The organism is Paraburkholderia graminis (assembly GCF_003330785.1).
In the GTDB taxonomy this organism is placed as follows: Bacteria; Pseudomonadota; Gammaproteobacteria; order Burkholderiales; family Burkholderiaceae; genus Paraburkholderia; species Paraburkholderia graminis.
In genome coordinates this window covers 1,936,012-2,166,697 of record NZ_CP024935.1, presented here as the reverse complement: position 1 = coordinate 2,166,697, position 230,686 = coordinate 1,936,012, and the positions used below count along the sequence as shown (strand labels likewise).

The 230,686-nt window shown below is 62.2% G+C and carries 198 protein-coding genes and 2 pseudogenes (2 of these 200 running past the window's edge); 108 read left to right on the top strand and 92 right to left on the bottom strand.

Annotated elements, in window-relative coordinates:
- The 7 genes in view from CUJ91_RS27790 to CUJ91_RS27760 are tightly spaced (at most 43 nt apart) and all read right to left on the bottom strand, a layout consistent with a single transcriptional unit that may run on beyond the window.
- On the bottom strand, positions 1–790 hold the 5' portion of the coding sequence (locus CUJ91_RS27790) for an ABC transporter substrate-binding protein (RefSeq protein WP_006049508.1). Its footprint begins 257 nt before the window's first position; only the first 790 of its 1,047 coding nucleotides appear in the window; it begins with the start codon at positions 788–790; the stop codon falls past the left edge of the window.
- Positions 791–833: 43 nt separating this feature from the next.
- A complete protein-coding gene (locus CUJ91_RS27785) occupies positions 834–1,961 on the bottom strand; it encodes an NAD(P)/FAD-dependent oxidoreductase (RefSeq protein WP_114157655.1) in 1,128 nt (375 codons plus the stop codon).
- The gene (locus tag CUJ91_RS27780; RefSeq protein WP_114157654.1) at positions 1,954–3,387 is read right to left on the bottom strand and encodes an NAD(P)/FAD-dependent oxidoreductase; all 1,434 of its coding nucleotides are present in this window, start codon (positions 3,385–3,387) and stop codon (positions 1,954–1,956) included. Before CUJ91_RS27780 ends, CUJ91_RS27785 begins: the two co-directional genes overlap by 8 nt.
- Positions 3,384–3,743: a (2Fe-2S)-binding protein gene (locus CUJ91_RS27775; RefSeq protein WP_044021109.1), complete on the bottom strand. Its 360-nt coding sequence runs from the start codon at positions 3,741–3,743 to the stop codon at positions 3,384–3,386. The genes CUJ91_RS27780 and CUJ91_RS27775 overlap by 4 nt, the downstream gene beginning before the upstream one ends.
- Before the next feature lie 23 nt (positions 3,744–3,766).
- On the bottom strand, positions 3,767–4,561 hold the full coding sequence (locus CUJ91_RS27770; protein WP_029966695.1) for an ABC transporter permease: 795 nt from the start codon (positions 4,559–4,561) through the stop codon (positions 3,767–3,769).
- A gap of 30 nt (positions 4,562–4,591) precedes the next feature.
- Positions 4,592–5,506 carry an ABC transporter permease gene (locus CUJ91_RS27765; RefSeq protein WP_114158086.1) on the bottom strand — a complete coding sequence of 305 codons (915 nt, stop codon included), beginning with the start codon at positions 5,504–5,506 and terminating at the stop codon, positions 4,592–4,594.
- Positions 5,499–6,590 (bottom strand): ABC transporter ATP-binding protein, encoded by a 1,092-nt coding sequence (locus CUJ91_RS27760; RefSeq protein ID WP_114157653.1) that lies wholly within the window; start codon positions 6,588–6,590, stop codon positions 5,499–5,501. The genes CUJ91_RS27765 and CUJ91_RS27760 overlap by 8 nt, the downstream gene beginning before the upstream one ends.
- Before the next feature lie 278 nt (positions 6,591–6,868).
- On the opposite strand from CUJ91_RS27760, the gene CUJ91_RS27755 reads away from it, so the two are divergent.
- Positions 6,869–7,759 (top strand): IclR family transcriptional regulator, encoded by an 891-nt coding sequence (locus CUJ91_RS27755; protein WP_006049501.1) that lies wholly within the window; start codon positions 6,869–6,871, stop codon positions 7,757–7,759.
- A gap of 89 nt (positions 7,760–7,848) precedes the next feature.
- Here CUJ91_RS27755 and CUJ91_RS27750 read toward each other — a convergent pair whose 3' ends face one another.
- The 7 genes from CUJ91_RS27750 to CUJ91_RS27720 form a co-directional block, all read right to left on the bottom strand.
- Positions 7,849–9,411: an OprD family outer membrane porin gene (locus CUJ91_RS27750; RefSeq protein WP_114157652.1), complete on the bottom strand. Its 1,563-nt coding sequence runs from the start codon at positions 9,409–9,411 to the stop codon at positions 7,849–7,851.
- Between the two features lie 155 nt (positions 9,412–9,566).
- Positions 9,567–10,586, bottom strand: coding sequence for an ABC transporter ATP-binding protein (locus CUJ91_RS27745; protein ID WP_114157651.1), 1,020 nt, complete (start codon positions 10,584–10,586; stop codon positions 9,567–9,569).
- Positions 10,583–11,596: an ABC transporter ATP-binding protein gene (locus CUJ91_RS27740; protein ID WP_114157650.1), complete on the bottom strand. Its 1,014-nt coding sequence runs from the start codon at positions 11,594–11,596 to the stop codon at positions 10,583–10,585. Before CUJ91_RS27740 ends, CUJ91_RS27745 begins: the two co-directional genes overlap by 4 nt.
- Position 11,597: 1 nt before the next feature.
- Positions 11,598–12,512 carry an ABC transporter permease gene (locus CUJ91_RS27735; RefSeq protein ID WP_114157649.1) on the bottom strand — a complete coding sequence of 305 codons (915 nt, stop codon included), beginning with the start codon at positions 12,510–12,512 and terminating at the stop codon, positions 11,598–11,600.
- A gap of 2 nt (positions 12,513–12,514) precedes the next feature.
- Entirely contained in the window at positions 12,515–13,453 is a 939-nt protein-coding gene (locus tag CUJ91_RS27730) for an ABC transporter permease subunit (protein ID WP_114157648.1), read from the bottom strand.
- Between the two features lie 15 nt (positions 13,454–13,468).
- Positions 13,469–15,097, bottom strand: a complete 1,629-nt coding sequence (locus CUJ91_RS27725) for a peptide ABC transporter substrate-binding protein (RefSeq protein WP_006049495.1) — start codon at positions 15,095–15,097, stop codon at positions 13,469–13,471.
- A gap of 172 nt (positions 15,098–15,269) precedes the next feature.
- Positions 15,270–15,842 carry a helix-turn-helix domain-containing protein gene (locus CUJ91_RS27720; RefSeq protein ID WP_006049494.1) on the bottom strand — a complete coding sequence of 191 codons (573 nt, stop codon included), beginning with the start codon at positions 15,840–15,842 and terminating at the stop codon, positions 15,270–15,272.
- Between the two features lie 390 nt (positions 15,843–16,232).
- Here CUJ91_RS27720 and CUJ91_RS27715 point away from each other — a divergent pair, with 390 nt between their 5' ends.
- From CUJ91_RS27715 to CUJ91_RS27685, 7 genes are all read left to right on the top strand, one after another.
- Positions 16,233–17,774, top strand: coding sequence for a peptide MFS transporter (locus CUJ91_RS27715; RefSeq protein ID WP_114157647.1), 1,542 nt, complete (start codon positions 16,233–16,235; stop codon positions 17,772–17,774).
- A gap of 94 nt (positions 17,775–17,868) precedes the next feature.
- Positions 17,869–19,341 (top strand): MocR-like pyridoxine biosynthesis transcription factor PdxR, encoded by a 1,473-nt coding sequence (gene pdxR / locus CUJ91_RS27710; RefSeq protein WP_029966681.1) that lies wholly within the window; start codon positions 17,869–17,871, stop codon positions 19,339–19,341.
- A 383-nt stretch (positions 19,342–19,724) separates the two neighbouring features.
- On the top strand, positions 19,725–20,177 hold the full coding sequence (locus CUJ91_RS27705) for an HU family DNA-binding protein (RefSeq protein WP_006049491.1): 453 nt from the start codon (positions 19,725–19,727) through the stop codon (positions 20,175–20,177).
- 350 nt (positions 20,178–20,527) lie between these two features.
- On the top strand, positions 20,528–21,937 hold the full coding sequence (locus tag CUJ91_RS27700; RefSeq protein ID WP_114158085.1) for a circularly permuted type 2 ATP-grasp protein: 1,410 nt from the start codon (positions 20,528–20,530) through the stop codon (positions 21,935–21,937).
- A gap of 149 nt (positions 21,938–22,086) precedes the next feature.
- Positions 22,087–23,037, top strand: a complete 951-nt coding sequence (locus tag CUJ91_RS27695) for an alpha-E domain-containing protein (RefSeq protein ID WP_006049489.1) — start codon at positions 22,087–22,089, stop codon at positions 23,035–23,037.
- A 10-nt stretch (positions 23,038–23,047) separates the two neighbouring features.
- Positions 23,048–23,842 carry a transglutaminase family protein gene (locus CUJ91_RS27690; protein ID WP_006049488.1) on the top strand — a complete coding sequence of 265 codons (795 nt, stop codon included), beginning with the start codon at positions 23,048–23,050 and terminating at the stop codon, positions 23,840–23,842.
- Positions 23,843–23,990: 148 nt separating this feature from the next.
- The gene (locus CUJ91_RS27685; RefSeq protein ID WP_114157646.1) at positions 23,991–24,860 is read left to right on the top strand and encodes a proteasome-type protease; all 870 of its coding nucleotides are present in this window, start codon (positions 23,991–23,993) and stop codon (positions 24,858–24,860) included.
- Positions 24,861–24,972: 112 nt separating this feature from the next.
- On the opposite strand, the gene CUJ91_RS27680 is transcribed toward CUJ91_RS27685, so the two are convergent.
- Both CUJ91_RS27680 and CUJ91_RS27675 read right to left on the bottom strand, forming a co-directional pair.
- Positions 24,973–26,172 (bottom strand): porin, encoded by a 1,200-nt coding sequence (locus CUJ91_RS27680; protein WP_006049486.1) that lies wholly within the window; start codon positions 26,170–26,172, stop codon positions 24,973–24,975.
- Between the two features lie 397 nt (positions 26,173–26,569).
- Complete coding sequence (locus CUJ91_RS27675) at positions 26,570–27,868, bottom strand: YihY/virulence factor BrkB family protein (protein WP_114157645.1); 1,299 nt, start codon at positions 27,866–27,868, stop codon at positions 26,570–26,572.
- 223 nt (positions 27,869–28,091) lie between these two features.
- On the opposite strand from CUJ91_RS27675, the gene CUJ91_RS27670 reads away from it, so the two are divergent.
- Complete coding sequence (locus CUJ91_RS27670) at positions 28,092–28,631, top strand: YbaK/EbsC family protein (protein WP_053860038.1); 540 nt, start codon at positions 28,092–28,094, stop codon at positions 28,629–28,631.
- A gap of 91 nt (positions 28,632–28,722) precedes the next feature.
- Here CUJ91_RS27670 and CUJ91_RS27665 read toward each other — a convergent pair whose 3' ends face one another.
- From CUJ91_RS27665 to CUJ91_RS27650, 4 genes and pseudogenes are all read right to left on the bottom strand, one after another.
- Positions 28,723–29,313 carry a BPSL1445 family SYLF domain-containing lipoprotein gene (locus CUJ91_RS27665; RefSeq protein WP_006049483.1) on the bottom strand — a complete coding sequence of 197 codons (591 nt, stop codon included), beginning with the start codon at positions 29,311–29,313 and terminating at the stop codon, positions 28,723–28,725.
- A 217-nt stretch (positions 29,314–29,530) separates the two neighbouring features.
- Positions 29,531–30,919 carry an FAD-binding oxidoreductase gene (locus CUJ91_RS27660; RefSeq protein ID WP_114157644.1) on the bottom strand — a complete coding sequence of 463 codons (1,389 nt, stop codon included), beginning with the start codon at positions 30,917–30,919 and terminating at the stop codon, positions 29,531–29,533.
- 340 nt (positions 30,920–31,259) lie between these two features.
- Positions 31,260–31,922, bottom strand: a complete 663-nt coding sequence (pdeM, locus tag CUJ91_RS27655; protein ID WP_053860040.1) for a ligase-associated DNA damage response endonuclease PdeM — start codon at positions 31,920–31,922, stop codon at positions 31,260–31,262.
- Positions 31,919–34,575 (bottom strand): annotated as a pseudogene (locus CUJ91_RS27650) (ligase-associated DNA damage response DEXH box helicase). The gene pdeM and the pseudogene CUJ91_RS27650 overlap by 4 nt, the downstream one beginning before the upstream one ends.
- Before the next feature lie 224 nt (positions 34,576–34,799).
- Between CUJ91_RS27650 and CUJ91_RS27645 the strand changes: the two are divergent.
- The 3 genes from CUJ91_RS27645 (at position 34,800) to CUJ91_RS27635 (ending at position 37,406) form a co-directional block, all read left to right on the top strand.
- Positions 34,800–35,657, top strand: coding sequence for a carbon-nitrogen hydrolase family protein (locus tag CUJ91_RS27645; protein WP_114157643.1), 858 nt, complete (start codon positions 34,800–34,802; stop codon positions 35,655–35,657).
- 57 nt (positions 35,658–35,714) lie between these two features.
- Positions 35,715–36,113 (top strand): FKBP-type peptidyl-prolyl cis-trans isomerase, encoded by a 399-nt coding sequence (locus CUJ91_RS27640; RefSeq protein ID WP_029966664.1) that lies wholly within the window; start codon positions 35,715–35,717, stop codon positions 36,111–36,113.
- 219 nt (positions 36,114–36,332) lie between these two features.
- Entirely contained in the window at positions 36,333–37,406 is a 1,074-nt protein-coding gene (locus tag CUJ91_RS27635; RefSeq protein WP_029966662.1) for a DUF6765 family protein, read from the top strand.
- A gap of 120 nt (positions 37,407–37,526) precedes the next feature.
- On the opposite strand, the gene CUJ91_RS27630 is transcribed toward CUJ91_RS27635, so the two are convergent.
- A complete protein-coding gene (locus CUJ91_RS27630) occupies positions 37,527–37,832 on the bottom strand; it encodes a hypothetical protein (RefSeq protein WP_114157642.1) in 306 nt (101 codons plus the stop codon).
- Positions 37,833–38,079: 247 nt separating this feature from the next.
- On the opposite strand from CUJ91_RS27630, the gene CUJ91_RS27625 reads away from it, so the two are divergent.
- The 3 genes from CUJ91_RS27625 to CUJ91_RS27615 all read left to right on the top strand — a co-directional run bounded on the left by CUJ91_RS27625 (position 38,080) and on the right by CUJ91_RS27615 (position 39,986).
- Positions 38,080–38,418, top strand: coding sequence for a hypothetical protein (locus CUJ91_RS27625; RefSeq protein WP_029966658.1), 339 nt, complete (start codon positions 38,080–38,082; stop codon positions 38,416–38,418).
- 257 nt (positions 38,419–38,675) lie between these two features.
- Positions 38,676–39,473: an H-NS family nucleoid-associated regulatory protein gene (locus CUJ91_RS27620; protein ID WP_114157641.1), complete on the top strand. Its 798-nt coding sequence runs from the start codon at positions 38,676–38,678 to the stop codon at positions 39,471–39,473.
- A 27-nt stretch (positions 39,474–39,500) separates the two neighbouring features.
- The gene (locus CUJ91_RS27615) at positions 39,501–39,986 is read left to right on the top strand and encodes a hypothetical protein (protein ID WP_114157640.1); all 486 of its coding nucleotides are present in this window, start codon (positions 39,501–39,503) and stop codon (positions 39,984–39,986) included.
- 40 nt (positions 39,987–40,026) lie between these two features.
- On the opposite strand, the gene CUJ91_RS27610 is transcribed toward CUJ91_RS27615, so the two are convergent.
- Genes CUJ91_RS27610 through CUJ91_RS27600 form a run of 3 tightly spaced genes read right to left on the bottom strand, consistent with a single transcriptional unit; the run spans position 40,027 to position 42,704 of the window.
- On the bottom strand, positions 40,027–40,596 hold the full coding sequence (locus CUJ91_RS27610; RefSeq protein WP_107706848.1) for a hypothetical protein: 570 nt from the start codon (positions 40,594–40,596) through the stop codon (positions 40,027–40,029).
- A 42-nt stretch (positions 40,597–40,638) separates the two neighbouring features.
- Entirely contained in the window at positions 40,639–41,286 is a 648-nt protein-coding gene (locus CUJ91_RS27605; RefSeq protein ID WP_107706847.1) for a response regulator, read from the bottom strand.
- Complete coding sequence (locus tag CUJ91_RS27600; RefSeq protein WP_114157639.1) at positions 41,283–42,704, bottom strand: cache domain-containing protein; 1,422 nt, start codon at positions 42,702–42,704, stop codon at positions 41,283–41,285. The genes CUJ91_RS27605 and CUJ91_RS27600 overlap by 4 nt, the downstream gene beginning before the upstream one ends.
- A 276-nt stretch (positions 42,705–42,980) precedes the next feature.
- On the opposite strand from CUJ91_RS27600, the gene CUJ91_RS27595 reads away from it, so the two are divergent.
- A complete protein-coding gene (locus CUJ91_RS27595) occupies positions 42,981–43,178 on the top strand; it encodes a DUF3311 domain-containing protein (protein WP_006049469.1) in 198 nt (65 codons plus the stop codon).
- The gene (gene mctP, locus CUJ91_RS27590) at positions 43,175–44,656 is read left to right on the top strand and encodes a monocarboxylate uptake permease MctP (protein ID WP_006049468.1); all 1,482 of its coding nucleotides are present in this window, start codon (positions 43,175–43,177) and stop codon (positions 44,654–44,656) included. Before CUJ91_RS27595 ends, mctP begins: the two co-directional genes overlap by 4 nt.
- Before the next feature lie 80 nt (positions 44,657–44,736).
- Here the strand turns inward: mctP and CUJ91_RS27585 are convergent, their stop codons facing one another.
- Positions 44,737–45,687: a LysR substrate-binding domain-containing protein gene (locus tag CUJ91_RS27585; RefSeq protein ID WP_006049467.1), complete on the bottom strand. Its 951-nt coding sequence runs from the start codon at positions 45,685–45,687 to the stop codon at positions 44,737–44,739.
- A gap of 252 nt (positions 45,688–45,939) precedes the next feature.
- Between CUJ91_RS27585 and CUJ91_RS27580 the strand changes: the two genes are divergently transcribed.
- Positions 45,940–47,364 carry a putative bifunctional diguanylate cyclase/phosphodiesterase gene (locus tag CUJ91_RS27580; RefSeq protein WP_114157638.1) on the top strand — a complete coding sequence of 475 codons (1,425 nt, stop codon included), beginning with the start codon at positions 45,940–45,942 and terminating at the stop codon, positions 47,362–47,364.
- A gap of 66 nt (positions 47,365–47,430) precedes the next feature.
- A complete protein-coding gene (locus CUJ91_RS27575; protein ID WP_244231035.1) occupies positions 47,431–47,757 on the top strand; it encodes a hypothetical protein in 327 nt (108 codons plus the stop codon).
- Positions 47,758–47,815: 58 nt separating this feature from the next.
- Here CUJ91_RS27575 and CUJ91_RS27570 read toward each other — a convergent pair whose 3' ends face one another.
- From CUJ91_RS27570 to CUJ91_RS27560, 3 genes are read right to left on the bottom strand one after another with little or no spacing between them, the layout of a single operon-like run.
- Positions 47,816–49,048 carry an NAD(P)/FAD-dependent oxidoreductase gene (locus CUJ91_RS27570; RefSeq protein ID WP_044021108.1) on the bottom strand — a complete coding sequence of 411 codons (1,233 nt, stop codon included), beginning with the start codon at positions 49,046–49,048 and terminating at the stop codon, positions 47,816–47,818.
- Positions 49,049–49,059: 11 nt separating this feature from the next.
- Complete coding sequence (locus tag CUJ91_RS27565) at positions 49,060–50,586, bottom strand: amidase (protein WP_107706843.1); 1,527 nt, start codon at positions 50,584–50,586, stop codon at positions 49,060–49,062.
- A 38-nt stretch (positions 50,587–50,624) separates the two neighbouring features.
- Positions 50,625–51,911, bottom strand: a complete 1,287-nt coding sequence (locus tag CUJ91_RS27560) for an MFS transporter (RefSeq protein ID WP_006049462.1) — start codon at positions 51,909–51,911, stop codon at positions 50,625–50,627.
- Positions 51,912–52,036: 125 nt separating this feature from the next.
- Between CUJ91_RS27560 and CUJ91_RS27555 the strand changes: the two genes are divergently transcribed.
- The 7 genes from CUJ91_RS27555 to CUJ91_RS27525 all read left to right on the top strand — a co-directional run bounded on the left by CUJ91_RS27555 (position 52,037) and on the right by CUJ91_RS27525 (position 59,401).
- Positions 52,037–52,690, top strand: coding sequence for a helix-turn-helix domain-containing protein (locus tag CUJ91_RS27555; RefSeq protein ID WP_029970081.1), 654 nt, complete (start codon positions 52,037–52,039; stop codon positions 52,688–52,690).
- 109 nt (positions 52,691–52,799) lie between these two features.
- Positions 52,800–53,528, top strand: a complete 729-nt coding sequence (locus CUJ91_RS27550) for a DUF3348 domain-containing protein (protein ID WP_107706842.1) — start codon at positions 52,800–52,802, stop codon at positions 53,526–53,528.
- Positions 53,529–53,538: 10 nt separating this feature from the next.
- Positions 53,539–56,070: a DUF802 domain-containing protein gene (locus CUJ91_RS27545; protein WP_114157637.1), complete on the top strand. Its 2,532-nt coding sequence runs from the start codon at positions 53,539–53,541 to the stop codon at positions 56,068–56,070.
- 5 nt (positions 56,071–56,075) lie between these two features.
- Entirely contained in the window at positions 56,076–56,723 is a 648-nt protein-coding gene (locus CUJ91_RS27540; protein WP_029970086.1) for an OmpA family protein, read from the top strand.
- Positions 56,724–56,739: 16 nt separating this feature from the next.
- Positions 56,740–57,387 (top strand): DUF2894 domain-containing protein, encoded by a 648-nt coding sequence (locus CUJ91_RS27535; protein ID WP_114157636.1) that lies wholly within the window; start codon positions 56,740–56,742, stop codon positions 57,385–57,387.
- Positions 57,388–57,443: 56 nt separating this feature from the next.
- Positions 57,444–58,118, top strand: a complete 675-nt coding sequence (locus CUJ91_RS27530) for an HAD family hydrolase (RefSeq protein WP_029970088.1) — start codon at positions 57,444–57,446, stop codon at positions 58,116–58,118.
- Positions 58,119–58,429: 311 nt separating this feature from the next.
- The gene (locus CUJ91_RS27525; protein WP_006049455.1) at positions 58,430–59,401 is read left to right on the top strand and encodes a response regulator; all 972 of its coding nucleotides are present in this window, start codon (positions 58,430–58,432) and stop codon (positions 59,399–59,401) included.
- 169 nt (positions 59,402–59,570) lie between these two features.
- On the opposite strand, the gene CUJ91_RS27520 is transcribed toward CUJ91_RS27525, so the two are convergent.
- The 5 genes from CUJ91_RS27520 to CUJ91_RS27500 form a co-directional block, all read right to left on the bottom strand.
- Positions 59,571–60,578, bottom strand: coding sequence for an alpha/beta hydrolase (locus CUJ91_RS27520; protein ID WP_107706839.1), 1,008 nt, complete (start codon positions 60,576–60,578; stop codon positions 59,571–59,573).
- Positions 60,571–61,086 (bottom strand): thioesterase family protein, encoded by a 516-nt coding sequence (locus CUJ91_RS27515; RefSeq protein ID WP_107706838.1) that lies wholly within the window; start codon positions 61,084–61,086, stop codon positions 60,571–60,573. Before CUJ91_RS27515 ends, CUJ91_RS27520 begins: the two co-directional genes overlap by 8 nt.
- 148 nt (positions 61,087–61,234) lie before the next feature.
- Positions 61,235–62,200 (bottom strand): L-carnitine dehydrogenase, encoded by a 966-nt coding sequence (locus CUJ91_RS27510; protein WP_107706837.1) that lies wholly within the window; start codon positions 62,198–62,200, stop codon positions 61,235–61,237.
- Between the two features lie 44 nt (positions 62,201–62,244).
- Entirely contained in the window at positions 62,245–63,174 is a 930-nt protein-coding gene (cdhC, locus tag CUJ91_RS27505) for a 3-dehydrocarnitine:acetyl-CoA trimethylamine transferase CdhC (protein WP_114158084.1), read from the bottom strand.
- Positions 63,175–63,218: 44 nt separating this feature from the next.
- A complete protein-coding gene (locus CUJ91_RS27500) occupies positions 63,219–64,193 on the bottom strand; it encodes a choline ABC transporter substrate-binding protein (protein WP_107706836.1) in 975 nt (324 codons plus the stop codon).
- 431 nt (positions 64,194–64,624) lie between these two features.
- Here CUJ91_RS27500 and CUJ91_RS27495 point away from each other — a divergent pair, with 431 nt between their 5' ends.
- Positions 64,625–65,653, top strand: a complete 1,029-nt coding sequence (locus CUJ91_RS27495; RefSeq protein WP_107707127.1) for a GlxA family transcriptional regulator — start codon at positions 64,625–64,627, stop codon at positions 65,651–65,653.
- A gap of 111 nt (positions 65,654–65,764) precedes the next feature.
- Positions 65,765–66,088 (top strand): DUF4148 domain-containing protein, encoded by a 324-nt coding sequence (locus tag CUJ91_RS27490; RefSeq protein WP_107706835.1) that lies wholly within the window; start codon positions 65,765–65,767, stop codon positions 66,086–66,088.
- A gap of 183 nt (positions 66,089–66,271) precedes the next feature.
- On the opposite strand, the gene CUJ91_RS27485 is transcribed toward CUJ91_RS27490, so the two are convergent.
- The 4 genes from CUJ91_RS27485 to tssC are packed head-to-tail and all read right to left on the bottom strand — an operon-like array spanning position 66,272 to position 69,106.
- Entirely contained in the window at positions 66,272–66,550 is a 279-nt protein-coding gene (locus CUJ91_RS27485; protein ID WP_107706834.1) for a PAAR domain-containing protein, read from the bottom strand.
- 37 nt (positions 66,551–66,587) lie between these two features.
- Positions 66,588–67,019 (bottom strand): type VI secretion system baseplate subunit TssE, encoded by a 432-nt coding sequence (gene tssE, locus CUJ91_RS27480; RefSeq protein WP_053860061.1) that lies wholly within the window; start codon positions 67,017–67,019, stop codon positions 66,588–66,590.
- Positions 67,020–67,026: 7 nt separating this feature from the next.
- Positions 67,027–67,704 carry a DotU family type IV/VI secretion system protein gene (locus tag CUJ91_RS27475; RefSeq protein WP_107706833.1) on the bottom strand — a complete coding sequence of 226 codons (678 nt, stop codon included), beginning with the start codon at positions 67,702–67,704 and terminating at the stop codon, positions 67,027–67,029.
- A gap of 7 nt (positions 67,705–67,711) precedes the next feature.
- Positions 67,712–69,106 carry a type VI secretion system contractile sheath large subunit gene (gene tssC, locus CUJ91_RS27470; RefSeq protein WP_114157635.1) on the bottom strand — a complete coding sequence of 465 codons (1,395 nt, stop codon included), beginning with the start codon at positions 69,104–69,106 and terminating at the stop codon, positions 67,712–67,714.
- 291 nt (positions 69,107–69,397) lie between these two features.
- Between tssC and CUJ91_RS27465 the strand changes: the two genes are divergently transcribed.
- From CUJ91_RS27465 to CUJ91_RS27415, 11 genes are all read left to right on the top strand, one after another.
- Positions 69,398–71,896: a type VI secretion system Vgr family protein gene (locus CUJ91_RS27465; protein WP_114157634.1), complete on the top strand. Its 2,499-nt coding sequence runs from the start codon at positions 69,398–69,400 to the stop codon at positions 71,894–71,896.
- A complete protein-coding gene (locus tag CUJ91_RS27460) occupies positions 71,893–72,564 on the top strand; it encodes a hypothetical protein (protein ID WP_053860064.1) in 672 nt (223 codons plus the stop codon). The genes CUJ91_RS27465 and CUJ91_RS27460 overlap by 4 nt, the downstream gene beginning before the upstream one ends.
- On the top strand, positions 72,561–73,067 hold the full coding sequence (locus tag CUJ91_RS27455) for a hypothetical protein (RefSeq protein WP_107709377.1): 507 nt from the start codon (positions 72,561–72,563) through the stop codon (positions 73,065–73,067). Before CUJ91_RS27460 ends, CUJ91_RS27455 begins: the two co-directional genes overlap by 4 nt.
- A 123-nt stretch (positions 73,068–73,190) precedes the next feature.
- Positions 73,191–74,348 carry a hypothetical protein gene (locus CUJ91_RS27450; RefSeq protein WP_114157633.1) on the top strand — a complete coding sequence of 386 codons (1,158 nt, stop codon included), beginning with the start codon at positions 73,191–73,193 and terminating at the stop codon, positions 74,346–74,348.
- Positions 74,345–77,938, top strand: a complete 3,594-nt coding sequence (locus CUJ91_RS27445) for an ImcF-related family protein (protein WP_114157632.1) — start codon at positions 74,345–74,347, stop codon at positions 77,936–77,938. The genes CUJ91_RS27450 and CUJ91_RS27445 overlap by 4 nt, the downstream gene beginning before the upstream one ends.
- Before the next feature lie 46 nt (positions 77,939–77,984).
- Positions 77,985–79,784 carry a type VI secretion system baseplate subunit TssF gene (gene tssF / locus CUJ91_RS27440; protein ID WP_114157631.1) on the top strand — a complete coding sequence of 600 codons (1,800 nt, stop codon included), beginning with the start codon at positions 77,985–77,987 and terminating at the stop codon, positions 79,782–79,784.
- Positions 79,785–79,795: 11 nt separating this feature from the next.
- On the top strand, positions 79,796–80,902 hold the full coding sequence (gene tssG, locus CUJ91_RS27435; RefSeq protein ID WP_053860069.1) for a type VI secretion system baseplate subunit TssG: 1,107 nt from the start codon (positions 79,796–79,798) through the stop codon (positions 80,900–80,902).
- Positions 80,903–80,934: 32 nt separating this feature from the next.
- Positions 80,935–81,570, top strand: coding sequence for a type VI secretion system lipoprotein TssJ (gene tssJ / locus CUJ91_RS27430; protein ID WP_114158083.1), 636 nt, complete (start codon positions 80,935–80,937; stop codon positions 81,568–81,570).
- Positions 81,571–81,935: 365 nt separating this feature from the next.
- Positions 81,936–84,269, top strand: a complete 2,334-nt coding sequence (locus CUJ91_RS27425; RefSeq protein WP_244231097.1) for a type VI secretion system Vgr family protein — start codon at positions 81,936–81,938, stop codon at positions 84,267–84,269.
- Positions 84,270–84,271: 2 nt separating this feature from the next.
- Positions 84,272–85,153: a hypothetical protein gene (locus CUJ91_RS27420; RefSeq protein WP_114157629.1), complete on the top strand. Its 882-nt coding sequence runs from the start codon at positions 84,272–84,274 to the stop codon at positions 85,151–85,153.
- Positions 85,154–85,232: 79 nt separating this feature from the next.
- Positions 85,233–86,405 (top strand): WD40/YVTN/BNR-like repeat-containing protein, encoded by a 1,173-nt coding sequence (locus tag CUJ91_RS27415; protein ID WP_165919835.1) that lies wholly within the window; start codon positions 85,233–85,235, stop codon positions 86,403–86,405.
- A gap of 246 nt (positions 86,406–86,651) precedes the next feature.
- Here the strand turns inward: CUJ91_RS27415 and gabD are convergent, their stop codons facing one another.
- From gabD to CUJ91_RS27400, 3 genes are all read right to left on the bottom strand, one after another.
- Positions 86,652–88,112: an NADP-dependent succinate-semialdehyde dehydrogenase gene (gene gabD, locus CUJ91_RS27410; protein WP_107709383.1), complete on the bottom strand. Its 1,461-nt coding sequence runs from the start codon at positions 88,110–88,112 to the stop codon at positions 86,652–86,654.
- Between the two features lie 12 nt (positions 88,113–88,124).
- Positions 88,125–89,414 carry a 4-aminobutyrate--2-oxoglutarate transaminase gene (locus CUJ91_RS27405; protein ID WP_029970101.1) on the bottom strand — a complete coding sequence of 430 codons (1,290 nt, stop codon included), beginning with the start codon at positions 89,412–89,414 and terminating at the stop codon, positions 88,125–88,127.
- A 156-nt stretch (positions 89,415–89,570) separates the two neighbouring features.
- The gene (locus CUJ91_RS27400) at positions 89,571–90,407 is read right to left on the bottom strand and encodes a DMT family transporter (protein ID WP_006049445.1); all 837 of its coding nucleotides are present in this window, start codon (positions 90,405–90,407) and stop codon (positions 89,571–89,573) included.
- 289 nt (positions 90,408–90,696) lie between these two features.
- Between CUJ91_RS27400 and CUJ91_RS27395 the strand changes: the two genes are divergently transcribed.
- The 5 genes from CUJ91_RS27395 (at position 90,697) to CUJ91_RS27375 (ending at position 99,831) form a co-directional block, all read left to right on the top strand.
- On the top strand, positions 90,697–91,731 hold the full coding sequence (locus CUJ91_RS27395; protein WP_114157628.1) for a M14 family zinc carboxypeptidase: 1,035 nt from the start codon (positions 90,697–90,699) through the stop codon (positions 91,729–91,731).
- On the top strand, positions 91,728–92,507 hold the full coding sequence (locus tag CUJ91_RS27390; RefSeq protein ID WP_114157627.1) for an alpha/beta fold hydrolase: 780 nt from the start codon (positions 91,728–91,730) through the stop codon (positions 92,505–92,507). The genes CUJ91_RS27395 and CUJ91_RS27390 overlap by 4 nt, the downstream gene beginning before the upstream one ends.
- A gap of 180 nt (positions 92,508–92,687) precedes the next feature.
- Positions 92,688–97,544 carry an NAD-glutamate dehydrogenase gene (locus CUJ91_RS27385; protein WP_114157626.1) on the top strand — a complete coding sequence of 1,619 codons (4,857 nt, stop codon included), beginning with the start codon at positions 92,688–92,690 and terminating at the stop codon, positions 97,542–97,544.
- Positions 97,545–97,681: 137 nt separating this feature from the next.
- A complete protein-coding gene (locus CUJ91_RS27380; protein ID WP_006049441.1) occupies positions 97,682–98,587 on the top strand; it encodes a cation diffusion facilitator family transporter in 906 nt (301 codons plus the stop codon).
- A gap of 170 nt (positions 98,588–98,757) precedes the next feature.
- Positions 98,758–99,831, top strand: coding sequence for a purine-nucleoside phosphorylase (locus tag CUJ91_RS27375; RefSeq protein WP_053860078.1), 1,074 nt, complete (start codon positions 98,758–98,760; stop codon positions 99,829–99,831).
- Between the two features lie 245 nt (positions 99,832–100,076).
- Here CUJ91_RS27375 and CUJ91_RS27370 read toward each other — a convergent pair whose 3' ends face one another.
- On the bottom strand, positions 100,077–100,388 hold the full coding sequence (locus CUJ91_RS27370) for a DUF4148 domain-containing protein (protein ID WP_006049439.1): 312 nt from the start codon (positions 100,386–100,388) through the stop codon (positions 100,077–100,079).
- 223 nt (positions 100,389–100,611) lie between these two features.
- Positions 100,612–101,616, bottom strand: a complete 1,005-nt coding sequence (locus CUJ91_RS27365; RefSeq protein ID WP_006049438.1) for a LysR family transcriptional regulator — start codon at positions 101,614–101,616, stop codon at positions 100,612–100,614.
- Between the two features lie 172 nt (positions 101,617–101,788).
- Here CUJ91_RS27365 and CUJ91_RS27360 point away from each other — a divergent pair, with 172 nt between their 5' ends.
- The 10 genes from CUJ91_RS27360 to CUJ91_RS27315 all read left to right on the top strand — a co-directional run bounded on the left by CUJ91_RS27360 (position 101,789) and on the right by CUJ91_RS27315 (position 115,892).
- Positions 101,789–102,643: an alpha/beta hydrolase gene (locus CUJ91_RS27360; protein ID WP_029970114.1), complete on the top strand. Its 855-nt coding sequence runs from the start codon at positions 101,789–101,791 to the stop codon at positions 102,641–102,643.
- 45 nt (positions 102,644–102,688) lie between these two features.
- Positions 102,689–103,897: an efflux RND transporter periplasmic adaptor subunit gene (locus CUJ91_RS27355; RefSeq protein WP_006052752.1), complete on the top strand. Its 1,209-nt coding sequence runs from the start codon at positions 102,689–102,691 to the stop codon at positions 103,895–103,897.
- A 70-nt stretch (positions 103,898–103,967) separates the two neighbouring features.
- Entirely contained in the window at positions 103,968–107,153 is a 3,186-nt protein-coding gene (locus CUJ91_RS27350; RefSeq protein WP_006052751.1) for an efflux RND transporter permease subunit, read from the top strand.
- Positions 107,154–107,166: 13 nt separating this feature from the next.
- The gene (locus CUJ91_RS27345; RefSeq protein ID WP_114157625.1) at positions 107,167–108,756 is read left to right on the top strand and encodes an efflux transporter outer membrane subunit; all 1,590 of its coding nucleotides are present in this window, start codon (positions 107,167–107,169) and stop codon (positions 108,754–108,756) included.
- A 211-nt stretch (positions 108,757–108,967) separates the two neighbouring features.
- On the top strand, positions 108,968–109,807 hold the full coding sequence (locus CUJ91_RS27340; protein ID WP_114157624.1) for a MetQ/NlpA family ABC transporter substrate-binding protein: 840 nt from the start codon (positions 108,968–108,970) through the stop codon (positions 109,805–109,807).
- Between the two features lie 43 nt (positions 109,808–109,850).
- Positions 109,851–111,248: an LLM class flavin-dependent oxidoreductase gene (locus CUJ91_RS27335; RefSeq protein ID WP_114157623.1), complete on the top strand. Its 1,398-nt coding sequence runs from the start codon at positions 109,851–109,853 to the stop codon at positions 111,246–111,248.
- Between the two features lie 18 nt (positions 111,249–111,266).
- The gene (locus tag CUJ91_RS27330) at positions 111,267–112,427 is read left to right on the top strand and encodes a methionine ABC transporter ATP-binding protein (RefSeq protein ID WP_114157622.1); all 1,161 of its coding nucleotides are present in this window, start codon (positions 111,267–111,269) and stop codon (positions 112,425–112,427) included.
- Positions 112,420–113,076, top strand: a complete 657-nt coding sequence (locus CUJ91_RS27325) for a methionine ABC transporter permease (RefSeq protein WP_029970121.1) — start codon at positions 112,420–112,422, stop codon at positions 113,074–113,076. The genes CUJ91_RS27330 and CUJ91_RS27325 overlap by 8 nt, the downstream gene beginning before the upstream one ends.
- Positions 113,077–113,299: 223 nt before the next feature.
- Positions 113,300–114,502: an acyl-CoA dehydrogenase family protein gene (locus tag CUJ91_RS27320; protein ID WP_006052745.1), complete on the top strand. Its 1,203-nt coding sequence runs from the start codon at positions 113,300–113,302 to the stop codon at positions 114,500–114,502.
- A 61-nt stretch (positions 114,503–114,563) separates the two neighbouring features.
- On the top strand, positions 114,564–115,892 hold the full coding sequence (locus CUJ91_RS27315; RefSeq protein ID WP_029970124.1) for an Nramp family divalent metal transporter: 1,329 nt from the start codon (positions 114,564–114,566) through the stop codon (positions 115,890–115,892).
- A gap of 123 nt (positions 115,893–116,015) precedes the next feature.
- On the opposite strand, the gene flhC is transcribed toward CUJ91_RS27315, so the two are convergent.
- From flhC to CUJ91_RS27295, 4 genes are all read right to left on the bottom strand, one after another.
- Positions 116,016–116,594 carry a flagellar transcriptional regulator FlhC gene (gene flhC, locus CUJ91_RS27310; protein WP_006052743.1) on the bottom strand — a complete coding sequence of 193 codons (579 nt, stop codon included), beginning with the start codon at positions 116,592–116,594 and terminating at the stop codon, positions 116,016–116,018.
- Between the two features lie 13 nt (positions 116,595–116,607).
- Entirely contained in the window at positions 116,608–116,928 is a 321-nt protein-coding gene (gene flhD, locus CUJ91_RS27305) for a flagellar transcriptional regulator FlhD (protein ID WP_006052742.1), read from the bottom strand.
- 531 nt (positions 116,929–117,459) lie between these two features.
- Positions 117,460–118,683, bottom strand: a complete 1,224-nt coding sequence (locus CUJ91_RS27300; protein ID WP_114157621.1) for a YeeE/YedE family protein — start codon at positions 118,681–118,683, stop codon at positions 117,460–117,462.
- An 854-nt stretch (positions 118,684–119,537) separates the two neighbouring features.
- Positions 119,538–120,422 (bottom strand): helix-turn-helix domain-containing protein, encoded by an 885-nt coding sequence (locus CUJ91_RS27295; RefSeq protein WP_425273892.1) that lies wholly within the window; start codon positions 120,420–120,422, stop codon positions 119,538–119,540.
- Positions 120,423–120,913: 491 nt separating this feature from the next.
- Here CUJ91_RS27295 and CUJ91_RS27290 point away from each other — a divergent pair, with 491 nt between their 5' ends.
- The 5 genes from CUJ91_RS27290 (at position 120,914) to CUJ91_RS27270 (ending at position 123,183) form a co-directional block, all read left to right on the top strand.
- Positions 120,914–121,282 carry a nuclear transport factor 2 family protein gene (locus CUJ91_RS27290; RefSeq protein ID WP_107709410.1) on the top strand — a complete coding sequence of 123 codons (369 nt, stop codon included), beginning with the start codon at positions 120,914–120,916 and terminating at the stop codon, positions 121,280–121,282.
- A 65-nt stretch (positions 121,283–121,347) separates the two neighbouring features.
- Entirely contained in the window at positions 121,348–121,632 is a 285-nt protein-coding gene (locus CUJ91_RS27285; RefSeq protein WP_114157619.1) for a hypothetical protein, read from the top strand.
- 109 nt (positions 121,633–121,741) lie between these two features.
- Positions 121,742–122,203 carry an RbsD/FucU family protein gene (locus CUJ91_RS27280; protein WP_114157618.1) on the top strand — a complete coding sequence of 154 codons (462 nt, stop codon included), beginning with the start codon at positions 121,742–121,744 and terminating at the stop codon, positions 122,201–122,203.
- A gap of 208 nt (positions 122,204–122,411) precedes the next feature.
- Positions 122,412–122,843: a DoxX family protein gene (locus tag CUJ91_RS27275; protein WP_006052736.1), complete on the top strand. Its 432-nt coding sequence runs from the start codon at positions 122,412–122,414 to the stop codon at positions 122,841–122,843.
- Positions 122,844–122,910: 67 nt separating this feature from the next.
- Entirely contained in the window at positions 122,911–123,183 is a 273-nt protein-coding gene (locus CUJ91_RS27270) for a hypothetical protein (RefSeq protein WP_006052735.1), read from the top strand.
- 206 nt (positions 123,184–123,389) lie between these two features.
- Here CUJ91_RS27270 and CUJ91_RS27265 read toward each other — a convergent pair whose 3' ends face one another.
- On the bottom strand, positions 123,390–124,844 hold the full coding sequence (locus tag CUJ91_RS27265) for an MFS transporter (protein ID WP_114157617.1): 1,455 nt from the start codon (positions 124,842–124,844) through the stop codon (positions 123,390–123,392).
- A 182-nt stretch (positions 124,845–125,026) separates the two neighbouring features.
- Positions 125,027–126,328, bottom strand: coding sequence for an MFS transporter (locus tag CUJ91_RS27260; RefSeq protein ID WP_053860089.1), 1,302 nt, complete (start codon positions 126,326–126,328; stop codon positions 125,027–125,029).
- A gap of 396 nt (positions 126,329–126,724) precedes the next feature.
- Between CUJ91_RS27260 and CUJ91_RS27255 the strand changes: the two genes are divergently transcribed.
- On the top strand, positions 126,725–127,447 hold the full coding sequence (locus CUJ91_RS27255; RefSeq protein ID WP_114157616.1) for a response regulator transcription factor: 723 nt from the start codon (positions 126,725–126,727) through the stop codon (positions 127,445–127,447).
- Between the two features lie 39 nt (positions 127,448–127,486).
- On the opposite strand, the gene CUJ91_RS27250 is transcribed toward CUJ91_RS27255, so the two are convergent.
- A complete protein-coding gene (locus CUJ91_RS27250; protein ID WP_114157615.1) occupies positions 127,487–128,392 on the bottom strand; it encodes a dihydrodipicolinate synthase family protein in 906 nt (301 codons plus the stop codon).
- A gap of 359 nt (positions 128,393–128,751) precedes the next feature.
- Here CUJ91_RS27250 and CUJ91_RS27245 point away from each other — a divergent pair, with 359 nt between their 5' ends.
- The 6 genes from CUJ91_RS27245 to CUJ91_RS27220 all read left to right on the top strand — a co-directional run bounded on the left by CUJ91_RS27245 (position 128,752) and on the right by CUJ91_RS27220 (position 133,706).
- The gene (locus CUJ91_RS27245; RefSeq protein WP_114157614.1) at positions 128,752–129,708 is read left to right on the top strand and encodes a 4-hydroxyproline epimerase; all 957 of its coding nucleotides are present in this window, start codon (positions 128,752–128,754) and stop codon (positions 129,706–129,708) included.
- A complete protein-coding gene (locus tag CUJ91_RS27240; RefSeq protein ID WP_114158082.1) occupies positions 129,705–130,832 on the top strand; it encodes an NAD(P)/FAD-dependent oxidoreductase in 1,128 nt (375 codons plus the stop codon). The genes CUJ91_RS27245 and CUJ91_RS27240 overlap by 4 nt, the downstream gene beginning before the upstream one ends.
- Complete coding sequence (locus tag CUJ91_RS27235; RefSeq protein WP_053860092.1) at positions 130,825–131,100, top strand: (2Fe-2S)-binding protein; 276 nt, start codon at positions 130,825–130,827, stop codon at positions 131,098–131,100. Before CUJ91_RS27240 ends, CUJ91_RS27235 begins: the two co-directional genes overlap by 8 nt.
- Positions 131,097–132,413, top strand: coding sequence for an FAD-dependent oxidoreductase (locus tag CUJ91_RS27230; protein WP_114157613.1), 1,317 nt, complete (start codon positions 131,097–131,099; stop codon positions 132,411–132,413). The genes CUJ91_RS27235 and CUJ91_RS27230 overlap by 4 nt, the downstream gene beginning before the upstream one ends.
- A 186-nt stretch (positions 132,414–132,599) precedes the next feature.
- Positions 132,600–133,367, top strand: a complete 768-nt coding sequence (locus CUJ91_RS27225) for an AraC family transcriptional regulator (protein ID WP_006052725.1) — start codon at positions 132,600–132,602, stop codon at positions 133,365–133,367.
- A 9-nt stretch (positions 133,368–133,376) separates the two neighbouring features.
- The gene (locus CUJ91_RS27220) at positions 133,377–133,706 is read left to right on the top strand and encodes a hypothetical protein (RefSeq protein WP_114157612.1); all 330 of its coding nucleotides are present in this window, start codon (positions 133,377–133,379) and stop codon (positions 133,704–133,706) included.
- Positions 133,707–133,737: 31 nt separating this feature from the next.
- Here CUJ91_RS27220 and CUJ91_RS27215 read toward each other — a convergent pair whose 3' ends face one another.
- From CUJ91_RS27215 to CUJ91_RS27205, 3 genes are all read right to left on the bottom strand, one after another.
- The gene (locus tag CUJ91_RS27215; RefSeq protein ID WP_006052723.1) at positions 133,738–133,998 is read right to left on the bottom strand and encodes a hypothetical protein; all 261 of its coding nucleotides are present in this window, start codon (positions 133,996–133,998) and stop codon (positions 133,738–133,740) included.
- 165 nt (positions 133,999–134,163) lie between these two features.
- Complete coding sequence (locus CUJ91_RS27210) at positions 134,164–134,496, bottom strand: hypothetical protein (protein ID WP_114157611.1); 333 nt, start codon at positions 134,494–134,496, stop codon at positions 134,164–134,166.
- Positions 134,497–134,771: 275 nt separating this feature from the next.
- A complete protein-coding gene (locus tag CUJ91_RS27205) occupies positions 134,772–136,655 on the bottom strand; it encodes a bifunctional sugar phosphate isomerase/epimerase/4-hydroxyphenylpyruvate dioxygenase family protein (RefSeq protein WP_114157610.1) in 1,884 nt (627 codons plus the stop codon).
- Between the two features lie 307 nt (positions 136,656–136,962).
- Here CUJ91_RS27205 and aroQ point away from each other — a divergent pair, with 307 nt between their 5' ends.
- From aroQ to CUJ91_RS27190, 3 genes are read left to right on the top strand one after another with little or no spacing between them, the layout of a single operon-like run.
- A complete protein-coding gene (gene aroQ / locus CUJ91_RS27200; RefSeq protein ID WP_006052720.1) occupies positions 136,963–137,418 on the top strand; it encodes a type II 3-dehydroquinate dehydratase in 456 nt (151 codons plus the stop codon).
- Positions 137,419–137,426: 8 nt separating this feature from the next.
- On the top strand, positions 137,427–138,305 hold the full coding sequence (locus CUJ91_RS27195) for a shikimate dehydrogenase (RefSeq protein WP_114157609.1): 879 nt from the start codon (positions 137,427–137,429) through the stop codon (positions 138,303–138,305).
- 58 nt (positions 138,306–138,363) lie between these two features.
- Positions 138,364–139,737 carry an MFS transporter gene (locus CUJ91_RS27190; protein WP_114157608.1) on the top strand — a complete coding sequence of 458 codons (1,374 nt, stop codon included), beginning with the start codon at positions 138,364–138,366 and terminating at the stop codon, positions 139,735–139,737.
- Positions 139,738–139,854: 117 nt separating this feature from the next.
- Here CUJ91_RS27190 and CUJ91_RS27185 read toward each other — a convergent pair whose 3' ends face one another.
- The 3 genes from CUJ91_RS27185 to CUJ91_RS27175 all read right to left on the bottom strand — a co-directional run bounded on the left by CUJ91_RS27185 (position 139,855) and on the right by CUJ91_RS27175 (position 143,021).
- Complete coding sequence (locus CUJ91_RS27185) at positions 139,855–140,565, bottom strand: TetR/AcrR family transcriptional regulator (protein ID WP_053860097.1); 711 nt, start codon at positions 140,563–140,565, stop codon at positions 139,855–139,857.
- A gap of 156 nt (positions 140,566–140,721) precedes the next feature.
- A complete protein-coding gene (locus CUJ91_RS27180) occupies positions 140,722–142,011 on the bottom strand; it encodes an NAD(P)/FAD-dependent oxidoreductase (protein ID WP_114157607.1) in 1,290 nt (429 codons plus the stop codon).
- Between the two features lie 77 nt (positions 142,012–142,088).
- Entirely contained in the window at positions 142,089–143,021 is a 933-nt protein-coding gene (locus CUJ91_RS27175; protein WP_114157606.1) for a dihydrodipicolinate synthase family protein, read from the bottom strand.
- 135 nt (positions 143,022–143,156) lie between these two features.
- Here CUJ91_RS27175 and CUJ91_RS27170 point away from each other — a divergent pair, with 135 nt between their 5' ends.
- The gene (locus CUJ91_RS27170) at positions 143,157–144,155 is read left to right on the top strand and encodes a LysR family transcriptional regulator (RefSeq protein ID WP_114157605.1); all 999 of its coding nucleotides are present in this window, start codon (positions 143,157–143,159) and stop codon (positions 144,153–144,155) included.
- A 215-nt stretch (positions 144,156–144,370) separates the two neighbouring features.
- Positions 144,371–147,457 carry a transglycosylase domain-containing protein gene (locus CUJ91_RS27165; protein ID WP_114157604.1) on the top strand — a complete coding sequence of 1,029 codons (3,087 nt, stop codon included), beginning with the start codon at positions 144,371–144,373 and terminating at the stop codon, positions 147,455–147,457.
- 20 nt (positions 147,458–147,477) lie between these two features.
- On the opposite strand, the gene CUJ91_RS27160 is transcribed toward CUJ91_RS27165, so the two are convergent.
- The 5 genes from CUJ91_RS27160 to CUJ91_RS27140 form a co-directional block, all read right to left on the bottom strand.
- Positions 147,478–148,713, bottom strand: a complete 1,236-nt coding sequence (locus tag CUJ91_RS27160; protein ID WP_006049905.1) for an ROK family transcriptional regulator — start codon at positions 148,711–148,713, stop codon at positions 147,478–147,480.
- 30 nt (positions 148,714–148,743) lie between these two features.
- The gene (locus CUJ91_RS27155; protein ID WP_006049904.1) at positions 148,744–149,541 is read right to left on the bottom strand and encodes an ATP-binding cassette domain-containing protein; all 798 of its coding nucleotides are present in this window, start codon (positions 149,539–149,541) and stop codon (positions 148,744–148,746) included.
- Between the two features lie 52 nt (positions 149,542–149,593).
- Positions 149,594–150,580, bottom strand: coding sequence for an ABC transporter permease (locus tag CUJ91_RS27150; protein WP_006049903.1), 987 nt, complete (start codon positions 150,578–150,580; stop codon positions 149,594–149,596).
- An 87-nt stretch (positions 150,581–150,667) separates the two neighbouring features.
- The gene (locus tag CUJ91_RS27145) at positions 150,668–151,672 is read right to left on the bottom strand and encodes a sugar ABC transporter substrate-binding protein (protein ID WP_029970147.1); all 1,005 of its coding nucleotides are present in this window, start codon (positions 151,670–151,672) and stop codon (positions 150,668–150,670) included.
- Positions 151,673–152,062: 390 nt separating this feature from the next.
- Positions 152,063–153,094 (bottom strand): LacI family DNA-binding transcriptional regulator, encoded by a 1,032-nt coding sequence (locus CUJ91_RS27140; protein ID WP_114157603.1) that lies wholly within the window; start codon positions 153,092–153,094, stop codon positions 152,063–152,065.
- A 190-nt stretch (positions 153,095–153,284) separates the two neighbouring features.
- Here CUJ91_RS27140 and CUJ91_RS27135 point away from each other — a divergent pair, with 190 nt between their 5' ends.
- The 8 genes from CUJ91_RS27135 (at position 153,285) to CUJ91_RS27095 (ending at position 163,032) form a co-directional block, all read left to right on the top strand.
- A complete protein-coding gene (locus CUJ91_RS27135) occupies positions 153,285–154,436 on the top strand; it encodes an ABC transporter ATP-binding protein (protein ID WP_114157602.1) in 1,152 nt (383 codons plus the stop codon).
- Between the two features lie 11 nt (positions 154,437–154,447).
- A complete protein-coding gene (locus CUJ91_RS27130; protein WP_114157601.1) occupies positions 154,448–156,433 on the top strand; it encodes a beta-galactosidase in 1,986 nt (661 codons plus the stop codon).
- 89 nt (positions 156,434–156,522) lie between these two features.
- Entirely contained in the window at positions 156,523–157,776 is a 1,254-nt protein-coding gene (locus tag CUJ91_RS27125) for an ABC transporter substrate-binding protein (RefSeq protein WP_029970154.1), read from the top strand.
- A 370-nt stretch (positions 157,777–158,146) separates the two neighbouring features.
- Complete coding sequence (locus CUJ91_RS27115; protein WP_029970155.1) at positions 158,147–159,115, top strand: carbohydrate ABC transporter permease; 969 nt, start codon at positions 158,147–158,149, stop codon at positions 159,113–159,115.
- Between the two features lie 9 nt (positions 159,116–159,124).
- The gene (locus CUJ91_RS27110) at positions 159,125–159,976 is read left to right on the top strand and encodes a carbohydrate ABC transporter permease (RefSeq protein WP_006049896.1); all 852 of its coding nucleotides are present in this window, start codon (positions 159,125–159,127) and stop codon (positions 159,974–159,976) included.
- Positions 159,977–160,211: 235 nt separating this feature from the next.
- Positions 160,212–161,447, top strand: coding sequence for a Crp/Fnr family transcriptional regulator (locus tag CUJ91_RS27105; protein WP_053860107.1), 1,236 nt, complete (start codon positions 160,212–160,214; stop codon positions 161,445–161,447).
- 81 nt (positions 161,448–161,528) lie between these two features.
- Positions 161,529–162,293, top strand: coding sequence for a flagellar motor protein (locus tag CUJ91_RS27100; protein ID WP_107709453.1), 765 nt, complete (start codon positions 161,529–161,531; stop codon positions 162,291–162,293).
- Between the two features lie 46 nt (positions 162,294–162,339).
- Complete coding sequence (locus tag CUJ91_RS27095) at positions 162,340–163,032, top strand: OmpA family protein (RefSeq protein WP_114157600.1); 693 nt, start codon at positions 162,340–162,342, stop codon at positions 163,030–163,032.
- Positions 163,033–163,049: 17 nt separating this feature from the next.
- Here CUJ91_RS27095 and CUJ91_RS27090 read toward each other — a convergent pair whose 3' ends face one another.
- The gene (locus tag CUJ91_RS27090; protein WP_114157599.1) at positions 163,050–164,723 is read right to left on the bottom strand and encodes an FAD-dependent oxidoreductase; all 1,674 of its coding nucleotides are present in this window, start codon (positions 164,721–164,723) and stop codon (positions 163,050–163,052) included.
- Positions 164,724–164,993: 270 nt separating this feature from the next.
- On the opposite strand from CUJ91_RS27090, the gene CUJ91_RS27085 reads away from it, so the two are divergent.
- Together CUJ91_RS27085 and CUJ91_RS27080 are read left to right on the top strand one after the other, a co-directional pair.
- A complete protein-coding gene (locus tag CUJ91_RS27085; protein ID WP_029970159.1) occupies positions 164,994–166,544 on the top strand; it encodes a methyl-accepting chemotaxis protein in 1,551 nt (516 codons plus the stop codon).
- Between the two features lie 39 nt (positions 166,545–166,583).
- Complete coding sequence (locus tag CUJ91_RS27080; protein ID WP_006049890.1) at positions 166,584–167,681, top strand: lactonase family protein; 1,098 nt, start codon at positions 166,584–166,586, stop codon at positions 167,679–167,681.
- Between the two features lie 3 nt (positions 167,682–167,684).
- Here CUJ91_RS27080 and CUJ91_RS27075 read toward each other — a convergent pair whose 3' ends face one another.
- The 7 genes from CUJ91_RS27075 to CUJ91_RS27045 form a co-directional block, all read right to left on the bottom strand.
- A complete protein-coding gene (locus tag CUJ91_RS27075; RefSeq protein WP_107709651.1) occupies positions 167,685–168,296 on the bottom strand; it encodes a diguanylate cyclase in 612 nt (203 codons plus the stop codon).
- Positions 168,297–168,341: 45 nt separating this feature from the next.
- Positions 168,342–168,926 (bottom strand): glutathione binding-like protein, encoded by a 585-nt coding sequence (locus CUJ91_RS27070; protein ID WP_006049888.1) that lies wholly within the window; start codon positions 168,924–168,926, stop codon positions 168,342–168,344.
- Positions 168,927–168,997: 71 nt separating this feature from the next.
- Positions 168,998–170,641 carry a GMC family oxidoreductase gene (locus CUJ91_RS27065; RefSeq protein ID WP_006049887.1) on the bottom strand — a complete coding sequence of 548 codons (1,644 nt, stop codon included), beginning with the start codon at positions 170,639–170,641 and terminating at the stop codon, positions 168,998–169,000.
- A complete protein-coding gene (locus tag CUJ91_RS27060; protein ID WP_114157598.1) occupies positions 170,631–171,296 on the bottom strand; it encodes a gluconate 2-dehydrogenase subunit 3 family protein in 666 nt (221 codons plus the stop codon). Before CUJ91_RS27060 ends, CUJ91_RS27065 begins: the two co-directional genes overlap by 11 nt.
- The gene (locus CUJ91_RS27055) at positions 171,293–172,267 is read right to left on the bottom strand and encodes a hypothetical protein (protein ID WP_114157597.1); all 975 of its coding nucleotides are present in this window, start codon (positions 172,265–172,267) and stop codon (positions 171,293–171,295) included. Before CUJ91_RS27055 ends, CUJ91_RS27060 begins: the two co-directional genes overlap by 4 nt.
- 27 nt (positions 172,268–172,294) lie before the next feature.
- Positions 172,295–173,416: an enolase C-terminal domain-like protein gene (locus tag CUJ91_RS27050; RefSeq protein WP_114157596.1), complete on the bottom strand. Its 1,122-nt coding sequence runs from the start codon at positions 173,414–173,416 to the stop codon at positions 172,295–172,297.
- 12 nt (positions 173,417–173,428) lie between these two features.
- Positions 173,429–175,264: a thiamine pyrophosphate-requiring protein gene (locus CUJ91_RS27045; protein WP_114157595.1), complete on the bottom strand. Its 1,836-nt coding sequence runs from the start codon at positions 175,262–175,264 to the stop codon at positions 173,429–173,431.
- A gap of 178 nt (positions 175,265–175,442) precedes the next feature.
- Between CUJ91_RS27045 and CUJ91_RS27040 the strand changes: the two genes are divergently transcribed.
- The 4 genes from CUJ91_RS27040 (at position 175,443) to CUJ91_RS27025 (ending at position 179,605) form a co-directional block, all read left to right on the top strand.
- Positions 175,443–176,441, top strand: coding sequence for an SDR family oxidoreductase (locus CUJ91_RS27040; protein WP_114158081.1), 999 nt, complete (start codon positions 175,443–175,445; stop codon positions 176,439–176,441).
- 94 nt (positions 176,442–176,535) lie between these two features.
- A complete protein-coding gene (locus CUJ91_RS27035) occupies positions 176,536–177,177 on the top strand; it encodes a DsbA family oxidoreductase (RefSeq protein WP_114157594.1) in 642 nt (213 codons plus the stop codon).
- An 82-nt stretch (positions 177,178–177,259) separates the two neighbouring features.
- Positions 177,260–179,176, top strand: coding sequence for an SMP-30/gluconolactonase/LRE family protein (locus tag CUJ91_RS27030; protein ID WP_114157593.1), 1,917 nt, complete (start codon positions 177,260–177,262; stop codon positions 179,174–179,176).
- A 96-nt stretch (positions 179,177–179,272) separates the two neighbouring features.
- The gene (locus CUJ91_RS27025) at positions 179,273–179,605 is read left to right on the top strand and encodes a DUF2322 family protein (RefSeq protein WP_029970173.1); all 333 of its coding nucleotides are present in this window, start codon (positions 179,273–179,275) and stop codon (positions 179,603–179,605) included.
- A 59-nt stretch (positions 179,606–179,664) separates the two neighbouring features.
- Here CUJ91_RS27025 and CUJ91_RS27020 read toward each other — a convergent pair whose 3' ends face one another.
- The 3 genes from CUJ91_RS27020 to CUJ91_RS27010 all read right to left on the bottom strand — a co-directional run bounded on the left by CUJ91_RS27020 (position 179,665) and on the right by CUJ91_RS27010 (position 184,033).
- Positions 179,665–181,140, bottom strand: a complete 1,476-nt coding sequence (locus tag CUJ91_RS27020; RefSeq protein WP_114157592.1) for a PepSY-associated TM helix domain-containing protein — start codon at positions 181,138–181,140, stop codon at positions 179,665–179,667.
- A 57-nt stretch (positions 181,141–181,197) separates the two neighbouring features.
- The gene (locus tag CUJ91_RS27015; protein ID WP_114158080.1) at positions 181,198–183,498 is read right to left on the bottom strand and encodes a TonB-dependent receptor; all 2,301 of its coding nucleotides are present in this window, start codon (positions 183,496–183,498) and stop codon (positions 181,198–181,200) included.
- A gap of 133 nt (positions 183,499–183,631) precedes the next feature.
- Positions 183,632–184,033: a DUF2946 domain-containing protein gene (locus CUJ91_RS27010; protein ID WP_114157591.1), complete on the bottom strand. Its 402-nt coding sequence runs from the start codon at positions 184,031–184,033 to the stop codon at positions 183,632–183,634.
- Positions 184,034–184,244: 211 nt separating this feature from the next.
- Between CUJ91_RS27010 and CUJ91_RS27005 the strand changes: the two genes are divergently transcribed.
- Positions 184,245–186,395 (top strand): tetratricopeptide repeat protein, encoded by a 2,151-nt coding sequence (locus tag CUJ91_RS27005; RefSeq protein WP_114157590.1) that lies wholly within the window; start codon positions 184,245–184,247, stop codon positions 186,393–186,395.
- A gap of 3 nt (positions 186,396–186,398) precedes the next feature.
- Here CUJ91_RS27005 and CUJ91_RS27000 read toward each other — a convergent pair whose 3' ends face one another.
- The 5 genes from CUJ91_RS27000 to CUJ91_RS26980 form a co-directional block, all read right to left on the bottom strand.
- Positions 186,399–187,067, bottom strand: a complete 669-nt coding sequence (locus CUJ91_RS27000; protein ID WP_114157589.1) for an O-methyltransferase — start codon at positions 187,065–187,067, stop codon at positions 186,399–186,401.
- A 22-nt stretch (positions 187,068–187,089) separates the two neighbouring features.
- Entirely contained in the window at positions 187,090–187,524 is a 435-nt protein-coding gene (locus CUJ91_RS26995) for a DUF1801 domain-containing protein (protein WP_114157588.1), read from the bottom strand.
- 24 nt (positions 187,525–187,548) lie between these two features.
- Positions 187,549–188,076, bottom strand: a complete 528-nt coding sequence (locus tag CUJ91_RS26990) for an SRPBCC family protein (RefSeq protein ID WP_029970182.1) — start codon at positions 188,074–188,076, stop codon at positions 187,549–187,551.
- Positions 188,073–188,408 (bottom strand): ArsR/SmtB family transcription factor, encoded by a 336-nt coding sequence (locus CUJ91_RS26985; RefSeq protein WP_006049871.1) that lies wholly within the window; start codon positions 188,406–188,408, stop codon positions 188,073–188,075. Before CUJ91_RS26985 ends, CUJ91_RS26990 begins: the two co-directional genes overlap by 4 nt.
- A 75-nt stretch (positions 188,409–188,483) precedes the next feature.
- The gene (locus CUJ91_RS26980; protein WP_114157587.1) at positions 188,484–189,371 is read right to left on the bottom strand and encodes a LysR family transcriptional regulator; all 888 of its coding nucleotides are present in this window, start codon (positions 189,369–189,371) and stop codon (positions 188,484–188,486) included.
- 94 nt (positions 189,372–189,465) lie between these two features.
- Here CUJ91_RS26980 and CUJ91_RS26975 point away from each other — a divergent pair, with 94 nt between their 5' ends.
- Positions 189,466–190,491 (top strand): nitrilase-related carbon-nitrogen hydrolase, encoded by a 1,026-nt coding sequence (locus CUJ91_RS26975; protein ID WP_167450675.1) that lies wholly within the window; start codon positions 189,466–189,468, stop codon positions 190,489–190,491.
- A gap of 227 nt (positions 190,492–190,718) precedes the next feature.
- Here CUJ91_RS26975 and CUJ91_RS26970 read toward each other — a convergent pair whose 3' ends face one another.
- The gene (locus CUJ91_RS26970; RefSeq protein WP_029970189.1) at positions 190,719–191,024 is read right to left on the bottom strand and encodes a hypothetical protein; all 306 of its coding nucleotides are present in this window, start codon (positions 191,022–191,024) and stop codon (positions 190,719–190,721) included.
- A 328-nt stretch (positions 191,025–191,352) separates the two neighbouring features.
- On the opposite strand from CUJ91_RS26970, the gene CUJ91_RS26965 reads away from it, so the two are divergent.
- Positions 191,353–192,465, top strand: coding sequence for a 4-oxalomesaconate tautomerase (locus CUJ91_RS26965; protein ID WP_029970190.1), 1,113 nt, complete (start codon positions 191,353–191,355; stop codon positions 192,463–192,465).
- A gap of 12 nt (positions 192,466–192,477) precedes the next feature.
- Here CUJ91_RS26965 and CUJ91_RS26960 read toward each other — a convergent pair whose 3' ends face one another.
- Positions 192,478–193,743, bottom strand: coding sequence for a LysR family transcriptional regulator (locus CUJ91_RS26960; RefSeq protein ID WP_114158079.1), 1,266 nt, complete (start codon positions 193,741–193,743; stop codon positions 192,478–192,480).
- Positions 193,744–193,820: 77 nt separating this feature from the next.
- Entirely contained in the window at positions 193,821–194,522 is a 702-nt protein-coding gene (locus CUJ91_RS26955) for a GntR family transcriptional regulator (protein ID WP_114157585.1), read from the bottom strand.
- Positions 194,523–194,921: 399 nt separating this feature from the next.
- On the opposite strand from CUJ91_RS26955, the gene CUJ91_RS26950 reads away from it, so the two are divergent.
- The 6 genes from CUJ91_RS26950 to CUJ91_RS26925 all read left to right on the top strand — a co-directional run bounded on the left by CUJ91_RS26950 (position 194,922) and on the right by CUJ91_RS26925 (position 201,199).
- On the top strand, positions 194,922–195,767 hold the full coding sequence (locus CUJ91_RS26950; RefSeq protein ID WP_114157584.1) for a gallate dioxygenase: 846 nt from the start codon (positions 194,922–194,924) through the stop codon (positions 195,765–195,767).
- A complete protein-coding gene (locus CUJ91_RS26945; protein ID WP_029970194.1) occupies positions 195,764–196,123 on the top strand; it encodes a protocatechuate 3,4-dioxygenase in 360 nt (119 codons plus the stop codon). Before CUJ91_RS26950 ends, CUJ91_RS26945 begins: the two co-directional genes overlap by 4 nt.
- A 107-nt stretch (positions 196,124–196,230) precedes the next feature.
- Complete coding sequence (locus CUJ91_RS26940) at positions 196,231–197,574, top strand: MFS transporter (protein WP_107709482.1); 1,344 nt, start codon at positions 196,231–196,233, stop codon at positions 197,572–197,574.
- A 117-nt stretch (positions 197,575–197,691) separates the two neighbouring features.
- Positions 197,692–198,255: a hypothetical protein gene (locus tag CUJ91_RS26935; protein ID WP_341868928.1), complete on the top strand. Its 564-nt coding sequence runs from the start codon at positions 197,692–197,694 to the stop codon at positions 198,253–198,255.
- Between the two features lie 18 nt (positions 198,256–198,273).
- Positions 198,274–199,497 carry a porin gene (locus tag CUJ91_RS26930; protein WP_114157583.1) on the top strand — a complete coding sequence of 408 codons (1,224 nt, stop codon included), beginning with the start codon at positions 198,274–198,276 and terminating at the stop codon, positions 199,495–199,497.
- Positions 199,498–199,687: 190 nt separating this feature from the next.
- Positions 199,688–201,199 carry an alkaline phosphatase family protein gene (locus tag CUJ91_RS26925; RefSeq protein ID WP_114157582.1) on the top strand — a complete coding sequence of 504 codons (1,512 nt, stop codon included), beginning with the start codon at positions 199,688–199,690 and terminating at the stop codon, positions 201,197–201,199.
- A gap of 43 nt (positions 201,200–201,242) precedes the next feature.
- Here CUJ91_RS26925 and CUJ91_RS26920 read toward each other — a convergent pair whose 3' ends face one another.
- The gene (locus CUJ91_RS26920) at positions 201,243–203,609 is read right to left on the bottom strand and encodes a DNA polymerase II (RefSeq protein WP_114158077.1); all 2,367 of its coding nucleotides are present in this window, start codon (positions 203,607–203,609) and stop codon (positions 201,243–201,245) included.
- 193 nt (positions 203,610–203,802) lie between these two features.
- Here CUJ91_RS26920 and CUJ91_RS26915 point away from each other — a divergent pair, with 193 nt between their 5' ends.
- Positions 203,803–204,228 carry a PRC-barrel domain-containing protein gene (locus CUJ91_RS26915; RefSeq protein WP_006049856.1) on the top strand — a complete coding sequence of 142 codons (426 nt, stop codon included), beginning with the start codon at positions 203,803–203,805 and terminating at the stop codon, positions 204,226–204,228.
- Positions 204,229–204,280: 52 nt separating this feature from the next.
- Here CUJ91_RS26915 and CUJ91_RS26910 read toward each other — a convergent pair whose 3' ends face one another.
- Complete coding sequence (locus CUJ91_RS26910; RefSeq protein WP_114158076.1) at positions 204,281–205,291, bottom strand: DUF2891 domain-containing protein; 1,011 nt, start codon at positions 205,289–205,291, stop codon at positions 204,281–204,283.
- A 349-nt stretch (positions 205,292–205,640) separates the two neighbouring features.
- Between CUJ91_RS26910 and CUJ91_RS26905 the strand changes: the two genes are divergently transcribed.
- Positions 205,641–205,859, top strand: coding sequence for a hypothetical protein (locus CUJ91_RS26905; protein ID WP_232292281.1), 219 nt, complete (start codon positions 205,641–205,643; stop codon positions 205,857–205,859).
- A gap of 68 nt (positions 205,860–205,927) precedes the next feature.
- On the opposite strand, the gene CUJ91_RS26900 is transcribed toward CUJ91_RS26905, so the two are convergent.
- Entirely contained in the window at positions 205,928–206,857 is a 930-nt protein-coding gene (locus CUJ91_RS26900; RefSeq protein ID WP_029970202.1) for a LysR family transcriptional regulator, read from the bottom strand.
- 177 nt (positions 206,858–207,034) lie between these two features.
- Here CUJ91_RS26900 and CUJ91_RS26895 point away from each other — a divergent pair, with 177 nt between their 5' ends.
- The 3 genes from CUJ91_RS26895 (at position 207,035) to CUJ91_RS26885 (ending at position 210,560) form a co-directional block, all read left to right on the top strand.
- The gene (locus CUJ91_RS26895; protein ID WP_006049852.1) at positions 207,035–207,904 is read left to right on the top strand and encodes an amidohydrolase family protein; all 870 of its coding nucleotides are present in this window, start codon (positions 207,035–207,037) and stop codon (positions 207,902–207,904) included.
- 153 nt (positions 207,905–208,057) lie between these two features.
- Complete coding sequence (locus CUJ91_RS26890) at positions 208,058–209,359, top strand: dicarboxylate/amino acid:cation symporter (RefSeq protein WP_114157581.1); 1,302 nt, start codon at positions 208,058–208,060, stop codon at positions 209,357–209,359.
- Positions 209,360–209,483: 124 nt separating this feature from the next.
- Positions 209,484–210,560, top strand: a complete 1,077-nt coding sequence (locus CUJ91_RS26885; RefSeq protein WP_006049850.1) for a porin — start codon at positions 209,484–209,486, stop codon at positions 210,558–210,560.
- A gap of 20 nt (positions 210,561–210,580) precedes the next feature.
- On the opposite strand, the gene CUJ91_RS26880 is transcribed toward CUJ91_RS26885, so the two are convergent.
- Complete coding sequence (locus tag CUJ91_RS26880) at positions 210,581–211,732, bottom strand: MBL fold metallo-hydrolase (protein ID WP_006049849.1); 1,152 nt, start codon at positions 211,730–211,732, stop codon at positions 210,581–210,583.
- An 83-nt stretch (positions 211,733–211,815) separates the two neighbouring features.
- On the opposite strand from CUJ91_RS26880, the gene CUJ91_RS26875 reads away from it, so the two are divergent.
- Positions 211,816–212,430: a TetR/AcrR family transcriptional regulator gene (locus CUJ91_RS26875; protein WP_006049848.1), complete on the top strand. Its 615-nt coding sequence runs from the start codon at positions 211,816–211,818 to the stop codon at positions 212,428–212,430.
- A gap of 46 nt (positions 212,431–212,476) precedes the next feature.
- Here CUJ91_RS26875 and CUJ91_RS26870 read toward each other — a convergent pair whose 3' ends face one another.
- Entirely contained in the window at positions 212,477–212,857 is a 381-nt protein-coding gene (locus CUJ91_RS26870; protein ID WP_006049847.1) for a DUF3022 domain-containing protein, read from the bottom strand.
- Positions 212,858–213,267: 410 nt separating this feature from the next.
- Here CUJ91_RS26870 and CUJ91_RS26865 point away from each other — a divergent pair, with 410 nt between their 5' ends.
- Together CUJ91_RS26865 and CUJ91_RS26860 are read left to right on the top strand one after the other, a co-directional pair.
- Positions 213,268–213,450 carry a hypothetical protein gene (locus CUJ91_RS26865; protein WP_006049846.1) on the top strand — a complete coding sequence of 61 codons (183 nt, stop codon included), beginning with the start codon at positions 213,268–213,270 and terminating at the stop codon, positions 213,448–213,450.
- A gap of 93 nt (positions 213,451–213,543) precedes the next feature.
- Positions 213,544–214,530: a zinc-dependent alcohol dehydrogenase family protein gene (locus CUJ91_RS26860; RefSeq protein ID WP_114157580.1), complete on the top strand. Its 987-nt coding sequence runs from the start codon at positions 213,544–213,546 to the stop codon at positions 214,528–214,530.
- Between the two features lie 13 nt (positions 214,531–214,543).
- Here CUJ91_RS26860 and CUJ91_RS26855 read toward each other — a convergent pair whose 3' ends face one another.
- Entirely contained in the window at positions 214,544–215,509 is a 966-nt protein-coding gene (locus CUJ91_RS26855; protein ID WP_006049844.1) for a LysR family transcriptional regulator, read from the bottom strand.
- A gap of 163 nt (positions 215,510–215,672) precedes the next feature.
- On the opposite strand from CUJ91_RS26855, the gene CUJ91_RS26850 reads away from it, so the two are divergent.
- Positions 215,673–216,278 carry a peroxidase-related enzyme gene (locus tag CUJ91_RS26850; protein WP_006049843.1) on the top strand — a complete coding sequence of 202 codons (606 nt, stop codon included), beginning with the start codon at positions 215,673–215,675 and terminating at the stop codon, positions 216,276–216,278.
- Between the two features lie 21 nt (positions 216,279–216,299).
- On the opposite strand, the gene CUJ91_RS26845 is transcribed toward CUJ91_RS26850, so the two are convergent.
- Both CUJ91_RS26845 and bamA read right to left on the bottom strand, forming a co-directional pair.
- Positions 216,300–217,550, bottom strand: coding sequence for an MFS transporter (locus tag CUJ91_RS26845; RefSeq protein WP_006049842.1), 1,251 nt, complete (start codon positions 217,548–217,550; stop codon positions 216,300–216,302).
- 135 nt (positions 217,551–217,685) lie between these two features.
- Positions 217,686–219,920: pseudogene (gene bamA, locus CUJ91_RS26840) on the bottom strand (outer membrane protein assembly factor BamA); the annotation flags it as partial.
- A gap of 412 nt (positions 219,921–220,332) precedes the next feature.
- Between bamA and CUJ91_RS26835 the strand changes: the two are divergent.
- The 3 genes from CUJ91_RS26835 to CUJ91_RS26825 all read left to right on the top strand — a co-directional run bounded on the left by CUJ91_RS26835 (position 220,333) and on the right by CUJ91_RS26825 (position 223,356).
- Positions 220,333–220,545, top strand: coding sequence for a hypothetical protein (locus CUJ91_RS26835; RefSeq protein WP_114157578.1), 213 nt, complete (start codon positions 220,333–220,335; stop codon positions 220,543–220,545).
- A complete protein-coding gene (locus tag CUJ91_RS26830) occupies positions 220,538–220,927 on the top strand; it encodes a hypothetical protein (protein ID WP_114158075.1) in 390 nt (129 codons plus the stop codon). Before CUJ91_RS26835 ends, CUJ91_RS26830 begins: the two co-directional genes overlap by 8 nt.
- 143 nt (positions 220,928–221,070) lie before the next feature.
- Positions 221,071–223,356, top strand: coding sequence for an LPS-assembly protein LptD (locus tag CUJ91_RS26825; RefSeq protein WP_114157577.1), 2,286 nt, complete (start codon positions 221,071–221,073; stop codon positions 223,354–223,356).
- A gap of 3 nt (positions 223,357–223,359) precedes the next feature.
- On the opposite strand, the gene CUJ91_RS26820 is transcribed toward CUJ91_RS26825, so the two are convergent.
- The gene (locus CUJ91_RS26820) at positions 223,360–224,289 is read right to left on the bottom strand and encodes a LysR substrate-binding domain-containing protein (protein WP_114157576.1); all 930 of its coding nucleotides are present in this window, start codon (positions 224,287–224,289) and stop codon (positions 223,360–223,362) included.
- Between the two features lie 253 nt (positions 224,290–224,542).
- On the opposite strand from CUJ91_RS26820, the gene CUJ91_RS26815 reads away from it, so the two are divergent.
- Complete coding sequence (locus CUJ91_RS26815) at positions 224,543–225,271, top strand: DUF899 family protein (RefSeq protein ID WP_114157575.1); 729 nt, start codon at positions 224,543–224,545, stop codon at positions 225,269–225,271.
- Positions 225,272–225,292: 21 nt separating this feature from the next.
- Here CUJ91_RS26815 and CUJ91_RS26810 read toward each other — a convergent pair whose 3' ends face one another.
- Together CUJ91_RS26810 and CUJ91_RS26805 are read right to left on the bottom strand one after the other, a co-directional pair.
- Positions 225,293–227,266 carry a putative bifunctional diguanylate cyclase/phosphodiesterase gene (locus CUJ91_RS26810; protein WP_114157574.1) on the bottom strand — a complete coding sequence of 658 codons (1,974 nt, stop codon included), beginning with the start codon at positions 227,264–227,266 and terminating at the stop codon, positions 225,293–225,295.
- A gap of 177 nt (positions 227,267–227,443) precedes the next feature.
- Positions 227,444–227,827, bottom strand: coding sequence for a hypothetical protein (locus CUJ91_RS26805; RefSeq protein ID WP_114157573.1), 384 nt, complete (start codon positions 227,825–227,827; stop codon positions 227,444–227,446).
- Positions 227,828–228,177: 350 nt separating this feature from the next.
- Between CUJ91_RS26805 and CUJ91_RS26800 the strand changes: the two genes are divergently transcribed.
- A complete protein-coding gene (locus CUJ91_RS26800; RefSeq protein WP_006049832.1) occupies positions 228,178–228,456 on the top strand; it encodes an HU family DNA-binding protein in 279 nt (92 codons plus the stop codon).
- 179 nt (positions 228,457–228,635) lie between these two features.
- Here the strand turns inward: CUJ91_RS26800 and CUJ91_RS26795 are convergent, their stop codons facing one another.
- Together CUJ91_RS26795 and CUJ91_RS26790 are read right to left on the bottom strand one after the other, a co-directional pair.
- Positions 228,636–229,754 carry a 3-deoxy-7-phosphoheptulonate synthase gene (locus tag CUJ91_RS26795; protein ID WP_114157572.1) on the bottom strand — a complete coding sequence of 373 codons (1,119 nt, stop codon included), beginning with the start codon at positions 229,752–229,754 and terminating at the stop codon, positions 228,636–228,638.
- A 197-nt stretch (positions 229,755–229,951) separates the two neighbouring features.
- Positions 229,952–230,686, bottom strand: partial view of a DUF72 domain-containing protein gene (locus CUJ91_RS26790; protein ID WP_114157571.1) — the 3' portion only. It continues 69 nt past the right edge of the window; only the last 735 of its 804 coding nucleotides appear in the window; its start codon lies off the right edge, out of view — the gene reads right to left on this strand; the stop codon is at positions 229,952–229,954.

Sequence of the window (230,686 nt, the reverse complement as noted above, 5' to 3'; positions counted from 1 at the left end):
CGCATAGATCGACGAGCAACAGCACCGGACCTTCCTTCGGATTCACGTAAGCGACCGGAATGCCCTTGTCGGAGAGATCGCCGACGGCAGTCGGCGTCAACGGAAAGAGACCCGCTTCGCCGGTCTGCACCATCTCCGAAATCTTCGCCGAGTTCGGCACGTATTCGACGACATTCGGGCCCACCGTGCTTGCCCATTTCGTGAAGCCGGGTTCGACGTTCTGCTCGCTGCCGCCCATCAAACGGTTGATCGCGAGAAAGCCGTGCAGGCCGAACGTGCTGCTCGACGCCGACTGGAACACCACCTTGCCCTTGTACTTGGGATCGGCGAAATCCATCCATGAAGTAGGCGGCGCCCAGCCTTTCTCGGCAAACAGCTTCTTGTTGTACGCAATGCCCGTCATGCCGAGTTGCACGCCCGCGCCCATGTCGTCCTTCATGCGCGCAAACGGATAGAGTTCCTTGAGCACCGGCGAATCGTCGAGCTTCTTGCATACGCCCATGCTCACGGCACGCGCCATCACGCCGTCATCGAGAAACACCACATGAATTTGCGGACTTGCCTTGTTCGCGAGCAGCTTGGCAAGAATGTCCGACGACGTGCCCGGCACGACCACCACTTTCACATTGTTCGCTTTCTCGAAGTCGGGCAGCACCTGGCTCGTATAAGCCTTTTCCATCGGCCCGCCGTTCATGCCGATGTAAATGGTTTTGGTCTGCGACCACGCAGGCGCTGCCGCGCCGAATGCACACAAGGCGGCGAGTGCCGCGATCGTTCGGAACAGTTTCATTGATGATCTCCAGGTTTCGTGAATGTGGTGTTCAAGCGTGGTTCTATGCGACGGATGACGTAGCAAGCTGCGCAAAGCGGCCAATCGAAAACGCGTCGAGAGGCGTGGCCGTGGCGCCGTCGATGACGAGATCGGCGAGCACTTCGCCGACACCGGGCGCGAGCAGAAAGCCGCCGCCCGAAAAACCGAATGCATGCAGAAGACGCGGCACCGCGCGGCTCGCTCCGATGATCGGATTGTTGTCGGGCGTCTCGCCTTCCACGCCGCTCCATGTGCGGATCAGGAGCGCCTCGCGCAGCGCGGGCAGCAGCGCGCACGCATCGCGCATCACGGCCCGCGTGGTTTCCGTCGACGGCCGGCCGTATTCGCCATCGCCACTGCCGCGTCCGCCGCCGATCACGCAATTGCCGCGCGCCACTTGCCGCGCATAGATGCCGCCGCCATATACGCCGAGGTTGTGCGTGATGAAAAGCGGCAACGGCTCGGTGACCCACATGTTCGGATAGATCGGCTTCATCGGCGCTCTTTCGCCGAAGTAGCCGGCAACGGTATTGGCCCACGCGCCCGCGCAATTGATCAGCCAGTCCGCGCTGATTTCTTCATTGCCGGCGCGCATCTGAAAGCGTCGGCCGTCGTGACGAATGTCGCCCAGTTCGGTTTGCTCGCGCACGTCGGCGCCCGCGGCACGCGCGGCGCGTGCGAACGCGGGCGAGACGAGACGCGGATTCGCATGACCGTCGCTCGCACACAGCGAGCCGCCAATCGCCGCTTCGCCAAGCCACGGATAGCGTCGCCGAAACGACTCGCCGCTTAGCAACTGCGCATGCAGTCCGTATTCGCGCGCCATGCTGGCCCATTGCTCGAGCGCGGCGAGATCGCTTTCGCTGCGCGCAAGCCGCAAATGTCCCGACACGGTGAATTCGCCGTCGATGCCGATCAATTCCGGCAAGCGGTCCCACACGCGCCGCGCGCGCATCGCGAGCGGCATCTGTTCGACGGGACGGCCCTGGCAACGCACGCCGCCGTAGTTCACGCCGCTTGCCTGCGCGCCGCAAAAACGCCGCTCGATTAGAGCCACGCGCAAGCCGCGTTTCGCAAGCGCCAATGCCGCCGACGAACCGACAAGTCCGCCGCCCGCAATCGCGACGTCGTAGTGCACGGCGTCACTCATCGCGCGCCTCCTCGGGAATCTCCGCGACGTCGTCCGCATAGAGCGCGGGCGACAGCGGAATCGGCTTGACCGGCGGCTGGCTGCGCAGACGGCCAACCGCTTCGAGCGGCCGGCCGGTTTCCTCGGCAAGCAGTTGAAGCGCCGCCTCGCCGCACATGCGGCCCTGGCAACGTCCCATGCCGACGCGAGTGAGCGCCTTCAGGCGATTGATCTCGCTCGCCTCGCCGCCGCGGATACAGTGCCTCAACGTGCCCGCGTCGATTTCTTCGCAGCGGCACACCGTCATATCGTCGAGCCACTGCGCCGCGCAGTTCGCGGGCGGCGCGAAAGCTGTTTCGATGCCCGCGCGAAAGACGGCGATACGTTGCAGGCCGCGTTCGAGCGATGCGGCATCGGCCATGCCGGGTCCGCGCGGATGCGCGATGCCGAGGTCGTCGAGCAAGGCTAACGCGGCGCGGCGTCCGGCGAGCTCGGCGGCGTCGGCGCCCGCGATGCCCGCGCCGTCGCCGGCCAGATAGATGCCGCGCACGGAGCTGCGTCCGGCGGGATCGAGTTCGGGCAGCCAGCAGCGATTGAGCGCGTCGAAGCGGAAGCGGCAGCCCGCGAGATCCGCAAGCTGCGTTTCGGGCTTGAGGCCGAAACTAACGCCGACCGCATCGCATTGTATTGATTCGGATGGCGAACTAACAGAAGAGCCGCGCCATTCAATCGACTTGACATTCAGTGCGCCGCGAATGCCGACCAACTGCACGCCGCGCTCGATGCGTATCCCGTGTGCCTTCAACCAACCCACGTAATACAGACCCTTTGCGAACGTCGACGGAACGCGGATGAGTTTCGGCGCGGCTGCGATCTGCCGCGAAAAAGGGCTTGTGTCGAGCACGGCGGCCACCTGCGCGCCGGCCTTTGCATACTGATAAGCGACGAGATACAGCAACGGTCCCGTGCCCGCCAGCACCACACGCCGGCCGATTACACAGCCTTGCGCCTTCAACGCGACCTGCGCCGCGCCGAGCGTGTAGACGCCGGGCAACGTCCAGCCAGGAAGCGGCAGAACGCGGTCGGTCGCGCCGCTTGCAATGATCAAATGCGAGAACGGCACGCTGACTTCGCGCCCCGCGGCGAGCGTATCGAGGCGGCCCGCTTCGCAAGCCCATGCCAGTGTGTCCGGGCGATAGTCGATGTGCGGCAGCAGCGCGGCCATCGTCGTATGCAACGCGTCGGCCTTGTGCGCCTCGAAACCGTACAGTGTTTTCTTCGAGCGCTCGAAGCCGCCGTTGGCGGGCGGCTGGCGATAAATCTGTCCGCCCCAACGCGCGTTTTCGTCGATCACGATAGGGCGCACGCCTGCCGCGACCAGCGTTTCGGCGGCGCGCACGCCGGCCGGTCCCGCGCCGACAATCACCACGCGGCGAGCGTCGTTCATGGCGCGTCTCCGCTGATTGCGGCATCCGCCGAACGGTTGCGTGTCAGCACGCGCATGCCGTCCGTGACGAGCGTCGAACAGGCTCGCACGCGCTTGCCTTCCTCGGTGCGCATCCAGCAGTCCTGGCATGCGCCGATCAGACAGAAGCCCGCGCGCGGCGCGCCGCTGAATTCGCTGTCGCGCACGCGGCGCTGTTGCATCAGCACGGCGGTCAGCAACGTATCGCCTTGCAGCGCGGAGACTTCATCGCCGTCGATATAAAAGCGCAGCGGTTCGCGCCGCGTTTCGGCCACGCGCACGAATTGGGGCTCGCGCGCGGACGTTGAAGGGTGAGATGACGGCAAGTTGGACGGCATGAGAGCGTGAGCGGAAGAAGACATCAGTGCTGGCCGATCAGAATGCGATTGAGCCCATACACGCGATCGAGCAGCAGCATCGCGCCCGCGGTAATGAAGATCACGAGCGCGGACACGGAGGCCATCATCGGGTCGATGGATTCGGTCGCGTACATGTACATGCGCACCGGCAGCGTGACCGTTTGCGGCGAGGTGACGAAGATCGACATCGTCAGTTCGTCGAAGCTGTTGATGAACGCAAGCAGCCAGCCGCCGGTGATGCCAGGCAGAATCATGGGCAGCGTAATGCGGCGGAACGTGGTCCACGGATCGGCGCCGAGCGAATGCGCGGCGTGCTCGACGCTGCGGTCGAGGCCGCTGACCGAGGCGAGCACGAGTCGCATCACGAACGGCGTGATGATGATCATGTGCGCGACGATCAGCCACGTGAACGAGCCGGTCGCACCGATCATCGCGAAGAAGCGCAGCAACGCGATGCCGAGCACGAGGCCGGGAATCACGAGCGGCGAGAGCAGCAAGCCATTCAGAAAAGCACGGCCCGGAAAGCGCGCGCGGCCGATCGCGAGCGCGGCGGGCAGCGCGACGATCAGCGAGAGCGTCGCCGATGCAAACGCGAGCTTCAGGCTATTGACGAATGCCGCGATGAAATCGGGGTAATTGAGGATCGCGCGAAACCAGCGCAGCGACACGCCGTGCGTCGGCAACGTGAGCGTTTCGTCGGGCGTGAACGCAACCAGCACCACGATCACGAGCGGCGCGAGCACGAACGCAATGACGAGCGTGTGGAAAATCAGCGCAACAGGACCGTTCTTTCTCATGATGTTCTCGCGCAGCCGTTGTACGTTGTATCAACCGAGGCTTCTGGTGTACCTGCGTTCCAGAACCCGGTAGTAAGTGAGCATCACGATCAGGTTCGCGACCAGCAACAGCAGCGCGATGGTCGCACCGAGCGGCCAGTTCAGCGAGCCGAGGAATTCGTCGTAGACGGCGGTTGCGGCCACTTTCAGGCGACGTCCGCCGAGCAGGCCCGGAATCGCAAATGCGCTTGCCGACAAACCGAACACCATCAGGCTGCCCGACAGAATGCCCGGCGTGAGTTGCGGCAACACGATGCGGCGCAGGGTGGTCGCGGGCGATGCCATCAACGAGAGCGCGGCGTTTTCCGTTTGCGGATCGAGCTTTTGCAAGGCGGTCCACACGGGAATCACCATGAACGGCAGCATCACGTGCACAAGTGCGATGACAATCGCGAACGTCGTGTATTCGAGCTTGTACGGTCCAAGGCCGATCAGACCGAACGCCTGGTTCACGAGACCACTGCTGTTGAGCAACATGCTCCAGCCGAACGCGCGCACTACAACAGAGACGAGCAGCGGCGCGAGAATCACCAGCAGAAACATCGAGCGATACGGATCGCGCATGCGCGACAGCACGTAAGCCTCGGGCGTGCCGATCACGACGCACAGCAGCGTGACGAGAAACGCAATGCCGAACGTGCGCAGAAAGATCGCGTGAAAATACGACGAGCCGAGTACTTCCGCGTAATTGCCGAACTGGAATGCGGCGATCGGGCCGCTTGCCGGATCGAAGCGATAGAAGCTCAGCACCAGTGTCATCAGAAGCGGCACCAGCACGAGCGCGACGAACAGCAGGAACGCGGGCAGGCACATCAGCCAGAGCGGCACGAATGCGCGCCACGGCGCGCGCCTTGCGCTTGCGGATGCCGTCTTGCCGTCTTCCGTTGCGGGCAGCGTGCTATCCATGCTGCGCATCCCGTTGAATAAAGCGGATCGCCTCGCTGTTCCAGTCGACGCCGACCGCCGCGCCTTCGGGCAGCGGCTCATTGCCTTCGTTCTGGCAACACACCAGCACTTCGCCGAGCCGGCTGTCGAGCCGGTAAAGCCACTGGCTGCCGAGGAAGAAGCGGCTCGTCACGGTGGCGCTTACACGTCCCGCATCCGGCGCGCACAGGCGCAGTTTTTCCGGGCGAATGCACAGCGTCACGGCGTCGCCTGGGGCGATTACACGCTCGCGCGCCGGCAGTTGCGCGGTGCGTCCGGTTTCGCACAGATCGTGTCCGAGGTCGATGCGGATCGCGTCGCCGTCGCGCGCGATCACCGTGCCGGGCAGCATGTTCGCCTTGCCGATGAACTGCGAGACGAAGCGATTCTCGGGCCGCTCGTAGGCTTCATACGGCGTATCGATCTGCGTGATGCGGCCCGCTTCCATCACGACCACGCGGTCGCTGATCGACAGCGCTTCGGACTGATCGTGCGTGACCATGATCGTCGTCGTGCCGATTTTGCGTTGAATGCCGCGCAGTTCGAACTGCATGTCCTCGCGCAGCTTGGCGTCGAGATTCGACATCGGTTCATCGAGCAGCAGTACCGGCGGCGCGATGACGATGGCGCGCGCAATCGCCACGCGTTGCCGCTGACCGCCGGACAATTCGCGCGGAAAACGATGCGCTAGCGGATCGAGCCGCACGAGCGACAGCGCTTCGCGCACGCGCTCCTTGCGCTCCGCCCTGTCGATGTTGCGCATTTCCAGCCCGAAGCCAACGTTGTCCGCCACGCTCATATGCGGGAACAGCGCGTAGCTTTGAAACACCACGCCGAGGCCGCGCTTGTTCGGCTTCATATGCGTGATGTCGCGGCCGTCGAGCGTGATGCGTCCGCGTGTCGTTTCGAGGAAGCCGGCGATCATCTGCAACGTGGTCGTCTTTCCGCAACCGGACGGCCCGAGCAGCGAAACGAACTCGCCTTTTTCCACCGACAGGTTGACGTCCGCGACCGCCTGAAGCTCGCCGAACGATTTGCCGACGTCTGTGAGTGTGAGGAAAGACATGGGTGTGGCCTTTGAATGCCTCGATGGAGCCGACTCTAGCCAGCCAAATTACCGGGCGTCAATTGCGAATTCCGGTTGACGATATAAGTTTTGTAAAAATTCCGGTAGTCGGAATACTCGCGGCGGCACCGCGCCGAATCGTTCCGCTGCGTGAGCTTGGGAGAATCCCTACGTCTCCACGTTAACGTACAACACGGAACGAAACTCGGGCATCATTTCGCTGCCGGACGACACGCCTTATAGTGTTCCGGTCAATGGAATAAACGAGAGTCTGAACGATGAATGCTGCCGTCAAACGAGATCTCAGCCAGAACGTCGATGAAACCGGTGCGGCGCCCGGCACCGGAATGCTGGAGCGCGCCTTTGCCGTGATTCGCGCGTTATCCGAAGCGCAGCCGGACGGCGCCCGCGTCACGCGTCTCGCGAAAGCGGTCGGGCTCACGCAAGGCACGGTGCATCGCATCCTGCAGGCGTTGATCGCGGAGGGCATCGTCGAACAGGACGAGGGCTCGAAGCTTTATCGGCTGAGCGTGAACTTCTTCGCGCTCGCGGCCCAGGCGGGCAATCCGAGCGGCATGCGTACGCTATGCCGTCCCGCGTTGCTGAGATTGTGCGCGAGTTTGGGCGACACGATTTTTCTGCTCGTCAAAAGCAGTTTCGACGCAGTGTGTCTCGACATCTGCGAAGGGCCGTTTCCAATCCGCTCGTTCACCGGCGATATTGGCGGACGCGTGGCGCTCGGCGTGGGGCAAGGGAGTCTCGCGATTCTCGCGTTTCTGCCCGAAGCGGAGCGCGAGGAAATCATCCGCTTTAACGTGCCGCGCATTCGCGGCTATGGCGTGCTGGACGAAGTGTATTTGCGCACCGAGATCGAACGCGTGCGGCAGCTGGGTTATGCGGGCCGCAATAGCGGCGTGCTCGACGGCATGGCGGGCGTGGCCGTGCCGATTCTCGACCGTACCGGCGTGGCCGTCGCAGCGTTGAGCGTCGGCACGCTGGCGGCGCGTTTGAGCGACGACCGCCTGCCGATGGTGGTGGAGTTGCTGCGCCGTCAGGCCGAGGCGATCGGCCCGCAAACCAATCCGTTCGACGTCGCGTTGCGCCGGCCCATGCACGGCCTCTCGCGCGCGATGACGAGCGTGCGTATTGCGGGCTCGGAGCAGGAATAAAAAGTACGACGCGCCGCGCCCGCATGGTCGGCGTCACGTGCCGACATGCGCAACGTGACGCCTTCTATCGCAGCGCAAACGCGCGGCGCTCAGAACACTTTCACCGGCACATTCACCACGAGGCGGTACTCCATGTTGTTACCGTCCGAGTAGTAATCGCTGCCGTTGTGCCACATCGCGATGAACGTGACCTTGGTGTCCTTGAAGCGGCCGCTCTGCAGCGTATAGCTCGGAATGAAGCCGAACTCGTGATGATGGCCGTGCACCGGCTGTCCGTTCTTCCAGTACAGATCATGCAGCGCGGCGCTCGGCGACGCGTTCTCCGCAGCTCCCGCCGATGCGTCCGCGCCCCAGCCATATGCACCCCACAACATCGCCTTGAGTCCGGACACGCCCGCGTATTTTCCGTCGAACGTATAGCGCAATTGCAGCGATTGCTCGTGCGGTGCGTTGTAGTCGACATCCATCGAATTGGTCAGGTAGATGCCGTTGGTCTCGTTCACATAGTCGAAGAACTGGTCGCCGAGCACCTGCTGATAGCCGAGCAACAGCGCATGCGGCCCATGCTGCGCGGACACGGAAAGGCTATACGCATTGCTGTTGATGTGCCCCTGACGCGACGCGCCGGTGTCGTGCGTCGAGTAGATGTTGGCGAGCCCGCTCCACTTGATCGTGGTCGGGTCGCCGAACGACTGCGCGACCGAACCATAGTATTGACGCCAGACATCGTCGGCCTGATCGACGTAGAGCGCCATCTCGCCATTCTTCGCATAGTGCCAGGTGCCGCCGAGATACGTGACACGGTCGATGCGCGTGCCGCCATACGAAGTGGTCAGATTGCTCAGATTCGTGTGGCCGCGTGCATCGACCTTGGTGAAGCTGCCGGCCTCGAGCGTCGTGTGAGCAAGATCGTTGCTGACGAGCGAGACGCCGAGAAAAGTCGGCGGCAGCGCGCGGTTGTCGTGCGGTTCGAGAAACGGATTCGTTACGTCCTGCAAGCCATATTTGACGACCGTTTCGGAGATGCGTCCCTTGATGTCGTACATGCCTGGATAGGCCCACGCGAGCTGCTGCGAGCCGCCGCCGCTCTTGCCCACATGCACCATGTTGCCCGCGCCGTTGCCGCCGTCGAGCTTGAGCGCGCCGAACAGCGACGCATCCACGCCGAAGCCGACGAGCCCTTGCGTGAAGCCCGATTCATAGTTGACCTGCGCGCCTTGCACCCACGCATGACGATAGGTGTTAGGCGGCGCCTGGAAGTAGTCCGCGTAGTTGCGGAACTGCAGATTCAGATGACTATCGGCGATGAAGCCCTTGCTTGCCGCCTGGCTCGACGGCGGTGTCGGCGGAAGAACGGTTTGCGAAGCCTCGGCGTTGACGATGGCGTTCGTCGTATCCGGCTGGTCGTTGCGAAGCTGGCCGCCCTGATCCGCGCGGCGCTTGTTCGCGGGCTGAGCCTGCGTCACTTGCGCGGGCGACGACAACGTTTGCGCGACAGGCGCAACGTTGCTTGCGTCGGACGCGGGCTGCGTCACGCTGTCGTCGGCGTACGCGTTGGCCGCGATGGCGAGCGCGGGAAGGGTGAAGGCACAGCAGATCGCGGCAGTGAGTCCGGACTTTTTTGACCGGTTTTTTGTTGGGTTATGTTTCATTGGGAATGTCTCGACAGTTGTTATTGAAACTCTGGCTGGCGCTTAGCCAGTCCATGCTGATCGCTCGTCATGCTGATGACATGACGAGCGAATCCCACGGCGTGACGTAAGCGCCGCGCCGGTGAATGAGGTCGTTGTCTTAAAGGCCGCTGGCTTTAGCCGTCGCCGACACGAATGCAGGCCACCCGTGTCGCGCTCGCGCCGTGCGTGACGGGCTGGGGAATTTGCGCCGCGCAGGCGTCGATCGCGTCCGGGCACCGTGTTCGAAATGCGCAGCCCGACGGCGGATTCAACGGCGAAGCAATCTCGCCGCGCAACAGCAGATGGCGACGCGCGCGCTCCACCGTCGGGTCAGGCACCGGCACGGCGGAGAGCAAAGCGCGCGTGTACGGATGAAGCGGCGTGCGATAAACGTCGCGCTTGTCGCCGAACTCCATCACGCGTCCGAGGTACATCACGAGCACGCGGTGGCTAATGGCTTTCACGACCGCGAGATCGTGCGCGACGAACAGCAGTGACAGCGACAACTCGCGTTGCAGATCGCGCAGCAGGTTGACGATCTGCGCCTGGATCGACACGTCGAGCGCGGAAACGGGTTCGTCGCAGATCACGAGTTGCGGCTCGGAGATCAGCGCGCGTGCAATGCCGACGCGCTGACACTGGCCGCCGGAAAACTCGTGCGGATAGCGGCGCAAATGCTGCGCGTTGAGACCGACGCGTTCGAGCATCGTCAGAACACGGCGCTGCACGTCGGCGCGCGCGAGGTTCCTGCCATGCGCGATGAGCGGTTCGGCGACGATCTGTTCGATCGTCATGCGCGGATCGAGCGACGCGAGCGGGTCCTGGAAAATCATCTGCACGTCGCGGCGCAACAGCGTGGTGTCGCGTCGCGCGGCGGGCAGCACCGTTTCGTTGCCGAGCCAGCGCACGCTGCCGCTTGCCACCGGCGCGAGTCCGATGATCGCGCGCGCGAGCGTCGACTTGCCGCAACCCGATTCGCCGACGAGGCCCACGGTTTCGCCGCGCCGCACGTTGAACGACACACCGTCCACGGCGCGCAGCATGGTCTTGCCCGACCACGGATACGCGCCGCGCGGCACGCCGAATTGCACTTTCAGTTGCTCGACCGAGAGCAGCGTCGTGGCTTCGCCGCTTGCAATGGAAGTCGCGTTCATACGTGTTGTGCCTCCAGAATTTCGCTCACGGGACGATGACAGGCGCGACGTGCTTCTGGATAACCGTCCGCTGTAACGAGTGACGGACGCGACTCGCGGCACACGTCCTTGCAATACGTGCAGCGCGGCGCGAATGCGCAGCCCGCGACGATTTCGCCAGGCAGCGGCGGATTGCCGGGAATGGTTTGCAACGGGCGATCGTCGCCGCGGTCGCTCATGTCATCGCTCGTCAAACGCGGCAATGCGTTGAGAAGGCCGCGCGTGTACGGATGCGTCGGCGCCGCGAAGAGCGCTGCGGCGCTCGCCTGTTCGACGGTCTGGCCGGCGTACATCACCATCACGTCGTCGCACAGGCCGGCCACGACGCCCATGTCGTGCGTGATCAGGATGATCGCGGTGCCGCGCTCGCGATTCAGTTCGCGCAACAGTTCGATGATCTGCGCCTGCACGGTCACGTCGAGCGCGGTGGTGGGTTCGTCGGCGATCAGAATTTCGGGCTCGGACAGCAGCGCCATCGCGATCATCACGCGTTGCCGCATGCCGCCGGAAAACTCGTGCGGATACATGCCGATGCGTCGCGGCGCATCGGGAATTCGCACCGATTCGAGCGCTTCGACCGCGCGGCGGCGCGCTTCACGGCGCGTCATCTTGCGATGCAGTTGCAGCGTCTCGGTCATCTGCCGCTCGATGGTGAGGAACGGATTGAGCGACGTCATCGGGTCCTGAAAGATCATGCCGATGCGGTTGCCGCGAATCCTGTTGAGCTCGCTTTCCTTCATCGCGAGCAGATTGTCGCCGCGATAGCGCGCTTCGCCGGACACCTTGCCGTTGCCCGCGAGCAGCCCGAGCATGGCCATCACCGTCTGGCTTTTGCCCGATCCCGATTCGCCGACAATGCCGAGCGTGCGGCCCGCTTCGAGTGAAAACGACACGCGCTGCACGGCGTCGACCGGCGCGCCTTCGCGGCGCGTAAAGCGCACGCTGAGATCTTTGACTTCGAGTAGCGGCATGTCAGCGGTCCTTCGGATCGAATGCGTCGCGCAGACCGTCGCCGACGAAATTCACGCAGTAGAGCGCCACGCACAGCATCACGGCCGGGCAGAGCAGCAGCCACGGCATCGATTCGAGCTTCTGCGCGCCGTCCTGAATCAGCACGCCCCAGCTTGTCATGGGTTCCTGCACGCCGAGGCCGAGGAACGACAGCACCGACTCGGTGAGCACGATGTTCGGCACGGTGACGCTCGCGTACACGACCACGACGCCAAACAAATTCGGCACGATATGGCGCGCGATGATCGAGCGCGAACTCACGCCGATCGCTTTCGCGGCGTCGATGAATTCGCGCGAGCGCAGCGACAGCGTCTGCCCGCGGACGACGCGCGCCATGTCGAGCCACGAAAACGCGCTGATGGTGAGCACGACGAGATAGAACGCGCGGCCGAACATCGTCATCATCAGAATGGCGATCAGCATGTAGGGGATCGCGTACATCATGTCGACGATGCGCATCATGACCGCGTCGACGCGTCCGCCGAGATAGCCCGCGGTCGCGCCGTACGCGACGCCGATCAGTCCCGACACGAGCGTGCCGAGGAGGCCGACTTCGAGCGACACGCGCCCGCCTTGCAGTGTGCGCGCGAGCAGATCGCGGCCGAGTTCGTCGGTGCCGAACCAGTGCATGTTTTGCAGCGTGGGCGGCAGGCTGATCGCGGACCAGTCGCTGTCGATGGGACCGTTGGGCAGCAGCCACGGGCCCGCGACACACGCAATCACGATCAGCAGCAGCACGACCGAGCCGGCGAATGCGGCGCGATTGCGCACGAAGCGCGCGGCGGCGGTGGCGAGCGGGCCGCGCGAACGCGGAGCGTTTGCAATGGCCGCGAGCGGATCGAGCGCCGCGGCAGCCGGTTGAAGAGAGCGGGCCATGATCAATACCGGATACGCGGATCGAGCCACGCATACGCGAGGTCGACCAGCAGATTGAAGAGCACTGCGACGGCCGTGGTCAGCACCACGAGGCCGAGCACGAGCGTGTAGTCGCGATTGATCGCGCCGTTGATGACCAGTTGCCCGAGGCCCGGCAGCGCGAACACCGATTCGGTGACGACGGCTGCGGTGATCGACGAAATGCACACCGAGCCGAGCAGCGACACGACAGGCATGAGCGCGGGCTTCAGCGCGTGGCGCAGAACGATCGTGCGGCCGGGCAAGCCCTTCGCGCGTGCTGTGCGAATGAAGTCGCCGGTCAGCACTTCGATCATGCTGCCGCGCATCACACGTGCAATGGCGGCGACGTTGATGAACGTGAGCAGCACGATCGGCAGCACGCGGTAACGCCATTCGCCTTCGCCCCAGCCGCCCGCAGGCAGCCAGCCGTGGCCGTCGGACGTCTTCAGCAGGACCGCGAAGATCCACACGAGCACGGGCCCGAGCACGAACGGGGGCACCACGTTGCCGATATTGCCGAGCACCATCACCATGTGATCGACGAAACGGTCGCGCCGCACGGCGGCGAGCGTGCCGAGCGTCACGCCGATGACCAATGCGATCGGCACCGACACACCGCCCACGCCGAGGCTAACGGGCAACGCTTTCCACACGAGGTCGTTGACCGACCAGTCGGCATAGCGGAACGACGGCCCGAGATCGCCGTGCAGCAGCGAACCGAGGTAGTGCAGATACTGCAGCCACAGCGGTTCGTCGAGCCGATACTTCGCGTTCAGGTTCGCGAGCACGGCCGCCGACAGTTGCTTGTCGGTGTCGAACGGCCCGCCCGGCGTGAGATGCAGCAGCAGATAGCACGCGGTGATCACGGCGAGAATCGTCGGGATCGCCCACAGCGTGCGGCGCAGCGTATAGGCCAGCATGTCGATGCTCCGCGTTTAATGCTTGATCAGATACATGTCCTGCGTGGCGCGCTGATCGACGTAGTTGGTCGACGTGTAGCCGCCTACATACGGCTTCACGAGCCGCACCGCCGAGTACTGAAAGAGCGGCACCATCGGATAGTCGTTCATCGCCATGTCGTGCGCCTTGGTGAGCAGGGCCGTGCGCTTTGCGTCGTCGAGCTGCTGGTTGGCTTCGTCGACGGTCTTGTCCACTTGCGGATTGCAGTAGCGCTGATCGTTCTGCACGCTGTGGCAGCGGATCAGATCGAAATACGACATCGCGTCGTTGTAGTCGACGAACCAGCCATCGCGCGAAGCCTGCACCTTGCCGTCGTGGCGCTGTTTAAGCAGCACCTTGTATTCGACGTTTTCAAGCTTCGCGGTAACGCCGAGCTTGCTGCGCCATTCGGATGTCGCGAAGAGCGCGACCTTCTTGTGCAGATCGTTCGTGTTGTACGTGAGCGTGAAGGTGAGCGGCTTCGCATCGGAATAGCCCGCGCTTTTCAGCAGATTGCGCGCATAGTCGACGCGCTTTGCCATCGGCCAGCTTGCCCATTCGGGCTTGAAAATATCCGCGCCTTGCGTGCCCTTCGAGATGAGGCCGTACATGGGCAGCTCGCCGTCGGCGGTCAGGCGCTGCGTGAGCAGATCGCGGTCGAGGACCATCGACAGGGCCTGACGCACGCGCTTGTCCTTGAACAGCGGATCTTCGTTGTTCAGGCTGTAGTAGTACGTCGCGATCTGCAGGCCGGTCTTCAGCTCGCCGCCGAACTGCTTGCTCACCTGCGCATAGATGCCCGACGGAATCGAATACGTGTAGTCGAACTGGCCGGCCTGATACATGCGCATTGCCGTTTCGTCGTTTTCGATCGGCAGATAGGTCACTTTGGTGATCACGACCTTGCTTGCGTTCCAGTACGTCTTGCTCTTTGCGCCGACGAGCCGGTTACCCGGCTGCCAGTCGGCCAGCATGTACGGACCATTGCCGACGAAATTGCCCGGCCGCGTCCAGTCGCCGCCGAACTTCGTCACGACGTCGCGGTTGACCGGCGCCATTGTCGTCATCGCGGCCAGTTGCGGGAAGAAAGCGGCGGGCACCTCGGTGGTGACTTCGAGCGTGTACGGGTCGGCTGCTCGAACGCCGAGGCTCGAGAGCGGCGCCTTGCCCGCGAGAATCGCCTTGCCGTTCTTCACGAACTCGACCAGCACCGTGTATTTCGAGCCGGTCTTCGGATCGAGCACGCGCTGCCACGCATAGACGAAATCGTTTGCGGTGACGGGCTGGCCGTTGCTCCAGCGCGCGTCGTGGCGCAGCTTGAAGACCCACGTGTCGGGCCCCGTGCGCGTCCACGATTGCGCGACGCCGGGCACGATCGCGCCGGCCGCGTCGATGCGCGTGAGGCCTTCGAACATGTCGAGCCCGATGGTGTTGCCGGTCCACGATTCGATGTGCGCCGGATCGAGCGACTCGGTTTCGCCCGGCACCTGGCGGGTCATTTCCTGGCTGGCGGCGAGCGTGACGCCGGCCGGCACGGTGACGGCAAACGCCGAAGAAGAAAGCGAAGACGTCAAGGTAAGGACGAGCGCACTCAGCGCCGTCGCGTAAGCAAACGGGGTTTTCATCGGTTCGGAATCGCAGGAAAGGTCGGGAGAAGAACGCGCCGGCGCTAAAGCGCCTTGCTATCTGCTTTGTTCGGGCCTGGGCGGCCCTTGTTGTTTGTCAGACATGCAGGAATCCTTACATTTAGTAATGCAGGCTGTCCTGCCGGATGAACCGGAAAACTAGCCTGCTTCTTTAAAACAGTCTCGGTGTGCCGACCCAGACGACCACCGACTCCACGCGTGCGGTATTCGCCCAGCTATGCGGCACAGTCGATTCGTAATGCGCGCTGTCTCCTGCGCGCAACACGAAGGTCTTGCCTTCCAGCGTCAACGACACTTCGCCGTCGATCACATACATAAACTCTTCGCCGGCATGCGTCGTGACTTCCGAACGCTTTTGTCCGACCGGCATCTTCACGAGGATCGCCTCGAGCTGGCGGCCGCCCGTCACGTTCGTCAAACGGGCGAACAGATTCGCCGAGTCCGCGAAGCCAAAAAACTTCAGCTGATCGCCGCGGCTGACCGAACGCTCTTCGCTGGGCGTATCGACGAAATACTGCACCGTCACCCCGAGCGCGTGAGCGATGCCCGCCAGCGACGTGATGGAGGGCGACGCTAGGCCCCGCTCCACCTGCGACAAAAACGGCTTGGAGATACCCGCCGCAGTTGCCGTGTCGTCCAGCGTGCGCTTCAGCCGTTGCCGCAACGCGCGAATCTTGCTGCCTACTTCGAGTGCCGAATTGCTCTTATGAATTGTCGTGACCATAGCAGGAGGAAATTAGCCCGTCAAAATTTGTTTGATATAAGCAAATATGGTTTGATGGCGCCTTGCCGGGACTGCGGGCCTGAGATCCCGGCTTCAAACGCAACGCCTTTTTCGAGACAACACGCTATGTTGCCAGAAGCTAACAGCCGGTCCGCCGATCCGACGGGCGACGCGAAAAGCCGCGCTTCGATTCAGACAGACGTGCGGCGACTTTAGGCAGTGTCCGCATCCATGCATTGTGGATATGAGCGCGGCCGGCGCACGACACGAAACGCAAGCTTGCGCATGCAGCCGAACAACGCATGGCCGTCCAGCCGTTTTTGCAATCCGATGATTCACGGCGCGCGGCAGTTTGCCGACAGCCCCACTATTTGAAACAAGAGGTACTCGATGGATTCACCACAACGCCCTGAAGCGCAGGTCTCGCAGACGCGCTCGTTTTCCACGGTCTTTCTGATCGAAATGTGGGAACGCTTCGGCTATTACGGCATGGCCGCGTTGCTCGTGCTGTTCATGATCGACAAGCTGCATTTCGCGGACAGCCACGCCACGCTCACGTGGGGCGCGTTCACGGCGCTCGTGTACGCATCGCCGTCGATCGGCGGCTGGATCGGCGACAAGATTCTCGGCACGCGACGCACGATGATCTTCGGCGCCATCGTGCTCGCGGCCGGCTATCTGATGCTCGCGCTGCCGAACGATCAGCTCGCGTTCATGTATGCATCGCTGGGCGTGATCGTCGTGGGCAACGGGCTTTTCAAGGCGAACGCGGCCAATCTCGTGCGGCGCATCTATGAAGGCGACGACGCGCGCATCGACAGCGCGTTCACGATCTACTACATGGCGGTCAATATCGGCTCGACGGTGTCGATGCTCGCCACGCCGTGGATCAAGGACCATTGGGGCTGGCACGCCGCGTTCGCCGTCTGCTGTGCGGGGATGCTTTTGTCGGTGGCGAATTACTTCGTGATGTTCCGCACGCTGGCGCATATCGGCTCCGCGCCCGATGCCGAGCCCGTGCGCTGGAAGCGCGTCGGCGCGATTGCGCTCGGCGGCATTGCGCTCGGCGCGATCGCGATGTTCGTGCTGCAGCACAAGGCCATTGCGGTGGCTTGCGTGTACGCGGCGGGCCCCGCGATTCTGGCGATTTTCGGCTACATGCTGCTCAAGTGCGAGCGCTCCGAACGCGCGGGTCTGGTGGCCGCATTGATCCTCACGGCGCAGGTGATCCTGTTTTTCGTGTTCTATGTGCAGATGTCGACGTCGCTCACGCTGTTCGCGCTGCGCAATGTCGATCCGCGCTTCTCGCTGTTCGGCGCGACGCTGTTCACCTGGAGCGCGGCGCAGTTCCAGGCGCTCAATCCGATCTGGATCATGCTGCTGAGTCCGCTGCTTGCGCTGCTGTATACGCGGCTCGCGAAGCGCGGCAAGGACGTTCCCGTCGCGGCGAAATACGCGGTCGGCTTTGCGGTGGTGGCGGCCGGCTTCTTCGTCTACGCGGCAAGCGGCCGCTATGCGGTGGAAGGGCGCGTGTCGTCGTGGTTCATGGTCGGCGGCTATGGCTTGTACTCGCTCGGCGAACTGCTGGTGAGCGGCCTCGGCCTTGCGATGATCGCGCGCTACGTGCCCGCGCGCATGAGCGGCTTCATGATGGGCGCGTACTTCGTGGCGACTGGCGTGTCGCAGTATCTGGGCAGCGTGGTCGCGAATTTTGCGCAGATGCCGGCCGGCGACATGCATCCGCTCGAATCGTTGCCGCTCTATACGAAGCTGTTTACCGGCCTGGGATGGCTCGCGGCCGCGGGTGCGCTGGTCGCCGTGCTGCTGTTGCCGCTGATGCGCAAGCTCTCGCGCGAGCATCAACGATGCAGCGACGCTTCGCGTGACGACGCCAAAGAGCACGCTGCACGAAGCGGCGCGGTGGCGCAGTAACAAGCCCGCCGGCGCGTTCAACTGGCGCTTGCCATACGTCTCGCGGAAGTATCATGGCGATGACATAACAGGTAGCCAGCAGGTAGCAGCCAGAATGGAAATTCACATCGCCGTCGAAGGCCATCACGATCTCTCCGGACAGATCTATCGGCAACTTCGCGCCGGCATACTCGAGGGGCGTCTCGCCGGCGGCACGCGCCTGCCGTCCACGCGCGATCTCGCGACGCAACTGGGCGTGTCGCGCAAGACGACGCTCGACGTCTTCGAGCGGCTTCTCTCCGAGGGTTATCTCACCGCGCGGGCCGGTTCGGGCACCTTCGTCGCCGACGGGCTCGAGCGCTTGCCGACCGAGCGCTCGCCGCATGCGCGCGCGGCCGACTCGTCGCGCGATCGCGAGCAGGCGACGAAGGACGCCGTGCGCGCCCAACCGCTGTGGGACCAGATGCCCGACAGCTTGCCGTTGCCGCGGCCTTCGGTTGCGTCGCCCTACGATTTCGTCGGCGGCGCGATCGACAAGACGCTCTTTCCGTTCGACGTCTGGCGCCGCTGCGTGAATCACGCGCTGCGCGCGCAATCGCGCGGCCCCGGAACATACCGCGACGCTGCCGGCGAACAGGAACTGCGGCTCGCGATTTCACGCTACCTCGCATTCAATCGGGCGGTGTCGAGCAACTGGGAAGAGGTGATCGTCACGCAAGGCGCGCAGCACGCGCTCGATCTGCTCGCACGCGTCACGCTCGGTCCGGGCGAAGTCGCGGCCATCGAAGACCCTGGCTATCCGCCTGCGCATGCGTGCTTCGCCGCGACCGGCGCACAGGTGGCGCACGTGCCGGTGGATCGCGAAGGTTTGATCGTCGGCAAGCTGCCGGACAATGCGCGGCTCGTCTATGTGACGCCGTCGCATCAGTTTCCGCTCGGCATGCCGATGAGTCTCGAGCGTCGCGTCGAACTGCTGGAATGGGCGCAAAAACGCGGCGCCGTGATCATCGAAGACGACTATGACTGCGAGTACCGTTTCGAAGGCCGGCCGATGGAGCCGTTGAAAAGCCTCGACCGTGCGGGACTCGTCGCCTACGTGGGCACCTTTTCGAAAACCATCTTCCCGGAGTTGCGGGTCGGCTATGTGGTGCCGCCCGCGTCGCTATACAAGCCGCTTTTCAAGGCGCGGCAAATCGCGGACTGGCACGGCTGCACGCTCACACAAACGGCGCTTGCATCGTTCATGCTCAACGGCGATTTCGCCAAGCACCTGCGGCGCATGCACAAGACCTACGCGGCGCGGCGCGCGACGTTGCTCGCGCATCTGCAAGGCGATCTCGCGCCGTGGTTCGAGCCGATCGTGCCGACGGCCGGCATTCACCTGGCCGCGCACCTGAAGGCGCCGTTGACCGAGCAGGTTCTGGTGGCGGCGGCGAGCGAGGCGTCGATTGGTCTGTATGGACTCGCGCCGTTTTACCAGCGCGCAAAACCGCGGCCCGGTCTGATTTTCGGCTACGGCAGCATCGCCGGGCAGCATATCGACGCAGCGTTGACGAAGCTCGCGGACATCCTGCCAGGCATCGCCTGATAGCGCGCCTGGACCGCGGCGCGACGTCATGGCGTTGCAACGGCCAACATCGCGCGGCCAATGCGGAGTTACCCGAAGCGTTAAAAAGGTTGCGGCAATCGTGTGTCCCGCACAAGCCGGTCACGCAGAATATGCCGCTATACATGGGTTGAAACGGCTTGTAACGCACTTTACGAATCGACGCCGCCAGCTCCGCCGAAGCAGTTTAGCCCCTGAAACAAGGCTCAAAATGTGTTGCGCAGTCTGCGCCGCGCAACAAACCTGCGCTGTTATACATAAAAGAGTCGCGCAAATCGCTTGAGCGCTTGTAGAATCCGGCGTTGAAGCGTGCGCATACCGTGTGCGCTTCGTGCAATTCACTGACCACAACAGGTAGGAGAAACATGCCGACTTCCGCAAAAAAGGTGGCCAAGAAGGCTGCTGCCCCGGTACCGACCAAGAAGGTTGCTGCAAAGAAAGTCCCTGCGAAGAAAGCTTCCGCAGCTAAGAAGGTCGCCGTGAAGGCGTCCAGCGCACCGTCGCCGATCAAGGACACCTTCACGAAGGCCTCGCTGGCTACTCACGTTGCTGAACGCGCTGGCGTCGAACCGAAGGCTGCCAAGGCCGTCCTGGCCGCGCTCGAAGACACGATCCTCGGCGCTGTCCACAAGAAGGGCGCGGGCGAATTCACGCTGTCGGGTCTTCTGAAGATCGTCGTGCAAGCTGTGCCGGCCAAGAAGAAGCGCTTCGGCAAAGACCCGTTCTCGGGCGAAGAGCGCTGGTTCCCGGCCAAGCCGGCTAGCGTGCGCATCAAGGCACGCCCGCTGAAGAAGCTGAAGGACGCTGCAGCAGGCTAATCGCGCTTCTGCGCCACTTGATGCGTCGCTCACGGCTACAGTTGACGTAGCGTATTTCGAGCCTCGCACTGCAAGTAGTCTGAATCCCCGTGGATGCAAATCCACGGGGATTTTTTCATGGCGAACAACGGCGTGGTGCATCGCCGATCGATCCATGCACTCTACTAGCGCATCGTGGGCCGCAGCAGTACGATGGCAGCGAGGCGCCAGGCTTTGCGATGCGCGCTTCATGTGCATGTCTGTCGGATTCCGCGCTAAAAGCCCAATGGCATAGCGCTTGCTTGAATGAAGTCGAACACCGAATGCGCAGCGCATTCGCCTTCTATCCGACAACAAGAGCGGGGCGTGACATGCGATGCTATGACGAGATGCGTCATCATGACGATGCCGTGCGGCCACATTACGCGCGCTTTGAGCGGTGGCTAGAGAAGCAGGGCAACGAAGCAATCGCGCGCAAGCGTGCGGAAGCGGACCTGCTGTTCCGCCGGGTCGGCATCACGTTCGCCGTGAATGGCGATCTCTCCGGCACTGAGCGGCTGATTCCCTTCGATCTGATTCCACGCATCATTCCGCGCCACGAGTGGCTGACGCTGGAAGCCGGTTTGCGTCAGCGCGTGCAGGCGCTGAACCTCTTCATCCACGACGTCTATCACGATCGCAAGATCGTGCGCGCCGGCATCGTGCCCGCCGAGCAGGTGTATACCAACGCGCAATACCGGCCCGAAATGCAGGGCGTCAATGTGCCGCTCGGTGTTTACGCGCACATTGCCGGCGTCGACGTGGTGCGTGCGGGCGACGACGGCGAGTTCTACGTGCTCGAAGACAACCTGCGGGTGCCGTCGGGCGTCTCGTACATGCTCGAAAACCGCAAGATGATGATGCGGCTTTTCCCCGAGCTGTTCGTGCGCAACCGCATCGCGCCGGTCGCGCATTATCCCGATCTATTGCTCGACACGTTGCGCTCGGTGTCGCCGGAAGGCGTCGACGATCCAGTCGTCGTCGTGCTCACGCCTGGCATGTACAACTCCGCGTATTTCGAGCACACGTTCCTCGCGCAGCAGATGGGCGTCGAACTCGTGGAAGGCAAAGACCTGTTCGTCGACGACAACTACGTGTTCATGCGCACGACGCAGGGACCGAAGCGTGTCGACGTGATCTATCGCCGCGTGGACGACGACTTTCTCGACCCGCTCGCGTTCCGCAACGATTCGGCGTTGGGCGTGCCTGGCTTGCTGACCGCGTATCGCGCGGGACGCGTCGCGCTCGCGAACGCGATGGGCACCGGCATCGCCGACGACAAATCGATCTATCCGTACGTGCCCGACATGATCGACTTCTACCTGGGCGAGAAACCGATCCTCAATAACGTGCCCACGTTCCAGTGCCGCAAGCCGGACGATCTCGCGTACACGCTCGCGCATCTGGCGGAACTCGTCGTCAAGGAAGTGCATGGCGCGGGCGGCTACGGCATGCTCGTCGGACCCGCATCGACGAAGGCCGAGATTGAAGCGTTCCGCGAGCGTCTGATCGCGCGGCCGGCGGGCTATATCGCTCAACCGACGCTCGCGCTGTCCGCATGCCCGACCTTTGTCGAAGCCGGCATCGCGCCGCGCCATATCGATCTGCGTCCGTTCGTGCTGTCGGGCAAGACCGTCACGATGGTCGCAGGCGGACTGACGCGCGTCGCGTTGCAGGAGGGGTCGCTCGTCGTCAATTCGTCGCAGGGAGGCGGGACCAAAGATACGTGGATGGTCGACTGAAGCGGTTGCCGCACGGCTCCCGATAGCCGCGCGTGCAACTCAGCGCGCCGGGGCATTTGTCAGATGCCGCGGGCGCATAGGAAACCAGCGGGATAACCAGCGCGAGCCTTTAACTCAACATCTCGCGTCATCAGACACGGAACGCCGTCATGCTAAGCCGCACCGCCGATCACCTCTTCTGGATGGCCCGCTACATGGAGCGCGCGGAGAACACCGCCCGCATGCTCGACATCAACCTCAAGGCGCTTTTGTTGCCGCAGACGCCCGAACAGGAGGCGCGCGCGCAACGTTCGGTGCTGCGCATCTCCGAACTCGAGGCCGCTTTCGCCGAGCGTCATGACGAGCCGACGCGCGAACACGTGCTCGACTTCATGGTGGCGGACGCGACCAATCCGTCGAGCATCCACTCGTGTCTGCATGCGGCGCGCGAAAACGCGCGTGCGGTGCGCGGCACGTTGACGACCGAATGGTGGGAGACCATCAACGATACGTGGCTCGAATTCAACGAGCGCATTTCGTCTGGTCAGGCGTCCGGCAACCCCGGCGCGTTGTTCGAATGGGTGAAGTTTCGCTCGCACCTTTCGCGGGGCGTAACGATCGGCACCGCGTTGCAGGACGACGCATTTTTCTTCACGCAGCTCGGCACTTTTCTGGAGCGCGCCGACAACACCGCGCGCATTCTCGACGTGCGCTTTGCCGACGTCGAGCCGAATTCACGCGACGCCGCGCGTCAGTTGGAGGACTTCTATTACTGGACGTCGATCCTGAGTTCGGTGTCGGCGCTCGAGATCTATCGCAAGGTTTATCGCGACGTCGTGACGCCGGCGCGCGTCGTCGAATTGATGATCCTCAATCAGCAGATGCCGCGCTCGCTGCTGGCTTCGCTCGAAGGCGTCTGCGCGAATCTGGCGATGCTGCGCACGCCGGGCTCGAACCAGTGCGAACGGTTTGCCGGCAAGCTGCGCGCCGAACTCCTTTACTCCGACATCCGGCAAATTTTCGAAGCCGGCCTGCACGCGTATCTGACGCAGTTCCTGGCTCGCGTGTTCGAGCTGGGCAATCTCGTCGCGCGTACTTATCTGATGCTGCCAGTCGCCTGACGGAGTGCTTATGTACCTGACGATCCGCCACGAGACGTCCTATCGTTATGAAGCGACTGTCCATTACTCGATCCAGCAACTTCGGCTGACGCCGGCAAGCGGCGCGTCGCAGGTCGTGCGGCGCTGGAACATCGACGCGCCGGGCAAGCTCGACGCGGCCGTCGACGCCTATGGCAACGCGCTGCACACGCTCGTCATCAACAAGCCGCATAACGAGATCCGCCTTCACGTATCCGGCGAAGTCGACACGATTCCGCTCATCGACGGCCGTCTTCGCGACGATGCCGGCCCGATTCCGCTCGAGCATTTCACCTGCGCGACGCGTTTGACGGAGGCCGATGCGGCGGTCCGCGAACTGGCCGGATCGGTTCCTGACCTCACGAGCACGTCGAGCCTGATTGCGCTGTCCGAGCGGATCGTGGAGCGAGTCGGCTACCACCCCGGCGTGACGGAAGTGACCAGCACGGCGGCGCAGGCGCTCGAACTCGGCAACGGCGTGTGTCAGGACCACGCGCATCTGATGCTCGCATGCTGCCGGGCGCGCGGCGTCCCGGCGCGCTACGTGAGCGGCTATATCGAACCGGGCGACGTGCCGCACGCGGCGAGCCACGCGTGGGTGGACGTGTGGCTCGACGGCTGGGTTTCCGTCGACGTCACGCATGCGGCTTTTGCCAGCGAGATCTATTGCCGCCTCGCCGTGGCGCGCGATTACGAAGCCGCGGCGCCGGTGCGCGGACGGCGCATCGGCGGTAGGGAGGAGCAACTGAACGTGTCGGTGACGGTCAGCGCAAGCACGCCGCAGTAGCCGGCGAGGGGCCGCTGCGGCGCTTCGCCCACGCCAACGCGGCATCGCTATCAAGAACATAACCGCAGACGCCGTAATACGAGAAAGGGCGCATCGGCGCCGCATTACAATAGCGTCGTTCAGTCTTTTTTTGCGGGTACGTTTCACTATGACTTACTGCGTAGCGATGACCGTCGAGGAAGGTCTCGTGTTCCTTTCCGATACACGGACCAATGCGGGCGTCGATCACATCAGCACCGCGCGCAAGATGGCGGTGTTCGAGCAGCCGGGCGAGCGCATGCTGGTCCTGCTGGGCGCGGGCAATCTGTCGCTCACGCAAGCGGTGCTGCACGAACTGTCGGAACCGGCCGATGCGTCGCAGCCCACGCTGTGGAACGTGCCTACCCTGGGAGACGCCGCGCGCGTGATCGGCCAGGCGGTGCGCACCGTGCATCAGCGCGAGGCGGAGGCGCTGCAGGAATTCGGCGTCGACTTCAATTGCAGCTTTATCCTCGGCGGGCAGATTGCGGGCAACCGGCCGCGTCTTTTCATGATTTACGCGGCGGGCAACTTCATCGAGGCGTCGTCGGTGAATCCGTACTTTCAGATCGGCGAGGCGAAGTACGGCAAGCCGATCATCGACCGCGTGCTGACGCCGTCCACGCCGCTCGACGAAGCCGCGAAATGCGCGCTTATTTCAATGGATTCGACGGTGCGCTCGAACCTGTCGGTCGGGCTGCCGCTCGATCTGCTCGTCTACGAGAAGGACACGCTGCGCGTCACGCGCTTCGTGTCGATCGATCACGACAACGCTTACTTCCAGATGATTCACCGCACGTGGGGCGAGCGGCTGCGTCAGGTGTTCGGCGAGATTCCCGATCCTGACTGGCAGGAGTCGCAGCAGGTGCCGACGTTGCAGCGCGAGCGGGCGCTGGTGCTGCATCGCGCGCCGGTGGGCGCGGACGGCATCGAGCATGAATTCGACGCCAAGCCGGCGCAGACTCTGGCGCAGGCGGAAAAGGGCAAGGCGCAGCGGTAGGCTCAACCGCTGCCCGCCACAACAAAACCTACGGACGAAAAAAAACCAGCCACCGGCTTGCGCCCGTGGCTGGTTTCGAACTGCGTAAGCTTCAGCAGTCCGTCAAGCCCATTTAGAACTTGTGGCGAATGCCCAGGCTGATGATTTCCTGGCTGCTCGAACCGGCCTGGTAGCCATACGAGCCAACCGATGCACCGGCGTTGACAATGCCACCGGTCGCTGCATCGCGCTGATGACCGCTTGCGTGCTGGTATGCGCCAACGAGGTACAGGTCGGTGCGCTTCGACAGGAAGTAGTCGCCGCCCAGCGAAACCTGGTGGTAGTTCGCCGACGTGTCGCCTGCGCCGTGCGTGTAGGTGTAGCCCAGACCAAGCAGCATTGCCGGCGTGAGCTGGTAGCCAGCGTACGCGCCTGCAACGTGATACTTCTCTTGCTCTGTGAAGCCCGAGAACGCGTCCGGCTTGTATTGCGCGAAGCTATAGCGAACGTTGAACGTGAACGGACCGGTCACGTACTGTGCAGCCGCCGACGTGATGTCGATCTGCTTGGCCGATGCGTACGCGCCGTTGATGTTCGAGCCGTCGAACGTACCGTCAGACGTCACGCCTGCGTTCCACGTGCCACCCTGGTTGCCCGGAGCGACGCCGCGGCTGGTCAGCGTGTTCGCGTTCTGCATGCGGAAGTAGCCAGCTGCAACGCTGAACGGACCGCCCGACCACGTTGCTGCACCTGCCCAGGATTGGCCTGCGCCGGTGGCGCCCGCAACGCCGCCCAGTGCGTACATGCCTTCGAACTGGAAGCCGCCCCACACCGGCGAAACGTACTTGATTGCGTTGTTCGTACGCGAGCTGTTGTCGTTGTTGTCAACGTCGCCCGGCGTCGTGAACGTGCTGCCGAAGAAGTTGTCACCCGTCAGCGGCTGAACCAGGTCGACCAGCGGATCGTACTGGCGACCCAGCGTGAGCGTACCGTATGCATCTTGCGTCAAGCCGACGTATGCCTGGCGACCGAACAGCTTGGTGCCCGTGCCGTACGAACCCATCTTGCCGTTGTTCGGGTTGAAGCCGCTTTCCAACTGGAAAATCGCCTTCAAGCCACCGCCCAGGTCTTCCGAGCCCTTCAGGCCCCAGCGGCTGCCCTGCAGGTTACCCGCTGCGAGCTGCCACAGATTATTGTTAGCCGGGTTGGCGTTGTGAACGTACTGGACCGATTCATCGATCAAGCCATACAGGGTCACGCTGCTCTGAGCGTGAGCGACGCCCGTTGCGCCCAGGAGCGCCAGCGAGAGGGTAGACAGTGCGATTCGTTTCATCCATTTCTCCACGCAGATGATTAGTTTACTTGTTGCGGAAAGGAGAATAGCTCACTGCGTCAATCGGCAAGAACTGGAAAAAAAAGAGTGTCGCCAAAAACCGACAACCCGCGCAAACCCTTGTATTTAAAGCTCATCCGGGATTGTTGCCTTTTCGGCAATATTGATTCGTTGCATTCGCATTATTGTTGTTTCGTTGACGATGAACGTTTGAGTGTGCCTACTCCCCGCATTTATTTGTAATAGATATGTAATGAAGTCGTCTAGCGAAGCGACGGCGGCGGGAGCGCGCCCAAGCGGCGCCATGCATTTTGGCCGAAAAGGGGAGTAGACAGACGGGTGCGATTGTGATCCACACGCACCAACAAGGTGCGGCGCTGATTGTGTAACCGCCGGGCTATTTGGGACCGTCGTCGTCCGCGCGCGTGTGCCGCGCCATGCGGGCCGCCGCGAGGCCGGCGGCCGCGGCCAGCGCGACCGACTTCCACGGATGCTCGCGCACGTAGCGATTCGCCGCAACGGCTTTGCGGCTCGCGCCAAGCAGCGTAACGGCCGCCAGATGCGTCGCGCCCGCTTCGGCGGAAAGCACCGAGCGTCCGACGCCGAGCGCCTTCGCGCCTACCGATGCTTTTGCGTGTGTCTCGAACCGCGGCGGTTCAGCTTCGGCGGACACAGCGCCAATCCTCGAAGCCCGCGCGTCGCTCGAATCGGACGAACCGGCGTGCAACGCCGCGCCGCCCGGAACCGTCGACGCCGCCAGCACCGACGCCAGCTTCGCGCGGCTGCCCGGCGGCGCGTCGGACTGCATGCCCCAACCGCCGCGCGGATCGTTCAGCTGGCCGCGCGCCGCCGAAAATTCCGCGCCGAGCAGCAGCACCGCCGCGGAAAAGTACAGCCACATCAGCAGCACCGCGAGCGATCCGGCCGCGCCGAACGAGCTCGCCATGCCGGCGTGCGCGAGGTACAGCGCGAACAGCTTCTTGCCCGCCGAAAACAGCACCGCCGCGACCACGCCGCCGACCAGCGCATCGCGCCAACGCACGCTCGCGTCGGGCAGAAACTTCAGCAAGCCGGCGAACGCGAACGCCAGCACGAGCAAGCCAACACCGAGTTGCAGCAGATTGCCGATCACCACATAAGGCGAGTCGCCCCACAGCCACTTGCCGACATACGTGATCACCGTATCGAGCACGAGCGAGACGATCAGCAGAAACGCGACGCCCAGCACGAGCCCGAACGAGATCAGCCGCACGCGCACCAGCGCAAGCACGCTCGACGTGCGCGGACCGGTGTACGGCCATACGACGTTGAGCGCGCTGTTCAGCGAAGAGAAAGTGGCCGACGCGCCGATGGCCAGCATCGTGAACGAGATGATCGCGGCCACGCCGCCCGCGCTGCCGCTGTGATGCGCGTTTTCGACGATGGTCTGCACGCCTGCCGCGGCCTGGTCGCCGAGCAGTCCGTGGATGTGGTCGAAGAGTTCGCCGCGCGCGGCCTCGGCGCCGAAGAACCAGCCGGCCACGGCGATCACCATGACGAGCGTCGGCGCCAAAGAAAACGCGGCGTAGAACGCGATGCTCGCTGCCAGCGCAGTGCAGCGGTCTTCGGAAAACTGCTTGAGTGCTCCGATCGCCCAGTTCGCCTGCGTGCGAGCCATGTGCTGGAGGTTGCCGGCGGAAAGCGTGTCGATGTCCATGGTCGAAGTCTCACTGGTTCGGGCGGTGCGCACGCGCGAGCCGCTCGGGCCGGCCGGACGCAGCCTCCGTATGGCCGTCGTTCGCAAGCGTTGTGCCTGTGACTATAGCAAGCGCACTGGCCGCACGCCGCATTGCACACCCCGCCGCGCGCCGCATTGCATGCCGTACCGCGCGCATGCCGCTAGAATGCGATGGCCTTCCTCTCTACTTCTCTCCATCGCCATGCATTCGCACGAAGCCGTAAAGCAGTTGGACGTGATCCCCGCCGATGAACTCGCCACGCGTTTGCCGCCGCAAGTGCTCGCGCAGTTGCCGCAACAGGGCGTCACGGTTTTCTCCGTCACCGACGACGCGTCGGACACCGCCGCCTTCAGCGCGCGCTATGGCTTCGGTCTCGAGGACTGCGCGAATACGATCGTCGTGCGCTACAAGAAGGACGGCGGCGAGCACTATGCGGCGCTCGTTTCGCTCGGCTCGCTGCGGCTCGACATCAACGGAGCGGTGAAGGCGGCGCTCGGCGCGCAGCGGCTGTCGTTCGCGAAGCGTGAGCTTGCGGTCGAACTGAGCGGCATGGAGTTCGGCGGCATTACGGTTTTCGGCTTGCCGCAGGACTGGCGCATTCTCGTCGATGCCGCCGTCATGGAGCGCGCGCAGATCGTCATGGGCGCGGGCATTCGCGCGGCCAAACTGCTGCTCGCGCCGGACGTGTTGCGTCAATGGCCGCGCTGCGAAGTGGCGCAGATGACGCTCGCGGCGGAGTAACTATCGCCGGTTAAGTGAGTGACTGAGTGACTCACTGAGTAATGCAGAAGCGCCACGCGGTCCGCACAGTGGCCGCGTGGCTTGTCGACGATCAGATGATGAGGCGCGACACCTTCGTACCTTCCAGCGATACGCCCGCCATCAAGCCGCCGTTGGTCAGCACGAATGCTTCGACCGGGCTTGTGGCGGTCGACGTATCGATCGCGCCGTTCGCGCCGACCTTGAGCACCGCGACGGTTGCGTCGGCGCCCGCTGCCCAGCCCTGGCTATTGAGGAATTTGTCGAGTGCTTCCTGTGTCATGAACAGGAAGATAAGCGCCTTCGACTGCGCGCCGATCTGCAAGCCAAACGATCCCGCCACCGTGCTGTAGTAGCCGGTCGTGCGACCGCCCACGCGCAGCCCCCCTTCGCCGTATTGGCCGCCGACCCAGAAGCCCGCCGAGATCACCGACGGAAACACCAGCACGCCGCGCGCTTTCGCCACGAGTTCGCGCGAACCGCCGACGTTCGCGTAGAGACGCGAAAGCGTGGAGTCGATACCCGCGTTGATCGTGTCGCGCTTGTTGGCGTTCGCGGACGCCGACGTGCCCGACGACCCTGACGTGGTGGTGCAACCGGCAAGGCCGAGGCCCGCGGTAGCGAAAGCCGCGCCGGCCGTCGTGATGAATTGTCGTCTGCGCATGATAGTTGTCCTTTTACGTTATCGAGGCGGTTTTTGTTTATGGATCAAAGGTAATGCTGTGACGTTGGCCAAGAGGGCCAGCATCAATGATAAAGCAGCATTTGCCGTGCCTGATCCATGCCGCCCACGCAGAGGGACATTCATGCGTCGGGTGCGAGGAATCCGCGCTGAGACTCGCGCGGATTCCTCCGCGGGTTCCTTTATTCGCTGCCACGCATTACATGGCGGGACGAATGTTCTGGTTATGACGGAAGAGGTTGTGCGGATCGTAGCGGCTCTTAACCGCGACGAGCCGTTCGAAGTTCGGGCCGTATGCATCGGCGACGCGGCCCGCTTCTTCCTGCGTCATGAAGTTCACGTAGACGCTGCCGAGCGAGAACGGCGCTGCCTGCTCGAAGAAGGCACGAGCCCACGCGATGCAACGTTCGTCGTCGGCGGGATCTTCCCAGCGGCCATGCACGTTCATCGCGTATTGCGTGTCGCGGCTCGAGTAGGCGGTCGCATTCACCGGCACGCGTTGCGTTTGCGCGCCGATCTGCCCGAAGAAAATCTCGCACTGTGGAGAAGGCAGATTCTCGATCGACTGAAGCAGTGCGTCGATCAGACCATCGTCGATATTGGCGAGGTTGTGCGACTTCCAGTAGTTGCGCGATCCGGGCGCGAGCAGCGGATCGAATGCCTGTTGCCACATCGCATACGGCATTTCGCCGAGATGTTCGCCGACGGGCGTGCCGAACGTCTTCACTTGCGCGACCGCCGAAGGACCGTTTGCAATCGGCCCTGTGTAGCACATCGGGAAGATGATCACCGGCTTGCCGTGCACTTCGGCGGGCAGGAACGGCAGCGGCGGCGCGAGCCGTAGAACCGCCCACACGCTCAGGTCGTCGGGCATCTGCGCGGCTGCCGCGCGATATTTGACGAGCGCGTCTTTCGCCTCGGCGAACGGCAGCACGACGAGCCCGCCGTACACCATCGGTCCGACGGAATGCAGTGCGAATTCGAACGACGTGACCACGCCGAAATTGCCGCCGCCGCCACGAATCGCCCAGAACAGATCTTCGTTCGATTCGGCGCTGGCGCGAAGCAGTTCGCCTTCGGCGGTGACCACGTCGGCGGAAATCAGGTTGTCGATCGTCATGCCGTATTTGCGGCTGAGCCAGCCGAAGCCGCCGCCGAGCGTCAGGCCCGCGACACCCGTGGTCGAATTGATGCCGAGTGGTGTTGCAAGTCCGAAGGCTTGCGCTTCGTGATCGAAGTCCGCGAGCGTTGCGCCCGGTCCCACATACGCGCGTCTTGCAATCGGATCGATTCGCACGGACTTCATCTGCGAGAAGTCCATCACGAGACCGTCTTCGCATAGCGCGCTGCCGGCAATGTTATGACCGCCGCCGCGAAGCGCGAGCGGCAGATCATTCGCGCGCGCGAACGCGATGCCGCGACGCACGTCGGCGACGCCGGCGCAGCGCAGAATCATCGCCGGGCGGCAGTCGATCATTGCATTCCAGATGCTGCGGGCTTCGTTGAAACCGGGATCGTCGGGCAGTACTAGCTGCCCACGTATGGCGGTTTTCAGTTCTTCGATGGCGCTGCTCGACACTTGAGCCATGGCTTGTCTCCTGGTGTTGTAAGGGCGCTTTTTCAAGCGCTGTCGGCTGACCCAAGCAGACCGAAAGAATGTTGACAGCCTGGTTCAGCGTCCAGTAAACGGCGAGCTTCGCGCTACTCAAACGCACGTAAACCCGCGTGCGCTTCGCTGTTTGCTGCGAAGCACGCGCAGCGTGCCTTTGCGAGCGTGTATCGCCGACAACGGAATGCCGGCGCCGCGAATGGTGCATGTGCTTGCGGAAAAGATCGCGTGTGAAAGTGTTGGCTAGCTCTGCTAATAGCGGAGTTCTGGCGTGACAGGTATGACGAAACTCGCGTGAGTCGCGCGTTGCGTGAAAGGCTCAGCGCGGCACTTCAATGACCTTGTCGTGAGCCACGACGAAAACCCTTTCTCCACTCACGCGGCCGTCGTCGCGCGCACCGCCGGTAAAGCTGCCGAATGCGGGCAGCACGCCGCCTTGTACGCCGAAACGAAAACACGGCACGCGAACCGAGTCGTTGCGCGTCGCGATTCGATAGACAGGATGCAGATGGCCGGCGAGCGCGTACGCGCCGTCGACGGTCTGCGGGTGATGACACAGCGCCCACGGTCCAACGCGCCACGGCTCCAGCACAAGTTCCACATTGAGCGTACCAGGCAACGCGCCCGCATGCCGATCGTGATTGCCTTCTACGAGCACGATTCGCAATCTCGGATGCCGCGCGCGCCAGACATGCAATGCATCGAGAATCTCTTCGGCGTGCGCCTCGCGTGCATGCAGCAGATCGCCGAGAAAGACGAGCGTGGACGGTTCGAATTCGGCGATCAGTATGTCCAGACGCATCAGGTTGTCGGCAGTGGAACCGATGGGCACCGGCACGCCGCGCGCACGAAACACGGCGTCCTTGCCGAAATGCGCATCGGCGACGAAAAGACAGCGCAGCGCGGGATCGAAGGCCGCGCGCAAGCTCGACAGCACGAGCGGATGGCCGGCAATTTCAACGGGCAACGACGCAGGCTTCATACGCGGGCCGCCTTCTCGAGTTCCGCAAGCATGCGCTGTACGCGATCCGCGAGCTTCTCTGTACTGACTTTCTCGCGCAGGCGTCCGACGATAAGCGGAAACGCAAAGGGAGTCGGTTTTTTCGGATGCATGAGAACGAGGCGGCTCGCGTTCATTCGTTCTAGCGCGCTACGAATGCGTTTCGCGTCGAGTTCCTGCAATAGCACTTCGGTATCAGCCTGATCGAGTAACAGATTGCCGCTGTCATGATTGCGGAAGATCTCATAGAAAAGGCCGCTGGAGGCCTGCAATTGCCGGGCGCTTTTCTGCTGCCCTGGATGTCCCTGAAACACGAGCCCCGACACGCGCGCAATTTCGCGGAATCGTCGTCGAGACAACTCCGACGAATTGAGGCTCGCCAGAATGTCGTGATCGAGTTGTTCCGCCGAGAGCAATCCACTCTCCAATGCCGAGGCCCAGTCGAATGGTTGCGCGGACAACAGCTCGAAACCGTAGTCGTTCATTGAAATAGAAAAAGTACCGGGCTTCTCTCGCGCGATTCTCCAGGCGAGCAATGCGCCAAGACCGATATGCGCGGTGCGCCCCGCAAATGGATAACAGAAGAAGTGATGCCCTTCGCGCGACTTGAGTACTTCGGCCACCAGCAAACCTGGCTGCGGCAGAGCCGACCATTTCTGCTGCAATTCGAGCAGCGGCCGAACGGCGCGCATCTCGGGTTCGTCATAGATGCCGCCGGCGGCGCGCGCGAGCATCGTCAACGTCGCCTCGGCGAGTTCCGAGGAGAGCGGCATGCGGCTGCCCGCCCATTGCGGCATCGCGCCGCGTGCCGAGATCGCGCGTTTGACCCATGCAGTCATGTCCTGCACGCGAATCAATTCGAGCGCACGTCCGCCGAAGGTAAAAATATCGCCGGGTTTCAGCCGCGAAATAAACGACTCTTCGATTGCGCCTATGCGGCCGCCCGCCAGATACGCGACATTCAGCGTGCCGTTCGCGACGATGGTGCCGACGTTGTTGCGATGCCGCCGCACGAGATCTTCGCGCGGCACGCGGTACAGGCCGTCGTTTCGCGCACCACGCGGTGGTAGTCCGGATACGCGCGCAACGCGGTGCCGCCGCCTTCGACGAAACCTAATGCCCAATCGAATTCACTTTGCGTCAGATGCCGGTACGCGTACGTCGTGCGAACTTCGTCGTAGAGATCGCGCGCGTCGAAGCCGCCGCCAATTGCCACTGTCACCAGATGCTGAACGAGAACATCAAACGGTTTGTCCGGCGTTTCGCGGCTTTCTATTTGCCGCTTCGCGACTGCCTCGCGCGCGGCGGCCGCTTCGACGAGTTCCAGCGCGTGCGTGGGCACGATGGTCACGCGCGACGGCCGTCCCGGCGCGTGACCCGAGCGGCCGGCGCGCTGCATCAAACGCGCGACGCCTTTCGGCGAGCCGATCTGAAACACGCGCTCCACAGGCAGAAAGTCGACGCCGAGATCCAGGCTCGATGTGCATACAACGACCTTTAGCAAGCCGTTCTTCAAGCCGCGCTCGACCCATTCGCGCACTTCCTGATCGAGCGAACCATGATGCAACGCAATTGCGCCGGCCCATTGCGGACGCGCTTCGAGCAGTGCCTGATACCAGACTTCGCATTGCGAGCGCGTGTTGGTAAATACGAGCGATGTCTGCGCCTCGCCGATTGCATCGGCCACGGCCTCGACCTGGCGCATTCCCATATGACCGCCCCACGGAAATCGCTCGATGGTCTCGGGAATAACCGTGTCCACGATCAATGCCTTTGGCAGCTTGCCGTGCACGCTGACACGCGGGGTTCTGACCGGGGAGAGCAATACATCGGCGGCGAAGGGAAGGTTGCCGAGCGTCGCCGACAAGCCCCATATCTGCAAATCGGGCCGCCAATGCGCGAGCCGCGCCAGCGCCAGTTGTGTCTGCGTGCCGCGCTTGTTGCCGAGCAGTTCATGCCATTCGTCGACGACCACGAGCTTTACGTGCGAGAGTACTTCGCGCGCATCGGGTCTCGTCAGGATCAGCGACAGACTCTCGGGCGTCGTGATCAGCGCTGACGGCATGCGCCGGTTTTGCCGCGCGCGTTCGGCGGTGGACGTATCGCCGGTTCGCAAGCCTACTGTCCACGGCACGGCCAGTTCGATCGCCGAGCTTTGCAATGCGCGTGCCGTATCGGCGGCAAGGGCGCGCATCGGCGTGATCCAGAGGACGGTGAGCGGCTCGGGCTGCATGCTTGTGGCGCGCCGACGCGTCGCCGCTGAAAGGGAAGGTACGGCTCGCGCGAACGCGCCAAGCGCGCCGAACCAGATGGCCCACGTCTTGCCCGCGCCCGTGGTTGCATGCAGCAGGCCGCTCGCGCCTCGCTCCATCTCGCGCCACACCTCGCGCTGAAAATCGAACGGCTGCCAACGCCGCGCTTCGAACCACGCATGCAGCTTCCCGGCGAAAGGGCGCCGCGCCGCCTCTTCGTCGATGGAAAACGGCAGCGGCTCGAATGCCGGCTCGCGAGCGTCGAGCCGCGCCTGTTGCTCGCGGCTGCGCGGAATGCGTCGCGGCCGTGGCGCGCGGGGTCGCTCCGGCACGGCCGAAGGCGGCGCACTGTCCTGCTTGTCGGGATCGACCGGCTCGTTCATTGAAAGTTGAAAGCGCTCGTTGGCATCGGGTTGCGCAGGACGATACTTCGCCGTACCTCTTCTACGTGGACCGCGCGCGCAAAGCGCTGGTTCAAGAGAATTGCGCTGACACGCCGCCGCGGTCCATGTTTAAATGCCTCGCTTCAGACGCGCGGGCTCCCGCCATTGGCCATCGGCAAGCGGGTACGCGCTGAACCTGCGCTCGATTCATAACGGAGTTGACGGTGAATAACAAGTTCGCAGCGTTGCCCCGATCACCCCTGCAAATTGCAGCCGCGCAAGCGCAACCGGTTTGCGGAGACGTGACGGCAAACATCATGAAGACGGTCGAATTGACCGGTCTTGCCGCCGATCGCGGTGCCCGACTGGTGGTTTTTCCCGAGAAGTTCCTGAGCGGCTATGAACCCGGCCTGATCGCCGGCGATCCCGCGCAATACGCATTCGAACTCGCCGATGCACGTCTCGATCCGATCCGCGAGATTTGCCGCCGACGCGGCATTGCGGCAATTGCCGGCGCGGCCACGCGCGGCGCGGACGGCCTGCATATTTCGTCGCTCGTATTCGATTGCCGCGGCGAGGACGCAAAGCCGTATCACAAGCAGTATCTATATAGAAGCGAAGCGGAAATCTACCGGCCGGGCACGCAAGGCTGCATGCTCGAACTCGACGGATGGCGGCTCGCACTTGGCGTGTGCTACGACTCGGGCTTTCCCGAGCACGCGCGCATGGCGGCGGTAAACGGCGCGCACGCCTATCTCGTGAGCGGGCTCTTTAGCGTGAAGTCCGGCTATCACCAGTCGCGCATCTGGTTCCCCGCACGCGCGTTCGACAATACGATGTATGTGTTGCTGTCGAATCACGTCGGCATGACCGGCGGCTGGGACACATGCGGTGCGAGCGCAGTCTGGAGTCCCTATGGCGATGTGATTGAAGAAGCCAGCCGCGAACGGGAAGAAGTCATCGTCGCGCGGCTCGATCCGGCCGTGCTTGCCGACGTTCGCGAACGGGAAACGGCGCTGGCGGATTTCGTCGCGCATGGCGATATGGCGGCCGATAACGTTGCGGTGCTGCCGCTGGATTAGCAGCGCGCTCTATTCCGTGCGCTAGAATGAACCGTACTACCCATCTGGAGATTCGTTTTGAAATCTATCGTTGCTCTGCTTGCCGCTACTGTACTTTCGTCGACGGCGATGGCTGCCGCTTCTACTGAGAAGCTGCCTTCGGGCGTGGTTGTCGAACACCTCGTGCAAGGCACCGGCGCGCAGCCGGCCGCCACCGATGTCGTGAAGGTCAACTATCGCGGCACGCTTGCGAACGGCACTGAATTCGACGCGTCCGCGAAACACGGCGGTCCGGCAACGTTCCCGCTGAACCGCGTGATTCCGTGCTGGACGCAGGGCGTGCAAACCATGAAAGTGGGCGGCAAGGCAAAACTGACGTGCCCGGCCGCCACCGCCTACGGCAGCCGCGCCGTGGGCACGATTCCGCCGAACAGCGACTTGACGTTCGAAGTCGAACTGGTCGACATCGTCAAATAAGGCGCGACGTGCGCTGAAACGCAACCCCGCGACGGATAACGTAGCGGGGTTTTTTTATGGGCTGCAGTGGCCCGCAGTGGCCCGCAGTCGGATAGAGGATGGAATAAAACACGACAACACCGCGTAGGGCATAAAGAACGACGTCTTTTCAACTCGCCGCCTACTCGCTCGTTTACCAGTGCTGTTGTAGTCATTCATCGTGCATGAGGAGCATCTGCCATGAATATCGACTTTCATTACGGCGTGGTCTATATCGTCGCGCGAGTTGGCGGAATGACGCCGAGCCAGGCGCTGACCGTCGCCCATGCCTGCCAGTATGTCGACGATGCAACCACGCCGGGCATCCTGCGCTTTCAGGGCGGCGAGACGTTCGAACGCTTCGCCACCGCGCACAAGACCTTCGACTATGCGAATACAGAGAACGACCAGAACCGGCTCGTGTGGGCGCCGTTTCATTTTCTGCCGGCAGGAGAGGGTGCAACGCTCGACGAAAAAGCCGTGTGCCGCGCGGACAGCGCGGTCGCGCGCGAGGTGGTGCGGCGCGCTATCCGGCAGCGCAGCACGGAGATGGGCTTGCATCGTCTCGGCGTGACGCTGCATACGTATGTGGATACGTGGGCGCATCAGGGGTTCGCGGGCATCGAAAGTCCGGGCAACCGGGTTCATTCTCTCGAGGCGCAAGATTGCACGCGCACGGGCTGGCTCGAGAATCTCACACTCGCCATGCAGCACCTGGTGCAGCACGTCGAAGCCGATGTTCTGACGCTTGCGCTACCTGTGGGCCACGGCGCCGCGTTGCATTATCCCGATCAGCCGTGGGCGAAATGGCATTACATCGACGGCAGGAATATGTTCATACAGCGACACAACCTGCCGGAGTTTGTCGAGGCCGCCGACATGGCGTGCCGTGCGGTTCGCGCGTATGTGGCCGGGCGCGAAGACTTCGAAAACGAAGAGGGCATGCCGCAAAACGTGAAAGCGACGCTCACCGAATTGCTCGATACCAACCGGATCATGGACGACAACGAGCGGTTGCGGGCGATCTGCGAGTTCGTGAAGGAGGGCGGCATTCCCGGCCTGAAAGAGGCCATTCCGGACTACGTGCCGAAGGGAGTCGGCTCATGGAAGTACAAAGCCACCGGTCTTCGCGCGGAAGACGACTCCGGCGAAAAGCCCGTGTGGAGCGAGGCATTCGAAAAGAGCGACTACCGGCTCTTTCATGACGCGGTAAAACAGCACCGTTTCGTGACGACTCAGGAAGTGCTGCCGGCTCACGGCCTGCGAATCGCATGATGCGTTCATGCGGGAATGAGTAGAGACCGCCACGCGGGCGGCCTCTTTATGTCTTTATGGCCCGGTTTCAGATGAAAGTACTGACCGCCCCGCCCGAACGCTCAAAGCGATAGCGTCGCCTCAATAACCCCAGCGTTGCCGCTCGCGCCATTCATGCTCGCGCCAGTGCTCGCGACGCCATTCGCGTTCTCGCCATTCGCGGCGTTTGCGCCACCCGTCGCGGCCGTCATAAGCGCGATAACCGCCATAGGCTACGGCGACCGGGGCAGGGCCGTACGCAACCGGAGGCGCCACATAAACGGGCTGCGGCGCATAGACGCCGACCGGAATGCCGACGCCGACGGCGAGATTCACATGGGCAGAAGCAACCGACGATGCGGCGAGAACTGCCAGACCGAGTGCTGCGCCAACGATCTTCTTGTTCATTTTCCTTCTCCTTGCACTTGAAGTGCGCTGCCAAAGCTTTGTCTCGATGGACGGCTGAAGTGTAGAAGCGCGCCCACGACACAGGGGAAACAGCGCTGCGAGATTGGTAACGCACGGTTACGGCCACTGCGGCGTTAAAAAATGAACTCGAAGCCTTTGAATCTCCGAATGCTTGCCTATAGTAGAAGCGGCTCTTGCCGCAATGCACAGTGCCGCCTTTTCTCGATACAGGTGACGGGGAACCGACATGACGCCATCGAATGCCGCGATCTATCAGGCCCAGACTTGCACGCCCGAGTCGCTGCGAATTCTGGCGGCCTATCTTGAACTGGCGCTCGACGAGGGCGAAAGCGTCGTTCTCATGAGAATTGGAGCGCACGTGCGCAGTGTTTATATCGGCGATCCGTCCGCTTCTCTGGAAGATTTGCGCGATGAGGGCGTGGTACAGGCCGAGCAGGCTGACGAGATTCTCGCGCTGACCCGCATAGGACTTAACCGGATCACCGCCGATGGCCAGCAGTATCGCTTTTTGCGCAGCGTCAGATACATTGCGGACCGTCAGGTTGTCGTTTTTACCCCGACCTGAGCTGTCCGGCAACAATTGGAAAGAAAGAGAGTGTCGGAATAAACAAAGAAGCAACGCGTAATAAAGAGTCCATAAAAAGTGGCACAGGCAAAGAACGAATGCATGCTAAAGGCGTCTATCGATTGCATCGAAGAGAACTTTTTGTATTCCGCACGCGTAGAGCAAGTCAGAATTCGGTTTTTTATGGCCATCCGGCTATGCCGTTCCCACGTTATTCATGGCATAGTTCGTTCGATTACCACATAAGGAGCAATTCAATGCCCACGTTAGAGCAAATCCAGGCAAAGCTTAAGAAGCTCCAGGCGCAAGCTGACGCCCTTATTGCAAGGAAAGCGCAAGTCGCAATCGACCAGATTCGCGAATTGATGCTTAAGCACGGCCTGACTACCGCCGACATCGAAGCGCAAGCAAAAGCGCGGGGCGCGGCCAAGGGCCTTAACGGCCATGCCGGCAACGCAAAGGCCGCGGCAGCCGGACAGAAGATTCCGAAGTATCGCGATCACAAAACCGGTGCGACCTGGACCGGACACGGCCGCGCGCCCGGTTGGATTGCAACCGCGAAAGACCGCAGCGTGTTTCTCATCGACGGCGCAAGCGAATCGAAGTGGGGCAGCGTTGCCGCTAACAACGCGAAAGCCAAAGGTCAGCCGAAAGGCGCGCAACCGCCGAAGTATCGCAATCCGTCAACCGGTGCGACCTGGAGCGGACGCGGCCCGGCGCCTGCATGGCTTGCATCGGTGAAGGATCGCAGCAGGTTTCTGATCGACGGCGGCGCAGCGTCGGTGGCGGGTAAGGCCGGTAAAGTGAAATCCGCGGCTGCGAAAAAGGTTGTGGCGAAAAAGGCGCGGGCGGGTAGTCAATCTGTTGCCACTAAAAAAGCTGCGGTAAAACCCGCTGCAAAGAAAACCGCCGCGCGAAAAGTCACCGCGAAGAAGGCAGCAACGAAAGCTGCAAGCAAAGCCGCGAGCAAACTTCCGGGCCGCAAGAAAGCCGCAAGTTCGCAACCCGCAGTGACCGCTGCGGCACCGGTCGCGTCCGCCGCGGCGAGCGCATAAGCGCACTGCACTGGCACAGCGAAGTACATGACGAGCGTACATGAATCGCCCCAGCAGGAGGATCGGGTTCTCCTGCTGGACTCAGTTCCTCATCCCGCAGCCGACGCAGCGGAGCCGTTCATTGTCGCGAGCGATCGCCGCGTGATTCTCGCTTATCCGATTGCGGAATCCGACTTCGAGCGGTTCGGTCCGTTCGATCCCGACGACGATCCGTTCTGCGCAGTGTTATTCCCCGACACGGTGTTTCATCGGCTAGGGCCACCGGGCGATGGCGATCTCGAGATTCATCCGCTCGCGTCGCAAGGTCTGGCCGCTTTTGCCGCACAGGAAGTGATCAACTCTTCTCTTGTCGATGAACTCGCCGCAGTGTCATTGCCGGAACTGGCGAAGCGTCATTTCGTCATTACGTTTCTGGAGTCCACGTTCGAGTGCATAGCGTCCGATTACACGCTGGTCGGTGTATACGGCGCGGCTGAAATCGCAAGCCGCGAGGCATTTGCACTGGTACGGTAGATCTATCCAGAGCGGCGCTGCCTGTTCGCCGCGCGCCAGGTTAGTTGCCCGGATCGAGTACCGGGCGCTCCGGTTCTGCAAGTGTTCTATAAGGCAATTGCGGGGCGCGCGGGTTGGTCGTCGTATTGTCGATTACGCGTTCGACGTCCGCAGTTTTCGCGAGTTCGCTGAGGAACGCCTGCTTGTCGAAGCCAGACGATACGCAGCCTTCCACATAGACAAAGCGACGTTGCAGCGTGAGCCAAAGCGTCGAATGTTCGCGCCAATGAGTCGCGGCATTGATATTGGCGAGACGCCGCTGCACGGCCTCCGCAATTTCCTTGTCGTACAGATAAGCGTTGGGTAAGCGGCAACGCCCTTCTATCCAGCAACTGTTGCCGCGTTCAATGCGGTAATGACTGTCGGCGAGCCATTCCTGTTCGGTTTCGAGTGGGCCGAGCGGTGCTGGGCATCCGTCAATGGCTTTGGAAATCTGAAAGAACGGGTCATGTCCGCGATTGATTCGCTGTTCTTCGCCGCGAGCCAAAGACAGAACCAAAAACAACGATAGACATAAAGCCGCGCATTGCAATGCACTCGCCGGCCGCTGCGTGAATCGTCTCAGTATCATGCTGATTGTCTCCACTCGTTGCGCAGCGAGACGTTCTTCTTATTAGCGGCTCGTGCGCCGGTTCTCGACCGCAAACTTGATCAATTCGGCCTGGCCTTCAATATCGAGCTTGCGCTTCAGATTCAGGCGATGTGTCTCGACAGTACGCACCGACAGATCGTTGCGTTGAGCAATCTGCTTGCTCGACAAACCCTCGGCGAGTGCATCGAGAATATCGCGTTCACGCGGCGTGAGCCGTTCAACCGGCGATTGCATCGCCGAAGCCTGAATCAATCGGGCGCCGAGTCCCGCGCTGAAATACGTCTTTCCGTCGAGCACGACGCTAATCGCCTGAATGATCTCAGTCGACGGCGAGTCCTTCAGCACATAACCGCTCGCGCCCGCGCGCACTGCCTGCGTGACGTATTCGAGGTTGTCGTGCATCGACAGCATCAATACGCGAATCGCGGGGAATCGCTCATGAAACATGCCGGCAAGCGCAATGCCGTTCATTCCGTTCATGCCGACATCCATCAGCACGAGGTGAGGCTCCAGGCTCGCGGCGAGCGCGAGCGCTTCCTGTGCATTGCCTGCTTCGCCGACTACCTCCAGGTTGCGCACTGCTTCGAGCCGCGCACGCAAGCCGTCGCGAACGAGCGGATGATCGTCGACCAGAATCAGACGGGCAATGGGATGTGAGATATCGTTCATGAAGACACTTCCTGCAGGCTCTGCTTATGAGGCTCCGTTGTACCGGCGACGAGCGGAACACGCGCGGTGACGAGCGTATGGCCAGGCTGCGAGTTGAGCGCAAGCGTGCCGCCTAACGCTTCCACGCGCTCGCGCATATTGCGCAGCCCAACGCCCGAGCGGCGGCCGACAAACGCGTGCGCGACATCGAAACCGCAGCCGTTGTCGGCGATTGTGAGCGCGACGGCATCGTTCGACACTTCCAGCGAGAGCGCCGCGTTCGACGCACGCGCATGGCGCACGATGTTGGTCAGCGCTTCCTGGGCAATGCGGAACAGAACGGTGTTGACCGCCTCGGCCAAAACCGCGGCGTGAGTATGCGTGATCTGCGTGAAGCCGATTTCAATGCCCGATTGTTCGCTCAGTTCGCGCGTGAGTTGCTCGATGGCTGCCGCGACGCCCAGGTCGTCGAGCATCGACGGGCGCAGCGCATGAGAAATACGCCGCACTTCGCGCAACGTGTCGCCGAGACGCGTGAGACTGGTCGACAACGCGGCTTCCGCGGCGGGCACGCGCGTTTCGCTGCGCTCGAAACGCGCGAGCGCCGATTCGAGCAGCAGCTTCACCGACACCATCATCTGACTGATGCCGTCGTGCAATTCCCGCGAAAGCCGCGCGCGTTCGTTCTCCTGCGATTCGACCACCTGCTGCGCGAGCCGCTTCAGTTTCGCGTCGGCGCTGCGATATTCGGTGACGTTGAGCACGAGCGCGCACAGCGCGATAGCGGCGAGCCCCGCGAGTGCGATCGCGTCGATCCACATCATCGTGCGATCGATATTGATCGCCGCGCGCTCGTCGATATGCGCGAGGGTCGTGTCGACGTCGTCGAGATAGATGCCGGTGCCGATCATCCAGCCCCAGCGTTCGAGCGGCACCACGTAGCCGAGTTTCGAGGCGAGCTTGCCCGTCGAAGGGCGATGCCATAAATAGCGCACATAGCCGCCGCCTTGCGACGCCGCGGCGAGCAGCTTCTGGATGGTGAGCACGCCTTGCGGATCGCGCAGTTCCGACAAATCGCGTCCCACGAGATGCGGCTCGCGCGGATGCATGAGCGAACGGCCATGCATGTCGTAGACGAAGAAATAGCCGTCCTTGCCGAAGTCCATCTTCTCGAGCACGTCGAGCGCGCGCGTGCGGCGCAGCGCGTCGTCGCGCGCGTTATCTTCGCCGGCTTCGTAAAGCGGCGCGATCGCGGACGTGGCCAACTCGACGTAATGCTTGAGCTCGATTTCCTTGCTCGCCATGTACGCGGCCTGAGTCGTCGCGTGCTGTGTTTGCGCGAGCGCGGTCGCTTCGCGGCGCACGCCGATTTCGATGCTGGCGATAGCCGCGAGAAAGGGCACGATAGCCAGCAAGACGATCTTGGCTTTGAGTTTCATCGTTGAAAAGACGGCCAGTGGACTACGTAGTAATACGTAGCCGGCTTACGTAGTTGCGCGCTTGTGAGGACGCTTACGAAGGCGAATACTACATCCCCGCGGCGCATTGCGTCTTGCGGACGTTTTCGCGCTCATGCGTCGGCAGTGCGCAAAAGCAGATTCCGGTTTCGGCAGATGACTGCGCGGGTATTTCACACGAATACCCGTTACCGGATTTCCGCGCGCCGGATCACAAGTCCGGATGCGTGGTGTCAATAATAGACCTAGGAGATGTACATGGAGACCTCCCCATCCGCCGGCCGGTCATGGCTATGGCTCATTCTTTTGCTTCCGTATATCGCGCTCTTGTGGCTGCCGTTCTATAACGACACGCGTCCGTCGTTCGCCGGTTTTCCGTTCTTCTACTGGTATCAGTTCCTGTGGGTGCCGTTGACCTCGCTGCTGATTTACGTCGTGTACCGAGGTGTCAAATGAGCGACCTGAACCCCGTCAATCCGGTGGCGATGACCGTCTTCATCGCATTCTTCGTGCTTGTCACGGTAATCGGTTTCTTTGCCGCCCGCTGGAAACGCGGCGACCTCACGCAATTGCACGAATGGGGTCTGGGCGGCCGGCAGTTCGGCACGGTCATTTCGTGGTTCCTCGTCGGCGGCGACTTTTATACCGCCTACACGGTGATCGCCGTACCCGCACTCGTGTATTCCGTCGGCGCATATGGTTTCTTTGCGTTGCCGTACACGATCATCGTTTACCCGTTCGTGTTTGCGGTGATGCCGAAGTTGTGGAAAATCGCACACGCGAAGAACCACATCACGGCAGCGGACTACGTGCACGGCGAATACGGCGGCAAGTGGTTTCCGGCCGCGGTCGCGTTGACCGGTATCGTGGCGACCATGCCGTATATCGCGCTGCAACTGGTCGGCATGCAAGTGGTGATCAAGGGACTCGGCGTGACCGGCGAATTGCCGCTGATCGTCGCGTTCGTGATTCTCGCGCTGTACACGTATGCAAGCGGCTTGCGCGCCCCGGCGATGATCGCGTTCGTGAAGGACATCATGATTTACATCGTCGTGATCGCGGCGGTGTGGCTGATTCCCGCGAAACTCGGCGGCTACGCGCATGTGTTCGACGCAGCGGATACCTATTTCAAGGCGAAGGGCGGCGCGACCGGCATCATTCTCAAGCCGACGCAATTCACCGCGTATGCATCGCTCGCACTGGGTTCGGCGCTCGCGGCCTTCATGTATCCGCACACGATGACGGCGGTGCTCTCGTCCTCTTCGGCAAAAACGGTCCGCAAGAATGCGATCTTCCTGCCGGCTTATACGCTGCTGCTGGGCTTGATCGCGTTGCTCGGTTATATGGCGATTGCGGCCGGCGTGCATGTGAAGTCGGCTTCGGATATCGTGCCGGCGCTTTTCAATACGCTGTTCCCGTCGTGGTTCGTCGGCTTTGCGGCGGCTGCAATTGCGATTAGCGCACTGGTTCCGGCAGCGATCATGTCGATCGGCGCGGCGAATCTGTTCACGCGCAATTTGTGGCGCCCGCTGGTGTCGCCGAATATCACGCCTGAAGCCGAAGCGGCGAACGCGAAGATCGTGTCGCTCGTGGTGAAGTTCGGCGCGTTGCTGTTCATCGTATTCCTGCCGACGCAATATGCAATCGACCTGCAACTGCTCGGCGGCGTGTGGATCTTGCAGATCTTCCCGGCTATCGTGTTCTCGCTGTACACGCGGCGCCTGAATACGCCGGGTCTCTTTAGCGGTTGGCTCGTCGGCATTTTGCTTGGCACGTCGCTCGCGATTTCGCAAGGGCTCAAGCCGGTGTTCGCACTGCATCTCGGCGACGCCGTGTATCCGGTTTATATCGGCCTGATCGCACTGGTCGCGAACATCGTGGTGGCGTTCGTCGTGTCGGCGCTGTCGCCGCGGCGAGTGGCCGTGACCGCCTGATCGTTCTTTACTGATCGAGTGTTATTGACGCCGCGGGCTTTGGGCTCGCGGCGTTTTTTATTTAAAGCGAGCGAGGCACGCTAAACCAGCACTTCCACCGATTGCATGGCGCGGCGAATCTCCGTCGTGCGGCCCCACGATTCATCGCGGATCGTTTCGAGCAGGCAATCGATAAAGCACTGCGACGCGGCATCGGACGGCTCGCCCGTGCGCGTGATGATGCCGACCGTCGAGTCTTCGAGTTCTTCGCGCAAAGGGATCGCGCACAAACCGTCGCGCGCCGCGCAGAGTTCGACGAGCGGCCACGGAAAAATGCTCACCATGTCAGTGCGCTTGAGCAGTGCGACCGCCACGGTGAGCGAATGGAGAAAGTGGATGCTGCGCGGCACCGGCAATCCGTAGCGGGAAAACATCTGATAGGGCGCATGCCCCTCGGTTTCCGGATCGAGCGCAACCAGCCAGTCGTCGTCGAGCAATTCCGCGAGAGAACGCGATTCCGCGCGCGGATGACCCAGGCGTGCGACGACCGCGCGGCTCGTGGCGAACAGCGGCTGATAGTTGAAATCGCATGCAGAGACACTCGGCGATTGACGCCCGACATAAATGTCCAGGCTGCCGTCGCGCAAGCGCGGTGTCGCGATCGCGAGTAAGCCTTCGAATAATTCCAGTTGTATTGCCGGCATTCTGGCGCGAAAGCGCGCGACTGTTTCGGGCAGAAATGTCAATGCGACCCACGCGGTCACCGCAATCGAAAGACGCCCGCTTGGCTCGCCGCGCATTGCGTCCATCGCCTGATGCGCACGCACCATTTGCGCGGCGACGAGCCGTGCATGCAAAAGCAGGGTTTGCCCGCATTCGGTGAGCGTCACTCCGGACGATGTGCGCACAACGAGTTGAACGTGTGCCGCTTCTTCCAATTGCTGAATATTTTGCGTTACGGCCGCCGGCGACGAATTGAGCGTTCGCGCGGCACCCCTGACACTTCCCGCATCGGCAATGGCGATGAGGGCGCGTAGCTGATGAATTTTCATTTGTGGCCCAGCGGTTTATACCGCGTGTGGTAAAGCGTTTGCCGTTGCTTTACGCGTTCACCGGCGTGGCGCGTTCTCAAGCGGCCTATGCGGGAATATCGTGGAGGCACGGCTACCGCATGGCGGCGCGTGTTTTTTCTCGCGCGATAAAGCTCTACACCTCGTAGTCTTGACGGCTATAAAAATTTAGCTGCATGCATAAAACGGCAAGCTGTCTGCTGAATGCGTAATGCCTAGCATAGGAGTGTAATGATGACCGAGCAAGTTTCCGTGCCGGCAACCGCTTCCGGCGTCCCATTGCACTTCGCACATGACGACGCAACATTGAAAAGCCCTACTGTGCAAAGGGTGGCGGATGGACGGCTCCTGCATGCTTTGTTTGTCGATTCGCTCACGGGTGTCTATAACCGCGCGTACGCGACAGGGCGCGCTCAACAGCTTCTGAAGTCCGCGCGGGCGGCGCGTGTGGCAATGCTGGTGGTCAACGTGGATGGCTTCAGCAGGATCAACGACATTGCTGACTACGATCTCGGCGACCGCCTGTTGCGCAGCGTCGCCCAGCGGCTCGCGCGCGCGCTCGCCACGAACGATCTGCTTGCGCGGATCGGCGGCGACGAGTTTCTGATCGTTACCGAACATCACGGTCACATGCCGATGCTAGCTGCCTTCGCGCAACAGATGCTCGCGTTATTCGCCGAGCCGTTCGTGATCGCGGGGCGCGAGTATCGCGTGAGTGCGTCGGTGGGGGTTGCGCGCTCCAACGACGGCGCTCGCGATGCGGCGCTGCTGATGCGCGATGCCGGCGCCGCGATGCGTCGCGCGAAAGTCCATGCACCCGGCAACGTGTGCTTTTTCACGCGCGATATGAAAGAGGCTGCGCAGCGCCGCTTTGCGATCGAGAACCGGCTGCGCGATGCGCTCAAGGCGGGCGAATTAACAATTGCGTATCAGCCAGTCGTGGCGGCGGCGTCGCGCGAAACCATAGCTGTGGAGGCATTGCTGCGCTGGACCAGCAGCGAACTTGGCGACGTGGCCCCCGCCGAATTCATCCCGATTGCCGAACAGGCGGGCTTGATGGAAGACATCGGCGATTGGGTACTCGAGCAGGCATGCGCACAGGTCGCGAACTGGCGCTGGAGCATCGCGCCGGATGTCAGTGTGTCCGTGAATATTTCGCCGGTGCAGTTCAACGCGCGGCTCGTGCAACGTGTCGCTGCGTGCCTTGCGAACAGCGGGCTCGACCCCTGCGCTTTGCAGCTCGAAATCACCGAGGGCATTCTCCTGCCGGACGATGCCACCGTGCGCGCGACGATGGCCGCACTGGCCAAACTAGGCGTCACGCTCGCAATCGACGACTTCGGCACGGGCTACGCGTCGCTGTCGTATCTGAAGCGTTTTGCGCTGCATGGCCTGAAGATCGACCGCTCGTTTGTCGCCGGTTTGCCGGACGACACGGATTGCGCTGCGATTGCAGAGGCGCTCGTGAAAATGGCTCATGCATGCGGAATGTGCGTCACGGCTGAAGGCGTGGAAACCGAACAGCAGGCCGTGATGCTGCGCGAGATGGGCTGCGACGCGCTGCAAGGTTATCTGTTCGGCCGCCCTGGAACCGCGGCCGATTGCGCCGGCAGATTATCGGACGCGGACCGCTTCAGGAGAAAGCGTATGCCCAGATAACGAATGCGCGAGAGGGCTGGCGTTTTCGGCCATGACTTCTAGAATGATTTCATAAAAATGACGAGCTTGAACGCCACCGGCATGGGAGGTGTCGCGTTAGTCAGTCAGGAGAGAGAGAACATGTGTGATGCAGAAATCGCTGCTGTGCTGTTGAACCGTTGCACCGCTCAGCCATTCGATAACGAGGAGCCCGCCTATCTCGACATATTGCGCGAAGGCAATCTTTCGTTCAAACATGTCGTGAGCTTTGTGGGTCCGCGCGATATTCCGGACCCCGAAGCATGTCATGCCGAATCGATCATTTTCGCCGACGGTTCGCGCGCATTGCGGATCAGCCCGGTAGCAGGCGATAGCGGCTGGACGCGCTGGACCGCGCTGCAACCGCTGCACTAAATGAAGCGGCAGGCGCGCTTCCCGCACGAAGCGGCAAGCGCGCTGCCCGCGTTTGACGTTAGAACCTGTCCACTCTGAACGGATGCGTGTCCACGAGCGTTTCTTCACCCGTCATCATTTCGGCGATCAGGCGACCGGTCACCGGCCCGAGCGTGAGTCCATGATGCGCGTGACCAAATGCGAACCACAAGCCCTGATGTTTTTCGGCGCGGCCAATCACGGGCATCATGTCCGGCGTGCAGGGCCGCGCGCCCATCCACGGTTGATCGTCGAGGCGTTTGTCGAGTGGGAACAGCGTGCGTGCAATCGGTTCGACGGCGGCGAGTTGCGTGGGCGTTTTCGGCGCATCGAGCAATGCGATTTCAGCGCCGGTCGTCAGGCGGATGCCGCGCGCCATCGGCGCGAGCAGATAGCCCCGCTCGGCGTCGAGCACCGGATGATTGAGGCGCGCGCCCGCGCGTGCCGCGTAATGCATGTGGTAGCCGCGCTTGACGCCGAGCGGCAGCCGATACCCGAGCCGCGAACTGAGCACGCCGGACCACGGCCCCAACGCGACCACCGCCGATGAAGCCGCGATCGTCCCTGCGTTTGTCGTGACCTCCCAGCCGTTGCGCAGCGTATTGGCGTCGCCGGTGAAGAACCGTCCGCCGAGCGCCTCGAAGTATTTCGCGTAGGCCGTGACGAGCGCGTTCGGATCGCTCACCGAATCCGCTTGCGTGTAGCGCAGGCCGCCGAGCAATGCCTTGTCGAGATCGGGCTCGATGTGCTGCAGGTGGGCGGCGTCGAGCGCTTCGAATTCGACGCCGTATTCGCGGCTCCATCGATCGGCGACTCGCAGTTCCGCGTCCTGAGCGGCGTTGCTGCGAAACACCTTGATCCAGCCCGTGGGGCGCAGCAAAGCACTCGCGTCCGCTTGCGCGGCCAGCGTGCGATGCTCGCTCACGCAATGTTCGATCAGCGTCGAATATGACTTTGCAATCGCGGCGTGTTTCGCCGGATCGGAGTTGCGCCAGTATCTCCACAGAAACGGCGCCGCGTGAAATAGCGCATCGGCGTGGTAGCGAACGTCGAGCGACTGGTTGCGCGCATAGCGAAGCAATGCACCCAGTCCGCGCGGAAATGCGTACGGGTACACGCCTTCTCGCTGAATCAATCCGGCATTGCCGAACGAGGTCTCGTTGCCTGGCGCCTTGCGGTCGACCAGCGCGACCTGTCGGCCGCGCTTTTGCAAATGCACGGCCACGCACACGCCGACAATGCCGGCGCCGAGTACGACGGTATCGAACTTCATTGTTGTCATCGTTAAACTGCTGAGAGGCCCGAGCCGTTCGCGTCGGCGTCGTTAAAAAGAGGGGGCGACGTCACGATCGATTTCAACGACGCGTCCGCTTTCGTGAGCTTCGACAGATCGGGTCGCGGACGGCGCAACGCAGGCGACTGCGCGAACACCTGCTCCATCGCATGCGCGACGGCGAGCGTCTTGCGGTCGCCATGAAACGGCCCGACGATTTGCAAGCCGAACGGCATGCCCGCGTGATCGACACCGCACGGCAGCGACAGCGCCGGATGCGTCGTCAGCGTGACGACATAGGTGAGCGCGAGCCAGCGGTAATAGTTGTCCTGCTCGCGCCCGTCGATTTGCGCGGCGTACAACTGCTGCCACGGAAACGGCGATACGGGCGTGGTCGGCGAGAGGATCACGTCGTACTGCTCGAACGCGGCCTGAAAGCGTTTGAAGATGCGCGTCTGTTCGGCTTGAGCCCACGCGCTGTCCGCGAGACTCATGCTTGCGCCGAGCTCGTAATTGGCGCGTGTGTTCGGGCCGAGTTGCGCCGGATCGCGCGTATAGGCATCGTGCAGACCGGCGACGAAGCTCTCCGCGCGAATCACGTCGAAGCAGCGGTGCACGTCGCCGAGATCGAAGCTCACTTCCTCGCATGAACGGAAAGACGGCGCGATTAGCGCGATGCGTTCGCGAAACACGTTGCGGATCGACGCATCCACGTCGCAACTGCCGAAGTCTTCGGTCCAGCCCACGCGCAATGTGGCGAGGTCGATGTCGGCGGGCGCGGCGAAGCTGAGCGGATCGGCGGCAAAGCTGAGCGGGTCGCCCGCCGAGATGCCCACGGTAGCGGCGAGCTGCAAGCACGCTTCGGCGACGCTGCGGCCCATCGGCCCGACCACCGAGATCGGCGACCAGCCCACCAGCTTGCGCGAATTCGGCACGAGTCCCGGCGTCGAACGAAAGCCCACCACGCCGCATTTGGAAGCGGGAATGCGCAACGAGCCGCCGGTGTCCGAGCCGGTGCACACGGGCAGCATGTCGCACGCAAGCGCGGCCGCCGAACCGCCCGACGAGCCGCCTGCATTCAATGCTGTGTTGAACGGATTGCCGGTCGCGCCCCACACCGGATTGCGCGTGTTCGCGCCGGCGCCGAGTTCCGGCACGTTGGTCTTCGCGGTGACGATCGCGCCGGCGGCACGCAGACGCTCGACGAGCACCACGTCTTGCGTGGGCACGTTGCCGCGCGACATCGGCGAACCATAAGTCGTCAGGAGTCCGGCGGTATTTTCGAGGTCCTTCACGCCGAGCGGCAAGCCGTGCAGAAGGCCGAGCGGCTCGCCGTCGAGTACCTGCTTTTCCGCGCGTTTGGCGGCGGCGCGCGCGGCCACAAAGTCGGTTGCGGTGATCGCGTTGACCGCCGGATTCACCGCCTCGATTCGCGCGATGCACGCCTCCAGCAGTTCGACGGGCGAGATCTCTTTCGCGCCGATCATCCGGCGCAACTCGACCGCGCTACGGCCGGGCAAATCGTTGTCTCGACTCATATCGTCTCCACTCATTGTGCTCATTGTGTCTTTCTTGGTCAGCCGAGCGCTTCGCCGGTGCGGTCCTTCAGCCAGATTACCGGCACCAGCGAAATTGCGCACGCGGCGGCCACATACCAGGCCGGCGCGAGCGGATTGCCGGTGCGCGCGACCAGCCAGCTTGCGATAAACGGCGAGAAGCCGCCAAAAAACGATGCGCTCACAACATACGTCAATGCAATTCCGGTTGCACGCACATGCTTCGGGAACAGTTCCGGGATCATCACGAGCACGGGCACGATCTGCCCGGACACGAACACGGCGAGCAGCGCGGACACGATGCAAAGCGCCGTCATCGACGGATGCGCGCTCAGGAATGCAAACGCCGGATACACGAGCAACAGCATCACGACGCGCGAAATCACGAGCACGCGCTTGCGGGTGTAGCGGTCCGCGAGCATGCCGGCGAGCGGCGCGGCGACGAACAGCGCAAGCGAACTGACGATACCGGAGATCACCGCCGACGTCGACGAAAGATGCAGCGCGCGCACCGCATGACTCGGCAGAAAAAAGGCGGTGATGTAGACCGACACGGAGCCGCCCAACTCGGCGAAAGTGCCGAGAATCGTCAGCTTGAGATGCGTGGTCAGCGCGGCCTTCAGCGCGCCGCTCGGCGCGGCTTCGCCGGGCTTGCGCGCGGTCAGCGTTTCTTCGAGGCGCCGGCGGATCAGCATGCCGGCCGGCGCCGCGACGATGCCGAGCACGAACGGAATGCGCCAGCCCCATTCGAGCACCGCCTGCTTCGGCAGCAGCACATTGACGAGCGTCGCGACCAGCGCGCCGAGCACGAGGCCTGCGGCAGTCGCCGCGAAATTCCAGCTCGCGAAGAACGCGCGCGTGTTGTCGGTGGCATATTCGACGAGCAGCGTCGTGCCCGGTCCGAACTCGCCGCCCGCCGCGAAGCCTTGTATCAACCGCGCGGCGAGCACGATGAGCGGCGCGGCGAAGCCGGCGACCGCGTAAGTGGGCGCGCACGCGATCATCGCGCAGCTAAGCGCCATCAGCATGATCGTGAGGACCATCGCGTTCTTGCGGCCCGCGCGATCCGCATACGCGCCGATCACGACGCCGCCGAGCGGCCGCACCACGAAGCCCACGCCGAATACGCCGATCGACAGTAAAAACTGATTGACGGGCGACGCGCCCGGAAAGAACAACTGCCCGATCTGGATCGCGAAGAAGCTGTAGATCGTGAAGTCGTAGAATTCGAGCGCCGTGCCGATGGTCGTGGCAGTGATGACGCGGGTCTTCGTCAAACGGGACTGACTAAGCGCAAGGGTAGACACGATACGGGCCCCACATAAAGGTGGAATCGACGTGAGTTATCATATACGAGAAAAAAATAGTTTCTCGCATACGAGAAATTTTTGTGGACAGGCGGGAAGCAAGGAAGCCAGGCGGAATCAGTGACATGGTCAAAGCCGTAGCCGTAGTGAAACAACCGAAGGCGCACGCGCATGAAGCGCCGCCGTCGCTCGATCACAAGCTGGTGGGCGGGCATTTGCGGCAGGCGCGCAAGGCGCGCGGGCTGACGCTCGCCGAATTGTCCGAGCGCTCGGGCATTGCGGTATCGACGATCTCGAAGGCCGAGCGCGGCGACATCGCGCTGACCTACGACAAGTTCGCGGCACTCGCGCATTCGCTCGAGCTCGAGTTCGACGCGATTTTCGGCCGGCGCCGCAAGCCGGCGGCCGGCGCGATGAAGCCGTCGTTCACCGCGGCGGGCAAGCAGCAGGTGTACGACACGCCGAACTACGAGTACGGGATGCTCGCGAACAACCTCACGGGCAAACGCATGATGCCGATGCGCGCGCACATCCATGCGCGCGCCGTATCGGACTTTCCCGAGTACATCCGGCATTCGGGCGAGGAGTTCGTCTTTCTGCTCTCCGGCAAGCTCGAATTGCGCTTCGAGAACGGCAAGTCGTTCAGGCTGATGCCGGGCGACAGCCTGTACTTCGACAGCTCGGTCGGGCACATCTATGTGAGCGTCGGCGAGGAAGATGCGGATGCGCTGGTGTGCTGCGTCGATACGGACGAGCATCGGCCGCGCGGAGCGATTTGAACGCCTATTCCCGAGCGCCACGATGTCTGCGTGCGAGGACGTTGTAATGGGGAGCGAAGCCGTCGTGCGCGTCAGCGTGTAAACTGCTGACTTTTTTGCATCCGGTGGTATGTTGCAAGCCCCCCAGCGCACAGCTCTCAGCGGCCCGGCGCTCGTTCGCCTGCTGGCGCGCTTCGCCAATGTCGACGTTCCCGAACCACGGCAATCGCTATCCGACCGGCTGAGCCAGTGGCTCGGCTGGACGGATGCGATCGCGCTGTCGTCGGCGCTCAGCGGCGCGCCGCCCACGCCGGCCGCGGGCGCGCGAGCATTCGGCAGCGCGGAGGAGGCGGAATGCGCGCGCGCGCGGGCCGCGCTCGTCGCCACGATTACCGGCGACAGCGCGTTCGCGACCGCCAGGCGCCGCGGTCCCGCGTATGTGGAGCCGCAGGCCGCGCCCGTCGACTACGCGCTCTTTCGTCAGCGCTACCAGGCCATGCAGCAGTCGATGGAAACGGGTGTCGGCAATCTGCGCGGCCGGCTGCGCGCGTTGCTTGCCGCCAGGAATCCTGCGATGGGCCGTCTCGCGGTGCTCGATGCCGTGATGGAACGTGCGCTCGGCGAACGCGAGCGAAGCCTGCTGGCCAATCTGCCGGTGCTGCTCGCCGGACACTTCGAGCGTCTGCGCGACAGCGCACAGCCGCTGCCGGACGATGGCGATGGCGCACAAGCCGCCCCCGGCGCGCCCGGCCCCTGGCTCGACGTGTTCCGCAAGGACATGCAAAGCGTGCTGCTTGCCGAGCTGGATATTCGTTTACAACCAGTCGAAGGGTTGCTTGCCGCCCTTCGTACTCGCTAACCGGGACGCCATGTCCAGATATCGTATTGATCTCGTTGTGTTCGCGGCAGGTCTCGCCGCGGTGTGCGGCATTGCCATCGGCTATGTCGGGTCCAACTGGCTGGCGCTGGCCGTCACGCTGCTGATCGGCGCGATTTATCTTGCTGGCGCGCTCGAATTGCGGCGCTATAGCACGGCGACTGCGACGCTCACTCGCGCCGTCGCGCGCCTCGCCGAGCCGCCGCCGCGGCTTGGCGCGTGGCTCGAGGAATTGCATCCGGGCTTGCGCAATACGGTTCGTCTTCGCATCGAAGGCGAGCGCGTCGCGTTGCCGGGGCCTGCGCTCACGCCTTATCTCGTCGGCTTGCTGGTGCTGCTCGGCATGCTCGGCACGCTGCTCGGCATGGTCGTGACCTTGCGCGGCACCGGCATGGCGCTCGAAAGCGCAACCGATCTGGCCGCGATCCGCGCTTCGCTGGCCGCGCCGGTGAAGGGCCTGGGCTTCGCGTTCGGTACGTCGATCGCGGGCGTGGCGAGTTCCGCGATGCTGGGCCTGTTGTCGGCGTTGTGCCGTCGCGAGCGGCTCGAAGCGGCGCAACAGCTCGACCTTAGGATCGCCACGAGCCTGCGCATCTATTCGCAGGCTCATCAGCGCGACGAGAGCTTCCGGCTCCTGCAACGGCAAGCGGAACTGATGCCGACGCTGGTCGACCGTCTGCAAACGATGATGGCCGCGATGGAGCAGCACAGCCTCGCTTTCAACGAGCGCCAGCTTGCAAGCCAGGAGACGTTTCACAACAAGGCGCAGGCCGCGTACACGCGGCTCGCCGCATCGGTCGAGCAGTCGTTGAAGCAGAGCGTCGCGGACAGCACGCGTGCTGCCGGCGCGGCGCTCGAACCGGTCATGCAGGCGACGATGGCCGGCCTCGCGCGCGAAAGCGCCTCGTTGCACGAGAGCGTCTCGCAGGCGGTGCAGCGGCAACTGGATGCGCTGTCGAACGGTTTCGAGTCGGCTACCGGCAAGATCGCGGGCATCTGGAACGAGGCGCTTGCCGGCCAGCAACGTTCGAACGATGCAATGACGCAGCAATTGCAGGCTTCGCTGGAGCGCTTCACGCAGACGTTCGACGAGCGCTCGGCGGGACTTGTCGACGGCGTTTCCGCGCGCCTCGAAACCGCGGCGGGCAAGCTTTCGCAGACGTGGAACGACGCGCTGTCGCGCCACGAGCAGTCGGGCGCGACGCTGGCGGCGCGGCACGAGCAGGCGCTGGTTGCGGCGGCGGCGACGTTCGCGGAGCATTCGGCGTCGCTGGTGCGCAACGTCGGCGAGTCGCATGCGGACTTGCAGACGCAACTGGCCTCGCGAGACGAAGCTCGGCTCGCGGCGTGGACGGAGAAGCTCGAGTCGATGGCGGGCATGATCGGCAAGGAGTGGCAGCAGGCGGGCGAACAGAACGAAGCGCGGCTTGCGGTGTGGACGTCGAAGCTCGATTCGATGGCGAACACGCTCAGCGAGAAATGGCAGCAAGCCGGGGAGCATAACGAAGAGCGGCTCACGGCATGGACGTCGAAGCTGGACTCGATGGCGAGCGCCCTCGGCAAGGAATGGCAGCAGGCGGGAGAGCACAACGAAGCGCGTCTCGCGGCGTGGACGTCGAAGCTCGATTCGATGGTGGCGATGCTCGGCAAGGAATGGCAGCAAGCCGGCGAACATAACGAAGCGCGCCTCGCGGCATGGACATCCAAGCTGGACTCGATGGCGAGCGCCCTCGGTAAGGAATGGCAGCAAGCGGGAGAGAACAACGAAGCGCGTCTTACGGCATGGACATCGAAGCTGGACTCGATGGCGAGCGCTCTGAGCCAGGAATGGCAGCAAGCCGGCGAACTGACGGCCAACCGTCAGCAGCAGATTTGCGACACACTCGAGCAGACCGCGCGCGATATTTCGGCTCAGACGCAGGCGCATGCCAGCGAAACCATCGCTGAAATTTCGCGGCTCGTGCAGGCGGCGTCCGAGGCGCCGAAGGCCGCTGCCGAAGTGGTCGCCGAGTTGCGGCAGAAGCTGTCGGACAGCATGGTGCGCGACACGGCGATGCTGCAGGAGCGCAGCCGTCTGCTCGAAACCCTGGAAACGCTGCTGGACGCGGTCAACCATGCATCCACGGAACAGCGCACGGCGGTCGATGCGCTCGTCGCGACGTCGGCGGATTTGCTCGAACGCGTCGGCACGCGTTTCACCGACAAGGTCGAGGCCGAGGCCGACAAGATCGGCACGATAGCCGCGCAGATCGCGGGCGGCGCCGTCGAAGTGGCGAGCCTCAGCGACGCGTTCGGCGCGGCGGTGCAGTTGTTCGGCGAATCGAACGACAAGCTCGTCGCGCATCTGGAGAGAATCGAAGCGGCGCTCGACAAGTCGCTCACGCGCAGCGACGAACAGCTTGCCTACTACGTGGCGCAGGCGCGCGAAGTTATCGATCTGAGCGTGATGTCGCAAAAGCAGATTGTCGAAGATCTGCAGCAGCTTGCGGCGCGGCGCTCGGCTGACGGAGTCGAGGCGGCATGAGCGGGATGAGCGAGGACATCGACGGCGGCGTCGAGCCGGGCACGCCGATCTGGGCGGCGTTCGGCGACATGATGTCCGTGCTGCTCGGCGCGTTCATGCTGATTCTGGTGGCCGTCATCGGCGTGCAACTGGAACTGTCGAACAAGCTCGAGCAGGAGGTCAAGCAGCGTCAGGTTGAAACGCAGCGCCGCAAGACGCTCGAAGAGGCGCTCGCCGGCCCGCTCGCGGCCGGGCGCGTGACGCTCGTGAACGGGCGCATCGGCATCAGCGGCAATGTGTTGTTCGCGCTCAACTCCGACCAGTTGCAGCCGCAAGGGCGCGATCTGTTGAAGAGCTTGGCCGGCCCGCTGTCCGCCTATCTGCGCGCGAGCGACCAGATCCTGATGGTGAGCGGCTTTACCGACGATCAGCGGCTGCGCGAAGGCAATCGCCGTTTCGCGGACAACTGGGAGTTGTCGGCGCAGCGCGCGCTGACGGTGACGCGCGCGTTGATCGAGGCGGGCGTGCCGGCGCCGTCGCTGTTCGCGGCGGCATTCGGCTCCGGCCAGCCCGTCAGTTCGAATGCCGACGAGCAAGGGCGCGCGCGCAACCGTCGCGTGGAAATCGCGCCGGTGCCGAGACTGTCGGCGGCCGCGGGAAAGCCTCGTGAATAACAGCGCGAGCGATCCCATGACTGAAGCCGCAGGCGACGCACAGACGCCGCGCGCCACGCTCGACGCGTGGCGCGAGCGCGGCGCCGATCGTGTCGATCCGCCGCGGTTTCGTTTCATCGACGCGTTGGAGCGGCGTGCCGCCGCGCAGCGCGGCGAGACTCGCCGCGTGCTTGACGAGAGGCTCGCCGTGTTGCTTGATGCGTATGCGCGGCAAATAGCTGCGGCGGAGCCCGACGCATGCGGCGCGATGAAAACCGATAACGCTGCCCGCACAGCCGAATCGACAACAGGCGCAGGCCCGCTCGTCCAGATCATCACCGAATTGCACGGCGCGCCGCAACACCGAGAGCGCAACTACGCCGCCTATCCCGAACTCCCCGAACTCGATTATTTCCGGCAGACGTGGGCCAAAGTCCGCACCGACAAGCAGTTGCGGCAGTCGCTGCAACCGGCGCCCGGCAACGCCGGGCCGCTCAATTCGAGCAGCCTCGTGCATCGCTCGCTGTCGCTGATGCGCGAGTTGTCGCCGGGCTATCTGAAACAGTTTCTCTCGTATGTCGACGCGTTGTCGTGGATCGAGCAATTGAACGGCGGCGCCCCGCCCAGCAAGGAGCCGCCGCGCGCGGCGACGGGCGCCAAGGGCGGGCGCGGCAAGACGCGCTGATGCCTCGCGGCGCTTGACGTGGCATATTGGCGGGTAGCCATCGAAAGGAGCCCACCATGCGTATCCAGACCTCATTTCTGTTCGATCTCGACGGCACGCTCGTCGATAGCGTCTATCAACACGTGCTGGCCTGGAAAGAAGCGCTCGACAGCGAAGGCATTTCGCTGTCGGTGTGGCGGATTCATCGAAAGATCGGCATGAGCGGCGGTCTCTTCACCAATCAGCTTCTGCGCGAGACGCACGGCGACATCAGCGCCGAGCGCGGCGAGCGTCTTCGTCATGCGCATGCGGCGGCGTATAAAAGGTTGCGCGCGCAAGTATGTCCGCTGCCTGGCGCGCGCGAGCTGCTCGATGCGCTCACGCAGGCGGGCACGCCGTGGGCCGTGGCGACCAGCGGCCGCATGGAAACCGCGGCGGTGAATCTCGAGGCGCTCGGCGTCGATCCGTCAAAAGCAGTCGTCGTGACGCGCGACGACGTCAAATACGCGAAGCCCGATCCCGATCTTTTCATCGCGGCCGCCGAACGTCTCGGCGTGCAGATCGAACATTCGGTCGTGGTCGGCGACAGCATCTGGGACATGCTCGCGGCGCGCCGCTGCCGCGCGCTCGGCGTGGGCCTGCTGTCGGGCGGCTACGGCACGGAAGAACTCGAACGGGCCGGCGCGCTGCGCGTCTACGACGACCCCGCGGCTCTGCTCGATCATCTCGACGAAGTAGCCTCGCGACCGTAGCCGTACATATTGCGGCATGACGCGGCCGCGACGAAATGCGCTGGCCGCGCCGCGTTTTTTGCATCGCCATTGGTTTCATTCAGACCGCATACGCTGCTGCAAACACACGGAACTTTGTACTGTTGCAGCCAGGAGCCCTGTACTCCCTGTACTATATGGATCAACGGGAACCGGCCCGGCAACAGCGATAGAAAGACCGGCGTGTACGCAGCGGCGGCGCGCCCGGCATGTTCCACGTGAGCGCATGCGGCGACCGGCGAGCCTGTCACGGCGATCCCGCCTGCGGCGGAGCTGACGAACCACGTGAAAATATGAACAAGTTTATTCGACCACCCGTCTCCTATCCGACCACGGTTGTTTTCGTCGACGACAACGACAACTACCTCGACGCGCTGCGCCGTTTCTTCCCGGATGTTTCCACCAATCTGTTTTTCTCGCGTCCGCAAACGGCGCTGGCTTTTATCCGTCAGCACGCGCGCGAAAACTCGCTCGAGTTCGCGCCGGCTTCCGCGTGTTTGAGCGAGACGGGCTTTGAACGCTTCGTCGAAACGTCGCCGCAGCGCGACGTGCTGGCGCGCGATTCGCGTTTCTCCGAGGTAGCCGCGGTCGTGGTGGACTACGACATGCCGGGTATAAGCGGCGTCGAGTTTCTGTCGTCCATCTCCAACCTGCATTGCGCAAAAATCCTGCTGACGGGCGTCGCCGACGAAACCGTCGCCGTCAAGGCATTCAATGCGGGCATTGTCGATTTATATCTGCGCAAGACCGACGCGGATTCGGCGAACCGGCTCGTGCATTTTCTGAAGGACGCGAAGAGCCGCCATTGCTCCGAGGCCGGTTGGCTCGCGTTGGGCGAGAACGGCATCACGTATTGCGATCCGCGCACGCGCAGCGTGATCGATCAGGTCGTGAAGGACAAAGGCATCGTCGAGTACTACTGGCGTCCCGAGCAGAATGCCATTCTGATGTTCGATCGCGAGGGAAGGGCGAGCGTGTTCGTCGCGTGGGCGGAGCACGACTGGATTGCGCAAGGCGAAATCGTCGCGGACGAAAGCGGCCCGGCCGAGTTGCTCAGGCAGATGGCCGTGCGCGAGGTCATGCCGCTCTTCTGGCCGCATCTTGCGTTCCGGTCGAATGTCGAATTCAGAATGCTCAAGCCGCAGCCCATTCCCGGTTGGGGCGACGCGTTCTACTGCTGGAGCCAGGTGGAGTCGCCGGAAGTGGCGCAAGGCGGCGTCAGGCCGCTGACGTTCGCGCAATGGCGCAGCGACCGGGCACGCTAGGGCTGCCGGCACGACGAGACATTCCATGCTGTTGGGGAAATGCGCGATGTGGCCATTCATGCGCGACAAGAGCCATGCAATTCCGATAGGGCTCGCGCAATGGTGCCTGGATGACGGCGCATTGGCGCGGTTTTATTGATCGCCCATAAGGCCCATGCGAATGAGCCGCTCAAGCCGCTCCGGCGTTCGCGCACAGAAAGCGGCACACTTCGTCATGCATGGCTTGCACGCCAGGGCTCGATTCGATGGCGCGCCAGCAGCCATGCACGAGTCCCGCGCCGATCCATAGCCGCGCTTGTCCGCCCGCCGCCTGAATGCGTTCGGCGAATACGCGAGCGTCGTCTCTGAGCGGATCGTGCTCCGCGCCGATCGCGAGCGTAGGCGGAAGGCTGCCATAACGTGCGGCGTCGAGCGGCACCGTCCACTCGGGATACGGCGCGCTTTCGCCCCAAGTTCCGCCCCAAGTTCCGCCCCGACTTTCGCCACAACTTCCGCCCCAATACATGTCGCGAAACGCGTGGACGTCGGCGAGCGTCAGCATCGGCGCGTGCGCTTCGGTATCGCGTGCGGGCGGCTGCGGGTCGGTGCCGAGCATCGGGTAGATCAGCGCAACACCGCGTATGCCGTCGATGCCCTCGTCGCGCAAACGCATCGCCACGCTGGCCGCGAGCGTGCCGCCGGCACTGTCGCCGGCCAGTTGCAACGCGGCGTCGGCGGGAAGATTGAAGGGCAGCCCGCGTTGCAGAGCGGCGCGCGTGATCTCCAGGCAGTCGTCGTGCGCGGCCGGCGCGCGGTGTTCGGGCGCGAGCCGGTAATCGACGGCGATCAAGTCGAGGCCCGTGTCCGCGGCAAGGCGCGCCGTGATCAGTTGATGGCTGTCCAGCGATCCAAGCACGAAGCCGCCGCCGTGGAAGTACAGCACGACGCCGCGCGGCATGTCGTCCGCTTTGGCACGGTTGCGATAGAGCCGCAACGCAATCGGATGACCCGCGGCAGTCTGGAATTGCGCATCTTCGGTGACGACTTCCGGCGGCAACGGCGGAGTGAGCGCGGCCGCGTAACGGTCATAGGCTTCGCGTTGCTCGGGCGGCGCGATGGACGCGCCCGACGTGTTATGTCCTCCGGGATACAGCGCGGCGGCTCGCGCGATGAACGCCGCCATTTGCGGCTCAAGCATGCTGTTGGCTCCGGCTGCGTTGCGCGGCGGCGGGCAGGCCGATCATGCGGCCCGCGTAGGCGGCGGCGGGTAATGCGGCTTGCGCGTCGGCCAGTTCTTTTACGCGCGCGGCGACGTCGGCGTCGAATGCGACCGAGCGCGGCCCGCTCGTATCGACATGCAGCAGCATTTGCTCGCCGGCGGCGACCGGCGTGTCGCCTTCGTCGGCGAACATTTCGAGGTAGAGATGCAGCCGCTTGGTGTCATGCGCGAGCACGCGCATATCCACACGCACGCGCGTGCCTTGCTTGATCTCATGCAGATAGTTGATGTGCGCTTCGAGCGTGTAGATAGAGCGGCCGCGTTCCTTGCGCACGGTGTCGGGCAAACCGATCCGGTCGATCAGCTCGTCGGTCGCGAAGCTGAAGATCAGCATGTAGAACGCGTCGCGCAAATGGCCGTTGTAGTCGACCCATTCCGCGCGGACCGTGTCGCGATAGCAGGGCAGGGAAGAAGCGGTTTGCGGCATGCTGCGGGTCTCCGTGGTCTTGGGTTTGTGTGCGGCGTGCGGCGTGCGACGCGCGAATCGGGTCGCGCGCCCCGTGCGCGGCGTGGCTTGCGGTCGCGCTCGCACCGATCGGCGGACGCCGATCCGCCGATCTTCAATCCGCAAATTGTCAATCCGCAGCCGTCAACCCATGCCGCGCCTTGGCCTCGCCAATCGCCGCGAGCACGCTCGTGATGCAGTCGTCGCGATAGCGCTCCAGTTGCTTGATCGAGCGCGGGCCGACCTGTTCGGCGGTGCCGTCGACAACGCGGTCGATCAGTTCGTCCGTCAGCTTCGGCGCTATCAGTTTAGTCCACGGAAGCTCCAGCGCGGGACCGAATTGCTGCATGAAATGGCGCATGCCCGCGTCGCCACCCGCGAGCGTGTAGGTGAGGAAGGTCCCCATGAAAGACCAGCGGATGCCCGCGCCGAAGCGGATTGCGTCGTCGATTTCGCCGGTGGTCGCGACGCCCTCGTTGACCAGATGCAGCGCCTCGCGCCACAGCGCTTCGAGCAGCCGGTCGGCGATGAAGCCGGGCACTTCCTTGCGAACCCGCAGCGGGCGCATCGATAGCGAGCGATAAATGCGCAGCGCGGCGTCGATGGTCTCAGAAGCCGTGCGCTCGCCGCCGAGCACTTCCACGAGCGGCAGCAGATAAACCGGATTGAACGGATGCCCGACGATGCAGCGCTCCGGGTTCACAGCGCGCGCATAGAAATCGCTCGGCAAAAGCCCGGACGTCGACGACGCGATGATCGCGTCGGGCTTCGCCGCGCGGCTGATCTGTTCGTGCAACGCGAGCTTCAATTCCTCGCGCTCGGGCGCGCTTTCCTGAATGAAGTCGGCGTCGGCGACACACGCCTCGATCGTATCGACAAAGCGCAATCGCGATGGCGACGCGCCTTCCGCGAGGCCGACGCGCTCGAGCGCGGGCCATGCATTCGCGACGTTCTCGCGCAACTGTTTTTCCGCGCCCGGCGCCGGATCCCACGCGATCACGTCGAGCCCATGCGCGAGCGCGCGCGCCACCCAGCCGCTGCCGATCACGCCCGCGCCGATCGCGGCAAATGTTTTGATGTTGACGATCACTGCCATTGCTGACGTTTCCTTGTTTGCCTATGCGTTGCTGGTTGTCGCGATCACGCGTATTCGCCGGCTGCGCGCCGTTCGAGTTGCCGTTCGCCGCGCGCGGGCAAGCCGAGCTTGCGCCGGCCTTCGGCGGGCGTCAGTGCGCGTCCGCCAAGACGCTCGATGATTTCCACCGCGCGCTGCACGAGCGTGCCGTTGGTTGCGGGCACACCTTTATCGAGCCAGATGTTGTCTTCGAGGCCGACGCGCACGTGGCCGCCGAGCAGCATCGCCTGCGCGACCATCGGCATCTGCATGCGGCCGATGCCGAAGCCGGCCCATTGCGCGCCGGGCGGCAGGTTGTCGGCCATCGCTTTCATGGTCGCCGTATCGGCGGGCGCCCCCCAGGGAATGCCGAGGCACAACTGAAAGAGCGGCGGCGCGTCGAGCAGCCCTTCCTTGAGCAACTGCTTCGCGAACCACAAGTGCCCCGTGTCGAAGATCTCCAGTTCGGGTTTTACGCCCAGTTCCTGAATGCGCGCTGCACCGGCGCGCAATTGCGCGGGCGTCGATACATAGAGGTAGTCGCCGTCGCCGAAATTGAGCGTGCCGCAATCGAGCGTGCAGATTTCCGGCAACAGCTCCTCGACATGCGCGAGGCGCGTCAGGCCGCCGACCAGATCCGTGTTCGCGCCGAAGCGCATGGGATCTTCGCCGGGACCGATTTCCAGATCGCCGCCCATGCCCGCCGTCAGATTGATGATGACGTCCGTGCCCGACGAGCGGATTCGGTCGACCACTTCGCGATACAACTGCGGATCGCGGCTGCCGCGTCCGGTCCTCGGATCGCGGACGTGGCAGTGCGCGACGGTCGCGCCCGCTTTCGCGGCTTCGATGGCGGCCTCGGCGATCTGCTTCGGCGTAACCGGAATCGCGGGATGCTTGCCGACGGTGTCGCCGGCGCCGGTGACCGCGCAGGTCACGATGACTTCATGGTTCATGCGTGCAAGTTCCTGTAGATGTTCAATGCGCGACGCTTCGGGAATCAAAGCCCGAGATAGGCTTTCACCGCAGGCAAACCGTCCTTGCCGTCGTAGGTCTTCACGCCGGCGAGCCACGCGTCGAGTATTTGCGGGTTTTTCTTCAGATAGGCTTTCGCGGCATCGGCGGGCTTTTGCTTGTTCATCACCGATTGCATCACCACGTTTTCGAGCTGCGTCGAAAAGCGCAGGTTGCTTACGAGCTTGCCCGCGTTGGGGCAACGCGTCAGGTAGTCGGGCGACGTCAACGTATAAACGCGCGCTTCGCCGTCGTTTGGGCCGAACACGCCGTCGCTGCCGGACAGGTACTTCATGTCGATCTGAATGTTCATCGGATGCGGTTCCCAGCCGAGAAACACCACCCATTTCTTGTCGCGGATCGCGCGCTCCACTGAAACGAGCATGCCGGCTTCGCTCGATTCGATCAGCTTGAAGCCGCCGAGCCCGAACTTGTTGGTGGCGATCATCTTCTGAATGGCCGCGTTGGCGCTGCTGCCAGGCTCGATGCCGTAGATCTTGCCGTCGAGCTGATCGCGATGTTTCGCGATGTCGGCGAATGTCTTGAGGCCCGCGTCGTACGCATAGCCGGGCACGGCGAAGGTTGCTTTTGCGCCGGTCAGGTTGGGCGGCTGCAGCACGTCGATTGCCTTCGAGTCGACGAACGGCGCAATCGCTTTCTCCTGCACCGGCCACCAGTAGCCGAGCGACACGTCGAGCTGTTTCGTCTTCAGACCCGCAAACGAAATCGGCACCGAAGCAACGGTGGTGACCGGCTGATAACCGAGCCCTTCGAAGACCGTGGAGGCGAGCGCGGTGGTCGACGTGATGTCCGTCCAGCCGATGTCGGCGAAACGCACCGCGCGGCACGCGGGCGGGTCCTGCGCGAACGCGGGCAGCGCGGCGACGGCGGCGCTGCCCGCGGCCGCGAGGCAGGCAAGCCGGGTAAGCTGTGCAAGCAGCGTGGTGATGCGTGACTTCATGACCTTCCCCTATTGACGCTTATGCACGTCTGACAGCGCGTTTTCGAAAGGGCCGCTTTGATGCGCGAATGCGAAGCGCGGCCCACCGGCAAGTGCTAAGTGATGCGTGAGGTGCTATGTGAGTCCATCGACGATGCGGTTGGAATGGCACTAACGTTAATGCCCCATATTGCCGCCAAAGCGACCATCAGCGACCCGTTCTTGCTTCCACGCGACAACGAGGGAAAACCAGCATGCGCGAGCGGGCGTCGGCATTGCAGCGAGCTTCCGGCGGCATTGCGGCACGGCATCGGCTATGGACCAATTTTGGCGCGCCTTGTCCGCTCGCAGTCTGCTTGCTACGCTCGCCGGAAACCGCACGTTCACTTGCGCTTTTCGCTGCTTTCGACGGCTTGTCACTTTCACGCCGCCTTTCACCGGATTCCCGCGACATGCCTGAAGAAATATCGTTTTTGCTGCTGCCGGGCTATTCGGCGATCGGCTTCATGTCCGCCGTCGAGCCCTTGCGCGTGGCGAACCGCTTTCGCGGCGAGTTGTACCGATGGCGCATTCTCAGTCTGGACGGCGCGCCGGTTGCAGCGAGCAACGGGATTTCGATCAACGCGGACGCGGCCATCGGCGACGTGCGTGATCTGGGTGGCACGGACAGCACGGCGACGCTCTTCGTCGTGGCGGGCTTCGAGCCGCTCGCCTGCTACACGCGCGAACTCGCCGAATCGTTGAAGCGGCTCGAGCGCGCGGGCGCGACGCTCGGCGGCATCGACACGGGCAGCTTCGTGCTCGCCGAAGCCGGGCTGCTGGGCGGCGCGGACAACGTGACCGTGCATTGGGAGGCGCTTTCGGCATTTCGCGAGCGTTATCCGTCGCTGGATGCCAGTCAGGAACTGTTCGAGATCGGCGCGCGGCGCATCACGTGCGCGGGCGGCACTGCATCGATCGACATGATGCTCGACCTGATCGGACGCAAGCACGGCGCGGCGCTCGCGTCGGCGGTGTCGGAGCAGTTCGTGGTGAGCCGCATCCGTCAGCGCTCCGACCATCAGCGCATGGAGATTGCCGCGCGCTACGGCGTGCACAACCGCAAGCTGATCCAGGTGATCGGCGTGATGGAGCAGCACATGGAAGAGCCGCTGACGCCCGACCGGCTCGCGCAGGAAATCGGCGTGACGCGCCGCCAGTTGGAGCGGCTCTTTTGCGCGTCGCTGAAGGACACGCCGACGCACTTCTATCTGCAACTGCGGCTCGGCCGCGCGCGCGAGCTTTTGCAACAGACCGACATGTCGATCACGTCGATTTGCGTCGCCTGCGGATTCGAGTCGCCGTCGCACTTCTCGCGGACTTATCGTGCGCGATTCGGTGCAAGCCCGAGGAGCGACCGGCAGGCGAGCGGCGGTTTGGTGCCACCCAAAGCGCTAATTAATGCACGTGTTGAAGGATTATCACAAGCGCAGCAACAGTGAATTCACCGATTCGGGGTTTACCCTAGGTCGCCGGCCTCCTAGACTGTGTTCATCGGCTGAAGACACAACGCCTTCAGCGCCTGACAAAACAATCTCTGGAGGTAGGTCATCATGAAATCGCTGATCGAAGCTGCTGTTATCGCCGCTCTTATTTCCGCACCGCTTGCTGCTTTTGCCCAGTCGAACCAGCCGGTCACGCGCGCTCAGGTTCGCGCCGAACTGGTTCAACTGGAGAAGGCCGGTTACAACCCGGCCACGTCGAACGACTACGATTACCCGGCGAACATCCAGGCCGCCGAAGCGCGCGTCGCCGCGCAGAACGGCACCGCTCAGACGAGCGGCTATGGCTCGGCGACCAATGGATCGTCGCAAGCAGGCAGCCGGGCTGAGGTCACTTCGAGCTCGTATTCGGCGCCGGTTTATGTCGGCCACTGATTGACGGCGGCGCGGCGAGGTTCGTCGCGCGATGGGTAAAAAAAGGCACGCCTCGGCGTGCCGTTTTCGACTGCTGACAAGCCACTTCAAAGCCTGGCCATGTGCCAGGCTTTGTCGTTTACCAGATGGTCCAACAAATCCGTGGTGAGGCGGTTTTGCCCAAATGACGTCGCTACGAATGGTCTATTCGTCGTAGTACTCGGACCGGGCGATCACGCGGTTTGTCCCGCGCGGGCACTGGCATGCGACGATATCGTTGTCTTTCACGGCGGCTGTTGCACCCGTCAACCCCCAGCCTGTCGCTGTGCCGAGCATGGGACCGTTGTGTCCGCAGCGTGCGCACGACGCAAGTCCTCCATCTTTCGCGAGCGCGCCATTTTCGTCGGAGAAGTTCTCGTCACCTTCGAGTACCACGCCGCCGGTCGTCGTCTTGTTGCCCTTAACTGCCAGCATCATTGCCATGCCAATCTCCGTCTAGAGTTGAAGTTGTTCTACCGGATCAGTACCGCTCGCGCGCTGCCTGCAACATCTTCAGACGGGTCTTTCCGTCAGGCGTGAATACCGTGTCGAACCGTACGAGCCCTTCCTGATGCAGGCGACAAGCCATCGTGAAGCTGACCATTACGCCGGGCTCCGAAGCGTGCACTTCGATCTCGACTGCCTTCAGGCGTGGCTCGTACTTGAGCAACGTCGACTCGATGGCATTGCGGAGCCTGTGTGTCGACGAGGGCAGATGCCGGTAGATTTCCGACAGGTCATCGAGTCCGAAGTCCGGCAGGTGCGCGAGCGACCGACGCCGGCTGTTAAGGATGCGTTCGATGTTGTCCCGCACCGAAAAGAACGTCTGTTCCTCCGGTGAAAAATCGGTCACCGTCGAGCCGTCGGCAAAATGCCCCGTGATCCGCTCGAAAAGTCCTGGTCCTGTACGCATGCGCGCCTCAATTCGCCATGCCGGCGATCGACGACAGCAGCCACCGGTCGATGGCAAGCCAGACAAGTCCCGCAGCGATACAGGCGACGAAAACCCACGCCAGCGGTGACAGCGGGCGCTGGCGCGAGCGCGAGGGGTTCACCACCAGCGGGCCTGACCGATCGGGCGCATTTCTGTCTGCGCCGCCACTCGTGGCGCGCGCAAGACGTTCGTCGATTGAACCGATGAGCTTCATGCGCGCCTCGGCCTCGTTCAGCGCATAACGACCCTTGAACCCGAGTCCGAGCACGACGGCGAAGATCGCCAGAAGAGGCAGCACGGGCTTCGCGTCGCGCAGGCGCTGACCCATCCGCCGGAGTAGTTCTTCGCCCGCATCATTGCGGCCGAACGCCCGCAACTGCAGTGGTTCGCGTTCCCATGCATCGCGCGCGGTTCCGTGGAGCCCGTTCAGGGCCGCTTCGTCGATCAGCGCGCAATGCGCATAGAGCGCGTCATCGATCACATCCTGCGGATGGCCACGCCTCTGCAGTTCCTCACGCAGGCTGGCAACCTGGGCGTCGGAATCTTCGCGCAGGACTTCCTGCGAGGGTGGGTTTGCGCTGCGAAGTGCAACGACAGTGCGTGCCGCGTCGCGCAGGGCGACAGGCAGCAGATCATGGGTCGGTTGTGCTGTGGCGAATTTCATGAGTGGTTCAGCGCTTTGCCTTCGGCATTTGCGACGTGAGCGACAGACTCACGTCCATGCCCTCGATCTGGAAGTGCGGAACAATGAAGAGTGCAACGCGAAAAAAACCTGGATTGTCTTCAATGTCCTCCACCACGACGCGGGCTTCACGCAGCGGATGCGAGCTTTGCAGGTCGTCCCCCGGTGTTGTCATGACCGTGACGAGCGAGCGGATCCAGGTGTTCAGTTCAAGTTCCAGCAGACGGCGGTCCTTCGTGGTGCCAATATTCTCGCGCTGGATCAACTTGAGATGGTGCGCGATACGCGAGAGCAGGAAGACGTACGGCAGGCGCGCATTGATACGGCTGTTGGCCGCAGCGTCGCGCGTGTCGAAGACAGCAGGCTTCTGCGTCGAATGCGCGGAATAGAAGCACGCGTAGTCGTGATTGCTGGTGTACGAAAGCGCTATGAGACCCTGGTCGGCGAACTCGAATTCGCGGGTTTCGGGAATCAGCGCGTCAGAGGCGATCTTGCCCAGATGGCCCGTATCGAGATCGTAAAGATGGACCGGCAGATCAGGTATCAGGCCACCGGCCTGAGGACCTCGTATCTGGAGGCACCAGCCGTTGCGCACGAAACTTCTCACCAGATTCACTGCAAAAACGAACGCCGCGTTCGCCCATAGGAAGGCGCTACTCCCGCCACCGCGGACGTCTTCGGTGTAGTTGAAAGCGCGCACGGTATTGCGGTCGAATCCGTACGGCAAGCGCGCGAGAAAACGAGGCAGCGTGAGCCCGACATAGCGCGCATCTTCCGTTTCACGAAACGCCTTCCACTTGAGATAGACCGCGCGCTCGAAGTGTCCGGACAGATCGCGTATGCCCGCGACTTCCTCCATCGACGTCCTGCCGAAGAATTCGGGCGAAACCGCGCCAATGAACGGCATGTGCGCCGCAGCCGCTACCTTCGACAGATTGCGCAGCAACGCAATGTCGGGCGCGCTTGCGTCGAATTCATAGTTGGCGATGATTGCGGCGAAGGGATAAGCACCAGGCGTGTCGTATTCCTGGGTGTACGTCTGCAGGAACAGGCCGCTCTGGACCAGCTCGGGTGCATCCTCGAAGTCCTGACGCAATGTCTCTTTCGAGACGTCGAGCACCTCGATATGCACGTTGCGACGGAAATCCGTCCGGTCGACGAGGAATTGCAGGCCGCGCCATGCAGACTCGAGCATCTGGAAAGCCGGATGATGGAGGATGGCGTCGATCTGCTTGCCGAGTAGCAGGTCGATGGCGGCGAGATGATGGTCGATGCGCAATGCGTTCACGCGCGCTCGCTCGTCGTTCGCCTGCTTCTGCTCGAACGTATCGTGTGCCGTGGTCTTCACGTGTTGCTGGATGTTGTTCTGGAAGCTTGCGCTCATCGTTCGGTGACTGACCTTTCCGCCTTCGCTTAACCCGTGATGTTTAGCATGCCGTACGTCTCAAAAACAGCTTTACACGCGGCAATTGTCACAGTCTGGTCAAAAGCAACAAACGTTGTCTGCGGCCGCGATCAATGCTTCACTGGCAGATAGAAGCCGCGTATCTTACTCACCCCAAATACCCATTGGTTACGCAGTCATTTTCTCGCGTAGCAGTGCTGATCAGGTGGCGCGGCGCGAAGCCGTGTTGGCTGTTGTTGTTTGTTTTTGTACCGGCGGGGGCGATAAAAGATGGCAAGCCTGTTTGACGAAGCGAGAAAGTCCGCATCCAGCCTGACGGCGATAGCCGGACGGCAAGCCTATTTTGTGGATGTGCCGGGAACCGACAGCGCGGCACAGCTCTCTGTCGTGAATTTCACCGCGACTGAGAAGATGGGGGCGCCCGGCGAAGTGCGCATTATTGCGACGCATCCGCAGCAGCTTCCACGCGCCGATTATCTGAACCGTGACGCGGTTTTCAGTATCGTGCCCGACGATGGCGTCGCGAGAAAGTTTTCGGGATACATCGAACGCTTCTCGACGATTCAGACGACAAAGGACTTCACGAAAATAGAGATTATCGTCAAGTCGCATCTCGGACGTCTCGGCGCTGTCACCAATACGCAGATCTACCAGCACCAGTCGACACCCGAGATCATCGCGGCGGTGATGCGTCGCCACGGCATCCGGGATTATCAGATGTCGTTTCGTCTCAGGAAGCAGTACCTGAAGCATCTGTTCCACTTTCAGTACAAGGTCGACGATCTGGCCTATGTCCAGATGCTCATGCAGAAGTCGGGCATCTACTGCTATATCGTCGAGACTGAGCACGGTGATCAGGTGGTCTTTGGCGACGACATTGACCACTACCTGTACGATCCACAACTGATTGTGCCGTACCGTGAAGCTGCCGGGCTGGAAGCAGGTGGAGTCGAGGCAATCACGTCGCTCAAGACACACACGGTCACCGTGCCACAGTCATTCCTGGTCGCCGACTACAACCCCGAGTCCGCATGGGAGCGATTCAGGGACGAGGCGAACGTCGCCCCGCAAGACCCGACCACGTATGGCCAACCGTACATCTACGGTACGAACCATCTGGATCAGCAGGGCGCAAAATGGGAAGCGCAACTGCGGCATGAAGCGGCGATCGCCCGGCAGGTCGTATACGAGGGCGAGAGCAATGTGCTCCAGCTTCAGTGCGCACGCGTGCTGGAAACGGACGTCTTGCTGCCGGACGCCCCAAAGGGGCAGGTGATCATCGAGGTCACGCACAGCGGTGCACGCGACAAGGCGTACACCAACAGTTACAAGGCCATCCCTGCGGACCGGCGCTTCCGTCTGGAAATCAAGCCGGAGACGTGGCCCAGGATCGCGGGCACACTCAGCGCGCGAATTTGCAGCCCGGATAAATACACTTATGGCTACCTGAATTCGGTCGGCTATTACGTCGTTCGCTTTGACGTGGATTTTGCCGACTGGCCGAAGGGTGGTGAAAGTGTGCCGCTACGTCTGGCAAAGCCGTTCGCGGGGAAGCTGCAGACCGGCATGCATTTCGTCGCGCTGGATAACGACGAGGCAGTGATCTCCTTCCGCGATGGGGACCCGGACAAGCCAGAAATCACAGCTTTTCACCATCACAGCCAGGCGCGAGACCTCGTCACGAACGATCGTCGCTGGCTCTCCCGCAACGTGATCCGCACGCAGAAGAATAACAAGCTGCGTATGGAGGACTGGGCGGGCCAGGAAGGCATCAAGCTGAGTACGGAGCATTCGGGCAAGTCGCAGCTGAATCTTGGGTATCTGGTGAACCAGAAGCTTGAGTACCGAGGGGAGGGGTATGAGCTGAGGACATCGGGGTATGGGGTCAACCGCGCGGGTAAGGGTCTGTACCTGACGGCATACGATCGTCCGGCTGCGAGCGGCAAGCAGCTGGACATGCAGGAGACCATCGCGCAGCTCGAGAGCGCGCTGGCCACGGCGAAGGCGCTTGCAGCGTCTGCGAGTAGCGCGAAGGCCGAGCCCGCCGATACGGATGCGCAGCAGCAGGTCAAGGACGATCTCGACGGTCTGAAGAAGCCGGGCATCCTGATTAGCACACCGGCCTCCGCGGCGCTCGTCACGGGCCAGGGTCTGCAACTCGCAGCAACGGACAATATTTCCGCCGTTGCCGGAAAGAACGCTGACTGGAGTGTGCTCAAGCAATTCACGGTCGCGGCGGGCGACAAGATCTCCCTGTTCGCCCAGAAGTTCGGCATCAAGATCTTTGCAGGGAAGGGCCCGATCGAGATTCAGGCCCAGAGCGATGCAATGTCGCTCGTCGCCAATAAGGATGTGTCGGTGTCGAGCGTTAATGGCGCAGTCTACATCCGCGCCCAAAAAGAGCTGACGCTTGAAAGCGGTGAAGCTTTCATTCAGCTCAAGAACGGCAGCATTACACTTGGTGGCCCGCTTGATCTCTTCATCAAAACAATCACGATCCAGAAGGCAGGCAAAGCGTCGATGTCTATTCCGATACCAGCTTTCCCTCTTTCTCTCGAGCCAGACGAAGAAGTCATCCGGCAAAGCTTCAGCCTGCTAAAGGACGGAACAACGCCGGTAGATGGATACCACTACGATCTCTACCGTGACGATGGTCTGCATACGCAAAGAGGTGAATATTCTGGTGGCGATACGACGACAATATCGGGGCAATCTCCTCTGAAGCTTGTTACATGGATGGCCCAAGACTCGGCACGGAAGGACGCATGAGCGATTTAAGTCCCTCTAACACAGATCAAGCCGCAAGCGGCATTGCTGCGGCACAGCCACTCGATGCCCAAACAAGGCTGCTTGCAGCAATGGCTTACGGTGAATCGTCGTTACAGGACAACCCTGATGAAATGATGGCGATTGCCAGCGTACTTGTGCGGCAACGCGATGCGCGCGGCTATTCCGACATGGCGACGTTCACGCGAAACGACAGTACATTCTCATTTGTAGTAAGTGATGGTAATGCTCGCTATAGCGCGCTAATGAAAGCCAAGGATGACAAAATTGCCAAAACACCGGGCATGCAGGCAGCTATCAGCGCTGCCCGCAACGCGCTTGCGGGTGGTCCGGACAAATCGAATGGCGCCTATTTTTGGGATGGAGCAGACATTAAAACGAACTATGCTCACCATTTCAAAGTAAAGCAGGGTATCAAGATCACCGACCCCAGCCACAACATCTATAACATCCAGGATTCGACCCATCTTGTCATTCTTTACAAGACTACGAAAATAAAAAATAAGAAAACACACCAGGTGACAGTCAAAAAAGAAGAAGTTGGACGCTACGATCACATCTACGACTCAACATCAGCCTATGGCGGTACGATCTTCTGGAAATTCAGTCAGGACTATCTGGACGTCACCCACGCGAAGGAATATAAATGAAAAAATTCGTTGCTGCCGCCTTCTTAACGGCCATGTGGAGCTTGGGGTACGGCGCACCTCCGGACGAAAATCTGGTAAAGAGTTGCCTTTTGGCGCAAGCATTTGCGCCCGCTGTTGCGATTAGAAGCCTGAATCCGCATGAAGTAACTCAGGAAGGTGAATATGCTGCAGGCTTTAATGCGACATATATGTTCAGGTATCGTGGCGCCAACGTCGGGTACGCAGAAAGCAATACCGATCAGGCCTTGATTTTTTTGAATAGGCTTCACAAGGTATCCGGGGCAATACCTTTAGGCGACAATCGTGGAATCAAACGCAGCGCGTTCGATCCGACGTTGGCGCAATGGAGCGTCGCAAAGGAGGGCAAGCAGGAATTCTTTTGCGTCAGCTTCAATTTTGATGGATTAGGGCGAAGCGGGAGTTTTCAAAATATTCACGGGGGATATTTGCTTAATACAAAAACAAAACAAATGTATTTTGTAGTGCGCGACGTCAAGCAATGATTGCCTATTCAGCTCCGACGCGACATCGCCACGGAAATCTCTGGATGATCTTCTGCTTGAAATAGCCGGCAAACAAATCAATCAGCTTCAGATGTAAGCACGCCTCATGTCCTTATTCTTCTAATGTCCTGGCCCATCCCCGTTTTTACAAAGATCGACTATCCCAAACCGATCTCCCTGCGCATATGGTTGCCGACGTTAGCCATCATTGGGGCGAGCGCGGCAGGCGCCGTACTGATGCTGTGGCCGCACGGCAAGCCAACAAATACGCTCGTGTTCTGGGCCACACTCGTTGGAGCGCCACTGGTCGCCTGTGCTTTGACGTTCGGTTTTAAGCTCGACCATTGGGAAGACGAGCAGACCGACGCGGAGGAGTCCGAAAAGGAGCAGAAGCGGCTTGCAGAACTGTGGCGTGAATGGACCCGCCGCCATTTGTCTATCGTGGACGTAGCCGTATTTCCGGCAAGCACGAATGAAGTTGACAAATTCGTCAATGCTAAGGTCGACATCCCGACCAACAGCGGTCGAAGCGTTACATTCGACTGGGCGAAGGGGCGCGCCATAGCGTTCCGACGCACGCGACTGTTGCATCTCATCGCCGTGCGTTTTGCCAACGTACTTCAGATCCGAAAAGAGGTCATCGTCACGCTGATGCTGGCTGACACGTCACCGGCACATGCTGAAGCATGGAGCCAGCGGGTCACGCGCGTTTTCGCGTTTTTGGCCCCGCAAACGAGATTTCACGTTGAAGTGCAATCGGCAAAGGATGGTGTTCAGTGGATTACCCGCCAGGTTGACCTGGTCGATACGGCCACGCGGCTTGTGATTGCCGCACAACTCTGGACAGATGATGACGAAGAGCACGAGTTCAGTGAAGGCGTGGCGGCCTTTCTTATTGAACCAGGTGTCTCGCACGTGGGTTCGATATTCCGTCCCATGACAACGACACGCGACACGCTGGAAACAGGCCTCGCACAGATCAAGGACTACCAGATACCCCCTGAACGTCTGGCACTTGCGTGGTTCACCCGCTGCGAAGAGGAAGAGTCGACTGCGATCCGCTCGGCGCTGACGCAGGACCCGAAAGATTCCGCAGTCGAACGTCTGCTCGACAAATTCCTGGGATCGCCGGGGCCGGCCAGTGGCTGGATAGCACTCGCGATTGCGATGGAAGCAATGCGCGGTGCTGGGCCTCAACTGGTTGCCTGGCGCGAACCCGAGTCTGAAGCCCTTCATCTGTGCACGGTCTCGCCCCTGCGTCAAAAGGAAACAACGGTTTGAAGAGCGAAAAGAAACATATCGTGGGACGGCTTCTAGTTGGTGCCGCGGTCATCGCAATCGTGGCGTGGGTGGTTTTCCTCACGGTCGACATAGACGATCTGATCGCCTGGTCGACCCGGTATCGGACCATTCTTGTCCCTGCTGCGCTGGCCGCGGCCATCGGAGTCGGCTTTCTTCTTCTGCGACGCAAGCAGAAGCGGGACACGATCCAGCAGGCATCGAAAGAGCAGGGTGCCGAACCGCCGCAAAAGACCGATCCCGCCGCTAACGCCGCAAAGAATCGGGCCGAGCAGGTCGTAGCCTGGGCCAAAGACCTGAAGCAGAACCTGCAGCAGAAACGGTGGTTTCGCTGCGCTTACGTCCAGCCGTGGGTGCTGGTGGCGGGCGACGCCTCGACCGTGACCGCGTGGATGCCGGAACTCGCAACCCAAGGCTCACTGGTGACAGACGACGCTGTGCTGCTCTGGGGCGGCCTCGGAGCCGACGGTCGTCCGGATGAACTGTGGCTGCGCCAGATTCGGCGGCTGCGGCCCGGCCGTCCGCTCGATGCGATCGCACTCGTGCTCGATGGTGCGAGTGCTTTGCCTGACCGTCCGCAAGGGAAGACCGCCTGGGGTCTTCAGCTTGCTCGCATCACGGAGGTTCTGCGCTGGTCCGCTCCGGTCTATGTCGTTGACGTCGTCGGCATCGATTCCGTGCATGGGACCGGCACGCCCGTGACCGGCTGCGAATTCACCCGTCCGCTCAGCGTATCCGCCGTAGAAAAGTCACTGCTAGATCTGCGTGACCGGATGGCTGACCGCAGCGTGCATCAGCTTGCCGCCAACGGCAACGACGACTACGCATCGGAACTCTCCCGTCGGCTCGATACGCGCGCGACACCGCTGGCGAGCTGGATCACGCGGCTCTCCGACCGGCAGCGGCGGGCGTTACCCCTCGCGGGTGTCTTCTTCGCCCCGCTGGCCATCGCTGGTGCAACGACCTCTGGACTTCCCGACAGCGCAAATCTGCCGCTGTGGCGCCATTTCGCTGTCACCGCGAGCAATACGCCGGGCCGCCGTACTCTATTCAATCCGGTGACGATCGTCTCCACAATCGCGCTTGCCACCATCGGCCTCTGTAGCATCGGCATGCTCATCTCCGGCATGAACAACGCCCACGAGGTCATGCTCACGAAAGAGTCCCTGCAGACGCTCAACCGTGCGAGCGACACCCCGGCACGCCTGCGCGCACTGCTTGGACTGCAGCAGCGCATCGGCCTGCATGAGGCACGTGTGCAGGAACATACCCCACTGCTCACCCGCTTCGGTCTCAACCACGACAGAGCCGTACTCAACGCATTGTGGACGCCTTACGCGCGCGCCGCAAAGCCGCTCCTCGTCGCGCCCGTCCAACAGGACATCGAAGGCCAACTCGTCGACCTCGGACAGATGTCAACGGCCCAGCTCGACAACCGGAGCAGCCAGATGGCGCAGGATGGCCAGCAGGCGCTCAAAACTTATCTCATGATGGCCGAGCCGCAACGCGCACAAGCTGCCTTTATGACGCCGCAACTTCAGCATCACTGGAACGTCGACACCGGCCTGCAATCCGGCGAAAAACTCGACCTGTCCGAGCGGCTGATGGGCTTCTGGGCGCAGCACTTTGCCGCTCATCCTGACTGGCGCATCCAGCCGCGCGAGGATCTGGTGGGTAACGCGCGCCAGACGCTGCTCGCGATCATCGGCGTAAAGAACTCCGAGGACACGATCTACCAGAGCGTGCTCGACTCGGTGGGCCACAAGTATCCCGATCAGACTCTCGCGTCCCTGACCGCTGGCACGGATACGCGCGGTCTCTTCTCGACGTCCGCGACGGTAGCCGGCGTCTTCACGCGCCAGGCATGGGAAGGGTCCATCGAGGCCGCGATCGACGAAGCGGCGAAGCATAACGGCGTCACGGCTGACTGGGTGCTCGCCAATACCGGTGGCGCACAGCCCGGCTCGGCGTCGGATGGACAGACTCCGGAGGCGTTGCGCGCGGCCCTGCGCGCCCATTACTTCTCCGACTACGTCGAGCACTGGCAGGATTTCATGAACAGCATCCGGTGCGCCGCGGCACCCACGCTGCCTGCCGCCGTTGGTCAACTTAAGCTCATCGCCGATGCTCGACAGTCGCCGCTCATTGCGCTGATGAAGTCGCTGACATGGCAGGGTGGGGCAGGCGTGCAGCAGGCGTCGCTTTCCGATGCGCTCGTCACCAAGGCGCAAAACCTGTTCGGCAAAAAGGACGACGCTTCACAAAGCGCGCGGGTGAATCCGGCCGGTCCGCTAGACGCTTCCTTCGGCCCCGTACTCAAGCTCGTTGGCCAGACGGTTAGCGGCAACGCGGCGCCCGCGGCCGGCAGCGACCTGAGCATGGAGCGCTTCACCGAACGAGTGACCACGCTGCGCCTGAAGCTGCAGCAGATCAGCGACGGTGCGGACCCCGATGACCAGGCGCGCCAGGTCGCCCAGTCGCTTTTCCAGGGCAAGGGTTCGGAACTCTCCGATACGCTTTCCTACGCCCAGCTCGTTGCCGCCAGTCTCGGTGAGCAGTGGGCGGGCATGGGCGGAGCGCTCTTCATACAGCCTATCGAACAGGCCACGCAGACCGTGCTCAGACCTGCTGAAGCGAGCCTGAACGACGCATGGCGCCAGACGATCGTCGCTGCCTGGAACCGGTCATTTGCGGGGCGCTATCCGTTTGCCAGCACGGCCAACGATGCCTCGCTGCCCGAGCTTGCCCGCTTCGTGCGCCCGCAGGGTGGTCTCATCAACACGTTCCTCTCCACCCAGCTCGCCGGTGCCCTGCAGTTACAGGGTGACCAGTGGGTGGCGGCATCGGGCGGAACAGGCGCGGGCAGCACGGCGCGCTCATTCGATCCCGGCTTCCTCAAAGCCGTCAACACACTGCAGCAGATTGCCGGCCACCTGCTCGCACAGGGTGAGCCGCAGTACACATTCGCGCTGCAGCCCATGCCCACGCCCGGCGTGACGGATACGTTGCTCACGCTCGACGCGCAGACGCTCCACTACTACAACCAGGTGCAGAACTGGCACACGATGACGTGGCCGTCGAACAATCCGCAGAGCGCCGGCACCCGGATCGAATGGCAGACCGATATGGCAGGTACGAACAAGAGCTTCGAGTTCACCGGTCGCTGGGCGCTCGTACGCATGCTCGAGCGGGCAAAAGTCGAACCGGTGGACAGCGCGACCTACCAGTTGACCTGGCAGGCGAAACCCGAAGGCGTCGATCCCAAGCCGGGCATGACAAAGGTCGACGCAACCGCCGACTCCGCGGCGCTCACGACACAGGAGCCGCTCGAAGGAGCTCCGCTGATCATGACGCATCCGTTGAGTTGTCTGATTCGCACGGATGTCGGCAAGGGTCCGCTCGAACTGCTGGCACTCAGGGGCTTCACGTTGCCCTCGCGTATTTTCATTGATCGCTCGGCGCCTGCCGCGAAGCAGCCTGTGACCGCCGGTCCGCCGCCGCTGCCAAAGGCCGCGCTGGCGGCCGCGAAGCACGCTGCCGTGCCGATCCCGCAGGGGAGCGTACCGGAGTGAAAATCCACGCACGCCTGAATGCGGTTCCCGACTGCTTACCCCGACCATGACAGACCCCACCCGAGACAACGAGATCCTGCGCTATTACGAGGCAGAAATGCGCTACCTGCGCGAAGCCGGCAAGGAGTTCGCGCGGGCGTTTCCCGATCGCGCGCGCGAACTGGACCTCGACCGCGTAGGCGAGCGTGACCCGCATATCGAGCGGCTCTTCGAGGGCTTTGCCTTCCTGATGGGACGCCTGCGCCACAAGCTGGATGACGAACTGCCTGAACTGACCGAAGGGCTCGTCAGCATGCTGTGGCCGCACTACTTGCGCATGATTCCCTCGCTCGCCATCCTCGAGCTCATCCCCGAAAAGGGTGCGCTGCAGAAGCACGAGACGCTCGAGGCAGGTCTGGAGGCCACGTCCGATCCGGTGGGCGAGGGCAACGTCGCGACCGAGTGCGTGTACCGCACGACCCAGGCGGTCGACATGTATCCGCTCGCGCTGAGCGAAGCCGGGGTCTACGCGCGCGAGGATGGGCGCTCCGTCATCCGTCTGCGTCTGGACATTCAGACGCAGACGGAACGCACACGGCTTCAGGTGCCACGTCTGCGCCTGTATCTCAATGCTGACCGGCCCGTCGCGCTCGCGCTTTATGCTGCTCTCACGGCAAAGCCGGTGGCCATGCATGTGCGTGTACCGGGCTGGCCCGAAGACAGGCCAGGTGCGCCGGTCCCAATGCCGGGCCTGCGCCTCGCGCCCGCCGGTTTTGTGGCCGAAGAACGCCTGTGGCCCAAAGCCGATAACGCGTTCGGCGGCTATCAGCTGCTGCTCGAGTATTTCACGTTCCCCGAAAAGTTCATGTTCGTCGATCTGTTCGGACTCGATCTTCAGGCGATCCCCGCGTCGGCTACATCGGTCGATGTGGAAGTCGTGCTCGAGCGACCGTATCCGGACGACATGCGTTTGAGTGCGGACAATATCCGTCTCTATTGCACGCCGGTGATCAACCTCTTCACGGTAGGCGCGGAACCCGTGACGGTCACGCAGCACGAGACCGAATACCGCGTGCGCGCGCGAGCGGAGCACGGTTCGCTCATCGACGTCTATTCGGTCGACGGCGTGGAGTATTTCGAGCGCGGCCGGCGCTTCGAATACGTGCCTTTCGCCGCGTTCAAACACCGTGGCGGCATGCTGCGTCACGACATGCCCGAGCGCTACTACCACACCCGAACGCGGCGCGGTCCGTCCGGGCGGTTCGATACCTGGATCGTGCTCGGCGGCCATGCCTGGGACCAGGCGAATACGCTGCCCACCGAAACGCTGACGCTGTCGGTGACGGGTACGAACGGCATGCTGCCGCGCAAGGCTTTGCGTGAAGCAGGCATTACGCGCATGCGCGGCGGGTTCACCAACATTGGCGCGATCCGCAACCTCACGGCGCCGACGCTGCCGGTCTATCCGCCTACGGGCGACCGATACCACTGGCGCGTGCTCTCGCATCTTGCGCCGAACTATCTGTCGCTGCTCGACGCAGAGATTCTTCGCGGCTCGCTTGCGCTCTACGACTGGACGGACGGCGAACTCAACAGCCGGCGCATCAACGCCATCACCGACGTCCGGCACCGGCCGCTCAGCAAACTTGTGAAGGGCGGACTGATGCGCGGCGTGGAAATCACCGTCACTCTCGATGCAGGGCGCTTCGCCGGCGACGGAGACCTCGAACTTTTCGGCAGCATGCTCAACCGCTTCATCGGACTTTATGCGACGCTGAACCTCTACACGAGATTGGTGATCGTGGCGCAACCGACGGGACGCCGTATTGAATGGCCCGAAACGAAAGGCGAGGGGGCACCGTTTTGAACGCACGCCCGATGCCTTTGGCCGGACCAGCGAACACTGCGCCGCTTATGCCCGCGCTCCTCGATCAGGCGAAGCGGATGAACTTCATCCGTTTCTGCGAACTGCTCGAACTGGCCGCACCGGATATGCCGGCCCTGGGAACGACGGATTCGCCCGCTACGGACCCCATCCGGTTCCGCTCGCGTGCGCAACTCGGTTTTCCGGGCCGCGAGATCGACGCGGTCAGATATGACATCGACGATCCTGCAGCTCCGCCGTCGGTGGTGACGACATTCCTTGGGTTCTATGGCGTCGATGCGCGCATGCCCGCGTACTTTGTCGACGAAGTGGCGCAGCACCGCGACGGCGCGGAGCCTCTGTCGGCGTTTCTCGACATCTTCCACCATCGCATCATTACGCAGTTGTATCGTGTCGCGCGCAAATACCGATATCCGATCGGCTTCAGGCGGGACGGCACAGACCCGGTGTCGCGCTATCTGCTCAGCTTCGCCGGTTTCGGGTTTAGTGCACCGACGCGCGCAGCTAGTTCGATTCCCGGCCAGTCGGCGGCGGTGGGCAACGAAGTGCAGAAATCCAACGGCGCACGCCAGAGACTCGCAGAGGTGGCCGACAAGCGTCGGCTCCTCTCGATGCTCGGCCTCGCCATGCAGAAAACGCGTACCGCGGAAGGGCTGGCCGGCGTGCTGCAGCATGCGGTGCCGGACGCCGCGATCACGGTTGAGGAATTCCATCCGGTCTGGCGGCAAGTCACTGACTTTGAGCCCGCTGCGCTCGGTGAACAGTGCCTGCTCGGCCGCGGCTTTTACGACCGTGCGAACGTCGTGCGGGTCGTGATCACGCCGGCTTCGCGTGAGACGGTGCTATCGCTCGTGCCGGGGCAGTCCACCCATCGCGAGATCATGACGCTGCTGCGGTTCTACCTGGGCTACGAGAGCGAAGCGGATCTCGAAATGCATGTACGCGCGGACCTGATGCCCAGGCCCACGCTCGAGCCGCGTCAGGCGAACCTGGGTTTTACGGCACAACTGGAAGCATCGCCCCAGTCTGCGCCTGACGCATCGGCGCGTATCACGCGCGTGCAGCTTGGTCGATGGAACGGAGCGCGGGACGCGGCATGAAGAGCAGCGAAACGAACGGGGGCGTCGTCGAAATGCACAAAAAGATCACACGCGCGGCACGCCGCGCCGGTCTCGCGATTGCAATCCTGTCGACTGTCGGGTTGAGCGGGTGCGGTGCTGCGCAGGCCGTCGGTGACGGAACCGTGGACGCCGCAAAGTGGGCGTTTACGACGCAGGTCAAAACGATGAATGTGGATCTCTCAAGCCGTGCGTTGCTTAATGCGGACGCCAAGGGGCAATCGCTCTCGACGGTAGTGCGTTTCTACCAGCTCAAGGATGCGAGGACATTTGAACAACTGAATTATTCGGAGCTGCAGTCTAACGATCTGAACTTACTGAAGGCAGACCTGCTGGCCACGAAGGACGTTGTGCTGCGGCCAGGCGCAAGCGCAAGCCTCGCCGAACCGATGAACCCGGATGCACAGGTCGTCGGAGTGGTCGCATTCTTCCGGGAGCCGGCACAGGACAGATTGTGGAAGCTCGCTATCCAGAAGAAGCAGTGGAAGAAAACCGACCCTGTAAAAATCGAGGCCAGCGGCAACGAGCTGGTGCTGATGGGTGCGGATTCCCCGCCGATCAAACACGAAGCGCCTCAGCAGACGATACCGGCAAGCCCCACGTCGGCGGTGGGGCCGGCCGCGCAATCGGGCGCGCGCAAGCAGGGCTGACGGGACCGCGCTGCATCTTCTGCAAATGTCTGAACTGCAACTCCTGCGCTGCAGCGTGTGTCCGTTTACCGATTGCCATCTTGATGCCCTTACCGCGCCTTAGAGATGCCTGCCGCGGACTTCTGTCAAGATTTGTTGCCGCTTGCCTATCCCGAATTAAGTTCGTTTACCTTAATGAATTTAGATGGTCAGTTAACAGCTTTGGCAGCTAACGCTGCGTCGCTGGTCTTCTCAGGGAGCAGGGAGTGGCAGAGTTTGATCCATTACGGCAGGGCGTCACGGGACGCCAGGCGTACTTTCTCGACGTACCTGGCACGGACAGCGCGGCGGCGCTGTCGGTCGTGTCGTTCACGGCAATCGAGAAGATGGGCGCGCCCACCGAGGTGCGCATCGAGTTGACCCACCCGCAGCAGCTTGCACGGGCTGACTATCTGAACCTTGACGCCTGCTTCTCCGTGGTGGCCGACGATGGCGCCTTGCGGAAGTTTTCCGGGTACATCGAACGCTTCTCGACGGTGCAGACCACGAAGGACTATGTCCGCTACGAATTCGTTCTGAAGTCGCACCTCGGACGGCTCCAGGCGGTTACGGACACGCACGTCTACCAGCGCGTCACCACACCGCAGATCCTCACGGCGGTGTTGCGCCGTCATGGCATCCGGGATCACCAGACATCGTTCCGTCTGCGCCGTCAGTATCCGGTCCATCTCTGGCGTTTCCAGCACCAGATGACCGATTTCGATTATGTCCACATGCTGATGGAGAAGGCGGGGATCTACTGTTTTATCGTGGAAACGGAATACGGTGACCAGATCGTCTTTGCAGATGACATCGATCATTATCTCTATGACGATCCACGGCGGATCGTGCCGTACCGCGAAGCGGCCGGTCTCGAAGCGGGCGGCGTGGAGGCGGTGACGACGCTGAAGACTCACACAGAGACAGTGCCGCAGTCGTTCATGGTTGCCGACTACAACCCGGAGAGCGCGTGGGAGCGCTTTCGGGACAGTGCCAATGTCGCACCGCAGGACCCGACGACGTATGGCCAGCCGTATGTCTACGGCACGCATCATCTCGACCAGACCGGCGCCAAGTGGGAAGCGCAGTTGCGCCACGAAGCGGCCATCGCTCGACAGGTCATTTACGAGGGCGAAAGCAACGTACTCGCGTTGCAGTGCGCAAGCGTGCTGGAGACGGATATTGTCCTGCCCGACGCGCCGAAAGGCATGGTGATTACCGAGGTCACGCACAGCGGCGCGCGCGATACGTCGTATTCGAACAGCTTCAAGGCGATCCCTGCCGACCGGCGTTTCCGGCTCCCGCTCGAACCCGAAAAATGGGCCCGCATTTCTGGCACGCTCAGCGCCCGTATCTGCAGCCCGGACAAATACACCTACGGCTATCTGAATGCCGCCGGCTATTACATCGTCCGTCTGGATGCGGATTTCGGCAACTGGCCCAAGGGTGGTGAGAGCGTACCGCTGCGGCTTGCAAAGCCGTTCGCGGGCAAGCTGCAAACCGGCATGCACTTCGTCGCGCTGGACAACGACGAGGCCGTGATTGCCTTCCGGGACGGCGACCCGGACAAGCCCGAAATCACCGCGTTCCACCATCACAGCCAGGCGCGCGACCTGGTGACGAACGACCGGCGCTGGCTCTCACGCAACATGATCCGCACGCAGGCAAACAACAAGCTGCGCATGGAAGACTGGGAAGGTCAGGAAGGCATCAAGCTGAGCACCGAGCATTCGGGCAAGTCGCAACTCAATCTGGGTTACCTGGTCAACAGCAAGCTCGAATATCGGGGCGAAGGCTATGAGTTGAGGTCATCGGGCTGGGGGGCGCTGCGCGCGGGCAAGGGCATCATGGTCACCACCTATGACCGCCCCGGCGCGAGCGGCAAGCAACTCGACATGCAGGAAACCATTGCGCAGCTTGAGAGCGCGCTGGAACTTGCAAAGGCACTCGCTGCGTCCGCCAGCAGCGCGAAGGCCGAGCCTGCCGACACGGCCGCACAGCAGCAGATGAAGGAGGCTTTCGACGGCCTGAAGAAGCCGGGGCTGCTGATGAGCACGCCTGCATCAATGGCTATCGTCGCGGGCGACGGTGTGCAGTTCGCGGCGCAGGAAAGTATCTCAACCGTTGCCGGCAAGAACGCCGACTGGAGCGTGACGAAACGCTTCACGGTTGCGGCGGGCGAGAAGATCTCACTGTTCGCGCAGAAGCTCGGCATCAAGATTTTTGCGGCCAAAGGCCCGGTTGAAGTGCAGGCACAGAGCGATGCCATGTCGCTGATCGCCGCACAAGACCTGACGATGGCAAGCGTCAACGGCACAGTGCGCATCAGTGCGAAGAAGGAACTCACACTCGAGTCAGGCGGCGCGTTCATCCAGTTGAAGGACGGCAGCATCACCCTGGGCGGTCCGCTCGATCTTTTCCTCAAGTTCATCACGATCCAGAAAAAAGGCGCGCAGAGACTGTCAACCGTGGTTCCGGCACTGCCGCAATCCACCGGAACGTTCGACGAGGCTTTCGTCGTGCATTGGGCGGGCTCCGACGTTCCCGCCGCCAATACACGTTATCAGATGTTCTCCGAGGGCAAGCTGATTGCCGAAGGTACAACCAATGAGTATGGCGAAACGTCGCTGGCGCAGAGTCATGTACCGCAAGGCGTTTCGATCCGGTTGAAGGGCAACTAAAAATGGCAGATCAAGAGAAGGATGTGGGCTACGCAGAGTCGTACATGACGCTGAAGTCATACACGAAGCGCGCTCGCGTGGAGCGTACTGTCTGTGACGATCATGTACCGCCTGCTGCGGATTCGATAATCGGGCATTGCGAGTACTACTACCGGCCGTTGCAGTGCGAATACACGGAGACAGTCGAGAAGGTCACTGCGGGCAGTGCCTGGGCCACGGTGAAGGCGTTTGCCACGTCCTGGGATCCGTGGACCGACAAGGAAGTTTCCGCACGCCTGCTGCGCCAGCGGCAAACGCTAATCCAGCCCGACTGCACGGCCTCCGACTGGTCCCGGCATAGCAACTTCATGATGCGGCACATCGGCTGCGGGCATAAGCCGCCCAGCTATTACGTCAGCTATGGTTACTTTTACTGTTCTAACTATGGCGCGAAATTGAAGCCGACCTTATCCAAAGATGGGCAGGAGTGGCTAGACAATGCGAGGTTCTACCTCCAAAGAAACATGGAAAGAGGACTTGCGCAAAACATGCAGGGAAATGCAATCCAGATGCGCAGTGTAAAGCCGGGAAACGGCAGTTTCAAAATGACCGTTCCTCAATACACGCTTGAACTGGACGACGAGACGTTCAAGAGCTTCGCGTTCAAGACACATCCGCTCGCCTACCTTGATGGCGGGCTGGCCGGTTTGCAGCTTGCGGACATGACGAAGATCACGGGCGGCCCCGCGTTGGAAGAATGGGCCGACTGGCGAACTTACGAGCAGGTATGGGACAGCGGCAAGGTCGTTGCACGCAAGGTCATCGGCGAGGCATGGGATGCCACGAACGCCGATATTGACGACCCGGTGAGCAAGGCGCTGGGGCGGCTGATGGGCGGGAAGTGACATGCGGATGCCCAGGCGCAGGACATTCATTTTCGGCAGCCTTCTCCTGGCCGCCATCGCAACTTACGGATATCACAGCATGACGAACCCAGGCTGGCAGACCATTTCAACGACGTTCATGAAGAACGACAAACCATACGGGGGCGGCAATGCCCGGATAAACGGCAACGATGTTATCAGTCTCAAGATTGCTGATCCGGAAATTACGTTCAAGCCCGTTAGTCAGCGGAAAGATCCGGAATATGCGGAACCTACTGAAGCCTGGATGAACAACACAGCGGAAACCCTCAACCGCAATACCGTTAGTTTCTTCCGCGGTACGATCGACGGAGGGGTGAGACGCTACTTCCTGCAGCCGGGACAGGACGCGTCCTGGTGGTATTCGAAGGACTGGAGCACGCAGTACATCAGCACGGACTGGATGGACTACAAGGCTGCTGAGGCGACGAATGACCTGTCACCGCATATCACGAAGCTCTGGCGCTCGCGCGACGGCGGCAAGAACTGGACACAGCTTGACTGGCCGGAGAACCGCAATATCGGCCAGCTACTGTTCCTGGATCCTGACCGGGGGTACGCAGTTGGCTGGGGACCGCGCGTCTGGCGCACAGCGGATGGCGGGCGCACGTGGAAAGCAATTACGGTTTCGCTGCACGCAACGGAAGACGACGCGCCGCGAAAGACGTTTGACGCCGTGGACCTGGGTCCGGACGGCACGCTGCGTGTTGCCTACTACGTGCCGCAAGAAATGGAGGATGTGCAAGCTGAAGCCATGGTGGAGCGGCTGAATTGGGATAGCGACGCGTTCGAGCCTGACGTGAAGCTTCCCGGTCAGATAATCGTTTCACTCCAGACCGAGCAGGTGCTGCCCGATGACGCCTATGCGGTCTATGCGCTGTCGCGGATTGGGCCGCCGAGAGACTTCATCAAGAACCCAAACGAGAATGGCCACCGGACCGGCGCGCTATCGGCATGGGGCAATCGCGGCAAGCAGACGGCCGAACAGATCCATACCTTCGATTCACGCCTGATGCTGGACGGACTCAGCGTGGGCAAGCGCGGCGTACTACTCGTGTATGCGACCGATGCCACCGGGGAAGGCGCGCCGCGCGACATTACGCTTGCCAGCAGGGACTACGGCAAATCCTGGACCGAGACCAACGACGGCATTACGCAGGGCGTCTATTTTGACGCTGCGACAAACACACAGTACGGCCTGTACGCCTATACGCTGAAAAAGCGGATCTGGTAGGCGTCGGCGTGGCTCTGTGCCTGGTGGTTGCTACCCCGCGGGCCGTGCGCCGTCACCGCGCGTCCACTGATATTGCCCCTGACACAAACTCATCGGCCATCACTATCTCCTGTACCTACTGCATGCGCGTCGGCTTCTGAACATGAGACAGCTATCAAGCAACAAAGCCCGGCGCATGGCCAGGCTTCGCAGATACTTTGTCAGCAGCAGTCCGAGAACGGCACGCCTCAGCCTGCCGTCCCCCCTTCAAACCCCACCCACACACATATACTTGACGACCACATAATCGTCGATGCCATAGTGCGAGCCTTCGCGCCCCAGACCCGACTGCTTGACGCCGCCAAACGGCGCCACTTCGTTCGAAATCAGTCCGGTGTTGATCCCCACCATGCCGTACTCGAGCGCTTCCGCGACGCGCCATACGCGCCCGATGTCGCGGCTATAAAAGTACGACGCAAGACCGAACTCGGTATCGTTCGCGAGCCGGATTACTTCGTCGTCCGATGAAAAACGGAACAGCGGCGCGAGCGGCCCGAAGGTTTCGTCACGCGCCACTTTCATGTCGGGGGTGACATCCGCGAGCACCGTCGGCTCGAAGAAGCCGTGACCTAGCGCATGACGCTTGCCGCCCGTGAGCACGCGCGCGCCTTTGGCGAGCGCGTCCTCAATATGCGACTCGACCTTGAGCACAGCCGCTTCGTTGATCAGCGGACCTTGCGTGACGCCCGCCTCGGTGCCGCGGCCCACCTGCAGTTGTTCGACGGCGGCGCGCAATTTGTCGGCAAAGGCATCGTAGACCTTGTCGTGCACGTAGAAGCGGTTCGTGCACACGCAGGTCTGGCCGCTGTTGCGATACTTCGACGCAATCGCGCCGGCCACGGCGGCGTCGAGATCCGCGTCGTCGAAAACGATGAACGGCGCGTTGCCGCCCAGTTCCAGCGATACCTTCTTCACCGTCGGCGCGCACTGCGCCATCAAGAGACGCCCGACCGGCGTCGAGCCCGTGAACGACAGCTTGCGCACGATCGGATTGCCGGTCATTTCCGCGCCGATCGCTTTCGGCTCGCCCGTCACCACATTGAACACACCGCGCGGCACGCCCGCGCGTTCCGCGAGCACGGCGAGCGCAAGCGCCGAGAGCGGCGTGGCTTCGGCCGGTTTGACGATGATCGGGCAGCCCGCCGCGAGCGCCGGGCCGACCTTGCGCGTAATCATCGCGGCCGGGAAATTCCACGGCGTGATGGCGGCGCACACGCCGACCGGTTCCTTCGTCACGACAATGCGCTTGTCGCTCGCGGGCGTCGGAATCGTGTCGCCATTCACGCGCTTGCCTTCTTCCGCGAACCATTCGAGGAACGACGCGGCGTACTGGATCTCGCCCTTGGCCTCGGCAAGCGGCTTGCCTTGCTCGGTGGTGAGAATCAGCGCGAGGTCGTCGGCGTTCTCCAGCATCAGGTCGTGCCATTTGCGCAGGACCACCGCGCGTTGCTTCGCGGTGCTTGCCCGCCATGCGGGCCACGCGGCGTTCGCCGAGTCGATGGCGCGGCGCGTTTCCGCCGCGCCCATGCGCGGAACCGTCGCGATTACCTCGCCGGTCGCGGGATTCACGACGTCGAAGGTCGCGCCGTCGTCGGCGCCTTGCCATTCGCCCGCAATGTACGCGGTGGTCTTCAGCAGGGACGGGTCTTTCAAAGTTAGCGTGGTCATCGGTCGATTTCCTCAGGCTGCGACAGCAACGCTGTCCTTGATGACGTCCTCGAGAATGGCGAGCGCCTCGTCGAAGACGGCGTCCTGAATCGTCAACGGAAACAGGAAGCGCACCACGTTTGAATAAACGCCGCACACGAGCAGCAGCAGGCCGCGTTCGAGCGCGCGCGCCTGCACGCGCTTCGTGAAGTCCGCGTCCGGCTCCACGCTGCCCGGCTTGCAGAACTCAACGGCCACCATGCCGCCAGGGCCACGCACATCGGCGATTTGCGGCGCATCTTTTTGCAGTTCGATCAGCTTGGCCTTGACGCGATCGCCGAGAACGACGGCGCGCTCGCACAGCTTCTCTTCGTCGATGATGTCGAGCACCGCATGCGCCGCCGCCAGCGCGAGCGGATTGCCCGCGTACGTGCCGCCGAGTCCGCCGGGCGCCGCGGCGTCCATCACGTCGGCGCGGCCGATCACGCCCGACAGCGGCATGCCGCCCGCGAGGCTCTTTGCGACCGTCATCAGGTCAGGCACGACGTCGTAGTGATGCATCGCGAACAGCTTGCCGGTGCGCGCGAAGCCGGTTTGCACTTCATCGGCGATCAGCAGAATGCCGTGCTCGTTGCACAGCTTGCGCAGCGCGCGCACGAACTCGGCCGGCGCGGGATAGAAGCCGCCTTCGCCCTGAACCGGTTCGAAGATGATCGCGGCCACGCGCTTGGGATCGATGTCGGCCTTGAACAAAAAGTCGATGGCCTTCAGCGAATCGGCGGTGGTCACGCCATGCAACGGATTCGGAAACGGCGCATGGAACACGTCCGACGGGAACGGCCCGAAGCCGAGCTTGTACGGCGCGACCTTGCCGGTCAGCGCCATGCCCATCAGCGTGCGGCCGTGAAAGCCGCCGGTGAAGGCGATCACGCCCGGACGCCCGGTCGCGGCGCGCGCGATCTTGATCGCGTTTTCGACGGCTTCGGCGCCGGTCGTGAAGAAAGCGGTTTTCTTCGGATGATCGCCGGGCGCACGCTCGTTGAGCTTTTCAGCGAGTTCGACATACGACGCGTAGGGCACGATCTGATAAGCGGTGTGCGTGAAATGATCGAGCTGGTCGCGAATCGCGGCCACGATCTTCGGATGACGATGGCCCGTGTTGCACACGGCGATCCCTGCGGCGAAGTCGATAAAGCGGCGGCCTTCCACGTCCCAAAGCTCCGCGTTTTCGGCCCGCGCCGCGTAAAAATCGCACATTACGCCGACGCCGCGCGGCGTGGCTGCGTCCTTGCGGCTCTTCAGTTCTGCGTTCTTCAGGTTCATCACGTGGCTCCTCGCTGTCGGCGGACGCCGCGCGGCAAGGCGCGGCACATGCAGCGACTATAGTGAGATTTGGCTCTGAGCTTCAGAGCCATTTCTATAAAAATGTAGGAGCCAATTTGGCCGGCGAGCGGATTCACCGGGCGCGGCGGATTTGCGTCAGATGCGAATCAGCACTGCCCCGAGCGTAACAAGCGCGCACGCCACGATGCGCCGCGCGGTCAGCTTCTCGCGCATGAACAGCCAGCCGATCAGCACCGCGAAGATCGAGCTCAATTCGCGCAGCGCGGAGACCATCGCGATCGGCAGATAGCGGTAAGCCTCGATGATCAGGCAATACGCGAACAACGCGAGCGCGCCCGACGCGATGCCCTTGAGCACCACCGCGCGGCCGATGAACAGCCCCTTCGCCCCGCCGCGCCAATGCCACGCGAGCAGGAACTGCGGCACGTTCCAGATCAGATAGACCCACATGATGTAACTGAGGCCATTGCCCGCGACGCGCGCGCCGATTCCGTCGACAACCGAATACGTGGAGATGAAAAAGCCGGTCAGCAGCGCGAACGGCACGCTCTCGCCGGAGAAGCGCATGCCGCGCCGAAACGCGAGCGAAACGATGCCGCACGACACCAGCGCGACGCCGATCGCCGCGAGCGGTTTCAGCGATTCATGAGCGAACACGAGCGCGCCGACGAACACCAGCATCGGCGACAGGCCGCGCGCAATCGGATAGATCTGGCCGAAGTCGCCGCTTCGATAAGCGCGGATCAACGCGAGCAGATAGCCGAACTCGAGCACGACCGACGCGAAGATATACGGCCACGCGGCAGGCGCGGGCATCGGCAGGACGATCACGCCGACCGCGCTCACGGCGAGGTAAGGAATCGCCATCATGCCGAGCAGCCAGATGCGGTCTTCCGACAGATGCAGGAACGCATTCCACGTCGCGTGGAGCAGCGCCGACAGCAAGACCAGCAGGACGACGACGGTTTCCATGGAAGGCGAGAACGGGCCAAGGGTTAGCTGGCCCGACTCCGGCCGCAAGCCCGTGATTATTCCAGCAGAACGCGCGACGCGATGAGTGGGCGACTAAAGCAAAGGGGCTTTATGGGGCGAAAATCGCAAATTTGTGGCGCCGAAAATGACGGGCAAATGACGGCCAAATGACGTGCGTGTGACGGCGTTTCACATCTGCTCAGCCGTCATGCTGGCTGACTTGCAGCCAGGCTATATTGCGTCATTCGCCGTGCCGTCCCTGACATCCCGCACTCCTCGCGACGCCCACATGCAGCCTTTGAGCTTCCTTCCCGACACCTTTGCGGAGTACGAAGATCTCAAGACGATCCTCGATCAGGGCAGCGCGAGCTTCGCGATTCGCACGGTCTGCGAGACGACGGTGCGCGGCCTGCGCTTCGGCGTGCATACCGCGAGCATCGGCTCGACCGATCCGCAGGCGCCGGCCATCGGCTTCTTCGGCGGCATTCATGGGCTCGAGCGAATCGGCTCGCAACTCGTGCTCGACTACATGCGCGCGCTGCTTGCGCGGCTCGAATGGGACGAACTGCTCGTCCGCCAACTGCAGTCCATCCGTCTCGTCTTCATGCCGATCGTCAATCCCGGCGGAATGTGGGCGGCCACGCGCGCTAATCCGAACGGCGTCGACCTGATGCGCAATGCGCCGCAAAACGCCGACGAACGCGTGCCGCTGCTCGCCGGCGGCCAGCGCGTCGGCGCATGGCTGCCGTGGTATCGCGGACGCCGCGGCGGTCCTATGGAAGCCGAGGCCGCGGCGCTGCTTCAGGTGGTCGAAACGGAACTGGCGGCACGGCCGTTGAGCATCGCGCTCGATTGCCATTCGGGCTACGGCTGGAGCGACAGCATCTGGTTTCCGTACGCACGCACTCGCAAGCTGATGCCGCATTTGCCGGAAATGTACGTGCTGAAAACGATGTTCGAGCGCTCGCATCCGCATCATGGCTACACGTTCGAGCCGCAAAGCCATCAATATCTGCTGCACGGCGACCTGTGGGACTTCGCGTACGACCGCGCGCCCGCACCCAACGTCTTTCTGCCGATGACGCTAGAACTCGGCTCATGGCTGTGGATCAAGAAGAACCCGCGCCAATTGTTTTCGCGCCAGGGCTTCTTCAATCCGGTGAAGGCGCATCGCACGGCGCGCGTGTTGCGGCGTCACGCGAACCTGCTGGATTTTCTGGCGCGCGCGGCTTTCTCGTCGCAGCGCTGGCTGCCGCAAGGCAATCGCCGCGAGCAATTGCTGCAAAGCGCGATCGATCACTGGTACAGGGCGCACACCGCATGAACACGTGGATTCTGCTGCGCGGCCTGACACGCGAGACGCGTCATTGGGGCCGCCTGCCCGACGCGTTGCGCGAAGCCACTGGCGGCGCGCCGCATCTGCTGCTGCTCGATCTGCCGGGCAACGGCGAATTCGCGCAGTTGCGCGCGCCGTCGACGGTCGCCGCGATGGTCGAATTCGTGCGCGCGGCTGCCCGGCAACGAGGCGCGGCGGGCCCGTTCAACATACTGGCGATGTCGCTCGGCGGCATGGTCGCGACCGCCTGGGCGCAGCGGCATCCCGATGACATCGAGCGGCTTGTGCTGATCAACACGAGCATGCGTCCGTTCAGCCGCGCGCATCAGCGGCTGCGTCCGTCGGCATGGCCGGGTCTCATGACAGTTGCTACGCATTGGCACGACGCGATGCGCGCCGAGGCTGTTATTCATCGGTTGACGTGCAATAACGCCGACACGCTCCAGGCCGATCTTGAATCATGGGCCACGATTCGCCGCAGCGCACCGGTGAGCCGCGGCAATGCATGGCGGCAACTGTGGGCGGCGGCGCGCTTTACCGCCGGCACGGCAAAACCGGCTTGCCCGCTGCTGCTTCTGTCGTCGCGCGACGACCGGCTCGTTGATCCCGCATGTTCGGCAAGGCTCGCGGCGGCGTGGGGCGCGCCGCATCGCGAGCATGCATGGGCCGGTCACGATCTGCCGCACGACGATCCCGCGTGGGTCGCCGAGCAAATTCGCGCATGGCTTGCCCACGAAACCGTCGAGAGCACGGCCACGCGTTAAGCCGCGATAGGCCAGCCGCGTTAAGCGCGCAATTGCGCGCTTGCAGCATAAGCCGAGGCAGCGGGTATAACCTAACTCGCGGCGCCGGTCGCCCTGCTGCATGCAGGTGCATAATCGTTCCTCAGACGATGCATCCGATCCGGGCAATTCCCACATTGCCGCCAACCGGGGGAGTTCATCATGCAAGCAAAGAACGAAGAAGCCGTCACGCACTTGCTGAACGATGTCGTCGAGTTTGCACGAGCGCGCTTGCCCGAGCCGGCGTTTGACATTGTCGAACCGTTTTTGCGGCACTACTACGATTTCGTCGACGCCGACGATCTGCAAAGCCGCTCCATCCCCGATCTGTACGGCGCCGCGCTCGCGCACTGGCAAACCGCGCAGCGCTTCGTGCCGGGCAAGGAAAGGTTGCGCGTCTATAACCCGATTCTCGAACAGCATGGCTGGCATTCCGATCACACGGTGATCGAGATCGTCAACGACGACATGCCGTTCCTGGTCGACTCCGTTTCGATGGCGGTCAATCGCCAGGGACTCGCGCTGCATTCGGTCGTGCATCCGGTGTTTCGCATCTGGCGCGGCGCCGATGGCGACATCGCGCGCGTCACGCAAGGCGCCGAAGAAGCCGCCGACACGCGCTCGCAACTGGCCTCGTTCATTCACTTCGAAGTGGACCGTTGCGGCGACGCGGCAAAGCTCGATGCGCTGCGCGACGACATCGCGAAAGTGCTGCGCGACGTGCGCGCCGCGGTGGAAGACTGGCCGAAGATAGTCGAGCTCGCGCGCGTCACGATCAAAGGCATGAAGGTCGGCGAGAGCGGACCGGATGCGATGGAAGCGCGTGCGTTCCTCGAATGGATGGTCGCCGATCATTTCACGTTTCTCGGCCAGCGCGACTATGAACTGGTGCAACAGGGCACGGGCTACGGCTTGCGCGCGGTGCCCGGCTCGGGCCTCGGCATCATGCGCGACGAATTGCGCGCAAGCGCTGACGGCGCTGCGGCCGCATCGGAAGTGACCGTATTGCCTCCGGCCGCCGCCGAAATCATTTCCAGTGCGTCGCCGATCTTTCTCACCAAGGCCAACTCGCGCGCGACCGTGCATCGGCCAGGCTACCTCGATTATGTCGGCATCAAGCTGACGGGCGCGGACGGCAAGGTGATCGGCGAGCGGCGCTTCATCGGGCTTTACACATCCACCGCGTATTTTTTGTCGGCGGCGGAAATTCCTATCGTGCGGCGCAAATGCGCAAATATCGTGAGACGCGCCGGATTCTTGCCGAAAGGTCATCTCGCGAAATCGCTCGTGACGGTGCTCGAAACCTATCCGCGCGACGAACTCTTCCAGGCCGACGAAAACCAGCTCTACGATACCGCGCTCGGTGTACTGCGTTTGCAGGAACATCAGCGCACGCGTCTTTTCGTGCGGCGCGATCGCTTCGACCGCTTCGTGTCGTGCCTCGTGTTCGTGCCGCGCGACAAGTACAACACCGATTTGCGGCAACGTATCGCCAATCTGCTCGCGGATGCCTTCAACGGAGCGAGCGTCGAATTCACGCCGCTGCTTTCGGAATCGACACTCGCGCGGATTCACTTCGTGGTTCATGCAAAGCCGGGCGGCATGCCGCGTGTCGACACGCGCGAACTCGAAGCGCGCCTCGTGCAGGTCGCGCGCCGCTGGCAGGACGATCTTGCCGATGCGCTGCTCGACGCATTCGGCGAAGAGCAGGGCAACCGTCTGCTGCAACACTACGCGGATTCGTTTCCGCCGGGCTATCGCGACGACTATGCCGCGCGCACGGCGGTGCGCGACATCGAGTTGATCGAACGCGTGCAGGGCAGCGAGCGGCTCGCGATGAACCTCTATCGTCCGATCGAAGCCGGGCCGCGCGCGTTCCGCTTCAAGGTGTATCGCGCGGGCATGCCGATCGCGCTGTCGCGCAGTTTGCCGATGCTCGAACATCTCGGCGTGCGTGTCGATGAAGAGCGGCCGTATCTGATCGAGGCGCTCGGCTCGACGCCAGCATGGATTCACGACTTCGGCCTTGAACTCGCCGACGACGCGGAGTTCGACATCGAGCGCGTGAAGGATCTTTTCGAAGACGCGTTCGAGCAGGTCTGGACCGGCGCGATAGAAAGCGACGACTTCAACCGCCTCGTTCTGCGTGCGCAATTGAGCGCGCGCGAAGTGACGATACTGCGCGCGTATGCGAAGTATCTGCGCCAGGTCGGCTCCACGTTCAGCGACGCGTATATCGAGCGCGCGGTGACCGGCAATCCCGCGATTGCGCGAATGCTCGTCGAATTGTTTGTCGCGCGTTTCGATCCGGCGCATGGCGGCACACGCGAAGCGCGCATCGAGAACTTGATGAAAACGATCGACGGCGCGCTCGATCAGGTTCCCAATCTCGACGAAGACCGCATCTTGCGGCAGTTTCTCGGCGTCATCAAGGCGACGCAGCGCACCAACTATTACGTGTTCGATACGGATGGCAAGCCGAAGCCGTATCTGTCGTTCAAGTTCAATCCCGCGCAAGTGCCCGGCTTGCCCGAGCCCAAGCCGATGTTCGAAATATGGGTCTATTCGCCGCGAGTTGAAGGCGTGCATTTGCGCGGCGGACGTGTCGCGCGCGGCGGCTTGCGCTGGTCCGATCGTCGCGAGGATTTCCGCACGGAAGTGCTCGGCCTGATGAAGGCGCAGATGGTGAAGAACGTCGTGATCGTGCCGGTCGGCTCGAAGGGCGGCTTCGTCGTGAAGAACCCGCCGCCGCAAAGCGAGCGCGATGCCTGGATGCGCGAAGGCATTGCCTGCTATCAAACGTTTCTGCGCGGCCTGCTCGATCTGACCGACAACCTTGCGGGCACAACCGTCGTGCCGCCGCGCGACGTGGTGCGGCACGACCCCGACGACCCGTATCTGGTCGTCGCCGCCGACAAAGGCACGGCCACGTTTTCCGACTACGCGAACGCGATCTCGCAGGAATATGGCTTCTGGCTCGACGACGCATTCGCGTCCGGCGGCTCGGTCGGCTACGACCACAAGAAGATGGCAATTACCGCGCGCGGCGCGTGGGAGTCGGTGAAGCGGCACTTCCGCGAAATGGGCGTCGATACTCAAACGATGGACTTCACGGTGGTCGGCATCGGCGATATGTCGGGCGACGTGTTCGGCAACGGCATGCTGTTGTCGCCGCATATCAGGCTCGTGGCCGCGTTCGATCATCGGCATATTTTCCTCGACCCGAATCCCGATCCGGCGACGAGTCTTGCCGAGCGCGGGCGGCTCTTTCTTCTCGACCGCTCGAGTTGGGCCGACTACGATCCTTCGCTGATTTCAGCGGGCGGCGGCATATTTGCGCGCACCGCCAAGACGATTCCGTTGTCGCCCGCGGTGCAGTCGGTGCTCGGTATCAGTGCGCCGGCGTTGTCGCCCGCCGAACTGATGCGCGCGATTTTGCAGGCGCCCGTCGATCTGCTCTACAACGGCGGCATCGGCACCTACGTGAAGGCGACGCGCGAAACGCATCTGCAAGTGGGCGACCGCGCGAACGATGCGATCCGCGTCAACGGCGCCGAATTGCGCTGCAAAGTCGTGGCGGAAGGCGGCAATCTCGGGCTCACGCAACTCGGCCGCATCGAGTTCGCGCAGCGCGGCGGGCGCATCAATACGGATGCAATCGACAACTCCGCTGGTGTCGACTGCTCGGACCACGAGGTCAACATCAAGATTCTGCTCGGGCTCGTGGTAGCCGACGGCGAGATGACCGACAAGCAGCGCAATGCGCTGCTCGCCGAAATGACCGACGAAGTCGGCCTGCTCGTGCTGAAGGACAACTATTACCAGACGCAGGCGCTGTCGATTGCAGGCCGTTTCGGCGTCGAACTGCTCGATGCGGAAGCGCGCCTCATGCGTTTTCTCGAACGCGCGGGCCGCCTGAATCGCGGGATCGAGTTTCTGCCGAGCGACGAAGACGTGGCCGAGCGGCAAGCCGCGAAACAAGGACTCACCACGCCGGAGCGCGCAGTGCTGCTCGCGTACAGCAAGATGTGGCTGTACGACGCGCTGCTCGATTCGCCCGTGCCGGAAGATCCGCTCGTCAGCGACATGCTGATCGAATACTTTCCGAAGCCCTTGCGTCAGCGTTTCAGCGAGCCGATGCAGCGGCATCCGCTGCGTCGCGAGATCCTCGCGACGCATCTCACGAACGCACTGGTGAACCGCGTCGGCTGCGAGTTCGTGCACCGGCTGATGGAGGAGACGGATGCGCGGCCGGGCGACATCGTGCGGGCCTGCATCATGGCGCGCGATGTGTTCGACCTCGATCACGTCTGGCACAGCATCGACGCGCTCGATAACCGCGTCGCCGATGACGTGCAGGCGCGCATGTTCGTCGAAGTCGCGCGGCTCGTCGAACGTTCGGCGTTGTGGTTCTTGCGGCATCTGTCGTCGCCGGCGGTGAATGGCGACGACGTGACGGATCTGCTCGCGCGTTGCCGCGACGCCGCGCAGCGTCTCGCGCCGCAATGGCCCGCGCTGTTGCCGGCCGCGGATCTCGAAGCGCTGTCCGAACGACAACGCGTGCTGGTGGATGCGGGCGTGGACAGCGACCTCGCGGTACGCATCGCCAGTGGCGAAATCTCGGCTGCGCTGCTCGACATTGCGGAAGTGGCATCGACGTGCGAGCGCAAACTCGAACTCGTGGCGGGCGTTTATTTCGCGCTCGGCACGCTGCTGAATTACCACTGGATCAGCGAACGCGCGGCCGCGCTGCCCGCGCCGTCGCACTGGGACATGCTCGCGCGCGCATCGGCATTGGCGGAACTCGCGCGCCTCAAACGCGCGCTCACCACGAGCGCGCTCGCCGGCGCCGACGACTCAGCCGCGCCCGACACGCTGGTTCAAGCCTGGCGCGACAGGCGGGGCGCACAACTGGAACGCTATGCGCGTTTGCTTGCCGATTTGCGCGCCACGGGGGGCGCGAGTCTGTCGATGCTGCTGGTGATCGTGCGCGAGATGGCCGCGCTCGAGAGGGCATGAGGGTTGCGTGGAGACTGCGTTGACGGCGCGGCGCAACACATGGCGCGCCGCTGTTGGACATGCTGTGCGGCATGGCCATAATACGCATTCCCGGAAGCCCAAAGCCTTTCGCAAATTGAACAACGCCCTCGATAACGATGAAAGAAGAATCGCCGAAAGCCATTATTTATGCGCTGGCCGCCAACTTTGGCATTGCCGTTTGCAAGTTCGCTGCCGCTTCGTTCACCGGTTCCGGCTCGATGTTCGCCGAAGCCATTCACTCGACCGCCGACTGCGGTAATCAATTGCTGCTGCTGTTCGGCCTGCGTCAGGCACGCCGGCCGGCGAGCCCCTTGCATCCGATGGGCGGCGGCCGCGAGATCAACTTTTATTCGCTGCTCGTCGCGTTACTGCTGTTCTTCGTGGGCGGCGCGTTTTCCGTCTATGAAGGCGTGCATCGGCTGATGGCGCGCGAGCCATTGCAGTACGCGTATGTCGCGCTCGTGGTGCTCGGCGTGTCGGTGGTGCTCGAGGCGTTTTCGCTGTGGGGCGCGCTGAGGGAAATCCGCCGCGTGCATCCTGAGAAAAACATCTGGCGATGGTTCAGGGAAACGCGCGAGTCGGAACTACTGGTAGTCGCTGGCGAAGATATTGCCGCGCTGGTGGGCCTCGCGATCGCGTTTGCCGCGGTGCTGCTCACGCTCGTGACCGGCAATCCTGTCTATGACGCGTTTGGCTCCATCGCCGTCGGCTTGCTGCTGATGGTGATCGCGGGACTGGTGGCGCGCGAGGTGAAGTCGATGATCGTCGGCGAATCGGCGAGCCCCGAAGTGCGCCGCGCCATCGAGGCGCATTTGCGCGCGCGCAGCGAAATTCGCGGCATCATCAATATGATCACGCTGCAATGGGGACGTCACGTGGTGGTCGCAGTGCAGGCCGAAATGATCGACTATGCGAGCGGCCGCGCGATGGTCGATGCGATCAACATCATCGAGGCCGATTTGCAGGCCGCCTTTCCGCAAGTGCGCTGGGTGTTTTTCGAACCGGATGTACCGCGCGCGTGATTTTCCTTTTTCTGGTGCACGCGACTGGCGACTCGCCACTCGCGGAGAGCTTCGTGCGATTAACGTAATCGACGTGTCGTGTAGTGGACAATAATTTCGTCGCATCTATACTTCTTCCGGCTTGAAGCGGCACTCTCCCCAACTGCATCACAAGCAAAAGGAAGATCACGATGCTGACTCGCACATTGGGCGCGCTATCCGTCATTGCACTCGCGGCATGCGCAGCCTTTACTTCCGGACCCGCAAGCGCGGACGACAGCGACGCTTTCTCGCATGGCGACGGCGGCTCGCGCGGGCGGCCGGTCAAGGTGATGATCATCTCGATGTTCGGTCCCGAGGGCCAGGTGTGGCTCGACAAGCTCGGACCGTGGCGCGATATTCCGGTGGACGGCTTGTCGCCGGATTATCCGGCAGTGCATTGCAACCGCCAGGACGTCTGCGTGATGACGACCGGCATGGGCCACACGAATGCCGCGGCGTCCATCATGGCGCTGACGTTCTCGCCGCGTTTCGATTTGCGGCATACGTATTTCATGGTCGCGGGGATTGCCGGCATCGATCCTCAACAGGGCACGGTGGGCTCGGCGGCGTGGGCGAAATATCTCGTCGACTTCGGCATTCAATGGGAGATTGACGGGCGCGAAATTCCGGCCGGCTGGAACACCGGCTATCTTGGGATCAATACAAAGAGCCCCTCGGAAAAGCCGCCGCTCGATTACCGCACCGAAGTATTCCAGCTCAATACGCAACTCGCCGATACGGCATTCGCTTTATCGCGCAACGTTGTGCTTTCGGACAATGCGCAGGCGCAGGCCGCGCGCGCCAAGTATTCGTACGCGCCGGCTAATCGTCCGCCGACGGTCATTCAATGCGATACGCTCGCCGGCGACACATGGTGGTCCGGCACATTGCTCGGGCAGCGCGCTCGCGACTGGACCAAAATATTGACCGATGGAAAGGGCACGTATTGCACGACGCAGCAGGAAGACAATGCGACGTATGAAGCACTGAAACGCGCGGCTTCGGTGCATAAGGTCGATTTGAACCGCGTGGCTGTAGTGCGTGCGGGCTCGGACTTCGACCGCCCTTATGACGGACAGACGAGCGCCGATAACTTGCTCAACTACTCAGCACAAGGCGGCTTTACGATTGCGCTGGAAAACCTGTATCGCTCGGGCAATCCGCTCGTGCAGGACATTGTCACGCACTGGGGCGAATGGCGCGAAGGCGTGCCGAAGCGCTAATCCAATGATTGCAGCAAGGGCCGCCCGATGTGAACTGCGGCCCTTGTTGCAATGGCGCGGCGCATTAGCGTTGCGGCGCGCGATAAGGCGTCCATACTGCGGAGTCCGTATTCCAGTGGTCGAGTTCTGATGGTGTCATGGTGTGCTCCTTTATAAAGTGCTGAGATCTGTTCGGCTCGCCGTTATCGGCATTTAATCCGGATGGCTAACTATCTCGGCGAGCTTCTTGTTGCATTGCTGAGAATTTACTGACCGTTTGCCACGCGCGTGACATCGCCGTTCGCGCCTTCCTGCAGCGCGATACGCGCGGCTTGCGTCTGGCCGATCAAGCCTTTGTTCGGATACGTCGTGCGATTGAGCGAAGGCAGCGAGCCGTCGCGATAGGCGGCAACCAGTTCGGCCTGCACTTCGGCGCGCGTCTTGCCGCCCGTCGCCGTCGTCGAGGCGGTGGGTTGAGTCTGATAGCTGCCTGCGTGGCCGATGCCGTTGCTCTGTGCGAATACCGGCGCGCTCACGAGCAGCGAGAGAGTAAGACCTGCGAGAAGATTGCGTTTCATGATTCACTCCTGTCGATTCATTTGCAGCACGACGGGTGCTGCGACAGGGTGAAATGTAGACTTCGAGCGAGCGCCGATAAATTGCGCTTTCGCGAAATGAATTGTCGCGATTCCAGAACAATCGAACGACAAGCCTTATAAACACAGGCCGAAACAACAACCGCGGCATTAGCGCCGCGGTTGGAATTCACTGTTTCACTATTTGCACTTCAATTGAGTTGAGTCACGCGACCCATTCGGATATAACCGGTGTGTCGAGTGCCGGAGCGGACTCGCGTTCTTCGAGCGTGCGCTTCGAGCAGGTTGCGTCGAGCGTGCCGCGGCCACTCAGTAGTGGGCAACGGTCGAACACTTCCGCAATCCAGTCTACGAAAACACGGACTTTAGGCGACAGATGCCGACTGTGCGGATAGACTGCCGAAATAGGCATCGGCAAAGGCTTCATCTCGGGCAGTACTTCTACGAGTTGGCCCGCACGCAAATGCGGCAGCACCATGAAGAGCGCCGGCTGAATCAGGCCAAAACCTTCCAGCCCGCAGGTCACGTAGGCATCGGCGTCGTTCACCGACACAATGCTCTTCATTTTTACTTCAACCTCTTTACCATCAACCAGGAATGCCCAATCGAGCGTGCGTCCCGTGCGGCTCGAGAAGTAATTGACTGCTTTGTGATTTTCCAGGTCCTCGAGCGAAGTCGGCATGCCGGCCCGTTCGATGTACTCCGGCGACGCACACGACACGCCCTCGAAGAGGCCGATCCGTCGCGCCACCAGCGAGGAATCCTGTAGCGCGCCGACGCGCACCACGCAATCCACGCCTTCCTGCAGCAAGTCGACCGGCCGGTCCGACAAGCCGAGTTGCAGATCGATGTCCGGGTAGCGCTTGTGGAATTCACATAGTTGTGGAATCACCAGCAGGCGGCCAATCGAACCCGGCATGTCGATGCGCAACTTGCCGTGCGGCTTTTTATTGCCGCTCTGAAAACTGGCCTCGGTCTCTTCCACGTCCGCGAGGATGCGCACGCAGCGTTCGTAGTACGCCGCGCCGTCCGGCGTGAGCGACAGGCGCCGCGTCGTGCGGTGCATGAGCCGTGTGCCGAGGAACGCTTCGAGGTTCTGAATGATCGTGGTAACCGATGCGCGCGGCAGGTCGAGCGTTTCAGCCGCGCGAGTAAAGCTGTTTGTGTCGACGACACGCGTGAACACTTGCATGGCCTGAAGCCGGTCCATTGCAAACCTCCAGAAGGGGCAGGCGTACTGAGCAGGATTCGAATCCGCCGAGCAATCGGTTCGATTGTTCAGAGGGGCCGAATTGTGTTGCCGGATTATAGGCATTTATTTACGAGTCTGCCGAACCCACAATTCGCACCATTGAAGTTCTTTGCGCATTGCGCGGCTCGACATGGAAGCATTCAAACCGCCGTACTCATTTGTGCCCGCCGGCATTGCGCCGGCCGGGGCCGACAGCACGGCACTCGAAGTCACTGACGTACAGATAGAAGGACACGCGCAGGACATCACGTTGCGTTTGTACCGGCAGCCGAAGAAAACCGCACTGCCGGTACTGCTTTATTTTCACGGCGGCGGTTTTACGAAGGGGTCGATCGATCAGGCCGACTTTGCGTCGCGCTATTTCGCAGAACATTTACCTGCATTGGTGGTGTCGGTCGGTTATTCGCTCGCGCCGCAGTTTCCATTTCCCGCTGCGCCCGAAGACGCACATCGCGCGGCATTGTGGGTGCAGACGCGGGCGCGTGCATTTGGCGGCAATAGCAGGAAGGTTGGCGTGGCCGGCCATGACGCGGGCGGCCAATTGGCCAATTGCCTCGCGTTCATCGCGCGCGATCGCGGCGACGTGCAAATTTCCGCGCAAGCTTTGTTCGGGCCGATGCTGGACCCGAGTCTCACGCGCCTTGGCGATGAAAAGCGCCTCGGCTCGGACATCACGGCAAGAGAATGCGCGGCCTGTTATCGCGCGTACTTGCCGCAGGCGTCGCAACGCATGCATCCGTATGCGGCGCCGCTGGAATCGTCGCGGCTCGCCGGCTTGCCGGCCACGCTGATCGCGACGGCGCAAAACGACGTGCTGCATGTCGAGGCGGAGAAATACGCGAGCAGTCTGATCGACGCCGGTGTGCTGACCCAGGTGGTCCGCTATCCGGCCGTCTCGCATGCGGCGCTCGCCGATCATCCGCCCGCCTTGCAGGAGGCAGTGCGATTTTTTCAGTGGCGCTTCGATGCGCGCGCCCATCGCTGAAACAGAAACAAGCAGAACTTTAATCAACGATACCGGGAGCTACACATGACCATCCTTCCTCTTTCCCGCCGCCGCGTGGCGGTTGCCACACTAGCGGTACTCGTGCTGGCCGGACTCGGCACATTCGGCGCAATTCGCGTGGACGCGAGTTCGCCTGCCGCCCCGACCATCGTGCCGGAAGTCGATGTCGCCACCGTGGTGCAAAAAACGATCACCGACTGGCAGAGCTATTCGGGCCGTCTAGAAGCGGTAGAAAAAGTGGACGTGCGTTCGCAGGTGCCAGGCACCATCGTGTCCGTTAACTTCAAGGACGGCGCGCTCGTGAAGAAAGGCGACACGCTGTTCGTGATCGACCCGCGCCCGTACGCGGCTGAAGTCGCGCGCGCGGAAGCGCAGCTCGCGGCCGCGCAGGCGCGCACGGGCTACACGCAAAGCGATTGGGAACGCGCGCAACGCCTGATCACCGACAACGCGATCGCCAAGCGCGATTACGACGAGAAGCAGAACGCCGCGCGCGAAGCGAGTGCGAACCTGAAGGCCGCGCAAGCCGCGCTCGAAACCGCACGCATCAATCTCGGCTATACGAAGATCACGGCGCCGGTATCGGGCCGCGTATCGCGCGCGGAGATCACGGTGGGCAACGTCGTGTCGGCAGGTGCGGGCTCGGCGCCGCTCACCACGCTCGTGTCGGTATCGCCGATCTACGCATCGTTCGACGCGGACGAACAAACCTATCTGCAATACCTGCGTCGCGCGAAAGACGGCGGCAAGGTGCCGGTGGAACTCGGTCTCGCGGATGAAAGCGGCTACTCGCGCAGCGGCACGATCGAGTCGGTGGACAACCGTCTGGATACGTCGTCGGGCACCATCCGCGTGCGCGCGCGTTTCGATAACCAGGACGGCACGCTGATTCCGGGCCTGTATGCGCGCGTGAAAGTGGGCGGCAGCGAACCGCATCCGGCGGTGCTGATCGACGACGCCGCCGTCGGCACCGACCAGGACAAGAAGTTCGTGCTGGTGGTCGACCAGAACAATCACGTCGTGTATCGCGAGATTTCGCTCGGCGATATGCAGGGCAATCTGCGTGTCGTGAAGGGCGGCCTGAAACCAGGCGACCGGATTGTGGTGAACGGCGTTCAGCGTGTGCGGCCCGGCGATGCAGTGCGCGCGCACATGGTGCCGATGACGACCGACCAGGACCCGAACAGCGCGCCGCTCGCGCAGCAGCGCGCCAAAGCGGACAAGAACTCGTGAGCGTTCGCGCCGCGGCATTGAACGCGCGGCGCGTGCTCCAACCGCTTGCTCCAAACATCAAGAGCTTCCAATGAACATATCCAAATTCTTCATCGATAGGCCGATTTTCGCGGGCGTGCTATCGGTATTGGTTCTGCTGGCGGGCGTGATTTCGCTCTTCAAGCTGCCGATTTCCGAGTACCCGGAAGTGGTGCCGCCGTCGGTCGTGGTCCACGCGCAGTATCCGGGCGCCAATCCGAAAGTGATCGCGGAAGCCGTCGCTTCGCCGCTCGAAGAGCAGATCAATGGCGTCGAGAACATGCTGTACATGCAGTCGCAAGCGAACAGCGACGGCAATCTCACGCTGACGGTCACCTTCAAGCTCGGCACGAACCCGGACCTCGCGACCCAGCTCGTGCAGAACCGCGTGAACCAGGCGCTGCCGCGTTTGCCGGAAGACGTGCAGCGGCTCGGCGTGACGACCATCAAGAGCTCGCCTACGCTCACCATGGTCGTGCACCTGATCTCGCCGAACGACCGCTACGACATGACGTATCTGCGCAATTACGCGGTTCTGAACGTGAAGGATCGTCTCGCGCGGATTCAGGGCGTGGGCCAGGTCCAGTTGTGGGGTTCGGGCGACTACGCAATGCGCGTGTGGCTCGATCCGCAGAAGGTCGCGCAGCGCGGTTTGACCGCGACCGAAGTGGCTAATGCGATTCGCGAGCAGAACATTCAGGTGGCGGCCGGTGTGATCGGCGCGTCGCCTTCGGTGCCGGGCACGCAATTGCAGTTGTCGGTGAATGCGCGCGGCCGTCTGAAGACCGAGGACGAATTCGGCAACATCATCGTGAAGACCACGCCCGATGGCGGCGTGACCTATCTGCGCGACATTGCGCGCGTCGAACTCGCGGCGTCGGAATACGGCCTGCGTTCGCTGCTCGACAACAAGCCGGCCGTTGCGCTCGCAATCAATCAGGCGCCGGGTGCGAACTCGCTCGCGATTTCCGATGAAGTGCGCGCCGCGATGAAGGATCTCGCGCAGGACATGCCCGCGGGCGTCGAATACAAGATCGTCTATGACCCGACGCAGTTCGTGCGTTCGAGTATTGAGGCGGTCGTGCATACGCTGCTCGAAGCCATCGCGCTGGTGGTGATCGTCGTGATCGTGTTCCTGCAGACGTGGCGTGCGTCGATCATTCCGTTGATCGCCGTGCCGGTGTCGATTGTCGGCACGTTCTCACTGCTGCTTGCATTCGGCTTCTCGATCAATGCGCTGTCGCTGTTCGGCATGGTGCTGGCAATCGGCATTGTGGTGGACGATGCGATCGTCGTGGTGGAGAACGTCGAGCGGAACATTGAAAACGGACTCAGTGCGCGCGATGCGACGTACAAGGCGATGCAGGAAGTGAGCGGGCCGATTATCGCCATTGCGCTGACGCTCGTCGCCGTGTTCGTGCCGCTCGCGTTCATGACGGGTCTCACGGGCCAGTTCTACAAGCAGTTCGCGATGACCATCGCGATCTCCACGGTGATCTCGGCGTTCAATTCGCTGACGCTGTCGCCGGCGTTGTCCGCGATGCTGCTGCGCAGTCATGGCGCGAAGGAAGACTTCCTCACGCGCATCATGAACCGCCTGCTGGGCCGCTTCTTCAAGGGCTTCAACAAGGTGTTCCATCGCGGCTCCGAAGGTTATGGCCGTGGCGTGACGGGAGTGCTGCGCCGCAAGGGCGCGATGCTCGCGGTGTACGCGATCCTGGTCGGTGCAACGGTGCTGATCGCGCGTATCGTGCCGGGCGGTTTCGTGCCCGCGCAGGACAAGGAGTACCTGATCGCGTTCGCGCAACTGCCGAACGGCGCGTCGCTCGATCGCACGGAAAAAGTGATCCGTGACATGAGCGCGATCGCGCTGAAGCAGAAGGGCGTGGAAAGCGCGGTGGCGTTCCCCGGTTTGTCGGTGAACGGCTTCACGAACAGTTCGAGCGCGGGCATCGTGTTCGTCACGCTCAAGCCGTTCAAGGACCGCGGCGACAAGAAGCTCTCGGCAGGCGCGATTGCGGGCTCGTTGAATCAGCAATACGGCGCGATCAAGGATTCGTTCGTTGCCGTGTTTCCGCCGCCACCTGTGCTCGGTCTCGGCACGCTTGGCGGTTTCAAGATGCAACTGGAGGATCACGGCGCGCTCGGCTACGCGGAGTTGAACAAGGCAGCGGAGGCATTCGTGAAGAAGGCGGCGCAAACGCCTGAGCTTGGCCCGACCTTCTCGAGCTATCAGATCAACGTGCCGCAACTGAACGTGGATCTGGATCGTGTGAAGGCGAAGCAGCTCGGCGTGCCGGTCACTGACGTGTTCAACACGATGCAGATCTATCTGGGCTCGCTGTATGTGAACGACTTCAACCGCTTTGGCCGCGTCTATCAGGTGCGGGTGCAGGCGGACGCGCCGTTCCGTCAACGCGCCGACGACATCCTGCAACTGAAGACGCGCAACAGCGCGGGCGACATGGTGCCGTTGTCGTCGCTCGTCACGGTCACGCCGACGTACGGTCCGGAAATGGTGGTGCGTTACAACGGCTATACGGCTGCGGACATCAACGGTGGACCGGCGCCGGGCTTCTCGTCGGGCCAGGCGCAGGCCGCGGCTGAGCGCGTGGCGGCGGAAGTTCTGCCGCATGGCGTGAAGCTCGAATGGACCGATCTGACGTATCAGCAGATTCTTGCCGGCAATGCGGGCTTGTGGGTGTTCCCGATCAGCGTGCTGCTCGTGTTCCTCGTGCTGGCCGCGCTGTACGAGAGCCTGACGCTGCCGCTCGCGGTGATCCTGATCGTGCCGATGAGCGTGTTGTCCGCGTTGACCGGCGTATGGCTCACGGGCGGCGACAACAACATCTTCACGCAGATCGGCTTGATGGTGCTGGTGGGCTTGTCGGCGAAGAACGCGATTCTGATCGTGGAGTTCGCCCGCGAACTGGAACACGACGGACACACGCCGCTGTCGGCGGCAATTGAAGCGAGCCGCTTGCGTCTGCGGCCGATTCTGATGACGTCGATCGCGTTCATCATGGGTGTCGTGCCGCTGGTGCTGTCGACCGGAGCCGGTTCGGAAATGCGTCATGCAATGGGGATTGCGGTGTTCTTCGGCATGCTCGGCGTGACGCTGTTCGGGCTGATGCTGACGCCGGTGTTCTATGTGGTGCTGCGTACGTTGGCCGGCGGGACGATTCATGTCGCGCAGAAGGACTCGCCGCGCATCGGCGCGCCGGTCACGGACGCCTGAGGAGAGAACAACAATGAAACGCTTTGAGATTTTGAGTGGATGGGGCCGTGCGGCAGCGAGCGGTTTGCTGCTCGCGCTGCTCGCCGCCTGCTCGGTTGAGCCCACGTACAAGCGTCCCGAAGTGGACACGCCGACCGCGTTCAAGGAAGCGCCGGTAGCGGCTTCGGGAACGTCGGCTGCATCGGCTGCGTCGGGTGCATCGGGTGCGTCGGCTCAGGACACCGGTACGTGGAAAACCGCGCAACCTGCGGACGACGCGCATCGCGGCGAATGGTGGAAGATTTTCGGCGACCCGCAACTCGACGCGCTCGAAGAGCAGGCGGCTGCCGCGAATCAGGACCTGAAAGCGGCGGCGGCGCGTGTGCAGCAGGCGCGTGCGGTCACGCGTGCGGCGAAGTCGGACTGGTTTCCGAAGTTCGACGCGGGCTTCGGCCCGACGCGCGAACGGGCGTCGGCGGCCTCGCAATTCCAGCCGGATAGCGTGGGCGGCACGACCGGCACCATTTGGCGCGCGCAGGTCGGCGCGTCATATGAGGCGGATCTGTTCGGGCGTGTCGGTTCGAACGTGAACGCCTCGCGTGCGGACGAGCAGCAAAGCGAAGCGCTGTTCCGTTCGGTGCAGTTGTCGCTGCAGGCCGACGTCGCGCAAAACTATTTCCAGTTGCGCGAGCTAGATACCGACCAGGACCTGTACCGCCGCACGGTCGCGTTGCGTGAAGATACGCTGAAGCTCGTCGAGCGCCGCTTCAAGGAAGGCGACATTAGCGAACTGGATGTGTCGCGTGCCCGCAATGAACTCGCGAGCGCACGCGCCGACGCAGTAGGCGTCGCACGTCAGCGCGCGGCGTCCGAGCATAGTCTCGCGATTCTGCTCGGCAAGCCGCCGGCAGACTTCTCGTTCGCCGAAGCGCCGCTCGTGCCGGTCGGAGTGCGCGTGCCGCCGGGGTTGCCTTCGGCGCTGCTCGAACGCAGGCCCGATGTGTCGGCGGCCGAGCGCGCGATGGCGGCGGCAAATGCGCGCGTCGGTCTGGCGAAGTCGGCGTTCTTCCCGAAGCTCGACATTACCGGCGCATTCGGCTATGAGTCGGCCACGCTCGGCGATCTCTTCATGTGGTCGAGCCGCGCGTTCATTCTCGGACCGTTTGCCGGCACTGCATTGACGCTGCCGCTGTTCGACGGCGGCCGGCGTAAGGCGAATCTCGCGCAGGCTCGTGCGAAATACGACGAGGACGTCGCGCAGTATCGTCAGCAAGTACTGGTCGCGTTCCGCGAAGTCGAGGACAACCTGGCCGATCTGCGTCTGCTCGACGATCAGATGCGCGAGCAAAACAATGCCGTGCAGGCGTCGCAACGCGCGGCGCGTCTGTCGCGTACGCAGTACACCGAGGGCGCGGTCAGCTATCTGGACGTGATCGACGGCGAGCGGCAGGTGTTGAGCACGCAACTGCAGGCGAGCCATTTGCAGGGCACGCAAGCGGTCGCGACCGTCAACCTGATTCGCGCGCTCGGCGGCGGTTGGGGCGATGTGCCGGCGTCGGATACGGCCGTGGGTTCGGCTGCAACGCCCGCTGCACATTCCGACCAACAGGTGGCAAAGCGCTAAACGCTTCGGTCTATTATTGACTGCTGTTGTAGAACCGGACCGCGCCGCAAGCGCGCTCCGGTTTTTTTTCGCAAATCTTTTTTCGCGCTTTCCTTTCGAAAATCCGTTCGTAGACCCGCAGGCATCGTGGCCTCTATGATGATTCGCACCTTGGCGCAGGCCGTCGATCTGACTCGCCGCGAATACATCACATCTTCATCAAGAGTCCACCATGCGCACTTTTCTTTCCAACGCGCGGCGCTTTTTCCGTGCGCCGACGCTCGCGCTTCTGAGCGCATTTGGCTTTGCACTTGCTTTGCCCGCGGCGCCCGCGTTCGCGGCGGATGCGCCGACGCTGAAGATCGGCACCGCGACGAGCCCGCAAATCGAAGCACTCAAAATCGCGGTGCGCGAGGCGAAAGAGCAGGGACTCGATGTAAAGGTGCTCGAATTCACCGACTGGAATACGCCGAACGCCGCGCTCGCGAACAAGGACATCGACGTCAATTACTTCCAGCACATTCCGTTTCTCGAGAATGCAAAGAAGCAGGGCGGCTATAACTTTGTCGCGATTGCGCCGGGCACGATCATGAAGATCGGTCTGTACTCGAAAAAGATCAAACGCTTCGACGAACTGAAAGACGGCGCGACCGTGGCCATCGCAAACGATCCAGTGAACGGCGGGCGCGGCCTGTTGCTGCTGCAACGCGCGGGGCTGATCAAGCTGACGCCGGGCATCGACTATCGCGCGACGACGCTCGACATTATCGACAACCCGAAGCATCTGAAGATCGTTCAGCTCGAAGCCTCGCAACTCGCCCGTTCGCTCGACGACGTCGACCTCGCGCAAGGCTACCCGAGCTTCATCAAGCTCGCGGGAACGACGGACCCGAATAGCGCGCTGCTATTCGACGGCCTGGAGAACAAGAACTACGCGATTCAATGGGTCGTGCGTCCGGAAAGCGCGAACGATCCGCGTATTCGCAAGTTCATTTCGATCTATCAGCATTCGCCGGCCGTGCGCGCCGCGCTCGATAAAGCGTTCGGCAATCTGTACGCAGTCGCGTGGTAAGGGGCGCTCGCGCGCCGGATAGAACAACAGGAGCGACTACGCGATGCCGAACAAAAAGATCCTGCCGAACGCGTTCAATATGAATGCGGTCGGCCACATCAATCATGGCTTGTGGACGCATCCGCGGGATCGCTCTGCGCACTACACGGATCTCGACTACTGGACGAGTCTCGCGCAGACGCTCGAACGCGGCAAGTTCGACGGCATCTTTCTCGCGGATATCGTCGGCGTGTACGACGTTTATCAAAACGGTCCCGATACGCCGTTGCGCGAGGCGGTGCAGATTCCGATCAACGACCCGGCGCTCATCGTGCCCGCGATGGCGCATGTGACGCGGCATATCGGCTTTGGCGTCACGTCGAATCTCACGTATGAGCCGCCGTATCTGTTCGCGCGCCGCATGTCGACGCTCGACCATCTGACCAAAGGCCGCGTGGGCTGGAATATCGTGACCGGCTATCTGGACAGCGCCGCGCGCGGCATGGGACTCGCGCAGCAGATCAGTCACGACGACCGCTACGACCGCGCCGACGATTACATGGACGTGGTCTACAAGCTCTGGGAGCAAAGCTGGGAAGACGACGCCGTGGTGCGCGACCGCGCCGCACGCATTTTTTCGCAGCCGGGCAAGGTGCATCGCGTGAAGCATGACGGTCCGTACTATTCGATCGACGCGATTCATTTGAGTGAGCCTTCTCCGCAACGCACGCCGGTTTTGTATCAGGCGGGTTCTTCGAGCCGCGGCGTGGATTTCGCGGCGCGTCATGCGGAGTGCGTGTTTGTCGGCGGACAGAACAAGCAGTTGACGCGTTCCATTGTCGACGACATTCGCGCGCGAGCGGTGAGCTTGGGGCGCGCGCCCGACGACATCAAGATCTTCGCGGGCATTACGGTAGTGGTCGGCGAAACGGAGCGCGCGGCGCAGGAGAAGTTCGAAGAGTACCGGCGTTATGCAAGCGCTGAAGGAGGCATCGCGCACTTTTCCAGCTCGACAGGTATCGACTTTTCGCAATACGAGTTGGACGAGCCGATCTCGTATGTGAAGACGGAGTCGATGCAATCCGCAGTCGAAGCCATTTCCAAAAAGAGCGTGAGCGGCGTGTGGACCAAACGCAAAGTGCTCGAACAGATGACGCTCGGCGGTCGCGCGAAACCGGTGGTCGGCTCGCCGCAGCAGATTGCCGACGAACTCGTGTCGTGGATCGAAGAAGCGGGCGTGGATGGCTTTAATCTGACGCGCACGGTGATGCCGGAATCGTTCGAGGACTTCGTGGATCTCGTCGTGCCCGAACTGCAAAACCGCGGCGTCTACAAGGAAGACTACGATCCCGCGCCGACTTTGCGCGAGAAGCTGTTCGGCGGCGGCCGCGCGCGTTTGCCCGATGTGCATGCCGGCGCGCAGCATCGGCGCGCGCGTGCAAACGTCGAGCAAACCGCGTAAGTCTGACAGGAGCAAAGCATGGCTAATCTTTTCGATGTGCCGCAGTTCATTCAGGACGCGCAGTCGCGCGCAGCCGAACCGGTTTCGAACGCGGCGCCGACGCAGGCCGCTGTCGTATTCGACAACGTAGGCAAAGTGTTTGCGGGCACGCGCGGCGCGTCGACCGCGGCTCTCGCGGACGTCACGTTGAACGTTGCGCGCGGCGAAGTGTTCGGCATTATCGGGCGCAGCGGCGCGGGCAAATCGACGTTGCTGCGGCTCGTCAACGGACTCGAAAAGCCGAGCTCGGGCGCGGTGCGAGTGAATGGCGTAAGTGTCGGCGAACTCGACGAACGCGGACTCGTGACGCTGCGCCGACGCATCGGCATGGTGTTTCAGCACTTCAATCTGCTGTCCGCAAAGACGGTGCGCGAGAACATCGCGTTGCCGCTCAAAATTGCGGGCGTGCCGAAGGCGGCAATTGACGCCAAGGTCGATGCATTGCTGGAACTCGTCGGTCTGGCGGCGAAGCGCGATGCGTATCCGGCCAGTTTGTCAGGCGGGCAGAAGCAGCGCGTCGGCATTGCACGCGCGCTCGTTACGGACCCCGACATTCTTCTCTGCGACGAGGCCACGTCCGCACTCGATCCCGAAACGACGCAGGCGATTCTCGCACTGCTGCGCGACATTAATCGGCGCCTGAAGCTGACTGTTGTTCTAATCACGCACGAAATGCAGGTGATTCGTGAAGTGTGCGATACGGTTGCCGTGATCGAGCGTGGCCGTGTGGTCGAAACGGGCCCGGTGTGGCGCGTATTCGGCGAGCCGCAGCACGATGCCACGCGAGCGTTGCTGCGCACGCTGGTGCATGATTTGCCCGCCGATCTCGCGGAGCGCGTGAAGCCGCTCGCCGATATCGCGCAAGCCGACGCACGCGTTCTGCTCGACGTGCGCTTCACCGGCGATGACGCGCGCGATCCCGATCTCGCCGGCCTCGCGTCCGCGCTCAGCGTCGACGGAAGCAGCGTGAGTTTCGTGCATGGCGGCATCGACCGGATTCAGGGACATGCGCAAGGGCGCCTGATCGTGTCGGCGCAAGTGCGCGCGAACGGACGCGCGAGCGTGCATGCGCAGATCGCCGCATTGCTCGAACGCGCGCGCGGCCACGCGAATCATGTCGAGGTGCTGGGCTATGTCTGAGCTCTGGCTTTCCGAACTCGTCGGTGCGATACGCGATACGGTGCTGATGGTCGGCATCTCCGCGTTGATCGCGGCGCTCGTCGGCATTCCGTTGGCGCTCGTACTCGTCACGACCACACGCGGCGGCATCTTCGAAAAGCGTGCGGTGAACAGCACGCTCGGCGCGCTCGTCAATGCGTTCCGCTCGACGCCGTTCATCATTCTGCTGGTCGCATTGCTGCCGCTCACGCGCTTACTCATCGGCACGACGATCGGCGTGTGGGCGGCGGTCGTGCCGCTTAGCATCGCCGCGATTCCGTTCCTCGCGCGCGTCGCCGAAGTGAGTCTGCGTGAAGTGGACCGTGGACTAATCGAGGCAGCGCAGGCAATGGGCGCGCAGCGCCGGCATATCATCTGGCATGTGCTGTTGCCTGAGGCGTTGCCCGGCATTGTCGGCGGCTTCACGATCACGGTGGTCGCGATGATCGGTTCTTCCGCGATGGCGGGCGCGGTCGGCGCGGGCGGCCTCGGCGATCTGGCGATCCGCTACGGCTATCAGCGTTTCGATACCACGGTGATGGTCACGGTCATCGCGTTGCTGATTGCAATCGTGACGGCGGTGCAACTGGTGGGCGACCGCTTCGTGCGGCGGCTCGCGCAACGCGCGTGACAAGCGGCGTTGTGCGTCGAACGAACGCAGGGTACTTGCGACGCTCTTAAGGCGACCGGCTGATACAGCGCTTTCGCATGACGAATAGCGCCGCTCCTATCGGTCGCCAGCATCACCGCCTATCATGAAACCTGCTGGATGACGGCCGTGAGCCTCTCGTGAGCGTCAGCACGGTCCCGCCTGCACCGCAGGTCACACCGCAAACATCATCACTGGAAACAGCATGAACGATTCAGGTCACGCCGCGGCGCTGCACGCGCGCGAGGCGTCCGCCGCGCCGGCGGTGCGAGATCTCACCGGCCTGCTCGACGCATTGCATGCGAGCGCCGCGCAACGCGATCTTGCCGGCGGCCATGCCGCACAGGAAAAACAGTGGATCGCCGACGCCGGCCTGCTCACGCTCGCCGTGCCGCGCGAATTCGGCGGCGAGGGCGCATCGTGGCCGCATATCTACCAGGTGATTCGCAAGATCGCGCAGGTCGACAGCGCGCTTGCTCATCTGCTCGGCTTCACGTTCCTGCAGGAAGTGAGCATTAATGTGTGGGGCAATGCCGAACAGCGCGCGCGCTATTTGAGCGGCACAGTCAAGGAACGATGGTGGTGGGGCAATGCGGTGAATCCGCTCGATACGCGCCTCGTTGCAAGTGCAACCATCGACGGCGGCTATCTTCTGAACGGCCAGAAGGGCTTTTGCTCAGGCACGCGCGGCTCGCAGATGATGACGGTCTCCGCACAAGATCCGCTCACCGGCAATTCCGTATTTGCAGTAGTGCCGACCACGCGCGAGGGCATCACCGTCAATGAAGACTGGAATCCGATCGGGCAGCGGCAGACCGACAGCGGCAGCGTTTCATTCGCGCAGGTCAGGGTCGAGCCGGACGAAGTGCTGCATCGCGCGGATACGCCGTACGCGAGTTTGCGCACGCTCGTCTCGCAGCAGGTCATGACCAATCTGTTCGTCGGCATTGCACAAGGCGCACTCGACGAAGCCCGAGCGTATGTCACGCAATACGGCAAACCGTGGCTGACTTCGGGCGTGGCGAAAGCCACCGACGATCCGTACCTGATCCAGCGTTTCGGCGAAATGCGCATCCAGGCGGTGAGCGCCGAGGCGCTGGCGGAACGCGCCGCGCAGGCGCTCGACGCCGCGTGGCGCGAAGGCCCCTCGCTGTCCGCCGAAGCGCGCGCGCATGTGGCGCTCGCCACATCGGAAGCGAAAATCGTCGCGCATCGCGCGGCGCTCGACGTCAGCGAAAAACTGTTCGATGCATGCGGCGCGCGCGCCACGCACGGGCCGCTTGCACTCGACCGCTTCTGGCGCAACGCGCGCGTGCATACGCTGCACGATCCGCTCGACTATCGCGTGCGCGATGTCGGCCGTTATGCACTGAGCGGGACATTGCCGGAAGTTTCTTTGTACACTTGAGGCGGTCCGCGGCGCAGCCATTCTGCGCGGCGGTTTTATTCCTCCTCGAGAGATTCCCGGATTGCAGTTCAAACTACCGACCACGGCAACGGCGCCGTTTTGTCCATCCGAAGTGCAAGGCTCGGTCGCCGTCTCGCAAGGCGCGCCTTTCTGGAAGAAGATCCTGCAGTTCGCGGGCCCCGGCCTGCTGGTGTCGATCGGCTATATGGACCCCGGCAACTGGGCGACCGACATCGAGGCCGGCTCGCGTTACGGCTACAGCCTGCTGTTCGTCGTCATGCTCTCGAGTCTCGCGGCGATGGCGCTGCAATGCCTGAGCATGCGTCTTGGCATCGTCACCGGGCGCGATCTCGCTGAACTGTCGCGAGCGCGTTATTCGCCGGCCGTCGCGCGGTTCCAATGGTTGCTCGCCGAGTTGTCGATCATCGCGTGCGATCTCGCCGAAGTGCTCGGCGGCGCGCTTGCATTCCATCTGCTCTTCAAATGCTCGCTGACCACGGGCGTGCTGCTCACGGCATTTGATACGCTGATCGTGCTCGGCCTGAAGGGCAAAAATTTCCGCGATCTCGAAGCGATCATGCTCGGCCTGATCGCGACGATCGGCGTCGGCTATATCGTCGAACTGGCGCTCGTGAAGCCGCATTGGCCGTCGGTCGCGCAAGGGCTGATTCCGTCGTGGCAGGCGCTGAGTTCGCGCGAGCCGATGTATCTCGCGATCGGCATTCTCGGCGCGACCGTGATGCCGCATAACCTGTATCTGCATTCGTCGATCGTGCAGACGCGCGCGGTCAAGCGCGATCCCGCGAGCATCGGCTCCGCAATCGGCATGTCGCGCATCGACACCATCGCTTCGCTGCTGCTCGCGTTGATGATCAACATGGCGATCCTGATTCTCGCGGCCGCTGCGTTTCATGCAACCGGCCACAATCAGGTCACCGAAATCGAAGACGCGTACAAGCTGCTCGCGCCGATTGTCGGCACCGGCTTCGCGGCGGTGTTGTTCGCGGTCACGCTGCTGGCATCGGGACAAAGCTCGACGTTCACGGGCACGGTCGCGGGACAGGTCATCATGGAAGGCTTTCTGAAGCTGAAGATTCCTTGCTGGCAGCGTCGCTTCATCACACGCGCGCTTGCGTTGATTCCCGCGCTGATCGGCGTGCAGATGATGGGCAACGGCGCGGTGGGCAAACTGCTCGTCGCGAGCCAGGTCGTGTTGAGCCTGCAATTGCCGTTCGCGCTTTATCCGCTGATCCGCATGACGGGCGACCGTTCGCTGATGGGCGAGTTCGCGAATACGCTGCTGACGAGAATCGTCGCGTGGTCGCTGTTTGCGGTGATCACTGCGGCGAATCTCTGGCTTGTCGTGCAGACGGTGGGACTGGCGGGGTAAGAGAACAGCGCAGCACCAAACAAAAAAGTCCGCGCAGAATTTATTCTGCGCGGACTTTTTCTTGATGCTTCGGTACGAATCGGGCGGACCAGCCCTCATCGTGGGTCCAGCGAGTTGCCTGGCTCAGGCGGCTTGAGCGACCTGCGCGACCTGCGCAGCTTCCATTGCTTCCTGGCGAGCCGCTGCGGCCTTCTTCGTCTTGCCGGCACGCGACGGCGGCTGGCATGCGCCGCACACCACGTTGTGCTGCAAGTCGTGCTTGTGCGCGACGAACTTGCCGGTGCAACGGCAGCACTTCGTCAGTTGCAGAATGTCGGCGTCGAAGAAACGCACCAGCGTCCACGCGCGCGTCAAGTCCAGCACCGGTTCGGTTTCGCTGTGCTTGCAGTGCTCGAGATACAGCCGATATCCCTTCGTCAGCGCGTCGAGATGCGAGCAGCGCGCTTCGTTCTTGAGGAACAGGTAGGTGTTGTAGAACAGCGAAGCGTGAATGTTCGCGAGCCACGTCATATACCAGTCCGCCGAGAACGGCAGCATGCCCTTGGGCGGCGATACGCCCTTCACCTCACGATACAGGCGGATCATGCGATCGCGCGAGAGCGTCAACTCGCTCTCGAGCACCTGCATGCGTGCGCCCAGTTCGATCAGCGCGATGGCGCGAAACACTTCTTGTGCGTCTTCCGTCAGGCTACGCTTAAGCATCGCAGTCACCCTATTAGGCAAATTGCTCGGCGGGCTGGCCTGCAAGCAGGATCGCCGCGTGAGTCGGTGCAACTGCGGTGTGCTTCGTCGTTTGCGTCAACGCCGACAACATCGAGTGGTCGTTGAAGCGGAAGAAGCACAAAAGCTGATCGGAAGAGGCCAGCTTGACGATCTGCGCGAGCGACAGCCCGGCAAGCAGATCGGCCAGTTCCGACGACAAGCCCAGACGGAACATGCCGACGGGTTTGTCCTCACGCAACATGCGTTGCGCAAGCATGATGTACGACAGGTTAATCTCGCGGATTGAGTCCAGCGTCTCGCTGCTACGGTCCATTTTCTGTGTTTCCGAAGCCCCGAATTACTAAGTCGGCTTTTTGCCGTTATCTCTTTTGTGCCTCGCCGAAAACGTTGTCCTTCGGCTACGGGTCGCTCGGTTGATACAGATGGCGACCTTTTGATACATCGCGTTACATTTCGTAACAGCTTGGGACGAATTGTATGAAGGGCAAAACAAGAAATCAATCCCTTCTCGAAAAAATATCTCAAAAAGATGCATCAAATTTCGGTAAGAATTTCACCGGCCTGTAATAGGCGATGCTACACGGCTTTTGCGGCCGTGCCGGCAATGGTCTGATCCATGAAAACCCTTGTGCGGCGGGGATGAGGGCGTATCGTCCGCGCAACAGCCGATCGTTGTGCGCACAACCGGTAAATAAGTCTGAATGAAAGGGAAAGAGAAAAGCCGAAGAAAAATGTGTAATAAATACCGTCGGCTTTTCGTGCTTTGGGGACAGAAGACAGTTGTAACGGACTGCTGCCGCCCCGGTTACAAACCAGGGCGACTTTGTAACTTCCCCGGTGAGAATCAGCAGCCGGTGCGACGTACCCGTTCGACTTCGAGGCCGAACGCGGGCCGCAGGCGCGTGCCTAGCACGTTGCCGGCAAACGCCGCGACGAGCCACAGCCAGCCGTGCAGGCTGCCGGAGACGATGCCGCTGAAGTACGCGCCGATGTTACAGCCGTAGGCGAGGCGCGCGCCGTAGCCGAGCAGCAGGCCGCCGACCACGGCCGCGATCAGCGAACGCATCGGCACTTTCCAGACCGGCGCGTAACGCCCGGCCAGCGCGGCGGCGGCCATCGCGCCGAGAATGATGCCGACGTCCATCACGGTCGTGACGTCGTGTGTAACAGGCGCTGCGAGCGCGCCCGCGTTCGCGCGGGTCGCCCAGTACGGCCAGCTCGCGACGTCTATCCCGAGCGCGGCGAAGAGCTTTGCGCCCCACAGCGCGAACGCCGAGGTGACGCCCCACGGGCGGCCCGACAGCGCGAGCGTCGCGAAGTTGAGCAGCACGAGGGCGAGCGCGCCGACGAACAGCGGCCACGGCCCTTGCAGCCACGGCGACGCGCGCGGCGGGCGTGCCGCCTCGTTGACGAGAGCTCCGTGCCGGCGTCGTTCGACGAGCACCGTCAGCGCCGCGATGGCCGCGAAAATCGCCAGATTGAGCGCGATGGCGCTGCCTGCGCCGAGCGTCGTCACCATCGAGAGCGGCTTGAGCGACGGGAGCGCGGTCCAGAACGGCATATGCGCGGTGGCCACGACCGAGCCGGTGACGAACGCGGCCAGCGTCACGATCATTCGCGTGCTGCCGCCGCCGACCGTGTACAGCGTGCCGGACGCGCAACCGCCGCCAAGCTGCATGCCGACGCCGAACATGAACGCGCCGACCACCACGGAGGTGCCCGCGGGCGCGACCAGACCGACAACCGGATGCCCAAACAGGCTGCCCGACGCGAGCGCCGGGAAGAACAGCACGACGCCGACGGCGAGCATCAGCATCTGCGCGCGAAGGCCGGCGCCGCGGCCATCGGCGATAAATACGCGCCACGCCGACGTAAAGCCGAATGCCGCGTGATAGAGCGACAGGCCGAGCAGCGCGCCGACTATGTAGAGCGCGGCCTGGCGGCCGCTGACCGTCTGCGCCAGATAGACGGCGCCGAGCGCGATCAGCAGCAGAGCCGCGGCAAGCGGTTTGGGGTTGAGGTCGTAGCGGCGCGGCGCACGGGAAAGCGGAGTGGAGAGATCGGACATGATGAGTACGGTAGGCGGACTTTGGCGCGGCGGCGGCTCGCGACGTGAACGTCGTCGGGAGGCTCAGCGCGCTGGGTCGACACATGCAAAGTGGATCGAAAAAGATAGCACGTGGGGGAGATTTGCGCAGAGGGGTGGGGCGTGCGTTGGGTGAGCGCGGCGCTCGCGTATGTGTCTCGGTCGAGAGGGACGCTAGCGTATGTGCGTTGGTTCGGCGGTGCTCTGGCGTGTGTCTGTCGGTTCAGCGTGGCGCTGGCTGCGTTCCGTTGAGCGTCACGCCGCCGTGCGCGGGCGGTTGAGCGGAGCGCTGGCATATGCGGTCCGTTGAACGCCACGCCGCCGTCTGCGGTCGCTCAAGCGCTGCGCTGGCGTATGCGGTCCGTTGAGCGTCGCGCGCCGTGTGCGGTTGGTCAAGCGGAGCGCTGTCATATGCGTTCCGGTTGCGCCTGTTCGCGACCGGGAGCTGAGCCCGCAGACGTCAATCAACTCCACGATCCCGACCGCAACCTCGCGGCGCTACTTCAGGCGACGCGCGAGAGGGCGTCGCCGATCTTGCGGGCAGCCCGGCGTTGCGTCGCGCGTACAAGCGACTACGCGACTACGCGACTACGCGACTACGCGACTACGCGACTACGCGACTACGCGACCACGCGACCACGCGACCACGCGACCACGCGACTACGCGACTACGCGACTACGCGACCACGCGACCACGCGACTACGCGACCACGCGACCACGCGACCACGCGACCACGCGACCACGCGACCACGCGACCACGCGCCCACGCGCCCACGCGACCACGCAGCCACGCAGCCACGCGGCCACTCGACCACTCGACCACTCGACCACGCTTTCACGCGCCGGCAGCCGCCTCCCTGTCCGCAGCGCCGTCCACGCGCTGCTTCTCCGCGAAGTCGCGCAGTGCGGCCGCGGTTTGCGGATCCGCCGGAAAGAACGCCTCGATGGCGAGTTCAGAAAGCGTCACGTCCACTGGCGTGCCGAACACCGTCGTCGTGCTGAAGAACGACAGCACGCCAAGCGGCGTGCGCAGCCGCAGCGGCACGGCGATCTGGTTGAGCGGGCTATTGGCGGCATCGGGCGCGGCGGCGCCGGGCGGGCTCGGGTAAGCAGCCAGCTCGTCGCGCAGCGCGCTGAGGGTGTCGTCGGCGCTTACGTCGATTTGCCGTTGCAGCCGCGCGAGCACGTGCTCGCGCCACGCGTGCCAGTTGACGATCGACGACGCAATGCCTTCCGGATGCAGGCTCAGGCGCAACGCGTTGACGGGCGGCTTCAGCAATTCGGGACTCGCGCCCGCGAGCAGCGGTGCGAGCGCATTGTTGGTGGCGACAATCGTCCAGTGACGGTCGATGGCAAGCGCCGGATACGGCTCGTGGCCCTTCAGCACCAGCTCGACGGCCTCGCGCGCGGCGCTCAGTTGCGGGTCCGACAGCGGACGCTCGCGAAACAGCGGCGCGTATCCCGCGGCGACCAGCAGCGCGTTGCGCGCGCGCAGCGGCACGTCGAGGCGCTCGGCGAGGTGCATCACCATTTCGCGGCTCGGCGTCGCGCGGCCGGATTCGACGAAGCTCAGATGCCGCGTCGAGATGTCGGCTTCGGCGGCGAGCAGCAATTGACTCATTCGTCGACGCTGCCGCCATTCACGCAGCAGATCGCCGACACTGCGGCTAGCCGTGGGCGGCGCCGACGCGGCGCTTTGCGCAAGAGAAAGTGTGTTCATGCCACCGATGATAGCCAAAGCGCCGCGGCAATCCATTACTTGGGAGGTAATGGGTGGGGCGTGTCGCAGGTCGTTTGTGGCTTGACGCTCGCCGCGTGTAGCCGCACCTCGCTGCCCCTCTCCTCGCGCATGGCTGCGCCTCGCCGCTAGCCGCCCCGTCGCTCGCGTCGCCGCTCGCCGCGTGTGGCCGCGCCTCGCTTCCGCTCTCGCCGCGCAGTGCTACGCCTCGCCGCTGGCCGTCCCACCGCTGGCCGTCCCCGTCCCGTCGCTCCCGCTGCCGCCCGCCGCGCGTGGCCGCACTTCGCTGCTCCTCTCGCAGCGCATGGCTCCGCCTCGCCACCCCAGCCGCCACATTGCCCGCCCACCGCAGCACCCCGATTACCTCCCACGTAATCGACCGACGTCGCCCAAACCGCGAATCTTCACTCCGAGCCCGCCGCACGCGACGCGCGTGCCGAGCGTAGCGCTCTATCACGCCATAGGAGTAGGAGATGAACGCGCACACCAACCTGATCGACCGTTATTTCGAAGCATGGAACGAGACCGACGGCGCGCGCCGCCGCGAACTGATCGCCGCGACCTGGGCACGCGACGCCGATTACCGCGACCCGCTGATGACCGGCGCGTGCCACGACGGCATCGACGCGATGATCCAGGCCGTGCAGGAGCGCTTTGCCGGTCACACGTTCCGCCGCTCGACCGACGTCGACGGCTTCGGCAATCGCCTGCGCTTTTCGTGGGAACTCGTGACGCCCGCCGGCGATGCGATCGTCAAGGGCTCCGACTTCGGCACGGTCGACGCGCACGGGCGCCTTCAGTCCGTGACCGGGTTCCTCGACCAGGTGCCAGCGGGCGCCTGAGCGGCCACCGCCAATCGCAATCCGCCATCGCCAATCACCATCGCCCATCTTTCATGGAGAGCATCATGCACGAGCCCGCCGGCGTCACGACTCGTTCGCCCGTCAGAACGTTCGCGCGATTCGCTGCCGCGATGGACGCGTTCTCCGGCGCGATCGCCGGCTTCGCGCTGCTCGCCGGCGCGCGCGCGTTCATGTTCACCGCGTTGCTCGGCTGGCGCGAACCGGTGCTCGGCGGCGCGGGGCTGATGCTGCTCGCGATCATCGGATGGTTGCGGTGGCGTTGCCGCGGCAAGAGGCGTGGGGCGTCCGGCGCGCCCGGCGCGCCCGGCGCGTCTTGCGCGGCGCACTGAATCTCTCCGAAGCGCGCGACGTTGCTTGCTACAATCGTTTGCCGTATTGCGATCAAGGCAATCGATTCAATCCATTCGAATAACCGCAAGCAACTTGCATGGAGACACAGTGCTAAAGAACCTCGATCCCCTGCTGAACGCCGACATCCTGCATGCACTACGCTCAATGGGCCACGGCGACGAACTCGTGATCTGCGACGCGAACTTTCCGGGCAACTCGGTCGCGCATTCCACGGTGCTCGGCAAGCTGCTTCATCTGGACGGCGTGAGCGCGCCGCGTGCGGTCCGCGCCGTGCTTTCCGTGCTGCCGCTCGATACCTTCATCGAGCAACCGGCGTCGCGGATGGAAGTCGTCGGCGAGCCGCATACCATTCCGGCCGTGCAGCGCGAGGCGCAGATCGAGGTCAATGCCGCCGAGGGGCGCGAGGTGCCGTTTGCATCCATCGAACGCTTCGCGTTTTACGAGCGCGCGCGCAAAGCGTATTGCGTGATCGCGACGGGTGAAGACCGTGGCTACGGCTGCTTCGTCTTCACGAAAGGCGTGCTGCTCGCGCCGGACGCGCTCCGTTGATAGTGCACGACGCCGCCGGTTCGCGGCGTCAGCGTCGGTGAAGACGTTTGAAGCCAATCGTGCCGCCGGGCATCCCCGGCTCGCAGACCACGCATCCAACGCTTGCCCGCCTTGGAAAGCGCGGGCAATCCACTTATGCTCAGAGGCAAAGCAGGGAACTGTGGCCCTTTAGCCGGGTCTGCTGCTTATTCATCTACAGGAGCACCTCATGACGCGTCCCGTCGATTCCGGCGTTATTCTCATCGCGCGTATTGCGCTTGCTGTTCTGTTCCTGTGGGGCGGCGTGATGAAACTGCTGGGCTATGCGGGCTTTGTCGGCTACCTGCATTCGAAGGGCGTGCCGTTCGTGCAGATCGCCGCGCCGATCGCCACCGCCGTGGAGGCATTGGGCGGCCTGCTGTTGATCGTCGGCTTCAAGGTGCGTCCGCTCGCGCTCATCATGGCGGTCTACACGGTGGCAACCGCGGTCCTGGGCCACGACTTCTGGAATGTGACCGACGCCGCCTTGCAGCGCGACATGGTGATTCATTTCTGGAAAAACATCGGCATCGCCGGTGGTTTTCTGCTGCTGTTCGTGACCGGCGCGGGGCGTATCAGTATCGACGGTGCGCGCGCGCCGCGCAGCGGGTTGGGCCTTTGAGCGCCCGCGTTCACGATTTAGCCGGTTCGACCGGCTGCCGTATTCGGCCGCAATCAAGGGAGCACATATGATTCAAAGTTTCGAGCAATCCATTGGGGGCAAGGTGCTGCAGTTGTGCGCGAGTCTTGGCGAAGGGCCCACGCCGCATCGCGTGATCATCAGCCTTGCCGATTCCGCGAAAACGCTCGTCGTTCTCGATGCGTCCGGATTCCTGGGCGCGATCAAGGCGGAGATCGAAGAGCCGGAAAAACTGATCGCCGATGCAATCAGCAAGGCGCAAAACGAAGGGCTGATCGAAGCCGCGATCAACACCGGCACGATTCAGGAAGCGCCGCTGTAGCTCGCCGGCGCAGTGGTGCAGGGCGCGCTCGTGGCTGAGCGCTTGATAGACGCCCGATAGACGCCCGATAGACCGCTGACGACCCCTGTGGCCTCGAGCCGCCGGGGTCGTTTTTTATTGCGCGTGCGTTTAAAGGCGAGCCGAGACGAACGAACGAACGCGAACCGAGACGCGGCGCACGAAGCCTCGACAGCCAGTCTGCAACATCAGCGCGAATTGCCCACGCGCACGGAGTCCGCGTCGCCCCGCGCCGTCGACGACGAATGCGGCTGCGGATGCACGAGGCAACTCATCACGCCGCCGAACACCAGCAGCCCGACCGAGATCGCCGTCGCCGTTTGCATGCCCGAAACGATTTGCGTCGCCGCGGAGCCGCTCGCGAGCGCGCCGAAGGCGGCCACGCCCACCGCGCCACCCGCCTGGCGCGCCGTGTTCAATACCGCCGATGCCGTGCCCGCGCGCCGCGCTTCCACCGATGCCAGCACGGCGGTCGTCATCGCCGGCACGGCGAGCCCCATGCCGGACGGGATCAGCAGGAACGGCAGCAGCAAGCCGATGAGCGGCGTGCCGGCATCGACGAAATGCAGCAGGCCGTAGCCGAGCCCGGCGGTGATGGCGCCGGCGATCATTGGCACACGCACGCCGAAGCGTCCGACCACCCAGCCGCTCGCCACGTTCGAAATCAGGAAGCCGCCGGTCAGCGGCAAAAACGCGAGCCCGGCCTGCAACGGCGTGTAGCCGCGCGCCCGCTGCAAATACAGGCTCAGCACGAAGACCATGCCGTAATACGTCATGTTCACGCAGATGCCGAACAGCACGGCCGCGCTGAAGCTGCGTTTACTGAAGAGCGACAGCGGCAGCATCGGCGCGCGCGCCCGCGCCTCAACGGCGACGAATGCGCCGCCCGCGAGCGCCGCGAGCACGAAGCCGCCCGCGACGAGCGGATGACTGAGCCCCAGCGGCCGCCATTCGATCACGGCGGCGACGAACGCCGTCAACGCGACAACGGCGAGCGACTGGCCGCCGAGGTCGATGCCGCGCGGACTCGCATCTGCTTTCGCGGCGATCTGCGGACGCGGCACCCACAGCAAGGTCGCGAGAAAGCCGGCGGCGCAAATCGGCAGATTGACGAGGAAAATGCTGCGCCAGCCGAAGGCCGCGATCAGCAGGCCGCCCAACACCGGGCCGGCGGCGATCGAAATGGCGCCTGACGCCGTCCACAGTCCGACCGCGCGGGCGCGAAGTTTCGGGTCGTGCCCGTACGACTGGTTGAGCAGCGCCAACGAGTTCGGCAGCATCGCGGCGGCGCCGACGCCTTGCAGCGCGCGGGCCGCGACGAGCATCGGCGCGTCGAGCGCGAGGCCGCAGGCAAGCGACGCCAGCGCGAACAGCACGATGCCCGCCGCATACAGCCGGCGCGCGCCGAAGCGGTCGCCGAGCGCGCCGGCCGACAGCATCAGCACGGCGAAGGCGAGCGTGTACGCATCGACGACCCATTGCAGGCCCGCGACGTTCGCGTGCAGATTCGCGCCGATCTGCGGCAGCGCAATATTGACGATGGTCACGTCCAGCTGCGTGACGACGAAGCCGACGCTGACGGTCGCGAGCACGCGGCCGAGGGCGGGCGAAACGGGTGTTTTTTGGGAGTTCATGCGACACATCGTAGGCCGATGGCGCGCCCGATGTTTCGGGCCGGCGTGAAGTGTCGATGTCGGTGGAAGACCCGTGCAGGATATGCGCTCAGTCGCGTCGCCGCCTGAACGAACGCACTCGCTCGCACATGCGAAAACGGCGCGCCTGCAAAGGCGCGCCGTTCGCGTCATTCATGAGCGCACACGCAGGATCAGCGCTTGTACGGCGCGTCCTTGATGAAGAGCGCAGTCAGCGCGCCCAGCACGCAGATCGTGCCGACGTACAACGGCGCGGCCATCGGGTTCGATTTCATCATCAGCGAGACGGCGATCGGCGTCAGTCCGCCGAAGATCGCGTACGCGACGTTGTACGAAAACGAGATGCCCGAGAAGCGCACGACCGGCGGAAAGGCTTTCACCATCACGAACGGAATCGCGCCGATCACGCCGACCAGCAGGCCGGTCACGCCGTACAGCGGCACGAGCGTGGACGTATCGACGGCGAGCTGCTGGAACATCGCATAGTAGGTCGCCGCCAGCGCCAGGCCGCCGATGAAAATCGTGCGTCCCGCGCCGACGCGCCCGGCGATCGAGCCCGCCATCACGCAGCCGATCGTCAGGCACAGCGTCGCCACGCAGTTCGCGAGCAGCGCGGTGGCCGGCGCGATGTGAAACTGCTTTTGCAGCAGCGTCGGCGTCATCAGGATCACGACGACGATCGCGGCCGACAGCATCCACGTAAGCAGCATCGACACGATGACCGCGCGGCCGTGGTCGCGCAGCACGGCCTTGAGCGGCACTTCGGCGGCAATCGCCTTGCGTTGCTTGAGTTCGGCGAACACCGGCGTCTCGTGCAGCCAGCGGCGCAGATAAACCGAAAACATGCCGAACACGCCGCCGATCAGGAACGGAATGCGCCACGCGTAATCGGCGATTTCAGCAGGCACGAAATTGCGATTCACCGCCGACGCGATCAGCGAGCCGAGCAGGATGCCCGCCGTCAGCCCGGCCGTCAGCGTGCCGCACGCGTAGCCGATGTGCCGCTCGGGCACGTGCTCGGAGACGAACACCCACGCGCCCGGCACCTCGCCGCCGACCGCCGCGCCCTGCATCACGCGAAACAGCAGCAGAAGAACCGGCGCCATTACGCCGATGCTCGCGTAAGTAGGCAGGAGACCCATCATCAGCGTCGGCACGGACATGAGCAGCACGCTTAGCGTGAACATGCGCTTGCGGCCGAACAGATCGCCGAAGTGCGCCATGATGATGCCGCCGAGCGGCCGCGCCAGATAACCCGCGGCGAAGATGCCGAAGGTCTGCACCTGGCGCAGCCAGTCCGGCATCGCGGCCGGAAAGAATAGCTGGCCGATTGCCGGCGCAAAAAACACGAAGATGATGAAGTCGTAGAACTCGAGTGCGCCGCCCAGGGCCGCGAGGCCGAGCGTTTTATAGTCGCTGCGCCCAAGCGGGCGTGGGGTGACAGCCTGCGCTCCACCCAGATTTGTCGCTTGCATTGCTATGTCGTTGTGTTGAATTGGAAACCACGTGTGGCGTGGAAAAACGGCGCTCGTCGGGCGAGAAGTGTGGCAACGGCTGGGTAGAGCGCGGGACACCGGCGCGCCGTCCCGGGTAGGGCGGCGCGATGACGAAGTAAGCCAACCGGCGATTTTACAGGATGAAAGCGATTCGCCTCGGGAAGTGCTTAATTAGATTGGGAAAGTTCTGCTTGAGTCCGCGTTTCGTGGCGGGCTTGGGGAAAGCCGGGCCTGGGTACAGGAAGTCGGCTGTAGTCCGTCGGCGATTCGTCGAGCGGATTCGTCTGAGCAAACGCTAAATTAGGATTGGTCCTATGGGATAGCGCGGGTGGGCCTTCGAGAATCGCGTCCACGCCATCAGTTATGAGTCATCCCATGCGCATTGCCATTCTCCAACGTGATCCCGTCATGCGTCAGTCGATTGAAAAGATTCTGACGAGCGCCGGCCATACCTGCGCGGGCTACGACGACGGTCTCACCATGTCGAAAACGCTTGCCCGATCCACCGTGGATCTGCTGGTGCTGGACTGGCACGGCACGCGCCTGTCGGGCACCGAGGTGTTGCGCACGGCGCCCGCGGTCGGCGGCGACCGGATGCCGGTGATTTTCGTGTCGCGCGACACGTCCGAGGAGAGCATGGTGCGCGCGTTCGTCAACGGCGCCGACGACTACGCGTCACTGCCGCTGCGCCCGGCCGAATTCCGCGAGCGCGTCACGGCGTTGCTGCGGCGCGCCTATCCGGAGCGCTTCGGCACCGCGAGCTTCGACGTGGGCCCGTACCGCTTCGACACGCATCGCCAGGTCGTCATGCTGCGCGGCCAGCCGGTCGCGTTGTCCGGCACGCAATACCGGCTCGCCTCGCTGTTCTTCTCGAACATTGGCCGCGTGATGTCGCGCGATCACATTTTCGCGATGGTGTGGGGCCGCGAATTCCGCGAGTTCACGCGCACCATCGACAGCCACGTGTCGCGGCTGCGTCTGTTGCTCGCAATCGAGCCGCAAAACGAGTTTCGCTTGCAGCCGGTTTATAAGAGCGGCTACAGGCTGCTGCATCTGCGTCACGAGGACGCCGTGCACGCGCAGCCGCAGGCGGCCTGAAGCCTTTATTCACGCTCAAACTCGCACACCGGCACTCGCTCAAAGGCGCGGCAATTGCGGCCGCGTTTCTAGCGACTTGCGGATCAACGCTTCCACCGCCGCGCGCTCGTCGCCCGCGAGCGGCAGGCGCGGCGGGCGCACCGGCTCCGTGCCGAGTCCCACCATCGCTTCGGCGAGCTTGATGTTCTGAACCAGCTTCGACGATACGTCGAGCGCGAGCAGCGGCGCGAACCAGCGGTAAATCGCCCGCGCTTCTTCCAGGCGTCCCGCTTTCAACAGCTTGTAGATCGCCACCGTCTCATGCGGAAACGCGCACACGAGACCGGCCACCCAGCCATGCGCGCCCATCAGGATGGCTTCCATCGCGAGATTGTCGACGCCGCACAGAATCGCGAAGCGGTCGCCGACCGCGTTGATCAGATCGGTCACGCGCCGCACGTCGCCGCATGATTCCTTGATCGCGACGATCTTTTTCTCGTCGGCGATTTCGGCGAACATCTCGGGCGTCATATCGACGCCGTACGCGAGCGGATTGTTGTAGATCATCAGCGGCAGTGCGCTTGCGTCGGCGACGCTGCGAAAGTGATGCAGCGTCTCGCGCCGATCGGACAGATAGCGCAGGCCCGGCAGCACCATGAAACCGGCGGCGCCGCGCCGGCTGCCGTGTTCGGCCTGGCGGCAGGCGTCGAGCGTGCTGTTTTCCGCGATCGTCAGCAGCACCGGCACGCGGCCGCGCGAGGCGTCCACGGCGATGTCGAGCACTTCCAGCTTTTCGTCGAGCGAGAGCGTCGACGCTTCGCCAAGCGATCCGCACACGATGATGCCGTCCACGCCCGCGTCGATCTGCGCTTCGATATTCTTTGCGGTCCACGCACGGTCTATGCTGAAATCCGCGTTGAACTTGGTGGTGACCGCCGGCAATACGCCTTCCCAGATATGCGCCACGACTGCTCTCCTGAATGTGATGAGTCGAAGCGCAGTGTAAGCAGCGAAAACGCCGCCGTCTTGCGTCAATCGCGCGTAGCGGATGACGATTTCGGCATAGTGGGGTTCGAGGTCGCACTTAGAAGGCGGGGCGGTGCTGCGTTTTTGCGATATGTTAAGAGGCGGCTGAGAGGCGCTTGTGCGGCGGTCCGCGCTGGGCAAACGGCCGTGCTTTTGCCGCTGCGGCCGAGGCGCGGCCGCAAGTTCATTCAGCGTTGCGTGGCCTGCGGAACCACGCAGCGGTAAAACTACAACCTATGCCGAAATCGTCACAATCCACGCGCAGTCGCACCAAGACTCGCGCGTGCGCCGTTCCTACCATGTGCGTCATGAAAACGCTCAATATCATCGACTCCCACACCGGCGGTGAACCGACCCGCCTCGTCGTGTCCGGCGGCCCCGATCTCGGCGGCGGAACGCTCGCAGAGCGGCTCGACGTATTCCGCACGCGCTTCGACGACTGGCGCGCCGGCATCGTCACCGAACCGCGCGGCTCGGACGTGGTAGTCGGCGCGGTGCTGTGCGAACCCGACGACCCGTCGTGCGCGGCCGGCGTGATCTTCTTCAACAACGTCGGCTATCTCGGCATGTGCGGGCACGGCACGATCGGCCTCGTAGTGTCGCTCGCGCATATGGGGCGGATCGCGCCAGGGCGTCATCGGATCGAGACGCCCGTCGGCGTGGTGGAAGCGACGCTCAACGACGACGGCAGCGTCGCCGTGCGCAATGTGCCGGCGTATCGCTATCGCGAGGCCGTTCAGGTGGACGTGCCGGGATATGGCGTGTTGACGGGCGACATCGGCTGGGGCGGCAACTGGTTTTTCCTCGTCGCCGAACATGGCCGTTCGTTGGAGCCGGCGCACATTCCTGAGTTGACGGCGTTCAGCGCCGCGATCCGCGACGCGCTCATCGCGCAGCGGATCACCGGCGCGGATGGCGCGTTGATCGACCATATCGAGCTCTTCGGGCCGGGTTCGCGCGACGGCATCGACAGCCGCAGTTTCGTGCTCTGTCCGGGCAACGCGTACGACCGCTCGCCGTGCGGCACGGGCACCAGCGCGAAAGTCGCGTGCCTCGCGGCGGACGGCAAGCTCGCCGAAGGCGCGGTGTGGCGGCAGGAGAGCATTATCGGCAGCATGTTCGAGGCGAGCTATCGTCACGCGGACGACGGCCTCGGCGTGATTCCGACCATCACCGGACACGCGCATATCACGGCGGAAGGGCGGCTTTGCTTCGACGAACGCGATCCGTTCGCGTGGGGCATCCGCACGGCATGACGGCGGATGCATTGATCGTCGGCGCGGGCATCGTCGGCGCGGCCTGCGCGGCCGAACTCGCCGCGCTCGGCATGCGCGTCGAGGTGCTGGACGCGCAAGGCATCGGCGGCGGCGCGACGGCGGCCGGGATGGGCCATATCGTCGTGATGAACGACTCGCCCGCTGAACTGGCGCTCTCGCTCTATTCGCGCGACCTCTGGCTGCAACTCGCGCCTCGGCTGCGCACGCGCGACGCGTTCGCGCGCTGCGGCACGCTCTGGCTCGCCGCCGACGAAGAAGAATGGCAAGCCGCCCGCGCCATGCACGCCGCTTACGAAGCGCATGGCGTTGCAGCGCAACTGCTCGACGCGTCCGCGCTGCGCGAATGCGAGCCGGCGGTGGCGGCGTCGCTTGTCGGCGGTTTGCGCATCGAGCACGACAGCATCGTGTACGCGCCGACGGCCGCCGAGTGGCTGCTGACGCAATCGCCGGCGTCGGCGAACATCGGCGTGCGGCTCGGCGCGTCCGTTGTTTCCGTGGATGCAACGGGCGTCACGCTGGCAAACGGCGAGCGGCGCGGCGCACGGCATGTGATCGTCGCAAACGGCCTCGGCGCTCGCGAACTCGTGCCGACGCTGCCGCTGCAACCGAAGAAGGGCCATCTGCTGATCACCGACCGTTACCCCGAGCTGATCCATCATCAATTGCTCGAGCTCGGGTATATCAAGAGCGCGCACCACGCGACGGGCACGTCGGTCGCATTCAATGCGCAGCCGCGGCCGACGGGGCAGTTGCTGATCGGCTCATCGCGCCAGTTCGACACGACCGACCCCGCAGTCGAGATGCCCGTGCTCGCGCAGATGCTGCAGCGCGCCGCGCACTATCTGCCGATGCTGCCGCAGCTCAACGGCATTCGCGCATGGACCGGCTTTCGCGCGGCATCGCCGGATGGCTTGCCGCTCATCGGTCCGGCCGGCGACGCCGCGCCCGGCGTGTGGCTTGCGGTCGGTCATGAGGGGCTGGGTGTGACGACATCGCTTGCGACGGCGAAGCTGCTTGCCGCACAGATCGTCGGAGAGACGGCGGCGATTCCGGTCGAGCCTTATTTGCCTGCGCGGTTCGTGCACGAGGTGGCGCATGAGTAAGAGTGGCGAGGCGCGGGTTCGGGTGATGATCGACGGAGTGGCTGTCGAGGTCGACGCCGGGACGACCGTGGCGGCGGCGCTGGTGGTTGTGGGTTGCGGGAGCGGCACGCGGGTGTCCGTGCGCGGCGAGCCGCGCGCTGTTCTCTGCGGGATGGGTGTCTGTCAGGAATGCCGCGTGACGATAGACGGACGCGCGCATGTGCTCGCGTGCCAGACGTTGTGCCGCGATGGGCAAGTCGTGCATACGCAGAAGGTGAACGCACCGTGACTCAGCACTTCGACGTGATCGTAGTAGGCGCCGGCCCGGCCGGTCTCCACGCCGCGCTTGCATCGGCACGCGAAGGCGCGGCCGTCGCGTTGCTCGACGACAATCCGCGCGTCGGCGGCCAGATCTGGCGGCAGGGGCCAGGCTCGGCGCCGCAGTCGCCGCTGTGCGCTCTGCTCGCCGATTTAAGCCGCCGGGGCAACGTGACTCATTTTCCATCGACGCGCGTCATCGCGCCGCTCGCGCCGCGCGGTCTGCTGGTCGAATCGGCGGAACGAGGCGGCGTGTGCATGACATACGAGCGGCTGATCCTCGCGACCGGCGCACGTGAGCGCTTGCTGCCGTTCGCCGGCTGGACGCTGCCCGGCGTCACCGGCGCGGGCGCGCTGCAGGCGCTGATCAAAGGCGGCATGCCGGTACGCGGTGAGCGCGTCGTGATTGCGGGCAGCGGTCCGTTGCTGATCGCCGCATTGGCCACGGCACGCGCAGCCGGCGCGCGAGTGCTCGCGGTGGTCGAGCAGGCTTCGGCCATAAAGGTCGCGCGTTTTGGCGCTTCGCTTCTACGCGAACCCGCGAAGCTGCGGCAGGCCGTGAGCATGACGCGCGGTTTCGGCGGCACGCGCTACTGGACGAGCAGCATGGTCGAAGCGGCGCACGGCGAACACCGCGTGCAACAGGTCACGATCCGGCGCGGCGAGCGCAGGGTGACGCTCGATTGCGAGCGTGTCGCGTGCGGGTTTGGGCTGGTGCCGAATGTCACGCTCGCGCAGGCGCTCGGCTGTGCGATCGACGAAGCAGGCGGCATCGTCGTCGATGCTTCGCAGCGCACCTCGGTCGAGGGCGTGTTCGCGGCGGGCGAGTGCACGGGAGTGGGCGGCGCGGAGTTGGCGTCGATCGAAGGGGAAATCGCGGGGTTGGGCGTGGGTGAACGCAGCAGCGTCGACGGATCGAGCCCCGAACTAACCGCAAGCTCCCGCCTCCGCCCGCTTCACGCACAACGCCAACGCTGGCGCCGCTTCGCGGCGCGCGTCGAAACCGCCTTCGCTCTGCAGCCCGCCGCGCGCATCCCGCCCGCCGACGACACCCTGCTATGCCGCTGCGAAGACGTCAGCGTCGGCGAAGTGCGCGCGTTCCAGAACTGGCGCGACGCCAAGCTGCACACCCGTTGCGGGATGGGCGCCTGCCAGGGAAAGATCTGCGGGACCGCCGCCAACGTGTACTTCGGTTGGCCATCGGCGGCGCCGCGTCCGCCATTCAGTCCCGCGCAAATCGGCACGCTGATCGCAGCGGCCGGGCATCCGCCCCAGACCGAATGACGTGCGCCGATCATCGCCGGCACGCGCATATTGTCGGCGAATCGGCGGCTTTATAATCGACGGCGCATGCATGGTGAATCGACCAGAACCGAACCGCATCTGCTGCAAACAACCCAGCGCCACAAGCGTCAAAAACCGCTCACGCATCCGCCCTCACAACCGGCTCGGACCCACGGGACCCGCACGATGAACACGCTGGCTCATCAGTTTCCCCCTGACGAAGCACCGTTGTCCGCCATGCTGTCGCACTTCCGGCAGCTCGAGCCCGTATTCGACGCGCTGCCCGACGTCGTTTTCTTCGTGAAGGACGCCGACGCGCGCTACGCGCTCGTGAACCGCACGCTCGCTTCGCGCTGCGGCTTCAAGGAGAAAACGGCGCTGCTCGGCAAGACCGCCGAGGACGTGTTTCCGCGCCGCTTCGGCCGCATCTACACCGCGCAGGACGAGGGCGTGATCCACGTCGGCAATCAGATGATCGATCAGCTCGAATTGCATCTTTATCCGGGACGTCAGCCGGGCTGGTGCCTGACGAGCAAGCAGCCGTTGCGCGACGCGGCGGGCAAGATCATCGGACTGGCCGGCATCTCACGCGATCTGAGAGCGGACGAGAGCAGCCATCCCGCGTATAGCAGGCTCGCGACGGTCGTGCAGTTCATCCAGGAAAACTACGTGCAGCCGCTGAACCTGAAGCAACTGGCTGCAATGGCGGATATGTCGGTCGCGCAGCTCGAGCGCTACTTTCACAAGGTGTTTCATCTGACGCCGCGTCAGGTTCTGCTGAAGACGCGGCTCGATGCCGCGACCGCGCTGCTGGTCTCGAACGACAAGGTCACCGACGTCGCCGCGCTATGCGGCTACACCGATCACAGCGCGTTCACGCGGCAATTCAAGGCGACTGTCGGCGTCACGCCGACCGAATACCGGATGCTGCTGCACGGCACGTCGAGGAACTGAACCTGGCTTATGGTTCGCCGCAAGCATCACTATTACGTGTACGTCGTCTTGCTCGACGACACCGTCTGGAACGAGCCGCGCTTTCGCCGCGCGAATCCGGGCTACCGGTTCGACAAGCCCTGCGTGTATGTGGGGATGACCGGGCTCGATCCCGATCTGCGCTTCGACCGGCACAAGGCCGGCATTCAGGCGAATCGCTACGTGCGCGACTACGGCTTGCGCCTCGTGCCTGAGTTATACGAAGTGTTCAATCCGATGCCCTATCGCGGCGCACAGGACATGGAAGTCGAATTGGCGATTGGACTGCGTGAAGCGGGGTACGGCGTGTGGCAAGCGTAACCGTGGCAAGCGCAGGTGTGCAGGCGTAGCGTTACTTAACACCGAGTCCGCGCAGCACGGCATTGCCCTCGGACGTCAAACGGATGCGCGAGCCGCCGGCATCGTTCGAAATCGTTTCGATCAGACCGGCTTCGTGCAGTTGCGGAATCTCGGGTTTGGCGGAAGCGTCGATCGGCGCGTGCAGCAGGAGCAGCAGCGTCGCCAGTTCGTGATGGCTCAGCAGGCGGCGCAGGATGGTGGGGCGCTTCGCCGGCGGCGGGTTGTCGTTGGTATTTTGTTCGGGCTGGTTCATGGTGCGCACCTCGTGCGGTAGTGTCCGAGGCATGATGGGGACGAAGTCTTAAACGGTTCTTAAGAACCATTGTCCTGTAACACCGTGACACGAAGATGGCAGCGGCGCAGCTTACCAACCCTTAACGGCCGGGCTTTCGATTGCTTTCTGCTGTGCTTGCGTGACTTACGGCGCGCAGGTTTTCCCCGCGGTTTCGATCCACAGATTATTGACGTGGCGCTTGCCCGCGTAGAAGCGGTACGTTGTCGCACCATTGTCGCTGCGCACCTTGACGATGTTCGAATCGCCGAAGTCGAGCATCTGGCCTTGCGGGATCGACGTGGATTTGAAAGCGGCGTTGTGGTTCGTCGCGAGTTGCGTGAGGCAAGCGACGACGTCGTTGACCGAGCGCTGCGTGGTGGTGTCCGTGACCGGCTCGCCGGCGTCCGGATTCTTCTGGAAGTAGGCGCAAGCGCTGAAAAGAAGGGGAACTGACAGGACTACGGCAAACTTCTTCATATCTCTCCTGGCGTTTCGTTCGGCGGGCGGTGGGTGCAGGTGCAAGCCCGAGACGAGCGGGCTGGGCTCGCGCCGCGGACAGCGCCGCCGACATGACCGGCGATGCAGCCGCACGGCGCGGACCGCGAATCAGGCTGCATTATATCGGGCGAGAGCCCGTGTCTAACCGATCCGCACGGCGCGTGCCTGCCGCGTAGCTTTGCTCAGTCACGAACCGGTAGCGGCGGCGAAAAGCGAAGAAGCCAACCCGCCGACACGCCAACGCTGAGCGCCGCCTATCTCCGCCGCTGCGCCTGCGCTGCGAGCCGCACCGCCGCGTTGCCCGCGCCGTAGCCGTCATAACCGCCGCGCCGCTCGACGATCTCCATGAAGAAGCGCTGATCGAGCTGTTCCGTATAGGCGTGGAAAAATTCGCCGCCGCGCTCATCGCGGTCGTACAGGATGTTGTGCTCGCGCAGCGCATCGAGCATCTCGTCCGGCAATGCGTAGCGTGCGGCCAGATCGTCGTAGTAATTACGCGGAATGCGCAGCACCGGCAAGCCATCGGCGACGAATTCGGGAATCGCGCTGAAGATGTCGCCCGTGCTGAACGCGACATGATTCAGACCGGAGCCATGATAGGTATGCAGCGCTTCGGCGACCGCTGTATGGTGATCCACCGACGCATTCAGCACCACGCGAACCGAACCGTCGCGGCTGCGCAGCGCGCGGCTGCGCACGAGGCCATACGGATCGGGCACGAGCACGCCGGGCTCCGCCTGAAAGCCAAACGCGGTGCGCAGAAACAGCACCCACGTATCGAGCGAATTCGCCGGCACGGCAAGGCACACGTGATCGATACGGCTGAGCGGCCCCACTTCCGCCGGACCGTTGATGTCCGTCAGAACGAAATCGGCTTCGAACAAGGTCGGCTGGTCAGGCGTTTCGTCGACGAAATAATTGAGGCTGCCGTCCGGCGCCTGCACCGCGGGCAGCACGCGTTCGTTCGGGCCGATCTGCCCGGAGAACGGCGCATAGCCGAAGCCGGCGGCCCGCTCGAAAGCCTGATTCGCGTTGTCGACGCGAAACGCCGACGCGCACAGCGACAAACCATGCTGCTGAAAGAACGCATTAGCGAACGAATCGGGCTCCGCGTTCAGCACGATCGAAGCGGCGCCATGCTGATAAAGCGTCACGTCTTTCGAACGATGCTGGCCCGCCTGGCGAAAGCGCAGTTTGCCGAGCCAGTCGGCGAGATGCGCGCGCGTGGTGTGATCCACGGCGAATTCGAGGAACTGATAGCCGACGTGCGCGGGCGCGGCCGGCGACTCATAGAGCTCACCGGCCGGTTGCCGCTCGCTGTCCAGCAACGCACGCGTCTGCTCCTCGAGAAACAGCAGCGAACGATGCCCGTCCGCGGCGGTGATGGTGGTCGGCGCGGCACGAAAGCCATCGTTGAAAATTTCCAGCGAAAGCGGGCCCTTGTAGCCCGCTTTCACGACTTGAGCCGTGAAGTTCGCGACGTCGAAATCGCCCTGGCCTGGAAAGCAGCGGTAGTGGCGGCTCCATTCGAGCACGTCCATTGCGAGCTTGGGCGCGTCGGCGATCTGCACGAAGGCGATGCGCTCGCCTGGAATATCCGCGATGCCGTCGACGGTGTCGCCAAGCGACAGCGTATGAAAACTGTCGAGCACAAGTCCGAGATTGGGATGGTTCACCGCGTTCACGAGCTTCCACGCATGCCGGTACGTCTTGACGTGCCGGCCCCACGCGAGGGCTTCGTAACCGGCGATCACGCCGGCCGCCTCGGCCGCCTGCGCGAGTGCGCCGAGCTGGTCGGTCATCAGCGCATCGTCGCAGAGGGTGTCGGGCTGCACGTTGCTGCACACCAGAATGCGATCCGTGCCCAGTTCGTGCATCACATCGAACTTGCGTTTTGCCCGATCCAGATTGCGCGCGAGACGCTCGGCGCTCACGCCGTCGAAATCGCGGAACGGCTGAAACAGCATGATTTTCAAGCCGAGATCTTCGGCGATGCGCCGTACGTCGGCGGGCGAACCGTCGAAATACAGCAGATCGTTTTCGAAAATCTCGACGCCTTCGAAGCCGGCCGCCTGGATCGCGGTCAGCTTCTCGACGAGGGTGCCGCTGATCGACACGGTGGCAATCGAACGTTGCATGAACAGCTCCTGCAAAAACGGTCAGACGGCTTATCGCGATCGCGCGCTGTGGCTACGGCGCAGGCTCTTCGCAGCGATGTTGCGATGCGTCAAATGGCCTGGTTCGTTACTTTGTGAGCAAGACGCAGGCCAGAATTTCCCAGAATAAGCGCATTTTCCGACAGTCTATACAAACTAACTAGATGGTACAAATTCGTATAAACCCCGAATGACGGACACGGCTGAATGCGCGCACACTTCGCCATACGTTGAGAAGCGTTGCGAGCCCGCGGCTCTGCGCTTCCTGTTCTACCCGCTGGAGACGACTATGAGCTTTGCGTCAGTACTGGTCCTCAATGGACCGAATCTCAACCTGCTCGGCACACGCGAGCCGGCTATCTACGGTTCCGAGACGCTCGACGACGTCGCCCGGCTTTGCCGCGATGCGGGAGAGCGCCTCGATCTGTCCATCGATTTCTGCCAGTCGAACGCCGAGCATCAACTGATCGACTGGCTGCACGCTGCGCGCACGAAGGTCGACGGCATTGTCATCAATCCGGCTGCGTACACGCACACGTCCGTCGCGATTGCCGACGCGCTCACCGCCATCGAAAAGCCCGTCATCGAAGTACACATATCGAACGTGCATCGGCGCGAAGCGTTCCGTCACCACTCGTATGTGTCGGCTGTGGCGGACGCGATCATCGTCGGTTGCGGCACGCAAGGCTATGTGCTCGCGCTCGAGCGCATGGTCACCATCCTTAAGAATAGGGCGGCGAAATGACTACGCCAATGAATGCACAAACGAACGCGCAGGCCAGCGCGAATTCATATCTGGTCGGATTAATCGGCGCGGGGATCAGCGGCTCGCTGAGCCCCGCCATGCACGAGGAGGAAGGCAGCAAGCTCGGCTTGCATTACGTGTATCGCCGCATCGACCTCGAAGCGTTGAAGCTGGACATTTCGGCGCTGCCCGATCTGCTGATTGCCGCCGAACGCATGGGCTACAACGGCCTGAACATCACGTATCCATGCAAGCAGGCGGTGATTCCGCTGCTCGACGAATTGTCCGACGATGCGCGCGCGCTCGGCGCCGTGAACACCGTGCTTTTCAAGGACGGCAAACGCATCGGCCACAACACGGACTGGTCCGGTTTTGCGCGCGCTTTTCAACGCGGCTTGCCTGACGTGTCGCTCGAACGCGTCGTGCAACTCGGTGCAGGCGGCGCAGGCGCGGCCGTCGCGCATGCGGCGCTCGCAATGGGCGCGCGAACGCTCACGCTGTTCGACGTCGATCCCGTGCGCGCCGAATCGCTTGCCGCTGAATTGCAGAAGCGCTTCGCCGATCGCACGGTCACTGCCGGCGCGTCGCTCGACGAAACGCTCGCGGCGGCCAACGGCCTGATTCACGCGACGCCTACCGGCATGGCGAAGCTGCCGGGCCTGCCGTTGCCCGCCGAATTGCTGCATCGCGACTTGTGGGTCGCGGACATCGTCTACTTCCCGATTCGCACCGCGCTGCTGCAGGCCGCGGAAGCGCTCGGCTGCCGCACATTGTCGGGCGGCGGCATGGCGGTGTACCAGGCAGTCGACGCGATGCGTATTTTCACCGGGCTCGAACCGGATGCCGAGCGCGTCTATACGCATTTCCAGTCACTGCTGGAACGCTAACCGGTCGCACATCCCGGTAAATGACGGATACCTAAATAGTTTGAGGAGACGACCACCTATGCCACAACCGATTCAATCCAGTCCATCCGACGCCAATCAACAGTCCGGCGCAAATACGAAAATGAGCACGAACACGGCGCGCCGCTCGAATGCGCGTTATCAGATACTCGGACTGCTCGCCGTCGGCACGATGATCAACTATCTCGACCGCACGGTGCTCGGCATCGCCGCGCCGCAGTTGACCAAAGAGCTGGGCATCAACGCCGCGATGATGGGCCTGCTGTTCTCGGTGTTCTCGTGGAGCTACGTCGCTTCGCAGATTCCGGGCGGCCTTTTTCTCGACCGTTTCGGCAGCAAGCTGACTTACTTTCTGTCGATGACCTTCTGGTCTTTATGCACGCTCGCGCAAGGACTCGTGCTTGGCATCGCGGGCCTGTTCGTATTCCGCCTCGGTCTCGGCGTCTCCGAAGCGCCGTGCTTTCCGACCAATAGCCGCGTCGTCGCGACGTGGTTCCCGCAAAGCGAACGCGCGATGGCAACGGGCACGTACACCGTCGGCGAATATATCGGGCTCGCGTTTTTCAGCCCGTTCCTCTTCATGCTGATGGGCGCATTCGGCTGGCGTTCGCTCTTTTATGTGGTGGGCGGCGTGGGCATCGTGTTCGGCGGCATCTGGTGGCTGCTGTATCGCGAACCGCGCGATCATCCGTCGGCGAATCAGGCCGAACTCGACTATATCGAAGCAGGCGGCGGTCTCACGCAGCGGCATAGCAGCGCCGCCTCTGCCGCGGCGCCCGCGAAAAGCGGCTTCGAATGGCGCACCATTGGCCGCTTGCTGAAGCATCGTCAATTGACGGGCATCTGTCTGGGCCAGTTCGCCGGCAACTCGACGCTCGTGTTCTTTCTCACCTGGTTCCCGACTTACCTCGCGACCGAACGTCATATGGGCTGGCTGAAAATCGGCTTCTTCGCGATCATGCCGTTCATTGCGGCGTCGATCGGCGTGATGTTCGGCGGGCTCTTTTCGGACTGGCTGCTGCGTCGCGGCAAGTCGGCGAACGTCGCGCGCAAACTGCCGATCATCGCCGGCTTGTTGCTCGCGTCCACGATCATTCTCGCCAACTACGTGGAGAGCAACGTCGCGGTGATCGCGATTCTGTCGGTGGCGTTTTTTGCGCAAGGCATGGCGGCGCTCGGCTGGACGCTGGTGTCCGATATCGCGCCCGAAGGACTGCTCGGCGTGACGGGCGGCATCTTCAACTTCGCCGCGAATCTGGCCGGCATCGTGACGCCGCTCGTGGTCGGCTTTATCGTCGCGGCGACGGGATCGTTTGTCGGCGCGCTGGTGTTTATCGGCATCGTGGCGCTGATTGGCGCGCTGTCGTACATCTTTATTGTCGGCGACATCAAGCGGATCGTGCTGGTGGATTGAGTAGTTGTTTGAGTGCGAGCGCAGTTGCAAACGCAAACTCAAGCGCGATAAAAAACGGGACGTGGCGCAAGCCACGTCCCGTTTTGCATTTGCGAGCGACGCGCTTCAACCTTCGCTTCAATCTTCCTTACGCACGAAACGCAACACAGCGTCGACGATCATCGCGCGATGACGCGCGCGCAATCTCGGATGCGACGGATCGCGGCCAAACGCTGTGCCGAACGTATGACGATTGCCGACGCGATGAAAGCACAGCGAACTGATCAGCAGATGCAGATCGATTGCGTCGACGTCATCGCGGAATTTGCCCGCCGCGATACCGCGTGCAAGCAGATCTTCTATCGTGTGAATGACCGTGACGTTGCGGCCTTTAAAGCTCTTCACCTGCTCGACATACTTCGCGCCGTTAATGTTTTCTATCGTCACGAGGCGCACGAAGTCGCGCTGGCGGTCGTGATAGTCGAACGTGAATTCGACCAGCGCGCGCATGCCTTCCACGGGGTCGAGTTCACTGACATGCAGATCCTGTTCGAGCGCGCGAATGTCGCCATACACCTTTTCGAGCACCGCCTGATACAACCCTTCCTTGCTGCCGAAGTAGTAGTACAGCATGCGCTTGGTGGTGTTGGTGCGCTCCGCGATCGCATCGACGCGCGCACCCGTCAGTCCCATCGCGGAGAACTCCTGCGTCGCGACGTCGAGGATATTGCGTTTGGTTTGTTCGGGATCGTACTTGCGGCGGACATCGCTACGCCGCGCGTCCTTCTGCGTCGCGTCGGACGGGATGCCGTTGGTATCGGGCCCGGCGGCCTTGCTTCCCTTTTTCATTGTCTATTCGAGCGGCGGTGACGGCGCATTCTAGCATGGCGAAAACCCGCGCCGACGCGAGGTTCAAGCGCGTCGAGCCTTGCGTCGAGCGTTGCATCGCGCCTTGCATCGAGCCCGCTCGAGACGGCTTGAATACAGTCCATACGCGAGCCGCCTTTAATGTGGGCGGCGCGATAGCCGGCGGCGCGCGGCGAGCGCGTCGCGCGTTTGCATCGCGGTGTAGGTCAACTGCGCGGCGGCGAGTCCGAGCGCGCCATATGCGGGCGTCAGACCGAACGCGGCGAACGCTTCGGGCACCGGACGCTCGCCGGCAATGGCCGCGGCCAGCAATTCGCCGGAGACGGTGGTCGGCGCCATGCCGTGTCCGCCGAAGCCGACCGCGTGCCAGACGCCGTCCGCGCCGCGGCCGATTTGCGGCATCTTGTGACGCGCGTAGCTCATCAGTCCGCCCCACGCGTAGTCGATGCGCACGTCGTGTAGTTGCGGATACACCTTTAGCAGGTCGCGCCGCAGTAATCGCGCGATGACTTCAGGCGCGCGATCTCGCACCGAGATGCGTCCGCCCCACAGAATGCGCGTATCGGGCAACGGCCGGTAGTAGTCGAATGCGAAGCGCGTGTCGTAGACGGCCGCGCGCGTATCGATTGCATCTTGCAGACGCGCGCCGAGCGGCTCCGTCGCCATCACGTAGGTGGCAATGGGCAGCACCGCGCGCTCGACTTTCGCATGGACGTTGCGCGCATAACCGCCGCCCGCCATCACGACGTGCCGCGCGTCGATTGCGCCTTGCGGCGTATGCACGATAAAGCCCGCGCCCTCGCGCTGCAAACGCACGACAGGCGACTGCTCGTGTATCCGCACGCCCGCATTGGCCGCGGCATTCGCTACGCCGAGCACGTATTTCAGCGGATGAAAGTGAAACGCATTGCGCTCGAAGAGACCGCCGTGATAACGGCGGGTCTTCAATTGCGAGGCAAGCTGGTCTGCCGTCAGCGGTTCCCAATCGACGCCGAACGAATCGCGCATCAGGCGCCGTTGCGCGTCGAGACGCGCCGGTTCGTCGAACCAGTTGGCGAGAATCACGCCGGCGTCGGTTGCGTCGCAATCGATGCGATAGCGCGCGATGCGGGCGCGCATCAGATCGACGGCGTCGGTCGTGAGCGCGTAAAGCTCGCGCGCGCGAACCGCGCCTAACGTTTTCAGCAGATCGGCGCAGTCGAGGCTATAGCCGCCGAAAACGAAGCCGCCGTTGCGCCCAGATGCGCCGAAGCCGACTTGCCGCGCTTCGAGCACCGCGACGTTCACGACGCCGCGCTCAGCCAGCCCCAGTGCCGTCGAGAGTCCCGCAAGCCCGCCGCCCACGATGCAAACGTCGACACTGTGGCGTCCGGCGAGCGGCGCGTAAGCAGAGGGGCGAGCGACAGTCGCTTCGTAAAAGTTGTCCATGGCGGCTAGCGTAGCGGCATTCGCGTGTCCGCGTCCAGCCGCTTAGCCGCTCACTTGCCGCAAGACACGGCCGCGCTTTATCTGCCCCAGCGCAACACCAGCGGATCGAGCCGCCGCGCGATCTTGAGAAGCCCTTCGCGCGTCGCGGGATGCATCGCCGGCAACGGATGACGCACCGCGTCCGAGCGAATCACGCCGCCTTCCTTCATCAACGCCTTGCACGATGCGAGGCCACCCTGGCGGTTTTCGTAGTTGATGAGCGGCAGCCACCGCTGATAATGCGCGGCGGCGGCTTCCGTATCGCCGGCGGCGTACGCGTCGACGATCAGACGAATGCCGTCCGCATAGCCGCCGCCTGTCATCGAACCCGTTGCGCCCGCATCGAGATCGGCCATCAGCGTAATGGCTTCCTCGCCGTCCCACGGACCCACGATTGCATCGCCGCCCAACTGGATGAGTTCGCGCAGCTTGTTGGCGGCTTGCGGCACTTCGATCTTGAAGTAAGACACGTGCTCGATTTCGCGGGCGATGCGCGCGAGAAACGGCGCGGACAGCGGCGTGCCGCTAACGGGCGCGTCCTGGATCATGATCGGAATGTCGATCGCATCGGACACGGCGCGGTAAAACTCTTCGATGCCGCGCTCGCCGACGCGGATCGTCGCGCCGTGATAAGGCGGCATGACCATCACCATCGCGGCGCCGGCTTCTTGCGCGCGGCGGCTGCGCTCCGCGCATTGATGCGAGCTGAAATGCGTGGTCGTGACGATCACCGGCACGCGGCCCGCGACGTGATCGAGCACGACGTGCATCAACGTGTTGCGCTCGTCGTCCGAAAGCGCGAACTGTTCGGAGAAGTTCGCCAGAATGCACAGGCCGTTCGAACCCGCGTCGATCATGAAATCGATGCAGCGCTTCTGGCCTTCCAGATCGAGCCGGCCGGCGTCGTCGAAAATGGTGGGAGCAACAGGAAAGACGCCGCGCATCGCGGCGGCATGGGTGGTTTGGCTCATGATTCAGGCGCCTTTTAGAAGTGGTAGGGCACGGCAGTGTCGATGTCTCCACCGCCGACTATACGGCGCTGCGGCGGCCGGGTATATTGAATTGTTTCCATCCTATGATCGCTTTTACGACTCACCGCGGCTTTCATGAAAAACACGTTGAACGTTCTGCTCGGCAAATTGCGCATGAAGCAGTTGCAATTGCTGATCGCGCTGGACGACCAGAAGTCGCTGCATAAAGCGGCCGGCCTCATGTCGATGACGCAATCGGCGGCGAGTAAGGCGTTGCAGGAACTCGAGTCGATGTTCGAGGCGCCGCTTTTCGAGCGTTCGAAAAGCGGCATGATTCCGAATCAGCTCGGGCATTGCGTGATCCGCCATGCGCGCCTCGTCGCGACCGACCTCACCGCGTTATGTCAGGACGTGGCTGAAATACGCTCGGGGCGCGGCGGGCGCCTCGCGATCGGTGCGATCATGGGCGCGATTCCGCAGTGCGTGATTCCCGCCGTGAATCGGCTGCACGCGGGACATCCGAACCTGTCGATAGAAGTGGTGGAGGACACGAGCGCGCGCATGCTCGCGCAACTCGACGACGGCCGCCTCGATCTCATGATCGGCCGCGCCGCCGTGGCAGCCGATCCATCGAAATACCAGTATCGTCCGCTTGCGGATGAGCCGTTATCGGTGGTGGTGGGCTATGGTCATCCGCCGTTGCCGAGAAAGGAAGTGAAGCTCGGCGATCTGGCCGATCATCGTTGGGTGATGTATCCGTCGCATATGCCGTTGCGCGCGCTGCTCGAACGCGAGATGGATCTGGCGGGGCTCACAATGCCGGATAACCCGATCTCGACGGCATCGACTTTTGTGACCGTCGCGCTATTGCAAAGCCGCGCGGATCTCGTGTCGTTGTTGCCGACTGCCATCGCCGAGATGTTCATTCGGCAAAAAATGCTGCGCGCGGTGCCGGTCAAACTGAAATCGCCTTCGCAGACTTTCGGTGTCGTGACGCGCAAAGGCGGCGTGCTGTCGCCGCCAGCGGAACGCTTTGTCGAATTGCTGCGGCAGCACATGAAGATGCGCGACGAGCCGGACATGCAGAAGCCAAAGCCAAAGCGCGCACCCGCCACGAAACGAAAAGCCGCCTGAACAAGCGGTTTTTTCGACTGACACACCCACTCGCGGCCGACATCGCGCAGACCTTAAATATCGCACGGTAATTCGCACTTTGCTATGTCGCCGCAGCGGGTGTTGTAGCCGCGACACTGGGGGTTTATCCGAACCAATTGCGTGCGGGCGTCCGAGCTAAACTCCTTAAAGGGTGCCGGATTTACGAGCCTGGCGCCCGTTCGGGGAGAGCAGTCATGAATCGGCCATCGGTTCGGTTTCCGCTTCGCGCCACCGGCACCAGCCCGGTGCGCAAGTGGATCAAATGGGCGCTGGCGGCGGCGTTGTTGCTGGGCTTGGCGTGGCTTGCACGCTTATGCCAGCTCGAAATAGAAACGTCCCGGCTGCAAGCGCACTATCTGTCCGAACTGACCCGCGACGTCGGTTTCACGGTCGATGACGGACCCAGTCATTCAATCCGCTTCCCCGAAACCGATAAAGGCCCTTACGACACGCGCCTCGGTTACGCGCTGCTGCCGTCCATCCAGCAGCGCCTGCTGCAACGCGGCTTCGAAATAACCGCGCAGGCGCGCGATTCGGAACGCATGCTTTCGCTCGCGGACAGAAGTCTTTTTCTGCCGTATGCCGAGAAAGACCAGGCCGGTTTGCAACTCTTCGACGGCACTGGCGCAGCGCTTTTCAGCGCGAATTTTCCAGGCCGCGCCTATGCGAGCTTCGAGGCGATTCCGCCCGTCATAGTCAATTCGCTGCTCTTTATCGAAGACCGCTATCTGCTCGATCCGAACCAGCCGAACCGTAATCCGGCTATCGACTGGGGACGCTTTAGCCGCGCGCTGGCCGATCAGGGCGCGCGCGTATTCAATCATCATCAGCCGACGCCTGGCGGCAGCACGCTCGCCACGCAGATCGAAAAATTCCGCCACTCGGCGGGCGGCCGCACTGCAACGCCTCCGGAAAAGCTGCGGCAGATTGCATCCGCTTCTGTGCGTGCCTATCTGAACGGCCCTCAAACGATGCCCGCACGTCAGCAGATCGTCGTGCATTACCTGAATTCGGTGCCGTTGGCCGCGCAACCCGGCATCGGCGAAATCAACGGCATGGGCGACGGGCTCGCCGCGTGGTACGGCCGCGATTTCGCGGACGTGAACCGCATACTCGCCGCGCCTTCAAGTGAAGAGAATTTGGCGGCGCAAGGAGAAGCCTTCCGCGAAGTACTGTCGTTGATGATCGCGCAGCGCGCGCCGTCGTATTTCCTGCATCGCGGCTATCCGGAACTCGAGCGGCTGACCGACAGCTATTTGCGCTTGCTCGCGAGTGGCGGCGTGATTTTCGCCGCGCTGCGCGATGCGGCGCTGTCGACGAACGTGCAGTTGCACCGCGCGCCAAAACCCGCCCAAAACACGGGCTCGTTCGTGTCGCGCAAAGCCGTCACGTCGATGCGCTCGAATCTGCTCGCGGCGCTCGGCATTCCGAGCTTCTACGAACTTGACCGGCTCGATCTGCAAGCCACGGGCACGCTCAACAATGCCGTGCAACAGGCCGTGAGCGAGAGGCTTGCCGCCGCCGCCACACGCGAGGGCGCGAAGGCCGCGGGTCTCGTCGGTTTCGAAATGCTGCGCGCGTCCGACGATCCGTCGAAAATCGCCTACAGCTTCACACTATTCGAGCGGCGCGACGGCGCGAACCTCGTGCGAGTGCAAACGGACAGCGTGAACCAGCCGTTCGACATCAATTCCGGCGCGCGGCTCAATCTCGGTTCCACCGCGAAACTGCGCACCATGGTGACGTATTTGCAGATCGTCTCTCAACTGCATGGCCGTTACGCCGCTCTGAGCGCGACGGAGCTGAAAGCCATCAAGCCCGATCCAAACGATCAATTGACGCGCTGGGCGCTCGACTACTTGTCGCATACACGTGACCGCTCATTGCAACCCATGCTCGATGCAGCCGTCGAACGCAAATATTCGGCGAGTCCCGGCGAAACGTTCTACACAGGCGGCGGCGCGCAGAGCTTCAACAATTTCGATTCCGACGACAACAGCCGCATTCTCACGGTTCGTCGCGCGTTCCAGCATTCGGTGAATCTCGTGTTCGTGCGGATGATGCGCGACATCGTTCACTATGAGATGGTGCAGACGACCGGGCCTTCGTCGCAGTGGCTAAACGATCCCGCGATTCGCAAGATGTATCTGACGCGTTTCGCCGATCAGGAAAGCCGCGTATACATGCACCGGTTCTATACGAAGTATCACGGCAAGACGCGCGACCAGGCGCTCGCTTTGTTGCTGCTCGGCGTGCGCAAATCGCCGCCGAAAGTCGCGACCGTATTGCGCAGCGTCGCGCCCGACGAGTCCAACGCGTGGTTCAACGAGAAGATGCGCGCCGCGCTGAAAAATACGCCGGCCGCCTCGATACTCGACGATGAAGACCTCGCAAAGCTCTACGCCAAATACGGAATCGACCGCTTCAATCTGAACGATCGCGGCTATATCGCGAGCGTGCATCCGCTGGAGTTGTGGACGCTCAATTATCTGCGCGAGCATCCGAACGCCACGCTCAACGAAATACAGAACGCAAGCGGCGACGTGCGTTTGCAGACCTATTCGTGGCTCTTCAAAACGCGTTACCACGCGACGCAGGATCGCCGCATCAAACGCATGGTCGAATTGCGCGCGTACGAGGCCATCGGCAAATCGTGGCAGGCGCTCGGCTATCCGTTCGAGACGCTGACGCCTTCGTATGCAGCGGCAATCGGTGCGTCGGGTGACAGGCCCGCCGCGCTCGCGCAACTGATCGGCCTGATTGCGAACGACGGCAACAAGGTGCCGACCGAAAGCATCACGCAACTGGACTTCGCGAAAGACACGCCATACGAAACGCATTTCCGCCGCGCGGCAACCGCGCCGCAACAGCAGCTTTCGCCGGAAATAGCGGGAACGGTAAAAGGCATGTTGCGCGATGTGGTGACGGGCGGCACGGCGCGGCGTCTCGCGCAAGGCATCACGTTCCCCGACGGCCGGACTATGGAAGTTTACGGCAAGACCGGCACCGGCGATCAGCGCTTCAACGTATTTGCCAAAGGCGCGCGCCTCATCGAATCGCGCAAGGTGAATCGCAGCGCGACGTTCGTGTTCGCTATCGGCGATCGCTTTTACGGCACGTTGACCGCGTGGGTGCACGAACCATATGCCGCACGCTACGAGTTCACGAGTGCGCTTTCCGTGCAATTGCTGAAGTCGATGGCGCCCGCGCTGCAACCGTTGCTCGAGTCCGCGCCCGCAAAGACCGCTTCGGTCTCGGTGAAGAGAGTCGCGGCGCAATGAACTGAACGCGTCGCTGCAAGTCAATATGCGGGCTCGGTCGCGGGCTTGAGAAAGAGTTCATGCACCGGCGCGAAGTGCGCATAGAGCGGCAGTATTGCGCCGCCCATCGCACGCGCGTCGGCGCCGATTGCGCCTTCCAATAGTTGCGGACGCACCATTCCTTCCCACTCGAATCGATCCAGCACACGCTCGGTGCGGCGAATGATTTCGCGCACCATTTGCCGGTCGAGTTCACCGTCGATCACCACTGCTTCGAGATCGAGCAGCGCTGCCGCATTCGTGAGCGCGTTGGCAATCGCGGGGCACGCGCTATCGAGCCATTCCTCGGTATGCCGCCACATATCCGGCGATAACGCGCGATGATCGTGCGCGGCCGCAGCCGGCTTGCCCGCTTCACTCAACAGGCGTTCGAGCACGAAGCCCGATGCCGCGTGCAGCAGTTGCCGCGCGGGCTTGCGCGCGCTGCCTTCGCGCAGCGGAATGGAGCCGACGGCGCCCGCGTTGTCGTGCGGTCCGCCATGCAAGCGGCCGTCGATCACGAGTCCGCCGCCAATGAACGTGCCCACGAACAGATACAGAAAATTGTGGATGCCGCGACCCTGGCCCATCACGAGTTCGGCGGCACAGGCGGCGGTGGTGTCCTTCGAGAATTCCACCGGGAGGCCCGTCATGGTCGCGATGCGCGCGCGCAAGTCGATCTCGTGCCACGCATCGAGCGCATCCAGCGCGTCGGGCGGCGCGCCGAGCAGATCGCGCCAGCCGCCGAGCCATAATGGCGCAGCCACGCCCACGCCGACGACTTTGCTTGCACTCGCGCCGAGCGTCTGATTCACGCGCGCGAGCCTTGTTTCAAGCGCTGGAAACAGCGTGCGCGGATCGGGATACGGATACTCGAACACGTCGCGGCACACAACGCGGCCCGCGAAATCCATCGCCAGCACGTCGAGGCTGCGGCGCCCGACCTTGATGCCGATCGTATAGGCGCCGTCCGCGCGCAACGCAATCGGCACCGACGGCTGCCCGATCCTGCCACGCACGCGCGCCTGCTTTTCCAGCAGACCGTCGTCGATCAAACGGTCGACGATCATCGACACCGTCTGCATCGAAAGACGTGTCAGGCGGCCAACGTCGGCTTTCGGCAGCGGCCCGTGCAAGCGGATCGCCTGCAGCACGATGCGTTCGTTGAATTGCCGCATGCCGACCTGGTTTGAGCCGACCGTGCGTTTGAGGGGCGGGCGCATGCCCGTGGTATCCATGACGATGAGCCCCTCAGCGAAGTGACTGCATCATGCAATCGCCTTGACGTCGGCTTCTTTCGCGCCCGTCATGATTGCAACGGCCTCGGACATATGCACGTCTTTCGTATTGACGAGCGCGGCGCGCCGGCCGAGCCGCTGAATATGAATGCGGTCCGCGACTTCGAATACGTGCGGCATGTTGTGGCTGATGAGAATCACCGGCAGCCCGCGGTCGCGCACACGGCGAATCAGTTCGAGCACCATGTTGCCTTCCTTCACGCCGAGCGCGGCGGTGGGCTCGTCGAGAATCACGACGTGTCGCGCGAATGCCGCACTGCGCGCGACCGCGACGCCCTGGCGCTGACCGCCCGACAATGTTTCGACGGCCTGGCGCATCGAACGAATGCCGATTTGCAGGTCTTTCATATGCGCAGTCGCTTCCTCCAGCATGCGGCGCTTGTCGATCATCTTGAAGATCGAGCCGCGCCAGCCGGGCTTCACCAATTCGCGCGCGAGAAAGAGATTTTCGGCGATGCTCATCGCGGGCGCGACCGCGAGTTCCTGATAGACGGTCTCGATGCCTTGCGCGCGTGCATCGAGCGGGCTGCGGAATTTGACGGGCTTGCCGTCGAGCAGAATCTCGCCTTCGTCGGGCACGGTCGCGCCGGACAGCGCCTTGATCAAGGACGATTTGCCTGCGCCGTTATCGCCGATCACCGCGAGAATTTCGCCGGGCAGCACCTCGAAATCGCAGCCGTCGAGCGCGGTCACATTGCCATAACGTTTGACGAGCCCACGCGCCTGTAAAACGGGCAGCGGGGAAGAAGCGGAAGTAGTTGTCGACATCACGGGCTCCTGTCGGTCCGGACCTGCATGCAAGATGTTGGCGGTGCTGTGCTTAACCGCGGCGATGAGAAAGTTTGTCCGCGGCCACCGCGAGAATCACCAGCATGCCGGTGATCAATACCTGGTAGACCGAAGAAACGCCAATCAGTGTCAGGCCGTTTCGAAACACGCCGACAATCAGCGCGCCGAGCAGCGTGCCGGAAATCGAACCGCGTCCGCCGAAAAGACTCGTGCCGCCGAGCACCACCGCGGTAATGCTGTCGAGATTCTCCGTTTGCCCCGCTTGCGGATCGCCCACGCCGGTACGCGATACGGACAGCAGCGCCGCGACGCCATAGATCGCGCCCGCCAATGTGTACACGGTGAGCAGGATCTTCTGCGACGACAAGCCCATCAGCCGCGCGGCCTCGGCGTTATTGCCGAGCGCATACAGGTGCCGCCCAGGAACCGTGTCGCGCAGCACGAACCATGTGGCCAGATACATCAGCAGCGTGAGGACCGTGCCGTACGTGACATCGGCGGGACCGAGCTTGAACGTGTTGCCGAAGAACATGATCGCGTCCGGCAGATTCGACACGCTTTCCGCATTCGAATAGATCTGCGTGAGCGCGAACGCAATGTTCAGCGTGCCGAGCGTGACGATGAACGCGGGCAGTTTGATGCGCGTGATCAGCACGCCATTGAGCACGCCGAACAATGTGCTCGCGGCGATACCGCAAAGAATGGCGACGGCCGGCGGCAGGCCGAGCGTGACCGCGAACTTCGTCATGATGATGGAGCCGAACGCCATCACCATCCCGCATGAGAGATCGATGCCGCCGGTCAGCACGATCAGCGTCTGACCGATTGCGATGACGGCGACGACCATCGTCTGCTGAAGAATCAGCGAGAGGTTCTGGAACGACAGGAACCGGCTGCTTTGCGAAATGAAGAATGCACAAGCCAGCACGAGCGCGATGAGCGGCCCGACTTCGGCGAGCGACGGCAGACGGTCGGAGAAATGGCGCGGATGGCCCGCGGGCGCGGAGGGAGTCGACATGATGGATGACCTCGAGACATGAGCGCGGCAGGCGCCGCGCGGCGAATCGTTCGGCGGCCCGTTACGTGGGCCGCCGTGCAGTGCGCGTTACTTGTTGCCCCAGCAGTTGTCGACGCCGAACTTGGTGTCCTTGCTGTCGATGCCGGACATCGGCTTGTCGGTGATCAGCGTCACGCCCGTGTCCTGATAGCCCGTGACCTTCTTGCCGGTCTTGGCGTAGTCGACGCCCGCTGTCACGCCGAGCGAGGCCATCTTCAACGGATACTGCTGCGAGGTCGCGGCAATCGATCCGGCCTTCACGTTGCGCACGCCTTCACAGCCGCCGTCGATGGAGACGATCATCACGCTCTTGTCCTTGCCCGCCGCTTTCAACGCGCGATACGCGCCCGCGGCTGCCGGCTCGTTGATCGTGTAAACCACGTTGATGTCCGGCGCTTTCTGCAAGCAGTTTTCCATCGCGGTCTGGCCTTTCGCCTGATCGCCGCGTGTGTCCTGGCTGCACACGATCGACGCGTCGCCTTCCTTCACGCCGAAGCCTTCCAGGAAACCGTTATGACGCAGCACGCCGACCGACACGCCTGGCGCGAGGTCGAGCGTGGCGATCTTCGCGGGCTTGCCGTTCAACGCGGCTTTCGCGTACTTGCCGATCAGCACGCCGGCCTTGAAGTTGTCGGTGGCGAAGAGGGCGTCGGTGGCGTCCTGCGGATCGGTCGGCGTATCCAGCGCGACCACCATCACACCGGCGGCGCGCGCTTTCTTGATGCTCGGCACGATCGCTTTGGTGTCGCTCGGCGTGATCAGAATCGCTTTCGCGCCGGCCGTCATCATGTTTTCGATCGCGGTCACCTGGCTCGCGTTATCGCCGTCGAAGCGGCCTGCGGCGGTAATCAGCTTCGCGCCGTCTTTCGACGCAGCCGCTTCCGCGCCTTGCTTCATCTTCACGAAAAACGGGTTCGTGTCGGTCTTCGTGATGAGGCCGACGACCGGCTGGTCGGCTGCCTGGCTCGCGCTCGCGCACCAGACCGCCGACGCCGCGACGCACATCGAGACGATTTTCCTGGCGACAGGAAGCCTGCGGGAATTCAGATTCATGGGACGCTCCTCCAGTTATTGGCAACGACGTTTGAACTGCCGGCGGTTGCACATGCGAACGCTGCGCGGCGCAACCTGAACGGCGGCTGATTCGAACCGTGATGTGAGGTCGAAAGAAGCCGCCTAAATCACTTTGGTTGATTTAGTACAGCAGGCGCGAACGGGCGCGTCAAGGAATCTCGTGAGCGGGGGTGAGAGTGCGGCGAGTCACGTCTAGGCGCGCAAAGCCATACGGGACGGGCTCTCCGGCGGTGATGCGATGCAGCGTTGAGTGACGCCGATTGGGGAAAGTCCTGGCTGCGGTGAAAGTTGTCTGAAAGCTAAAAGGCATGCGTTAGCGACTAAAAGCCGCGCATGCTTCGCTCCGTTTGCAGCGGTGCGAGGGGAAAATCAACGCGAGCGCGGCGTGCCGCTCGACGCTCGCACCACGAGTTGCGGCGCGGACGAAACGCGCATCGGCACTTTCGTTTTGCCGCGTGCGTTCTGCCCATACGACGACTCGATCAACTCGCGCAGCAGCGACACCGCGAGTCCGGCCACTTCGACGGTCGGCACCGCGACCGTGGTCAACGCGGGTCGCGATTCGCGAGCGAGTTGAATATCGGTGATGCCGACAACCGACAAATCCCCGGGCACCGCGAGGCCCAGGTCCGCGGCGGCATGCATCGCGCCGAGCGCCGGCAGGTCGTTGGTCGCGAAGATCGCAGTGAGTTGCGGATCGGCTTCGAGCAACGCGCGCGACGCCGTGTAGCCACCGTGGATCGTATCCGCTGCATGTCGGACGCGGTTCCTGCGCACGCCGGCCGCGCGCAGTGCATCGACGAAACCTTCATAGCGCGTCGCGTGAACGCCGGACGCCTTGCTGCCGACAATCGCGCCTATCCGCCGATGTCCCAACTCGAGCAGATGTTTGCCGGCAAGCTCGCCGGCCAGACGAAAGTCGACGGCGACGCAGGGCAAGCCCGGCGGATCGTCGGGCCGCTCCCACATGCATAAAACCACGGGCGTACCCCGCGATTCGGTCACATGAAGGTCGGCGAGTTCGAGGTTCGCGTTCGTCACCAGCACGCCCTCGGACAGCGTGCCGGCAATCTGATCGAGGTAGGCGCGGCCCGTCACCGGATCTTCGTTAGTATTGCAAATGATGACGAAGTGGCCGCTCGTACGCGCCGCGCGTTCGACGGCGAGCGCGAACTCCGGATAAAACGGATTGGCGATGCTCGACACCATCAACGCGAGCGTCGGCGCGCGGCCTTCGGCCAGCGCGCGAGCGGCAAGATGCGGGCGATAGCCGAGGGCATCGACGGCTTCTAGTACGCGTTGACGCGTCGCCTCGCCGACGCGGCCGCGATTGCGCAGCACGTTCGAAACGGTGGCGGGCGTCACGCCCGCGTGGCGCGCAACTTCGCTGAGTGTGGGCATAGATCGTCATTATTTGGGATGGTTACCCGGCATTTGCATCAAAGCGCAAGGCACGGCACCATCTGTCGCACAGACAAAACGACATGGAGACAGGCAAGGACCGGCGATCGCATGCGATCGATTTTTTAGGTCCTGCTGATTAAGCGCTTAATCTCCGTCGTCGAGCCGATTAAATCACGGAGTCGATGCGATGGCGAGCATTTCGTTAAGAGGCGTACAGAAAGCGTATGGCGACGGCGCGCCGGTGATTCGCGACGTCGATCTGGAAATCGGCGAGAACGAATTCTGCGTTTTTCTCGGCCCCTCGGGCTGCGGCAAGTCCACCTTGCTGCGCATGATCGCGGGGCTCGAAGATCTCACCGACGGCGACTTGTCGATCGGCGGAAAGATCATCAACGACGTGCCGGCCGCACAGCGCGGCGTCGCTATGGTGTTTCAGAGCTATGCGCTCTTTCCGCATATGACCGTGTTCGAGAACATGGCCTTCGGATTGAAGCTCGCCAAAACTCCCAAGGAAGAAATCGACCGCAAGGTACGCGAAGCCGCGCGCATTTTGCAACTCGAAGCACTGCTCGAACGCAGGCCGAAAGCACTCTCGGGCGGTCAGCGTCAACGCGTTGCAATTGGCCGCGCAATCGTGCGCCAGCCCGGCGTGTTTCTGTTCGACGAACCGCTTTCCAATCTCGACGCAACACTGCGCGGTCAGACTCGCATTGAAATCGCGCGGCTGCATAAGCAGTTTGCGAAGGCGAGCGTGGTGTATGTCACGCACGATCAGATCGAAGCGATGACGCTCGCGGACAAGATCGTGTTGCTGCATGCGGGCAAAGATACGGAGCGCTACGGCAGCATCGCGCAAATCGGCGCGCCGCTCGAGTTGTATCACCGTCCGAAAAGCCGCTTTGTGGCCGGCTTTATCGGTTCTCCACGCATGAACTTTTTGCCGGGACGGGTTGCTTCCGTCGACGCGCAAGGCGTAATCGTGACGCTCGACACGACGCTCGAAAACGTACGCGTGCCCGTGGATGGCGCCGCGCTCGAGGTCGCCCAACCGGTGACGCTTGGCGTGCGTCCGGAGCACCTTGAATTCATCGATACGTCTTCGCTTCAGGATGAAGCGGTGCTCACGCGCACGGTTTCGCTCGTCGAACAACTCGGCGAACACAGCTACGTGCATCTCGATCAGCCTGGCGGCTTCACGCTGATCGCAAAGGCGCCGGGCGACACGCATCTCGCGCCGGGAGATCGCGCGCATTTGCGTGTGCCGCGCCACGCCACGCATTTGTTTACCGAAGACGGCTTTGCCGCCGCTTCGCTGGAATCCGTCGAACACTACGCATAAAGGACATTCGGATGCGCCTTGGAGTCTGCTACTACCCGGAACACTGGCCAGAGTCGATGTGGGAAGACGACGCGCGCCGGATGAAAGCACTCGGCATCGAACAGGTGCGAATAGCCGAGTTCGCATGGAGCCGCATTGAACCGACGCCCGGTGAATATGATTGGGCGTGGCTCGATCGCGCGATCGAAGTACTCGGCGCGGCCGGTCTGCAGGTTGTAATGTGCACGCCGACCGCGACGCCGCCGAAGTGGCTGATCGACCGTCATCCGGACATCTTGCCGATTGGCGCCGATGGCCGGCCGCGCGCGTTCGGTTCGCGTCGTCACTATGACTTTTCGTCGCCGTCGTATTTCGCGGCGTCGCAGAAGATTTGCACTGCAATTGCCGAGCGTTATGGCAAGCATCCGGCCGTTCGTTACTGGCAGACCGATAACGAATTTGGTTGCCATCACACGGTAGTCAGTTATTCGCCCGCGGCAGTAGAGCGCTTTCGCGAGTGGCTGAAAGCGCGCTATCAAACTGTCGACGCATTGAATCGCGCGTGGGGCACCGTGTTCTGGAGCATGGAGTACCGCAGTTTCGACGAGATCGACGCCCCCGTCGCCACCGTGACCGAAGCGCATCCTTCGCATCGGCTCGATTACCGGCGCTTCGCTTCCGATGAAGTCGCGCGCTATAACCGCATGCAGGTCGAGATCATTCGCGCGCATTCGCCGGGGCGGCCGATCGCGCACAACTTCATGCAGCTCTTCACCGAGTTCGATCACTACAAAGTTGCCGCCGATCTCGACGTCGCCGCGTGGGACAGCTATCCGCTCGGCGCACTCGAAGAGCAATGGTTTGCGCCGGACATGAAAGCGCGCTGGCTGCGCAGCGGTCATCCCGACTTTGCGTCGTTCAATCACGACGTGTACCGCGGCATGTCGAAGCTGCCGTTCTGGGTGATGGAGCAGCAGCCGGGTCCAGTGAACTGGGCGATGTGGAATCCCGCGCCGCTGCCTGGCATGGTGCGTTTGTGGAGTTGGGAGGCGTTTGCGCATGGCGCGGGTTGCGTGTCGTATTTCCGCTGGCGTCAGGCGCCGTTTGCGCAGGAGCAGATGCATGCGGGTCTGAATACGCCGGATAACCGCCTCGACGTGGGCGGTAGCGAGGCCGCGCGCGTGGCCGAGGAAATCGGCACTGTACTCGCGGCGAACGCCGACGCAGATGCCGCGATTCGTTCGAAAGTCGCGCTCATTTACGACTATGAGGCGAAGTGGCTCTTCGAGATTCATCCGCAGGGTGCGGACTTTCACTATCCGCGCTTTGCATTCGAGTACTACTCGGCATTGCGCGCACTAGGTCTCGATGTGGATGTCGTGCCGGTCGATGCATCGCTGGACGGCTACAGTCTGATCGTCGTGCCGCCGTTGCCGGTCGTGTCTGCTGATCTTGCCGCGCGCCTCGCGAAGTCGGGCGCGCAAGTGGTGCTCGGGCCGCGTACCGGTTCTAAGACTCAGCACTTGCAGATCCCGGCGAATCTTCCGCCAGGCCCGCTCGCTGATGTATTGCCGTTGCGAGTATGGCGCGTCGAATCGATGCGGCCGAATGTGACCGAACCTGTGCTGCTCGATGGCACACAAACCGCGAATGCCGGAGAGGGCGTCGCGCGTCACTGGCGCGATTTCATCGAAAGCAATGGCACGAATTCATTCGACGTGCTCGCGCGTTTCGCGGACGGCCACCCAGCGTATGTGCGAAGCGGCGCGTTCCATTACTTTGCAAGCCTGTTCGACGACGCGCTGACGGTTCGGCTTTTTGCGCAAATCGCACAGCAGGCAGGCATTCAAACGATGCCGCTCGGCGAAAGCGTACGCATCAGCCGGCGTGGTGCGCTGACCTATGTGTTCAACTACGGCGATTGCGCACACACCATCGCCGATGTGGCAGACGACGCGTTCATTATCGGTTCGCGCGCAGTCGAACCACAGGGCGTGGCAGCGTATCGATCGAAATGACCGGTTCGGGTAACGGGACGATTGGCAAGCCGGAATTCCATGCAGTAACGACAACGACGCAAAATCAAGGAATAAAGGAGACAGGTAGCATGAAAATGAAACCACGCAAGGTTCTGCTGACACTCGCGCTCGCTGCGGCTGCGCTCGGAACGTCCGTTGTCAGTACTGCGCAGGCCGGCACGCTGACTGCGAACATCGCGTTCAAGGGCGCGAGCCAGCGCGCGGTGTGGCAGTCGGTGGTCGACGACTTCAAGAAGGCGCATCCTGGCATTGACGTGAAGGTATCGTTTATCGACGAAGAAGCCTACAAGGTGCAGTTGCCCGGCTGGCTCTCCACGGTCGCGCCCGACATCGTGAACTGGCATGACGGCGAACGCATGGCCTATTACGCGCAGCGCGGCCTCTTTGAAGACCTGAGCGGCGATTGGGCGAAGAACGGCTGGAACGACATGTATGCGTCGACGAAAGAAGCCTCGTCGTATAAGGGCAAGCAATATGCGGCGCCCACGGTGTACTACTCGTGGGGCATGTTCTATCGCAAGGATCTGTTTCAGAAGGCCGGCATTTCCGGTGAGCCGAAAACGTGGGAGCAGTTTCTCGACGACTGCAAGAAGTTGAAGGCAGCCGGCATTGCGCCGATTGCCGTTGCGGGCCGCGATTCATGGACGCTCGCCGGATGGTTCGATTATCTGGATCTGCGCGTGAACGGCAACGCATTCCACCAGAAGTTGATGGCGGGCGAGATTGCGTACACCGATCCGCGTGTGAAGAAGGTTTATACGACGTGGAAGCAGTTGATCGACGCCGGCTATTTCATCGACAACTCGCTCTCTTACGATCTCGATTCGGTGCAGCCGTTCCTGTTCCAGGGCAAAGCCGCGATGATGCTGATGGGCACGTTCATTACCGCGGGCTTTCCGGCGAACGTGAAGCCTCAAATGGGCTACTTCCAGTTCCCGATCATCGACGCCAATGTGCCGACCGCTGAAGATGGTCCGGTCGAATCGCTGCATATCCCGTCGAAAGCGAAGAACAAGGCGGATGCGCATACGTTCCTCGCATTTGTCGAGACGCCGGAAATCGGCGCGAAGCTCGCCACGGGGCTTGGATCGTTGTCGGCGAACAGCAAGTCGCCGGAACCGGAAGATCCGATTTCGAAGATCGGTTTCCAGATTCTTGCGAATACGAAGGGCGGCATTGCGCAGTTCTATGATCGCGACATGACAAAGGAAATGGCCGATGAAGGCATGAAGGGCATGCAGCAGTTCATTTCCGATCCGTCGAAGCTTGATAGTGTGCTCGCGCAGTTGGAGCAGACGCGGAAGCGGATTTATAAGAAGTAGGGAAGGGGGCGGTCGGGCGGCCGCCTTGGTGTTTTTGCTTGGCCGATAACACGCGTCGACAGCTTTGTATGGGGTGGGAGTAAGAGCTTTGCATGGGACCGGAGTAACGCGCTAAAGCGCGAACTCCGGATCGACAGCCAAAGCGCTAACTCCCACCGACAGCTTTGCATGGGACCAGAGTAAGAGCTTTGCATGGGACCGGAGTAACGCGCTAAAGCGCGAACTCCGGATCGACAGCTAAAGCACCAACTCCCACCGACAGCTTTGCATGGGACCAGAGTAAGCGCTAAAGCGCTAACTCTGGTCGACAGCTTTGCATGGGGTGGGAGTAGGTGCTAAAGCACCAACTCCCACCGACAGGAGAATCACTTTGTCTCATTCCGTCACCCGTCACACCGTGGACGGACCCGTTCAGCCGGGCGGCTCCGCGCTGCCCGCATCGCGTGACCGCGCGCCGAATGTCCGCACGCGCGGCCGCCGTCCTTCGCCCACTGCAAGGCGCCAACGGCGCGCGGCCTTTCTGTTTCTCGCGCCGGCCTGCGTGATGGTGGCCATTTATGTGATCTGGCCGATTCTCTCGACAATACGCCTGAGCTTCTTCAACTGGGACGGCATGACGGAGCCGACTTTCGTCGGCCTCGCCAATTACGTCGAACTGTTCAACGCGCAAACGTTCTATACCGCGTTGAAGAACAACGTCATCTGGTTGCTGCTATTCCTCCTCGCCCCGCCGATGGGACTCGCCGTCGCGCTCTACCTGAATCAGGCGGTGGCCGGAATCCGTATCGTCAAATCGCTGTTCTTTGCACCGTTCGTGCTGTCCGGCGTCGTCGTCGGACTGATCTTCTCGTGGTTCTACGATCCGACATTCGGCCTGCTCGCGCTGATTCTCGGCCACGGCGTGCCGGTACTCGGCGATCCGCGCTACGCGACTTTCGGCATCGTATTCGCGGCACTGTGGCCGCAAACCGCCTATTGCATGATTCTCTATCTGACCGGACTCACATCGCTCAATGCCGAGCAGATAGAAGCCGCACGCATGGAAGGCGCACGCGGCTGGTCGATGCTGTGGCACGTCATTCTTCCGCAATTGCGACCTACTACGTTCATGGCAATTGTCGTCACGATCATCGGCGCATTGCGCAGTTTCGATCTGATCTCGGTGATGACTGGCGGCGGTCCGTTCGAAAGCTCGACGGTACTCGCCTATTACATGTACGACCAGGCGATCAAGTACTACCGAATCGGTTATTCGGCGGCAGTGGCCGTCGTGCTGTTCGGCATCATGCTGGTGTATATCGTTTATCACTTGCGGCGGATGCTGCGCACCGAGCAATAAGGAGCGACCATGTTTCCAATTCCCATCGACAAATGGAAACCGGCCACGCGCCGCGTCTACAAACTCACCTTGCCGATTGCACTGCTGATCTGGCTTCTGCCGATGATCGCCGTGCTCGTCACGTCCGTGCGGTCCACCGAAGAACTCAGCGAGGGCAACTATTGGGGCTGGCCCAAACACTTCGCGCTATTCGACAACTATCGCGAGGCGCTCACCACTTCGCCGATGCTGCATTACTTCTGGAATAGCGTGCTCATTACCGTGCCTGCGGTAATCGGCTCGATCGCTCTCGCGGCGATGGCGGGCTTCGCGCTCGCCATCTATCGCTTTCGCGGCAATTCCTCGCTATTCGCCACCTTTGTCGCGGGCAACTTCGTGCCCGTGCAGGTGCTGATGATTCCGGTGCGCGACCTGTCGTTGCAACTCGGCGTGTTCAATACGGTTAGCGCACTGATCCTCTTTCATGTTTCGTTTCAGACCGGATTTTGCGCGCTTTTCCTGCGCAACTTCATCAAGCAGTTGCCGTTCGAACTCGTCGAGGCCGCGCGCATCGAAGGCGCAAACGAGTGGACCGTGTTCTTCAAAATCGTGCTTCCGCTGATACGGCCCGCGCTCGCCGCGCTGGCGATCCTGGTTTTCACCTTTGTCTGGAACGATTACTTCTGGGCGTTATGTCTGACGCAAGGCGATGACGCCGCGCCGATCACAGTCGGCGTTGCTGCGTTGAAGGGCCAATGGACGACTGCCTGGAACCTCGTTTCCGCAGGCTCCATTCTCGCTGCGCTGCCTTCTGTGGCCATGTTCTTTGCGATGCAAAAACACTTTGTCGCCGGGTTGACGTTCGGTGCAACAAAGGGCTAAACCGGCGATCGCCTCACGCTAAAAAAAGCCACGGCAAAAGAATAATAAGTCTCGCGAAGCACACCCAGCTTTGCCAGTACGACTGGCAAACGTTTGCGCAATTATCATCACGTTTCCCCTCATTAAAGATCGGGAAGGGCTTGTCGTTATCTAGTGAAATAAGTCAGACCGTCGAACTGACTCGTGCCTGAAAAAAAGGCACGCGCTGGACCAAAGCTCATCGGGGGTAGCAATCGTGAACCAACAACGCTCGCCATGGACTCGCACCGCGGCTCCGGGGGAAGTCATCTATTCGGAAGGCTTCTTGGGCGACGCAGTCATCTACGTCATTGCAGATGGCAAAGTCGAGATCTCCACGCAGTGCGATGAAAAAAAGGTCATTCTCGCCACGCTCGGCAAGGGCGAGTTTTTCGGCGAAGCGGCGTTGTTGCCGCCCGAGCCGCGAGCGCACACCGCCAAGGCATTGAGCTTTTGTCAATTGACGGCTATCGCAGGCGGTATCGTCGAAGAAGAACTGGAACGCGTGTCGCCGCTTCTGCGTCATATCGTTCGCACGATGATACGGCGCGTCAAGAAGAAGGACGACATTCTCGCGACGAACACGCATGCCGATTTTCTCCCAGGCGTACTGTCCTACGCGCATGTGCTGTCGTTGATGGCAGGCGCCGAGGCGACTGACCGGTTCGATGCACGCGCTCGCCGTCCTCAGAACGAGGAAGTCTCGATTCCGCTTCCCGAAGTCATCAAGAAGTGCAACGCGATTGCAGGCCATTCGCGCCCGCATGTGATGGCGATGCTCAAGCGCATGGAGAAGCTCAATCTGGTCTCCATCGAATCGGGACGCTCAGAGCGGCTGAACAATACGTCGGGACGCTATTCGGCGAGCGACGGTGCAGTGGGCAGGCAACTCGTCACGTTCGATCCGGTGAAAATCACCGAGCGCGCGCAGCAGGTCGCGAATCACGATCTCGACGTTTCGATCAGCAGCGAACTCGAACTGATTGAACTCGACGATCTGGAAGCGTTGATCGGCGTCGACAGAAAGGTGATTCTGAACAAGCTCTCGCATTCGGAGATTGCCGAAGACCTCTTCGCGTTCCGCAAGACCAAGGTTCTCAACTACGTCGAAGAGAAAGGCCTCAGCTATTTCTCGCGCCGCAATGCGCGCGGTGCGGGTGAATTGAATTCGCTCGACGATCTCGAGTTCGTCGATCAGCGAACCCTGTTCGAAGCAGTGAGTGCGTTCGATACCTACGATCTCGCGAAGCTGCTGTCGGCGTCAGCCGGACAGCCGGTGGACGAGCGCCTGCAGGCCGTCATGACCGAAGCGAGAAAGAAAGAAGTGTCGTGGGTGATGCGCCGCGAGATCAAGATCGATCCCGTCGAGATTGTGGAAATCGAGCAGCGTTTCATCGATACCGTCCGCGCGCTGAAGTCGCCCGCGGCGCACGCCGCGCCGGTCGAATCCTGACGCCCGTTGCGTTCGGTCTAGAAGGCCGAACGCAATCTTTAACTGTAATTCGCAGGCTCGTGCAGCCGGTCGCGAGGACGTATGGATCTTTTGACGGTATTTGGCGTAGTGTTCGGCGTCGCGGCGATCGTCGCGGGCTTCTCGCTCGAGGGCGGCGACTTTACGTCGCTGCTTCAACTGGAGGCGTTTGTCATTGTCCTTGGCGGCACGTTGGGCGCAGTGATGATCCAGAACACATGGGCACGGTTTTACGACGGCGTGAAGCTGCTGCGCTTTGCTTTCGTGAAGGCGCGGCAAGTGGATCGCGAGAGCCTTTCCGTTCTGCTCGAATGGGGCGATCAGGCGAAACTGCACGGCATGCTGGCGTTCGAATCGATCGACGCGAAAGGCATTAGCCCATTCGCCAAGCGAGGTCTCGAACTGCTCGCGAACGGCGTTTCCACGGCTGTACTCGAAGACGCATTGCAGCGCGAAGTCGACGCCTATGAGCGCAATTGCATGGCGGCCGCGCGCATCTGGCAACAGGCGGGCGGTTATGCGCCGACCTTCGGCATTCTCGGCGCAGTGCTCGGTTTGATTCAGGTAACGGGGCATATGCTCGAGCCGTCGCAATTGGGCAAAGGCATTGCGGTCGCATTCGTCGCCACGCTGTATGGCCTTGGGCTCGCGAACCTCGTATTTCTGCCGCTATCGGGAAAGATCCGCGCGCAGGTGGACAGCGAATTGCGTTTCAGGCGCTTGTATCTGGACGGCTTGCTCGCGATCTCGCGCAAGGAATCGCCGCATACCATCGAAACGCGTTTGGCGGGCGACGTGCGCGAACGATCCGCCGAATTGCTCGGCTAGTCGAGTCGAGAAAAGTCATGCATCAACTGATAGCGGACCTGCGTGTATGAGTACAACCACTGGCAGCAAGCGTCTCGCGACGGACAAGAACGGGCACGACGACAGCCACGATAGCGGCGAGCAGTCGGACCGCTGGCTGATTTCATACGCCGATCTGATTACTACACTGATGGTGCTGTTTCTCGCGCTTTACGTCTTGCAACTCGCGAAGAACAGCGAGTTGCAAATACAGACGCTGCAGCATCGTCCGGTGAAGGAAGCTGTCGACGTAGAGCCGCCAATCACGGCAGCGAACGCGAAGGACGCCGCAAAAAAGCAGCTTCTGTCATTGCTCGCGCCGTTGCAGGACAATCGCCAGATTACGATTTCGCACACGCCGCAAGGCGTGGAAATCGCGATCAATGCGAAAGTACTGTTCAATTCCGGGGATGCGCGTCTTTTGCCCGAATCGTTCGCGGTGCTGGAACGCATTGCAGCGGTGCTGCGCGACCGCGCGAAAAATAACATCCTCGTGGAAGGGCATACGGACAGTTTGCCGATTGCCACGGCGAAATACGAATCCAACTGGGAACTGTCGTCCGCGCGCGCGGGCGCGGTGGTGCGCTTCTTCGCGGACAGGGGCATAGAAGCGCATCGCATGGCGGCAATCGGCCGTGCCGACAATTTCCCGCTTATCATCGGCAACGATGCGGCGGCCAACGCCGCCAATCGCCGCGTGACAATACTCGTCGAGTACTGAGCGCCAAACGGGAAGCATCAAACGCCGAGCGCAAGGTACTGATGAAGCGACTGAATTGCGGCCGCGCCTTCTCCAACGGCTGCCGCGACTCTCTTCACCGAGCCGCTGCGCACGTCGCCCACCGCAAAAATACCCGGCCGGCTCGTTTCGAGAAAATGCCCGGTGCGCTCGGACGTCCACTTGTGAGCGACATCGGGACCGGTCAGCACGAAGCCATTTCTATCGAGTTCGACGCAATCGCCAAGCCAGCCGGTATTAGGTTGCGCGCCGAGAAACAGGAACACATGGCGGATAGGCTTCTCTTCGATTCGCCCTTGCTGATTCCATTGAATCGACTCGAGATGCGCTTCACCGTTTAGCGCGACGATCTGCGTTCGCACATGAACCGTGATGTTCGGCGCCGCCTCGATGCGTCGGATCAGGTAGTTCGACATGCTCGCGGCAAGTCCTTCGCCGCGAATCACGATATGCACATGGCGCGCGAAGCCCGAGAGAAATACGGCAGCCTGTCCCGCCGAATTGCCTCCGCCGACAATGACGAGTTCTTCGTTGCCGCAAAACGCCGCTTCCATATACGTCGCGCTGTAGTACACGCCTCGGCCCTGGAAATGTTCGAGACGTGCGAGCTCCGGCTTTCGATAACGCGCGCCTGTTGCGATCACCACTGCGCGGCCATACACATGTTCGTCGTGACTGAGACGGATATGAAACGGCTGACCTTTGTCGCATTCAATACCGAGCGCTTCGATCGGCACGCCGACTTCAGCACCGAATTTGCGGCATTGCGAAAGGCCGCGTCCGGCAAGCGCCTGACCGGAGATGCCGGTGGGAAACCCAAAGTAGTTTTCGATCTTCGAACTCGTGCCGGCCTGGCCGCCCGGCGCTTTGGTGTCGAGAACCGCGACGCGCAATCCCTCCGACGCGGCATAGACGGCTGCGGCCAGGCCCGCCGGTCCCGCGCCGACCACGACCACGTCGAACCGTTCGCCATTCAATCTGTCGGGACTCAAACCAATTGCGTCGGCAACGGCGCGATTCGTCGGGCGCTTCAGCACGACACCTTGCAAGGTGACGAGTACCGGCAGATCTTCTTTCGTGACGCCGTAACGTTCGAGGAGTGCTTTGGCTTCCTCGTGCTCGTCGATATCGAAGTATGCCGACGGTTGCGCATTACGGCTCAGAAAGTGCCGCAATACCAGTGTCGGAAAAGAAGCCGAACTGCCGATCACGACCACGCCGCCGCTCTGATCCTGTATGTAGGCGACGCGGCGCAGAATGTATGCGCGCATGATCGTCTCGCTCAGTTCCGCTTCGGCAATCACGAGCGCGCGCAGCGATTCCTCGTCGATCACGATGACTTCGCAATCGCTCGTCGCGCGCGCGGACGCCACCGCGCCGCGCCCCGCGAGCGTGCCGACTTCGCCGGTAAAACTGCCGGGTCCGTGCGTGCCGAGAACATGCAGCGTATCGCCGCTGCCGCGCGTCGCCTCGATGGTGCCGGAGATGATCGCGTACATCGGAATGTGGCGATCGCCTTCGGTAAACAGCACGTCGCCGGTGTTCAGTTTGCGCCGCTCGCCATAGCGCTCGAGTACCGCGAACTGCGCGTCGTTCAGCCTGGGGAAGATCTGGTGGTGACGGCTGCCGCCTGCCAGCAGATCTTCACGCTTGCCAGAAGTTTTATCGCTCATGAGAGGTCCGATTGGAAAGACGCACGATGCAGCGTGTCGCTGCGCCGCCGGATTGGCATGCGAATGCGAACAATCGGCAGCACGGAAAGCCGGCAGACGAGCCGCTTTCGCCGAGATTGTGCGCCAGAGTCCACTCGCCAGTAAAGAGTGCGTAAGGCGGAGAACGTGCGGCCGAACAGCGCGAGCGCGCTTCTGCTCAAGTTCGCGCTTCTTTTGCCGTAAAAGACGGGAGGAATTAGAGAAATAGACAATGAAAAGGGTCTAGGAAGCATGCGCGATTTAACAGTAAAAAACAGCTTACTTGCAGTGCTGGTCGTCTTTGCCGCGATGATCATGTTCGGCGGCGTGGTCGGCGTATTCGCACTCGGCCGCTCGAATGAAAACGCCCAGCGGCTTCAGGAGATCGCCACTCAGGAGATCCTCGCCAACGACGGCTATAAGGACAGCACGCGCACGCGGGCAGCGCTTACGCGCGCTTATGCCGCGTTGAAGGAGCGCAACGATCTCGCCACGCGCGATTCCGCACTTGGCAGCGCGCAACGAACGCTCGATCGCGCGGATGCCGAGACGCGCGCTTTTGCGGCAGCGTCCCGATTCGTGGGACAGGACGATGCGTTGAAACAGCAGCTCGTCGATTCGTCGAATGGATTGGCGGCCACTTTAAAGAAAGCTTTCGACGCGCTTCAGCGTGGCGATACCGACGCCTACGTCGCCATCAACGATCGCGACATTACACTTGCCGGTCAGGTCTATTCGGCAAACGTCGAAAAATTCCAGAACCTTGCGGGTGCGCTTGCAAAGGAGTCAGCGACGAGAACCGAACGCGAATACGGGTGGATCGTCGCAATGGTTTTGACTGGTGTTGCGCTTGCTCTCGCATTGATCGTCGCCACGCACTTTGCGTTGCGCACCATTGTGATTCGCCCGTTGCAGCAGGCGTCGAAACTGCTCGACCGGATTGCGGGCAATGATCTGACCGCGTCTATTCCTGAAGGCAGCAAGAGCGAGATCGGCAAGTTGTTCACGTCGATGTCGCGGATGCAGGCCGGACTCGCGCATACCGTGTCGAACGTGCGCGTCAGTTGCGAGGCGATTCACGGCGGCGCGCGCGAGATTGCAGCGGGCAACCTCGATTTGTCGAGCCGCACCGAAGAGCAATCGGCTTCGCTCGAGGAAACCGCGGCGAGCATGGAAGAACTGACCTCCACCGTCAGACAGAACGCGGATAACGCGCGCCAGGCAAGCACGCTTGCCGCGAGCGCCGCCGACGTCGCACAGCGTGGCGGCGACGTCGTGCAGCGCGCGGTCCACACCATGACGGCCATTACCGCAAGCTCGCACAAGATTGCGGAGATCACCGGCATGATCGACAGCATTGCATTCCAGACCAACATTCTCGCGCTCAACGCTGCCGTCGAGTCCGCGCGTGCGGGCGAGCAGGGCCGCGGCTTCGCTGTCGTCGCGGGGGAAGTGCGCACGCTGGCTCAACGCAGTGCGAGCGCCGCGCAAGAGATCAAGGCGCTCATTTCCGCTTCCGTCGATGACGTGCGCAGCGGCAACGAACTCGTCACACAGGCCGGCCACACGATGAACGAAATCGTCGGCGCAGTGCAGGGCGTTGCGACTATCATGGCGGAGATCACGTCGGCGACGGTCGAGCAAACCGCGGGCATCGAGCAGGTCGGCAAAGCCGTCAGCCAGATGGATCAGGTCACGCAACAGAACGCCGCGCTCGTCGAGCAGGCCGCCGCCGCTGCGAGCGCGCTCGAGCATCAGGCGCAGTCGATGAACGATGCGGTGTCGGCATTCCGTCTGCGATAACGCCGTCAGTCTCCAAACCAAACTAATCGGAAAACAAATATGAGCGTTAGTGCCGTCTCGCGTGCAGTCGCAATTCTGTTAGCCGGCGTGGCGATGTCCGCCACCGTGCACGCGTCCACGTATGCGTATGTGTCGAATGCGGACAGTCAGGACATTTCGGTTTTCAGCCTCGATAAGTCGAATGGCGCACTCAAGCCGGTCGAAACAGTGAGCGTTGGCGGCACGGTCATGCCGATGGCCTTTTCGCCGAATCATTTGCGGCTCTATGCAGGTCTGCGTTCAAAGCCTTTTCGCGTGGTGAGCTTCGCAGTCAGTCCGCTTGACGGACGCCTGACCGAACTCGGCAAGGCGCCGCTCGCGGAAAGCATGGCCTATGTGTCGACCGACGCGAGCGGCCGCTATCTGTTCTCCGCGTCGTATGGCGGCAACCTGCTGGCGGTGAACGGCATCGGTGCAAATGGCGTTGCCGGCGATGTTCAGCAGATCGTCAAGACGGGCCCGATGGCGCACGCTATTCGCAATGCGCCCGACAATCGTTATGTGTTCGCGTCAGTACTCGGCGCCGACGCATGGTTGCGTTTGAAGTTCGACGCGGCGAACGGCGCGCTTACTCAAGACGCGGCGCCCGCCTATTCGCTGCCGGCCAAATCGGGTCCGCGCCATTTCGTGTTCTCGCCGGATGAGCGCTTCGTTTATCTGATCGACGAACTCGACGGCAAGCTGCATGTACTCGCATTCGACAAGCAACGCGATGCGGTGAAGCCGGTGCAGACCGTTTCCATTCTGCCGCCCAACTTCTCCGGCGACAAACCGTGGGGCGCGGATGTTCACATCACGCCCGACGGCCGCTTCGTCTATGCATCGGAACGCACGTCGAGCACGCTGGCCGCTTATCGCGTGGACCGTGCATCGGGCAAGCTGACGCGCATCGGCACCTATCCGACCGAAAAGCAGCCGCGCGGCTTCAATATCGATCCTTCGGGCAATTACCTGCTCGCGGTCGGTCAGTTGTCGACCAACCTGAGCGCATACCGGATTAATCGCGAGACGGGCGCATTGAGCGCGCTCGGTCAGTATCCGGTCGGCAAGGGCGCGAACTGGATCGAGATTGTCGAGTTCAACGGATCGAACGATTGAGGTCTACGGCGAACTGCGTCCCCGCGCATGCGGCGACGCGGACGCCGGCCCGCCCGCCGACGCAGCACTGCGTCGGCGGGCGCGCACGCCGCGCCATAGTTCTTCGAGGTAAGGCAGTAGCTCGAATAGCAGAATCAACGCGAACAGAATCGCGATATAGGCGACGGGCAACGGTTCGCTTTTCGCGGTCAATCCGAATCTCGCCGGCTCGCTGCCGAGGCCGAGCAACGCCAGAAATTGCGTCCAGTGACGGGCGACGACAAGCAGTATCGCCATCAGCGGGACGAGTTCGAGAAAGCTATGAACGTGCTGTTCGAACGGCGTCACCTTGCGTCCACTCACTGCATAACTGACGTCCCACAGCGCGGTCGCTTCGTGAACGAAGAACGCGACGATCATCAGTAGAATGATGCCCGCGTTGATCTCGAGAAAGATCGCGGCGAGTAGCGGCAGTCCGACTTCGGCAAACATCAACAGATGGATCACCGATTCTTTCGCGCCGGTCGTGGATTCGATTCGAGTCGCGCGATGGCACAGCCAGTCCGCGAAACCGGCCGCAAGCCACACAGGCAAAACGAAGTACATCAGGATCGTGAGGGTTGGGTCGGTCGACATGATTTCCTCGGCGAACGGCTGGCTGACCAACGCGAGCACGCGGCTTCACTCGATCCCTTCGTGTTTCAACGCCAGTTGCACCGCGGGCCGCCCGCGCATGCGTTGTGAGAACTCCGCGAGTTTTTGCGGGACCTCGATCTTTACTTTGTTCGCCCATAGAAGCATGGTGAACAGATAGGCGTCCGCGACGCTCGCTTCTGCGCCGAACAAATAGTTGCCTTTAAGCATTGTCGATATGAGCTGGAAACGCTGGCCGATTTTCTCGCGCGCGGCATTCGCTTCCTCATCCGACGCCGGCTTGAATACGCGGCCGAATTGTTTGTGAAGCTCCGTTGAAATAAAGGCGAGCATTTCAATCAGGCGCGTAGTGCCGAGTTCTCCCGACGGTGCAAGCGAGGGCTTGCGTTGCGCGACCCACGAAAGGATCGCGACGTTTTCGGTGAGCCGTTGACCGTCGTCGAATTCGAGTGTCGGTACATAGCTCTTGGGATTGATTTCATCGAACTTCTGGCCGGTGTCAGTCGTCTTTGTCTTGAGGTCGACGCGCACGCGGTCGAATTGCATCTCGGCCTCGTGCATCGCGATGTGATCGGCAAGACTGCACGCGCCCGGCGAATAGTAAAGCTTCATGATGCGGCCCTCCTTCATGCAGCAGTTGGCGATTTTTTAATGGAGCATCCCGCGTGCCTCGGCGGCCATGCTCATAGTTCGCCGCGCGCGGCGAGGGCGGAAATGCGATCCACCGTTCGGCATGCAATGGCCTGAATCGTCAGCGAAGGGTTGACGCCGCCCACGGTCGGAAACACCGAGCCGTCGCAAATCCACAAATTGCGGATGTCCCAACTGCGGCAATCCGCATTGACAACGCTCTTTGCCGGATCGTCGCCCATGCGTGCGGTGCCGTTCAGGTGGCACGTATCGTCGGTTTCGCGCCAGATGTCCTTGCCGCCCGCGGCGGCGAGCGCCTGCTCCATGAAATTCAGCGAATGGGCAATGAGGCGTTTGTCGTTATCGCAGTACGAGTACGACACGCGTGCAACGGGCAAGCCGTATTGGTCTTTTTCGTCGGCGAGCGTCACGCGGTTGCGTTCCTGCGGCAGCATTTCGCCGACTATCTTCAGGCCCGCCTGATGGTTGTACTTGTGCATCTCGTCAGCGAGCGCTTCGCCCCACAGGCCGCGGCCATTTTGCGCGGCTGCCCATGCGTTGGGCAGCGGACCCTGGCTCATATACGCATAGCCGCCGAAAAAATCCTTGTTCTGGTCCGCGTAGTTCCAGTGCTCGGTAATCGCAAGCGACGGCGGTCCCTTGTACCAGCGTATCTCTTCGTCCATCGTGCCGTACACGGCCTGGTTGGCCTGCACCATCAGGTTCTTGCCGACAAGACCCGAGCTATTCGCGAGACCGTCGGGAAAGCGGCTATTCGCGGACATGAGCAGAAGGCGCGGCGTTTCGATTGCATAGCCGGCGACGACAACGTTCTTCGCGCGCTGGAATTGCCAGCGTCCTTCGCGAATGTACTCGACGCCCGTAACAAGCCCGGCATCATTCATGTCGATGCGGCCGACCATCGCCAGATCGCGCACTTCCGCGCCGGCTTGCAACGCGCGCGGAATCCACGTGACGAGGGCGCTTTGCTTCGCATTGGTCGCGCAGCCGGACACGCAAAAGCCGCGATACACGCAAGGATGCGCTTTGCCGCGCGGCGCCGAGAGTGTCGCGAGCGGTGTTGCGCTCCAGCCGATGCCGAGCGCCTCGCAGCCGCGCGCGAGCACCATCGCCGCGGCATTCAATTCATGCGCGCGATACGGATAGCGTGGACGTTTCGGTCCCCACGGATAATTGACGGGCCCGGCGATTTTCAGCGCGTCCTCGACCTGTGAGTAGTACTGCCACATCTCGCGCCAGTCGAGCGGCCAGTCCGCGCCATAGCCGAGCAGCGCGCGCGATTTGAACCATTCGGGCCTGAAGCGCAGCGAGACCATCGCGAAGTGAACCGTGCTGCCGCCCACTGCCTTGCCGCTGTTGTTATGGCCGAGCTTGAGCGGGTTGTCGCCGTCGCAGATGCGCTCGTCGGTCCAGAAGAGTTTTTGCTGATGCGCTTCGTCGGACGCGAATTCTTCGAGTGGACGCCACCATGCGCCCGCATCGAAGGCGACTACCTTGAAGCCCTTTTCCGCGAGGCGGCACGCGAGCGTGCCGCCTCCCGCGCCCGTGCCGACGATCGCGAAGTCCACTTCGTCGTCGTTCGAATATTCGCGCATTGGCACCCAGCCGCGCGGTTCGAACACATCGGGCGCGCGGCCATGCTTGCCGCGTGGATGATAGAGAGCGTCATCGAACACGGCGATTCTCCCTCGCGGCTTTATCCTCGCTGCCAGATTGCGCCTCGACGGGTTCCCACGGATCGCGACGGTTGAAATACATGCGCACGTAGCCGCGCGGATTGGCCGGGCCGCCGAAACCAATCTCGCTCCAGGCATGCGGATGCGAGTAATAGAGACCGCAGATGTCGTGAAGTACTCGCTCCGCAAAGAAAACTTTCGGTTGCATGCCGCGCCACGCCGCATGCACGACTTCGCCGCGCTGCATCTGTTCGAGCAATGCGTTCTGCGCGGTTCTATCGAGGCTTGCGAACGGCAGGCCATGCCGCTCGCGGCTCTCGGCATCGAGCGCGGCAAGGCCCGTGCGCCACGCGTCGCGCATCGGCGGCAAGGCGGCGTTTCGATAACCATCGCCCTGATTCGTGTATAGGCGATGATCGAGCATGGCGGCGACCGGTACAAGCGGCTGCGCGTCTGCTTGCGGCACGACGCACGCGCAGAGCGACGTCACCGCGAGCCATTCGAGCGCATTGAAGAAGCGCGGCTCGCGCGGCACCGCCAGCCGTTCTTCGATAACGACGCGGGACACTTCGTCCCATGACGGTGTATCGCGTTTGCTCAACACGTCGTAACCGGGGTAACGTGTCGCTCTTTTCGTTGGTCTGCCGGTTTTCATTTCTCCGTCTCCCTGAGCCGCAGCGCGGCAAGGCCCGCGAGTGCGAGCGCCGAGAAGCTCGGCGGCGCCGGCAGCGGAGGGCCGGCGAACAGGTTCTGGCTCCAGTTGCGCCATCCGCCTTGGCGCCGCGCGATGCCGCGCGCGTGGAAGCCGGCGCCCGCGATACCGAGCGCGGTCGTGATGCGCAGCCATAGGCGCGTGAACCAGCGCTCGCGCGGCGCGGCCAGCGCGGCGTGCGCAAGCAGCGCCGCTGCAAACGGCGGCGCGCTGACGGGTGCATACATCGCACGATGCTGGAATGAGCCGCGAAAATGCAGCAAACCCGCTTCGCCGACCGTGCCGATGAGTCCGGCCGCCACGAGCAATCCCAGCGCGCGGCCCGCAGGCATGCCGAGAAGTTGCGGCTCGTGCGCGGGCTCGTCGCGCAATCGCTCGGCCACCGCGCCGAGTGCGCCCGACAACAGCAAGGCCATCGGCGCACCGACCGGTGCGGCATGAAACAGGTTGTTCCAGCTCCAGCCGCCAGGGCGCTTCATGACGTTGTACAAGTGAAACCCCGTGCCGGCGATGCCGGCCGCAGCCGCGGTCCGATAGATCAAATGACGCGCGTGGTGCGTTTGCTGTCTATGGTCCGCGCCGCCGTGCAAACCGGCGATCAGCGAAAGACTCGCGCTGACGAGCGGCGTATACATCGCCGGATTGTCGAAGGAACCGCGGTAGTGTTCCATCGCACTGTCCGTGAGCACCGAGAAGGCGAGCAGCGCCGAACTATGATTGAAACGCCGCGCGGCTTCGACGTGTGCCTGAGTTGCGGGCGCGGCGTGGGTGACGCTGTCGATTGAGCGCAGCGCTGGTCTTCGAGGCGTCGCGCGTGTGCGCCGATTTGCGTTTGCCCTGCGCCCGGTGAATCGCGCTAAAGCGGCAGCTCCGGCCACCGCGCATAACACGCTAAATATGCGTTGCGTCCCCATCGATACCTGCTCCTGCGTTTTTCGCGCCTATGCAACGAAGTACTGTGCCGCGTCCTCGTGCTTGAATGCGAGGCCGCAACCGGGCCTCGACAGGTCGGGCGCGATGACGCCGTCATACGCTCGCGGTGCGCCGTCGAATAACATCGCCTCGATGCGCACATGGTCATGAAACCACTCCTGATGACGCAGCCGCGGCACCGCGCAAGCCACATGCAGATGCAATGCGGGCGCGCAATGCGCGGAAAGCGGCATGTGAAACGCGTCGCAAAGCGCGGCGGCCTGCAGGAATCCGGTGATGCCGCCACAACGGCTCACGTCGGCTTGCAGTACATCCACGGAGCCCTCGGCGAGTAGCGTGCGGAAATCGTCGGACGTGTACGCGTATTCGCCGGCCGCGATGTCCATGCCGGACGGCGCGTGTTCGCGCACGAAGCGCAAGCCGGCTGCATCGTCGGATGAGACCGGCTCTTCGAACCATGCGACCTGTTGCGCTTCAAATTGGCGCGCATGGTACAGCGCCTCGCGCGGCGAGAACGCGCCGTTGGCATCGACGAACAGACCCGCGTCGCCGATAGCTTCGCGCGCGGCTTTCACGCGCGCCTGATCTTTATGCGGTTGACTGCCGATCTTCATCTTGACCCAACGGCAGCCGTCGCGTTCGACCCAGCCGGCAAGCTGATCGCGCAATTGCCGGTCGTTGTATGTCGTGAAGCCGCCGCTACCGTAAAGCGGCACGCTTTCGCGCGCCGCGCCCAGCAGTTGCACGAGCGGCACGCCGAGCAGCTTCGCTTTCGCGTCCCACAACGCGCAGTCGATTGCGGAGATTGCCGTGGCCGCAAGTCCCGCACGCCCGAGATTGCGCACCTGACGCTGCATGCGGTTCCAATGCGCGCGAATATCGGCGACGTCCTCGCCGGTCACACAGGGCGACAGCGTGTTCGCGATCAGCGCGACGATGCTGGAATCGCTATACGTATAGCCGATTCCTGTTTGACCACCCGCATCGACCTCGACGACGACGAGCGTCGTCGCATTCCACTCGAACGTTCCGTCGCTTTCGGGGGCGTCGGAGGGAATGCGGTAGGCGCTCGCCCGCACCGCGCTAACCGGAAGTTGCGAGCCGCCTCGTGCAGATGCCGCCTTGCTCATCGCCGCGTGCCTCTACTTGTCATGACGGCCCGGAAGCACTGCGCCAAGCACCTGCTTCGCGGTCTGCACGATCACATTGCCTTCGTCGGGATCGCCTTTTAACAATGTCGATGCAAACGCCTTGGCCTGAGCAAGCGTGATATGCGGCGGCAACGGCGCGATGTTCGGATCGGCTTTTACTTCGATCACCACAGGGCGATCTGCGGCAAGCGCAGCGTCCCAGGCCGCGCCCATCTGTTCGGCGTCGTCGACATAAATGCCTTTCAGGCCGATCAATTCCGCGAACTTGTGATACGGCACCGAAGGAATGTCCTGCGAAGCCTCGAACTTCGGATCGCCCTCCATCACGCGCTGTTCCCACGTGACCTGGTTCAGATCCTGGTTGTTGAGCACCATGCAGATCCAGCGCGGATCAGCCCAGCCTTTCCAGTACTTCGACACGGTGATGAGTTCGGCCATGTTGTTCATCTGCATGGCGCCGTCGCCGACCAGTGCGATGACGGGCCGCTCCGGATAAGCGAACTTTGCCGCGATCGCATACGGTACTGCGGCTCCCATCGACGCGAGGCCGCCCGACAGCGAGCACATCATGCCGCGCTTCACCTTCAGATCGCGTGCATACCAGTTTGCACAGGAGCCTGAATCGCTCGTCACGATTGCATTCGACGGAACGCGTGGCGACAGTTCCCATACCGTGCGCTGTGGATTGACGGCATCCTTGCCGGGCTCGTGCGCGCGTTCGTCGAGTGTCTTCCACCAGTCGGCAGTCCAGCCTTCGATCGTCTTGCGCCACCCGCGGTCCTGCTTGTGTTCGAGCAAAGGCAGCAACGCGCGCAGCGTTTCGACACTATCGCCGACGAGGTTCACTTCCATCGGATAGCGCAGGCTCAGCATGTCGGCTTTCAGGTCGATCTGCACGCCGCGCGCCGCACCTTCCTTCGGCAGAAACTCCGAGTAGGGAAAGCCGGAGCCGATCATCAGCAGCGTGTCGCACTCGGTCATCAGATCGTAACTGGGCTTCGTGCCGAGCAGGCCGATCGAGCCGGTGACCCACGGCAGATCGTCGGGCAACACCGCTTTGCCGAGCAGCGCCTTTGCCACGCCCGCACCGAGTTTTTCCGCGACGGCGATCACTTCGTCCGTTGCATGCAGTGCGCCGGCGCCGACGAGAATCGCGACCTTCTTGCCGGCGTTGAGCACGTCGGCGGCCTGCTGAAGATCTTCAGGCTGAGGCACGAGACGCGGCTCGCGATAGCCGACGCCCGAATGCAGCGTGCCGTGTTTGCGCGCAGGAGGCTCGTACGGCAAGTCTTGCAAGTCGTTCGGCAGCACGAGCGCGGTCACCTTGCGCTCGGAAAGTGCCGTACGTATCGCGCGATCCACGAGATGGCGCACTTGCGCGGGCACCGACGCCTGTCCGACGAACGCACCCGCGACGTCCTTGAAGAGCGAGACGAGATCGACTTCCTGCTGATAGTGGCCGCCTAGCGCCGCGCGCGCCTGCTGACCGGTGATAGCCAGCACGGGCATATGGTCCATGCGGGCGTCGTAAAGTCCCGTCACGAGGTGCGATGCGCCAGGCCCCGACGTCGCGATACAAACGCCGAGCTCGCCTGTGAATTTTGCATGCGCGGACGCCATGAAGGCGGCCATTTCCTCGTGACGAACCTGAATGAATTCGATCGGCCCCGGCTGGTCCGTGTTCTTGTGATGCTTCTTCGCTTCACTCTGCGCGCGATTCAACGCGCCGAACACGCCGTTGATGCCGTCGCCGGGATAGCCAAAAATTCGGCGCACGCCCCACGCCTGGAGTCGCTCGACGATGAAGTCACCGACAGTTGTGGACATGGACAGCTCCTCACAATAAAGATCGTCACACATGCGAGGTTGCAAACCACGTTCCGCGTTCTTTCACTCAGAAAGAATGAATTGCTTCCTTGTGAAGCTGCGCGGTGAATGAAGCGGGCTCGCTTTTTGCTGGGCGCTTGTGAGTAAAGCGCGGTGCATGTCGTGCAAGGGATTCGTCATGAATAAAGTCGTCGTTGTGACAGGCGCGGGCGCCGGAGTGGGACGCGCGACCGCCGAGGAATTCGCGCGACATGGCTACGATGTCGCATTGCTTTCACGCGATTTGGCGCGGCTCGAACGCGCGGCCGCCGAGCTTCGCCTTCAATACGGCGTGCGTGCAATTGCGATTCCAACCGACGTCGCCGACGCCGCGCGCGTGGAAGAAGCGGCAACGCGCACCGAAACGGAGCTTGGACCTATCGACGTGTGGGTCAACGTTGCAATGGCCACGGTCTTCGCGCCGGTATCGAAGCTGACTGCGCAGGAATTCGAGCGAGGCACCAAGGTGACATACCTCGGCCAGGTGCACGGCACGATGGCCGCACTGTCACGTATGCGCACGCGCAATCGCGGAACGATTGTCAATGTGGGGTCCGCACTCGGTTATCGTTCGGTGCCGCTGCAATCCGTCTATTGCGGCGCAAAATTCGCGGCGCGGGGTTTCACTGACTCGCTGCGTTCCGAGATCATTCACGACGGGCTCAATGTGCATTTGACGATGGTCGATTTGCCCGCGCTGAATACGCCGCAATTCGACTGGTCGCTCAACAAGATGGGCAAGAAGGCCAAGCCCGTCGCGCCGATTTTCCAGCCCGAAGTGGCCGCCCGCGCGATCTATTTCGCTGCGACGCATAAGCGTCGCGAGGTATGGGTGGGTTTTCCGACGGTCAAGGCGATACTGGCCAACTTCATCGCGCCCGGACTGCTCGACAGATACCTGGCAAAGGCGGGCTACTCAGGACAGATCACCGACGAGCCGCTTCCTGCCGACGCGCCTAACAATCTGTTCGATCCCGTACCCGGCGATTACAGCGCGCACGGACGTTTCGACCGTGAGTCGAAACCTGTGAGCCTGGAGATGTGCGCGGTTCGTCACCGTGGTTTTTTATGCGCATTGGCAGGCATAGGGATCGTCGGCGGCATCGGATTTTTGATCAGAAAGAATCGCGGCGCATAGATACGACGGCGTAACAAAGGGTTCTTGCCGGCCACCAGGTAAGAGTCACGAGGATAGGTGACAATACACCTATCCCACAGCCCTTAGGAAAGCCATGTCCCAGCCGCTCACCATCGATTTCGTTTCCGACATTGCATGCCCCTGGTGCGCAATCGGCCTTTCGTCGCTGCAACTCGCGTTGTCGCGCGTCGGTGACGCAGTGGATGCGCGGATCGTCGTGCACCCGTTCGAACTGAATCCGCAGATGGCGCCCGAGGGCCAGGCGATTGTCGATTATCTCGGCAAGAAATACGGACGCACGCCCGAGCAGATCGAAGAAACGCAGGCCATGATCCGCGAGCGCGGCGCGAGCGTCGGCTTCGAGTTTGGTCCGCGCACGCATGTCTACAACACGTTCGATGCACACCGCCTGTTGCATTGGGCAGGTCTCGAAGGCAAGCAACTGCCGCTCAAGCTCGCGCTGCTGCGCGCCTATCATTCGGAAGGCCGCGATCCGAGCAATCATGACGTGCTCGTCGAAGTCGCGCAGTCGGTAGGACTGGACGCCGAGGCTGCGAGCAAGGTACTGCAAAGCGGCGACTATGCCGACGAAGTCCGCGCCGAAGAAGTAGAGTTCCAGTCGCACGGCATTCAGTCGGTGCCGGCAATCATCTTCAATCGCCGCTATCTGGTGAGCGGCGGGCAACCTGTCGAAACCTTCGAACAGGTCATTCAGCAGATTCTGGCCGAAGCATAATCCGGCACTTTCGTATGTGAATGCCTGCGCAATAGCAGGCCTTTTTTTGGCGTAAACGAAATACAGCCGGAGAACCCCGTTCATGGTCACCAAACGAATCCATGCCGCGTTGCTCGGCTTCGCGCTGATGGCGCTTGCATGCGTAGCTCATGCGCAATATACGACCGACTGGCTCGCCAATACCTATGGTACGCTGGCCGCGCATGTCGGCAACGGCGCGCGTTCAATGTGGGTCGCACCGGAAGGCGTGATTTATACGTCGTCGTTGTGGGACGAGAACGAAGGCGGCGTCGCGATCTATCAGAACGGTCAGAACATCGGCTCGATCGGTACGCACGCCGACTTTCAGGGCAGCGCGATATCCGGCAATGCGACGTCGATTTTCACGGCGTTGCAGTACAACAGGTCGTTCGGCAGCGGCTCGGTCGGGCGCTATAACCGCGCGACCAAAGCGCTCGAACTTCGCATTCCGGTCAGCGTGTGGACCGGCATCCCTCATGCGGATGTCATCACCGGACTCGCCACGGCAGGCACGCTGCTTTATGTCAGCGATTTTTACGGCAACCGTGTGCGTGTCTATACGACTGACGGCGTGTGGCAGCAGGACATAGCGGTGTCCGGTCCCGGCGCGCTCGCACTCGATGCTGCGGGCAATCTGTGGGTCGCGCGAAAAAGCGCTGGCGTCATAGCGCAATTCAGCGCGGCAGGCGCGTCGCTCAACACGATCCAGATGCCCGCCGCTTCGCGGCCATCGGCGTTGTATTTCGATGCATCGACGGGACGGCTCATGGTCGGCGACGAAGGCCCCGACATGAACATCAAGATCTACAACGTGGCGGGCGCGCCGACGTTGGCCGGTACATTCGGCATTCAGGGCGGCTACCTGGATACGACTACCGGAATCAAAGGGCAGGTCGGCGACAAGCGCTTCACGCGCGTAGCGGGCATCGGCAGGGACGCAGCGGGCACCCTGTATGTGCTCAACAATCCGTGGGGCGGCGGCTGGGACATGGGCCGCAATGGTCCGACCGATCTGCATGCCTACGACAGCGCCGGCAATCTGCAATGGAAACTGCAGGCACTGAACTTCGAAGCGGTCGCGGCACCGGACCCGTTGACCGACGGCGCGTACTTTTATAGCGGCGCGCATATTTATACGGGCACCGCGGGCGGCACCTTCGTTGCGAATACCGTCGACCCGTTTACTTATCCATCGGACCCGCGCCTGAATATCAACGACACGCAGCGCGGGCAGCACTTCGGGCAACTCGTCGCGGTGGGCGGAAACCGCATTCTCGTCGCGTCCGGCCAGAATCCCGACACCTTTAACTTCTATCATTTCAATTCGGCGAGCGGCTACATTGCAATACCGGATGGCTCTTTGCCGGGCCCGGCGTTCAACACGACGGTGAAGGTGACGGGAGGCTTTTGCATCGACAGCAGGGGCGATGTGTGGGCGGGTCTCGACAGAACAAACCATATCTATCATTACCCGCTTACGGGTTTCGACGGAAACGGTAAGCCGTTGTGGGGCCCCGCCGTCACGATCAAGATTCCAATGAGTATCCGGCCGTTGACGCGCATCATCTATTTGCCCGAAAGCGACACGATGATTCTCGCGCAAGGCGTGGCAGGCAGTTGGGACTGGACGGCGATACAGTCGCGCATCGAGGTCTATCACGGCTGGAGCGCGGGTAATACGACACAGCCTCAGCCGGTGATCAATCTCACGAGCGCCAATCCGAAGTCGATTACCGCAGTGGGCAATTATCTTTTTGTCGGCTACGTGCATACGGTGCCGAACATCGACGCGTTCAATCTGAACACCGGCAATCTCGACGCCACGCTCATCAATAATAGCCCCGGTACTGTGGATGTCGGCAACGATGTCGATTCGATGTACGGACTGCGAGCGTTTCTGCGGGCAAGCGGCGAATACGTGATTACGAAAGACAACTACAACGGGTCGAGCATGATCGTGCATCGCTGGACACCTTAAGCGGCGTGGGCCTGCGTGAGGCTTCGCGCTAATCACGTAGGCCATCGGATAAGATACGGCCCTCGTGGCATTTTCCCGCTTAAAGGAGTGGTTTCAGTGATTCAGCCGAGCAACGTATTCAAGGAAAACCTCGCGCACATGCCTGCAATCGACGGCATTGCGCGTATCGATCTGATCGACGCGCAAGGCGCCGTTGTGGCGAGCATCGAGAACAAGCCGGGCAAACAGGGCTCGCTCGCGGTGTACAACTATCTGCAGCAGACGTTCGGTGCGCTCGACGCCAAAGCCGCCGAACACGGCCTCGCGGTGTTCGGCGAACATACCGCCGACGCGCGCAACCGGCCCGGCGCTCATCCGAATGTCGATCATCTTCTCGCGATTGCAGCGGGCGCGCCGGCTTTGCGTATCGACGTGATTGCGGCGGACTGAATTCGATTCGGGCCGCCGTTAACGCCACTTGCTTTAGCACGCCTTTAACGCGCATTGCTTTAACGACCTTGAAGGCCGTGCGCTGCACGGCCGAATATCGCGCGGTCGGCGAGCCATACGGCGACAAGCGTTGCGCCCATCAACGGAAAAACAATGCCGAGCATGACGAGGCCGGTTTTCCAACCGCGCATCGGCGGTGCGGCTCTTTCCCGCGAAGGCGCGCCGAGCGAGCGCTGCGGTTTGCGCTTCCACCACATCACGCAGCCGGTCAGGGCCATCAACGCAAGCCCCAACGAAATCGCGGCGCACAGAATCTGATTGGCGACGCCGAAATAGCGGCCCATATGCAATGACGTGCCGTATGACACCGCTTTCGATACGCCGCCATAGTCGGCATAGCGAATGTCCTTGAGAATCGCGCCGCTGTACTGATCGATATAGATGGTGCGTTCCAGTTGCGGGTCGGCCGGGAAATACGACACGGTATAGACGCCCGTCGACGATGTCGGCAGCGCGATGTTGTAGCCGCTCGTGACACCGAACGACGCGGCTTGCGCGACGATGTGGCCGAGCGGCAACGGGGCCGCTGCTTTCGCATCGGCGGAAGCGGGCACCGGCGCATTGCCCACGGCCCACGGCGTTTGCGGCAGCGGCAAGTCGTCCATCACCATGCCGGGCATGGAGTCCATATGCGCGGCGTGTTCTGCTTGTGCGCCTGGTGTTGCCTTCGCGTCGGTCTCTTTGCTCGTGCCCGCAGGCAGCACCGAGCGCAACGGCAAGCCGCCCCACGTGCCAGGCGGAGCGCCGAGATTCGCAGCGGTCGCGAGCGCCTTGAACTGCTGACCCCACGAGCCGGACCACGGCAAACCGGTCAACACGAATGCAAGCGCGCCGAGTGCGAGCCAGATGCCCATGACCGCGTGGATGCTCTTCCACAGCGGCCGGCCCTTTAACGTCAGACGCGGCACGAGTGCATCCCGCACGCGTGTCGTTTCACGTGGCCACCACAGCGCGATGCCGGTGCCGATCATCACGAGCGTCCAGCATGCGGCAAGCTCCATTAGCAATTCGCCCGGTTTGCCGAGCAATAGCTTGCGATGAAGCATGCGGTCAACCTGCATCAAGCGACGCTCGACGCTCAATGTGCCGAGTACTTCTCCGCTATACGGGTTCAGATAGACGCTCTGCTTTTCGCCGTCCGCGAGACGAAAAATGAATTCCGTGCTGCGCTCGGGCGTGTTCGAGATCGCGGCGGTGACGGCGGTTGCATTGGACGGCATGGCCGCACGCGCTCGCGCGAGCAGCGCGTCTTCTGACATGCGCGGCGCCGTTTGCGGTTCGACGACGAGAAGCCGCGGATAAAGCAGCGGTTCGACCTGCGGCTGAAAACAGTACAACGTACCCGTGATTGCCAAGACGATGAGAAACGGCATCACGAAGAGGCCGGCGTAGAAATGCCATCGCCAGAGCGTGCGATAGCCGCTGCTGGGACTCGTCGTTCCTGATACGGCGTTATGCGGTGCGATGGTGGACATTGAATCCTCCTGAAGAAGATTGATCTGGTTCTTGCGCTAGAACGCTATGATTGCGCGCTACATGCGCAACTTCGCTTCCAGATAGAACGTGCGTCCTGGGTAAGGGTGATAGACGAAGTAGCGCGCATCGAAAATGTTGTCGACGCCAATGCCGACTTCGCTCAGCTTCGTGGGCCTGAACGTGAACTTCGCGTCCGCCACCGTGTAAGAACTCGTGCCGCCGAATACATCCGGATTCGTGTCGGTATTCGTGAGCGTGTTGTATTGGCGGCCCGAATAGCGCGCGGCAAGTGTCACTGCCGCGCGTTCGTCGAAGCGATAGGTCGCCGCCACATTCACGCGCCATAGCGGAATGCGATAAAAGTACTTGCCGACGCTCGCAGGGTTCTGCGCATTGGCAATGATCTTCGATTGCGTATAAGCGACGCTTGCCAGAAGATCGAGTCCGCGCACGAACACGTTCTCGCCGGAATAGCTCGTTTCCACGCCGCGCGAACGTACCTTGCCGATGTTCTGGAAGTTCGTCACGTTCGGAATCACGGTCGTATCCGTCTGGCTGAAAATCGTGTTCTTCACGTCGTCCTGAAACAGCGAGAAACGGAAGATGCCATTCCAATGCGCCCATTCGGCGGTGAGTTCTTTCGAAAGATCGTCTTCCGGTTTCAGGTTCGGGTTGTTGTTGACGATCGAGGAGCCGTTGATTTGCCCCTGGAACAACTCACTGACCGTGGGAAAGCGATATGCGCGGCCAATCGACGCGCGTAACGTCAGATCGTCGCTCACATCGAATGAAAGCGAAGCCTTCGGCGAGAAGTGCTGCTCACTGGCGTTAGCGAGTGCAACCCTTGTGCCCGGCAACGCTTGCGATCCGTCGTACGCGCGCCAGTCTTCGTAACGCACGCCATACACGAATTTCCAGCGCGGCAGGAAGCGCCATGCGTCCTGTGCGTAGAGCGCCTGAGTTTGCGTCTTGCCGGCGAATGCGTTGGCGAATGAAGTCGCGGAGCCGTCGCGCCAATTGAGCGTCGAGTAACTTTCGTTGTCGAGAAAGTAATTGTCGTAGTGGTAGCCGAAAGCGAGCGCATGATTCGCGAGACCCGCTTGCGTCGACGCCGGCGTGTAAGTACTGCGCAAGTCGAGTGTCTTCCAGCCGGTGCCGTCGCCGAAGGTCACGGTGCCTGCGCCATTGCCGGGCGCGCCGGAACTTGCAAGACGCGCGACGCTATTACTGACGTCGTAATACGAGGCGATCGCCTCGCCGTTCCAGCCTGTGGCGTTGCGCGTTTTCAGCGTCACGCCATAGAGCCAGTTCTCGCTATGGCCCAGGCTCGGCGCGAATGCGGAAGCCGGAATCGTGTACTCGTAGCCGTTGATCGAAACCTTGCCGCCATATACAGCGTTGCCGTTCGCGTCGCGCAGAAAACTCGACGTCTCGCTGTTATACGTTTGATGCCAGTAGCCGAGCGTAAAAGCGCCTTGCAGTGTCGGCGTGAAGTCGTACTGCGTCTTCAGCTTGAACTGGTCCTGCACGGTGTGCTCGATGCCTTCGCCGTTAATGCCGAGTATGGCGGTCGGCGTATTGGTCTGGTTGTTGTAGAAGTACGCTCCTGTAACCGGCGTGTCGCCGGCTTTCGCGGGCGTGCCCGATTTGGCGAGCGTCGCGAATTGCAGCGGCTGGCTCGTGTTCTCCAGATGGTTCACGCCGAGCAGAAACGAGAACTTGCCGATCCGGTTGCCGATAGACGCACTCGCTTCGCTGCCGTTGAAATTACGGTTCACACCATAAAGGCTGAAGTGCTGCGTGAATGCTTTTACGTCGGCTTCGGCCTCGAATTTCTTTGGCATGCGCGTGCTGATCAATACGGTTGCGCCAAGCGAATTGCCCGGATAGAGCGCGGAATACGGGCCATAAATCACATCGACCTGCTGGATCTCGTCGGGAGACACCATCGACCAGCGCGGTGGAAAAGAAAAGTTGTTGCCCAGCAGATTGCTCAGCAACAGCCCGTCCGCATAGACGAGACCGCGCGCACTTTGCGTATTGCTCGTGCCGCGCACTGCGATGATCGAATTCAGATCGCCGATAAAGCGTTTGCGAACCGCGAGATTCGGCATGTACTTCAGCACGTCCTCGGAGTTCACGACATTCCAGTTGGAGAATTGCTCGCGGGTGACTGTTTCGACCGAAGCCGGCAGATTCGGATCGACGGCGCGGGGCGCGACGCTTTCGTTTGCGGCGCTATTCGCACTCACGCTGACGGCGGGCAGCGTCGTGTCGGCGTGGACCGGTGCCGCCGCGAACGCGGTCATCGCTGTAGGGACGAAGGCGCGCAGCCTTCGCAATGAGAAGATCGACATGAGCGTTTCCTTCATGCATTGAACGGACGATCGCGCGCGCCATCGACAGATGCGGCAAATGCGGCCGCATGTGGCTAACGCGGCCACATGTGGTCAATGCACGCAATGCGCGGGCGATCAGGAACAACGACGATCAGGAAACGAAGGGTGGTGCTCTAGGGCGTCCCGAAGGGAACGCGCCGAGTGGTGTGAAGCGGGTGGAGAGAGTGGGCGGCGCCGTGCCTGTCATGACGATGACAACCGGCGGCTGCGCGGCCGCAACCGTGGGCATGGCCACATGATGCTGCAACAGATGACAGTAGCCGCAAGCGCCGAAGGCGTCGTCGTGACTGAGGTGGACGGCCGATGTGTCGGCGCGGCTCGCGTGCTGCATCGCGCCGGGCTGAACGGTTTGCAGCGACGAACATAGCGCGGCAATCGGCTCCTGCGCGCGGTTCGACACCAGCGTCTGACTCACGACCGGCGCAAACACGACGAGCCACATGGCGATGAGGCCAAGCCAGGCGGTCAGACGGTTGCGGGAGTGTGGAGTCATGGCGATGAGCAGGAAAACGCGGCGATTCTAGCACTGCCACGCACATTTTTCTGCCCGATGTCCGGCATAACGACGGATTGAAGCCGGAAATCCGCTCATTTCCCGCCGTTACAACGCGGCCGCATCGCTTAATCTGCGTGGTACATGTTGGCCTTTGTGCAACATGGGCGATCCCGCGCGTGGACGCCGCACTCGCAACGTTACTGGACTCATGACTTTCACGCAGACGCTCGCCTCTTCAATTGCACAACTCAACCAGCAGGCGATAGCGCTCTACTCGGCGGATGAATTTGCCGCGGCATTATCGACGGTAATGCCCGCGATCGAGCGCGACGAAAGCACGCTCGACGATGCAGCGATTCACGCAATGGCCGACGCGCTGAACATCGCCGGGGCTTCGTCGTGCCGTCTCGGTCACGCGGACGATGCAGAGCGCCATTGGCGCCGATGCCTGCGTATCGCGCCAGGTTATGTCGAAGTGTATGAGAGCTTCGGCGCATTGCTGAAAGCGCGCGGTCGCCTGTCGGCGGCCAAAGCAATTTATCGGCAACTCATCGCGATGCGGCCCGAGCATGCGGACGCTCACAATCAACTGGGCGCGGTGCTGCATGCGCAAGGCCATCATGAAGAGGCCGAGGTGTCGTATCGGCGTGCGCTTTCCCTTCGCCCGGACCATGCCGACGCGCACTATAACCACGGCGTCGTATTGCAAACGCTGCGGCGCCTGCATGAAGCCGAGGCCGCATATCGCGAGGCGCTGCGCCGATTGCCGGCGCACGCGCAAGCGCACAACAATCTGGGCAACGTGTTGATGGATCTCGGTCGTGTCGACGAAGCAGACGCGGCTTATCGCGAGGCGCTCAGCATCCAGCCGCATTATCCGGAGGCATTGAATAACCTGGCCGGCGCGTTGAAGGCTGCGCAGCGTCTGACCGAAGCCGAACTCGCTTGCCGGCTTGCGTTGACCATGCGCCCCGACTACGCGGAGGCTCACGTCAATCTCGGCGCGGCGCTGACCGATCTTGCGCGGCTGCCCGAAGCCGAGTCCGCGTATCGCAAGGCAATCGCGCTACGCGCCGATTACGCCGAGGCTCATTACAACCTCGGCATCACGCTCTTCAAACTCGAACGCATGGAGGAAGCCGCGGCCGCTTATCGCGAAGCGGTTCGCCTGCGTCCCGACATAGCGCCCGCTCATAACAATCTCGGCTGCGTGCTGCGCCTGCTCGACCGTTTGCCCGAGGCCGTCGAGGCTTTCGAACAGGCGCTATCCATTGATCCCGATCTGGCCGAAGCGCATTACAACCTCGGCGCCGCGCTCGCGCAATTGACGCGTCTGCCCGAGGCGGAAAGCGCATACCGTCGCGCACTTTCGTTACGCGCCGATTACGGCGACGCGCGCTTCGGGCTCGCGACATTGCTGCTGAGCATGGGACGTTTCGAGGAAGGCTGGCCGCTTTATGAATGCCGCTATCAGCAGACGGGTTTCGTGCATCGGCAGACTGCTCAGCGGCTATCGTGTCCGCAGTGGCAGGGCGATGCGCTCTCGGGACGATCGTTGCTCGTCTGGCAGGAAGACGGTCTCGGCGACATGCTGCAATTCAGCCGTTATTTCGCGTTACTGAAGGCGCAGGGCGCCGCGCATATCGCGTTTGCGTGCGCGCCTGCGTTGCATCGGCTGATGACGCGCGTCGACGGTGTGGACTCTGTGCTCCATCACGACACAGCAGCGGCGCGTGCATCCGATTATGATTGCTGGACGAGCCTCTTGAGTGCGCCGCTGCATTTGCGCACGACAGTCGATACGATTCCGCGGCCGGTCCGGCTCGCGGCCGAAGAGTCGCTCGTCGAAAAATGGCGGCCTGTGCTCGACGCATTGCCGCCGGGGCGCAAGATCGGTCTCGTGTGGAAGGGCAATGCGAAGCATCATAACGACGCCAATCGTTCGATTCCGTCGCTCGTCACACTCGCACCGTTGTGGAGCGTGGCCGGTCTCAGCTTCGTGAGTCTGCAGAAAGGGCAGGGCGAGGACGAGGCGCGCCACCCGCCACCTGATCAGCCGTTGCTCCACGTTGGTTCGATGGTGACAGATCTTGCCGACAGCGCCGCGATCGTCGCGCAACTCGATCTGGTGATTTGCGTCGACACGTCGATCGCGCATCTCGCTGCGTCGCTCGGCAAACCCTGCTGGGTGATGCTGCCGGAGAAAGACGTGGACTGGCGCTGGATGTACGAGCGCAGCGATTCGCCGTGGTATCCGCACACGCTGCGGCTATTTCGCCGCGAGCGGGGCGAGGAGTGGACCGCGGTTGTCGAAAGAGTGAGACAGGCGTGCGTCGCGCGATTCGGTGTGCGCGAGTAGCGGCTACGCGGTTACGAGCGTCATCGAGAAGCCGTCCCACCCTTTTGTGCCGACCGTTTGAATCGCAGTGGAATCGAGGCGCGGATTGCTGCCAAGCAGCCTGAAGAACTCATGCAGGCCGGCTACGTCCGGATCGGCGCTCGCATGGTCTGCAATGCGGCCGCGGCGAATCACGTTATCGCCGACGATCAGCGTACCGACGCGGCTCAATTGCAGCGACAGGCGCAGGTACTCGGGATAGCTTTTCTTGTCGGCGTCGAGAAAAATCATGTCGAACGGTTCGACGTTATCGGCGACGAACTGCGCGAGCGTTTGCGCCGCGGCGCCCACGACGATCGACGCAACGCCCGACACGCCCGCGCGTTCCAGGTTCGCGCGCGCGACTTCGGCATAGTCGCTGTTTGCTTCGAGAGAGATGAGTTGACCGGTTGGCGGCAGCGCTCTTGCGAGCCAGATCGTGCTATAGCCGCCGAGTGTGCCGACTTCGAGAATACGCCGCGCGCCGCGCAGTTTCGCGAGCAGATGCAGCAGCTTACCCTGATTCGGCGCGACGTTGATGGACGGCAAACCCGCCTCGGCACTTGCGCGCAATGCGGCGTCGAGCGACGCATCCTCGGGTAAAAGGCTGCTTGTCAGATATTCGTCGATCGTATTCCAAAGGTTCTCGTCCATCGTTTCTCCTGCATGGTGTGAACTACTTCGCGCGCTTCGGCTTCGCCTTCGATGCCTTGCTCGATGCCTTGCCCGATTCATTAAGCGCGATTGCCGCATGAATCAGGGCCTTAAATGCATTCGCGTCGAGTTCCTCGCCTTCGTGAATGTCGATTGCGCGCCTCGCATTGCCGTCGAGACTCGAATTGAAAAGCTTTGCCGGGTCCGCGAGCGAAGCGCCCTTCAGGAACGTCAGCTTCACCGCCGACTTATACGACTCGCCTGTGCAGATGATGCCATCATGCGACCACACAGGCGTGCCCATCCATTTCCATTCTTCGATCACATCAGGATCGGCCTCCTGGATGAGCTTGCGTATTCTGCTCAAAGTGGCGCCGCGCCAGTCCGCGAGATCGGCAATCCTTTTGTCGATCAGTTCCGAGGCCGGCAGTGCTTCCGAGGAAGCCGATTTATTCATAGTGCTCTCCCGAGCTTGTTCGGTTCAGAGGCCGAATTGCTTCGCGTATTCGGTATTCAGACGCGGCCATTCGAAATTCATCGCATCGCCGGCGACGATACGTCCCAGCGGATCGCCCGCGAGGAAATGGTCGAGCACGTCGAGGCATATGTGCCAGCCGGCTGCGCCCATCGAGATGAACTTGCGGTCGATGTTGTGCCACAACGTCAAACGCGTGCCGTCGCCTAGCGATTCGAGTTGCCAGCGAAGATCGTTTTCGCCCCAGCGGTACTCGAGCAGATTCGGCGCGTCGGCGCGCGTGACTTGCGTCTCCGACACTTGCGGCGTGGGCGTGCCCACTGTCGAAAGCTTGACCGGACCGACCGATGCAAGGCTGTGGTCCGCATCGAACGGCGCCCATTCGCGCAGGCTCGTCGGGTCCGTCAGCGCTTGCCAGACTTTCTCCGGCGAATGACGCAGTTCGCGCACGAGGACGAGCGTCCACCGGTCTCCGTCTTTCTGAACTTCCGCGCCGGCGGCGGGGCCGGGCCTGTATGAATCGCGATTGCTCATCGCTTCTTCTCCTTGCGACGTGGTGCGGGATGCGTCTGATCGAGATGACGCTCGAGCGCGTCGAGATGAACCGACCAGAAACGGCGGAACGGAGCGAGCCACGCGTCGATCTCCATGAGCGGCTCCGGTTTGATGCGATAGACGCGCCGTTGCGCGTCGACGCGAGACTCGACGAAGCCGGCGTCACGAAGCACGCGCAAATGCTTCGAAACAGAGGGCTGCGAAAGGTTGAGCTGCTCTTCGATATCGCCCACGGACTGCTCCGAAGCTGCAAGCAGACTGAGAATGGCGCGGCGGCTCGGCTCGGCAATGATGGCGAAAGTTGAGTCCATGTCGTTTATATACTCCGTGAGGCATATACGTGTCAAGCCGCGGCTGTGGATACAAGAGCGTCACGATTCGTTTCGTTAGCTCCGGCTTCGCTTCGCTTTCCGCGCCGCCTTCACAAACTCGACGAAGCATTTCACGACCGCATCGTCGCGCGCGGTTTGCCATGCGAGACCGATGCGCCAACTGGCGCCGGGTCCGCGCAACGGCAGCACTCTCGCGTCGCGCAACAAATACTGCACGCGGGACGGCAGAAACGCGGCGCCGACGCCTGCGGCCACGCCGGCGAGCACGGTCTGAATGTCGTCGGTCTGCTGGATCACATTGGGCACGAAACGATGCGCAGCACACCACTGGTCGATCTGCGCGGCGAGGCCCGGACCCCGTCCGCGCGCGAGTGCAATGAAGCCCGGCTCGTTCAGTTCGTTCAGGTCCGAAGGAAGGCGCTTCCAGCGTGCATGCTGCGGAATAGCCAGCCCGAGTGCCTCGTCGAGCATCGCGAATGAGGAGACGCCGCTATCGGCCGGCAAGCGCAGAAAGCCCACTTCGAGCTTGCCGGAAAGAAGCCGCCGCGTTTGCTCCGCCGACGACAGGTCGTTGAGCGTCACGCTGACGTTGGGATAGCGCTTGCGAAAGTCGGCGACCAGTTGCGGGACTTCGGTCAGCGTGGAGAGCCCGAGACCCACGCGCAGAAAACCGCGCGCGCCGCTGCTCGCCTCGCGTGCCCGCGCGAGGATTTCGTCGGCATCGCGAACTAGCGCTTCTGCATCGGCGAGAAAGCCAGCGCCAAAAGTAGTGAGTTCCGCCCCATGCCGGCCACGCTCGAAAAGACGCGCACCGAGGCTCGCCTCGAGTGCCGCGATCTGCTTGCTAAGAGCGGGTTGACTCACGCATAAAACGTCCGCTGCCTGGCCGAAATGGCGCAACTCGGTGACGGTGAGAAATGCCCGCAGTAGTTTGAGTTCCATTCTTGAAAGTAATCGAATGCGCCGAAACTTTCATTTTACGCATGGATGGTAGCGGGGTCCAATGGTGCTGTTCTTACTTCACCGGGCCGTGAAAATGCTGTCTTCGTTCGCTTCGTCGTTTCGTGTTGCATCGGTGCCGCTTGTGTCGTGCCGCGGGCAAGCCGCGCAAAATGTCGCGCGTATCGCGGACTGGTTGACGCTTGCCGCGTCGCACAACATCGACCTCGTGGTCTTTCCCGAGGCTTGTATCAGCGGATACGCGAGCATGGCGAAGCTGAACCGTGCCGAACTGAATGCGCTTGCTGAACCATTGGATAGTCCTTCCGTGCGCGCGGTCATGGATGCCGTCGAGCGCACTGGCGTCGCGGCTGGTGTGGGACTTATCGAACGCGCGACGGATGGGCAGTTGTTCAACAGCTATCTGGTGTGTCTGCCGGGCGGCGTGCGCTATTGCCACAGAAAGCTGCATGCGTTCGAGCATCCGCGAATTGGCAGCGGCGATCGCTTCACCGTGTTCGATGTGTCAGCGGGCATTCGCATCGGTATCCTGATCGGCGCCGATAACTATGTGGTCGAGAACGTGCGCATGGCGGCGCTGATGGGCGCGACGCTGCTGATCGCGCCGCATCGAACGTATGGTGTGAGCGGGGATGGGAGCGAGTGGATGCAGCCGATGTCGATGGAGCAGGCGCTTAACGGCGCGTCGAGCGGGAATGCGGCGCGTTGCGAAGCCGCATGCAGTGCCGAAAAATGGCTATGCCGCTGGCTGCCTGCGCGAGCCGTCGATAACGGAATGTTTGTCGTGTTCAGCGATGGCGCCGATATCGCCGGGCAGCCGAAACGGGCCGGCGCAGCGATGATCGTCGATCCGTTCGGCCGCATATTGGCGGACATGTCGAGCGGCGAAACGACAGGCGGCCTCGTCTATGCCGAACTCGACACGAGGCTGATAGGGGTTAGCCCTGGGCGCGAATGGCTCGGCGCCCGTCGATCGAATCTTTACGGCGCATTGAGCCGCTCTGCGTTAAACGCCACGGACTTCGACGCGCAGCGCGTGTCGGCGAAAGGCGCGGTTGCAGTGTCGTTTGCGCAGGTCCGACGCAATCGCGTCATCGGTTGATGCGACCCGCGCCAGAACACCTATTCCGCGATTGAAAAGCGCGCCGGACGGCTTTGCGTCGATTTCGTGGGGCGCTCGATTCGCGCCGTCGCGCCTCGGATGAACAGCACCGCGCACACCGCAACCATCGCCCAAATGCAGAGAATTACCGTCAAAGCGCTCATTTCGTGTCTCGAACGTTATAGAAGTGCTGTCGTTATCGTTGGCTGTACTGTGTTGCCAGCCGGTCAGTGCATCGTGGGTTGGTCGTCGCCGGCGGAAAGAATCTCGTCGATCAGATGCGTGGCCAATCCAAGCTGCTTTTCCAGCGAAGCACGCGCTGCGTGCGCCGCTCTTTCATCTCCCCGCGCCGCTGCATTGTACGTCTGCGTCGCGAGGCGCAACACATTTTGCGAAGCGAGGTGCAGGTCGTGCATGGTGCCCGTGTCGCCAGCGGGCGCTGGGCTCGCTTCGGCTGCCGTCAACTCGGGCAGATTTTCGTCGAACGGGCGATCCGGGCGGTCCGGACGATTCGGGCGATGGCGGGAAGACATCTGAGGCTCCTGGCGCGATTGGCACGAAAACAGTGTGCGCCGGGCGAGCGAACTTCAATTGGTCGAATAGAAGGCGTTTTTAAGGGCAATCGCGGGCATGGGCGGGGCGAGGGTTTTTGTCTGTAGAAAGCATGGCTTTCAAGTGCGCTGCACCAACGCATTGCAGCTACGTAGACAAAGCGCGTTTACACGCGCTTTGTGATCTGCAAAAACGCGTGATGCCAACCTTACCGATAAGCAGATTAGATGGCTTTTCAGGCCCCTTTAGGTGCTTGATCGACGCGCGCCAAATCTACAATGACAGCCACATTAGCGTTGGAGACCCGCGATGTCCGGTCGCACACAGACCCGCATTCCCTGCATGTTGATTCGCGGCGGCACGTCGAAGGGCGCGTTTTTCATGGCGTCCGATCTGCCCGCCGATCCGACCGAGCGCGACCGTGTTCTGCTCGCCGTGATGGGTTCGCCCGACCCGCGGCAGATCGACGGTATCGGCGGCGCCGATCCGCTGACGAGCAAGGTCGCGATCGTTTCCCGCTCGTCGCGCGAGGACGCCGACGTCGACTATCTGTTCGCACAAGTTGTCGTCAACGAAGCGCGCGTCGATTTCGGTCAGAATTGCGGCAACATTCTCGCGGGCGTCGGGCCGTATGCGATCGAGCGCGGACTCGTCAAAGCGGAAGACGGCAGCACGCGTGTGGCCATTCACATGGTGAACACCGGTCAGATTGCAGTGGCCACAGTCAGCACGCCGGATTGTCGCGTGACGTATGAAGGCGACGCGCGCATCGACGGCGTGCCTGGCGGCGCCGCGCCGATTCCACTCGAATTCAGGGACACGGCCGGTTCGACATGCGGCGCGCTTTTGCCGACGGGTCAATTGAAGGACACCGTTGAAGGCGTGGAGGTGACGTGCATCGACAACGGCATGCCGCTTGTGCTGATGCGCGCGCGCGACCTGCAACGCAGCGGTTACGAAACGCGCGAGGAACTGGATGCCGACGAGGAACTGAAGGCGCGCATCGAAAAAATCCGCCTGGCCGTAGGCCCGATGATGAACCTCGGCGATGTCAGCACGCGCACTGTGCCGAAGATGTGTCTCGTCGCCGAACCGCGCGATGGCGGCACCATCTCCACGCGCAGCTTTATTCCGCACCGCTGCCATGCGTCGATTGGCGTGCTCGGCGCGGTCAGCGTGGCAACCGCTGCTGTGTTGCCGGGAACTGTCTGCGACGGCCTTGCAAACGTCGATGCGGAAGGCGCGCGCAAGCAGGTGTCCGTCGAGCATCCGACTGGCGAGTTCACTGTCGAACTGACACTCGGCGGCGAGCGCGATCGTCCCGTGGTGTTGAGCGCGGCGTTGCTGCGCACCGCGCGCTGGTTGTTCGACGGCGTGGTCGGCATTCCTGCTTCGGTGTGGGAACAAAGAGGTTCTTTATAAACTGAACGGCCGCTAGTTCGTCGTGGCGGCGCTGACGGTACGCGTAACGTCCACCACGGACAAACGAATCGCATCGATCAGCGCGCGAGCCGCCGGCGATGGCGTGCCCGCCGCGCGCAACGTCAAACCGATGTCGCGGCGCGTATTGTGAAGCGGCACGTCGAGCACCGCGAGCTGGCCCGTTTGCACTTCGTAGTGCAACTGCTGCGCCGACAGCGCCGCAACCATGTCGGTGCCCAGCAGCAGGCCGCGAATCACCGCGAGGTCGGCCGTTTCGACGGTGGGCAGCGGCGGCCTGATTTTCATCCGCTTGAATTGCGCTTCGAATAGCGCGCGAGCCGGCGCGTGGCTGCGCGGCAGAATCCATTGCACGTCGCGCAGATCGGCGATACGCGGCTCATGCGCGCGCGTGAGCGGGTGATCGCGGCGCACGAGAAGCACCATGTCTTCCGACATCAGGCGCTCGTTCCGCAGGCCACTGGTCGCGTCGTTTTCGCGCAGTGCGCCGAGAATGAAGTCGATGTCGCCCGCTCGCAGACCCGCCACTAACGCTTCATAGGCGCTTTCGTCGGTGACGACACGCACGCCTGGATTTTCCGCGCTCATCTTCGCGATGGCTTTCGGCAGGATCAGCGTGCGTCCGAGCGGCAATGCGCCGACGGTCACCGCGCCCTGGATATTGCCGCGCAATGCGGCGATATCGTCGGGTACGTGGCGCAGTTCGTTCAATGCGCGGCGCACGTGCAGCAGAAAAGTTTCGCCTTCCGTCGTGAGCAGAATACCGCGCGGGCTTCTATGAAAGAGGCTCAAACTCGAGCCGCTTTCCAGTACGCGGATCGCGGTACTCACGGCAGGCTGGCTGATGCCGAACGTCTTCGCGGCGCTCGGCATATGACGATGCCGTGCCAGCGCGACGAAGATTTGCAGCCGCCGCGTGTTCAGCAAATACGCGGGCAACGCGCCCTCAGCAGCGGGCCGGCGACGCGTCTGGCGCGCGGCGCACCATTGCGCGAGTTCTTCGAGCTCCGCAAAAATCCGCTCGCAGCGAAGCAGGACCGCGCGCCCGACCGGCGTGGGCAACATGCCCGAAGGACCACGATCGAAGAGCGGTTCGCCGAGCGCCGATTCGAGTTCCTGCACTGATCGCGTGACCGCCGATTGCGCGCGAAACAGCGCAGCCGCCGCACGCGTGGCGCTGCCCCTGTCGGCGACGAGGCGAAACGCGCGTAGTTGCGCGAGGTTGAGCAGGTCTTTGGTATTTGCGGGCGTAGTGCGCATGGCGGCGCTTGCGGACGTAGGCGTGGTTCCTTGCGCGGTGCCCTGGTTCCTCACGCGACGAGGCGCTGCGTTCTGCGTCATGCCGCGCCCGCAATCAGATGCAAAGCCGGCAGCGACAGATTGAGGCTTTCCTTTGAGATGTGCGTGTGTTCCTTCATCAACGCCTCCACGCGCGCGCCTTCGCCTTTCTTCAACGCGTCCGCGATCGCATGATGCTGGCGGTGCGCGTAAATCAGCATCATGAACTGGCGCTCGCGCGCGGCTTCGTCGAATGCGATGGTGAACGGCGAGACGAACGGAATCTTGTCGTTCAGGCTCAGCGCGGCGCTCACCGCTGCGTTTTGCGCGGCTTCGATGATGAGCGAGTGAAAGCGCCCGTTCATGTCGGCATAACGCACGTCGTCGCCGGGTTTTAGCTGGCCGTTGCGGAAAATCTCGTCGCCCTCGCGCAGGCAGTCGTCGAGTGCGGCGGCGAGCGCCGCGCCCACGCCGCCCTCGGCAACCGAACGCGCGGCGAGACCCTCGAGCACGCCGCGCACGTCGATCGCATTCAACACGTCGCGCACGCTGAAACGGCGCACCACATAACCGCGAGCGCCGGAGCGATCGAGCAGTCCTTCGGATGACAAGACGCTCAGCGCATAACGCAGCGGCGTTCGCGACACGCCGAGCCATTGCGCGAGTTGCGCTTCGACGAGCCGTTGTCCGGGCGACAGTTCGCCTGCCAGGATTTTCTCGCGTAAGGTCTGAACAATGGCCTGCTGAGTGGTTTCGTTCATCGTCGTCTACTCGTTGGACGTCGTCCAGTATAGCCACGCGAGCCGGGTTGCACCACGCTTCGAAGGCGTCTTGCGAGTTGGTTTTATGGCCATCTGTTTTGTTTATTGGCGGCCGTGGCGGAAATACGGTTGCGAAGTAAGCGCAAATCCATTTGGGATACCAAATCGGCCCTGCACCATGCGGCTCGCGAGTCATTGCATGAAGACGGAAGGGCTCTCGCATTGCACTGATAGCGACGATTCTGCTCATCTCGCGCGTTTACCCGTACTTCCCGAAAGCCCCCACAATTCCTATCTTCGTATCCCAAGACGGTTGCCAACGCTTCTTTCGCGTTCCCGGCAACCTATCCGATTCGCACACGGCAATAGCGCAGCACGAAGTAACGGAAGACAAACGAAATGGCAAGGATCATTGGCGGCATCGGCACTTCGCATGTGCCGACTATCGGCATGGCGTACGACAAGGGCAAGCAGAACGATCCGGCATGGGCGCCGCTTTTCAAGGGCTATGAACCTGTGGCGAGCTGGCTCGCGGAGCGCAAGCCGGACGCGATGGTGATGTTCTACAACGACCACGCGAACAGCTTTTTCTTCGACTGCTATCCGACCTTCGCACTGGGCGTATCGGCCACTCACGAATTCGCGGACGAGGGCGCGGGCAAGCGCCCGCTTCCGGATATAGCGGGCCACCCCGACCTCGCGATTCACATTGCCGAACAACTCGTCAACGACGAGTTCGATCTCACGATCTTCCAGGATCGTCCGCTCGATCATGGCTGCAATTCGCCGCTCTCGCTGATGTTGCCGCATGCGGGCGGCTGGCCGCTTGCGCTCGTGCCGATCGAGGTCAACGTGCTGCAGTATCCGCTGCCGACCGCGAACCGCTGCTATCGGCTCGGACAGGCACTGCGCCGCGCGATCGAATCGTTTGAAGCGGACCTCGACGTCGTGGTGGTCGGCACGGGCGGTCTCTCGCATCAGGTGCACGGCGAGCGCAGCGGCTTTAACAACACCGAATGGGACATGGAGTTTCTGGACCTGATCGTTCACGAGCCAGAGCGTCTTGCCGCGATGAAGCATGTCGACTATGTGCGCCTGGGCGGCGCGGAAAGCGTCGAAACGATCATGTGGCTCGCGATGCGCGGCGCGCTCGGGCCAACGGTGCGCGAGCTACATCGCAACTATTACCTGGCGACCAGCACGGCAATGGCCGTCACGATTTACGAAGACGAGGTGGCGCAATGAATCCGCAATTGATCGGCGTCGAAGAACTGACCGGCACCTATCCGTTCGACATTCGCCAGAGCATGAAGGCCATGCGGCTGAACCGCTTCTTCTGGCAAATGCGCGAAGCCGCGGCGCGCACGCTGTGGCTCGAGAACCGCGAAGCGGCTTATGACGCGGCAGGTCTGACACCAGAGGAGCGCACGCTCGTCGATAACGCCGACTGGATCGGCCTGATTCGCTATGGCGTGTGTTTCTTCGTGCTGGAGAAATTCGCGCGCGTCGTGAAGATCACCAATCTGGGCATGTACGCAAGCATGCGAGGCGAAACGCTCGAAGCGTTTCTGAAGACGCGCAAGGTGCCGGAAGCCGTGTAGAACGCCGGACACCGTGCCGCCTGCCGGCGCATTTAATTCGGATACCAGAACAAAACCCGGCTTCCATCGAAAGCCGGGACGGGAAACTATTTTCTTCGGAGACAAGCATGAAATCTGCAGAATCAGTCGACATCAAGGCGTTTATCGACGCGCGCAAGGTGTCGCCCTATCAATGGCTCGTCCTCGTTCTGTGCTTTGTGATCGTCATGATGGACGGCCTCGATACGGCCGTGATGGGTTTCGTCGCGCCCGTCATCATGCATGACTGGAGCGTGAGCCGTACCGCGTTTGGTCCGGTGATGAGCGCTGCGATGGTCGGCCTCGCGGTCGGCGCATTGGCCGCGGGTCCGATTGCCGATCGCATCGGACGCAAGAAGGTATTGATCGCTTCTGTATTCTGCTTCGGCTTTTTCAGCCTGATCTGCGCGTTCGCCGAAACGCCTGTACAACTCGTCGTATTGCGTTTTCTCACTGGCCTCGGACTCGGCGCGGCCATGCCGAATTCGACGACGCTGCTTTCCGAATATGTGCCGTCGCGCAGCCGTTCGCTGCTGCTCACCATCATGTTTACGGGCTTCAATTTCGGCTCGGGAGCGGGCGGCTTCGTCGCGGCCTCGCTGATTCCGCACTACGGCTGGCGCTCGGTGTTCATGTTCGGCGGCATCCTGCCGATCGTGAGCGTGCCGCTTTTGTTGTGGCTCTTGCCCGAGTCCGCTCGCCTGATGCTGGTGCGCAAGATGCCGAACGAACGTATCGCGGCCACGCTCGGTCGCGTCTGCGGCCACCTGTTCGACAAGGACGTGCGTTTCACGTCGCCCGAACCCGTGGTTGCGGCAAAGGCGCCGGTGCGCATGTTATTCGCCGATGGTTACGCGCTCAGCACGCTGATGCTGTGGCTCACGTATTTCATGGGCCTTCTCATCATTTATCTGCTGACCGGCTGGCTGCCGACGCTGATCAAGGACGCCGGCTTGCCCGTCGAACGCGCGGCTGCGATCACCGGCATGTTCCAGTTGGGCGGCACGATTGGCGCCGTCGCGGTGGGCTTCGCGATGGACCGTCTCGATCGCAACGGAGTGATTGGCGCGGCATATCTGCTTGGCGGCGTGTTTATCTTCGCGCTCGGCATGGGCACGCTGAAGTCGAGCCTGTTGCCGGTTCTCGTCACGTGTGCGGGCTTCTTCATGAGCGGCGCGCAGACGGGGCTCAACGCACTCGCGCCGAGTTGCTATCCGACCCGGGCTCGCGCAACAGGGGTGAGCTGGATGCTCGGCTTTGGGCGGCTCGGCGGCATTCTCGGTTCGCTCGTGGGCGGCGCGTTGCTGTCGCTCGGATTCAGCTTCCAGGTCGTGTTTTCGGTGCTTGCGGTTCCCGCCATTATCGCGGCCGTGGCAATCGGGATGAACCGGCTTGCCTTGCGTTTCATTACGAGTCCGGTTGCCGACGCATAGATCTGTTTTGCAGTGAGTGGCGAGAACTTGCGGCGTTCAGCTTGCGCCTCCGTTCTTGTATCGAACGCGAACACAGCGCGCTTACTACATCTACAGCGCGTTTATCCGGGAGCAGACATGGACGGCAAGTTGAGTGCAAGCGCGAGCGAGTTTAAAAGAACAGAACTTTCGTCCCGGTGGACGTGGCCCAATCGTCAGGCAATGATTCGCGCGGGCGTGGCGGGCGGATTGCTCGGCGCGGTGATCATCTGGATTTACGAGGCGTTGATCTGGGTCGGCGCGCAGCATCTGATGCCGCTCGCCGGCATTCCGCGCAACGCAACGGGTCTCGTATTCGGCAAGGGCGTGCAGGAGTCGATCGGTATATGGGCCTACGTAGTGGGCACGGGTATTCATTTCGTGTTCGCGATTGCATGGGGCGTGCTGTTCTCCGCCGTCTGGCCATACTTTCGCCGACGCGGCATTGAAGCGACGCTCGTCGCACTCTTCTATGCGGTGCTCGCGTGGATCGTCATGCACGTGGCCATCATGATCGCTTCAGATAATCACCCGAACTACTACGACCCCGCGGTGATTATCGGCGGCTTTATGTCTCACATCTTCTTCACCGTGCCGCTTGCATTGACGGTGAAGCGCCGGTTCGAAAGAAAAGCGCAAAAAAGTATTTCAACAAAGACGTAGCAATTGGAGATCTGGAGAATGAATAAAAGTCTCAGGGGAATTGACGTCGCGCTATTCGGCGCGGCGCTGGCGGCCTCAGTGCCGGCCTTCGCGCAAAGCAGCGTGACGTTGTACGGTATCGTCGATAACGGCCTTTCTTACACCAGCAATCAGACGTCCACGCTGGGCTCGACGAGCGGCGGGAAATCCGCTGTCAAGTTCACGCCGGGTGTATGGGCCGGCAGCCGCTTTGGCCTTAAAGGCGGGGAAGATCTCGGCGGCAACACGAAGGTTATTTTCCAGCTTGAATCAGGCTTTAACTCGGGGACGGGCGCGCAGCAATACAGCAATGCGATGTTCGGCCGCCAGGCCTGGGTCGGCGTTACCAATCCCGCGTACGGTACTTTCACGGCGGGCCGCCAATATGCGTCGTACTACCAGATGCTTTCGCCGTATAGTCCGACGACCTGGCTCACCGGCTACTATGGCGCGCATCCTGGCGACGTCGACGGTCTCGATACGATTTACCGCGCGAATAACACGCTCGAATACACGTCGCCGAAACTATACGGTCTGACTGTGAGCGGTTCGTATTCGCTCGGCGGCGTGGCCGGCAGCACGAACCGCGGCTCGACGTGGTCCACTGCGGCGCAATATGCGTTGGGTCCGATCGGCCTCGCGGTCGGCTTCTCGCGGATCAACAACTCGACGCTCGGCGGCGGCACATGGGGCGCGGATTCCACGACCACGAACGGCGGCTCGCAGATCGGCGTATCCGCGGTGACGAACGGCTATCAGACCGCGCAGGCGCAGCAGCGTTTCGCAGTGGGCGGCGGTTATACGTTTAACAGCGCGTGGGACGTCACGGCGACCTATACGAACGTGCAGTACATTCCTGGCACAGGATCGAAATTCCACGACACGGCAATCTTCAATACAGGCGGTCTCGTGTTGCACTGGAAGCCGATGGTCGCGTGGGATTTCGGCGCGGGCTACAGCTACACGCGCGCGACACGCGCGAACGGTATTGAAGACAGCGCGCAGTATCACCAGTTCAACCTGTCACAGTACTACTCGCTTTCAAAACGCACTGGCCTTTACGCGCTGGAAGCGTATCAACATGCGAAGGGGAAGACGCTCGGCACGAACGGGGCTGGGCAGATCATCGACGCCACCGCGACGCTTGGTGACGGCTACAACACCGCGCCGTCGACGACCGGCAATCAGTTCGCTTTCGGCGTGGGCATCATTCACCGCTTCTGACGAATGGATTGAGTTTGTTGTCGTTTGAAAAGCCGGGCTGCATGCATGAGCTGCATGCGTCAGCCCGGCTTTTTTGTTGTCGCGGAACAGTAATTGCTCCCTTGTTGCACGAAATCGCCTCGCGGTATTTCAGGAGCCGCGTCGCGAATTCTTCCGCGAAAACAGCAAGCAGTTAATAAGGGAGACGATCATGACGAGCAAGCCCACGACACTCGCCACTCCGGCCACCCTGGCCGCCCCGGCTGATCCCGCCGATCCGAGCCGTCGCAAGGTGCTCGCGGCGCTTGCAGGGTCCATCGCATTGTCGGCTTGTGGAGGAGGCGGTGGAGGCGGCAACAATGGCGGCTCGGGCTCTGGCGGATCGCAGCCCGTCGGCACGATTCCGCCCGCCCGCGCGAATCTCCCGCGTCCCGCACTACCCGATCCCGCTACCTCGGGCATCGACCATGTCGTGCTGGTGACGATGGAAAACCGTTCATTCGATCATCTGCTGGGCTGGGTCCCGAATGCGGAAACCGCCCAGACCGGTCGGAACTTCAAGGACGTGTTCGGCGAAACACACACGCCGTTCGCGCTTGCCACGAACCCCGCGTATGGCTTCCAGGCGTGCTCGTTCGCGGACCCGAATCATTCATACGATGCCGGACGCGTTCATCTCGCCAATGGCGCAATGAACGGCTTCCTGCTCACGGCCGGTACAAGCCTCACGCGCGGCGACCTGCTTCCCATCGGCTATTTCCAGTCCGCGGATCTCGACTTCTATCGCGGCGCAGTCACGCAGTACACCGTGTGCGACTACTACATGAGCGGCATTCTCGCGGACACTTATCCAAACCGCGTGTATCTGCATAGCGGACAAACGGACCGCTTGTCCGACACGCTCGACACCTCGTCGTTGCCGACCATCTGGGACCGTCTCGACGCAAAGAACATTTCGTCGACGTACTACTTCCACGACGTGCCGTTCACCGCGCTTTACGGAACGCGGTACGTGGGCCGCTCAAAGCTCTTCTCCGACTTTCTCTCCGACGCAGCCGCAGGTACTTTGCCCTCGTTCTGCATGGTCGATCCGAGCTTTGGCGGTGAAGCGCAGGGTACGTCGAACGACGATCATCCGCATGCCGACGTGCGCAACGGCCAGGTGCTGCTCGGCCAGATCTACGACGCGTTACGCACGAGCCCGAACTGGAGCAGAACGCTGATGATCCTCGTCTATGACGAGTGGGGCGGCTTCATGGAGCATGTGGCGCCGCCTGTGAAGCCGGTATCGAGTGCGGAGGCTTCGCTCGGCAACGACGGAAGGCTCGGCTTTCGCGTGCCCTGCATGCTGTTCGGGCCGCGTGTGCGCGCCAATTACGTGTCGCGCTATCCGTTCGATCCGAGTTCGATTCACCAGTTGCTCGCATGGCGTTTCGGCCTCGATCCACTCGGTGTGCGCGCAAGCGATTCGGCGACATTCAACATGGCGTACGCGCTCGACTTTACCGATCCCGCGCGCACGGATGCACCGGCCATCGCGGTGGCACAAGGCACGTTCGGCTCGGCATGCTCGAATTTGTCGACGGCGGGCGCGGGCGCGAGCGGCATTGCGCAACTGGACAAGAGCCAGCTCGTGCCGAACACGGCCATGAGTGCGCCAGGCGGCCGTTTCGCCGAGTTGCGCACGAAGGCGGACGCGCTCGGCTTCCCTGCGCCGAGATAATGGTTGCGATTGAGAAGATCTGTTAGCCCTGAGTCGCGCGGCGTCAGAACAACTGCTTTTGACCGGACGTGAGCCGTGTAAAGTCGTCGCGCAACAGCGGCAAGATTGCATCCGCAACGGGTTGCAATTGACGCGTGAGGTAGTGTTCGTAGTCGATCGCGGAACGCAGCGTTTCGAGCGGCTCGGGGCCGGCAATCGTCATCACATAGCTGATCCAGCCGCCGTTCTGATATTGCAGCGGACGCCCTTGCCGGCGATTGAATTCGTCGGCCACGCGCGCGGCGCGCACGTGCGGCGGCACGTTGCGTTCGTAGTCGCCGAGCGGTCTGCGCAGACGCTTGCGATAGACGAGCTGATCGTCCAGCTTGCCGGCGAGCGTATCGCGCACATAGTCGCGCACGTAATCCTGATACGGCTGCTGCGTGAAGATGCGTCTATAGAGTTCCTGCTGAAACTGCTGCGCGAGCGGAGTCCAGTCGGTGCGAACCGTTTCGAGTCCTTTATAGACGATCTCTTCGCTGCCATCCGCCGATACCGTGAGACCGGCATAACGTTTCTTGCTGCCTTCTTCCGCGCCGCGAATGGTCGGCATGAAGAAGCGCCGGTAATGCCGCTCGAATTGCAATTCGAGTGCGCTGTCGAGTCCGAAGCGCTGTTGTAAATCCTGCCGCCACCACGCGTTGATATGCTCGACGAGCGCGCGTCCGATGCGGCCCGCTTCTTCTTCGTTGTGCGCGTGCCGCAGCCAGACGAAGGTCGAATCCGTGTCGCCGTAAATGACTTCATAACCTTCGGCCTGAATCAGCTCGCGCGTGCGGTGCATGATTTCGTGGCCGCGCATGGTTATCGACGAGGCAAGACGCGGATCGAAAAAGCGGCAGCCGGTCGAGCCGAGCACGCCGTAAAACGCATTCATGATGATCTTCAGCGCCTGCGAGAGCGGCTTGTTCTGCTCGCGTTTCGCGGTTTCGCGACCTTGCCATACCTGACTGACAATCGACGGCAGACAATGACGCGTGCGTGAAAAACGCGCGCCGAGAAAACCGGGTACGGACTGATCGTCGCCGGGATTCAGCATGCCTTCGACGAGCCCGACAGGGTCGATCAGAAAAGTGCGAATGATCGACGGATACAGGCTTTTGTAATCGAGCACCAGCACCGAATCGTATAAGCCCGGGCGCGAGTCCATCACGAAACCGCCGGGACTCGCGGCGCCGGCCACGTCGCCGATATTGGGCGCGACGTAGCCTTGCCGATGCATTCGCGGCATATACAAATGCGTGAACGCAGCGACGGAGCCGCCGCTGCGATCCGCGGGCAGTCCGGTCACGGTGGCGCGCTCCAGCAGAAACGGCAGCAGTTCCGTCTTCGCGAAGATGCGCGTGACGAGCTCGCAATCCTTCAGGTTGTACCGGGCGAGCGCGGGCTTGTCCTCGTCGAAACGGCGCTGGATCTCGTCCATGCGCTGATACGGATTGTCGATGGATTTGCCTTCGCCCAGTACCGCTTGCGACACATGCTCGAGGCTGAACGACGGAAAGCTCCAGGTGGCCGAACGCAGCGCCTCGATGCCGTCGATAATCAGGCGCCCCGCAGCGCCCGCAAAATAGTGATTCTGCTTCAGGCCGTGTTCGCGCCACTCCATCACCGCGCCGCCTCGGCCGAGTCTCAAAGGCACGCGGTATTGCTCGGCATGCTGCTGCAGCACACGCAAATCGAATTGCACGAGATTCCATCCGATGATCGCATCGGGATCATGCCGCTCTATCCATGTGTTGAGCTTTTCAAGCAACTGGGCGCGCGTTTCGCAGTATTCAAGGTCGAAGTCGAGTTGGCTCGCATCGCCATTCGGCGGCCCGAGCATGTACACCTGGCGCTGACCGCAGCCTTCCAATGCAATCGAATAGAGTTCGGCATGCACACTCGTTTCAATATCGAGCGACACGAGTTTCAATGAAGGACGATAGTCCGCCGCCGGTTTCAATTCGCCATTGATAAGCGTGCCGTCGCTTTGCGGTTCACCGCCGAACCACACTGGCGCAGTGATGAAACGCTCCATCATGTAGCGCTCGGGCGGAAAGATGTCGGCTTCATAGACATCCACGCCGCCTTGCTTCAAGCGTTTTTCCTGGCCGCTCAACTGTCGATATTGCGGGCAGTAAAGTCCCATTACCGGCCGGTGATGGAAGTCGCGCAGTTCCAGCGGACGCAGATCGAGAGGCGCCTCGCGGCGCAAGATGGATTCGACGCGCTCGCGTTGTGCCGCAGGCACGAATGCCACGGACGTTTGATGGCGCAAACGCACGTGACGGGGCCCGCCGTCGGTTGCCAGCCAGAAATCGACTTCGGTGCCGGCGGGCGTGTCCCGCCAATGCCGCGTCAAAATGAAACCCTGCTCGAGCTTTGTCAAACTCACCACCCTGGATCTTGCGAAAGGCGTGTTGTCGCCTGATGCAATTCTACCGTCGCGCGCAAGCCGCAGCGCGTGATGCCAATGGCACCGTGTCTGCAGCCGCGCGACGTAGCCGGTATGATGAGTTGGCAGCGCTTCTCTCGGCGCGATCCTGCGCCGGTCAGTCTTCTAAAAAAACGGAGTAAATGAAATGACTTTGGGCAAACTTCTGGTAGCCGCTGCGGTTGCCGCAGCGAGTTTCGGCGCGCAGGCGCAAGTTGCCGGCACGCAACCGCTCGGCGTGACTATCGAACAATCAAATGCGCTGCTGAGCGGCTGGAGCGTGAAGAAGAGCATTCTCGGCAAGGCCGTGTACAACGATCAGAATGAGAAGATCGGTTCGATCCGCGATCTGGTGGTGGCGCCGGATGGTTCTCTTTCCGCAGCGATTGTCGCCGCGGGCGGCTTTCTCGGCGTTGCGTCGCATGATGTAGCGGTGCCTATTGCGGCACTCGACGTTCGCTCGGGCAACTTCTATCTGCCGGGCGCGACGAAGGCAGCGTTGAAGGCGACGCCCGAGTTTCAGTACAGCAAGGTGCAGGCGCCGCCGAAGCCGAAGAAGCTGTCGACGCAGTGATGTAAAAGCGGCGTGCGGGCAGGCCGATTAGAAGGGCCGGCCCGCAACTGCTTTACGCCTCAAGGGCGAGCGTGGCGAACGTCCCGAGCCAATGCTCGCCCATGTAGTCTCCGGCCACATGAGGCAGCGCACTTTGCAAGTGACGCTCGGCTGCATCGAGCAATGCCGTGCGTCGTATGTCGCCTGCCGGCAGCGCGCGAGCCAGCGAGCGCTGGCACCAGGCGCGGCTCAGATTGAGACCGTCGAGATGCGCGATCTTGCCGTCGGTGCGGTCCGTTACCGTAACCGGTTCGAATAACGTAGCCGGCTTTTTTGCGCCGAGGTCGGGCAGAAAGCGCCCGAACCAGTCGACGAATTGCGCAGACGGCAACACACGCCGCATCAATTCCGCTTCCATCAGCGAGGGCGAGAGGAATTCGTCGCCGGCGGGCTCCCATGCCTGGCACCCTACGTCGTGCAAAAACCAGCGCTCCGCGGTGTTGACAATCAACGCCTCCAGCGAGCCGCGCGAAGTTTGCCGCGCGAAATCCAGCGTGAGCGCAAGCGCAAATGCCATGTTGAAATGCGTGCCGACGCGTAGCGGATAAGTGGCTTTCGGCAGAAACGTCTCGAAACGTTCGACGAACATCTCGGTAAGCGGCGCGAAAGTCTTCGACCAGCGCGCGGCATGCGAGAGCTTCGACGAATGCAATTGCGCGCTGAGCGCGAGCAACCAAGCCCAGCCATAAGGCCGCTCGAAGCCCAGGTTATGCGGCAACTCGAGATAAGCGCGTTCCCCGGCTACGTTCGCCGCCGTCAAATGCTCGTCCACCACGGCGACGATACGTTCTGCTTCCGGCAAGTCCGGGAAGCGCTCGATAAGATGAAGAACCAGCCAGTAGCCATGCACGCACGAATGCCAGTCGTAGCTGCCATAAAAAATCGGATGCAATGCGCGGGGGCTCTGCACGTCTTGCGGACCGGCCAGCGAATGCGTGAGTTTGTTCGGGTATTCGCGTGTTAAATGAGCGAGCGCGAGATTGGCGAATTTCGACGCGGATTCGCGAGTGAGCAGGGCGGTCATCGGCGGTTCCTCGAGGCGGAATAAGAACAGGCCATTAGTATCGTATTCGCGGCCGACAATAGCAAAGCGGCGAGCGTGGTTCTCTGCCGGATGCATGCTGGATATTCTAGTCGCAGTAGCGGGAATGCCGCGATGTTAGCGTTTGCGGCCGCGAACGGCGCGCAATTGCAGCTAAAGCTGCGGCGATGGGTTTTGAAGATGCCTGGAGGTGAGCGCAAGCGGACACGGCGTCCAAGCCGCGTTTCTTTCCAGTTCTTTACACCGTTATGGCCGCCTTTATGCGCGTGCTAACGTCGCGCTCCGCTACAAGCAATGCGTCTTTGCACTGACGACACGAAGAAACACGAAGATGGAGCAGTTCTTTATGCGGCGTGCCAGCGCCGTCAATTTCCTGCTGGCGCGCCGACGCCTATGCCTCGACAAGATTGCGTCCGCAACGGACGTTGACCTGGATCAGCAGCGCGAAGCCGAATTGATCGAGCGTCTGGTACTCGACGTTCGCGCGGGGCGGCTCAGTACATTCGAATTGAAACAGGCGAAAGCCGTTGCAGTGATCGTCACCGATTGAGGCTTCGGCTTATTGGCGGCGTTAGAAGCGATAGCCGGAGTTCTCCGCCGCTATCGCCTTCTCTTTTCTTACTGGCTGCGCACTGCGCTATAAAGAGGCAATACCCGCTCCTCGAGCATTGCAATCGCCTGAACCGCGAGTTGCGACAGCGTGTGCTTGCTGCTCGTTGCAATGGCGAGCCGGCTGAACAGAGTTGGCTCGGTAATGCGGATCACGCGAAAGCGCCGCTTGAGCGCGTCGCTCACGGTTGCGTTGAGCGGCAGCACCGCATAGCCGATGCCCTCGCTGACCAGATCGAGAATCGACGACACGGCGTCCACTTCGAGTTCGATATTGAGTCTCACGCCTTGTTCGGCCGCAACCGATTCGAGCATGCGCCGGATTGCATGCATGCGGCCCGGAATGACGAGCGGATAGCGTGGAATGTCGCGCAGTGCGATGGTTTTAACCGTCTCGCGCGCGGCCTTTGCAACTGGTTTGCCGTCATCCGCGCCGATCAGAAAGAGTTCCTCGGTAAAGACAGTGCGCTTGTCGATTAGCGGTGTGTCGAACGTGTCGTAGAGAACCGCGGCGTCCACTCGGCCCATCATCAACCATTCGATCAGGTAGGTCGACAGTCCCTCGGCAACGGAAATAGTCGCGCCCGGAAACGACGTACGAAAACTGCGCACGAGTTCATGGGTGGCGACTTTCGCGAAGCTCGGCGTAATGCCGATGCAAAAGTGCCCGCCGACGGTGCCGCGCAATTCGTCGAGATCCTGTGACGCGCGCTGCACTTGCGAAAGTATCCCTTTGGAATGAGCGAGCATTCGCTGACCCGCCGGCGTGAGCGTGACGCCGCGGCCATTGCGTTCGAGCAGCGTGTGACGCAATTCGACTTCGAGTTGCCGCACGAGCCTGCTGAGTGCCGGCTGATTGGTGTCGAGCGTAATCGCAGCGCGCGTAAAGCTGCCGAGTTCGGCGACGTGCACAAACGCTTCCAGCTGCTTGAGGTCCATGATGAGAGCTATGTGAAAAACACATATCAGCTAGTTTGGTATAGCGATTGTATCGAGCCGCGCGTGCCGCCACAATCCGCTTACTCCAGCTTACATACGCAGCCGCACTCAGCCGCGCCGCAGCCGCCGCAAGCAGCCGCGCCGCGGCCACCAGAACCAGATAGAGACGAAGCACATATGAAATCCTGCTTGCCGCCCGATCCCCATCCTGTCCGTCCCGCGCAGCGACTGCCCGCCGGCGCCTGCGACGCGCATTGTCATGTCTTTGGTCCCGCCGACGTTTTTCCGTATGCGCCCGATCGCAGCTACACGCCGCCCGACGCGCCTTTCGAGCAACTCGTCGCGCTGCACGATTTTCTCGGCGTGAGCCGCGGCGTGATCGTGCAGGCGAGTTGTCATGGCACCGACAACACCGCGATGCTCGACGCGATTGCCCGAAGTGACGGCCGTTATCGCGGCGTCGCGATCGTCGATGGCGATGTGACCGATGCGCAACTCGCCGACCTCGACGCGCGCGGTGTGCGAGGCGTGCGCTTTAACTTCGTCGCTCATCTTGGCGGCGCGCCTGATCTCGATGTGTTCGACCGCGTACTCGAACGCATCGAGCAACTTGGCTGGCATGTCGTGTTGCATCTGGACGCGCAGGACATTCTGCAATACGCGGAGCGGATCGCGCGCATCAAGGTGCCGTTCGTGATCGATCACATGGGCCGTGTGCGTGCCGAAGCGGGACTCGATCAGCAGCCCTTTCGCCAACTGCTCGATCTCATGCGCAATCCGCTCGCATGGGTCAAGGTATGCGGTTCCGAGCGCGTTTCGGCAGGCTACCGGCCGTTCGACGATGCGATTCCATTCGCGCAAGCACTCATCGACGCCGCGCCGGACCGGGTACTGTGGGGCACCGATTGGCCGCATCCGAATATCAGCAAGGACATGCCGAACGACGGCGAACTGGTCGACCTGCTGTTCCGTTTCTGCCCCGACGAGGCATTGCGCGAAAAGCTGCTGGTGACGAATCCCGCGCGGCTTTACGGCTTTCGCTCATAACAGTTGACGCTGTACCGGTATCGAGAACTGCCGCATCAGATGGCAGCTCTGTGGAAAGCGACCTGTATATATATCGGCTTTCCGCTCACTATTCCCGATGGAGACAAAGATGATCAGCACTAATGCCCGCGTTATTCGACCCGGAGCGGCTTCATGAGCGAGAGCGCCGTCATGACCTCGTCCGCGTCCGGCGCAAGGAAGCCGTTCTATCGTACGCTTTACTTTCATGTGTTCGTCGCGATCGTTATTGGCGTGCTGCTTGGGCATTTCGCGCCGTCGCTTGCGGTGAAGATGAAGCCGCTTGGCGACGCGTTCATCAAGCTGATCAAGATGGTGATCGGGCCGATTATCTTCTGCACCGTCGTGACCGGCATTGCCGGAATGGGCGACATGAAGAAGGTCGGGCGAGTAGGCGGCAAGGCGCTGCTCTACTTCGAAATCGTGTCGACGCTCTCGCTCGTGGTCGGGCTCGTGGCAGGACATGTCTTTCATCCTGGCAGCGGTTTTAACCTGAATCCGGCCACCATCGACACGAAAGCTCTCGCCGGTTATACGACTGCGGCGCATCAGCAGAATACAGTCGAGTTCCTGATGCACATTATTCCCGACACCGTCACAGGCGCTTTTGCGTCGGGAAATATACTGCAAATCCTGCTGATTTCCGTGCTGTTCGGTGCTGCGCTTGCCGCCACGGGAGAGCGCGGGCGCCCGCTCATCGCAATGATCGACTATTTCGCGCATACCTTTTTCGGCATCGTGCACATCATCATGAAAGTGGCCGCGATCGGCGCTTTTGGCTCGATTGCGTTCACGATCGGCACGTACGGGATCGGCGCGGTCGTGCCTTTGCTGAAACTGATCGGCGCCTTCTATGCGACGCTGTTCGTATTCGTGATCGTGGTGCTCGGCGCGATTTCGCGGCTACTCGGTTTCAGCATTCTGCGCTTCATGAGTTATATCCGCGAAGAGATCCTGATTGTGCTGGGCACGAGTTCTTCCGAGGCCGCGCTGCCGCAGATGCTCGAAAAACTCGAGCGTCTTGGCTGCTCCAAATCGGTTGTCGGACTCGTCATTCCGGCCGGCTATTCATTCAATCTCGACGGCACTAACATCTATCTGACGATGGCCGTGCTTTTTATCGCGCAGGCATTCAACATCGAGCTCAGCCTCATGCAGCAATTGACGCTGGTCGGCGTGGCGATGCTGACGTCGAAAGGAGCGAGCGGCGTGGCCGGCGCCGCATTCGTGATGCTGACTTCGACGTTACTGGTTTTCCCGCTCATTCCAGTGTCCGGCATGGTGCTGATTCTCGGCATTCACCGTTTCATGGGTACAGGTCTCGCGATTGTGAACACGATCGGCAACGGTGTCGCGACGCTCGTCGTCTCCGCGTGGGAACACGAGCTCGATCGATCGAAGCTCAATGCAGGCATGTCGCGCCGACGCACGGATTAAGCGCAGGAATTGACGGTCTAGCCGCCGAATACATTGCAGTGTCCTGATGACTGCGAGTGCATCCGCGCACGCAGCAGGGGACGCTTGCATTCAAAAAATAGAAACTGGTCTGGAGACATGATTCATGTGGACAAAAACAAATGCCATGCGCCGCATGCTGCACGTGAACGCTGCGTGCATTGCGACGGCTCTTTCGATGGCGGCGAGCGGCACCGCGCACGCCGATTCTTCACAAGCCACGGCGTCCGTGTCTTCATCGTCGGTGCAGATTTACGGCCTGATCGGCATGTACGTCGACAGTTCCAAACTCAGCACGACACGCTCGAGTACGGTGCAGATGGGCGGCGGCGGAATGACGACATCGTTTTGGGGCATTCGCGGCCGCGAGGACATTGGCGGCGGCAATGCGGTGATCTTCAGCCTCGAAAGTTTCTTCCGGCCGAATACCGGGCAGATGGGACGCAATACGACTGACGGGCTATTTTCACGCAACGCCTATGTGGGACTCACCGGCGCATACGGCACGTTCAAGTTTGGCGAGCAAACCAACCCGACGTATATCAACCAGCAACTCGTCAATCCGTTCGGTTCTTCCGTTGTCTTTTCGCCGTTGATCGTGCAGTCGTACACGGCGAGCTATAGCAACACGGTGATTGGCGATACCGTCTGGCAAAACGCAATCGAGTACGTTTCGCCAAATTATGGTGGGCTCACGGGCACCGCGATTTATAGCGTAAGCAGCACGACGGGGCACCAGGGGCGCGACAATATCGGCCTGCATTTGACCTACGCAAAAGGACCGCTCACGGCGGTATTTTCCGCGCAACGCGTACGCACTGCGGCGGTTGCGCCGTCAAGCGGTCAGTACCTTTATCTCGCAGGAGCCGCGTATGACGCGAGGTTCATGAAGGTCTACGGCGCCGCGCAAATGACCAGCAATAACAATGTGGAGACCGGCTCGCACACTTATGAACTGGGCGTTTCGGTGCCGCTCACGCCGTCGAACGTGATACTCGCCGAGTGGGCGCGCACCAAACACAGTGCGCCGCTGAATCACAGCAACGTGCGCAACACGGCGAGCCTTGCTTACGAGTACATTCTGTCGAAACGCACGTTCGTCTATACCGTCTATTCATACGACAAACTCACGGCGAATCCGTCAGGCAGCACATATGGCGTGGGAATGCAGCACACCTTCTAGGTGCGATGAAACAGTCCGCCTTATGCGCTGCTGCCTGGTTCCGCGCGCCGTGCGTTGTTGCACGAGAACAGACGCGCGAACAGGCCCCGCGACGTTTGCGGCGCTTCGGCGACTTCCATTGCGTTACGCCACCAACGCTCGCCACGATGCGGCGCTGTGAGGTCGAGCCGCTCGCCCATGCGAGGTGTGGAAAGCGCGACGCCGCGCGCAGCGGCGAGACCCAGCACGCGCTCGAACGGGTCGTACCACCGGTGCATCGCGAGATCGAACGTGCCGTTGTGAATGGGCACAAGCCAGCGGCCACGCAAATCGACGTGTGCCTGTACCGTCTCTTCCGGCTGCATGTGGACGTACGGCCATTGCGCGTCGTACGCGCCGGTTTCGACGAGCGCGATGTCGAACGGACCGAGGCGTTCGCCGATAGTCCTGAAGCCGTCGAAGTAGCCCGTGTCGCCGCTAAAGAACACGCGCAAATCGTTATCGACGATAACCCACGACGCCCACAGCGTGCTGTTGCCGTCGAACAGGCTGCGCCCCGAGAAATGCTGGCCAGGCGTTGCGGTGAATGCGATCCCGTCGATCTCCACGCTTTGCCACCAGTCCAGTTGACGCACCTTGCCCGCGTCGATACCCCATTCGATAAGCCGGTCGCCGACGCCGAGCGGCGTGACAAAGAGCTTTGTCGTAGCGGCAAGCGCGAGCACTGTTTCGTGGTCCAGATGATCGTAGTGGTCGTGCGAAAGAATCACGCCGGCAAGCGGCGGCAGATCTTCGAGCGCAATAGGCGGCGCATGAAAACGTTTGGGACCGAAGCGCCGAAATGGTGAAGCGCGTTCTGCGAACACCGGATCGGTCAACCAGAACTCGCCGCGCAACTTGAGCAGCACGGTCGAATGTCCGAGCCGGTAAAGGCTTCTATCCGGCGCCGCATCGAGATCCTCGCGCGTCAATCTGTCGACCGGCAAGGTGGCCAGCGGCACCGTGCCCGACGGCTTGTTGAGCAGCACATTCCACGCAATGCGCAAGGTCTTGCCGAATCCTTCGACAGGACGCGGCTTCACGTTGCGAAAGCGCTCGCCGTCATGCTGCGCCGACAGCGCGGACAACTCGCGTCCGCGCCTCGCGGCAGCGAAACCCAAAGTCCGGCTGATGGAGTCGAGGAGCGATGTCATGTGTGGCGTCCCGAGTTGGAAAGTAGACTGAGCAGTGTACTTTATAATCTCGAAAAGTAAACTGCACAGTGTAAAATTTCCGGATGGACCCCACAGTCACTCACCAACGCCTCACCGACCGCAAGCGTGTCGCCGTCATTAACGCGGCAATCGAGGAATTTCTGGCAGCCGGTTTCGACGCCACCAGCATGGACCGCATCGCCGCGCGCGCGAATGTATCGAAGCGCACGGTGTACAACCATTTCCCCAGCAAGGAAGCGCTCTTCGCCGAAATACTGCGGCAGTTGTGGGACGCGAGTCACGCCGGCGAGACACTCGCGTATCGGGCGAGCGTCCCGTTGCGCGAGCAACTAATCGAACTTTTAGTGCGCAAACTGCGGCTTATCAACGACGAAGCGTTCCTCGCGCTCGCGCGCGTTGCGATCGCCGCGGGCATTCATTCGCCCGAACGCGCGCGCGATATGGTCGCGCGTCTCGGCGAACGCGAGGAAGATCTGACCGTGTGGATACGCGCGGCCGCAGCCGACCAGCGTCTGCGAATTGCAGACCCTGTGTTTGCCTCGCATCAGTTGCAAGGGCTCGTCAAGGCGTTTGCGTTCTGGCCGCAAGTGACGATGGGACAGCCGCCGCTCAGCGAGACCGAGCAGCAGACAATCGCCGAATCCGCGGCGGATATGTTTCTCGCGCGCTACGCGTAAGCGGCGAGCGTTTTATCGCGCAACAACGCATTCAACTGCCGCGCGATTAAACAGGTTCTTCCGGCACGTCGAACAGACTGTCATCCACATTCACTTCAAGCGCACACTCGTTCTGGTTCGGGGACGAGCTTTTCAATTCCGCAAAACGCGTCTGTACAGTCGCTTTGAGCCGCTCCTGAATCGTCCTGCGCTTGATGGTGTCCATCGCTGCATACCGGTTTATCTGCGCCTGAGAAAACCGGAGCGTCGCGGCGCAACGCGTATCGAGCGATGTATCGCCGTGCGATTGCAGAACCCACGCCAACTGCATGTAAAACGTGGCGCCTTCATCGTAGGTAATGACACTCGGCGATTTCGGCGATTCAAAGGCGCTCGCGAGCGCCAATTCGATTTCCTCGATCCGCTGCTGCCGGTCCGTTTCGCGCATGACTGACCTCGCATAGTGTGTGTTCGTAGGGCGGCGTCGTCAAAGCGGGCGCAACTCATGCGTGCGTTCCGATTATGCGTTGCCGTCCTTACTCTGCAATGCGAACTCGCAAACATCGAACCATGTACGCGAGGATGCAGTGGACTGCGCGTTCGCGGACGCAATAACCGACGCGAGCGCACGCCGCATACGGGTTGCGCTTTTTACACAGGATTGCAACTTGTACAGGGACAGAAGGCGGTCGCATATTGCGAAGCCGTGTCGCGTCGGCATGTCGATCATGCGTCCTGTTTCAAGGCGCTCTGTGAGGCAATCAATCGCCGGCGTCCGCACGATTTGTCGAAGCGATCGCGCGTCGCCGACGGCGAGAAGCGCGATGCCCGACGCTCACGACCCGTGAGGAGAGGATGATGGAACGAGTTCTAGGCAAGGCAATGGTCGCGGTATTGATCGCGGCGCTGGCAGGCGGCACATTCGGGTGCAAACGCTCCGGCTCAAACGATACGGCGGGAACGGCCGGCATGAGCGGGCCGGCTGCCACGAGCAATAGCGTCGCGCCGCCGATGGGAGGCGCATCCGCGGCGAGCCAGTAAGCTTGCAAAGCCGGCGCTTGGTTCGCGTCATCGCGCGGCAAACGGCGAGCACATCGAGCGGCTCCGCGCCATCGCCACGCACGAAGGAATGACATGCGCGCAATGGTGTTCGACGGAAGCGCTGCGGTGCTGCATGAGCGCGACATGTCCGATCCGCAACCGGCGGCTGGCCAGTTGCTGATCGACATTCACGCGTGCGGCGTGTGCCGAACGGATTTGCATGTCGTCGACGGAGAACTCGCGCATCCGAAGCGGCCCATCATTCCCGGACATGAGATCGTGGGAACGGTGGCGGCATTGGGCAACGACGTCGCCGGGTTCCAGGTGGGCGATCGCGTTGGCGTGCCGTGGATCGGCCACACCTGTGGCCACTGCCGCTATTGCACGAGCGGCCGCGAAAATCTGTGCGACGCGCCGGGCTTTACGGGTTATACGATCGACGGCGGTTACGCGGAGCGCACGGTCGCCGATGCCCGCTATTGCCTGCATCTACCCGAGCGCTATTCCGATCTCGAAGCAGCACCGCTGCTATGCGCCGGCCTGATCGGCTATCGCACACTGAGCATGGCAGGCGATGCGCGCGCAATCGGCATCTACGGGTTCGGCGCGGCCGCGCATATCGTCGCGCAGGTGGCGCTGCACCAGGGCCGCACGGTGTTCGCGCTGACGCGTCCGGGCAATACCGCCGCGCAGCAGTTCGCGTTGCGGCTCGGGGTGCACTGGGCCGGCGGCAGCGACGAGACGCCGCCCGAACGACTCGACGCGGCGCTCATCTTCGCGTCGGCCGGGCCGCTCGTGCCCGCTGCATTGAGGGCCGTGACGAAGGGCGGCGTTGTCGTGTGCGGCGGCATTCATATGAGCGACATTCCGTCGTTCCCATACGATCTGTTGTGGGGCGAACGGCGCGTGTGTTCGGTTGCCAACCTCACGCGCGCCGACGGTCATGCCTTCATGCAACTCGCGGCGCGAATGCCGTTGCAAATCGAAACCACGCCTTATGCGCTCGCGGATGCAAACCGGGCACTCAACGATCTGCGCGACGGCAGACTAAGCGGCGCGGCGGTGTTGCGCATGCGCTGATTGCGCGAACGCGTTATCGACCCGGCGACGCGCGTCGATGCTTGCCGCGCGCGGGATCTTTTGCACCCAGCATTTCCTTATCGCGAGCCAACGCCGCGCGCAGACGCGGCACGATGAAATCGATAAAACTACGCGTTTTCAGCGGCAATTTCCCTTGTCCCGCATGCATGACGCTCACCGGTATCGGCTCGGGTTCGAACTCGCGCAGCACCAGTTTCAGTTTTCCTTCACTGACCGCGCTTGCTGCCTGATACGACAGCACGTTTGTCAGACCGACGCCGGCGATGGCCGCATCGATCGCCGCTTCAACCGTATTGACCGACAGCCGTGCACGAATCGGCACGGTCTGCTGCGGGGCCTGGTGTCCGCCAAACTCCCACACGTAACTCGAAGGCAACGCGTCCGAAACGATGCATGAGAAGCGCGCCAGATCGGCAGGCGTTTGCGGCTCGCCGGCTTGCGCAAGGTACTGCGGACTTGCGCACACGACGCGGCCCACGGTGCCCACCTGCGTCGCGACCATGCTGCTATCGGGCAGCTTGCCGATGCGCAGCGCGACGTCGATATGCTCGTCCAGCAGATGCAGGTTGCGATCCGCGAGCACGAGCCGCACGGTTATCTCCGCAAACGCCGCGAGAAAGTCGCTGACGACGGGCAGCATATGCAACCGTCCGAAGACGACAGGCGCTGTCACCACGAGTTCTCCGCGCGGCGCGCTGTACTCGCCCGCAGCGGCACTCTCGGCCTCGCTCACCTGCTCGAGAATCTGCTTGCAGGCCGCGAGATAGGCGACGCCCGCGTCGGTGAGCGTGAGCTTGCGTGTCGATCGAACGAGAAGACGCGCGTTGAGATGCGCCTCCAGCTCCGCGACTTTGCGGCTTACCGTGGGCAGCGGCATGCGCAGCTTGCGGCTGGCAGCGGAGAAGCTGCCGCTTTCCGCCGCGGCCACCAGAATCGACATTGCTTCAAGACGGTCCATGAACGCGCATGCTCATCGAGTTGAATCGATGCAAAATACCGGATTGCCGCGAGTTCTGGAAGAGCGGCAATACGATTGTGCCGAGCATAAGTGCACCGTGCCCGGCAAATGGACGCGAGCGCTACAATCGTCATTACATATAGCGCGATAAAGGAGACACAGCATGACAACGCTTCAGCCGATCAGCCGCTACCCCGTGCCCGATCCCGGCGAATGGCCCGACGACATCCGTGCGCGCATTCTCGAAGTGCAGCAGAAAGCCGGTTTCGTGCCGAATGTATTTCTGACGCTCGCGCATCGGCCGGATGAGTTTCGCGCGTTCTTTGCGTACCACGACGCGTTAATGCTGAAGGAAGGCGGCCTCACCAAAGGCGAGCGCGAAATGATCGTGGTGGCCACGAGCGCGGTGAACAATTGCCTGTATTGCGTGGTCGCGCATGGCGCGATCGTGCGCATCTACGAAAAGGCGCCCTTGCTCGCGGACCAGCTTGCCGTCAATCATCGCAAGGCGGACATTACCGCGCGGCAAAACGCCATGCTCGACTTTGCATTGAAGGTGTGCCGCGAATCGGGCAGCGTCGATGAAGCCGACTTCGAGCTTCTGCGCGAACACGGCTTCTCCGACGAAGACATCTGGGACATTGCTGCGATCACGGCATTTTTCGGCTTGTCGAATCGCATGGCCAATGTCATTTCGATGCGTCCCAACGACGAGTTCTATTTGATGGGCCGCGTGCCGAAAGCCGCATCGAATACTGCTTCAAAATAGGCTTATTCTGCGCTATGCCGTTTATGCGCTCGCCGGTTCGGAACGGAGGGCGGGCGTGGGCAGTGCGGTATCGTCAATGGGAAAGTGCAGCAACGCGGCGATAAGTCCGCTCGCCACCGTCGCTTGCCACAGCAGCGAATACGAGCCCGTCAGATCGAATACGACGCCGCCTAGCCACGCGCCGAGAAACGAACCGATCTGATGGCTCAGAAAGCACACGCCGAACAGGCTGCCAAGATGCCGCGTGCCGAATACTTTCGCGACGAGTCCGCTCGTCAGCGGAACCGTACCGAGCCATGTGAGGCCCATTACCGCTGCGAATAGCACCACGCTGACGGCACTTTTCGGCAGCAGGAAGAATGCGCCGATCGTCGCGCTGCGAATCAGATAGAGCCAGCCAAGCACGTGATGCTGCCGGAAGCGGCCACCAAGCCAGCCACAACCCCAACTGCCGACCATATTGAACAGACCGATCAGCGCGAGTGCGGTTGCGCCGAGTCCGATCGGCATATGGCACAGCGACAGATAGCCAGGCAAGTGTGTGGCGATAAATGCGAGCTGGAATCCGCAGGTAAAGAAGCCGAGCGTGAGCAGCCGGTAGCCGCGATGTCGCGCGGCTTGTGCGAGCGTATCGCGTAACGGCGCAGCGGGAGGTTCATGCCGCGGTGCTCCTATAGGCGCGCGACGGTCCAATACGATGCCGAGCGGGGCGACCATCAGCATCACGAAAGCGAGCACGAAGAGCGACGTCGCGATGCCGGCATGAAGCCGGATACCTTGCACCAGCGGCACCATCAATACTTGCCCGACAGAGCCGCCTGCGCTGACAAGACCCATCGCCATGCTGCGTTTTTCTGGCGACGCAACGCGGCCGACCGCCGGCAGCACCACGCCGAACGTGGTGCAACTCACGCCAATGCCGACCAGCAGACCCATGCCGACGATCAGCAACGGGCCGCTCGGCGTAGCGGCCGCGAGTCCCAGGCCCGCTGCAAAAGTCGTCGCGCCGAATGCGACCACCGGCGCGGAACCATAGCGATCTGCGGCCGCGCCCGCGAACGGTTGCGCGAAGCCCCACACGAGATTGTGCAGTGCGATCGCGAATGCGATCAGCGTGACGGGCAAGCCTCGATCGAACGAAAAAGGCCCGATGAAGAGCCCGAACGTTTGCCGGATGCCCATTGCCGCGCTGAGAACAAGCGCGGCGGCGAGAATGACGAGCGTCGTGTGATTGAACGCGGGCGTGAAGCGTTTGCTACTGGTGGTCGACATGTTCTGATCTCCTTTGACACAATGGTCGCAGCGAGTATCAGAAGCGGCAAAAGAAAAATTTTTGATGACAGATGAATGCCGCTCACCTGTGCAATGCAGCTTGCGCTTGCAAGCTTGCAATAAGCGTCGACGGAATCAGAACGACGTGCCGATCTGAAACTGGAACTTCTGGTACTTGTCGGTCGCGTGTTTGACGACCGGAAAGCCGAGCGACAATTTCAGCGGGCCAATTGGCGAAATCCATTCGAGTCCCGCGCCATAGCTGTAGCGCAAGCCGTTTGCGCCGGTACTATTGCCTTCGCTGCCCCACACGTTGCCGGCGTCGACGAAGGTGAAAACGCGCAGTGTTCTGTCCCATCCGGTGCCGGGCAGCGGGAACGTCATTTCGACGTTGGCCACGACCATTCGCGAGCCGCCAATCGGGTCGCCCGTAGTCTTGTCGGTCGGCCCGAGCGAACCCGATTCGTAGCCGCGCACCGAGCCAATGCCGCCTGCGTAGTAGTTCTTGAAGATCGGATACGCCTTGCCGGCAAAGCCATTACCATAGCCGCCCTGAAGATTGAGGCCGAGAATGAAGCCGCGCGAGAACGAGTAGTAGTACTGCGCCTGAAGGTCGGTCTTGTAGTACTCGGTGCCGCCCGCCGGTGTGCCGATTTCGCTGTTGGCCTGCACGAAGTAACCGCGGCTCGGCACCAGTGCGCTGTCGCGATTGTCGCGCGCCCAGCCTGCTGTAATGGGCACGTTGTTGACCACATTGCCGAACTCGGCCACATAGTCTTTATAGCTTTGCGGCGTCGATGAATCCGTGCTCAGCCGGTTCTGCTCGAGTCCGAGGCCGAAATAGACGGTATCCGCCTCGGAGAACGGAATGCCGAACTTCAGATCCGCGCCCACGGTGATGATGCGAAAACTCGTATCGGTGTAGTAATAGAGCGGATAGGTGGTGCGGTAGTAGACGTCGGTAATACGCTTGATGCCGTCCACGGTGAAGTACGGGTCCGTTTGTGTAAGCGAAAGCGTGCGGTACGTCTTCGCCGTATTCACGTTCACGGCGAGGCTCGTGCCGGAACCGAACACATTGTCCTGCGAAATGCCGGCTGAGAGTACCACCTTGTCAGTGGACGAAAAGCCCGCACCCAGCGTGATCGCGCCGGTCGGCTTCTCGTTGACTTTGACATCCACGTCGACCTGATCCGGCGATCCCTCCACCGGCACGGTGGTCACGTCGACATCGGTGAAATAGCCGAGACGATTCACACGGTCTTTCGACAACATCAGGCGGTTCGAGTCGAACCACGAACTTTCGAGCTGACGCATTTCGCGGCGCACTACTTCGTCGCGGGTGCGGGTGTTGCCGGTCACGTTGATATGGCGCACATAGACGCGGCGGCTCGGGTCCACTTGCAGCGTCAGGTCGACCGTACGGTGTTGCTGATCGATCTTCGGCAACGCATTCACGGTGGCGAACGCGTAGCCGTATTCGCCGAGCTTGTCGACCACGGCCTTCGTCGCGGCCTGCAGCTTTTCCGCGGAAAAGCGCTCGCCGGCCTTGATATTCACGAGTTTCGTCAATTCACTCTCGCGGTCGAGCAGGTTGCCCGCCAGCTTGATAGAAGAAATGGTGTACGGCTCGCCTTCGTGAAGCGTGACCGTCAGGTACATATCCTTCTTGTCCGGCGAAAGCGATACCTGCGTCGATTCGATGTTGAACTCCAGATAGCCGCGATTCAGGTAGTACGAGCGCACATGTTCCAGGTCGCCGGTGAGCTTGTCTTTCGCATACAGATCGTTTTTCGTGTACCACGAGAACCAGTTCGGCGTGGACAACTGCATTTCGTCGCGCAACGTGTCCGTGCTGAATACACTATTGCCGATGAAATTGATCTGCCTGATCTTTGCACTCGGACCCTCGGCCACGGAGAAGAGAATCGCCACACGGTTACGGTCGATCGGCGTGATCGTCGTCGTCACTTCCGCGGCGTAATAGCCGCGCGTCAGGTACTGGCGTTTCAATTCCTGCTCCGCCTTGTCGACGAGCGCCTTGTCGTAAGAGCGGCCTTGCGACAAACCGACGGCGCGCAGCGCCTTCGTCAGGTTTTCCTTGTCGAACTCGTGAATGCCCGCGAAGTCGATTGTGCCGACGGCGGGGCGTTCCTGAACGTGCACGGTGACGACATTGCCTTCGGTCGAAATCCGCACGTCGTTGAAAAAGCCGGTGGCATAGAGCGCGCGAATCGATTCGGAAGCCTTATCGTCCGTAAAGGGCTCTCCCTGCTTGATCGGCAGATAGGCGAAGAGGGTGCCCACTTCGATGCGTTGCAGACCTTCTATCTTGATGTCCTGCACGACGAACGGTTCGGCGGAATGCGCGGGGCTGCTTGCCAGCGTGATGCCGGCGAATGAAAGCGCGCCTGCCAGCCGGCTCGTTAAAGCTTGAAAGTTCATCTTGAGTTATCGATCCTGATGCAGCGCGCGCGAGCGCAGATGAGAACGCTCGAAGGCAAACGGCGCATTCGAAACGACGGTATTGGGCTCTGGAAAGCGCGAAGTATAGGGACGTGTGCGGCGGCTATCGTTACCGGAAACTTTCCGCGCCTTATGGTCGTGCGGTGTCCAATCTATCGACGAGGCGGTGCGCGGGGGCTGTCAGCGTTGTGCGCGGAAATAATGCGTTACAGAGGCGAAGAAAGCGTAGGGCGCGTGTAACCCAACGGCGCAAGGGCGCTGCTATTGTGAAATCGGCGATTGCGCTACCGGCGTAACGCGATTTGGAGGGCGGGTCATGATGGAGTTCTTTTCACCGGCGGTTCTTGCAGCGATCTTGCGCGTCAGTTCGACGCCGATCTTTTCGTTGCGCCTTGCTACAGCGTCGCTGCTCGTGCGCCGCGACGTGCCGCGCTCTGCGGTCGATGCGATCGATGCGGTCGCTATGGTCGATCCGGTCGATGCGCGTGAGCGCGGCAACCCCGCGCGAGAGGATGCGATTCGTGGCTGACATTTCGACTTTCATGCTGGATTCGATCACCGGCATGCAATTGACGGCGGACGGCCAGTACCTGCTGATTCACGGCAATCAGCCCACGGCCGCGCTGCATCGTTCGGTACTCAACGATCTTCTGGTGGCGCTGCCCAATGCCATAGAGCATGCGGACCGCGTGGCTCACGACGGTCAGGAGAGGGGTTTCGCACTGCATTGTCAGGGTTGGGAGGTTGGCCGGCTGGAAGGCATGGGCATGGTGGTGATCCGCTTTCGCCTATCGGCGAATGCGGGCCTGTCGTTTTCGTTGCCCGCCGAGCAGATTCCTCATCTGCTACATGCGCTCGGCGGCGTGGTGGCTGCAAACGAGGCTCGTGCGAGCGAAGTGACGCTGCAATAGCCGCATTCCATTCGTGAATACGCTGCCGGCGTCGGCGTGCTTTCTTTTCGCATTGCTGCGTCCTTCATTCTTTCCTTTCGTTACCTCTTTTGAAACTACGCAGTGTATTTCAGCGCATTCGCTTAAGGCGGCTCGTTTCTCTGATGCTGTGTACTGCGGGCTATGCACCGCTTGCCGGTCACGCGCAATTGAGCGGCGCGGCTGCGCAAGCCGAATCTGTCGACGGTGTATGGGGTCTGCGGCTCGCGCCGCAGTTGACGGAGCAGCCGATGCGCGCGGGAGATCAGCCATTCGTATCGGCGATTGCCGATTCCGTCACGGCCACAGCCGACACGGACGTGTCGCTCAAGGGACACGCGCAGTTGCGGCGCGGCGTGTCCATCGTGAAGGGCGACGCATTGCATTACGACGTGGATACCGATAAAGCCGATGCCTATGGCAACGTACAGCTCGTTCAGAATGGCAATGTGTTCGACGGGCCAGACGCGCATATTTACCTGGCAGCGAATGAAGGCTATATCAGCGTGCCCAAATACCGGTTCCATCTCACGGGAGGTTGGGGCAGTGCGCGGCGCGTCGATCTTCTGGATAAGGAGCGCTCGGTCGTGCATCACGGCACGTACAGCGCGTGTCAATGCGAGTCGGACCCGGCCTGGTACGTGAAGGCATCGGAGTTCGACATGGATACCGGCATAGACGAGGGCATCGCGCATAACGGCGTGCTGTTCTTTCAGGGCGTGCCGCTGCTTGCGAGTCCGTGGCTCTCGTTTCCACTGTCGGGCGCGCGGCGCAGCGGCCTGTTGCCGCCGACTTTCTCGATGAGTTCCACTAATGGCATCGACGTCGCGCTGCCGTATTACTTCAACCTTGCACCGAACTACGATCTCACGCTGACGCCACGCATCATGACGCGCAGAGGCGCGATGCTGACAGCCGATTACCGTTATTTGCGGCCCAACGATTCCGGTTCGATTTCAGTTGCCTGGCTGCCGCACGATGCAATAACCAACACAGAGCGCTATTCGATTGCGTTGAAAGAGAACTGGGATTTCGGCTCGGGATTCGGCGCATACGTCAATTACAACCGCGTCTCCGACTCCACGGTCGTGACCGATCTCGCGTCGGGCATTGCATTTCCGTCCGGCTCGACCACGCTGTATCAGCAGGAAGCGGGGCTGACCTATTCGAATGGACCGTGGACCGTATTGGCGCGCGAGCAGCGCTGGCAGTCATTTTCCAGCGACTCGACTTACAACCGCGAGCCGCAAGTCAATGTCCGCTACGCGCGCTACAACGTGGGCGGTTTTGATTTTGGCGCCGAGGCAGATGCGACGCGCTTCACCATCTCGTCGTCGGATATGACGCAAGGCAATCGCTTCGTTTTCAATCCGTATGTGAGCTATCCGATCGAGCGTCCGGGCTGGTTCATTACACCGAAGCTGGCGTGGCATTTCGCTGCGTACGATCTGACGTCGATCGGCTCCGACGTGCCCGCGGGCGAGCCCAAATCATTCAGCGTAAACGTGCCGACGTTCAGCCTCGATTCCGGCATGCGTTTCGAGCGAAGCGTGCGGCTGTTCGGGCAATCGTACATACAGACGCTCGAACCGCGCCTCTTCTATGTGTACACGCCTTATCGCAATCAGTCGTATGTGCCGCTATTCGACACGGCCGCCGCGGATTTCGGACTCGCCGAATTGTTCATGGAGAACAGCTTTGTCGGTAATGACAGGGTGTCCGATGCGAATCGCGCGACGGCGGCATTGACCACGCGCTTCATCGACCCCTCAAGCGGAGACGAGCGCGCGCGCTTTGTTCTCGCGCAGCAATATGACTTTCGCACGCCGCGCGTGACGTTGCAGTCCACCGACAATATCAGCACGGTGGCGCGGACCGGCATTATTCTCGGCGCCTCATACAAGGTGGGGTCCAATCTCAGCGCGGAGCAGGCTGTCGAGTACAGTCAGGCCAATCATTACCTCACGCATGCGGAGGCCGGATTTGGCTGGGCGCCTGGCGCGCACGAGGTGTTGAATATGGCGTACCGCTACACGCGAGCCAATAGTACGCTCGACTATCAGCCGGTCAATCAGTTCATTGTCTCCGGGCAATGGCCGCTTGCGCGCAATGTCGTCAGCGTTGCGCGTGTCAATTACGACATGAGTGCGCATCGGCTGATTGCCGGTTTGCTTGGGATTCAATACGACGCTAACTGCTGGTCCCTCGGTGTCGCATTCGAAAAGTACACCAATGCGACGAGTTCGGCCACATCGCCGAGTACTGGAACCCGCATGCTGATGCAGCTTCAGTTGAAGGGCTTTTCGCAGGTCGATAACGGTTTGCTCAATCAGTTTCGCGCCAATGTGCCCGGCTATACGCCCGCGTCGACGGTGGAAGAACCGGTGTCGCGCTTCAGCGATTATCAATAGCGTCTATCGCGGCGTGTGGATATCGGCGCTGGCGTCGTCGCACGAAAACTGCTCGGCCTCCGCGAGTATCCATTGCCTGAAGCCGAGTAGTTCCGGCCTACGTTCGCCATTCTCCGCACTGACGAGCCAATACGCGCCCGCCGAGTCAATCGTGTCGAAAGCCGCTTCGACGAGCGCGCCGCTCTCGAGGTCGCAATCCACCAACGGCTTGCGGCCAAGTGCAACGCCGAGTCCCATGCTCGCGGCTTCGAATGCGAGCTGGATGGTATCGACACGCAAGCCGTCGTCGGGATCTATCTTCTCTGCGCCGGTCGCTTCGAGCCACGTCTGCCAGTCTTCGCTCGCGGCGTTCACGTGAATCAACGTGGCTTTCTCTAATGACGGCGCGCCATGCTCGTCGCGCAGCGACTCGAGATAAGCGGGGCTGCAAACGGGGACGAGTTGTTCTCCAAAGAGCCGCGTCCACGCGGCGCCCGCAACCGGTGCGCGGCTCAAGCGGATTGCGAAATCGAATCCATCCACGGGAAAGCCGACCTGACGATGCGATGTGTCGACCGTCACGTTGGCATTCGGCCAACGCGCCTTGAAATGCTGCAAGCGCGGCAATAGCCAGCGCGATGCAAACGTCGGCGCGCAACTCAACGCAATCGGCCGATTCGCGCGATGATTCGGCAGACGCTGCGTGCCGATCGCAATCAGCGAAAACGCCTCTGAAACATATGACAGATAGTCGGCGCCGGTCGCGGTCAGTGATATGCCGCGCGACTCGCGCACGAACAGTTCGACGCCGAGCGTTTCTTCGAGACCGACAATGCCGTGACTGACGGCACTCGGCGTCACATTCAATTCCGCGGCGGCGAGCTTGAAACTTTGATGCCTGCCCGCCGCTTCGAAAAAACGGAGCGCGGGCAAAGGCGGCAGACGTAGCGGCATGTTGCATCCCCATATGACGGCGCAACGCCCGCGAGGCCGCGTGCGTGCCGTTTCGCGACAGCATACCGCGACGTGGCGATTGTTTTGCAGCGGTTTTCATTGCAGTGCGGAAAGACGTTCTTGCGCACTGTGCGATAAATTGTTTGCACGCGTTGTCGATACTCGGTGGATTCGACCGTCGTCTGCATATGGGCGGCGCGCCTTTAGCCCTTTAGCCGCTCACTTGTCCTTTCTCATCGACAGGAGATGCCAGATGACTGAACTGAACCAGGCTTCATCGACGCTCAAGCCGGCCCGCGAACTGGCCGACTCGCCGCGCCGTTTTCCCGGCGAAAGCGCCGAATATCGGCGTGCACGCAATGACTTGCTCGCTGAAGAAATCGAACTGCGCCGCCATATCGAACGCGTCGCCGCGCAGCGCCGCGCGTTGCCGCTCGGCGGCGCGGTGCCGGAGGATTATCGTTTCGAAGGAGAGTCCGGGCCCGTCACGTTGTCCGAAATGTTCGGCACTCACGACACACTCGTCACCTATAACTGGATGTTCGGTCCACAGCGCGAGCGGCCTTGCCCAATGTGCACTTCGCTGCTGAGTGCGTATGACGGCGAAATGCCCGACATTCTGCAGCGCGTCGCATTTGCGGTGATCGCGCGTTCGCCGATAGAGAAACTCGCCGCCTTCAAGAAAGAGCGCGGCTGGCGCCATTTGCGGCTGTATTCGTCGGCGGGCAATACATTCAATCGCGACTATGCGGGAGAAGATCCGGACGGCGACGACGTGCCCGCATTCAACGTGTTCACGAGAAACAATGGGACGGTGCGTCACTTCTGGGCCGCGGAAATGGGTCCGTGGACCGCCGACCCTGGCCAGGACCCGCGAGGCGCGCCCGACGTAATGCCGATCTGGACCGTGCTCGATATGACGCCAGGCGGCAGGGGCAGCGACTGGTATCCGAAGCTGCAATACGACAATGCACCGCGTTAGCGCGGCGCGCGGCAAGGGCGATTAGCTGGCTGCGTCGTTTGCCTGACTTTGTGCGAGCGCGGATTGCAGATAGCCTGACACGGCGCCCGAACGCATGGGCGGACTGAACAGGTAGCCTTGCACCGCGCGAGCGCCCAATGCCTTGACCACTTCCGCTTGCGACGAAGTCTCGAGCCCCTCGACCACACATTCGAGCCCGAGGTTCTTGCACAGATCCAGTACCGATTTGACGATCTTCTTCGATGCGCTATTCGAATCGACGTCGGTCATAAAGCTGCGGTCGATCTTGATCGAATCGAACGGAAGACGGTGCACGTAACTGAGGCTCGAATAGCCGGTGCCGAAATCGTCGAGCGAAACGCGGCAGCCTGCCTGCTTGATCATCGTGAGCGCGGAGCGGGCCTGCTCGAAGTCGCGCGTGACCGCCGTTTCCGTGATCTCAAACGACACGCGATGCGGCGGCACGCCGCTTGCCGAAACAATGTCGATAAGACGGCGCGCGCGTGCCGACGTCGAAATATCGATCGCGGAAAGATTGAACGACAGATAGAGTTCGGCTGGCCAATGCGGAACTTCGGCGAGTGCTTTATGCAGCAGTACTTCCGTAATCCGCAGAATGATTTCGGTGCGCTCCGCGATGCGGATGAACTCTTCCGGCTTGACTGCGCCGAGCCGCGGATTGTGCCATCGGCCGAGTGCTTCGAGTCCGATTGTCCGTCTCGTCACGACGTCGGAGATCGGCTGAAACTCCAGAAAGAGTTCCGACTCGAGTTCCGCATGACGCAATTCCTGCGTGACGAGACTCGAACGCCGAATGCGCGTTTCGTGTTCCGTGGAAAAGATCACGGCTGTGCCGCGGCGGCCTTCCTTGCCGACGTAAAGCGCTGCATCCGCACGCTCGAACACTTGAGTAACGGTGTTGCCCGCGTCGGGAAATGCGGCCCAGCCGATCGTGCCCGACAGTTCCGCAATATTGCCCGCGACGCGATAGGGCTGACTGAGCGCGTCGCAAATGCGCTGGCCCAATTCGAGCAGCGCATCGTTCGATTGCCGGTCTTGAGCGAGTATTCCGAATTCGTCGCCACCGAGCCGCGCAAAGAAAATGCCGGGCTCGGCGAGCGCAAGCAGGCGCACGCCGACTTCCTGCAGCACCAGATCGCCGCTCGCGTGACCGTAGATGTCGTTGACCTGCTTGAAGCCGTCGAGATCGATAAGGCCCACATTAAAGCCGCCGCCAGTGGCGAGCGCCTGCTCGGACAGCGCGCGCAGCGAGGCGAAAAAGCTGCGGCGATTGGGCAGGTCGGTCAGGCTGTCGATGCTTGCGAGTCGAAAGTTCTCGTCGCTGAGTCGTTGAGTCTTCTCCTGACTCGCCTGCAAATCGCGCTGCGTGTGCACGACTCCCGCAAACGAGCGGTAATACAGTTCGATGATGAACGCGAGTGCGAGTCCGATAAGCGTCATGTCGATCGCCATCGCGATGAAAACCGGAGAGCCGGTGAAGACGAGGAACGTCGCAAAACTCAGGATAACGATCGATAGCAGCAGCAACGCGGCCACGCGCAAATGCATCAGGCAGAACACGCAGCCTACTACTGTCGTCGCCATATAGAAGGCGACGTGCGCCTGTTCATACGGCGTGCCGTAGGGCAGCAGCATCAGCGACCAGGTAGTGAATGCAATGCCGAAGATGCCCGCTACCCAGATGAGCCGGCGCAATTCGGGTACGGCTTTCTCGTGAGTCAGTACCAGGTTGCGGCCACGCCACCATCGCATGCAGCGTACGACACACAGCGTGCAAAGCGCGCCGGGAATGTAGATCGACATCCACGCCGGCGCGCTATGCAAATGCGTGAACGTGACGGCCATCGTATTGACGATCAGGATGAAGTAGAGAAGGGGAATCTGACGGCCGAACGCCTGGACCTGCGAACGCACAAGCTCGGGGTCTCCTTCCGCAACCGACAACGCTTCTCGCAATCTGGTTATTGCAACCATTCCTGTCCTTTAACATTTGCGCCGCATACGCAGCTTGGTATATCGGCAGGGGCCGGTCGGACCTTGAGCGCAGTCGATGCCAGCTTCAGTTCGTGAGACGGTAAGAACGACCTGCGTGTTGCGAAAGGGGCGTTTATTCGCGCGTCGTTCGAGTAACTTTGACCTTGGGATTGCGGCTCAAAGCGTGGGACAGGACAGCACGCGCAAGGGTCCAAGCGTCGTACCCGGTTCGCCGTTCGTGGCGGGAGTGCCTTGCGGCGGCGTCGAAACGAGGCGCACGGCGTTCTCACCGGCATTCGCCAGAACATACTTTTCGGCGCTGTTTTCGGGCTGCCAGTAAGCGCGAAACATGCCGTTTTCGCCGAATACGAGCAGCTTGCCATGCACCGTTTTCATTCCGCTGATGAGATCCACGGGCTCGCCGTCGCGTACCTGAAAAGCTTGCGGGGTTGCCGGATGAGTGGCGCTTGCGAGCGTCGCGCAACCGTTTTCATCGGCTGAAGCATTGCCGCCGACGAGCGCGCCGAGCAGTGCACATGTTGCAATATGGCGAAATTTCATCTTTTTCTTTCTCCCGATTGCTGGCTTGTCGGCGCGTCGCAAGGCGAATGCCTCTGCTCGCGGGCGGCACCATAACATAGTAAAAAATCGCTGGGCGATTGCGAGGGGCTGCGCTAAAGCACTGAAATTGCAACGGATTGTGATTCGACGCGTGCGCCGGTACGGCGCGAGAAACGCGTAAGCGCGCGATTCTTATGGCACTTTGCCGAAGAAAATCGTCAAATCCCCAGTGGGCGGGTGAAACAAGGCTTACACGCGGGGTTTGCGCGAATGCGCGCCTATGCGTTAGTGTGTCGGTCCCGGCGCGACAGATGTAGCGCCGTTTCCATGATTACCATACGGGAAGTGCTATGAACAAACAGGAACTGATTGATGCAGTCGCCGCAGCGACGGGCGAAAGCAAAGCGGCCACGGGCCAAACCATCGACGCTATCGTTGAAGCGGTGACCAAAGCCGTGGTCGGTGGCGATACGGTGCAACTGGTCGGTTTCGGTTCTTTCTCGACTGGCGCGCGTGCAGCACGCGTGGGCCGCAATCCGTCGACGGGCGCCGAGATCCAGATCGCCGCAGCCAAGACGGTGAAGTTCACCGCAGGCAAGGCGTTCAAGGAAGCAGTCAACGCGTCGTAATGCAACGCGCTTCACACTGGAGCGTCCGCCATGCGCCGTCATGGCGCTGCGAGCGACGCCTCGAGTGTGAAGAATCGCGCGCTGCGCAGCCCCGATAGACGAACGCGTCGGCGGATGGCGCGGCGCGTGTGCGCCGGCTTTCGTCGAGCGCGCTCGACGCAGCGAGGCTGCGTCTGCAATCAGCTCGCGCGGCGCTTGCGCGTCGCTTCGGCGAGCGTCTCCAGCACCGGCTCCGTTTGCGCCCAGCTTACGCATGCATCGGTAATGGACACGCCGTAACGCAGCGGCTCGCCGGCCTTCAGATCCTGACGGCCTTCTTCCAGATGACTTTCAAGCATGACGCCGATAATGCGGCGCTCGTGTGCGGACAGTTGTTGCGCGAGATCCTGAACCACATCGAGTTGACGCAAATGCGATTTGCCGGAGTTCGCGTGCGAGCAGTCGATCATCACCTGTTCACGCAGCCCCGCTGACTTAAGCGCTGCGCAGGTTGCCGCCACTGAAGCGCTGTCGTAGTTCGGGCCTTTCTTGCCGCCGCGCAGAATCACGTGAGCATCGTCGTTGCCGCGCGTTTCGAAGATCGCAGCCATGCCCATCTTCGTCATGCCCATGAACGCGTGGCTTGCGCGCGCGGCGACGATTGCATCAGCGGCAATCTGCACACCGCCGTCGGTGCCGTTCTTGAAACCGATTGGACAACTCAGGCCCGAAGCCAGTTGCCGATGACTCTGACTTTCCGTTGTGCGCGCACCAATTGCGCCCCAGGCGATCAGATCGGCAATGTACTGCGGGCTCAGCAGGTCGAGAAATTCCGTTGCAGTCGGCAAGCCGAGTCCGTTGATGTCGAGCAGCAATTGCCGCGCGAGACGCAGGCCCTCATTGATGCGGAAACTGCCGTCCAAACGCGGATCGTTGATATAGCCTTTCCAGCCGACGGTAGTGCGCGGCTTCTCGAAGTACACGCGCATGATGATCAGCAGGTCGTCTTTGTACGCATCCGCAGCGGCTTTTAGCTTCTGCGCGTAGTCGATTGCCTGGTCGTGGTCGTGAATCGAGCAGGGCCCGACGATCATCACGAGGCGGTCGTCGCGCCCGTGCAGAATGTCGGCGATTTCCACGCGGGTTTTTTCCACCAGCGATTGCACCGTGGGCGGCACGGGAAGTTCGTCCTGCAGCAGCGCGGGCGAAATGAGCGGACGTACCGCGCCGATGCGAACGTCGTCGATGCGGGTAGTGTCCTGGGTGGCGTCGGCCGAGCCGACTTCCTGGTCGTGCAGAGGATTGTCGATGGCGCTCAAGGTATTCTCCCGGACTTGTCGATGTGAGCTGGCCTTGCGGCCTTGAATGTGGGTGTCGTTGCGCGGTGGGTCGCGCGCAATTCGCTGCCGGGATTATGACATTCGCGCGCCACCGCGCACACCGCGCGGCTCGAGGGTGCGCGCGAAGTGAGCGATAAGTGAGCGAGAAGTGAGCAAAAGCCGCTCGAAAGCGTTGCTTAAAGCCGCTCGATCAGCGCCTTTGCAGCGGCCGGATTGCGTTCCTTGAAACCGCTGATCACGTAGAGATACACATCGCGTGCGGCTGCTTTTGCGGGCGGCGCGCCACAGGTTTCCAGATCGCCGGGCGTGGTACCCGCCGCCAGTTGGCGCGCGCGTTCGGCCCATGCGTCGAGCGCTTTCGCCGGATAACCGTTGGCCTCTTTGTCGGTCGTGCCCATGATGCGCGCGTACACGAACGGCGCGGTGATGTCGGCGATCTGCGGATATTCGCTGTCGCCGGCCAGCACCACTGCGACCTTGTATTTGCGTGCCAGCGCGATGAATTCGGGTGTCCTGAAGCTCTCGTTGCGCACTTCGATTGCATGCCTGAGCTTGATTCCTTCAATGCTCGCGGGCAGCAGCTTGAGGAAAGCCTCGAAATCTTCGCCGTCGAATTTCTTGGTCGGCGCAAACTGCCAGTTGACGGGCCCGAGCTTCTGTTTGAGCAGCAGCACGCCGCTCGCGAAAAAACGCTCGATGGTCTCGCCGGCATCCGCGAGTACTTTTCGATTCGTCGCGTAGCGCGGCGCCTTCAGCGAAAAGACGAAATCATCCGGCGTTTCCTGATACCACTTTTCATAGCTCTCCGGCTTTTGCAAGCCGTAGAACGTCCCATTGATTTCGATGGTCGACAACTGGCGGCTCGCGTATTCAAGCTCGCGCTTTTGCGTTAGATCTTCGGGATAAAACAC

Excerpts from the sequence above, each read along its gene's own strand:
- CUJ91_RS27130 (WP_114157601.1), top strand. The coding sequence starts at position 154,448 with ATGCGCCTTGGAGTCTGCTACTACCCGGAACACTGGCCAGAGTCGATG.
- CUJ91_RS26925 (WP_114157582.1), top strand. The coding sequence starts at position 199,688 with ATGACGAGCAAGCCCACGACACTCGCCACTCCGGCCACCCTGGCCGCC.
- cdhC (WP_114158084.1), bottom strand. The coding sequence starts at position 63,174 with ATGAACCATGAAGTCATCGTGACCTGCGCGGTCACCGGCGCCGGCGAC.
- CUJ91_RS27225 (WP_006052725.1), top strand. The coding sequence starts at position 132,600 with ATGAACACGCTGGCTCATCAGTTTCCCCCTGACGAAGCACCGTTGTCC.
- CUJ91_RS27095 (WP_114157600.1), top strand. The coding sequence starts at position 162,340 with ATGAGTACAACCACTGGCAGCAAGCGTCTCGCGACGGACAAGAACGGG.
- CUJ91_RS27585 (WP_006049467.1), bottom strand. The coding sequence starts at position 45,687 with ATGAAAATTCATCAGCTACGCGCCCTCATCGCCATTGCCGATGCGGGA.
- CUJ91_RS27205 (WP_114157610.1), bottom strand. The coding sequence starts at position 136,655 with ATGCAACGTTCGATTGCCACCGTGTCGATCAGCGGCACCCTCGTCGAG.
- CUJ91_RS27015 (WP_114158080.1), bottom strand. The coding sequence starts at position 183,498 with ATGTCGATCTTCTCATTGCGAAGGCTGCGCGCCTTCGTCCCTACAGCG.
- CUJ91_RS27335 (WP_114157623.1), top strand. The coding sequence starts at position 109,851 with ATGCCGAACAAAAAGATCCTGCCGAACGCGTTCAATATGAATGCGGTC.
- tssJ (WP_114158083.1), top strand. The coding sequence starts at position 80,935 with ATGCACAAAAAGATCACACGCGCGGCACGCCGCGCCGGTCTCGCGATT.
- CUJ91_RS27215 (WP_006052723.1), bottom strand. The coding sequence starts at position 133,998 with ATGAACCAGCCCGAACAAAATACCAACGACAACCCGCCGCCGGCGAAG.
- CUJ91_RS27565 (WP_107706843.1), bottom strand. The coding sequence starts at position 50,586 with ATGAGTCGAGACAACGATTTGCCCGGCCGTAGCGCGGTCGAGTTGCGC.
- CUJ91_RS26890 (WP_114157581.1), top strand. The coding sequence starts at position 208,058 with ATGAGCGAGAGCGCCGTCATGACCTCGTCCGCGTCCGGCGCAAGGAAG.
- CUJ91_RS27110 (WP_006049896.1), top strand. The coding sequence starts at position 159,125 with ATGTTTCCAATTCCCATCGACAAATGGAAACCGGCCACGCGCCGCGTC.
- CUJ91_RS26820 (WP_114157576.1), bottom strand. The coding sequence starts at position 224,289 with ATGCCGCTACGTCTGCCGCCTTTGCCCGCGCTCCGTTTTTTCGAAGCG.
- CUJ91_RS26900 (WP_029970202.1), bottom strand. The coding sequence starts at position 206,857 with ATGGACCTCAAGCAGCTGGAAGCGTTTGTGCACGTCGCCGAACTCGGC.
- CUJ91_RS27780 (WP_114157654.1), bottom strand. The coding sequence starts at position 3,387 with ATGAACGACGCTCGCCGCGTGGTGATTGTCGGCGCGGGACCGGCCGGC.
- CUJ91_RS26800 (WP_006049832.1), top strand. The coding sequence starts at position 228,178 with ATGAACAAACAGGAACTGATTGATGCAGTCGCCGCAGCGACGGGCGAA.
- CUJ91_RS27540 (WP_029970086.1), top strand. The coding sequence starts at position 56,076 with ATGAGCGAGGACATCGACGGCGGCGTCGAGCCGGGCACGCCGATCTGG.
- CUJ91_RS27350 (WP_006052751.1), top strand. The coding sequence starts at position 103,968 with ATGAACATATCCAAATTCTTCATCGATAGGCCGATTTTCGCGGGCGTG.
- CUJ91_RS27030 (WP_114157593.1), top strand. The coding sequence starts at position 177,260 with ATGGTCACCAAACGAATCCATGCCGCGTTGCTCGGCTTCGCGCTGATG.
- CUJ91_RS27580 (WP_114157638.1), top strand. The coding sequence starts at position 45,940 with ATGACCGAGCAAGTTTCCGTGCCGGCAACCGCTTCCGGCGTCCCATTG.
- CUJ91_RS26810 (WP_114157574.1), bottom strand. The coding sequence starts at position 227,266 with ATGGTTGCAATAACCAGATTGCGAGAAGCGTTGTCGGTTGCGGAAGGA.
- CUJ91_RS26990 (WP_029970182.1), bottom strand. The coding sequence starts at position 188,076 with ATGAGCAATCGCGATTCATACAGGCCCGGCCCCGCCGCCGGCGCGGAA.
- CUJ91_RS27665 (WP_006049483.1), bottom strand. The coding sequence starts at position 29,313 with ATGCGCAGACGACAATTCATCACGACGGCCGGCGCGGCTTTCGCTACC.
- CUJ91_RS27080 (WP_006049890.1), top strand. The coding sequence starts at position 166,584 with ATGAGCGTTAGTGCCGTCTCGCGTGCAGTCGCAATTCTGTTAGCCGGC.
- CUJ91_RS27275 (WP_006052736.1), top strand. The coding sequence starts at position 122,412 with ATGACGCGTCCCGTCGATTCCGGCGTTATTCTCATCGCGCGTATTGCG.
- CUJ91_RS27055 (WP_114157597.1), bottom strand. The coding sequence starts at position 172,267 with ATGGGGACGCAACGCATATTTAGCGTGTTATGCGCGGTGGCCGGAGCT.
- CUJ91_RS27405 (WP_029970101.1), bottom strand. The coding sequence starts at position 89,414 with ATGAACCTGAAGAACGCAGAACTGAAGAGCCGCAAGGACGCAGCCACG.
- CUJ91_RS27705 (WP_006049491.1), top strand. The coding sequence starts at position 19,725 with ATGCCGACTTCCGCAAAAAAGGTGGCCAAGAAGGCTGCTGCCCCGGTA.
- CUJ91_RS27500 (WP_107706836.1), bottom strand. The coding sequence starts at position 64,193 with ATGAAGTCACGCATCACCACGCTGCTTGCACAGCTTACCCGGCTTGCC.
- CUJ91_RS26805 (WP_114157573.1), bottom strand. The coding sequence starts at position 227,827 with ATGAAATTTCGCCATATTGCAACATGTGCACTGCTCGGCGCGCTCGTC.
- pdxR (WP_029966681.1), top strand. The coding sequence starts at position 17,869 with ATGGAAATTCACATCGCCGTCGAAGGCCATCACGATCTCTCCGGACAG.
- CUJ91_RS27160 (WP_006049905.1), bottom strand. The coding sequence starts at position 148,713 with ATGGATACCACGGGCATGCGCCCGCCCCTCAAACGCACGGTCGGCTCA.
- CUJ91_RS26975 (WP_167450675.1), top strand. The coding sequence starts at position 189,466 with ATGCTGTCTTCGTTCGCTTCGTCGTTTCGTGTTGCATCGGTGCCGCTT.
- CUJ91_RS26910 (WP_114158076.1), bottom strand. The coding sequence starts at position 205,291 with ATGACCGCCCTGCTCACTCGCGAATCCGCGTCGAAATTCGCCAATCTC.
- CUJ91_RS27040 (WP_114158081.1), top strand. The coding sequence starts at position 175,443 with ATGAATAAAGTCGTCGTTGTGACAGGCGCGGGCGCCGGAGTGGGACGC.
- CUJ91_RS27490 (WP_107706835.1), top strand. The coding sequence starts at position 65,765 with ATGAAATCGCTGATCGAAGCTGCTGTTATCGCCGCTCTTATTTCCGCA.
- CUJ91_RS27285 (WP_114157619.1), top strand. The coding sequence starts at position 121,348 with ATGCACGAGCCCGCCGGCGTCACGACTCGTTCGCCCGTCAGAACGTTC.
- CUJ91_RS27165 (WP_114157604.1), top strand. The coding sequence starts at position 144,371 with ATGAATCGGCCATCGGTTCGGTTTCCGCTTCGCGCCACCGGCACCAGC.
- CUJ91_RS27770 (WP_029966695.1), bottom strand. The coding sequence starts at position 4,561 with ATGAGAAAGAACGGTCCTGTTGCGCTGATTTTCCACACGCTCGTCATT.
- CUJ91_RS26935 (WP_341868928.1), top strand. The coding sequence starts at position 197,692 with ATGGACGGCAAGTTGAGTGCAAGCGCGAGCGAGTTTAAAAGAACAGAA.
- CUJ91_RS27010 (WP_114157591.1), bottom strand. The coding sequence starts at position 184,033 with ATGACTCCACACTCCCGCAACCGTCTGACCGCCTGGCTTGGCCTCATC.
- CUJ91_RS27290 (WP_107709410.1), top strand. The coding sequence starts at position 120,914 with ATGAACGCGCACACCAACCTGATCGACCGTTATTTCGAAGCATGGAAC.
- CUJ91_RS27475 (WP_107706833.1), bottom strand. The coding sequence starts at position 67,704 with ATGAAATTCGCCACAGCACAACCGACCCATGATCTGCTGCCTGTCGCC.
- flhC (WP_006052743.1), bottom strand. The coding sequence starts at position 116,594 with ATGCTTAAGCGTAGCCTGACGGAAGACGCACAAGAAGTGTTTCGCGCC.
- CUJ91_RS27170 (WP_114157605.1), top strand. The coding sequence starts at position 143,157 with ATGAAAAACACGTTGAACGTTCTGCTCGGCAAATTGCGCATGAAGCAG.
- CUJ91_RS27415 (WP_165919835.1), top strand. The coding sequence starts at position 85,233 with ATGACGAACCCAGGCTGGCAGACCATTTCAACGACGTTCATGAAGAAC.
- CUJ91_RS27555 (WP_029970081.1), top strand. The coding sequence starts at position 52,037 with ATGGTCAAAGCCGTAGCCGTAGTGAAACAACCGAAGGCGCACGCGCAT.
- CUJ91_RS27510 (WP_107706837.1), bottom strand. The coding sequence starts at position 62,200 with ATGGCAGTGATCGTCAACATCAAAACATTTGCCGCGATCGGCGCGGGC.
- CUJ91_RS27760 (WP_114157653.1), bottom strand. The coding sequence starts at position 6,590 with ATGTCTTTCCTCACACTCACAGACGTCGGCAAATCGTTCGGCGAGCTT.
- CUJ91_RS27495 (WP_107707127.1), top strand. The coding sequence starts at position 64,625 with ATGCCTGAAGAAATATCGTTTTTGCTGCTGCCGGGCTATTCGGCGATC.
- CUJ91_RS27715 (WP_114157647.1), top strand. The coding sequence starts at position 16,233 with ATGGATTCACCACAACGCCCTGAAGCGCAGGTCTCGCAGACGCGCTCG.
- CUJ91_RS27245 (WP_114157614.1), top strand. The coding sequence starts at position 128,752 with ATGTGCGTCATGAAAACGCTCAATATCATCGACTCCCACACCGGCGGT.
- CUJ91_RS26995 (WP_114157588.1), bottom strand. The coding sequence starts at position 187,524 with ATGAATAAATCGGCTTCCTCGGAAGCACTGCCGGCCTCGGAACTGATC.
- CUJ91_RS27545 (WP_114157637.1), top strand. The coding sequence starts at position 53,539 with ATGTCCAGATATCGTATTGATCTCGTTGTGTTCGCGGCAGGTCTCGCC.
- CUJ91_RS27605 (WP_107706847.1), bottom strand. The coding sequence starts at position 41,286 with ATGAACGATATCTCACATCCCATTGCCCGTCTGATTCTGGTCGACGAT.
- CUJ91_RS27085 (WP_029970159.1), top strand. The coding sequence starts at position 164,994 with ATGCGCGATTTAACAGTAAAAAACAGCTTACTTGCAGTGCTGGTCGTC.
- CUJ91_RS27630 (WP_114157642.1), bottom strand. The coding sequence starts at position 37,832 with ATGAACAAGAAGATCGTTGGCGCAGCACTCGGTCTGGCAGTTCTCGCC.
- CUJ91_RS27680 (WP_006049486.1), bottom strand. The coding sequence starts at position 26,172 with ATGAAACGAATCGCACTGTCTACCCTCTCGCTGGCGCTCCTGGGCGCA.
- CUJ91_RS27420 (WP_114157629.1), top strand. The coding sequence starts at position 84,272 with ATGGCAGATCAAGAGAAGGATGTGGGCTACGCAGAGTCGTACATGACG.
- CUJ91_RS27550 (WP_107706842.1), top strand. The coding sequence starts at position 52,800 with ATGTTGCAAGCCCCCCAGCGCACAGCTCTCAGCGGCCCGGCGCTCGTT.
- CUJ91_RS27670 (WP_053860038.1), top strand. The coding sequence starts at position 28,092 with ATGCATTCGCACGAAGCCGTAAAGCAGTTGGACGTGATCCCCGCCGAT.
- CUJ91_RS27570 (WP_044021108.1), bottom strand. The coding sequence starts at position 49,048 with ATGAAGTTCGATACCGTCGTACTCGGCGCCGGCATTGTCGGCGTGTGC.
- CUJ91_RS27320 (WP_006052745.1), top strand. The coding sequence starts at position 113,300 with ATGAACGATTCAGGTCACGCCGCGGCGCTGCACGCGCGCGAGGCGTCC.
- CUJ91_RS27150 (WP_006049903.1), bottom strand. The coding sequence starts at position 150,580 with ATGTCGACTCCCTCCGCGCCCGCGGGCCATCCGCGCCATTTCTCCGAC.
- CUJ91_RS27695 (WP_006049489.1), top strand. The coding sequence starts at position 22,087 with ATGCTAAGCCGCACCGCCGATCACCTCTTCTGGATGGCCCGCTACATG.
- CUJ91_RS27740 (WP_114157650.1), bottom strand. The coding sequence starts at position 11,596 with ATGCCGCTACTCGAAGTCAAAGATCTCAGCGTGCGCTTTACGCGCCGC.
- CUJ91_RS27735 (WP_114157649.1), bottom strand. The coding sequence starts at position 12,512 with ATGGCCCGCTCTCTTCAACCGGCTGCCGCGGCGCTCGATCCGCTCGCG.
- CUJ91_RS27515 (WP_107706838.1), bottom strand. The coding sequence starts at position 61,086 with ATGCCGCAAACCGCTTCTTCCCTGCCCTGCTATCGCGACACGGTCCGC.
- CUJ91_RS27240 (WP_114158082.1), top strand. The coding sequence starts at position 129,705 with ATGACGGCGGATGCATTGATCGTCGGCGCGGGCATCGTCGGCGCGGCC.
- CUJ91_RS27520 (WP_107706839.1), bottom strand. The coding sequence starts at position 60,578 with ATGCTTGAGCCGCAAATGGCGGCGTTCATCGCGCGAGCCGCCGCGCTG.
- tssF (WP_114157631.1), top strand. The coding sequence starts at position 77,985 with ATGACAGACCCCACCCGAGACAACGAGATCCTGCGCTATTACGAGGCA.
- CUJ91_RS27175 (WP_114157606.1), bottom strand. The coding sequence starts at position 143,021 with ATGAGCCAAACCACCCATGCCGCCGCGATGCGCGGCGTCTTTCCTGTT.
- CUJ91_RS27295 (WP_425273892.1), bottom strand. The coding sequence starts at position 120,422 with ATGAACACACTTTCTCTTGCGCAAAGCGCCGCGTCGGCGCCGCCCACG.
- CUJ91_RS26870 (WP_006049847.1), bottom strand. The coding sequence starts at position 212,857 with ATGCGCGAAACGGACCGGCAGCAGCGGATCGAGGAAATCGAATTGGCG.
- CUJ91_RS27020 (WP_114157592.1), bottom strand. The coding sequence starts at position 181,140 with ATGTCCACCATCGCACCGCATAACGCCGTATCAGGAACGACGAGTCCC.
- CUJ91_RS27005 (WP_114157590.1), top strand. The coding sequence starts at position 184,245 with ATGACTTTCACGCAGACGCTCGCCTCTTCAATTGCACAACTCAACCAG.
- CUJ91_RS27725 (WP_006049495.1), bottom strand. The coding sequence starts at position 15,097 with ATGAAAACCCCGTTTGCTTACGCGACGGCGCTGAGTGCGCTCGTCCTT.
- CUJ91_RS27300 (WP_114157621.1), bottom strand. The coding sequence starts at position 118,683 with ATGTCCGATCTCTCCACTCCGCTTTCCCGTGCGCCGCGCCGCTACGAC.
- CUJ91_RS27000 (WP_114157589.1), bottom strand. The coding sequence starts at position 187,067 with ATGGACGAGAACCTTTGGAATACGATCGACGAATATCTGACAAGCAGC.
- CUJ91_RS27060 (WP_114157598.1), bottom strand. The coding sequence starts at position 171,296 with ATGAAAACCGGCAGACCAACGAAAAGAGCGACACGTTACCCCGGTTAC.
- CUJ91_RS27185 (WP_053860097.1), bottom strand. The coding sequence starts at position 140,565 with ATGAAAAAGGGAAGCAAGGCCGCCGGGCCCGATACCAACGGCATCCCG.
- CUJ91_RS26955 (WP_114157585.1), bottom strand. The coding sequence starts at position 194,522 with ATGAACGAAACCACTCAGCAGGCCATTGTTCAGACCTTACGCGAGAAA.
- CUJ91_RS27340 (WP_114157624.1), top strand. The coding sequence starts at position 108,968 with ATGCGCACTTTTCTTTCCAACGCGCGGCGCTTTTTCCGTGCGCCGACG.
- CUJ91_RS27460 (WP_053860064.1), top strand. The coding sequence starts at position 71,893 with ATGAGCGATTTAAGTCCCTCTAACACAGATCAAGCCGCAAGCGGCATT.
- CUJ91_RS27450 (WP_114157633.1), top strand. The coding sequence starts at position 73,191 with ATGTCCTGGCCCATCCCCGTTTTTACAAAGATCGACTATCCCAAACCG.
- CUJ91_RS27455 (WP_107709377.1), top strand. The coding sequence starts at position 72,561 with ATGAAAAAATTCGTTGCTGCCGCCTTCTTAACGGCCATGTGGAGCTTG.
- CUJ91_RS26885 (WP_006049850.1), top strand. The coding sequence starts at position 209,484 with ATGTGGACAAAAACAAATGCCATGCGCCGCATGCTGCACGTGAACGCT.
- CUJ91_RS27360 (WP_029970114.1), top strand. The coding sequence starts at position 101,789 with ATGGAAGCATTCAAACCGCCGTACTCATTTGTGCCCGCCGGCATTGCG.
- CUJ91_RS27355 (WP_006052752.1), top strand. The coding sequence starts at position 102,689 with ATGACCATCCTTCCTCTTTCCCGCCGCCGCGTGGCGGTTGCCACACTA.
- CUJ91_RS27730 (WP_114157648.1), bottom strand. The coding sequence starts at position 13,453 with ATGCTGGCCTATACGCTGCGCCGCACGCTGTGGGCGATCCCGACGATT.
- CUJ91_RS27485 (WP_107706834.1), bottom strand. The coding sequence starts at position 66,550 with ATGGCAATGATGCTGGCAGTTAAGGGCAACAAGACGACGACCGGCGGC.
- CUJ91_RS27125 (WP_029970154.1), top strand. The coding sequence starts at position 156,523 with ATGAAAATGAAACCACGCAAGGTTCTGCTGACACTCGCGCTCGCTGCG.
- CUJ91_RS27610 (WP_107706848.1), bottom strand. The coding sequence starts at position 40,596 with ATGATACTGAGACGATTCACGCAGCGGCCGGCGAGTGCATTGCAATGC.
- CUJ91_RS27765 (WP_114158086.1), bottom strand. The coding sequence starts at position 5,506 with ATGGATAGCACGCTGCCCGCAACGGAAGACGGCAAGACGGCATCCGCA.
- CUJ91_RS27090 (WP_114157599.1), bottom strand. The coding sequence starts at position 164,723 with ATGAGCGATAAAACTTCTGGCAAGCGTGAAGATCTGCTGGCAGGCGGC.
- CUJ91_RS26825 (WP_114157577.1), top strand. The coding sequence starts at position 221,071 with ATGCTGTGTACTGCGGGCTATGCACCGCTTGCCGGTCACGCGCAATTG.
- pdeM (WP_053860040.1), bottom strand. The coding sequence starts at position 31,922 with ATGAAGCCTGCGTCGTTGCCCGTTGAAATTGCCGGCCATCCGCTCGTG.
- CUJ91_RS26895 (WP_006049852.1), top strand. The coding sequence starts at position 207,035 with ATGAAATCCTGCTTGCCGCCCGATCCCCATCCTGTCCGTCCCGCGCAG.
- CUJ91_RS27345 (WP_114157625.1), top strand. The coding sequence starts at position 107,167 with ATGAAACGCTTTGAGATTTTGAGTGGATGGGGCCGTGCGGCAGCGAGC.
- CUJ91_RS27325 (WP_029970121.1), top strand. The coding sequence starts at position 112,420 with ATGTCTGAGCTCTGGCTTTCCGAACTCGTCGGTGCGATACGCGATACG.
- CUJ91_RS27220 (WP_114157612.1), top strand. The coding sequence starts at position 133,377 with ATGGTTCGCCGCAAGCATCACTATTACGTGTACGTCGTCTTGCTCGAC.
- CUJ91_RS26860 (WP_114157580.1), top strand. The coding sequence starts at position 213,544 with ATGCGCGCAATGGTGTTCGACGGAAGCGCTGCGGTGCTGCATGAGCGC.
- CUJ91_RS26855 (WP_006049844.1), bottom strand. The coding sequence starts at position 215,509 with ATGGACCGTCTTGAAGCAATGTCGATTCTGGTGGCCGCGGCGGAAAGC.
- CUJ91_RS27535 (WP_114157636.1), top strand. The coding sequence starts at position 56,740 with ATGACTGAAGCCGCAGGCGACGCACAGACGCCGCGCGCCACGCTCGAC.
- CUJ91_RS27075 (WP_107709651.1), bottom strand. The coding sequence starts at position 168,296 with ATGTCGACCGACCCAACCCTCACGATCCTGATGTACTTCGTTTTGCCT.
- CUJ91_RS26945 (WP_029970194.1), top strand. The coding sequence starts at position 195,764 with ATGAATCCGCAATTGATCGGCGTCGAAGAACTGACCGGCACCTATCCG.
- CUJ91_RS26985 (WP_006049871.1), bottom strand. The coding sequence starts at position 188,408 with ATGGACTCAACTTTCGCCATCATTGCCGAGCCGAGCCGCCGCGCCATT.
- CUJ91_RS26960 (WP_114158079.1), bottom strand. The coding sequence starts at position 193,743 with ATGCGCACTACGCCCGCAAATACCAAAGACCTGCTCAACCTCGCGCAA.
- CUJ91_RS27600 (WP_114157639.1), bottom strand. The coding sequence starts at position 42,704 with ATGAAACTCAAAGCCAAGATCGTCTTGCTGGCTATCGTGCCCTTTCTC.
- CUJ91_RS27155 (WP_006049904.1), bottom strand. The coding sequence starts at position 149,541 with ATGTCGACAACTACTTCCGCTTCTTCCCCGCTGCCCGTTTTACAGGCG.
- CUJ91_RS27145 (WP_029970147.1), bottom strand. The coding sequence starts at position 151,672 with ATGAATCTGAATTCCCGCAGGCTTCCTGTCGCCAGGAAAATCGTCTCG.
- CUJ91_RS26835 (WP_114157578.1), top strand. The coding sequence starts at position 220,333 with ATGATGGAGTTCTTTTCACCGGCGGTTCTTGCAGCGATCTTGCGCGTC.
- CUJ91_RS26905 (WP_232292281.1), top strand. The coding sequence starts at position 205,641 with ATGGAGCAGTTCTTTATGCGGCGTGCCAGCGCCGTCAATTTCCTGCTG.
- CUJ91_RS26865 (WP_006049846.1), top strand. The coding sequence starts at position 213,268 with ATGGAACGAGTTCTAGGCAAGGCAATGGTCGCGGTATTGATCGCGGCG.
- CUJ91_RS27675 (WP_114157645.1), bottom strand. The coding sequence starts at position 27,868 with ATGGACATCGACACGCTTTCCGCCGGCAACCTCCAGCACATGGCTCGC.
- CUJ91_RS27270 (WP_006052735.1), top strand. The coding sequence starts at position 122,911 with ATGATTCAAAGTTTCGAGCAATCCATTGGGGGCAAGGTGCTGCAGTTG.
- CUJ91_RS27755 (WP_006049501.1), top strand. The coding sequence starts at position 6,869 with ATGAATGCTGCCGTCAAACGAGATCTCAGCCAGAACGTCGATGAAACC.
- CUJ91_RS27390 (WP_114157627.1), top strand. The coding sequence starts at position 91,728 with ATGAACACGTGGATTCTGCTGCGCGGCCTGACACGCGAGACGCGTCAT.
- CUJ91_RS27395 (WP_114157628.1), top strand. The coding sequence starts at position 90,697 with ATGCAGCCTTTGAGCTTCCTTCCCGACACCTTTGCGGAGTACGAAGAT.
- CUJ91_RS27375 (WP_053860078.1), top strand. The coding sequence starts at position 98,758 with ATGCTGACTCGCACATTGGGCGCGCTATCCGTCATTGCACTCGCGGCA.
- CUJ91_RS26930 (WP_114157583.1), top strand. The coding sequence starts at position 198,274 with ATGAATAAAAGTCTCAGGGGAATTGACGTCGCGCTATTCGGCGCGGCG.
- CUJ91_RS27255 (WP_114157616.1), top strand. The coding sequence starts at position 126,725 with ATGCGCATTGCCATTCTCCAACGTGATCCCGTCATGCGTCAGTCGATT.
- CUJ91_RS27465 (WP_114157634.1), top strand. The coding sequence starts at position 69,398 with ATGGCAAGCCTGTTTGACGAAGCGAGAAAGTCCGCATCCAGCCTGACG.
- CUJ91_RS27045 (WP_114157595.1), bottom strand. The coding sequence starts at position 175,264 with ATGTCCACAACTGTCGGTGACTTCATCGTCGAGCGACTCCAGGCGTGG.
- CUJ91_RS27785 (WP_114157655.1), bottom strand. The coding sequence starts at position 1,961 with ATGAGTGACGCCGTGCACTACGACGTCGCGATTGCGGGCGGCGGACTT.
- CUJ91_RS27530 (WP_029970088.1), top strand. The coding sequence starts at position 57,444 with ATGCGTATCCAGACCTCATTTCTGTTCGATCTCGACGGCACGCTCGTC.
- CUJ91_RS27140 (WP_114157603.1), bottom strand. The coding sequence starts at position 153,094 with ATGCCCACACTCAGCGAAGTTGCGCGCCACGCGGGCGTGACGCCCGCC.
- CUJ91_RS27070 (WP_006049888.1), bottom strand. The coding sequence starts at position 168,926 with ATGAAGCTTTACTATTCGCCGGGCGCGTGCAGTCTTGCCGATCACATC.
- CUJ91_RS27635 (WP_029966662.1), top strand. The coding sequence starts at position 36,333 with ATGAATATCGACTTTCATTACGGCGTGGTCTATATCGTCGCGCGAGTT.
- CUJ91_RS27620 (WP_114157641.1), top strand. The coding sequence starts at position 38,676 with ATGCCCACGTTAGAGCAAATCCAGGCAAAGCTTAAGAAGCTCCAGGCG.
- CUJ91_RS27235 (WP_053860092.1), top strand. The coding sequence starts at position 130,825 with ATGAGTAAGAGTGGCGAGGCGCGGGTTCGGGTGATGATCGACGGAGTG.
- CUJ91_RS27720 (WP_006049494.1), bottom strand. The coding sequence starts at position 15,842 with ATGGTCACGACAATTCATAAGAGCAATTCGGCACTCGAAGTAGGCAGC.
- CUJ91_RS27050 (WP_114157596.1), bottom strand. The coding sequence starts at position 173,416 with ATGAGCAAGGCGGCATCTGCACGAGGCGGCTCGCAACTTCCGGTTAGC.
- CUJ91_RS27385 (WP_114157626.1), top strand. The coding sequence starts at position 92,688 with ATGCAAGCAAAGAACGAAGAAGCCGTCACGCACTTGCTGAACGATGTC.
- CUJ91_RS27745 (WP_114157651.1), bottom strand. The coding sequence starts at position 10,586 with ATGAACGCGACTTCCATTGCAAGCGGCGAAGCCACGACGCTGCTCTCG.
- CUJ91_RS27135 (WP_114157602.1), top strand. The coding sequence starts at position 153,285 with ATGGCGAGCATTTCGTTAAGAGGCGTACAGAAAGCGTATGGCGACGGC.
- CUJ91_RS27425 (WP_244231097.1), top strand. The coding sequence starts at position 81,936 with ATGGGCGCGCCCACCGAGGTGCGCATCGAGTTGACCCACCCGCAGCAG.
- CUJ91_RS27330 (WP_114157622.1), top strand. The coding sequence starts at position 111,267 with ATGGCTAATCTTTTCGATGTGCCGCAGTTCATTCAGGACGCGCAGTCG.
- CUJ91_RS26880 (WP_006049849.1), bottom strand. The coding sequence starts at position 211,732 with ATGACATCGCTCCTCGACTCCATCAGCCGGACTTTGGGTTTCGCTGCC.
- CUJ91_RS26970 (WP_029970189.1), bottom strand. The coding sequence starts at position 191,024 with ATGTCTTCCCGCCATCGCCCGAATCGTCCGGACCGCCCGGATCGCCCG.
- CUJ91_RS26940 (WP_107709482.1), top strand. The coding sequence starts at position 196,231 with ATGAAATCTGCAGAATCAGTCGACATCAAGGCGTTTATCGACGCGCGC.
- CUJ91_RS27265 (WP_114157617.1), bottom strand. The coding sequence starts at position 124,844 with ATGTGTCGCATGAACTCCCAAAAAACACCCGTTTCGCCCGCCCTCGGC.
- CUJ91_RS27700 (WP_114158085.1), top strand. The coding sequence starts at position 20,528 with ATGCGATGCTATGACGAGATGCGTCATCATGACGATGCCGTGCGGCCA.
- CUJ91_RS26980 (WP_114157587.1), bottom strand. The coding sequence starts at position 189,371 with ATGGAACTCAAACTACTGCGGGCATTTCTCACCGTCACCGAGTTGCGC.
- CUJ91_RS26950 (WP_114157584.1), top strand. The coding sequence starts at position 194,922 with ATGGCAAGGATCATTGGCGGCATCGGCACTTCGCATGTGCCGACTATC.
- CUJ91_RS27370 (WP_006049439.1), bottom strand. The coding sequence starts at position 100,388 with ATGAAACGCAATCTTCTCGCAGGTCTTACTCTCTCGCTGCTCGTGAGC.
- CUJ91_RS26965 (WP_029970190.1), top strand. The coding sequence starts at position 191,353 with ATGTCCGGTCGCACACAGACCCGCATTCCCTGCATGTTGATTCGCGGC.
- CUJ91_RS27690 (WP_006049488.1), top strand. The coding sequence starts at position 23,048 with ATGTACCTGACGATCCGCCACGAGACGTCCTATCGTTATGAAGCGACT.
- tssC (WP_114157635.1), bottom strand. The coding sequence starts at position 69,106 with ATGAGCGCAAGCTTCCAGAACAACATCCAGCAACACGTGAAGACCACG.
- CUJ91_RS26845 (WP_006049842.1), bottom strand. The coding sequence starts at position 217,550 with ATGTCGACCACCAGTAGCAAACGCTTCACGCCCGCGTTCAATCACACG.
- CUJ91_RS27685 (WP_114157646.1), top strand. The coding sequence starts at position 23,991 with ATGACTTACTGCGTAGCGATGACCGTCGAGGAAGGTCTCGTGTTCCTT.
- CUJ91_RS27365 (WP_006049438.1), bottom strand. The coding sequence starts at position 101,616 with ATGGACCGGCTTCAGGCCATGCAAGTGTTCACGCGTGTCGTCGACACA.
- CUJ91_RS27595 (WP_006049469.1), top strand. The coding sequence starts at position 42,981 with ATGGAGACCTCCCCATCCGCCGGCCGGTCATGGCTATGGCTCATTCTT.
- CUJ91_RS27615 (WP_114157640.1), top strand. The coding sequence starts at position 39,501 with ATGACGAGCGTACATGAATCGCCCCAGCAGGAGGATCGGGTTCTCCTG.
- aroQ (WP_006052720.1), top strand. The coding sequence starts at position 136,963 with ATGAGCTTTGCGTCAGTACTGGTCCTCAATGGACCGAATCTCAACCTG.
- CUJ91_RS27035 (WP_114157594.1), top strand. The coding sequence starts at position 176,536 with ATGTCCCAGCCGCTCACCATCGATTTCGTTTCCGACATTGCATGCCCC.
- CUJ91_RS27400 (WP_006049445.1), bottom strand. The coding sequence starts at position 90,407 with ATGGAAACCGTCGTCGTCCTGCTGGTCTTGCTGTCGGCGCTGCTCCAC.
- CUJ91_RS27750 (WP_114157652.1), bottom strand. The coding sequence starts at position 9,411 with ATGAAACATAACCCAACAAAAAACCGGTCAAAAAAGTCCGGACTCACT.
- gabD (WP_107709383.1), bottom strand. The coding sequence starts at position 88,112 with ATGACCACGCTAACTTTGAAAGACCCGTCCCTGCTGAAGACCACCGCG.
- CUJ91_RS27525 (WP_006049455.1), top strand. The coding sequence starts at position 58,430 with ATGAACAAGTTTATTCGACCACCCGTCTCCTATCCGACCACGGTTGTT.
- CUJ91_RS27100 (WP_107709453.1), top strand. The coding sequence starts at position 161,529 with ATGGATCTTTTGACGGTATTTGGCGTAGTGTTCGGCGTCGCGGCGATC.
- CUJ91_RS26915 (WP_006049856.1), top strand. The coding sequence starts at position 203,803 with ATGACTTTGGGCAAACTTCTGGTAGCCGCTGCGGTTGCCGCAGCGAGT.
- CUJ91_RS26815 (WP_114157575.1), top strand. The coding sequence starts at position 224,543 with ATGACTGAACTGAACCAGGCTTCATCGACGCTCAAGCCGGCCCGCGAA.
- CUJ91_RS27210 (WP_114157611.1), bottom strand. The coding sequence starts at position 134,496 with ATGAAGAAGTTTGCCGTAGTCCTGTCAGTTCCCCTTCTTTTCAGCGCT.
- CUJ91_RS27775 (WP_044021109.1), bottom strand. The coding sequence starts at position 3,743 with ATGCCGTCCAACTTGCCGTCATCTCACCCTTCAACGTCCGCGCGCGAG.
- CUJ91_RS27625 (WP_029966658.1), top strand. The coding sequence starts at position 38,080 with ATGACGCCATCGAATGCCGCGATCTATCAGGCCCAGACTTGCACGCCC.
- CUJ91_RS26850 (WP_006049843.1), top strand. The coding sequence starts at position 215,673 with ATGACAACGCTTCAGCCGATCAGCCGCTACCCCGTGCCCGATCCCGGC.
- CUJ91_RS27180 (WP_114157607.1), bottom strand. The coding sequence starts at position 142,011 with ATGGACAACTTTTACGAAGCGACTGTCGCTCGCCCCTCTGCTTACGCG.
- CUJ91_RS27260 (WP_053860089.1), bottom strand. The coding sequence starts at position 126,328 with ATGCAAGCGACAAATCTGGGTGGAGCGCAGGCTGTCACCCCACGCCCG.
- CUJ91_RS27380 (WP_006049441.1), top strand. The coding sequence starts at position 97,682 with ATGAAAGAAGAATCGCCGAAAGCCATTATTTATGCGCTGGCCGCCAAC.
- CUJ91_RS26875 (WP_006049848.1), top strand. The coding sequence starts at position 211,816 with ATGGACCCCACAGTCACTCACCAACGCCTCACCGACCGCAAGCGTGTC.
- tssE (WP_053860061.1), bottom strand. The coding sequence starts at position 67,019 with ATGCGTACAGGACCAGGACTTTTCGAGCGGATCACGGGGCATTTTGCC.
- CUJ91_RS27190 (WP_114157608.1), top strand. The coding sequence starts at position 138,364 with ATGCCACAACCGATTCAATCCAGTCCATCCGACGCCAATCAACAGTCC.
- tssG (WP_053860069.1), top strand. The coding sequence starts at position 79,796 with ATGCCTTTGGCCGGACCAGCGAACACTGCGCCGCTTATGCCCGCGCTC.
- mctP (WP_006049468.1), top strand. The coding sequence starts at position 43,175 with ATGAGCGACCTGAACCCCGTCAATCCGGTGGCGATGACCGTCTTCATC.
- flhD (WP_006052742.1), bottom strand. The coding sequence starts at position 116,928 with ATGGACCGTAGCAGCGAGACGCTGGACTCAATCCGCGAGATTAACCTG.
- CUJ91_RS27195 (WP_114157609.1), top strand. The coding sequence starts at position 137,427 with ATGAATGCACAAACGAACGCGCAGGCCAGCGCGAATTCATATCTGGTC.
- CUJ91_RS27660 (WP_114157644.1), bottom strand. The coding sequence starts at position 30,919 with ATGGCTCAAGTGTCGAGCAGCGCCATCGAAGAACTGAAAACCGCCATA.